Below are 227,823 nucleotides of genomic sequence, written 5' to 3' on the forward strand. Positions count from 1 at the left end.
CATCCGTTCCAAGGAAGACGTGAAGCAGACGCCTTACATCCAGAAGCTGGAAATGGCGCTCGACAGCATTGAGAAAGGCGGCTACGAGCACTTCATGATGAAGGAGATTTTCGAGCAGCCCCGCTCCATCCTCGATTCGATGCGCGGCCGTCTGGAGTTGGAAGCCGGCCACCTGAACATGGGCGGCATCCGGGCCTACGAGCGCAAGTTCATGAACGCCGACCGCATCATCATCGTGGCCTGTGGCACCTCGTGGCATGCTGGTCTGGTGGCTGAGTATCTGCTTGAAGACCTGGCCCGCATTCCGGTGGAAGTGGAGTACGCGTCGGAGTTCCGCTACCGCAACCCCATCATCACGGAGCGCGACATCGTTATTGCTATTTCGCAGAGCGGTGAAACGGCCGATACGCTGGCCGCCATTGAGCTGGCCAAGAGCAAAGGCGCTACCATCTTCGGTATCTGCAACGTGGTAGGCAGCAGCATTGCCCGCGCTACCGACGCCGGTGCCTACACGCACGCCGGCCCCGAAATCGGGGTGGCGTCGACCAAGGCCTTCACGGCGCAGGTGACGGTGCTCACGCTGCTGGCCATGATTGTGGGCCACAAGCGCGGTGCCCTGTCTGATACCCGTCTGCGCGAACTGATGGTGGAGCTGAACAACATCCCGGCGAAAGTCGAGAAGGCACTGTTGCTCAACGACGAAATCAAGGAAATTGCCGAGACGTTCAAGGACGTGCCGAACTTCCTGTACCTGGGCCGCGGCTATAACTTCCCGGTTGCCCTGGAAGGCGCGCTCAAGCTCAAGGAAATCAGCTACATCCATGCTGAAGGATATCCGGCTGCTGAAATGAAGCACGGCCCGATTGCCCTCATTGACGAGAACATGCCGGTGGTAGTAATTGCCACCAAGGATAGCTCGTACGAGAAAGTGGTGAGCAACATCCAGGAGGTGAAGGCCCGCAAAGGCCGTATCATTGCAGTGGTGACGGAAGGCGACACGGTTATTCCGGCCATGGCCGAGTTCGTGATTGAGGTGCCGCATACGTCGGAGGTGCTGGTGCCGCTGGTATCGGTAGTGCCGCTGCAGCTGCTGAGCTACCACATTGCCGTGCTGCGCGGCTGCAACGTGGATCAGCCCCGTAACCTGGCCAAATCGGTAACGGTGGAATAAGGCGCTTTTTCCGCCTGCTATTTTCAAAAGTCCATCGGCTCCGGCTGGTGGACTTTTTTGTTTTCTGGCCGGTTTTTCTGCCCTCTACGGCCTGTGGCGGCTCGGGCGGCCGATATTTTCCGCTTACTTTAGCGCTCCTCCAAACCCACCCTTTTCTTCTTCCGATATGCCCCATACCGTTGTGTATTCCGACCAGGCCCCCGCTCCCATCGGGCCCTACAGCCAGGCCATTCAGGCCGGTGCTACCGTGTACGTTTCCGGCCAGATTGCCCTCGACTCCGTGACCGGCCAGGTGGTAGGTGGCGGCGACGTAGCCCAGGAAACGCACCAGGTGATGCGCAACCTGCAGGCTGTGCTGCAGGCGGCCGGCCTCACGCTGCGCGACGTGGTGAAGTGCAGCATCTTCGTGAAAGACCTCGGCAACTTTGGCCTGATCAACGAAATCTACGGCAGCTACTTCACGCCCGACTACGCCCCGGCCCGCGAAACCGTGGAAGTGAGCCGCCTGCCTAAGGACGTGCAGGTGGAAATTTCGTGCGTGGCCGTGGCCGGCTAGTACGCTGAGTTTCGGTAGCTATTCTCTGTTTTCTGTCAACTGGTTATGAAAGAACTTGGACTCGGCCTGTTTCTGGTGGGCTTGGTGTCGTTGGTGCTGCCTTTTCTGGGCATGAAATTCATGTTTCTGACCTGGATTGAGCAATGGGGCGCCACCACCTCGCTGCTGATCCGGGGCGGCATCACGCTGGTGGGGCTGCTGCTGTGGCTGAGTTTCCGCAACCGCGACTGATGCGCCGCCCTGCTTCTGCCAAGCCCCCGAAGCCGCTGGCCCGGCCCGCCTACTTCCCGCCCGAAAACGTGCTGGAACGGGCGTTGCCGCCGGCCCTGGCCGGGCAGCGCGAGTTCGAGGAATACCGGTTCCGCAACATCGACTTCAACGAAGCCAACCTGGCCGGTTTCCGGTTCAGCGACTGTCTGTTTGAGAACTGCAACCTGGCCGGCGCCAATATTAGCCAGACGGCTTTGCAAAACGTGGCCTTTGAGGGCTGCAAGCTGCTGGGGCTGCCTTTCCACGCCTGCCGCGACATGCTGTTCGGGGTGCATTTTGATAGGTGCCAGCTGGATTACGCGTCGTTTCTGGGCCGAGCCCTGCCCGCTACCCGTTTTGTGGGCTGCTCCCTGCAGGAAGCGGATTTCTCGCAGGCTAACCTGACGGCGGCCGTCTTCGACGACTGCCAGCTCACCCGCGCCATCTTCCGCCAGAGCATTCTGGTGGGCACCGATTTTCGGACCGCGCACGAGGTGGAGCTGGACCCGGAGCAGAACGAAATGCGGCAGGCCCGCTTTTCGCGCCACAGCCTGCCGGGCCTGCTCACCAAGTATGCCTTGGTAATTGAATAGCCGTCGTCTGTCATCCTGAGCAGCGCGAAGGACCTCATCACGCCAGAACGACGCCACCCGTACTTAAACGGGACAAGGTCCTTCGCGCTGCTCAGCACGACAGACAATTCCACCTACTCGCCAACTGACCTTTCGTATCTTTGCGGCGCGTTTTTCTATCCCGAAGACGCCGCGAACTGACTGACTTATGGAAAGAGAAGTACGGGTGCGCTTTGCGCCCAGCCCCACGGGGCCGCTGCACATCGGCGGCGTGCGCACTGCGCTGTATAACTACCTGCTGGCCCGCAAGCTGGGCGGCAAGATGCTGCTCCGCATTGAGGATACCGACCAAAACCGCTTTGTGCCTGGCGCCGAGCAGTACATCATGGATTCGCTGCGCTGGTGCGGCATCGAAATCGACGAAGGAATTGAGCAGGGCGGCCCCCACGCCCCCTACCGCCAGAGCGAGCGGAAGCCCATGTACCGCCAGTACGCCCAGCAGCTCATCGACAGCGGCCACGCCTACTATGCGTTTGATACGGCCGAGGACCTGGATGCCATGCGCGCCCGCCTGACGGCCGCCAAGGTGCCCAACCCGCAGTACAACAGCATCACGCGCGCCCAGATGCGCAACTCCCTCACGCTGCCCGCCGAAGAGGTGAAGCAGCTGCTGGACAGCGGCGCGCCCTACGTGATTCGCCTGAAAGTGCCCCGCAAGGAGGAAATCCGCTTCAACGACCTCATCCGGGGTTGGGTGGTGGTACATTCCTCGGCTGTGGATGATAAGGTGCTGATGAAGTCGGACGGCATGCCGACCTATCACCTGGCCAACATCGTAGACGACCATCTGATGGAAATCACGCACGTTATCCGGGGCGAAGAGTGGCTGCCATCGGCGCCGCTGCACGTGCTGCTCTACCGCTACCTGGGCTGGGAAGCCACCATGCCCCAGTTTGCCCACCTGCCCCTGCTGCTGAAGCCCGATGGCACTGGCAAGCTCAGCAAGCGCGACGGCGACAAGCTTGGTTTCCCGGTGTTCCCGCTGGAATTCCACGGCACCGACGCCGACGGCCAGCCAACCGTAAGCAGCGGCTACCGTGAGTCGGGCTACCTGCCCGAGGCGTTCATCAACTTCCTGGCCTTCCTGGGCTGGAACCCCGGCACCACGCAGGAGCTTTTCACGATGGACGAGCTGATTGAGAACTTCTCGATTGAGCGGGTGAGCAAGTCGCCGGCCCGTTTCGACCAGAACAAAGTGCGCTGGTACAACGAGCAGTACCTGCGCGCCAAGCCCGACGCCGAGCTGGCCCAGTACCTCATCCACGACCTGCAGGCCCAGGGTCTGGAGGTTTCGGCCGATAAGGCCGAGCAGATTGCGGCCCTGGTGAAAGAGCGCGCCACCTTCCCCGCCGACCTGGCCAAGGAGGCCCAGCTGTTCTTCCAGCGCCCTTCCGCCTACGACGAGCAGGTGATCAGCAAGAAGTGGAACGCCCAGGTGGCCGGCGCCCTCGCCGAGTTTGCCCGCCAGCTGCCCACTGCCCCCGACACCACGCCCGACGGCGTCAAAGCCCTGCTCACGCAGGTAGTGGAAGGCCAGGGCCTGAAGCTGGGCCAGGTGCTGCAGGCGCTGCGGGTGGCCGTCACGGGTGCCGCCGCCGGCCCCGACCTGATGGCCATTATGAGCATTCTGGGCACGCAGGAAACGTCCGAGCGTATCGAGGCCGCCGTGGCGGCGCTGCCGGCCTAGTAAGGCCGGGCCATAAAGTTTAGGGCACGTTTGGTATCCGCCAGCGGGGCCGCTTCGTAGTGTGATGCTAGGAAGCGGCCCCGCTGTGTGTCAGGGGCGGCCGGCTTGCCGCTCTACGCCTTACGTCTGCTTATCATGGCCAAGAAACCTGTCAGCCCGAAAAAGAAAAAGAACGACCCCGAAAAGAAAGCCCGCGTGCACAAGGAGCTGGAAGGGTTTGAAATCAAGGTCAATCCGCTCGGCGAAATCACCTCCAACTATTCCATCGAAGACATCAACCAGTTCCTCAACCGCCACGTGCGCGACAAGAAGTTGGTGAACCGCGACGGCCAGTTTGGCGAAAAGCCCGAAGACGACGAAGAGTTTCCGTTAGAAGATGCCGCCGCCATCGAGCCGGAAGAGTCGGAAGAAGACTTCATGCGCCGCACCAGCCGCGAGAGCCGCAAAAAAGGCGCGAAAGCCGAGCCCGACGCCGCTGCCGAAGCCGCCGACACCCGCGCCGAACTGCCCGAGGAATGAAATGTAGCATAGGCTTTAGCCTGTGCCATCAGCTGCCTGCTACCACCTCAGGTAGCCCCCTACAAAAAGCCCTGTCATCAGGAGGTTCGTAGCCTACTGCCGACAGGGCTTTTTTTGTGAGAATGGCTATTCGCGCGCTACCACCTGGGCAACCGACGGCACCGGCTGAAGCCTATGCTACAAGCCCTGCGTTTTCGCTATACTTGAGGCACCTTTTCACCTCACTCATTCTCTCATGGCGATGAACTCGCACGACGTAGATTACCAGATTCTGGGCAACGACATTCAGGTGCTGGAAGTGGAGCTGGACCCCAACGAAACGGTCATTGCTGAGGCGGGCGCCATGGTGTACATGGAAGAAGCCATTGCCTTCGAAACCAAGATGGGCGACGGCTCGGAGCCCGACCAGGGCCTGATGGGCAAGCTGTTTTCGGCCGGCACGCGCCTGATTACGGGCGAGTCGCTGTTTATGACGCACTTCACGCACCGCGGCAGCCACGGCAAGAGCAAGGTGGCCTTCTCGGCCCCCTACCCCGGCACCATCATCCCGCTGGACCTAGGCACGCTCCCGCAGGGCCTGATTGTGCAGAAAGACGGGTTTCTGGCCGCCGCGCGCGGTACGCGCATCAGCATCCACTTCAACCAGAAGCTGGGCGCCGGCCTGTTTGGCGGCGAAGGGTTCATTCTGCAGAAGCTCACCGGCGACGGCAAAGCCTTCATCCATGCGGGCGGCACCGTCATCGAGAAGCGTCTCAACAACGAGCTGCTGCGGGTAGACACTGGCTGCGTGGTCGCTTTCGAACCTGGCATTGACTTCAGCATTGCCCGCGCCGGGGGCCTCAAGTCCATGATTTTTGGCGGGGAAGGCCTGATGCTGGCCACGCTGCGCGGCACCGGCCGCGTGTGGCTGCAGTCGATGCCTGTGAAGAAGCTGATTCAGGCGCTGGCCCCTACCGGCGGCAACGCCCAGAAGGAAAGCGGCGGTATCCTGGGTAACCTGATGGGCGCCTTCGACCAATAGGCAGGATTGAATAGTACGTTCAGCCGGCTACTGGCTCACCGCTTTGGTGGCCGGGGCCGCGCTGTACTGCTGGCCCGTCGTCTCGATTTCGGGGTCGGCCATCTGCACGGCGATGATACCCAGACTGACAATCAGGCCCAGCACCAGCAGGCCGAGCAGGCCCAGCATGGAGCGGTTGCTGAGCAGGGGAACGTCTTCGGAAAAACGGCGGCGTTTCCGGCGGGAAACGTAGGGGCGGTGGGAGGAATCGGAAGCGGGCACGGTGGGAGCAGTGAGCTATAACGAATCCCCTAATATATAGCTTTTTCTGAGTAGAGCGCCATGCTTTATGCTGTGGCGCGCAGTGGGGCCTATCATGCTGGCTTTGTTGGGAAAGCGGCCCCGGTCGGCGGTTTTTTTTTGCGGGGCTTTTCGGGGCCAGATGCTACTTCGGACGGAGCGTCGGCGGCGCGGCTGCGGGGCGCACGCTCACCAGCTTGCCGGCCTCGTAGTGCTCCAGCTTTTCGGCTTTGCCGGCAGCCGAGTACACCGGCCAGTCGCCGAACCAGTAGAAGTGGGAACCGTCGGGCTCGGCTACGATGCGGGCCTGCCCGGTGCGCCAGATGCGGCCGTTGGGGTGGTAGTACGTGATGCGCATCAGGCCAGCAGCAGCGCGAACGTACACTTCCTTGCGCTCCAGCACGCCATTGGCGCCGTAGAAGCGGGAGGTGCCCACGAGGCGCCCATGCCGGTACCGTTCCCGCCCAGCCACCTGCCGCACCGACGCAGGATAATACGTGCGCCAGGGGCCGTGGGGCCGCAGGTCACGGTCGTAGCGGTGGTCTGACCAGAAGCCGACGGGGCCTTTGGCCTTCAGCATTCGGCAACCGCTGATTGCTACCGTTATCGTGAGTATAGCTAGGACACAACGCATAGAGCAATACCATAAGCCTGACGTTGACAGCAACGTCACTTCGGCTAAGATATTGGCTATGAAGCTGGCACACCAGCACCGGGCGGCCTACTCGCTTTCCCGCAGAATCTCCTCCAGCAGGTCGCGGGAGTTGCTGAGACGGGGTATTTTGTGCTGGCCGCCCAGCTTGCCCCGGCGGGCCAGCCACCGCTCAAACTGCCCCGGCGAGGCTATCGTGAGCGTGGGGGCCACCAGCGCTAAGTCGCGGTGGCGCTTGGCGTCGTAGTCGGAGTTGAGCTGGCGCAGGGTCTGGTCGAGGACGGCGGCAAAGTGGGCAGCGTCCTGGGGCGGCTTCAGGAACTCTACCAGCCACTGGTGCCCCCCGCGGGAGCCATCGGCGGCACCGGCGAAGTAGATGGGGGCCGCGGTGAAGTCGCGCACGGTGGCGGCTGTGGCCTGACAAGCGGCGGCTATTGCGGCTTCGGCGTTTTCCACCACCACTTCTTCGCCGAAGGCATTCAGGAAGTGCTTGGTGCGGCCCGTGATGCGGATGCGGTAGGGCCGCAGGCTCGTGAAGCGCACCGTATCCCCGATTTTGTAGCGCCACAAACCCGCATTCGTGCTGATGATGAGGGCGTAGCTTTTGCCCAGCTCCACGGCCTCCAGCGGCACGGCCTGCGGCTCGGCGGCATCCCACTGGTCGGCGGACAGAAACTCGTAGTAGATGCCGTGGTTGAGCAGCAGCAGCAGGTCTTCCGAGTCGGGCTCGTCCTGCAGGGCCAAATAGCCTTCGGAAGCGTTGTAGACCTCCAGATACTGCATCTGCGGGCCCGGAATCAGCTGCCGGAACAACGCCCGGTACGGCCCGAACGCCACGGCGCCGTGCAGGAACAGGCGCAGGTTGGGCCACACTTCCGTGATATTGGCGGCGCCGGCTAGCTCGGTTACGCGGCGCAGTAGCACAATCATCCAGGTGGGCACGCCGGCCAGGGCACGCACGTCTTGGTGCTGCACGTGGCGCGCAATCCGCTCAATCTTCTCCTCCCATTCATCCAGCAGCGCCAGCTCCAGCGGGGGTGTGCGAATGTACTCGGCCCAGGCAGGCAGGTTCTGCATAATGACGGCCGACACGTCGCCGGCGCGGGACGCGGGGTCCTCGGGGCGTAGCGGGTTGGGCGTGTGCGTGCCGCCCAGCGAGAGGGTTTTGCCGCCCAGCAGCCGCGCCTCGGGGTAGTGCAGCGTGGAAAGCGCCACCATGTCGCGGCCGGCGCGGTAGTGGCACTGGTGCAGGGCTTCCCGCGTGACTGGAATGTACTTGCTGCGGGCGTTGGTGGTGCCGCTGCTCTTGGCAAACCACTGCACCTGGCCGGGCCACAGCACGTCGGCCTCGCCACGCATCACCCGCTCTAAGTCAGGCACCAGCTGCTCGTAGCTACTCACGGGCACCCGCTGGGCAAACTCGTGGCCGGTAAGACTATCGGCGAAACCGTAGCGGCGGCCCCAGTCCGTGGCCCGCGCTGTGTGCAGCAGCTCTTTCAGCACGGTGTACTGAACCTCCAGCGGGTTGTCGCGGAAGTGGTAGATGCTGGCTAAGCGGCGCTGAACGGCCCAGGAGAGTATGCCGTTAATCACAGGCAGGAGAACAGATAGAACAGGAAATCGAGCGGCTTTCCATACTTCACTACAGCTGGCAAGGTTGCCTTGGCGGGCCGGGCGCCGCGTGGGTTCGGGCTACTGCCAATCTGCTTCGCCTGAATTCTCCGGCGCAGATCAGCAGCCTCCATACGCTGGCAAGCTATGTAAGCTCCTTCTATGCGGCGCTTACAGCTTGCGCTTCAGCTCGAAATTCTTGCCCAGGTACACGCGGCGCACGGTTTCGTCGGCGGCCAGCTCTTCGGCGGTGCCGGCTTTCAGCAGCTTGCCCTCGAACAGCAGATACGCCCGGTCCACGATGCTGAGCGTGGAATTGACATCGTGGTCGGTGATGAGGATGCCGATGTTTTTGTGCTTGAGCTTGGCCACGATGCTTTGAATCTCCTCGGTGGCAATCGGGTCGACGCCGGCGAACGGCTCATCGAGCAGCACAAACTTGGGGTCGACGGCCAGGGCGCGGGCTATTTCGGTGCGCCGCCGCTCGCCACCGCTCAGCACCTTGCCCAGGTTTTTGCGCACGTGCGTCAAGCTGAACTCGTTGAGCAAGGATTCCACCTTGTCGAGCTGCTCCTGCTTGGGCATCTTGGTCATTTGCAGCACGGCCAGGATGTTTTCCTCTACGCTCAGGTCGCGGAATACGCTGGCCTCCTGGGCCAGGTAGCCGATGCCGAGGCGGGCGCGCTGGTAGATGGGCATCTTCGTGATTTCCTGATCGTCCAGAAACACGCGCCCGCCGTCGGGCTTCACCATGCCCACGGTCATGTAGAACGAGGTGGTTTTGCCGGCGCCGTTCGGGCCCAGCAGCCCCACAATTTCGCCCTGCTCCACGTGCAGCGACATGTCGTTTACGACCGTGCGGGCCTTGTACTTCTTAACCAGGTGTTCAGCTCTGAGAATCATCGTGCGGCAAAGGTAACGAAGCGGCGCGGCCTGACGCCGCCCGGCCCTACAACGCAAAACCGGCCCCGACGAATGCGTATTGCCGGGCCTTTCGGCCGCCACCTACTCCGGCGCGTATCTTGTGGGCAACTCTTTCACCTGCCATGCCTGGTTTTCGCCGCTTCAGCCGCTTTCTGCTGGCCTTTCTGTTCGTGGGGGCTGGCATTACTCACTTTGTGGCGTCTGGCCCGTTCGTACGCATCGTGCCGCCGTATTTGCCGGCGCCGCTGCTGCTGGTGTACCTGAGCGGCGTGGCCGAAATTGCCGGCGGCCTGGGGCTGCTGCTGCCTGCCACCCGCCGCTGGGCCGCCGGGGGTCTGGTTTTGCTGCTGATAGCCGTGTTTCCGGCCAACGTGTACATGCTGCAAAGCCACGGCGCGGGCCTGGCAGTGCCGCAGTGGGCGCTGTGGCTTCGCCTGCCCCTACAGACCGGGCTGATAGCCTGGGTGTGGTGGGTGCGGAAGTAACGAAGCTCCGCTTCGCGACGGGCGCAGCGAGTATACGGTACTGCGCTACCAGCTCCAATGTCGGATACTCGCTGCGCTCGTCGCGAAGCGGAGCTTCGCGTTACTCCCAGCGCATTTTCGCGTTACTCCCAGCGGATGTCCTTCACGCGGAGCTGCAGGGTTTTTACGCCGCGGTATTCGTTGATTTCCACCGTGTAGCACACGCTAAACGGCTGGCCCTGCTGAATCTGGGGCAGGTGCTCGGCCAGGCCAAACCCGATGGCGTCCACCACGTGGTGGCCGTCTTGGGTGAGGGCCAGCTTGAGGTGCGAGTTGCCCACCACCCGCGCCGAATCGGGGGCGGCGTACACGTTGCGGGCCATGAAGGTGGGGTTGCTGTTACCGGGCCCGAAAGGCTCCATCTGGCACAGCAGCTTGTGGAAATTGCGCGTCACCTCGTGCAGCGGCAGCTCGGCATCAATGTCCACGGGCGGAATCATCTGCTCCGGCCGGATGCGGCCCGCCACTATCCGCTCGAACTTCTCACGGAACGCGGGCACGTTTTCCACGGGCAGCGTGAGGCCGGCCGCGTACATATGGCCGCCGTATTGGTCGAGCAAATCGGCGCACTCCTCAATGGCCTGGTGCACGTCAAAGCCTGCCACCGAGCGCGCCGAGCCGGTGGCTTTGCCGTTGCTTTCGGTGAGGATGATGGTGGGCCGGTAGTACTTGTCGAGGCAGCGTGAGGCTACGATGCCCACCACGCCCTTGTGCCAGTCCTGCTTGAACAGCACCGTGGTGTGCGCGTCCTGAAACAGCGCGTCGGCCTCAATCATGTCCAGGGCCTCCTTGGTGATGCTGGTATCGAAGCCGCGGCGCTCCTGGTTGGTTTTGTCGACTACGGCGGCCTTGTCGAAGGCCTCCTGCTTGCTGCCGGCCAGCAGCATGGCCACCGAGCGTTTGGCGTCGCCCATGCGGCCGGCGGCGTTGATGCGGGGCGCGAAGCCAAACACCAGGCTGCTGATGTTCAGCTCCGCGGTTTGCAGGCCGGCCAGCTCGCGCAGCGCATCGAGGCCGGCGCGCTGGGGGCGCTGGGGGTCGTTGAGCAGGCGCAGGCCGTGGTAGGCCAGCGTGCGGTTTTCGCCCACAATCGGCACAATATCCGCCGCAATGCTCACGGCTACCAGGTCGAGCAGGTCGTAGAGCGGGGCTTCGTCGAGGCCCTGGTCTTCAGCGAAGGCCTGCATCAGCTTGAAGCCCACGCCGCAGCCGCTCAGCTCCTTGAACGGGTAAGGACAGTCGGCACGCTTAGGGTCGAGCACGGCTACGGCGGCCGGCAGCTCGGTGCCCGGCAAGTGGTGGTCGCAGATGATGAAGTCCACGCCCCGGTCGTTGGCGTAGGCCACCTTATCCACCGATTTCACGCCGCAGTCCAGCGCAATAATCAGCGCGTAGTCGTTGGCGGCCGCAAAGTCGATGCCGGCCTCCGACACGCCGTAGCCTTCCTTGTAGCGGTCCGGAATGTAGTAGTCGATGCGCTCCGGGCCGAAATACGGCAGCAGGAAGCTGTACACCAGCGCCACGGAAGTGGTGCCGTCCACGTCGTAGTCGCCGAACACGAGCACCTTCTGGCCGGCGTGCAGGGCTTCGCGCAGGCGAGCCACGGCGCGGTCCATGTCGCGCATCAGCAGCGGGTCGGGCAGGGTGCTCAGGTCGGGCCGGAAGTAGGCGCGGGCTTCTTCGAAAGAGCTGATTTCGCGCTGGCAGAGCAGCGCTACAATGGCTTCCTTGACGCGCAGGGCGTCGGCCAGGTGCCGGACTTTTTCAGCGTCGGGGGCTGGCTTGCGAATCCATCGTTTTTCCATAACAAATAGGGCGGCTCGGGTAGGCGTTATCTTCAAAAGTACAAAGAAAACCGCGCCCTGCCACCCCGTTGTCGTACCTTTAAGCCATGTCCAGCTTCCGCGAGTTCTTCCGAAAATACGGCCAGTACGTCCTCTCCGATGGGCTCATGTACTTGATTTTCATCGTGGCCCTGGGTCTGATGTTTTTGTTTTTCAGGTAGTCGCTGAACGTCATGCAGAGCGGAGCGAAGCATCTCGCGTGCTTACGTTAAATAGTGACTATCATGCTGAGCTTGCCGAAGCATCTCTACTGCTTCGTTGAATCTGTGCGAACGAAGCGGTAGAGATGCTTCGGCAAGCTCAGCATGACGTTCTGCAATTCCTGCACTACAAACTGTCGCCGCGGAGTTTGCGGAAGTGCTTGCGGGCCTCGGCCACGTAGATGCTGCCGGGGTATTTCACCAGCAGCTGGTTGTAGAGGGTTTTGGCGGCTTCCTTGTCCTGCAGATTGTCTTCCTGAATGGTGGCCAGCAGAAACAGCGCATCGTCGCTGAGCACGTCGTACTTGGGGTTGGCCGTGATTTTCTCCAACGTGCCCACGGCGCCTTTGTAGTCGCCGGTGCGGCGCTGCAACTGGGCTTTCAGCAGCCAGGCTTCGTCCTGCAGGGCGTGGCCGGGGTACTTCTGCAGCAGCGCATCGAGGCCGCGCAGGGCCTCGGGCAGCTTGTTCTGGAACACCAGCTGCTCTACGGCCGCGTAGTCGCGCAGGGCTACGCCGGCGGTGTCCTGGGCGGTGTTGTCGGTGATGAGCAGCGAGAGCTGCATGGCGTCGTTGGCAATTTCGCGGGTGGTGGCCTCCTTCAGGATATCCAGGTGGCTTTTGGCCAGCTTGAAGTCGCCGGCGAAATAGCTCAGGCGGGCATTGCGGAGCTTGGCCTCGTAGCCCAGCGGAGAATCTTTGTGCGACTTCTCCACCTGCGAATACAGCAGCGTGGCTTCCCAGGGCTCGGCCCGCAGCAGGTAGATATCGGCCAGGTCAATCTTGGCCTGGTCTACCACGTCGAGGCTGGCGCGGGGCATGTCAATCACCTCCTGCAGCAGCTTGATTCCTTCGGGCTTTTCGTCGAGCTGGAAGGCGTGCAGCACGGCCATGCTGCGCAGCACCGGGGCCGTCTGGGGTGTGCGGCCCAGCTCCGTGAGCACCTGCTGGTACTCCCCTATCAGGCTGCGGATTTTGGCGGTTTCAATCGGGTACGTGTCGCGCACCTGGGCTTCGCGGGTCTGCACCAGCCGCTGCCGGGCCATGGCGTAGAACGGGCCGCTGCGGTACTCGCGCAGCACGTACTCGTACCCGCCGATGGCGCTTTCGTAGTCTTTGTTCTGCTGGGCAATGGCGGCCAGCTCCATCACGCGGCTGCCCTCGGTGCGGCCCCGGCGGTCCAGGGCCTTGGCCTGCACCAGCGCGCCCGTGAAGTCGCGACGCTGCACCTGCAGCCACAGCAGCAGCTCGCTGTACACGGTGCGCTCGGGGTATTTCTGCACGCTGCTCAGCAGCTCCCGTTCCAGCGCCTCGAAGCCTTTATCATCCTGCAGCGAGTTCTGCAGCATGTTGCGCACGAACGGCAATTGGCGTTCGTCGTCCTGCACGAGGCGCAGGGTTTCGGCCATCAGGCGCTCGGAGTTGCCGCTTTGGGTGTAGAGCTGGATGAGCTGCGGGCCGTATTCGGTGTCGGTTTTGGCCAGCGCCCGGCCGCGCAAGTAGGTTTTCTCGGCCCACTCCGGCAGCTGGCGGCGCTGAAACTCGGCCGCCACGGGCAGCACCTGCTGAGCCGTGAGCTGGCTCAACACCCGCTCGTACTGCTTGATGGCGGCGGCCGGGTCGCCGGCGGCGGCGTACACGGCGCCCAGCGTCACGCCGTAGGGCTCCTCGGGGTGCGCCTTCTGGGCTCGTTTCACCAGCTTCTCGGCGTCTTTGTAGCGCTTGAGCTGCTGCAGGGTTTCCAGGTAGTCGGGCAGCACGTTGGAAGCCGTTTGGGCATCGGTGGGCAGCCTGGCGTACAGAAACGCCGCCTTTTCGTGCTCGCCCTTGCGGGTGTACTCTTTGGCCAGCGAGATATTGCCACTCTCCTGCTGGGCCACCGCCGGCGCCGAGAGCAGCATCAGAAACAAAGCAAAACGGAAACGACGCATACAAACAGGGCTATTCAGCAGCAACGGCTGCCGGGTCGGATTCATTTCAAGGTACGCAGGAAAATAGTGGATTAGCTGGGCAATGCGTCAAGCCGTTTGTCATGCTGAGCTTGTCGAAGCATCTCTACCTCTGGCTAAATCCCTGCACTGCAACGAAGCGGTAAAGATGCTTCGACAAGCTCAGCATGACGTTCTATGTTTACACGATTGCAGCCCGTAAATTCATAAAAAAAGCCGCTCCCGAAGAAGCGGCTTTCCTGTGGCGGAGCGGCAAGGCTTAGAAGAACTTGTTGCGCTCGTCTTTGATGTTGGCGTTGGCTTTCACGGCTTCGTAGATGAGGCCGTCGGCGCGGCCCTGGCGCTGGGCCTGCAGCTGCTTCTTGATGGCGGCCACATCGGCGGCGGCGGCGGCGGGCTTCTGCACGCTCACCGGCTCCACAATCAGCACGCCCTGCTCACCCTGGATGGGGGCCGACTTCTGCCCGGCTTTCAGGCCGAACACCTTGCCCACGGCCAGCGGCTCGGCGCCCAGCCCCGGTATGGTGCCGGTGCCCAGCACTACGTTGTCGGCCGTTTTCACCTGGGCCTGTGCGCCGTAGGTGGCAGCAATCTGCTCGAGCGTGCCGGTCTTGCCCTGCAGCTTGGCCATGATTTGCTTGGCTTTCTCCTCGTTGCGCACGGCGGCCTGCAGCTCGGGCTTCAGGCTGGCCACGTCGGCGGTGCCTTTGCTCCGCTCGCCGGTCAGGACGGCAATAACGTACTGGTCGCCCATGTCGAACACCTCCGATACGTCGCCGATGGCGGTTTCCTTACCGGCCGTGCCGTAGGCCCAGCGCACAATCTCGCGGGCGTTCTGCAGGTTGTTTACGGCCCGCTCGCCGCGGCCGAGGCCTTTGGCTTCCTGCTTCTGCAGGGTTTTGTCTTTGGCTACCGCCTTGCGGAACGACTCCAGGTCGGTCATCTCGCCTTTCAGGGCCTGGGCCTTGGCGTAGGCGGCTTCGTTGGTAGCTTCCGAAGGCGTGATGCGCTTCTGCACCGCGGCCACCTGGTAGGTCTGGCTGGTTTTGGGCGCCGTGATTTTTACGATGTGGTAGCCGAACGACGTTTTCACGAGGCTGGGCAGCAAGCCGGCCGAGGTAGCGCCGAACACGGCTTTCTCGAACTCCGGTACCATGCGGCCCTGCTGGAACCAGCCCAGGTCGCCGCCGGTGGCGGTGGTGCCGTCGGTGCCGAACTGGCGGGCCAGAGCCGCGAAGTCAGCGCCACCTTTGATTTTGTTGAGGATGTCGGTGGCTTTCACTTTGGCTGCCGCATCGGCCTCCGGCGTGGTGCCTTCGGGCTTGATGAGGATGTGGCTGGCGCGGGCGGCGGCCTGCGCGCCGGCTTTGGCTCCCGTCACTTTGAAAAGGCTGGTGGTGCCGTTCTCCGAGAACGGACCGTACACCTTGCCCACCGTGAGGGGCAGCTGCTGACGCAGCTTCTCGGGCATATCAGCCGGCGACACGTAGGCGGCGCTGTACGGCTGGTCGGAGTTGAGCTTCACGAACAGCGAGTCATTCGGAGCCGAGGCAAACTGCGTAGCCAGCTGATCAACGGCCTGGCGGGCGGCGGTGCTGTCTTCTACGGAAGCCGTCACCGGAACGCTCACGTACTCGATGGTGCGGCCGTCTTCCACTTTGTAGCGGCCCTTGTTCTTGTCGAGGTAGGCCTGCAGCTGGTCGTCGGTTACTTTCACCGCCGAATCGGAGATGGAGAAGTAAGGCACGAACAGGTAGCGCATGGAAGCGCGGGTGTTCTGGTCTTCGTCGAAGCGCTTAGCTTCGGCCGACGTAACGTAGGTGCTCAGCTTGAGCAGGTTGTTGTACTTCTGGCCTACGCGCTCCGGGCCGAGGTTGGCTTCGAAGTTGCGCCAGGCAGCCTGCGCGTCGGGCGGCAGCTTGTCGAGGCCCTGCAGGTACTGGATGATCTTGGCGCGGTCGAACTGGCCGGTCTGCTGGTCGGTGAAGGCCTGGCGGATGCTGGGGTGGATGTTCTTGCCCTGCACCATGTCGGTCAGCTCGTCGTCGGAAACGGACAGGCCGAGCTTGTCGAACTCCTTCTGGAAGGCAATGCGGTAGATGGTCTGGTTCCAGGCCTGGTCACGCAGGTAGCCCATCGTCTGCTCGTCGGGCTGGCGGCCCTGCTGCTGCACGAAGCTCTGCTTGGCCTGCTCCAGGGTGTTGTTGAAATCGGCCAGCTCCACTTTTTCGCCGGCTACTTCGCCCACCACGTTTTCGTTGCGGTTGAAAAGCCGGTTTTTACCCCCGACAAGGTCGCTGCCCACGATGAAGAAGAGCATGCCGATGGCGACAGTGCCCACGGCCCAGCCTGATTTTTCTCGAATCGTGTTAATTAATGCCATTTACTTGTGAAAAAGCGCAGGTTGAAAAAGCGGAAAGAGGTGCAAAATAACCAGAATCCGCGGGAGAATCAAAGGCAACGGGCCGATTGGGTAATCCGGTGAGTTAGTGAAGGCTAGGCTATCATGCCAAAACAGCCTGCCATCCGGCGCAAGGGCAGGACAACAGGCTGTTTCAGGCGGCGGCTATTTGGGGCTAGCCGCGCCGCTTGTTGCGGGGTATGGGCTTGGCGGGCGGCAACGACGCCGCCGGATTTTTGGGTGCCTCTTCGGGTTTGGGCCGCGTGAACCGGTGCAGCATCGTGCACACAAAGGAAATCATGAACAGCCAATAGTTGTCGGTTATGGCATTCTTATCGTTCTGCAACACGGTCTGGTACGCACCGATGACAAACGATACCACGGCCAGCGAAAACAGAATGGTGCGCCCGAGGCCGGGACTCCAAAAGCGTTTCATGCAAGAAAGTTAAGGGGCCGGCTGCGTGGCAGCCTGGTCGATGGTGAACACGCCCTCCGGCTTGAGAATGGTGTAGCGCGAGAAGTCCTGGTTGGCCGTGAGGCCGTAGCCGGTCAGCACCTCGGTGGGCGTCTGGATGCGCACGAGCTGGGTGGTGTCATTGTAGATCAGTTGCTTGTTCTGATCAAAGAACATCTCCTCCGTTTTCATCGACTGCTGCTTTTCCACGTTGCTTACGCGCACGTCGCCGCGAATGAAATACAGGTTTTTGGCCTTGTCGTAGCGGCCGTAGTTGCCGCGCAACGTGTTGAGCACCTTGGCGCCGCCCTCGGTGTAGAAGGTCACGTCGATACCCTTAGGGTAGAGCTTGTCGCCGCTTTCGAACTGCTGCTCCAGCGGGGCCGTGTACTTGATTTGCAGCTTGGCCGAGTCGCTATAGAGCGTCAGCACGTTGGTGGTCTCCAGCAGTGGGCCTTTGTATTCCACCTCCTTTTTGCTGGCCTCCGGGTCCTTTTTCTGGCAGCCAGCCACCAGCAGGCCGGCGGCCAGAAGCGCCACCAGCCCATACCGGCCGAAAGATCTGAACGAGTACGCAGCCATGAGCAGCTTATTCAATGCGACGCTTGATAAACCAGCGGTTGTTGAGCGAGATGCCCAGCTGGGCCCGGATGTAGGTTTCCTGAATGTTGCGCTCGGTGGCACCACTGCTTAGTTGTTGCACATCGGTGTTGCCGCGGCGGCCGTAAGTGAAGCCCATGTTGAGCGTGGTGGCATCAAGCGGCGAGGCCGACACCGGGAACGAGAAGCCCCAGCTCACGGCCCGGTCGTAGAGCACCTGCCCGCCGGGGCGGTAGGGCATTTCGGCCACCGATACGCCGGCCCGGTAGGTTACGCGCCGGAAGTATTTGTCGACGGAAGTTGGGTCGGGGGCAAACTCGCCGCCCAGGCCCGCGCGCCACGTGTTGTTCAGGGGCACGCCCACCGTGCCGCCGCGTTCATTGAACGCCCGAAACTTCGACCATTGCTGGTTGGCGGCATCCACACTCACCGACCAGTTTTTGTTGTTGTCGAGGCTAGCCCCGAACTGAGCCAGCGCCGGCAGGTTGGCCGAACCCTCGCCGCTTTCCAGCACGAGGCTCTCCACCTGGTTGCCGGCAAAGGCCTGGCGGTCCAGCGTGAGGCTCCGCTCGCCGTTCAGCTGTGTCTGAAAGCTGTATACCGCGCCCAGGTTGTAGTTGATGGTGCTGTTGAGCTTGCTGCGGTAGTGCGCCCCGCCCCGGAACTTGAAGTCGGAGTAGTGGATGTGGTCGAGCAGGATGGTTCGTTCCAGCGCGTCGTTGTCGGTCACCACATCGGGCACCACCTGCGTGCCGGTGCTCACATCAATGCTACCAAACACGTAGGAAGCCACCACGCCCACCGACAGGCCTTTGGCCACGCGCACGCCCTGGGCCAGGTAGGCTTCCGACAGCTCGCCTTCACCGCGGAACTGCCGCACTACCTGCGCCAGCGTCGGGTCGTTGTTGACCCGTTGGGCTTCCACCGATTCGAAATCGACGGAGCTGAAGGGCTTGAGGCCGATGGCTGCTCCCCAGCGGCTGGAAAGCGGAACGGCCAGCGCCAGATAATTCAGCTTGCCGGTGCCCGTCTTCTGCGACGTTTGGTTGTTCTCAATGGTTTTGTACTGCCCTACGGCCGTGAACTCCCACGTTGTGCGGTTCATGTAGTAGAGTAGCGCCGGGTTCAGCTCGTTTACCTGGGTGCCGTTGGGGGCCGAAATTCCGACACCGCCCATCCCCATCTGCCGGACACCACCCGAGTTGAAGTACGTGTCGCCCAGCCCGAGGCGGGAATAAGGAGAATTGCCCAGGCCCTGGCCCTGGCCGCGTGTGGCAGCCCCAAGGCTCAGCAGCGTTAGGCCCAGCAGCCCGGCGTATTTAGAGTTCAACATTGTATGCCAATATACGGTGGAGCCCAATCAGCACGAGCTCCGGAATGCCAAAGATAGGGCCTTTCAGCCGGGGTTGGAAAAAAGCCGCGTCGCCGCCGGCCAGCACCACGCTGAGCCCCGGATACTGCGCCTGGTAGCTGGCAATGAAGCCGTTCACTTCGGCCACAGCCCCATTGAGTACCCCACTTCGGATGGCCGAAGTGGTATCGTCGCCGGTGAGGGGCAGCGGGGCCGCGCCGTCAGGGGGAATTTCTACCAGCGGCAGGCGACCCGTAAACGTATGCAGCGCCCGAAAACGCATGTGCAGGCCCGGCGCAATACTGCCCCCCCGAAACGTGTGCCCGCCTTCCACCAAGTCGCACTTGATGGCCGTGCCGGCATCCACAATCAGCGTGTGCTGATTGGGTCGCAGCCAGGCCGCCCCTACCGCCGCCGCCAGCCGGTCGGCGCCCAGCGTGTGCGGGGTGGCGTAGGCGTTGCGCAGCGGCAGCGGCGTGGCAGCGGGGCTGAACTCCAGCACCGTGCCCGGCAACCGCCGGCGCAGTGTAGCCGCCCAGTCGGCGGTAGGCTCCGCCACTGAGGCTACGATGGCGTGCTGCGGCTGCAGTCGTTCCACAGCGGCCATCACCTGTGCCGCCGTCTGGCCGGTGGCCGTTTCCAGCAGCACGGGCCCGTCGAAGCAGCCGTATTTCACAGCCGTATTCCCAATATCAAGGGCAAACGTGCGCAAGTCAGGTAAGCGTGAAAGGTGAACAACAAAAAAGTGGCGGGATGATGCGCACCGCAGGAGCCAGGCAGGCCGTCGGGCCGGGCAGCTAACACCGGCAAAACAACCTCCTTCTCTCCTACCGTTCGCGCATCATTCCGCCACTAAGAGCCACACCGCCGGTCGGCGGTTGCGTATTACATGAAATACTTCAGGCGAATCACTTCCTTCTCATTGAGGAAGCGCCACTTGCCGCGCGGCAGGTCCTTTTTGGTGAGGCCCGCGTACTGCACCCGGTCCAGCGACACCACGTCGTAGCCAAGGTGCTCGAAGATGCGGCGTACAATCCGGTTCCGCCCGATGTGGATTTCGATGCCCACAAAGTGCGGGTTGCCGGCCACTACGGCCACATCGTCCACTTCGGCCTTGCCATCTTCCAGCTCGATGCCGGCCGCAATCATGCCCAGATGCTCCTCGGTGAGCGGCTTGTCGAGCTCGGCCTGGTAGATCTTCTTGTTGCGGTGCGAAGGGTGCGAGAGTTTCTGGGCCACTTCGCCGTCGTTGGTGAATAGCAGCAGACCCGTAGTGTTGCGGTCGAGGCGGCCCACCGGGAAGATGCGTTCCTTTGACGACTCCTTCACCAGATCCATCACCGTGCGGCGGCCTTCGGGGTCTTCGGTGGTCGTGATGGTGTCTTTGGGCTTGTTGAGCAGCACATACACCAGCTTCTCGCGGTTGAGGTTGGTTTTGCCGTACTGCACGGTGTCGGTCGGCTGCACTTTGTAGCCCATTTCCGTCACCACTTCGCCGTTCACCTTGATTTCGCCGGCCGCAATCAGCGAGTCGGCTTCACGGCGCGAGCACACGCCCGCGTTGGCGATGTAGCGGTTCAGGCGCAGCTCGTCGCCTTTCACGTCTTCCTCTTCGCGGCGGCGCTTGTTGCCGCGGCTTTTGTCGTCCTCGTAGTGCTTGAGGTTTTTGTAGTCGGGAGCCTGGCCGGCCACCTCGCCGCGCTTCAACTTGTCGGCGCGGTTGGGCGTGGAGGCGTCATGGCCGAAACGCTTGGGGGCCGGACGCTCCGGACGCGTGCCATACGGGCGGGCGTCGCGGTCAGCATCCGAGGCACCACGGCTTGGCTCGCGGCGGTCGGCGCTGTTGCGGTTACCGAAGCCACCTTCCGAACGGTCGTTGAAGCTGCGGTTGCCGAAGGCCGGACGCTCGCCGGTGCTGCGGGGCTTGAAGCCCGACTCGCGGCGGTCGTTGAACGCACCACGCGGCCGGTCGCCGAAATCGGCGCCACGCTCGGGGCGGGGGCTGGCGGGGCGCTCGGCGTCGAGGCCCTCGGGGCGGCTGCGGAAGTCAAACGGGCGGGCCGGCCGGATAGCGCGGTCCGGGCCCTGGTCGTTGGCATCCTCGGGGCGTGGGGTCTGCTCGAAGCTGGCCGGGCGCGGCGTGTAGCCCGTGGGGGCATCTGGCTGGTTGGGATCAGCTTTCACAAACTTGCGGTTCCGCTCACCAGCAGCACCGCGGGGTACCGCCGGGCGGCCTTCCTGGCGGTAGGGCTGGCCGTCCCAAGTTTTGCGCGGCTCAAACGGCCGCACCGGGCGGTCGTCGTTGTCGCGGCGCGGGGCCGAGTTGAAGCCACCACGGCGGTCGTCGTCGCGACGGCCACCACCTCCGAAACCACCGCTGCGGCGGTCGTCGTTGTCGCCGCGTGGGCCGCCGAAGCCGCCGCTGCGACGGTCATTGTTGTTGCCGCGGGCAGCCCCAAAGCCACCGCTCCGGCTGTCTTCCCGGCGCGAGCCGCCCCGGTCGAAGTCGCGGCCACCCGATGGGCGGCTGCCAAACGAACGGCTGTCGCCGCCGTTGGTGTCGCGGGGGCGGGAGTTGCCACCGAAGCCACCTTCGTTGCGGCCGCCGAAGCTGCCGCCGCCACTGCCAAACTTCTTGGGGCCGCCGAAGCCGCTGCCGCCCGTGCGGTCAGCGGGGCCACGCCCGAAGGAAGGACGCGACGAGAAGTCGCCGCGGGGTGCGTCGCCGGACCGGCCGGCGGGCCGGTCACGGTCGCCGCCAAAGCGGGGCGGGCGGCCTTCGCCGGCCGCGCCACTGCCCGCGCCACGCGGAGCGGAGAATTTCTGATAAAAGCCGGAGCCGCCAGCGCTGCTGGAAGGACGGTCGGAGCGGCCGCGGCCGCCGGCTGCATTGCCGGAATTGTGCTTCTTGCCCATGGTTGCAAGGATGAGTGCCGTATCGCTACGGTACAGGTGAAAACAGATGGTTCAGTAAGATAGCCGGTTGGGCCCCGATATCAACGAACCCAACCAGAAAACAGTGCCCGGGCTCACGGCCTGACTTCCACGCAATGGGAAGGCCGGCCGAAAACCCGGGCGCTGGTACTAAAGCCGTCGGAACTAGTCGCGACGAGCCATTTTGGCTTCAATGGAGTGTTGGGTGTGCGGTACGGCGCGCAGCCGCTCTTTCGGAATCAGCTTGCCGGTACCGATGCATACGCCGTAGGTGCCGTTCTTGATGCGCACCAGCGCATTCTCGAGCTGCTGGATGAACTTCATCTGGCGCGAAGCCAGCTGGTTGAGGCTCTCCTTCTCGGCCGTGTCGGCGCCATCTTCCAGCACCTTGCTCGATGAGGCGGTGTTGTCGGTACCCGAGTCGTTTTTGCGGCTCAGGGTCTCCTTGATGAAGGATACTTCTTTGCGGGCGGCAGTCAGCTTATCCTGAATGATTTGCTCAAACTCGGCCAAATCCTCTCTGGAATAGCGTATGGTTTCGTCACTCATGTCGGGGTCAGAAAAAGTAAACTAAGAATGGGAGAGAGAAAATGCTACGAATAAAAGTGGCGGGCCTCCGTCCGGATGTTTGCGCTAACAGCAGGCTGCAGAAATTAGTTTATCCCTGTGCCTGCACCGCAGGCGGTATCTGCCTGAACGCAACGGGCCCTACCCCCTTTTTCGGGCGCAAAGCTACGCTTTTGTCTGACAATCACTTGGTGTATGCCTGGTTTTTGGCGTTGCGCGGCCCCGGCCTCAGAAGCTTAGCATATGGATGGCCGCCACGGCCCCTTCCACGCCTTTGTTGCCGTGCTTGCCGCCGGCCCGGTCCCAGGCCTGCTCCAGGGTGTTGGTGGTCACCAGGCCGAAGATGACTGGCTTGTTGAACTTGAGGCCCACGTTGGTGATGCCGCTGGCCACGGCGTGGCAGATGTAGTCGTCGTGCTTGGTTTCGCCCTGGATGACCACGCCCAGGCAGATGACAGCGTCAATCTGCTCGTGCTGGGCCAGCAGCTGCGCGCCCAGCGTCAGCTCGAAGCTGCCGGGCACGGTGTTACGGAAGATGTTCTCTTCCTTGGCGCCGTGCTTGATAAGCGTATCGTAGGCGCCCTGCGCCAGCGTGTCGGTGATTTCGCGGTTCCACTCAGCCACCACCAGCCCGAACCGTTTGTCGGAAATGTCGATGAAATGGTCGGAGTTGTAGTCGCTCAGGTTTTTGAGGGCAGTCGCCATCGCAGATTTTGCAGATTAAGAGTGATTACTCGGATTCAGATAGGATACAACGGCGCGTATCCTTTGTTGGCAGCCCGCAGGCCGGAGTTGTGTGGCAGCTAACATGAAAAAGGAAAGGACGGTACCGGACCGTCCTTTCCTCTGTTATCTGTGCAATCCGGCAAACTGCAATATTACTTGCCGCTCAGGGCTTCTACGCGGGCCTTGTACTGGCGGGCCTCGTTCACCTCAAACGAGGCAGGGTACTCCGTGATGATACGGTCATATGCCTTGAGGGCACCTTCTGTGTCTTTGGCCAGCTCGCGGGCGGTGGCTTCCTTCAGCAGGTATACCGGCGTGAACTGCTCGTTGGCGTTGTGGTTGGCGGCCTTGCTGTAGAAGTCGGCGGCTTCCTGAGGTTTGTTCATCTCCAGGTTGGCGTCGCCGAGCAGCGAGTAGGCGCGGGCCTGCACCAGCAGATCGTCGGACGAGAAGTCTTCGAGGTAGTCGGCGGCGGCTTTGTACTGGCCTTGCTTGAGGGCAGCCACGCCGGCGTAGAAGTTGGCGAGGTTGCCGGCCTTAGTGCCGCCATACTCGTTGGCTACGGTTTCTAGGCCGGGGTTCTGGCCGTCACCTTTCATGGCCTTCTGCAGCGAGTCAGCCTCCCAATAGTTCACGGCCTGGAACATCACGGCCTGCGCCTTGGTGTCCTGCGACGAGCGCCAGGTGTAGAACGCAAACGCGCCTACGATGGCCAGCACCACGACCGTCAGCAAGCCCAGCAGCACGTTCTTGTTGCGGCGCAGGAAATCCTCGGAGTCGGCCAGGCGTACGGCCAGCGCATCCGGGTCTTCCAGCATCGGGTGTTCCGTGGCATAGGTTTCTTGCCCTAGCGGATCGGCCGATACGGGCTGCTGAGGCTGACGGGCGCCGGGTGTTTTACCCGTGTAAGGAATCTTCGACATGAGAAGTAACTGGAAAACAAGGGCCGGAACCTGGGGAGGCTCGCGGCAGAACTAGTCGCGAATGTAAGGATAGTCCTGCTGCACGTACACGTCTTTGTAGAGCTCGTCGGCAGTAGGATAAGGAGACGTCTCGGCAAATTCCACCGACTGCAGTACCTGCGCCTTGATCTTCTCATCAATGGCCGTGAGGTCGTCCTCGGTAGCCATGTTGTTGGTGAGAATGGTGTGGCGTACCGATTCGATGACGTCGCGCGAGCGATAGTCTTCCAGCTCGTCTTTGGTGCGGTACTTGGCCGGGTCACTCATGGAGTGGCCTTTATAGCGGTAGGTTTTGAACTCCAGGAACGTGGGGCCTTCGCCGGCGCGGGCGCGCTCAGCAGCGCGGGCCACGGCGTCGTGCACGTCTTCCACGCTCATGCCGTTCACCGGCTCCGACGGCATGTCGTAGCCGCGGCCGATGTGGTAGAGCTCCGTCACGTTGGAAGTCCGCTGCACCGAAGTACCCATGGCGTAGCCGTTGTTTTCCACTACGAAGATGACGGGCAGCTTCCAGAGCATGGCCATGTTGAAGGCTTCGTGCAGGGCGCCCTGGCGCACGGCGCCGTCGCCCATGTAGCAGATGCACACGTTGCCTGTCTTGTTGTATTTCTCGGCGAAGGCAATGCCGGCCCCCATGGGCACCTGCGCGCCCACGATGCCGTGGCCGCCGATGAAGTTCACCTCCTTATCGAAGATGTGCATCGAGCCGCCTTTGCCTTTGGAGCAGCCGGTGGCCTTGGCGTACAGCTCAGCCATGATGGCGTCGGGCGAGGTGCCCAGGGCCAGCGGGTGCGCATGGTCGCGGTAAGCGGTAATCCACTTGTCGGCTTTGGTCAGGGCTGAGGCCGCACCGGCGGCGCAGGCTTCCTGCCCGATATAGAGGTGGCAGAAGCCTTTGATCTTTTGCTGACCGTAGAGCTGGCCGGCCTTTTCTTCAAACTTGCGCATGAGCTGCATCTGCTCGTACCAGCGCAGGTAGGTTTCCTTGGAAAACTTTGGCTTGGCTGGCTCAGCCCCTTTCGCCGATTTGCTGCCTTTCTTCGTAACGGCAGGAGCCGCGCCGTTGGCGGGCGGCAACACCGGATCCGGCTGAGTTACCGTTTTGGTAACCGCGTCACTTTTGGCCACAGCCTTCTGGGTCGACGTTTTCTTCGCCGAGTTGGAAGCCTTGGGGGCAGCCTTTACTTTCGTCTCCGCCATCTTGCTTTCAGTTGTTCGCGTTTGGGATGCGAAAGTACGTAAAATGATTGCAATTCCGAACCCCTGAGCATGATACTGGAAAGCCTGCAGCTGCTGTTCTTCAAAAACTACGATGAAGCGAATTTGCGCCTCTCGCCGCGCATCAACTGCTTCATCGGCGACAACGGCAGCGGCAAGACCAACCTGCTCGACGCCATCCATTACCTCTCGCTTACCAAGAGCGCCTTCACCTCTGTCGATGCCCAGAGCATCAAACAGGGCGAGGAGTTCTTCGTGGTGAAGGGCCGGTTTCAGCCCGCCGACGAGGCGGCCGAGGCGGCCGGTCCGGAAGCTATTCAGGTGAGCTTGCGCGCCGGGCAGAAAAAGGTGGTGGCCCGCAACAAGCAGCCCTACGACCGGATAGCCGACCACATCGGCCGCTACCCCGCCGTGCTCATCTCGCCCTACGACACCGACCTGATCCGGCAGGGCAGCGAGGAGCGCCGCAAGTATTTCGACAGCCTCATCTCGCAGCTCGACCACGCCTATCTGGAGCTGCTCATCTCCTACAACCATGTGCTGCGGCAGCGCAACTCGCTGCTAAAGCTGGCCGCCGAACGCCAGGGCGGCTACGACCGGGACTACCTGCTGGTGCTCGACGAACAGCTGGTGCCGCTGGGTTTGCAGCTGGTGGCAGCCCGCCAGCAGTTTCTGCTGGACTTCGAGCCGCTCTTCCAGCGCCACTATCAGCTGCTGGCCGACAGCCGGGAAGAAGTGCTGCTTACTTATAAGAGTCAGCTGCCCGAAACCGACTTCGCCAAGCTGCTTCGGGTGCAGGAGCGCAAGGACCTGGCCTTGCAGCGCACCACAGCCGGCCCGCACAAAGACGACTTCGTGTTTCTGATGGATGGGCTGCCGGTGAAGAGCTACGGCTCGCAAGGCCAGCAGAAGTCCTACGTTATTGCGCTCAAGCTGGCGCAGTTTGAAATCTTGGCGGCGCGCAACCAACAGAAGCCCCTGCTCCTGCTCGACGACATTTTCGACCGGCTCGATGAGAAGCGCATTGTGCGGCTGCTGCAGCTCGTAGCCGACCACACCTTCGGGCAGATCTTTCTCACCGACACCCACCTCGACCGTACCGACCTGGCGCTGGCCAGCATCACCGAGCAGATCAACCGGTTTCGGGTGGAGGCCGGCACGGTGCGCGCCGTGTAAGCCGAGCGTGGGCGCCGTACCTTTGCGTAGCCGCCGCTCTAGGCGCAGCGGCATTCTCCGCGCATTAGTATACCGACCCGACGTGAAAAAACCAAGCAAATCCGAAAACTCGCGTCGTGCCGATATCGTGTCTCTGAAGGACAGTATTCAGTCGTTGCTGAAAGCCTACCGGCTGCAGGGCAAGCTCAACGAGGTGACAGTGGTAGGCAGTTGGGAGAAAGTGATGGGCAAGGCCGTGGCGCTGAAAACCCAGGAGGTGTACGTGAGCAACGGTAAGCTTTTCGTGCGGCTTTCCTCGGCCCCGCTCAAGCATGAGCTGGTGATGGCCAAGACCCGGGTGATGCAGCTCATCAACGACGAGGTAGGCGAGGCAGTCATCAAGGAAGTGGTGTTCCTATAGCGCTTCGCGTCCCGGCTGCGCAACTCCGCCATATCAGGCTTCTCTCCGAGCGCGCGGATTGAACCAACCTTTATTGGGCATAGCATCCGGCAGCGTTGTGCGCGGCTTGGCTCACCTCGCATGCCAGCTTAGCTGACCCAAGCTGCGAATGATGCGGCGGCCACTGGCAAGAGCTCCGGTCCGGCGGCTCTTTCAGCCGTCGTGCTGGTCTTCGCAGGAGTACACGGACCACCTTGCTAGCTGTAGCCACATCGTGCATCCCAAGACCGGCCCGACGGCTGAAAAAGCCGCCGGACCGGAGCTGCTCCGCAACTTGGTTTAGATAGAGCCGTGCCCCTTGCCACTGTGGCCCATCATGCCCGCCGCTACCTTAGGCCGGGCCAGTATAGCGGCAGGCATACCGCATGATGCCCCAACCTGGCAAGCCCCCTTATCTTGCACAGGTCCGGCAATGCTACTGCCGGAATGTTTCTCCCTCCACTTGCTGTGCCTATGCCTCCCTACCCTCTCCCCAACTTCCGGCCCGTGTCCTATTCCCGGGTAACGCTCACCGAGCTTATGATTCCTTCCTACGCCAACTTCGGCGGCAAGATCCACGGGGGCATCCTGCTTTCGCTCATGGACAAGGTGGCCTACGCGGCGGCCTCCAAGCACGCGGGCACCTACTGCGTCACGGTGAGCGTCGATGGGGTGAACTTCCTGCAGCCGGTGGCAGTGGGCGAACTAGTGTCGTTGCTGGCCTCGGTGAACTACGTGGGTCGCACCTCGCTGCTGGTCGGCATCAAGGTGATTGCCGAAGACGTGCGGACCGGAACCGTGAAGCATACCAATACCTCCTACTTCACGATGGTGGCCAAAGACGACGATGGCAACCCGACTCCGGTGCCAGGCCTGCTGCTAGAAACTCCCGACGATACCCGGCGTTTCGTGGAGGCCATCAAGCGGCGCGAATTCAACGCCGACTACCACCGCCAGTTCAACGATGCCCGAACTGGCATGCAGGCCGACAGCCTGCTGCACCTGCTCGAAACTGAGCGGTGCCAGCTGGGGTACTAGCCCCTTCCCTACCCCAGTATCTGACGCACACAAAAGCAGCGGGGCGCAGCAGATTCAATCTGCTGCGCCCCGCTGCTTTTACCTTCTTACAACCCTCCCGATTGGCCCTTGCGGCTGGCCGCCGTCGGCTGGTCTTGCTTATCATTTCAGGCAACAATTGCTACCGTTATACAGACAAAAATGTTTCACGTGGAACGTTTTTGTTACCTGGGGCCATACACTTTCAGCAGTAGTTCATTATAGGCCTCCAGCAGGGAAATGTACTTGGTTTGGAGAGCCAAAAGCTGTTTGGAGCACTCTGGCTCAGGTTGTGATACAGAGACAGGCTTGCTCGTTACAGATTGTAAAGGTGTAACATCAGCGCGTTGTGTTACAAAAGGCAATGTCACTTGCTGAACAACTGTAAAGTCGCTGGAAAAGTCGTGTCCGATAATATCACCCACTCGCTTTACGAATGCGTAATCCAGTGTCTCTTCTTTAAACTTGCGGTATATGGTAGGGCGTGTAATACCGAGTCCGTCCACGATACGCGTGATGGAAATTCCGCTGTTTTTGATGGCTTCCTGCAGTATTTCGCCTTGATGCGGCATAGTAAAGCGTCCTGAATTGTTGTGTCTGTAAATATGACAATTGTGTTTCACATAACAAAAACAGGAATACAAATAAACGTGTGTTACAGGACACACATTACACGTATACATGATACATATTTACACATCTTACATATTACAAACTTTGTTTATTGATACAGTCACAGTGTTACAATATGGTTCGTGTTACGTCCACAACCTCCCTTACACCCACCAGAGGGTCGTTCAGCAAAACACAAAGCACCTGTAACGATTCGCTACAGGTGCTTCAGATAATACGGTAGTAAATGCCCTGTCCGGAAAGGCGTGATGGGTCGCGGAAGTGGCCTACTCTGCGCGCTGTCCGGAGGGGTAAAGCGGCAACAGCCGGTCGGGATAATCGGTGGTAATTCCGGCTACGCCCAGCGCCATTAGGCGCAGCATATCGGCGGGGTTGTTGACCGTCCAGGGCACTACCAGCATGCCGGCCTGCCGGGCTTCAGCAAGCAGCTGCGGCGTCGCCAGCGCGTGGTGCGGGCCTACCACCTGGGGGGTGAAACCGAGCTGCTGCAGGTGGCTGGCCAGGGGTACGTCGTCTTCGATGAGCAGGCACAGCGGCAGCTCCGGCAGCTGGCGCCGCACCTGCTGCAGGATGCGTCGGTCGAAGCTCAGGAGTGTGGTGCGCGGCACCAGCCCGAGGCGCCGCAGCTCCTCTACCACCACTGCCACGTAGGCCGCCGGGGCCGGGTGAAACAGGTTGTCGCCGGCCGGCTCGCTCTTCACTTCGAGGCTGAAGCGGGGCGGAATCCGGCCCAGCTCCCGAGCCAGTTCATCCACGGCAAGCACGACTTCGCGGAGCAGCGGCTTGTGCGCCGGCAGGTTTTGCTGCGTCGGAAAAACGGGGTGCGGCAGCTGCCCACAGTCGTAGCGCCGGACCTGAGCGTAGGGCATCTGGTAGAGGTTGTGCTGCTGCTGGGTGGCGGCCGGAATAGGCTGGCCGGCGGGGTCGAGGCAGATGGTGGCGCTCATCCAGGGCTCGTGCGACACCACCACCTGCCCATCGGCCGACAGCACCACATCCAGCTCCAGCACGGCTACTCCGAGGCGGACGGCATGCAGGAAAGCGGGCAGCGTATTCTCCGGAAACAGGCCGCGGCAGCCACGGTGGCCATGCACTTCGGGAGGCGCAGAAAAAGGCGTGAGAGTAGACATAAGCAGCAGTACGCAGGCCCTGCCCAGATAGCTGACGGGCCGCTGAACCGGGGCCGACCCCGCCGCACAAAGACCAGCCGAATCCTGTATTTTCGCTGGCAACTTCTTTCCTCTCTCTAATGAAACGATTAATTATTCTGGCCGTGCTGGTGGCCCTGGCCGCCGGCGGCTACCTCTACTATCAGAGCCTGAAGGCAAGCCCCAAATACGCGCTGATGCAGGCCGCCAACGCCGTGCGCACCCACGACATGGCCGACTTCGAGCGCTACGTCGACGTGAGCAGTGTAACCGGCAGCCTCGTCGACCAGGTCACCAGCCAGGGCTCGGCGCTGGGGCTGCTGAACCCGGGCGGCATGATGTTTAAGGGGGCGCTGCGGCTGCTCAAGCCCCAGCTAGCGCAGTCGGCCCGCCAGGAGCTGCAGCGCTACATAGAAACCGGCTCGGTGGAAGCAGCGGCTGCTGCGGCTCCCGATAGACTGATAAACGTATCAATGCTGGGACTGGCCGGTAAGGTGGTGAACCCCGACAGCCAGTTCAAGGACATCAAGTACGTGACCGAGCAGGGTGAGCAGGCGCTGGTAGGCCTGGAGTTCACGCAGCCCAAATACGACACCACGCTGGTGGTGGAGCTGAAGATGCGCAACCAAGGCGACCATTGGCAGGTGAAGGAAATCACGAATACCGGCGAGCTGCTGAAGCACGTAGCGCGGCTGGAAAAGCAGCGCCTACTGAAAGGCATGTAGCACCTACCCCACCACCAACAGAAAGCCCCGACACGAAAACGTGCCGGGGCTTTTTACTTACAGAGGCTGTCTGAATCTAGCGGCGACCTGAGAACAGGAAGTAGATGATGGAACCACCGAAGGGGAAGAACCAGATGATCAGGCCCCAGATGATTTTCTTGCCCGTCGACCAGTCCTGCTTGATCAGGCTCAAGAAAGCGGCCACCGCCAGGATGATGTAGAACACCCCGAAGATGGTGAGGTTGCCGTTGCTGCTGCGGCCGGCGCAGCTGCTGAGCAGCAACGAGAAGGCCATGGCCAGGGAAAGCATACCAACCGGCAGGCGGTTGGCGAGGGTTTTGAGCTTATTCATGGGAGTAGAGAGTTGGTGTTTGAAGGCCGTTTACGGGCCGGTAGCCGGAATAGATATACATAGGATAATATTAATTTTTTAATCAATTGATTTACAATACATTACTTAAATAAGACTGCACTTGTTGCCAAAAATCCAGCGCCGATGAAGGCAGCAGGGCCAGCGTGAGCACCACGCCATACAAAGCGCCATAAAAGTGGGCGTCGTGGTTGATGTTGTCGGCGTTGCGGCGGCTCATGTAGTAGGAATAGGCCAGGTAGAGCAGCCCGAAAATGAACGGCTGAATGGGAATCGGGAGTGGGAAGATGTAGATGCCGCCGCCGCCGGGCGCCACCGGAAACAGCAGCACGCTGGCAAACACCACCGACGACACGCCACCCGAAGCGCCCAGGCTGTGGTAGCCGGGGTTGTGGCGGTGGCGGAAAAACGTGGGCACCGACGACAGGATAATCCCGCCCAGATACAGCAGCAGGAAGAACCCGATGCCCGCTCCCACCCCGTAGCCAGCCACGTACTCGCGCAGCACAATGGGGCTGAAGGAGTAGAAGGCAAACATGTTAAACAGCAGGTGGGTCAGGTCGGCGTGCAGGAAACCGGAGGTGAGGAACCGGTACCACTGCTGCCGCTGCTGCATCAGGTAGGGGCTCAGGATCCAGCCATCGAGCAGCGCACGGTTCGACCACGCGTACATCGAAATGCCGGCCGTGAGGGCTATCAGAATCAGAATAGGGTTGAGGAAGGACATGCGAGGGGAATAGAAGAAAAAATAAGCGCGTTTAAGGCGCGTCAGACGCACGGTGGACCTCAAGGAGGCACTCGTGGCCAGCCGATGCTCAGAAGCCCGCAAAACGCCCGAAATGGGTGGCTGTGGCGCGGACTTCAGTTCGCAGCCCCCACGCCTGCCCGGATGGTGCGGCGTGAGGGCTGCGGACTGAAGTCCGCGCCACGGTTGTGCGTTGCGGCTTTCGTCTATACGAATGACGCGGTGTGCCCAGCCGGAGGGGCTGCGGACTGAAGTCCGCGCCACAGCCCGATAGTTTAGCTTTCGCGCTCCAGCAGCTGCAGGGCCAGATGGCGCAGGGGCTCTTTGCGGGGCGCCGGCACGCTCACGCGGTCCAGGTGTTGCAGGGCATCCTCGAAGTAGTGGTTGATGCGGGCCTCGGTCTGGGGGCGGATATCGAGCTCATCGTAGAGGGCGCGCACGGCCTGCACTTTGGCGTCGGCATCCGGGATGGGCTGGCCGATGTGGCGGGCCAGCTGGGCACGCTGCGCGTCGTTGGCCTGGGTTTGGGCCGTGAGCAGCAGGAAGGTTTTCTTGTCGCTAAGGATGTCGCCGCCCACACGCTTACCAAAGGTGGCGGCGTCGCCGTACACATCGAGCAGGTCGTCGCGGAGCTGGAAGGCTATGCCGATGCCTTCGCCGAACAGGCGCAGGTGCTCGGCATCATCCTCGGAAGCGCCGCCGAGCCGGGCACCCAGCTCCAGCGCGAAGCCCAGCAGCACGGCCGTCTTCAGCCGGATCATGTCCACGTACTGGTCGATGCTGACCTCGGTTTCCGTTTCGAAGTTCATGTCCCACTGCTGGCCTTCGCACACCTCGGCAGCCGTCTGGGAGAAGCGGCGCAGCATGGGGGCCAGCAGGGCGGGCGGCATATCAAACAGCAGCTCGTAGGCCCGCACCAGCATCACGTCGCCGCTCAGGATGGCCACGTTGGGGTTCCACTTTTCGTGCACCGTAGGCTGGCCGCGGCGCAGCGGGGCCTGGTCCATGATGTCGTCGTGGAGCAGGGTGAAGTTGTGGAATACCTCCACGGCCAGAGCGGGCTTCAGGGCCACGTCCAGAGCATCGGTGTAGAGTTGGGCGCCCAGCAGCGTGAGCAGCGGCCGGATGCGCTTGCCGCCAAGGGCCATGATGTAGCGGATGGGCTCGTAGAGGGCCGTGGGCTGTTCGCCGTAGTGCAGCTCGGCCAGAGCCGCCGTGAGTTTGTTGGAGAGGGCAGTAAGGTCCACAGAAACGGGTAAAGGTTCGGAGAGGAAAGGTACGGCGCAACGGATTGTCATTGCGAGGAGGCACGACGAAGCAATCCTTCCTCTCTGTGAGTTGAGTCAGAATTAATCAGAAAGCCCTCCGGCACTAGGCTATAACCTGGAACCGGAGGGCTTGTCTATAAGGGTCGTTTGTCTCAGAGGGAGGAAAGATTGCTTCGCTCCGCTCGCAATGACAGCTACCGGCGGCGCTTGCCTTTGTCGCCGCCGGGCCGGCCGCCGCTGCTGCGCTCGGGGCGGTAGCCGCGGGGCTTGCTGTTCTCGCGACGCTCCTGCAGCTCGCGCTGCTTCACGGCGTCGGGGCGGTTGTCCACCAGCTCGAAGTCGATGGTGCGGTCGAGCAGGTTGGCCGATTTCACGATAACCTGCAGCTCGTCGCCGAACTGGATAATGCGCTTGGTGCGCTGGCCCACGATGCGGTAGTTGTCGCGGTCCAGCTCGAAATGGTCGCCGGGAATCTCGCTCAGGCGCACCATGCCTTCGCACTTGTTCTCCTCGATTTCCACGTACATGCCGCGCTCCGTGAGGCCCGACACCACGCCGGTGAACGTCTCGCCGATAACCTCGGACATGAACTCCACCTGCTTGTACTTGATGCTGGCGCGCTCGGCGGAGGCCGCCACTTTCTCGCGCTCTGAGGAGTGCTTGCACTCTTCTTCCACAGGCTCCACGTCCACGTTCTTGCCGCCCTCCAGGTAGTGCTCCAGCAGGCGGTGGGCCATCATGTCGGGGTAGCGACGGATGGGCGAGGTGAAGTGCGAGTAGTGCTCGAAGGCCAGGCCAAAGTGGCCCAGCGGCTCGGTGGTATAGATGGCCTTGCTCATGGTGCGCACAGCCAGGGTCTGCAGCACGTTCTGCTCGGGCCGGCCCATCACCTCCATCGAAAGGTCGTTAAGCTCGGTGCTGATCTTTTTGGGGTTGGCCAGGTCGAGGTGGTGGCCAAATTTCTTGGCGAACAGCGCGAAGGTCTGCAGGCGGTCCGGGTCGGGGGCTTCGTGCACGCGGTACACCATCGTGAAGCGCGGCTTGCGGGCCTTGAGCTTGAACACGAACTCGGCCACCTTGCGGTTGGCCAGCAGCATGAACTCCTCGATCATCTTGTGCGCGTCCTTGCGCTCCTTCACATACACGCCCAGCGGCTTGCCGTTCTCGTCGAGCTTGAACTTCACTTCCTGCGTCTCGAAGCTGATGGCGCCCTGCTTGAAGCGTTGCGCGCACAGCTTCTTGGCGATGCTGTTCATGAGCTGCACCTCGGCCGTGTAGTCCGACTCCAGTCCTTCGATGCGTTCCTGGGCATCTTCGTAAGCGAAGCGGCGGTCGGAGTGAATGATGGTTTTGCCGAACCACGACTCGTAGAGCTTGCCGTTTTCGTCGAGCTCAAACACGGCCGAGAAAGTCAGTTTGTCCTCGTTGGGGCGCAGCGAGCAGAGGCCGTTGGAGAGGCGCTCCGGCAGCATCGGAATCACGCGGTCGACGAGGTACACCGAGGTGGCGCGGTGCTTGGCTTCCTCTTCCAGCGCCGTGCCGGGGCGCACGTAGTGGGTCACGTCGGCGATGTGCACGCCGATTTCCCAGTGGCCGTTGTCGAGCTTCTGAATGCTCAGGGCATCGTCGAAGTCCTTGGCGTCGGCGGGGTCGATGGTGAAGGTGGTGATGTGGCGGAAGTCGCGGCGGCGCTCCACTTCCGAAGCCGGGATGATTTCGGAAATCGACTCCGACTCCTCCTCCACTTCGGCCGGGAATTCAAACGGCAAGCCGAACTCAGCCATGATGGCGTTTATCTCGGCCTCATTGGCGCCGGCCTGGCCGAAGCTGCGCACCACCTCGCCCAGCGGCGAGCGGCCAGCGTCATCCTCCGGAAACTCCGTGACGCGCACCAGCACCTTCTCGCCATCCACGGCGCCGTGCAGGTTCTCGAAGGGCACGAACACGTCGAAGTACATCTTGCGGTTGTCGGGCTTCACGAAGCCGATGCCGCCGCGCACCTGCAGGCGGCCCACCACCTCGGGGCGCACCCGCTTGAGCACTTCCACCACGTCGCCGACGGGGCGGCCGTCGCGGGAGCCGCGCAGGCGCAGGCGCACCGTGTCGCCCTGCATGGCAAAGCGCAGGCGGTCCGTGAACACGCGCACGTCGCTTTCACTTTCCTCGGAAATCACGAAGGCAAACTTGTCGGTGGCCAGCGCCACGGTGCCCACAATGGTGTCGGCGTGGGAGGCGTGGCGGCGGCGCGAATCGGTGGTGCTGGCTGCGTCAGGGAAGTCGAAGCCGGCCTCGCGGCGGCGGTGCACCACGGGGTCCTGGCCGAACTCGGCCTCGGGCGAGCGGGCACTGCGGCGGGCGGGGACCGCCTCGTTTTTGCGCGAGCTGCGGCCACTGCCCGCGTCCACAGCGGCGGGCGCGTTGGCTGGGTCGGTGAGGCGGTATTCGTCGTTCTGCACCAGCGTCAGCAGGCCGGCTTTCTTCAGCGCCTTGAGGTGGCTGAATACTTCGTCGCGCTGCTCGCGGGTGGTGACGCCCAGGCGGCGGGAAATCTGGCGGTAGGCCAGCACCTTCTCGGGGTTGTCGCGGAAGATGCGGAAGACCAGGTCCTGGGAAATGAGGGCAGCATCAGGGCTGCCGGGGGCTGCCTTCGCGCGGTTGGCGCGGGGGGCGGCGGAGTCGTCTTTTCTTTTCATTTAGAAAATGGGAGCCGCCAGAGGTTGTCGTTTTCGCAGGCGGCGGGGGTTGATGGGAAAGCAGCGGCCAGAACCGGCGCACCTTCCGTAATGAGGAATATCGGCCGTCTTACGGGCTTCGGAAAGATGATACGAAATATAGAGAGCAATAACTATTCCGGGCTGAAAATACCCGGTTATGGTTGGGTTACGCGGGGCCGGAAGGCGCTGCATAAGTTGGCTTGGCTATCTGAGACCAAGCAGCCGCTTGCCATCGTATCGGGTGGGCAAGCAGACGTATTGCTTAGTACGACTGCCAACGCGGCCCCAGCTGGAAAAGTGCCGGATTTTCCAGCCGGGGCCGCGTTGGCAGTCGATGATGCATCAGCCACTACAACTCCAGCACGCGCTAAGCTAGGCTCCGCCCTGCTGCTTCCCTCCTACGCCCGGCTGGCTACGGCGGCGCGGATGTCGGCGGGGGTGTCTTTGGGGATGGCGGCCAGCAACTGCTTGGTGTACTCGTGCTGGGGGTTGGCGTAGATGTCGGCGGCGGGGCCGCTTTCCACGATCTGGCCCTGGCGCATCACCAGCAGCCTATCGGACATGAAGCGGGCCACCGAGAGGTCGTGGGTGATGAACAGGTAGGTGATGCCGAATTCGCGCTTGAGGTCGTTGAGCAGGTTGAGCACCTGCGCCTGCACCGACACGTCGAGGGCCGACACGGACTCGTCGCAGATGATGCACTTGGGCTGCAGGGCCAGAGCGCGGGCAATGCAGATGCGCTGGCGCTGCCCGCCGCTGAACTCGTGCGGGTAGCGCTGGTACTGGGCTTCGGTGAGGCCGACGGTGCGCAGCAGCTCCAGCACGCGGGCCTTCTGCTCCTGGCGGGTGCCGCCCACGCCATGGACGCGCATGGGCTCCAGGATGGCCTCGCCCACGGTCATCATCGGGTTGAGGGCGGCGTAGGGGTCCTGGAAGACCATCTGAAACTCGCGGCGGCGGCGGCGCAGCTGCTCGGCCGGCAGGCGGGCCAGGTCTTCGCCCTCAAACAGGATGCTGCCCGAGGTTGGCTCCACCAGCCGCAGCAGCGCCCGGCCCAGCGTGGTCTTGCCGCAGCCCGACTCCCCCACCAGCCCGACAGTTTCGCCCGGATACACCTCGAAGCTCACGCCATCTACGGCCCGCACAAACTCGGGCTTGCGGTTGAAGAATCCCTTGCGAATCGGGAAGTGCACGTTCAGATTCTCGACCTGCAGCAAGGGGGCAGTGGTGCCATGAGTTGCCGAGGGCCTCGTGGTACCACTATCGTTGAACGAGGCGGCAGCGGGCGTGGCGGGCGTGGCGGCGTCGTTCAACGGTAGTGGTACTACGAACCCCTCCGGGGAATTCGCAGCACCACTGGTGGCGCCGTTGCTGGTCAGCAGGGGTTGGCCGGATTCCAGGCTTGGGGCCGTTTCCAAGCCAAATTCCGGGGTTTCAGGGCGTGAAACACGATGTTCCACGGGGAACGTTTTGGCGGTTTCACCGTCGTTGTGAGAGGTGGAAGCGGGGACTTCAGGGGCAAGACCGTCAACTACTTGCGTGAAGTCAGTTTCAGTGCTGATAAAGCCTCCTTCGGCCGTTTCACGCATGAAATCGGCCACTACAGGAAGTTTTTTGCGTCCGACGGAAAGTTTTGGGCGGCAGGCCAGCAGGCCTTTGGTGTAGGGGTGCTGCGGATTGGTGAATATGTCGAGCACGGGGCCCTGCTCTACCACGCGGCCGCGGTACATCACCAGAATCCGGTCGGCAATTTCGGCCACCACGCCCAAGTCGTGGGTGATGAAGATGACGGCAGTGTTGTGCTGGCGGCGCAGGTCATCGATGAGGCGGAGCATGCGGGCCTGCACCGTTACGTCGAGGGCGGTGGTGGGCTCGTCGGCAATGAGGATGGCGGGGTTGCAGGCCATGGCCATGGCAATCATCACGCGCTGCTTCTGGCCGCCGCTGATTTCGTGGGGGTAGCTGGTGAATATTTTCTCGGGTCGCGGCAGCTGGGCCATCGTGAACAGCTCCACGGTGCGGGCCTCGGCTTCCTTCTCGCTGAGCGGGGTGTGCAGGCGCAGGGCCTCCACCACTTGGCTGCCGCAGGTGTACACGGGGTTCAGCGAGGTCATCGGCTCCTGAAAAATCATTCCGATGTCGTTTCCGCGTACTTGCTGCAGCTGCTTATCCGTGAGCTGCAACAAGTCCACCTCCCCTAGCGCCTCGCTCTGAAACCGCGCTTCGCCGCTCACAATCCGGCCGGGCGGCAGCGGAATCAGCCCCATCAGCGCCAGCGACGTCACCGACTTGCCCGAGCCCGACTCGCCCACGATGGCAAGCGTCTCGCCCCGATGCAGGTCAAAGGAAATGTCCTGCACGGCCCGCGTGTTGCCACGGTGGCTGTTGAAGTCGATGGTGAGGTTGCGAACGGAAAGAATGGGCTGGGACATAGCAGGCAGGTAGATCAGTAAAGATAGGCGCTGCTGTAGAGACGCAACACTTCGCGTCTCGCTGTTGAACGGCCGAAACAGCTGTAGAGACGCAATATTTTGCGTCTCGCCGTTGAACGGCCGAAACCGCCCAGTTGCAACAACATCAGCAACGTAGAGACGCAAAATATTGCGTCTCTACAACGAAAACGGCCCGCCGGAACGATTCCGGCGGGCCGCTTTCAGGCAGAAAGACAGTCGTTACACCACTTCCGACGAGGCTTCGGCGTCGTGGCGGGCCTGGGCGGCGGCGGGGTCGTTGGCGGCCAGCGGGTGCGCTTTTTCGTCCTCGGTGCTGTAGAAACGGTTCTGGAACAGCAGAATCAGCACCACGCCCACGAAGATGCTGGAATCGGCGATGTTGAAGATGGGGAAGTCCGGAATCATCTGGCCGCCTACCAGCGGCCACGAGGCGGGAAAGAAGCCGTCAGGGAAATCCACGAAAATCATGTCAATCACCTGCCCGTGCAGCCAGGGCGTGGGGGCGCCGTACACCGTGAGGCCGGGGCCATACACGATGCCGTAGAAGATAGAATCCACGAGGTTGCCGATGGCGCCGCCCAGAATCAGGGCGATGCAGAACATGAGGCCCTGGGGCGCGCGCTGCTGCCACAGCCGCCGAATGTAGTAGGCAATGCCCGTCACGGCCACCAGCCGGAACAGCGTGAGCAGCACTTTGCCGTAGGGCGCGGGCAGCTCCACCCCGAAGGCCATGCCCGGATTGGTGGTGTAGTGCAGCTTCAGCCAGTCGCCGAGCAGCGGAATTTCGCCGGGCATGCCGAGCGGCATATAGCGGTGCACGGCCCACTTGGAGAGCTGGTCGATGACGATGACCAGCACGGCCACGAGGTAGTATTTCCAGTACTTCATTCTTCGGAAGTGAGAGGTTAGAAGGGAGAAGTGAGAAGTGAGACGCTGAGCTGACGTCTTGTCAGAGCTAGTCCCTCTCCCCTCTCGTGGCACAAAGTGACGCAGAATTTTAGACTTCGGCCGCAGAGCTGAGCGCCGGGCCGGTGCGCCGTTGGTATATGTTTCGGGTAGCGGTTTATGCCGTTTTGAGCCGGATTCGGTGGCCGGTTTTACGCTTTGTGCGCCGGTGTGCCAACCGCCGTTTCTGAGGCGGCGGTTGGCACCTGAGGCTTAAGCAGTTGCTACGTTCAGTAGCACCGGCACGGAAAACTCGTCGAATTCCAGCACCGCGCCGCCGCTGATTTCCGGGGCGAAATCCAGGCTCAGGGCCTGCACTTCCTCCCGGATGTAGCTGCCGAACGACTGCACGGCGGCTTCCAGCTCGGGCTGCTGCTGCAGCGTGACGCGGATTTTGTCCTGCACTTCCAGGCCACTGTCTTTGCGCAGGTTCTGGAGGCGGTTTACCAGCTCGCGGGCCACGCCTTCTTGGCGCAGCTCGTCGGTCAGGGTCACGTCGAGGGCCACGGTGAGGGGGCCGTCGGTGGCGACCAGCCAGCCGGGCAGGTCCTGGGTGCGGATTTCCACGTCGTCGGGGGCCAGGATGTAGGCTTCGCCATCGATTTTTACGGCCAGCTGACCGGTTTTTTCGAGGGTGCTGATTTCCTCGGCGCTCATCTGCTGGATGCGGGCACCCACGGCTTTCAGCTTGGCGCCGTACTGCTGGCCCAGGCGCTTGAAGTTGGGCTTCACCGACTTCACCAGCACGCCGCTGGCATCATCGAGGAACTCCACGTGCTTCACGTTCACCTCGGCGCAGATCAGGTCTTCCACCAATGCCACCTGGGCGCGGGTCGAGTCGTTGAATACCGGCACCAGGATGCGCTGCAGCGGCTGGCGCACCTTCAGCACCGATTTCTTGCGTAGCGAGTGCGTGAGCGAAGAAATGCGCTGGGCCAGCTCCATGCGCTCCTCCAATGCCTTGTCGATGCGGGCTTCGTCGGCTTCCACCAAGAGTGTCAAATGCACCGATTCGGCGGCCAGCGGAGTGCTGCGCTCGATGGCTTCGGCGCGCATGCCGTTGGTCATGTTCTGATACAACCACTCGGCGAAGAAGGGCGCAATCGGGGCCATGAGCTGCGATACTACCACCAGGCATTCCTGCAGGGTTTCGTAAGCGGCGCGCTTGTCGGCGGTCAGCTCGCCCTTCCAGAAGCGGCGGCGCGAGAGGCGCACGTGCCAGTTGGAGAGCTGGTCGGTCACGAAGTCCTGGATGGCGCGGGCGGCCTTGGTGGGGTCGTAGCTGTCGTAGTGGCCGCGCACTTCCAGAATCAGCGACTGGAGCTTGCTCAGAATCCAGCGGTCCAGCTCGCTCAGCTCGGCGTGCGGCGTGCGGTCGAACTCGCGGGCCTGGAAGCCGTCGAGGTTGGCGTAGAGGGCGTAGAACGAGTAGGTGTTGAACAGCGTGCCGAAGAAGCGGCGCTGCACCTCCGTGATGCCGGCCACGTCGAATTTGAGGTTGTCCCAGGGCTGGGCGTTGGCAATCATATACCAGCGCGTGGCATCGGGGCCGAACTGCTGGATGGTGGCAAACGGGTCCACGGCGTTGCCGAGGCGCTTGCTCATCTTGTTGCCGTTCTTGTCGAGCACCAAGCCGTTGGCCATCACGTTTTTGTAGGCCACCGAGTCTTCCAGCATCACCGCCAAAGCGTGCAGTGTGAAGAACCAGCCACGGGTCTGGTCCACGCCTTCGGCAATGAAATCAGCCGGGAAGTTCTTCTGGAACTGCTCTTCGTTTTCAATCGGATAGTGCCACTGAGCGTAGGGCATGGCGCCGCTGTCGAACCACACGTCGATGAGGTCGGTTTCGCGGTACATGGGCTGGCCCGAGGGCGACACCAGGAAGATGTCGTCTACGTAGGGCCGGTGCAGGTCGATTTTAGTGGTTTGGTCCGTCGAGCCGTTAGCCATTACCCAGTTGCCGTCCACCAGCTGGTAGGGGTTGTGGGTCATGACTTCGGCGGCGACGGCCTTGTCGATTTCGGCGTTCAGCTGCTCGATGCTGCCGATGCAGATTTCCTCGGTGCCATCCTGGGTGCGCCAGATGGGCAGGGGCGTGCCCCAGTAGCGCGAGCGGCTCAGGTTCCAGTCGACCAGGTTTTCCAGCCAGTTGCCGAAGCGGCCGGTGCCGGTGCTGGCGGGCTGCCAGTTGATGGTTTTGTTGAGCTCGATGAGCCGGTCTTTCACCGCCGTGGTTTTGATAAACCAGGAGTCGAGCGGGTAGTAGAGCACGGGCTTGTCGGTGCGCCAGCAGTGCGGGTAGGTATGCTCGTACTTCTCCACCTTGAAGGCCGTGCCGTCGCCTTTCATGCGGATGGCAATGCTCTCATCAAGGGTTTTGTAGTCGGCACCCGACTCGTCGTGGCCGTCGTAGTTTTTCACCCAGCGGCCGCCGAATTCGCCCATCTGGGCCACGTAGCGGCCCGTCCGGTCCACGATGGGGCCGAGCTTGCCTTCGTCGTCGGCTACCAGTAGGGCGGGCACGCCGGCCAGCTGGGCAGCCCGGAAGTCGTCGGCACCAAACGTGGGCGAGATGTGCACGATGCCGGTGCCGTCTTCGGTGGTCACGAAGTCGCCGTTGATGACGCGGAAGGCGTTTTCCTCGCCCTCAAACGCCGGATAGCCTTTGTTCTGGCCGAACAGCCGCTCGTAGCTGATGCCCACGAGGTCGGCACCTTTGAAGGTGTTTTCGATGCGCCAGGGCAGCACTTTGTCGCCGGGCTTGAAGTCCTCAAACGAAGCCTCTTTGCCTTTCTCCGAGAAGTATTTGCCCACCAACGCCTCCGCCAGCACCACCCGGATGGGCGCGTAGGTGTAGGGATTGAAGGTACTCACCAGCACGTACGGGATGTTCTTGCCCACAGCCAGACCCGTGTTGGCGGGCAGGGTCCAGGGCGTAGTCGTCCAGGCCAGGATGTATACGTCCGGCTCCGAGGCATTGTCGCCGTAGAGAGCGGCCAGGGGCACTTCGTCGAGCTGCACGTTGCCGAACAACGGCTCCGACTTCTCGTCGCGCTTCACCTTGAACTGGGCCACCACGGTGGTGTCCTTCACGTCGCGGTAGGTGCCGGGCTGGTTCAGTTCATGCGACGACAGGCCGGTTCCCGCCGCCGGCGAGTAGGGCTGGATGGTGTAGCCCTTGTAGAGCAGGCCCTTGTCGTAGAGCTTCTTGAGCAGCGCCCAGCAGCTCTCGATGTACTCGGGCTCGAAGGTGATATAGGGGTCGTCAAGGTCCACCCAGTAGCCCATTTTCTCGGTGAGGTCGTCCCACTGGGCTTTGAAGCGCATCACGGTTTCGCGGCAACGCTGGTTGTAGTCCTCGATGCTGATTTTCTTGCCGATATCCTCCTTCGTGATACCCAGCTCCTTCTCCACCTGCAGCTCGATGGGCAGGCCGTGGGTATCCCAGCCGCCTTTGCGGTGCACTTGCTTGCCCAGCAGCGTCTGGTAGCGGCAGAAGATGTCCTTCACCGTCCGGGCCATCACGTGATGGATGCCGGGGGCGCCGTTGGCCGAGGGCGGGCCCTCATAAAACACGAACGTGGGCTGCCCTTCGCGGGTGCTCACGCTTTTCTCAAAGATGCCGTTCTGCTTCCACCACGCCAGGATATCGGTGCCGACCTGGCCGTAGTTGAGCGGCTGCTTGAATTCGGGGTAGTTCATTTGTGGGGAGGGTCGTTGTATCAGAACGTCATGCTTGATCTGTCGTCCGCTTGCCGAAGCATCTCTACCTCAGACTAACTCAGTCGTGAGAACGAAATGGTAGAGATGCTTCGGCAAGCGGACGACAGATCAAGCATGACGGTGGAATTGAGTGGTAAAGGCTTATTAACCGTTCAGTTTCGGCTGCATCTGCATGCGACTTAGGTTCAGCTCCAGGTCGTCGTCTTCCTCGTGGTAGTTGTCGTCGTAGTGCTTGATGCCCGACTGGTCGATGACGTCCTCGTCCTTGCCGTGCTCGAAGGTAACTAGCAGGCAGGGCAGCAGAATCAGGTTGGAGAAGTTGGTAATCAGCAGGCTGGCCGACATCAGCAGGCCCAGGGCCTTCGTGCCGCCAAACTCCGAGAAGGCAAACACCGAGAAGCCCAGAAACAGCACAATGCTGGTGTAAATCATGCTGGTGCCGGCCTCACTCAGCGTGGTGCTGATGGCGGCCTTCACCCGGCGGCCGTTGGCGGCCATTTCCTGCCGGAACTTGGCCAGCAGATGGATGGAGTTGTCGCCATCGATGCCCAGCGCAATGCTGAAAATGAGGGCCGTGCTGGGCTTGAGCGGAATGCCGAAGTAGCCCATAATGCCGCCCGTAAGCAGCAGCGTGAAGAAGTTAGGCAGCAGCGTGAAGAACACCGCCCGGATGCTGCGGAACAGAATCAGCACCACCAGGCCCACCAGCGCAAAGGCAATCAGCAGGCTTTCCTTGAGCGTACCAATCAGGTATTCATTGCCCTTGGTGAAGATGATGGTGGTGCCCGTGAGCTTCACGTCCATGCCGGTGCCCTTAAAAATCCGGTTGATTTCGGGCCGGATGCCGTTGTTGAGCAGCGTATCGAGGTTGTGGGAGCCGATGTCGGCAATCTTCAGCGAGATGCGGGCCCGCTGCATGGTGCTGTCGGTGAAGGAGCGCAGCAGCTTGCTGGTGAGGGCGCCTTCGCTGCCTTTAGTGCTCTGGGAGCGGGCCAGGTAGCTGAATACGTAGTTCTTCTCGGAGTTGTCGGGCAGGCGGTAGTAGTCGGGGCTGCCGTTGTAGAAGGCCTGGGTGGAGGCTTTCAGGAAGGTCACCACGCTTACCGGCGTCGTCAGCACGGGCTGGGTGCGCAGGTAGTTCTCCAGCCGGTCAATCTTCTCCAGATTTTTCAGCTTGAGCAGGCCCTTGGGCTTGCCGGTGTCCACCACCAGCTCCAGCGGCATCACGCCGTTGAAGTGCTGCTCGAAGAACTTGAGGTCGGAGTTCACCGACGAATCCTTGGGCAGATCGTCCACCATGTAGCTCACTGAGCGCACCTTGCTCACGCCAAACCCGGCCAGCACCGCAAACACCAGCGCCGCTATGTACACCGTGCGGCGGCGCTCCAGCACCAGGTAGTCGAAGAACTCCAGCAGCTTCATCAGCGGCTTGGCCTCCAGGTGCTCCAGCTGCTTGGGCGTGGGCGGCGGCAGAATGGTGAACACAATCGGCATCAGAATGAACGACACCGCAAAGGCCACGAAGATGTTGATGGTGGCCACCGCCCCGAACTGGAACAGAATGGCAATGTTGGTGAAGCAGAACACCACGAAGCCAATAGCCGTGGTGGTATTGTTCATCAAGGTTACGAGCCCGATTTTGCGCACCACCCGCGCCATCGCCAGCACCTGGTTGCCCGATTTGCGGTAGTCGTAGTGGTAGCGGCTAAGCAGATAAGTACAGTTCGGAATGCCAATCACGATGATGATACTCGGAATCAGCCCCGTCAGCAGGTTGATTTTATAGCCCATCAGCACCATCGAGCCAATGCACCACACCACCACAATCAGCACAATCAGCAGCGGAAACACCACCGCCGACCACGTCCGGAAAAACATGAGCAGCGTGAGGGCCATCATCACGATGGTGAGGCCCACGAACAGCTTCATTTCCGAGGCTACCTTGGTGGTCATGGTGGCCCGCACGTAGGGCAGGCCGGCGTAGTGCATCTTGATGCCGGTTTTCTGCTGAAACCGCTCGGCATGGCCCAGAATCTCCTTCATCACGGCTTCCCGCCGGCTGGAATTCAGGTACTTGGGGTCCATGGTGAGGGCCAGCAGCGTGGCCCCGGTGGTAGGCGAAATCAGCTGGCCTTTGTAGAATTCCTGGGAGTTCACCACCCGCATCAGGGAGTCAAGCTCGGGCTGGGTCTGGGGGAAGTTGCGGAAGATAGGCTCGGCTCGGAACGTGCGCAGAGTGGTATCCTTCACCAGCCGCGGCAACCGCGTGACGCCCAGAATGCCGTTCACGCCCCGCACCTGGCTGAGCGTGTCCGTCAGCAGGCGCAGCTCATTGAAGTTGCCAAGCTGGTACACCGAGCTGTCCTGCATGCCCAGCACCAGCACGTTGCCATCCTCGCCAAACTGCCGCTTGAACTGCTGGAAATACACCATGTCCGGGTCGGTGGGGCTCACCACCTGAGCAAAATCGTAGGTCATTTCGATTTTGCGAGCCTGCCAGCCCATGAAGACCGTGATGAGTGCCAGCAGCCCTACCAGCAGGCGGCGGTTCTTGATGACGAACAGGGCGAGGTTTCTCCACATAGGCTGCTAAAATGCAGCAAAGGTACGCAACCCCAAGCAGCTATCCGGTGAGGCTCAGCCATTAAAGGAAGCCGTGGTGCAGGCGGCCAGCCAGGTGCTGAGGCCGGGTCGCTGATTTTTTACTTCGATACCGGGGAACATTTTATGGCACTTCTAGCGTAAGTAGGCCCACTACAGGACGTTGCAGCACTCAGCAATTGAATTATACCGCGCCGGGTGTAGTGTTTTTCTTTTGCCATGACCCTGTACAATTCCCCGGAAGCGCTGCTGACGTACCATCCGGCTTCCGAAACTCTGCTGCTGAGCTGCAGCACGCCGCATTTGTCGGCGGCATTCAACCAGGCCTATCAGCGGGCCCTGGAAGAAATGCGCGTCCAGAACGTCGACAAGCTGCTGCTGGACCTGAAGCGCAACGCCCCGCCTACCGACGAAGACGCGGAGCTGCTGCGCCCCCTCACCAAAGCCCTGGCCGACCACGCCACCCGCCCGCTCTTTATTGCGGCCGTGGTATCGGAGGGGCAGTACCATTACCAGATCGGCAGCTCGCTGGCCGCCGCGCCCCTGCCGCCCGCGCAGGTGCAGTTCAACTACTTCACCTCCCGCCGCGACGCCACCCAGTGGCTGAGCGAAAACTGATTCGCCTGCCTTCTGGAGCATAAAAAAAGCCGTCCCGGAAGTTGTCCGGAACGGCTTTTCTATGCCCGAAAAGTCAGGCGGCTAGTGCACTACTTCCACCCAGCCTTTCCAGCTTTCGCCGGTGTTGCTCTTGAGTTGGTAGAAATATACGCCGCCGGGCACGTTTTCCTGGCCCCAGCCTTGGGTGTAATTGCTCTGCTCGAACACCTTCTTGCCCCAGCGGTTGAAAATCTGGATATCAACCGGCTGCAGGGTCACCAGGGGCCGGAACGTGTCGTTGAGGCCGTCGCCGTTGGGCGTAATGACGTTGGGCTTTTCTTCCTGAAAGATGTTCACTGTCACGGTTCTGGCTTCCTCGCACTGGCCGTTGGAGCCGTACCGGGCCGTCAGGCGCACCACATAGGTGCCGGGGCGGGTGTAGGTGTGGCTGGGCGTAGCGCCCGTCCCGAAAGTGCCGTCGCCGAAGTCCCAGGCGTAGCTACCTACAGCGGCCGTAGCCGTGCTGCTGAACGCCACGGGTACGCCCGTAAACTCATTGACTACGCCGGCCGACGCCGTTACCTGCGGCCGCGGCGCCACCGATACCAGCACGGTGTCTTTGCCGGTGCAGTTGTTGGGCGTGGTGGTGGTGAGGATGTAGAACGTGTTGGCCGTGGGCGAGGCCACTACCGTGCGGCCCCGGGTGGTATTGAGGCCCGTAGGCGGGAACCAAGCATACGTCACGCCCGGGCCGGCATCCGGCACGCTCAGCGTCACGGAGCCGCCTTCGCAGATGGTGCGGTCGGGGCCGGCGGCAGCGGGCGGCAGGCCGTATACTACAATCGTGTCGGTGGCCGTGGCGCTCTGGATGCAGTTGGAAGGGTCCGTGACGGTTAGGCGGGCAATGTAGGTGCCCGGGGTGTTGTATACTGTGCTTACCGTGGTGGTGGCGTTGGTGGAGCTTAGGCCGTTACCGAACGTCCAGTTGGTGGAAGTACCGCTCACCGAAGGCCGGGTGAAATACACAGTCAGCGGCGCGCAGCCCGTCCGGATGCGTGAGCCGCCGGGCGTGGCCGAGGGCGTAAACGTAGCATCAAGCTGCAGCACGTCAATCTTGAAGGCGGCATTGTTCCAAGTGGAGTTGTTGGTGGCTGAGAAGCCGTTGGGCGTGATGGGTAGCGTAGCCGAGCCGCTGCCCACGCACATCGACTGGTAAATGATGCCTTTTTTGTCGAAGCGCGAGGTGCCGCCGTCTACGTGGCAGCTGCCGTTGCCGAAGTAGGTGCCATATACGAGGCCGCTGGCGTTGGCCGAGAGCTGCATGATGTAGAAGTAGCCGAAGCTGCCCGAAGAACCCGACGACGACGTCTGGATGGCGTTGGGCGTTACAGGCATGTTGGCAATGTTGCCTCCAAAGCCGGATAGCAGAATCTGTCCGCAGTTATCTACCAGGAAAGCAGTAGGCGAAATGTTGGTCCCGCCCGAGTTGCCGTTGCCTATCACCGTAGAGAAGCGCGTGGTCGTCAGCAGGCGGTTGATTTTGTGCAGAAATTGTAGGCTGTTGGGGTTGGAATAGACGCCCGCCGACACGGGGTACGCCCCGTCGGTCTGCCCGAACAGGTATACCTCTCCCTGGCGGTCAAGCTGCAGGAAGTAAGCCTGGTCGTAGCCGGGCGTACCGATGTAGGAAGCTTGGAACAGGTCGTTGCCGGCCGCCGCAATACGAGCTACGAAGCCGTCGGCGCTGCCGCCGCGGTATTGGGGGTTGAGGCCGCCCTGGGTGCCGGGGAAGTTGGTGCTGGTGGTGCCACCGCTCACGAACACCGTGCCGGTGCTGTCTACCTGTACCGAGTAGGCTGCGTCTTCGCCCGAACCACCCAGGAACGTACTCCACGTCAGGCTGTTGAGGCTAGAGCTGAACTTGGCCACTACTGCATCGGAGTTGGCGCCCTTGGTACCCTGAAAGCCGTTGACGATGGGCAGGTTCGCCGACGTGGTCATCGTAGCCAGGTAGATATTGCCCTGGGCATCGGTCGTGACGTCGCCGCGGTAGGTGTCGTTGTAGTTTTTGTCGAGCGTGCCAGTGATTTGGCCATCGGCGCCGTTGCCGCCAAAGAAGGTGGAGGCCAACAGCTGGGTACCGGTCGGGTTCAGCTTCGACACCACAATGTCGGCTCCGGTGTTGAAGCTCACATCATAGGCGCCGGTGGTAGTAGGAAAGTCGGAGGAACTGGTAGTACCCAGAATCACTAGGTTGCCGGCGGGGTCCACCACCATACTGTGCGGATGATCGTCGGAGCCGCCGCCAATGTAGGTGCCGTAGATACGCGAAGCCGCCCGCGTGGTAGCCGACGGGTTGAACTTCATAATGCCGTAGTCCTGGCTGCCGGCAAAGCTTACGTCGTAGGCCCCGGTAGTGGTGGGGTAGCCGGCGGCAAACACCACACCGCCGGCGTACAGGTTGCCCTGCGCGTCATAGGTGGCCGTGTAGCCGTAGTTGCTGCCCGTCGAGCCGGTGTACGACGAGTACACCAGCACGGGGTCAATCACCAGCGGCAGGGCGTGGTTGTAGTCCTGCGGGAAGGCAAACGAAAGGGTGTTGTCGGCGCTGAGCATGTAGCGGCATGCTACCGGTATTTTGCGGCCGTCCTGCAGTTGGTACGCCACCGGGCTTTGCTCCAGCACGGTACCCACCGAGGTGGTCACCTGCAAAGCACCTTTCACGATGGCGAGCTTCTGCTGGCCTTCGTAGCGGAGCTTGATGCGCTTGGCATCGGCTCCGGGGGCCAGCTCGAAGTCGTATTCCAGCTGCTCATCGTGGGTGTAGAAACGCAAGTTAGTGCCGGGGTACAGCTCCTGGTAGCGCACCTCGTTATAGGAAGGCACGTTGCTGGCCCACTTGCTGCGATCCTTACCCAGGAAGTAGTTGGTCACCTCGCCGGTTTCGTCGCCGCCCTTCACCAGCGCCTGCATGTTGGCGCCCACAAACGACACCGAATAGGCGTGCGCCTTGATGCGGTGGTCGCGCCCGTCGGGCTTGTGATGATGAAGTTCCTCTACCGCCTTGGTATCGTAAAGAGTCTGCAGCAGCCGTCCTCGCTCCAGATACAGCCGGCCGCCGGGCACATCGGTAGCAAACAAAACTGGCCGCGCCCACTGGTTGCGGTTCGCTATAAACTGCAGGTGGCGGGCTTCGGTAGGCGCTGCCACCTTGCCCGGACCATCGGCTGCTACGGCTGGTGCCGACGCAAGCAGCCCCAAGGCCGCAAGCAGCCCCTGAAATGCAGATGTACGGTACCCCGAAATAGTAGAAATTCCCATCTAAAAAATTTATGAGTTGGATGAAAGACAATGAAACCGACTGAAAACCAACTGCTAGCCGAAGGCGCACATCAGCGCCAAGCAAAGGACAGTCAGCAAAAAAACTTCCCCCAAGTAAGCAATATTCTTTTCGAATGCCGATAAAGCAGTAGCTATTTTACAGGAAAAATTTCAACTTATCCAACTGTGAATGAGAACCTAACTGCGGGCCGCGGCTGTTCCGGCCGCACCTTCCGGGCACAAAAAAGCCCCACCCCGCGCAAACAGGATGGGGCTCTTCTATGCCCGAATACTATTCAGCTATTCCTATAGCTGCTCGAAAATACGCGACAAGCTCACGGCCTCCCCAATGTAGCCGCGCAGCTCCGCAATCGGCATGCGGGTCTGCTCGCGGGAGTCGCGGTGGCGCACAGTCACGGTATTGTCTTCCAGCGTCTGGCCATCCACCACAATGCAGAACGGCGTGCCGATCAGGTCCTGGCGGGTGTAGCGCTTGCCGATGGCGTCGCGCTCCTCCATCACCACCCGGAAGTCGTAGCGCAGGCTGTTGAAGATTTCCTCGGCCTTCTCGGGCATGCCGTCCTTTTTCACGAGCGGGAAAATGGCGGCCTTGATGGGGGCCACGGCCGGGTGTAGCTTCAGGAAGGTACGCGTCTTGGTCTGCTCCTTCTCGCCTTCGCCTTCCGTAATGGTTTCCTCAGTGTAAGCCTGGCAGAGCGTGGCCAGGAACAGGCGGTCGGCGCCCACGCTGGTTTCCACCACGTAGGGCACGTAGTTGCCGTAGGGCTTGCCGGTTTCGGGGTTTACGTCGGCATCGAAGTACTGCTGCTTTTTGCGGCTGAGCTCCTGGTGCTGCATCAGGTCGAAGTCGGAGCGCGAGTGGATGCCCTCGATTTCCTTGAAGCCGAAGGGAAATTCGTACTCGATGTCCACGGCGGCCTTGGCGTAGTGGGCCAGCTTTTCGTGGTCGTGGAAGCGGAGTTTGGCGGCTGGTAGGCCCATCACCTCGTGCCAGCGGCGGCGGGTGGCCTTCCACTTGTCGTACCACTCACCCTCGGTGCCAGGCCGCACGAAGAATTGCATTTCCATCTGCTCGAACTCCCGCATGCGGAAGATGAACTGCCGGGCCACAATCTCGTTGCGGAAGGCCTTGCCGATCTGGGCAATGCCAAACGGCACCTTCTGCCGCGCCGACTTCTGCACGTTCAGGAAGTTGACGAAGATGCCCTGGGCCGTTTCGGGGCGCAGGTAGATCTTGCTGGAGTCTTCGGCCACGGCCCCGATCTGGGTCGAGAACATCAGGTTGAACTGGCGCACATCGGTCCAGTTGCTGGTTTTGCTGATGGGGCAGATGATTTTCTCATCCACAATGAGCTGCTTCACGCCGGCCAGGTCTTCCGAGGTCAGCAGGCGGCCCATTTCGGCCAGCAGGGTTTCGGCGCGGGCCAGCTCGCCGTTCTTCTCGTACTCGGCGGCTTTGTCTTCCAGCAGCACGTCGGCGCGGTAGCGCTTCTTGCTGTCGAGGTTGTCGATCATGGGGTCGGAGAAGCCATCGACGTGGCCGGAAGCCTTCCAGGTGAGCGGGTGCATGAAGATGGCCGCGTCGATGCCCACCACGTTCTGGTTGAGCTGGGTCATGGCCTTCCACCAGAGCTGCTTGAGGTTGTTTTTGAGCTCCACGCCGTTGGGGCCGTAGTCGTACACGGCGGCCAGGCCGTCGTAGATTTCCGAGGAAGGGAATACAAAGCCGTATTCCTTGGCGTGCGACACGATATCGGCCAAGGTGTTTTCGGCCGTGGCGGCGGGTTTCTGCTCGTTGCTCATGCTGTATAGAGAAGTAAGAGGCGTCGGCTGTCATTCCCACGAAGGAGGAATCTCGCTAGTACGGTAACTGATTATGCTACACTAGCGAGATTCCTCCTTCGTCGGAATGACAGTTGCTCCCGGCAAAAGTAGCTAAAGCCGGCGCTAGTAGCCTAGCCATGGTTGCAGAAGAGGCATTGCCGGCGTGCCAGTCAGTAATTTAGCGCTTCCTGAATATTGGGGGCTAACCCCGGATGGCTTCCTGCGTTTAGCGCCTCAAATGGAAGCCGGCCGGGTAGTGCCGTAACAATTTCATAATCTTGCCGCCCCTAAGGGTAAGTCTACCTTTGGATGATGAAAACCGTCTTTTCACCAATTCCCTTCTTATGTTTGGCTTAGAGCCTCACGTGCTGCTGTTGCTGGCTGCCTGCCTGGTAGCGGCCTGCGCGTTCGAATTTGTTAATGGCTTTCACGACACGGCCAACGCCGTGGCCACGGTCATCTATACCAACGCCCTGCGGCCCTGGGTGGCCGTAGTCTGGTCGGCGTTCTGGAACTTCATCGGGGTGTTTTCCGGCGGCATAGCCGTGGCCATGGGCATCGTGTACCTGCTGCCCGTCGAAAGCCTCGTCGACCAGAACGTGTACCACGGCATTGCCATGGTGGGGGCCCTGATTCTGGGGGCCATCATCTGGAACGTGGGCACCTGGTACTACGGCCTGCCCTCGTCGTCGTCGCACGCCCTGATTGGCTCCATTCTGGGGGTAGGCATTGCCTTCAGTTTGCTGCCCGGCTCGCAGAACGCGGCCGTCAACTGGAGCAAAGCCGGCGAAACGGGCATTGCCCTGCTTACGGGCCCGCTGTTCGGCTTCTCGCTCACCATCATCATGATGTTTCTGCTGAAGCGGTTTGTGCGCAACAAATCCATCTTCAAGGAGCCCAACAAGCACAAGCCACCACCCATCTGGATTCGCCTCATCCTGATTGCCACCTGCACGCTGGTGAGCTTCTTCCACGGCTCCAACGATGGCCAGAAGGGCGTGGGTTTGATTATGCTCATCCTCATTGGCATCGTGCCCACCTATTTCGCCCTCGACGGCGGCAAGAACCCGCTGGATATGCGCGACTCGCTGGTGAAGATTGAGCAGGTGATGGGCAAGGTGAACCCCACCGAGCTGAGCCCCGCCGACCAGAAGATGCTGGCCGAAATCAAAAGCCAGACCGATACGCTCGACGCCATCTTCGCCGGCAAAACCAGCGTGGCCCAGCTGCCGCAGGACGCACGCTTCCAGATTCGCAAAGGCATTCTGCTGACCGCCAACCGCGCCAAGAAGCTGCTCGGCAGCGAGCGGGTAAGCCTGAGCACCGCCGACCGCGCCACCTACGACACGGCCATTGCCGACATGAAGTCGTTCACGGACTACGCCCCGTTCTGGGTGCTGCTGGCGGTGTCGCTGTCGCTGGCCTGCGGCACCATGATTGGCTGGCAGCGCATCGTCAAAACCATCGGCGAGCGGATTGGCAAGGAGCACCTGACCTACGCCCAGGGCGCTTCGTCGGAGCTGGTGGCCGCCGCCATGATTGGGGTGAACACCGCCTACGGCCTGCCGGCTTCCACCACGCACGTGCTGTCGTCGGCCATTGCCGGCTCCATGGTGGCCAACCGCGGCATCAAGAACCTGAACCCGCAGATGGTGCGCAACATTGCCCTGGCCTGGGTGCTCACGCTGCCCGTAACGATGGCGCTGTCAGGTGGTTTGTTCCTACTGTTCCGCGCTATTCTGGGCTAGCAGCCACCGGCACCTTTCCTGCCTTAATACAAAAAAGCCGCTCTTTTGCAAGAGCGGCTTTTTTGTGTGCCTGCTTTTTGGGCAGTGGGCAAAATGAGGATAACTGCTGGCTGGCTGTAGTATAGTGCAGGCGAAATACTTACAAAATCAGCCACTTATCCACTTATCCACACAGTTTTTACCGTGTTTTGTGGATAACCGTGGTTTTAGGCAGGCCACTGTACGTCAAGGTCTTCGGATATAAACACCCCGAAGTTGACAAACTGCAGCTCGTTCTCATCAAAGTAAAGGTCAATCATTTCCTTCTCGTAGGAAATGCGCATTTCGCCGGTATCCATCTTCTCGGTCTCGCTGGCTTCGTGACCGTGGCGGCTCATGAGGGCCTGGATTTCGTCGGGCGTTTTGCCATGGATGTTCTCGCCGTAGAGGCGCATGCCGGGGTGGTCGGTTTCGATGCAGCTCAGGCGGAAGTCGTCTTCGCGGTCGAAGTACAGGGAGTAGCCTTCTTCGAGGTAGTTCCAGGCCTGGTGCTCAAACTCGTCGTCGTCTTCCGACTCTTCGATTTCTTCGGGCTCACCCATCAGGGCGCGCACCTCGTCCATGGTGGCCCCGAAGCGGAGCGGGCCCATGCCGGTGCCCAGGGTGATTTCGTTTTCGTCGAGGCTCTGAGGCGTTGCGTTTGTCGGGGTCATAGCGCTTGGGTTGGGGGTAGTTCTTGGAGAAAGTAAAGGTAGGAGGTTGAGGGTTGATAAGTGGCGGCGGCCTGGTAGGTGCGGGAGGAATGCCCGCTTACCGAGGCACCTCGCGGGCGCAATCGGGGCCGGCTCTATTTGCCAGCGGCAGCTACCGGCCACCTATCAACACTATGCACCGGCTTATCAACATTTCACGGCTCATTTCCCGTAGCGGGCTTCAAAGTCAGCGCGCTGTTGCACGTAGTCGGGGTGGGTTTTGGCCTGGTCCCATTTGCGCTTGAAGATGGCGGCGGCTTCAGCTTTTTCGGGGTCTTCGGGCGAGCGGGGCAGCTCCTCGCGGCCGTGGGCCCCGCTCTGGCCCTTCTTATCGGCCGGCACGGGCCCCGCGTACTTTTTGCCGCCCTGGTGGTTGGCGTAGCGCCGGGCGCGCGTGAAGCCCATCTGCAGGAACTTCCGGGCCATGTCGGCCCCCACAAAGTCGTGCGCCTTCAGATAGGCCTCAAACAGCCCGTAAATAGTTTCCGACGACTCCCGGGCCACTTCGGGCGTGCGGAAGCGCCAGTGGGGCAGAATTTCGCTTTTGTAGGGCTCCACCAGCAGCACGCCCTGCTCGCCTTTGCCCACGCGGTACAGCTCGGGCTGCTCGCGCAGGTTGAGGTGCCGGAAATCCTGGTCGTAGTTGAAGGGCATGGCGGGAGAGGTTGCCCGCTGTATACGGCGGCCGCGGCTCCCTGAGTTTCCGGCGCGCTGGATTTGATTTTCCTCCGGCCCATTTGAAACGCCGAATCGGTGGCCTCTTTTTTTTGAGGGCCGGCCGGGTTGTCCACAGGGTTAATAACTTTTTAAAAGAAGAAATTTTAAGAAATCTTTTTAATCTCCATCGTTAGGGCTGTGTATAAGTGGACAATCGGCGGGAGTAATCCACAGCGCGGATAACTTGTGTACAGCTTCGGGTTTATGCACCGTCTATCAACAGGGTGTGTGGATAGTAAATTGCTGACAATAAGACTTATAACCATCTTTTTCACAATCCACATAGCTTATCCACTAATCCACAATCCACAGCCAGCAGGGTGTGTGGATTGTGGTGAAAACCGGGGGAAGTTGTCCACCCTTATCCACGCGGTGTGGATACCAGAATGGGGGTGTAGGGGCGGCCAGAAATGCAAAAAAACTTATCCTGATTTTCTCCACGCGTTATCCCCAGGTTGTGGCAGTATTATCCACAGGTTAAGCCGTTTAGCCGAATGCCAGTGGAAAAGGCTGTGCAAAACCTGTGGAAAAGGAGGAGAAAACCCGCTCAGTGACTGGAATAAGCCGGTTTTGAATGTGGATAGCGCTCCGCGAAGGAGGTGAAAACCCACAAACCGGCCGCAATCTGCCCGAACACGGCCGGCCAGCCGTGGAACATAAATCATTAAAAAGCGGCCACACGCGCCAGAAACCCGCATTTTACCCCAGTAGAAGTAACTTTAAAAAGCGTTCCACGCATTTTTTAGGTCTGTAAAGAAGGATTCTGGCCTGCCAGAACCCAACCAGACAAAGCCGGACTCTTATCCGCTGCAACTGTCTTACGCGAGCTGCGGAACAGCTCCGGTCCGGCGGCTCTTTTCAGCCGTCGGGCCGGTCGTTATCAGAACTACCGGGCGGCTCCCGCCTGCCAACTCGCAGGCCTACCCTGGCCGACCTGACAGGTGAGCAAGCCGCCGGACTGGAACTGCTGGCTTTGAGCCCCCCCGTTTCCTCCCTCTGGGCTTATCATGGCTGCAGTATTATGGGCCACCCTAACAGCCACGAAAAAGTCCTCGGGTTAGCGTCTGGCCGTTGAAACGGAACAGGCGCTGACCCGAGGGCAGGGTTGCGGCGTGAATATCGGCTAGAACGCTAGGCGGATGTCTTCCACTTCCCAGTTGGCGCGAATCTGCACGGGCTGGGGCAGAAGGTACACCGGCTCGGCGGGCTGGAGTAGCAGCGGGTCGGCGTTGCGCCAGCGGCCGTCGGCGTCGGCGTCAATCAGCACCCGGATGGTGTAGGTGCCGGGAGCCAGACGGTCGAAGCGGAACGTGTTGCGCGGGCTCTCCAGGGTGGCGGCCACGGCGCCCTGGGCATCGAGCAGCTGCACCTCGTAGCGCGTGTACTTGGTCTGGATGGTGCCGGCCACGCTGCCCGTGCCCGACTGCTCCGTAACCCGCAGCCGCAACGGCCGCGCCCCCAGCCGCTGCCCCGAAATGGTCGTGACGTTCAGGGTATCGAGGCGGAGCGTGACGGTGGTTTTGGCTTTGGTATTGAGCAGCACCGTGAGGCGCGAGCGGTCCGGGCTGAGCTTCACCTCGGGGCCCAGCGGCAGCGCCCGGCGCGTGAGGGAGTCTTCCTGCAGCAGCACGGCGGGCTTGCCGGCCGCCACGCGTACAGGCTCCGTGAACACAAAGCGCACCTCGCCCTGCCGGTACACTTCGCGCGGACTGCCTTCCACCGAATATACCGGCGGGCGGCGGGTGGGCGCCGTGCCCTGAAACTTCACGTTGATGGTGTCGCGGCTGGAGTTGCCGGCGCTGTCGGTGGCGGCCAGCAGGTAGCGGCCTTCCTGCAGGGCGGCGGTGCGGTAGAGAGCCACGGCCCGGCCCTGCTCCTGCAGTTGCAGCGCTTCAGCCAAGGGCGCGGTGGCGGCCACCCCGAGCGGAGCCAGCACGGCCGTGCGCAGGCCCTCGTTGTAGCTCACCCGAAACTGCGTGGGGGCCGCTTGCTGGCCGCTCACCACGGGCCGGCGGGCATCGGGGCGCACCAGTTCCAGGCGCACGCTATCGGGCCGGGCGCCAACCGTGATGGGCTGGGGCAGGTAGGCAATCTTCTCGCCGTCGTCGTAGCGGGTGTTCTGGTTTTTGTCGAGCAGGGCGTAAAGGCGGTAGCGGCCGGCCTTCAGGTTGCGCAGGCTATACGCGCCGCTCTTGTCGGTGCGGGCCAGGTAGTAGGGCTTGCCGCGGCGCAGGCCGGCGGTGTCGGCTTCGGGGTAGAGCAGCACGGAGGCGGCATCGGCGGGCTGCTGCGTAAGCAGGGTGCGCACAGTGCCCACCACGGCCCCCGAGTCGAGCACGGCCCCGGTGCTGAAGCTCACGCGGGCATCGGTGGCGGGCAGGCTCTCGGTGATGTCGCTGATGGCGTTGCCGAAGTTGAACGAGTAGGTGGTGTTTTCGTCGAGGGGCTTGTCGAACACCAGCGAAATGGCGTTGCGCTCCTCGCGCACCTTGTACTTGTTGTCGTCGGGGATGGTGGGCGCGATGATGAGGTTCTTCTGCAGATCCTTGAGCTGCACGGCTTCCGAAAACTCCAGCCGCACCACCTGGGTGCGGGCGTTGCGGGCGCCATCAGCCGGCACCGAGCGCACCAGCTTGGGCGCCACCGTGTCGCGCGGGCCACCCTGCGGCGAGCTGATGGAAGCGCAACCGGCCAAGCCAGCCGCGGCCGAAAGCAGGAACAGGAAACTAGCGCGAGCGGACATTGTAGAGCAGAAGCGTGGAAATGGTAAGTACGGCCAAGGCAAGAGCGGCAAAAAGCGCCGTCTTACGCGTCGGCTTGTCGTCGTCCTCGGCCGCCGGCGTGGGCGGGTCGGGCACTAGGGCGGGGCGTTGTTGGAGCGTGTCGGCCAAAGGGCGGCGGGTGGTATCGGGCGTATACGAGGCTACCCTAACGCCGGACCGGGGCCGGGCCGTATGCGCCGGCAGCGGCTGAGGCGCACTGGCTGACTGCCAGCGCGGTAGCCCCTCCCCTACCCTACCGCTCCGGCCGGACAAGGGCCCGGCGGCCAGCAGGAGTCCGAGTACCAGAGCTGCCGGCGTACGCATCCCCTCAGCGTTTGGTGGCCACGTAAATCAGGCTCGAATACTGCCCTTCGTGCTGCTCGGCGTACTGGTTGGACTTGTAGCCGGCCTTCAGCACGGCCAGCATGCCGCCGTTGCGCTCGGCGCGGTGCTTTTCGCTGAGCATGCTCACGTAATAGGCATCCAGGGCCATCGGCAGCGTCTCCATCACCTGCATCTTGTGCTTTTTGAGCAGCTGGGTCATGGTTTTGGGGCTGAAATGGTAGAGGTGGCGCGGCACGTCGTAGGCGGCCCAGTCCTGGCGGTAGTGCTGGGCGTCGAGGCTATCCACGTTGGGCACTGCAATCAGCAGCACGCCATCAGGCTTCAACAAGCTGATGAGCTGCGTGAGGGTTTCGTTCAGGGTATGAACGTGTTCCAGTACGTGCCAGAGCGTAATGGCATCAAAGGAACCAGCCTGATAGGTTACCAGACTTTCGGTACCGACGGGCTGGCCCACGCGGTGGCTGGCTTCCTCGCGGGCGCGGGCGTTGGGCTCCCAGCCAGCCACCTGCCAGCCGTCGGCTTTGGCGGCCGCCAGGAAGTGGCCGGTGCCGCAGCCATAGTCGAAGAGGCGGCCTTTGCGGGGCGCCAGCTTGTTGAGCAGGCCCACCTTGCGGCGCATCGTGAAGAAGCGCGCCACTTTGTAAGCCTGGTTGATCATCCCTCCGGCCCCGCTGTTGTGCGACACGTACTCGTCGGACTCGTAGTAGCGGCCGATGTGGGCGGCGTCGGGCCGGGGGTTGGTGAACTGAAACGAGCACGCCTCGCACTGCTGAATGGCGAAACTCTCCTTGCTGACTGACTTATCCTCGACCACCAGCTTGTTGCGAAATTCCGTTTTGCCGCAAACCGGGCACTTCTCCAAACGCTCGTAAATCACAGATGCTCGCTGATTATGTTGATTTCGCTGATTGCGACGACCAGCCTGCGCAGAGAAGCCAGCCGCAAGGCGAAGGTACAAAACCAAACCGGCCGCCGTTTCGGAAAGAAACGGCGGCCGGTTTTGATAACAAGAACGTCATTAGCAAGAACGTCATTCCATCAGAACGTCATTCCAAGCGGAGCGAGGAATCTCGCGCGCTGACGTTGCAATAGTAATCCAACATCAGCACGCGAGATTCCTCGCTGCACTCGGAATGACAGTTAGCCTCGGGCGAGATTCCTCGCCCCGCTCGGAATGATGTGCTGGTTGCTCAGGATGACACGGTGCTACCGTCCCAAATACACCATCAGCACCGATACATCCGCAGGCGAAACGCCACTGATGCGCGAGGCCTGGCCCAGGGTTTCGGGCTGAATCTTGAGCAGCTTCTCGCGGGCTTCGTGCGAGAGGGCAGGCATGGCGGTGTAGTCGAGGCGGCCTTGGATGACGAAGTTTTCCAGCTCCTGCACGCGGGCGGCCTGCTGGTGTTCCTTCTCCAGGTAGGCCTCGTACTTCACCAGAATTTCGGCCTGCTCCAGCGCGTCGGGGCGGTACGGGGCCAGGGCCAGGGTCAGCTCGGGCAGCACGCGGGCCAGGGCCGGCAGGTCGATGCCGGGGCGGCGCAGCAGGTTCACGGCGCGGGTTTTCTCGCTGATAACGGCCGAGCCGATTTCCGTGAGCCAGGGGTTGATGTCCGCGGCCTCAATGCCGAAGTTCTTCAGCAGTTTGGCTACTTCCTTGGTCTGCTGCTCCTTTTCGCGTACCAGCTGCATGCGCTCCTCCGAGGCCAGACCCAGCTCGTAGCCCAGGGGCGTGAGGCGCAGGTCGGCGTTGTCCTGGCGCAGGAGCAGGCGGTGCTCGGCGCGGCTCGTGAACATGCGGTAGGGCTCGTCGGTACCCTTGTTCACCAAGTCGTCGATGAGCACGCCGATGTAGGCTTCGCTGCGCTTGAGCACGAAGGGCGCTTTGCCGTGCACCTTGTTGTGGGCGTTTATACCGGCCATCAAACCCTGACAGGCAGCCTCCTCGTAGCCGGTGGTGCCGTTGATCTGGCCCGCGAAGTACAGGTTCTGGATGAGCTTGGTTTCCAGCGTGAGCTGCAGCTGCGTCGGCGGGAAGAAGTCGTACTCGATGGCGTAGCCGGGGCGGAACATCTTGGCATTCTCGAAGCCGGCAATCTTGCGCAGGGCGCGATACTGCACGTCCTCGGGCAATGAAGAGCTAAAGCCGTTCACGTACACTTCCACCGTGCTCCAGCCCTCGGGCTCCACGAAAATCTGGTGGCGGTCCTTGTCGGCGAAGCGGTTGATTTTGTCCTCTACGCTCGGGCAGTAGCGCGGCCCCAGGCCCTTGATGCGGCCCTGGAACATCGGCGACTTCTCGAAACCTTCCTTCAGGATTTCGTGGACTTCGGAGTTGGTGTAGGTGATGTAGCACGGGCGCTGGTTGCGCAGTGCGGGCGTGTCGAGGTAGGAGAATTTGCTCGGCTCAGCGTCGCCGGCCTGCTCCTCCATTTTGCTGTAGTCGAGGCTGCGGCCGTCTACGCGGGGCGGGGTGCCGGTTTTCATGCGGCCGGCCTCAAAGCCCAGCTCAATCAGCTGCTCCGTGATGCCGGTGCTGCCCTTCTCGGCCGCCCGGCCGCCGCCAAACTGCTTCTCGCCGATGTGGATGAGGCCGTTCAGGAACGTGCCGTTGGTGAGCACCACCGACTTGCCCCGGAACTCGATGCCGAGCTGGGTTTTCACGCCCACGCACACGCCCTCTTCCACCACGAGGCCCGTGACGGCTTCCTGCCAGAAATCCACATTGGGCGTCTGCTCCAGCGTCATGCGCCACTCCTCAGCGAAGCGCATGCGGTCCGACTGTGCCCGGGGGCTCCACATGGCGGGGCCTTTGGAGCGGTTCAGCATCCGGAACTGAATCATGGTTTTGTCGGTGATGATGCCCGACTGGCCACCCAGCGCGTCCACCTCGCGCACAATCTGGCCCTTGGCCACCCCGCCCATGGCCGGGTTGCACGACATCTGCGCGATGGTGTTCATGTTCATCGTCACCAGCAGGACCTTGGAGCCCATGTTGGCGGCCGCGGCGGCGGCCTCGCAGCCGGCGTGCCCGGCTCCTACTACAATGACATCGTATTCTTCTTGCTGCATCACGGATTTAGACGAATTTCTCGGATTACACGGATTCTGGCGGGCCTGGCGCACCGTAGCGCGAAGCCTTTGCTTCGCGTCCGGCAGCACTGGGCTGTGTGGGGCGTTTGGAGTGAACAATATTCAGCCCGGTAGTCGTTCAACGCTGCGCGAAGCAAAGACCTGACTACGTCGACCTTCAGTTCACGCTACCTTGTTGTTCAACGACACGCGAAGCAAAGGCTTCGCGCTACGGTTAAACAGAAAACGCCCGCAGTTGGCAGGCGCTTTGTCAGTAAAACCGTGGCTGAACGCTCCACGCAACACGCTCAAAACGTGGGCAAAGATACGCAGAACGGCGCGTTTTTGCGCGGCCGGGGCTTACGCCTCGTCGGTTGGCGCGTAGTCGTCCTCGTTCCAGTCGGCCAGCAGCTCGGCGGCCTGCCGGTTTACTTCCGGCCACGAAAACGGCAGCCACTGCCCGGTCAGGCAGTCGAATACCTCCGTGGCGGCCGGGCACGGGAACAGCTTGTAGTCGAACTTGGGGTAGTTGTGGACCACGTAGCCGGGGTAGTAATAGGTGTGGCCCAGAGCACGAGCGTGCTCCAGCTTCAGCAGCATGAGCACCTTGCCGAGGCTGAATTTGCGATACTCGGGGTGGTAGAAGTTCATGATGCCGGCCAGCGTGCGGGCTCCGTTATCGAAGATGCCTGCTGCCACCAGCCGCGCCCCGTCCCGGATTTCCAGCACCTCCGTGCTGAACACGTTGTGGGTGGAGCCGGCCAGCAGAAACGCCTCCACGGTAGGCGGCGCATCGAAGGTGATGGACGCCCGGTAGGCCGCATACAGTTCCTCCAACTCGGCCGTCAGCCGGAACGGCCGCCGTTGGATGGTAAACCGCTCGGCTACCCGCAGCAGGCGGCGCTGCTCGGGGCCGTAGTGCACGCGGGCCAGCTCCAGCCGCAGCCAGTGCACCGTGTACAGCCCGCCGTCGATGGGCAGAAACCGGCAGGTGAACAGGTCCTGGTGCATGCGGTAGTAGCCCTGGGCCAGGTAGTAATCCAGCGCCGGGCCGGGAATAACGCGGATAGGTTGCGGAGTAGCGGACATAGCAGGCAGCCAGGATAGTCAGAATACAAAGAACGTCATGCTGAGCGAAGCCGAGTATGACGTTGCACGATGTAGAGACGCAATACTTTGCGTCTCGTCGTTGCTGACGCTGTTCAGGCAGCGTGGTTCCAGTCGTTCAACAGCGAGACGCAAAGTATTGCGTCTCTACACCGTGCAATCAACCAGTCAACAACAAAAAACGCCCACCGAATGGTGGGCGTTTCAATTTATGAGAGCTGCACAGGCTAAAATGTGCGGAGCAGCAGGCAGTCGTCTTCCTTTTTGCGCATGGCGGTCTGGCTGAGCAGGTCCTTATCGGCGTAGCCGAGCAGGTGGAGCACGCCGTGAATCATCACGCGGTGCAGCTCGTCGCGGAACGATACGCCGTGGGTGACGGCGTTTTCGCGCACCCGCTCCACCGAAATGAAGATGTCGCCCTCAATCATGTCGGCGTCGTCGGCGTTGTCGAAGGTGATGACGTCGGTGTAGGTGTCGTGGTCGAGGTACTCGACGTTGATCTTGTGCAGGTACTCGTCGGAGCAGAAAATGTAGGTGAGCTGCACGATTTCGTACTCGTGCACTTCGGCCACCCGCTCAATCCAGGAGGTCAGCTCCTCGGCCTCAGCAACTTTGAAGTCCACATCCTCCACCAAAAACTCAATCCCCGAGCCCTCGTTGGGCCCGAAGTCGTCGTCGTCCTGGTCGTCGTGCTGGGTTGGCAGGTCGCTCATGGCCGGGGCAGGCTGGTTAGTGGGAGTGTACTTCGGCGCCATTGACGGCCGAATCGGAATCGGAAGGCGCGGGCAGCAGGAACGTGAGCTGCACGTTGCGGCCGTCTTTGTGAAACTCCACCTCGTCGGCGAGGTGGCGGATCAGGAAGATGCCGCGGCCGCCGGGGTTTTCCAGATTTTCGGGCGCCGTGGGGTCAATCAGGTTGGTGTAGTCGAAGCCCTGGCCTTCGTCCTCTACCTCAAACCGCACCTTGGCCTGGTCGGCGTACAGCGACAGGTACACGTTCTTGTCCTTATCGAACTTGTTGCCGTGGCGAATAGCATTATTGACCGCCTCCGTGACAGCCACCATGATATTGCCGTAGATATCGTCTTCGATGTGGAAGGCGTCTTTCGAATTGTCGATAAAGCTTTCCACTACGCGAATGTTCTCGACGAGGGAAGGAATCTGGATTTTAACTTGCTTCATTAGGTAGTGGTGAGGAGGCGGCGGGGCGCAAACTTAGCGAGTCGCTATTTCATTTTCTGAAAATATTCACTTACCTCCCGCTGATAGTAGGGCGTGAGGGCCGGCGGCACGGTGCGGAGCAGCTCGGTCTGGCGGTCTTTCTGGCGCTTGTACTGGTTGAAGGCGGGCGGAAATACGGGCGGGCGGGTCTGGGCAGTCTGGGCTTCACGCTTCTCCTCCTGGTCCCGCTCCCGGGCCGATTTCTCGGCTTCCAGCAGACGGGTAAGGATTTGACGCTGACGCATAATAGTCTGCTCCGTCAGCCGCTTGTTTACGAGGTCGGTTTCGGTTTGTTCCATTAATTTTTTCGCCTCGCCGGTGCCGCCGCCGCCAGCGTCGCCCTTGCCTTCTTTCTGGCCGGGCTTACCGCCTTTCTGCTGCTTTTCCAGCTCCTGCAGGGCCTGGCGGAGCATCTGCTGCTGGGCCGCCAGCTTGGCCAGGTCCTCGGAGAGGGCGCGGCCGGTTTTGCCGCTCTGCTGCAGCTGCTGAATCTGCTGGTTGAGCTGCTGCTGCATTTTGCCGAGCTGGCCTTCGCCGGGGCTGCTGCCTTTTTTCTTCTTTTTGCCAGGCTTGCCCCCACCCTGCTGCTGCTGGCTTTGGCTGTCGCGCTGCTCCTGCTGCATCTGCTGCAGCGCCGAGTTCAGCATCAGGGCCAGGTTGTTCATGCTGGTCATGGCCTGCTGCTGGGTGGCGGTGGCACGGCCCACGTCGCGCTGCCGGATATGGTCGAGGCTTTCGTCCATGCGGCCGTTCATCTCGCCCACTTCCCGCGTGATAAAGCTCTGCAGCTGAAACACGCGCTTGGCCAGCGCATACAAGGAGTCCTGCACCACGCGGGCGTCGTCCTTGAGCTTGCGCTGGGTCTGGCCGAGCTGCACGAAGCGCGGGTCGGACTGATCCACGCGGCGGAAGTCCTTGGCCAGGGCTTCCTGGTCGAAGCTGAGCTTGAGCAGGTTTTCGAGGATGTCGCGCAGGTCGTCGATGTTTTCCTGCTGCTGGTCCTGCTCTTCCTCGCTCATCTGCTGCTTCATCTTCTGGGCCATCTGCTGCATCTTCTGGGCGGCCTGCTTTTGGCTCTGGCTGGCTTTCTGGTTTGGTTTTTGCCCAGCTGCTGCTCGCCTTCCTGCATTTGCTCATCCACCTGCTCCTGCTCGGGCTTCATTTCCTCGGCGCCATTTTCGTTGCCGAGCTGGTCGTCCATCTTCTTGAGGTCTTCGAGGTCTTTCTTGAGCTCGTTGAACTCCTGCTGCTTCTGTTGCTGCTCTTTCTGCAGCTGCTCGTTTTTGGCTTTCTGCTGCTCGTTGCTGAGCTTGTTGTCGGGGTTCTGCTTGTCGTTCTTCTGGGTGTCGTCGGCTAGCTTCTGCTCGTCTTTGGCCAGCTGCTCCAGCTTGTCGAGGGCGGCTTCCTGCTTCTGCTCAAACTGCAGCTGCTTGAACATTTCGAGGGCGCGCTCCAGCTCTTTCTGCAAGGTGTTTTCCTTGTTTTCGAGCTGCTGCAGCAGTTTCTGCATGTCGGGCTGGGTCATGTCCTGCTGCTTTTCCAGCAGCTTCTGCAGCTCGTCGTAGAGTTTCTTGGTTTCGGGGTCGAGCAGGCTTTCCATCAGCTTCTGCAACTCCTGAGCCTTCTCGGCCAGCTCCTGGCTTTTGGGGTCCAGTTCGTCCTGCTTCTGGGTCAGCTCGTCAAACAGCTTTTTCATGTCCTGCATCTGCTGGTCCATCTGCTGCTTTTGCTGCAGCATATCCTGCAGCTGCTTGCGGTCCTGGAAGTTCAGGTCGCGCTTGGTCTTGAGCTTGTCCTGGCTTTTGGCCAGCTCGCGCTCCAGCTTTTTGCTTTGCTCGCTGGCTTTGCTGAGCTGGCTCTGCACCGACTCGGCCTGCGAGTTCAGCTGCTCGCGCAGCTCGGTGCGGCTGGGCAGCCGGAACTCCGCGGCCCGCGTGCGCGCCGACTTGGGGCCGTGCACGCCGTCGTTGTCCCAGACCTGCACGAAGTACTCCAGCCGGTCGCCGGGCTGCATCTTCAGCGGGCGCAAATCCCACTGGTAGGCGTAGGCCTGCACCGGCCCGCGGGCCAGCGGCAGCGCCCGCGCCTGAAACGCCGCGTTGGGCCGCGCCTTGCTGGCAATGCGGTAGTGCAGCTGCAACCGCGAAAGGCCGTAGTCGTCGCGCAGGTTGCCGCCGAGGGCCAAGTAGCGCAGCGAGGTGGTGTCGGGGAAGGATTCCAGGCTGATTTCCGGGCCTTGGTCGGCAATGGCCGTGAGCTGGTACTCGATTGGGTCGCGGTTGAGGCTGGCCGGGTTGCGCAGGCGCACGGCGTAGTTCTGGGTGCGGTTAACCACGCGGGTGGCCGTGAAGGCGTCCTCGTCGCGGGCGGCGGTCAGCGTCACATCGGGGTTCCGGAACAGCAACTGGAGCTGCTCGGTGGCCTGGGTGGCGAAGCGCCAGCGCACGGTGCTGCCCTCAGGCACGGTGAGGTTGCCGGTGTTGCGGATGGTTTCGGCGGGCTTGCCCAGGTAGGCCGGGTAGGTCACGTCCACCTGAAAGTCGCGCAGGTTGGGGCGCTGGCGCAACCGCAGGTCGTAGTCGGCGGACGTAACGTCGGCGGCGGCCAGCTGAAACGCCACGTCCTGCTGCAGCTGCTGAAACTGGTAGCTGAAATGGCCGGGCCGGTCCTGCACGAGGTGCCGCTCGCGGCCGCCGTACTCAATCGTGACGTCGTTGGGCAGGGCCTCCCCTTTCACCGAAACCTGCAGCTTGAAGTCTTCGCCTTTGAAAGCGGTAAGGGCTTTGTTTTCGATGATGAACCGGAACGGCGCCGGCGGCGCGTACTTCTGGCGGTAGTTGAGGATGCGGGCCGTGCCCTGCACGAAAAACGCCGGATACACCAGCAGCACGGCCATAATCACGAGGGCCGGCACGGCCACAAACTTCCACAGCGGCCGGGTTTGCTGCCGGATGTTGATGCCGTTTTCGAACTGCACGCCCGCCAGCTGGCCGGCACGCTGCTCCAGACTGGCCGCAATCAGGGCGTTGCCCCGGGCCTGGTCCTGAAGCTGCAGCGCGTTCAGGAGCTTGTCCTGCACATCCGGAAACAGCTCCCCCACGCGCTGGGCGGCCTGCTCATCGGAGAGCAGACGGCGCAGGTTGGTGAGGGCCGCCAGCGGCTGCCAGATCCAGCGCATGAAGGTGTAGGCCACCAGCCCCAGAAACCCGAACAGCAACCCGCCGCGCACCCAGGTGGGCAGGTACAGGAAATATTCAAGCAGGTTGAGCACCAGAAACAAGCTCAGCAGCAGCGCGCCCGCCACCAGGGCCCCGCGTACCAGCAGACTCAGGTAGAACTTACGCTTGAAGGCCTCCAGCCGGGCCAGCACTTCACGCAACGCAGATGTAGTAGCAGACGATTCTTGCGACACAGGCATATCCAACGGCCTCTAATGGCCTCCGGGGAAAGATACGGATTAAGCGGCGTGGGCTGCACGCCCCGTGCCGATACAACCGGGTTTGGCGCGGGCCGGTTCCGAAAGCTGCGGCCTCCGCGCCCTGGCCCGATGGTGGCCATCGGCATGAAAAAAGCCCTGGCTGATGTACCAGGGCTTCTTGATGGATTTTCTTTTAGACACCGGCACCGGCATCTGGCTGGTATACAGCACGTAGAGCAGCAGCAGTAGTAGCACGATGTAGCCAACTATCGGGCTGATGCGGCGCAGGTACCGCTGGGGCACAGCATCCTGCTCGTTGAGTGTGTGCAGATGATTAGGCGGAGAAGTCAGGGTCATAGAAGTTGGCGAAGGTAGGGCCGGCAGGCACGCGTCAACCCGCTGCTGCTTCGGGAAGTTCCCGGCAACAGGGAATAATAAAAAAAGCCCGATTCCAGCTGGAATCGGGCTTTTTATTAACGAAGGAAAGGCTTATTCACCTTTGCCGGCGGTACCGTCGGCGCTGGTTTTCTGCTTGCGCTTCTGCTTGCCCTCTTTGTCTTTCTTCACCATTTTCACTTTCTCGCCAGCAGGCGCCGGTGCGCCGGCTGCGGGAGCGGCGGCAGCTGGAGCCGGGGCTGCCGCAGGGGCCGCCACGCGGGTGCCGTTCAGGTCCAGCTCCACCACTTCGTAGCCCAGCTCCGAGAGGCCCGGGAAGGCCTTGGCCCGGTCGCCGACTACCACGATGTACATCTGGTCGATGGGCAGGTACTTCTGGGCGCTGGCCTGCAGGTCTTCCTTCTTCAGGGCCTTCAGGATTTCGCTCTGCTTGCTCACGTAGTTGGTGGGCAGGTCGTACTCCAGCAAGCGGCCCAGGAAGGCGGCCTTTTGCTGGCCGGTTTCATACTTGAGGGCGTCGCTCTGGCCTACCGAGGCCTGCAGGAACTGCAGCTCCTCGTCGGTGGCGCCGTCGCGGTAGTTCTTGATTTCCTTCACGAACTCCTTCACCGAGGCTGCTGTGGCATCGGCGCGCACACCGGCCTGGGCCGTGTAGGGACCCACGAAACGGGTGCCCTGGAAGCCCGAGCGGGCGCCGTAGGTGTAGCCTTTGTCTTCGCGCAGGTTCAGGTTGATGCGCGAGTTGAAGGCGCCACCCAGGATGTAGTTGGCCAGGTAGGCGCGGTAATAGTCGCCGGTGGCGTCATACGTGAGCGGCGTGAGGTAGCCCACCCGGATTTCCGACTGCGCGGCGCCGTCCTTGTTCACGAAGTAGATGCGCGTCTTGTCGGGCTGCTCGGCGGTGGGGCTGGCCGGCGCAGTTACGGCCTTGCGGCCCCAGGTTTTCAGAAAGCCCAGCTGCGGCAGCACGTCTTTCTGGTCCACGTCGCCTACCACCGTCAGGTAGCTCACATTAGGCGCGTAGTTCTGCTGATAGAACTGCTTCACCTCGTCCAGCGTGATGCCCTGCACCGTCGTGGTCGAGCCCGAAGCCGGGATGCTCATGACGTTGCCGGGGCCGTAGAGCAGGCGGGCGTAGGTGTTGTTGGCAATGGCCACGGGCTGGGTGCTCTGGTTGGCAATGCCTTCCAAGGTCTGCTTCTTGAGGCGGTCGAAATCAGCCTGGTCGAAGCGCGGGCGTAGCAGCATTTCCTCCACCAGCGCCAGCGTAGCGGGCAGGTTTTTGGTGAGGCTGCGGATGACGACGGTCGTGTTTTCGTCGCCGGCGTACGTCTGCACGTCGCTGCCCAGCTTCTCCAGGGCGCCGGCAAACTGCTCGCCGGTGTACTTCTGGGTGCCTTCTTCCAGCATGGCCGCCGTGAGCGAGGCAATGCCGGCCTTGTTGGGGTTCTGCTGCTCCAGGCGGTGGCCGCCGCTGATGTTGAGCAGCATGGTCACGGTCGGAATCTCGGCGTTGCGGTTGCCGATGATGCGCAGGCCGTTGTCGAAATCGGTGCGCCATATGGCGGGCACCTGCACCACGGGGTTGGCGCCGCCCTTCGGCTGCGTGGCCCGGTCGAAGCTGTCGGTGGCCTTCACGTACTTCAGGTTGGCGTACTCATCGGTAGCAGGGGCCTTGTAGCCGTCCTTGCTCACGGTGTAGTTGTCGGCCTTGGCTACCAGGGCGTTGCTGCCCTTCGGCACCACGCTCAGCACCACGGCTTTCTTGCCCTTCAGGTACTGGTTGTACACGCGCTGCACGTCGGCTTTGGTGAGGCTGCGGATGCGCTGCAGCTCCTGGGGCAGGCGGTTGGGGTTGCCCACGTAAGTCTGGTAAGCGGCCAGCTGGCTCACCTTGCCGCTCACGCTGGCCAGGCCGTTCACCACGCTGGCCTCGCGCGTGGCCTTGAAGCGGGCCACGTCGTCGTCGGTCACGCCGCGCTTCTCAAACTCGGCCAGCGTTTTGCGCACCACGGCTTCGGTGCTATCGAGGCCTTTGCCGGGCAGGCCACGGGCCACGATGGTGAACTCGCCGGCCAGCTCGGAGCTGGGGTGGTAGGCCTGCGTCAGCACGGCCTTCTGGGTTTTGATCAGGTTTTTGTAGAGCAACGACGTTTTACCGCCGCCAATGATGTCGGCCAGCGCGTCCAGAGCCACCTCGTCGGGGTGGTACTGCGGCACGGTCGGGAACACCATCTGCAGCATCGGGAAGCGCACGTTGTCCTGGTAGCTCACGTAGCGGTCCTGCGTCAGCACGGGCGCGGGCAGCTTCATGTTCTGCACGGCCGGGCCGCGCTGGATGCTGCCGAAGTACTTCTCCACCATCTTCACCACCTCGGCCGGCTTCACGTCGCCGCCCACCGTTACGGTGGCGTTGTTGGGGCCGTACCAGCGCAGGAAGAAGTTCTTCAGGTCGTTGACGTCGGAGCGGTCCAGGTCTTCGAGGTAGCCGATGGTGAGCCAGCTGTAGGGGTGGCCGTACGGATACAGAGTCTTGGCGATATTCTCGCTGGCCAGGCCGTAGGGGCGGTTGTCGTAGTTCTGGCCCCGCTCGTTTTTCACGGTGGAGCGCTGCACCTCAAACTTCTGCTGCGTCACGGCATCCAGCAGGAACCCCATGCGGTCGGCTTCCAACCACAGTGCGGTTTCCAGCTGGTTGCTGGGCACAGTCTCGAAGTAGTTGGTCCGGTCGCGGTTGGTGGAGCCGTTCAGCGTCCCGCCCGACGACGTCACGAGCTTGAAGTGCTGCTCGTCGGCCACGTGGTCGGAGCCCTGGAACATCATGTGCTCGAAGAAGTGCGCAAAGCCCGACTTGCCGATGGTTTCGCGGGCCGAGCCTACGTGGTAGGTCACGTCGATGTGAGCCAGCGGGTCGGAATGGTCTTCGTGGATGAGCAGCGTGAGGCCATTGGGCAGCACGTATTTCTCGTACGGAATCACCAGCTCGGAGCCCTTGCGGGTCACTTTCTCCACGAGGCGGGTGCCGGTGGCCGAGGCCGCAGCAGGTTTGGCCGCAGCTTTCTGCTGGGCAGCCACTGGTTGTGCGGTCAGGGCCAAGCCCAGGCTCAGCAGCCAAAGCGGTTTAAAGGTCATGGGGGAGGGAATAGGTAAATGGATGCGTGAAAATACGCGCAATAGACTGCCGCGCAACGCCGGGGCTGCATAGTGCGCCAGCCAGCCAGCGGAAGTAAGCTGATGCTAAGGCACCAAGCTCCCTTTTCGACCGGCTGGCTGGCGAAAAAGCTGGCCGGCGCCGCTACCGTACCAGCAATACCTTTTGGCGCGCTATACCGCTAGCAGTGCGCAAAACCACCATGTAGAGCCCGGTGGGCAGGTCGGCGGCACGCAGCAGTACCTCGTGACGACCGGCGTCGCGGGTTTCCGCCAGCAGCACAGCTACTTCGCGGCCGGCCAGGTCCAGCAGGCGCAGGTCGGCGGGGCCAGGGGCCGGCAGCGTGAAGGCAAGGTGGGTTTCGGCTGTGAACGGGTTTGGGAAGGCAGGCTCCAGCAGCGCGGTCTGGCGGCTGCCCGCCGCAGTGGCCAGCACCTGGAAAGTGGTGGGCGCACTTTCATTGTAGAGCCGATCCAGGGCCGTGAGGGCGTAGCGCGCAGGAACTGTCGGCAGCGCCTCCTGGTAGGCCGTGGAATCGGTGATGGTGCGGATGGTGGCCGGGTCCGCCAGGTCGGCGGCCGTGACGGGGACTGTACCGGCGGGCAGGCGGTATACCACGTACTGGCGGGCCTGCTGGCCATCGGCAGCGGCGGGGCCAGGCTGCCAGCGCAACTCCACGATACCAGCACCGGGGTTGCTGCTGACGCTGGCCTGCACCGGGGCCGTCGGTGGCACGTTGTCTTTCCAGGGCATGGTGGGTACCAGGGCCGGGTGGCGGTAAAAGTTGGTGCGCAGGGAATCAGCGAAGCCCAGCGGGTTGGCGCGCAGCTCGGTGGTTTTGTAGAACATGCTGCCCTGCACGTTGGGCTGCTGCCGCAACAGCCGGATTTGGCTGGGCAGCTGGCTGGGCGAGCGGAAGCCCGGCTCCGTGGCCGTGGCGCTGATGCGGTACACGCCCTGACCGACGTACAGGTGGCGCACGGTGTCGGGATTCACCTGCTGGCTCCACCACGGCACAATCAGGCTATAGTTGGCCGCCGTCTGGCCGATGGCGAAGTACACCTGCGGGGCCAGGTAATCAACCCAGCCGCGGCGCAGCCACTTGCGCGAGTCGGCGAAGATGTCGGAGTAGCTCTGGAATGCCGTGGTGGCGGTGCCGCCCACGCTGGTGCCGTTGCGCCATACGCCGGGCGGCGAGATGCCAAATTTCACCCACGGCTTCACGCTCCGGATGCTGTCCGATACCATTTTCACGAAGATATCCACGTTGCTGCGGCGCCAGTCAGCCCGGCCCGCCGTGGTGGCGGCAAAGCCGCGCGGGTCGGCGGCAAAGGCGGCATCGTCGTTGAACACTATACCGGTTTGCGGGGCCGGGTAGAAATAGTCGTCGAAATGAATGGCATCCACATCATAGCGGCGCACCACGTCCATCACCACCCGAGTGAGGTACTGGCGCACGGCCGGCAAACCGGGGTTGAGCACCCGCAGCGTGCCGTAGGGCACCACCCACTCGGGGTGCTGCACCGTCACGTGGGTGGGCGCAATGCTGGCTGTGGTGCCGTTGGTGAGGGCACGGTAGGGATTCAGCCAGGCATGAAACTCCAGTTCGCGGCGGTGGGCTTCGCGCACCATAAACGCCAGCGGGTCATAGGGCGGGCTGGGAGCCTGGCCCTGGGTGCCGGTCAGCCACTCGCTCCAGGGCTCTAGGGTACTGGGGTAGAGGGCATCGGCCGCCGCCCTTATCTGCACCACCACGGCGTTCATGCCGTTTTGCCGGTGGCTGTCCAGAATGCTCACAAACTCCTGTCGTTGCTGGGCCGGCGTCAGGGTTTTGCGGCTGGGCCAGTCGAGGTTGAACACGTGGGCCACCCAGGCGGCGCGCAGCTCGCGCTTGGGGGCCGGCGCCTGGGCCCGGGCGCCACCTCCCAGCAGCAGCAGCGCCACCAGTACGAGGCCGGGTGCCCAGCGCGTGAAATAGTGCGATGCGTAATAGTTAAGCATAAGCAGAACGGTAAGATGGAACAGAATAGAAGGGATGCAACGCCCTGGCTGCAGGGAGTCTCCCAAGATAGTTGCCCCCGTCCTAAATTAGCCGCTACTTCACGTACTATTCATGGGCGCGCTATACGTTTGGCCCCGTGCGTTGCGTACCTTTGTGGCTCTACTCCCCCACCCTATGCTCGTTGCCAACCTCGATTATCTGCTGCTCACCCACCGCCCCGACCTGGGGCAGCTGGTGTTGCGCTGGACGCGGCCGGCTACCTCCGCCGAGCACCGGGCCGGCTACGCGCTGGCCCTGGAGCTGGCCGAGCGCGAGAAAGTGACCCGCTGGCTGATTGATTTGCGCAGCCGTGGCCTGGCCGAGCCCGCCGACTTCCGGTGGCTGATGCACAACTTCCGGGCCTCGCTGGCGGCCGCGCTGCCCGGCACCCGGCCCCGCCTGGCCTACCTCGTGGCCCCCTACCACGCCGAGCTGCTCAACGAGCGTCTGGCCGACGAAATGGCCACCGACGCGTTGGACACGGTAGCCGTGCGCGCCTTCACCGAAGAACAAGCCGCACAGGCGTGGCTGCAGGCCCGCTAATCCCAGCCTCTGCATGAGGCAGCTCTGTCTGTCATGATATCACCCTGAAGCACAACAAAACGCCCCGCCTGACTATCGAGGCGGGCTTTTTGTTATGGGCTGATGGCCTCACACGCGCGGGTCAGTCTGCACCGGTGCGTCGTAGCCGGCGCTGACAGGCGCGGCCGTAGGGTCAGCCGGCAGCCGGATGTCGTCGGCGTCCTGCACGCGTAGCGTGAGCAGGCCCGAGATTATCATGGAGCAGCCACCCAGTACCAGCGTGTACACCGACTCGCCACCGAACACTGACTTGGTGAAGAAGCCCAGAATCAGGCCCGCTACCACCTGCGGAATTACGATGAAGAAGTTGAACACGCCCATGTAGTAGCCCATTTTGTTGGCGGGCAGCGCGCCGGCCAGCATGGCGTAGGGCACGCTCAGGATGGATGCCCAGGCAATGCCCACGCCCACCATCGAGAGCAGCAGCATTTTGGGGTCTTGGATAAAGTAAATCGAAATCAGGCCCAGGCCGCCCGCTACCAGGCACAGCATGTGCGTGAAGCGGCGGCTGGTGGCGCGGGCAATAGCCGGCAGCAGCAGCGCCGCAATGGCTGAAATACCGTTGTACACGGCAAAGCAGATGCCCACCCAGTCGGCGCCCTCGTTGTAAATTTTGGAAGTAGCGTCAGTGGTGTGGTAGATGTGGCTCGTGACGGCCGGCGTGGTGTAAATCCACATCGAGAACAGCGCCAGCCAGGAAAAGAACTGCACGATGGCCAGCTGAGCCATTGTTTTGGGCATGTGGAAGATGCCGCTGAACGACTCGCGGATGCCGTTCCAGAAGCCGGCCGTGCGCCGTTTCTCTTCCTCAAACTCGGCCATGTTTTCGGGCGGATACTCTTTGGTGTTGAGCACCGTCCAGAGCACTGCTAGGAAGAAAATAACGCCGCCAAGGTAAAACGCATACTTCACCGAGGGCGGAATCTGACCGGCCGGGGCCGTATTGGCAATGCCGAACCAGTTCGTAAACATCCACGGCAGCGACGAGGCCACTACCGCGCCCACTCCAATGAAGAAGGTCTGGGCGGCAAAGCCCGTGGTGCGCTGCTCCGACGGTAGCAGGTCGCCGACCAGCGCCCGGAACGGCTCCATGCTGATGTTGATGCTGGAGTCCATGATCCAGAGCATGCCCACGGCCATCCACAGCGCCGACACGTTGGGCATCACCAGCAGCGCAAACGAGGCCAGAATAGCGCCAATCAGGAAAAATGGCCGGCGGCGCCCCCATTTCGGGCTCCACGTCCGGTCCGACATGTAGCCGATAATCGGCTGCACGAGCATGCCGGTGAGCGGCGCGGCCAGCCAGTACAGGGCTATTTCGGTGCCGCCCAGAGTTTCAAATATGCGGCTGACGTTGGCATTCTGCAGCGCAAAGCCGAACTGAATGCCCAAAAAGCCGAAGCTCATGTTCCAGATTTGCCAGAAGCTCAGGCGGGGTTTTTCGCGGGAGATGCTCGGCGCAGCCGCTACGTTGGTTGCCATCAGGGGAAAGAATTGGGGGAGTTTTTGGAGAGGATAGCGAGGAGGTGATGGAGTGATGGGGTGAATGATGATGAGGTGGGCCGTTACAGACTTGTTACCTCATCACCATTCACCTCATTACCTCATCACTTTTTAGGCTTGATTTCAAACACGTAGGCGCTCAGCGGGGGCATCGTCAGGTTGAGGAAGTCGGTGGGCGGCGTGTTGTTGAGCAGGTCGGTGTAGGTGCAGAAGATGTCGGGGTTGAGGCCCATGCGCTGGCGCACCTCGCGCGGAATCTCAATGGTGGGCGTCATCGTCTTGTCGCGGCTGAAGTTCACCACAATCAGCAGGCGCTGGGTGTCGGTGTAGCGCAGGTAGCTGTAGATGCGCTTCTGGTCGTAGTTTTTGCCCAGGTTGTTGGCGTCCTGCAGCTCGTAGAACTTGCCTTTGCGGATGGCCTCGCTGGAGCTGGCCAGGTTCAGCAGGCGGCTGTAGAAGTCGCGCAGCTGCTTCTGGCTGTCGTCGAGCTTGCCGCCGTCGAACTTGCCGCCGTTCATCCATTTCTGGTGCTCCGGCACGCCCCAGTAGTCGAAGATGGTGGTGCGGCCGTCCTCGCCCGAGAAGCCTTCCGACTTCAGGGCCGGCTCGCCCACCTCCTGCCCCGAATAGAGCATCACCGGGCCCGAGGCCAGCGTGGCCGACACGGTCATGGCCGGAATGGCGGTGCGCGGGTCGGTGGCGAAGTCCTTGGAGGCAATGCGCTGCTCGTCGTGGTTTTCCAGGAAGCGCAGCATCTTCGACGAGAAGCCGCGGCTTTCCTCGCTCCACACCTTCGTGATGTCGTCGGTGGTGCCGGTTCCGGTCATGAGGCGGCGTAGGCCGTCGTAGAGGCCTACTTTATCGTAGAGGAAGTCGAACTGGCCCTTTTCGAGGTAGGTTTTGTACTCCTTGGGCGTGTAGGCTTCGGCAATGAAGATGATGCCGGGCTTCACCTTTTTCACCTCCGGAATCACCCAGGTCCAGAACTCCACGGGCACCATTTCGGCCATGTCGCAGCGGAAGCCGTCCACGTCCTTCTGGGCCCAGAAGATCAGGATGTCGCGCATCTTCTTCCAGGTGTCGGGCACGGGCTGCAGGTACAGCTTGCGGCCGTTCTGGTAGTCCACGCCGTAGTTGAGCTTCACGGTTTCGTACCAGTCGTCCACCTTCGGTGTGGCCGAGAAGACGTCGTTGCCGGTAGCTTTGGCGGGGTTTTCCAGAAACTTGCCGTCTTCCTTCGGGCCCAGAGCGGCGCCCAGTGGGTTGCCGGCTTTGGGCACCACCAGCGGCTGGCCGGGCAGGTAGTAGAAGTTGTTGTTGGGCGCGAAGGCCTTGGTTTTGTCGTCCACGGCGCCCAGGTCCACCACGCCCACCGGCTTGCCGTCCGACTTGTAGCTGCGGGCCACGTGGTTCGGAATGAAGTCCATGAGCACCTTCAGGCCGTTGGCGTGGGTGCGCTTGATGAGGGCGTCGTACTCCAGCATGCGCGTTTTCACGTTCACGGCTAGGTCCGGGGCCACATCGTAGTAGTCCTTGATGGCGTAAGGCGAGCCGGCGCGGCCCTTCACCACGTCGGCATCGTCGGGGCCGGGGCCGCCGGCCTTGGTGAAGTCGGTCATGGTGGCGTGCTCAATCACGCCGGTGTACCAGACGTGGCTCACGCCCATCTTCTTGATTTCTTGGAGCGCCTTGTCGGTGATGTCGTTGAACTTGCCCACGCCATTCTCCTGGGCCGTGCCGTAGGGTTTGTTGAGGGCAGTCTTGTTGCCGAATAGGCGCGTCATCAGCTGATAGATGACGATTTTATTGTCCTGGGGTACCTCATCGGTAGTGTTGGGGTCCGCCAGGGAAACGGAGTCAGACACGGAAGTGGAATCAGGCGAGAAAGGAAGAGTGAAAGCAGCCAAAGCAAATGCAGCTGCCGCAGCCGGGAGAAGGATTTTCTTCATATACCGCGTAAGATAGGTGATTGGGTAATTAAGAACGTCATGCCGGGCGGCGCGAAGCATCTCGCTGGTACAGCCTGGATTACTACTCGGGCGAGACGCTTCGCTCAGTCCGGCCTGACGTTCTTAGAGCCCTTCCTACCATTCCTGCGTGAGCGGGTGAATCATCAGCTCGTCGATGACTACGTGGGCCGGGGCTTCGAGCACGTAGCGCACGGCCTGGGCCACGTCGGAGGGCTTGAGGTGGGTTTTCTCGGCGTCGGGGCCGCCCGGCACCGAGTCGTTGAAGTAGGTATCGACGAGGCCGGGAAAGATGGTGCTGACCTTGATGCCGTGCGAGCGGACCTCCTTGCGCAAACTGGCTAGCACGGCATCCTGCGCGAACTTGCTCGCCCCGTAGGCCGTGCCGTTCTCGAAGGTGCGCCGGGCTACGTCGGACGTAATGCCCACGATATGGCCCCGGTGGCGCGACTTGAAGTGCGGCACAGCGGCCTTACAGAGCAGGAAGGTGCCCTTCACGTTCACATCGAAAATCCGGTCCCACTCGGCGGCATCAAAATGCTCTAATAGCCCAAACGAGCCCACGCCGGCATTGCAGACCAGAATATCGAGGCGGCCGAAATGGCGCAGGGCCTGGTCTACCACGTGCTGGGCGTCGTCGGCGTCGGATACGTCGGCGGGTACAGCCAAGCCCTGGGTTTTGTGGGCCACTTCCTCCAGCTCCTCGGCAGAGCGGGCCACGCACACTACTTTGGCGCCCTGCATGGCCAGCAGCAGGGCTATGGCTCTGCCAATGCCGCGGCTGGCACCGGATACAATGGCTACTTGGTCGGTTAGGTCGGTCATGGCGTTTGGGAGTTTCGTTCGGATGTTTTTAGCCCGCAGAGGACGCAGTGTTTTGCGCAGAGGGCGCAGTGTTCTTACAACCCGTTAACTTTTCGAAAGATGCCGGCTTTGATCAGCGGGACGTTGAAATTGATGAGCAGGCCCAGTTTGTGGCCAGAGAGTTTCAGGTAAGTCAGCAGCTGCATGTGGTGTACTTCCAGCAGTACTTCTACTGATTTGATTTCCACCACCACCTTTCCTTCTACCAGCAGATCCATGCGGAAACCGTTTTCGAGCCGGAGTCCGTCGTAGAGCACCGGCAGTGCTACCTGCGTTTTCACGTCCAGGCCAACCTTGCGCAACTCGTGGCTCAGCAGCGTTTCGTACACCGACTCCAGCAGCCCCGGCCCCAGCGCCGTGTGAATGGCGAAAGCCGACTTGCGTATTTGAAAGGATACCTCGTTCTCGTGCATCTGCGTCCTCTGCGAAAAACACTGCGCCCTCTGCGGGCTAAAAACACCCGAACGAAATATACCTATTTCCGCAGCTCCACCACCCAGGCCGTACGCCCCGGCACCTTAAAGCTTTTCAGATCAGCCACCGCCGCGCCGGAGTTGATTTCCACCCCGGAACTGAACCCGTTAAACCGCTCCGCAAACCGGGCGCCGTCCACTACCCGCTCGTCCTTGTTGCCGTTGAGCAGGATCATGACGGCCTCGCCCTGGTCGTTGTAGCGGAAGTAGGTGTACACGCCGTCCTGCGGGATGAACTGCATGAGCTTGCCAGTAGCCAGCACCGGGTGGGCCTGGCGGTAGAGGCTGAGCTTGCTGAGGTAGTTGAACGCCTCGCCGGCCTGGCCCGTGCGGCCGGCGGCCGTGAAGTAGTTGGTTTTGTCGCCGCTGAAGCCGCCGGGAAAGTCCTCGCGCACCTTGCCGTCGGGGTTCGAGAAGTTCTTCATCAGTACCTCGGTGCCGTAGTAGAGCTGCGGAATGCCGCGGGTGGTGAGCAGCCAGGCCACGCCCAGCTTGAACTTGCCGAAGTCTTCCCCAATCACCGAGTAGAAGCGGCTCATGTCGTGGTTGTCGAGGAAGGTGACGTTGCGGGTGGCGTCCTCGTACATCCAGTCGCCCTGCAGGGCTTCGTACACCCGGTTCAGGTTGGGCTGGTCGCCCCGCAGCGCGTCGTGAATGGCGTTCTGCGACTGGAAATCGAACACTGATTCCAGGTTGGACTTGAAGCCATCGACCGGCTGAAACACGTTGCGGGCGAAGAACGCCTGCTGGGCCGTGCTGCCCACCCAGGCCTCGCCAAACTTGAACAGGTTCGGAAACTCGTCGTTCAGGGCTTGGCCCCACTGCATCAGGAACTTGGGGTCTGAATACGGGTAGGTATCGATGCGGTAGGCGTCGAGGCCGGTGTATTCCACCCACCACAAAAAGTTCTGAATCAGGTAGGTAGCCACCAGCGGGTTGGTCTGGTTCACGTCGGGCATGGTGGTGTCGAACCAGCCTTTGTTGTACAGCTTGCCATCCAGCTCCGAGCCGTAGGGGTCGTTGAGGGCCGAGGAGTTGTAGTTGCTGCGCGTGAAGTTGGGCCACTGGTTGAACCAGTCTTTGGCGGGCTGGTCCAGGAACAGGTAGTTCTTGGAGCCCATGTGGTTGAGCACCACGTCGTGCACCACTTTCAGGCCATTGGCGTGAGCCCGGTCCACAAACTGCTTGTACTCTTCCAGCGTGCCGAAGCGGCGGTCGGTGTTGTAGTAGTCGGTGAGGGCGTAGCCGTGGTAGCTGGCCTTAGGCATGTCGTTTTCCACCACCGGCGTCATCCACAGGGCCGTCACGCCTAGGCTCTTGAAGTAGTCGAAGTGGTTTTCGATGCCCTTCAGGTCGCCGCCGTGGCGGGCGTACATCGAGTCGCGGGCCACTTTGGGGGCGCGCATGTCCTTGATATAATCGTTTTTAGGGTCGCCGTTTGAGAACCGGTCGGGCATCAGGAAGTAGATGAAATCCTGCTGCGCGAGGCCCTGCACCTTCTGCTTGTCGCCGGGCGTGGTGCGCTGCTTTAGCTCGTAGGCGAAGGTGGTTTTCTTGGCGCCCTGAAACTCCAGCTGCAGCTTGCCGGGCTTGGCCGAGGGGCTGATGGTGAGGTTGATGAGCAGATAGTTGGGACTCTCCAGCTTCTGCACGCCGTCCAGGGTCACGCCCTCGTAAGCCTTGAGCGTGGCAGTGCTGGTGGCAATGCCGGGGCCGTGCACCAGCAGTTGCAGCTTGGGGTTTTTCATGCCCACCCACCAAAACGTGGGGTCGATGCGCTGGACAGCGGCAGTTTTGGCAGCCGGAGCAGCAGCTTCAGTAACGGTCAGGACCGGGGCCGCCAGGGCTACGGAAGTGGTGGCGGCGGCCAGCAGGACGCCCGTCAGGAGTGGCCGGAAACGAAAAGTAGTCATGGGCACAGGGGGAATTGTTCGGAAAGGCCGCCAAGTTACGGCCGGAACGTGCGGAGAAGATAATGCTGAACTGCGCGGAAATGGTGTCCTGTTGACTGATTTATACGGCCTATATAGCGCCAGACGGGTAATAAAACGTCTTACATAAGCCCGGCGGGCACCTGCTGAAGTCAGCCAGCAATGGCACCGACAGGTAACCGAGGCATTGCGCCAGCAATTGCGCCAGCGCCAACGCAGTACGCCGCCGTGGCTGCCGGAAAATGGCTGCTGCCGGCTTCTGTATGTGGTGCTCTGTTGACCACTTTGCCGCCGCTTTTGCCTTCCACAGCTGCATTGGTGGCGCAGCCCGCGGAAAATCCGATATTTGAATCCGCCGCGCCCCGCACATCGGCCGGCTTCTTCTGTTTTCTGACGTTCCCTTTATGGCTTTCGAATTCAACCCCTACACGCCTGCTCCCGAGTTCAGCACCCAGGCGGCGTACTTTTCCATGGAATTTGCCTTGGATCAGGCCCTCAAAACCTACTCCGGCGGCCTCGGCTTCCTGGCTGGCTCGCACATGCGCTCGGCCTACGAGCTCAAGCAGAACCTGATCGGCATCGGCATCCTCTGGAGCTTCGGCTACTACGACCAGGGCCGCAACGAAGACCAGACCATGCGCTGCGACTTCCGCCACAAAGACTACTCGTTTCTGCAGGATACTGGCCTGATTTTCCCCATCACCATCCACGGCGCGGCCGTGCAGGTGAAGGCCATGTACCTGGCCCCCGACACGTTCGGCACGGCCCCAATGTTCTTCCTGACCACCGACATTCCCGAAAACGACTACATCTCGCGCACCATCTCGCACCATTTGTATGACGCCGACACGGCGGCCCGCGTGGCGCAGAGCATCCTGTTGGGGGTGGGCGGCGGCAAGCTGCTCGATCTGCTGGGCGTGAAGATGGACGTGTACCACCTCAACGAAGGCCACGGCCTGCCGCTGGCGTTCTACCTCTACGAGAAGCACGGCCGCAAGCTGGAAGAGGTGCAGAAGCGCCTGGTGTTCACGACGCACACGCCCGAGCTGGCCGGCAACGAGGAGCACCCCATGAAGCTGCTCACCGACATGACCTTCTTCGGCTCGGTGCCCGCCGACGAAATCCGCCGCGTGGCGGGCGTGGAGCATGAGATGCTCAACTACACGCTCACGGCCCTGCGGTTCTCGCGTAAGGCCAACGCCGTAAGCAAGGTGCACGGCACCGTGGCCAACCAGATGTGGGGCGCCAACAAGGGCATCTGCCCCATCATCCCCATCACCAACTCGCAGAACGGCCGCTACTGGCGCGACCAGCAGCTGCACGAAGCCCTGGAAGCCAACGACGACCAGGCTCTGCTCGCGCGTAAGCGCAAGCTCAAGAAGCAACTCTTTGATATAGTGGCTGACCAGACCGGCACCCTCCTCGACCCTGAGGTGCTGACCGTGGTGTGGGCCCGCCGCTTCGCCGGCTACAAGCGCGCCGACCTGATTCTGCACGATTTCGAGCGGTTCCAAGCCCTGGTGAACAACACCGACCGGCCGGTACAGGTGCTGTGGGCCGGCAAGCCCTACCCCAAAGACTACGGCGCCATCGGCCTGTTCAACGACATCATCCAGAAAACCAAGCACCTGAAAACCTGCGCCGTGCTCACCGGCTACGAGCTGGCCCTGTCCGGCTACCTCAAGCGCGGCTCCGACGTGTGGCTGAACACCCCGCGCTTCCCGCGGGAGGCCAGCGGCACCAGTGGCATGACCGCCGCCATGAACGGCAGCCTCAGCCTGAGCATCGCCGACGGCTGGATTCCGGAGTTCGTGCGCCACGGCGAAAACGGCTTCATCATCCCGCATACCGACATCCACCAGCCCGACCACGTGAAGGACGCCACCGAAGCCAGCAGCCTGCTGGATGTGCTGGAAAACGAAATCGTGCCGCTCTACTACAACGAGCCCGCCAAGTACCTGGCCGTGGCCAAAGCCGCCATGCGCGAAGTAGAGCCCGAGTTCGAGTCGGGCCGCATGGCCACCGAGTACTACCAGCAGCTGTACAAAGCGTAGCGTTTAGGGCTTAGGTCCTGAAATAGAACGTCATGCAGAGGCGCAGCCGAAGCATCTCGCCAGTGTAGTAATCAACAAGGTTACCACACTGGCGAGATGCTTCGGCTGCGCCTCTGCATGACGTTCTGCTTTTCCGGGACTACTTCAGCACGCCACTCAGCACCGCCCACACGTTGTCGGCCAGGATCTTCTGGCCGGCGGCGTTGGGGTGCACGCCGTCGGGCAGGTTGAGGGCGCGCTGTCCGATGACGCCCTGCAGCAGGAACGGCACGAACGGCAAACTGTTCTTTTCGGCCAGCCCCCGGAATAGCGCCTTGAACTCCAGGGCGTAGCGGGCCATGCGGTGCCCGCCCAGCGGCCCCAGGTCGAACGGAAACTCCAGGCCCACCAGCACAATGCGCGCCTCCGGGTACCGGCGCCGCACCTGGTCGATGATGTCCTGCAGGTTCTGGGTGGTTTCGCGGACGGGAATGCCGCGCAGGCCGTCGTTGGCACCCAGCTCCAGCACGAATACATCCACGGGCTGGCGCTCCAGCACGCTGGCCACGCGCAGCCGGCCGCCGGCGGTGGTTTCGCCGCTCACGCCGTAATTGAAGGCTTTGTAAGGCAGGCTGAGCGAATCGATGCGCTGCTGGAGCAGGGTGGGAAAGGCGGCGCTGGCAGGCAGCTGGTAGCCGGCCGTGAGGCTGTTGCCGAAGAAAATGACGTTTTGCATACGGGGAGGGGGCGTGGGAGGCGCAACGGGGCGGCTGGCGGAGTCAGGAGTGCCGCAGGCGGCCAGCATCAGGCAAAAAACAAGCAGGAGGAGGCGCATACAAGCAAACTAAGTGGGCATCGTAGCCGATGCTCTGCCTGCTATACTGCTAGTAGGCCCACCAGAGTTGCCTGGCCGGTGCGTAGCTGGCCGGCACCCCAGAAAACCGGGCCCTGGCAAACCTTTTTCGGAAATTTGGGCTTTACCTTTGTCGGCAGATAAGAACTGTTCTTATCTGCCGACAATGTTTTGTCCATCAACCTCTTTGCAATGCCCGTTACGAAAGCAACCGACGCTGACTTCCAGAATCTCCTCGAAACGAACGATAAAGTAGTAGTGAAATACTACGCCGACTGGTGCGGCAACTGCCGCCTGTTTTCGCCCAAGTACAAGCGTATGGCCGAAGCCATGCAGGAGCAGGGCATCAAGTTCCTGGACGTGAATGCCGAAACCAGCCCCGAAGCCCGCAAGCTGGCCAGCGTCACGAACCTGCCGTTCTTCGCCGTATTCCGCAATGGCGAGCTGCTGGACACCGTGGCCGCCAGCAAGGAAGAAGCTGTAGCCGCTCTGATTTCGCGCCTCAACTAGCCGCTGTCACCATGAAAATGCCCGTCATCAAACGCCTCGTGGAAACGCAGACGTTGGAGGCTCTGGTAGCCGCCGAAGAGGCCCTGCTGGAAGAGCAGACACCTGCTTTCGAGGTAGAAGGCGAGGACGAAGGCGAGCAGCTGACCCACGTGTTTGCTGCCATCTTCATCCGCAACCACATGCAGGACCACGGCTCCGAGTTCAAGGACGCCCTGCGCGAGTACACCAAGAAAGTTCGGGTTTCCATTAGCTAAGCTGCCAGAAGCCTGCATCATAAAAAAGGAGAACTGGCTATGCCGGTTCTCCTTTTTTTACGACCGTAACCGGCGGGCTATTTCCACATGCGGGCGAAATGGGGGGCCGTCAGGCGCATACCTTCTTCGGTGCAGAGGCCGCGCACGTAGGGAAAAAAGATGTTGCGGTACACTTCGCCCAGGTTTATCTGGTCGGGCGGGAAAAACTGCTCATTCAGCACCAGACTGAACTGGGCCAGGATGATGCGCGCAATGAATGGCGCGTCGAGGGCGGCGCGGAATTGGCCCTCCTGCACACCCTCCTGCAACAGGCGCGTGAGCAGCGGAAAGGCGTATTCGCGAGTGTACTCCTGGATGGCATCCCAGACCAGCGGAAACTGCTCGCGCAACACGTGGTAGTCGTGGTGGGACTGGCGCAGCTCGTGCAGGCTGTGGTGCAGCATGGCCAGCAGGCACTCAACAGGGGTGGCCAGGTTGGCGAACAGCTCTTCGTGCTCACGACGCTGCCGAGCCAGGTTGTGGCGCGTTACCTGCAGCAGAAATTCGGCCTTGTTGCCGAAAATGGTGCGGAACATGTCGGGGGTGAGGTCCAGCGCTACGGCTAGTTGCTCTTCGTGTAGCAGCCGCACGCCCATGTCGCGCAGTAACAGGTTAGCCTTATCAAGTAATTGATGGAGTACAACTTGCTCCATAAGGGATGGGGAATAGAAGGCGGAAAACGGAATTTAAGCTAGAACGCTGAAGCGCCCAACAAAAAGTATTCCGAAGTGCCAATATTTTTAGTGCAATAGCCCCAATCCGAAAAAGAAAAGTAGTTGCAGCATGTACACAAAGGCCGCCAGCGGATTGCGCTTCTCAAACTGCGTGCGGTTGAAAAACACCTGCAGGATGAGCGACACGGCAAACCAGCCCTTGAAGTTCTGCAGCGGAATGACGTCGAAGCGCCACTGCCAGAAGTCGAACCGGACGGCCACGGGCTCCAGGCAGGCGTCGAGGCCCACCATCAGCAGTGTGGCTACCAGGGCCCGCAGAAAATCGGAAATGGGCAGGTAGCGCGCCAGAATACCGGCGGTATACGTGAGCATCAGCCAGTTGGCCCCGATGATGAGCGGCACGCCCAGCCACTTCAGACCCAGCGTACTGCCGTATTCATAGAACCCAAACAGCAGCCCGGTCCGGATGCCGACCACTTCTACGCTAAAGCCCACGGCCATGGCCACCAAGCAAAACCACCAGAACGTGGCACTGCGCTCCGGCTGAAATGCCAGCAGCAAGCCCAGCGTGAGCAGCAGATTGAGCGGCACGAACTGCAGGAAGAAAGCTGGGTCCTGCGAAAAGCCTAGCCCCAAAAAGCCCGTGACGTGAAACAGCAGCAGGATGCCTTGGGCCCAGCGCAGGCGGCGGCGCTGCGCCAGGGCACGTTGCGCAAGCGCCTCCGCCGGTAGTTGTTGAATGGATTCGGGCATTTATTAGTAATTAGTAATCAGTAATTTATAAGCAGGAATTGTCTTGTCAGGGGCATCAAGCGTTGACGCCGCCAACCAATTGTTAATTCCTAGTTATCAATTACTAATTAATCCAGACACGATGCGGGCCGAGAGCAGGCACAGCGGAATTCCGCCGCCCGGATGCACCGAGCCGCCACAAAAGTACAGTCCTTCCAGCTTCCGTGAGAAGTTGGGATGCCGCAGAAATGCCGCCAGCAGATTGTTGCTGGAACTGCCGTAGAGGGCCCCGCCAAACGATGACGTACGGGCGGCAATTCCGGGCGGGTCCCACACCTGCTCGGCCCGGATGAGGGCGCCCACATCGGTACCCAGGGCGGTGCTTACGCGGGCAAGCACGGCGGCGCGGGTGCGGGCTATCAGGGCTGGCCAGTCCTGGCCCTGGTCGTGGGGCACGTTCACCATCACAAACCAGTTTTCGTGGCCCGGGGGCGCGTCGGTGGGCGTGTACCCGCTCGTGATGTTGACGTACACCGTGGGGTCGTCGGCAATGGTCTGGTGCTGGAAGATGGCCTCAAACTCCGCCTTATAATCCTGCGAAAAGAAGATGTTGTGCACGCCCAGCTCCGGAAAGCGCCGCCCTATGCCCCAGTAGAAAATCAGGGCCGACGAAGAGCGGGGCTGGGCCAGGGTCCGCTCAGGAGCCGGCAGCGTGGGCAGTAGGCGCCGGTAGGTCGGAACTACATCCATGTTGCTGATTACCAATCCCGATGGGTATGTGCCGTGGGCGGTGCGCACGCCCGTTGCGCGGCCGGCTTCCGTCAGGATTTCCAGCACGGGCTCCTGGTAGCGAAACTCCACGCCCAGCTCCTCGGCCAGCCGCACTAGGCTCTGGGCAATGGCATAGATGCCGCCTTCGGGGTAAAACGCGCCCCGGCCGTGCTCCAGGTGCGGAATCAAACTGAGGGTGGCCGGAGCTTGGTATGGGTCGGAGCCATTGTAGGTGGCAAACCGGTCGAAGAGCTGCACCAAGCGCGGGTCGTCGGGGAAGGCGGCGGTGTGGCGCTGGTGCATGGTGCTGAGCAGCCCCAGCTGCGGCAGCACGCCCACGGCCTTCAGCGTTTCGGGGCTGAGGTAGGTGGCGGCTTTGTGCAGCGACTTCTGCAGAAACGTGCCCGCCGTGCCATCGTAGGCCTGGCCGCTGCGGCGCAGAAACGCCAGCACCTCAGCGGCCGGCACGCCCAGCTTGGCCTGCACTTCGTCGGCAAACTTCCTTTCGTCGGCCCAGGCCGTGAGGCGGGTGCCGTCGGCGAAGAAGTACTGTGTGATGGGGTCGAGGCGCTGGTAGCGGAAGTAGTCCTGGGGGTTGCGACCGGCCAGCGCAAACAGCTCGTCTACCAGCTCGGGCAGCGTAAACAGCGACGGGCCGCCGTCGAAGCGGTAGCCGCCGGGCAACTCCAGCTGGTGCATCTTGCCCCCGAAGCTTTCCTGCGCCTCAAATACCGTAACACGGTGCCCGGCCACGGCCAGCCGCACGGCCGTAGCAATGCCGCCAATGCCGGCCCCGATGATGGCGGCGGAAGGTTTAGGTACCAAAGATTCTTGTTGATTCACGGGCAATACAACAAAAAGGAGCCGCCTTTGTGCGGGCCGCCGTGAAAAACGGGTGGATTGAGCGTTTGGCTCCTGGCCGGGTTATTCCACGGCCAGCACCAAACCTTTCAGGTAAGCGCCTTCGGGATGAAACAGGCTTACGGGATGGTCGGCGGGCTGGGTGAGGCGGTGCAGGATGCGGGCCGGGCGGCCGGCCTCGATGGCGGCGGCCAGCACGGCGCCCTCAAACAGCTCGGGGCTCACCACCTGTGAGCAGCTGAACGTGAACAGCAGGCCCCCGGGCGCAATCTGCCGGATGCCGGCCGCGTTCAGGCGCTTGTAGCCCATCAGGGCGTTGTGGCGGGCTGAAAGGTGCTTGGCAAAGGCCGGCGGATCGAGTACGATGAGGTCGTATTCTTCCTGGCTGTTTTTCATGAAGCTGAACACGTCTTCGGCGTAGGCGGCGTGCTTGCTTTCGAGGCCGGTGAGGGCGGCGTTGCGCTCCGTCAGCTCGATGGCGCGCTTGGAGCTGTCCACGGAGTGCACCAGCTCGGCGCCGGCCTGCAGCGCGTAGGAGCTGAAGCCGCCGGTGTAGCAGAACGTATTGAGCACGCGGCGGCCGGGCGCGTAGCGGGCCAGCAGACTGCGGTTGTCGCGCTGGTCGATGAAGAAGCCGGTTTTCTGGCCGGTTTCCCAGTCCACGGCGAAAGGCTGGCCGTTTTCGTGCACCACGTGCTCCTGCCCGCTGCTGCTCCCAAACAGGTAGCCGTTCTGGGCGCCCGGTGCGGCTTTGGCCGGTACGGTTTCGGCGCTCTTGTCATAGATGGCGCGCAAACCCGGAATTACAGCCTGCAGAGCCTCGGCGATAAGCGGACGGGCCTTGTACATGCCCGCACTGTGCGCCTGCACCACGGCCGTGTCGCCGTACACATCAATGATGAGGCCGGGCAGGCCGTCGCCTTCGGCGTGGGTGAGGCGGTACACGTTGGTGTTGCCGGATCCGGTCAGGCCCAGGCCCTGGCGCAGCTGGTAGGCGTTGCGCAGGCGGGCTTCCCAGAAAGCAGCATCCGGCAGCTGGGCTTCGGTGCCGAAATCGAGCATGCGCACGGCAATGGAGCCGGGAGCGTAGTGGCCCACGCCCAGCACCTCACCGTTGGCGGCCTGCACCGTCACTACTTCGCCTTCGGTCACTTCGCCCTGCATGCGGCCAATAGCGCCCGAAAACACCCACGGGTGGCGGCGGCGCAGGGATTGGTCTTTTCCGGGTTTGAGGGTGACGATGGCAGCAGTCATAGGGCAATGAAGTGAATTGGACTGCAAAGGTAGACCGCGAATTTTTCGGATTGGCCGGACGCGTCGGATTTCGTCGGGGAAGCGTGCCGCCGGCCTGCGCCAGCCGGCCCACCGGACCCACCGCCAGCGGTTAGCCGAACGGGTCGATGTAGGCAATCAGCACGGCCAGGGCCGACAGCCCGGCCAGCACCAGCCACACCGGCCCGCCCCAGATCAGCAGGCCCAGCAGGGAAAGCGGCAACACAATCAGGCCCAGCACGCCCAGCACTGTCGTGCCCAGCCCTACCTCAGCGGGCCGTTGCGGCGCAAATGCTCGTCGGACCCTGGCCGTTGCCGCCGATGCGCGCGCCCTGGGTGCTGCCTGGGCCGCCGAAGCGGCCGGCACGTGCGCCCATGCCGCTACCGGCCGCGCCAAACGCCGCAGCCGGGCGGTAGCAGCCGCGCGCATTGGCGGCTTCGGGGCCTGCGCGGCAACGGGCGTTTCAGATGGCAGCACCGCCGCTTCCGGCTCTGCGGAAACAACCGCTACGGACGCGGGCACCCGTTCGGAAGACGCGGGCCGAAACCGGAAGGCCGACTGGCTGCTGCTGCAGCTGGCCGTGGCGCCCAGCACCAGCAGCGCGCTCAGCAAACGAAAAAACGGCCGCAAACAGCCCGGGGTGGCAGAAGTAGTGGTGCGCATAGGAGAGAGGAGAAAGCAGGCTCCAGCGCGAGGTGCGCCGGGAACCCGGGCCGTATACGGGAGCGGCGGCCTGCGCGCTGCCTCAACCCGCTGGCAGTGCAGCAGCTACCTTGGCGGGCTTGCCAAACCAGCGCCGATAGATGGGCTGCCGCCACGCAAACTGCGCCCACATGGCCGGCCACAGCAGCCGGTCCAGCAGACCATTTCCACTGGTGTATTCCAGGTCTTCCACAATGTAAGTGCCGCCCCCCGGCGCGGGCTGCATCAGGTGGCGGTGCTGCCAGTAGCGCAACGGTGGTGGCAGCTTGCGGCCTTCATCCACAAAATAGTAAGTGCCGTCGGGCGTGGTACCGTGGTCGGTGATAAAAGAGGTCCAGAGGAAGCGTGCGGGCCCGGCTCCCAACTCAATGTGCACCTCGTCGCCGCGGTGGCAGCCATCGAAGCGTAGCAGCCGGAACGGCGGAAACGGCGGCGCCAGGGCCAGAAACAGGTCGCGGGTGAAGCCCTGCCACACCTGGGCGGGCGCGGCAGCTACGTGGGTGCGGAGGTAGAGGTGCATGGGGATAGAACCGACGCAAGGGACACAGGGTTTGTCAATCTTGTCATACGAGTTTCATAAGCTGGTTGCAACCAACCTGTATTAATGACTACCGATGTTGGTTGAAATTTGATTTTTCAAATATTTTTTTGTAGTATGAACCTATGAAGTCCACGATTTGCTGCCACCTTAGTTCTCACTACTTAAGCCCTATTTCATGAAAAACCTATCCCATATTCTCGGCTTAAGCCTGTTTACGGCAAGCTTCTCTATCGTGCTTTGTAGCTGCAGAATAGGCGAAAAATCCCCTGCATTTTATGACAGGAAGCCGGATCCAGGCGGGCTTACAATTGACGCAGATAAACACGCGGGTGACGCAGCTAAAAATTATCAGTATGAATACGCTGGCGATAATACGGTTAATTATATTGATAAATCAGAGATAATACAGCTATTTGATTTTTACGAAAATGCTGGAGTAAAATGTAAAGGAATCAGAGTCTATAGAACATTTAATAATGTCGAAGCCGCAGGTACGATTAATTCTATAGGAATAGTTATCGTAGGAGTTGATGATAATAACAAAGACTTGATTAACAGAAATGGGCAAATAGGACGGGTGATAGTTAGTTATGATAAGTGCCCCGATAATTGTGATTTCACTAGCCCTTTCCAGCGGAGTAAATAAACAATGCTGATCATTTGTAGATGAATGTAGATGTTCAATTGCTCCACCTAACAAATAGAGTGCTGGAGGCTTCCCCATTGCTGCCATTTATAGTGGGTTATATGCGCCGCAGGCACTTGCCACGTCCGTGCTGCTTAGTGTATTATTATGTGTGTGTAAAAACAATATTTTATATTATGGATGTAATAAGTAGAAGCGTGTTTAGAAATAATGTCTATATTTTTCATATTTCAACGGTGGTTACTGTAATGATTTTTGCTAAGGCGTATTATGTTTTGATAGATTCAAAAGAAGTGAGGAATAAAATTTCACTTGTGCTTGTATTATTTATAGTAGTGGTAGTAGCCGATGCATTTTTTCTCAATAAGTTATTTGTAAGCGTAAATAGCTATTCGCAGGCTTGCGGTAGTGTTATTCTTGTCGCGCTGTCACTCTTACACATTCTGCAACTCAGCCGAAATGAACTGCTGCTCGATGAACAGCCAGGGTTCTTCTTCAGCATTGCCGTGCTGGTGTATTCCTCCTACTCAGTGGTAACCTACGTAGCCTCCAATATCATCTACAATGCAGGTTACGACAAGGCCACTAACATTCGTCTTGACACGCTGATCAGCGCCCCCGATGCCCTGCTGTACGCCGTGCACATGGGGCTGCTGGCTTGGATGTTCAGCTTCTTTCCGCTGAGCATCAACCCCAGGCAGGCCCTCCCCTACTGGCTGCACTATAGCCGCTGGCGGCGACGGTCGTATAAATTGCTGAGAAACAATATATTGCCGGGAGTTTATTCCTGATTCTCGCTATGCCCGATGCGTTGCTGCCCTTCCTACTGATTGGTCCGGTGCTGCTGCTGCTGGTAGGCGGCATTATCGGTATTCTGGTGCGGGAGCAGCGCCGCCGGCTGCAGCAGGAACGTGAGAAACATCTGCTGCTGGAGCAGCAGAACGAGCGGCTGGAGCAGCAGGTGCAGCAGCGCACCGCCGACTTGCAACAGTCGCTGGACCATCTGCAGGCCACGCAGCGCCAGCTGATTCAGAGCGAGAAGCTGGCTTCGCTGGGCGAGCTGACGGCGGGCGTGGCGCACGAGATTCAGAACCCCCTCAACTTCGTGCTCAATTTCTCAGAGGTAAGCGTAGAGTTGGTGCAGGAACTGAAGGAAGAAGTGCTGCACCAGCTGCCAGCCACCACTATGGCGCCGGCCGCCGAGCTGCTGCAGAATCTGGAAGACAACCTGCAGCGCATCACGCAGCATGGGCAGCGGGCCGGCGGCATTGTGCAGGGTATGCTGTTGCATGCGCGCACCTCGGCCAGCGAGCGGCAGCCCACCAACCTCAATGCCCTCACCGACCAGTTTCTGCGGCTGGCTTACCAGGGCATGCGCGCCAAAGACAGAACGTTCAACATCACTATCGAAACTCACTTTGCGCCCGATATGGAACTGGTCAGAGTGGCGCCGCAGGATATTGGCCGGGTGCTGCTGAATCTGTTCAACAATGCGCTGTATGCCCTGCGCAAGCGCCAGCAAGCCCAGGAGCCTGGCTACAAACCGCTGCTACAGGTCACGACGCAGTGCCGCTCCGGGCAGGTGGAGCTACGCGTGTGCGACAACGGACCGGGCATTGCGGCAGACGTGCTGGACAAAATCTTTCAGCCGTTCTTCACCACCAAACCCACCGGCGAAGGGTCGGGCCTTGGGTTGTCCATCAGCTACGATATCGTGACGCAGGGGCACGGCGGGCAGCTACTTTGCCAGACACAGGAGGGTGCCTACACCGAGTTTATCATGCGGCTGCCGGCATAGCGGCTTGCTTACAGCCGAAGCCATAATAGGCACGAGTAGGAAAGGCCTATTTTACGGAAAATAATACCCTGGCCGCTTAGTAGGTCCCTACCCTAGCAACTCCTCAATGTCCTCTTTGGTGAGGCTCTTGATAATGGCTTCGTCGGTGGTAATCAGGTCCGTGACCAGCTGGATTTTCTTGTGCTGCAGCGCCAGGATCTTCTCTTCCACCGTGTTCTGGGTGATGAACTTGTAGGTGAACACCGTGCGCTGCTGCCCGATGCGGTGGGCCCGGTCTACGGCCTGGGCCTCCACGGCCGGGTTCCACCACGGGTCGAGGATGAACACGTAGTCGGCAGCCGTCAGGTTGAGGCCCACGCCGCCGGCTTTCAGGCTGATGAGGAACACTCGCAGCTCTTCAGTTTCCTGGAAGCGAGTCACCACTTTGTGCCGGTCGCGGGTGTTGCCGTCGAGGTAAGCATACTCGATGTCGCGCTCATCGAGCGAGGCCCGCACGATATCCAGGTGCTTGACAAACTGGCTGAACACCAGAACCTTGTGGCCTTCCGAAACCACGCTCTTGATCATGCGCACAATCTCGCGCAGCTTGCCCGACTCGTGCACGTACTCCTCGTCGGCCATGCGGGGGTGGTTGGCAATCTGGCGCAGCTTGGTGAGGCCCTGCAGCAGCATAAACTGGGTGCTGGCCGTGCCGTGCTCCTCAATGTTCTGCAGAATCTTGTTGCGGTAGTAGCTCTTGGTTTCCTCGTAACAGTGCTGCTGCTCCTCGGTCATGGGGCAGTAGCTCAGGTTCTCGATTTTCTCGGGCAGCTCCTTGGCTACTTGCGCCTTGTGGCGGCGCAGAATGAATGGCTTGATCAGGGCGTGGAGCTTGCGCGTGCGGCCCTCGTCCTTGCCTTTCTCGATGGGCTTGAGGAATTCCTTGCGGAAAAACGTCTGGGTGCCCAGCAGGCCCGGGTTGATGAACGACATCTGCGACCACAAATCCATGGTGCTGTTTTCCACCGGCGTGCCGGTCAGAATCAGGCGGTGGCGCGAGTGCAGCCCGCGCACGGCGTGCGAGGTGGTGGAGCCGGGGTTTTTGATGGCCTGCGACTCATCCAGAATCACGTAGTCGAACTTGTAGGTCTTGAGCAATTCGGCATCGAGGCGCACGATGCCATAGCTGGTGAGCACCACGTCGTAGTCGGCAAACTGGTCTACGTTTTTGTCGCGGTAGGTGCCCGTGTACACCAGCAGACGCAGCGCCGGCGTAAACTTCTGGGCCTCACTCAACCAGTTGTATACCAGTGAAGTAGGCATGGCCAGCAGCGACGCCGCCCCGCCCGCTTCGCCGCTTTCCTTGCGGTGCAGCAGCAGCGCCAGCGTCTGAATGGTGTTGTGAGTCAGGATGAAATTATCCGTCACGTACAGCCGGTCGGGGGCGTCAACGGAGATGCACTGCGCGGGCATCATACCTACAAGTTCCACGGCCCGAATGCCGCGGTAGGGCTGGTACTTGGTTTTGGGCCGGTACAGCGCCGCCTTGCGGCCCAGCCGGAACGGCACGATGTGCGGCAGCAGGCTGAGCGTGAGCGTGTAGGCCCGCTGGCCCGTGCGCTGCTCGCCGTTGTGCGAATACGTAGGCACTTTGCTGGACTGCCGCACCGTGCCGCCCAACGACTGCACCAGAAACGTCACGCCTGCCGTCAGCTGCTCTGAAACCGAAGTGAACTGGCACACGTCGCCGCTGGCCGACACGTAGCCGTCGGAATCCATGAGCCCCTGGAGCACCGCCAGGCGGGTGGCTACGTCGTTGAACAGGTACGCTTCGGGAATGAATTTATCGGCTGATTTCCTGTCTTTCAGCCCCAGGGCTTTTACCTCCTGCATCAGGGCATTGGTCCAGCCGGAGGCTTTCACTAGGTTGTAATCGTAGCCGCCGGGCGTTACGGGCTGCATGCGCAGGCCAGGAGGCAGTGCCTCAGCAGCATAGTTCACAATTTCGGCGTCGGCAGTGGTCAGCCCCACGCTGTTGCGGCGAAAACAGCCGTCGCCCAGCAGCAGCCCGAGCAGGTACGGGTCGAGGACTATGGGCCGGGGCGCCAGCTCTACGGGCTTCACCATGGGCACAAACCACTTGGTGTTGCCGTGCCGGTCGTGCAGGTCGTGGCGCAGGTCGGCCAACTCCCGCACCTGGTAGCCCTGGCCGCGGTGCTTCTGCACCGGGCTTTGCACGGCCCACAGGTGTTCGGCGCAGCATTCTGCCGTGGAGCCGTCGGTAAACGTCACCCGGAAAATCTCCTTTTCGCCCTGCGGAAACACGCCCGTCACGCGCGAGGTGCCACCTTGGGAGTTGATGAGGGTGTCGCCGGGCTGCATGTCGCCCATCTGCTTCCAGCCCGTGGGCGTCAGAATACGGGCGTGCAGCGGCTGGGCTTTGCCCAGCCCCATATCGTCGGCGAGGCAGCCGCCGAAATGGTAGTCCTTCACGAAGTGCAGCCAGTTGTAGCCGGCCTTCTGGTAGGGGCGCAGCTCGCCTTGGAAGCCCACGGGCATGGGCTGGTCTTCCACGGCCTCAAAGCCGCGCAGCTTCTCCAGCTTGCGGCTGATGACCACGGTGGCCAGGTTGCCGTTCTGCAGGTCCGATACCAGCGCCAGGTGGTGCTTGCGCAGCGTCAGGTTCTGGGCGTGTTCCTCGGCGAAGGCAAACAGCTCAAGGTACTGCGTAAACCACTCCTCCGGGATGATGGCAATCTGGCCGTTGGGCAGCCGGAACTCGTGGCGGCGCTGTAGAATGTAGGTGCGCAGCTTGATGAACGGAATTTCAAACTCGCCGAAGCGCACGGTGCCGCGCACATCAAACCAGTCGTTGGCTTCCGTGATGCCCACTTCCACGCTCACGGCCCCGATGAAGTAGTCTTTGCCGGAGGTGCTGCCCTGCTGCACCGTGAAGCCCAGGCGGGCCAGCTCGTCGGCGTGGTGGTGCAGCCAGCGGAAGGCGGTGGCCTTTTCCAGCACGGCGCGGCCGTTGCGCACTTCCAGGGCGCGGTCGGCCAGCTCCCGGATGATTTCCTGCTCCCGGTCGAGGTTGCGGACGAGGCGGTGGAAGATGTAGTTGTCCTGCTGCTTTTCCAGCTTCACGCACACCCGCTTGTCGTAGCTGTTGTGCACGGTATGGTCGCCGTAGCGAAACGACAGATCGAAGTGGATATGGTCGGAAAGGGCGGTGGCCACGCTGGTGCCGCCGGTTTCGGTGGCGGCGCGGCGGGCCGTGGGGCGCACCTCCTCTACCACTTTAGCCGTGGGAGCATCCGAAAACGTGAGCTGCGGCCGCGCCACGTAGCGCTCCGACCGGATATCGAAGCCGCGGGCGTGCACATCGAACGACTCGACGAGTGGCGCCACGAAGCGCAGGAAGTAGCTTTCCTCCACCTGCCGCGGAATCACAATGAACTTCTTGTTGAGGAAGGGCTTGATTTTCTTGCCGTCCACCTCGTTGCGGAAGTGGTAGAGCACATCGTCTACCAGCAGCCAGGCCGGCTGCTCCGACACGATAACGGCGTTTTTGTACTGAAAATCGAGCCGCTGATTCTGGTACTGGATGGTGGGGAAGTAGTGCGTGTTGTCTTCGTTGCGCCGGAAGTGAAACAGCACCGACGCCGCTTCCGGGGCCAGGCCGATTTCGCGCCACGTCGGCTCGCCGTCCTTGCCCATGATGAACACGCACTTGCCGGGCAGGCGCTCCAGAATCTGGCCCATGCGCGCCTGCACGTGCTGGCAAATCACGTCCTGCAGGGCTTTGTCGCCTTTCTCCGGGTCGTACACCTTCAGGAAAAAGTCGGCGGGCGTGGTTTTCTTGGGCCAGAACTCCTTGATGACGGCGTCCTGCTGGATCTGGTCGGTGAGGGCCACCAGTTCGAAGTCGGTTGCGTCCAGGCCATCGGCAAACTCGGGCGCATTCTTGGCCGAAACCGTCTGGTGCTGCAGAGTCAGCTGCCCTTTGGCGTTGCGCTGAACAACGTAGCTTTCAAATAAATAGCCTAAATATTCGTGCTCAAGCAGCGAGTAAACAATTTGAAAAGGTAGAGCAGTAGAAACCTTCATGAGGATAAACGGCAGCCAAAATGCAGCGTTGAATGTAAGGACAAATGCTAAATACTATATTATTTGCCAAAAAGTAAAATAAATCTACAAATAATTATATCATCAAGACGAACGGGTTAGTTTCATATCCCCGAACATCCTTCCGGGTAGATGAATTACCTGCGCGGCTGGCAGAAGGTTACAGGTTTTCGCGCACGTCGAGGCGCGCGGCATTCAGCGCCGGCCGGATGGAAACGGCTATTGTGATAATCACAATGGCCAGACCGGTGAGCACAATGTCTGAAAACTGCATTTTAACCGGGTACGAGTCGACCACGCTGGTGGCCATGCCCATGCTCACGACGTGGAACGTCTGCTGAATCCAGCAGATAGTGACGCCCAGGAACAGGCCCGTCACGGCGCCCACCAGGGCCACGATGGCGCCCTCAAGCAGGAAAATGCGCCGAATATGGCGCGGCGTGGCGCCCATGGCCAGCAGAATCGCCACGTCCTTGCGCTTGTCGATGACGAGCATCGACAGGGAGAAGAAGATGTTGAGCGAGGCAATCAACAGAATGAAGGCGAAGGTGATAAACACGAACATCTTCTCCACCTTGATGGCCTTGAGCAGGCTCACGTGCTGCTCGTCGGAGTCGAGGACTTTGAACTTGGGGCCGAGGTTTTTCTTGATAAGCTCCTTGACCTTCTGAATGTCGTGCTCGTCGCCCACGTTGACCTCCAGGGCGGTGCGGCGCGGGCCGTAATGCAGCAGCTCCTCGGCAAATTCCAGCGGCACGAACACGTAGCTGTCGTCGATGTGCTGCTCAATCAGGAACACGCCGCCCGCCGTGATGCTCTTTTCGGTGAAGGCGCTTTCGGGGTTCATGGAAAGCGTTTTCTTGCCCGTGTTGCGCGGGTAGAGCAGGTGCAGCGGGGCAAAGCGGTTGTTGAGGGCAATGCTGAGCTCGTGCTGCACGCCGGCGCCCAGCAGGGCGTAGGGCTCGCCGTTGCGGCGCAGGCGGTGGTCGCCTTCCACAATCGAGGAGTCGATGCGGCTTTGGGTGTAGTAGTTTTCCGACACACCCTTCATCTTCACCACCATCTGGCGGTCGTGGTACTGCAGCAGGGCGTTGTCCTCAATCACCTCCGTAAGCAGCCCCACGCCCCGGATGCGGCGCATGCCTTCCAGCATGGGCTCCGACACGGTAAACGACTTGCCCTGCACGGCCGTCACCAGCAGGTCGGGGTCCGACTTGCCGTAGAGCGTGCGCACCAGGTCTTCGAGGCCGTTGAACACTGACAGCACGATAATCAGCGCCATTGTACCCACCGCCACGCCAATCATGGAGATGTTGGAAATGATGCTGATGATGTTGCGCTTCTTCTTCGAGAAAAAGTAACGCCGGGCAATGAGCAACGGAACGTCCATGCGGGGCGTGGGAGGTGAAACGGCAGCGCGGGCCCGGAGGGCGGTCGGATAATTTTCCCGGCCCGCTGCTGTTTGTTGGGGTTACTGGGTAAGCAATGGGGCAAGATACGCCGCCGGGGCTAAAAAGGTGGCAGCGAAAATAGCCCTACTTCCAGGCTTTCACAATCAGGCCGGTGCCGGAGTCGTGCAGGGTGCGGGCGTCCAGCCAGTTCAGCAGCAGGCAGAACGGGAACGTGACGATGTAATAGAACGGCAGCAGCAGGAAAAACAGCTTGGACTGGCCCAGCATCAGAATGGGGTATTTCATGCTCAGGCGCCACGAAATCTGGCCCGGCTCGCCGTAGCTGTAGCGGGCCTCAATCCGCTCGAAGCCGGCGGTGCGCAGCTTCTGCTGAATCTCGTGGATGTTGTAGCCGTCGCGCACGTGCTCCTCAATGAAGCTGGTTTCGCCGTCGGAGTGCACGTCGGAGCCGCCCTGGTCGGAGGGGGTGGAAATGAGCAGCATGCCGCCGTCTTTGAGGGAGGCGTGGATGTTGCGGAACACTTCCACGTCTTCCAGAATGTGCTCCATCACGTCCACCGACAAGGCCAGATCGAAGGTGTTGGGCTCCTGGTATAGCACGAGGTCCTGCACGGCAAACTGGGCGTTGGGGCGGCCGATTTCGCGGAAGAAACGGTTGGAGTCGGCCACCTGCTCGTCTTTCACGTCCACGGCCAGCACCTGCCACTTCTTGCTTTGGCCGGTCAGCCAGTAGGTATACTGGCCGTAGCCAGAGCCGGCGTCGAGGATGTTCAGGGCCTCGCCGGTGCGGCCTCGGGCCCACTCCCGCAGCTCGCGGTGCACGTGCCAAGTACGCAGCAGCAACAGATCCAGCAGATGATAGAACAGGCGGCGCAGCAGCGGGGTGCGGTTGAATACCTCGCCCAGGGAGCGTTTAATCGGGTCGTAATGCAAGAGAGAGTAACTGAGTAGCGGAGTAACTGAGTAAGACGAGTAACTGAGTAATGGAGTAGCTGAGTAAGACGTTCATTATCAGAACATCCTGCTCAGCTACTCCATTGCTCAGTTACTCGTCATCGTCGTCGGCGAACAGCTTGGGGCGCTTGGGGGCGGCGGTATCGGGCTGGTCGTCGGTTTCGGGCTCGGGGGCCGGGATGTTGAGCGTCCCCAGCACCTGGTCCATTTTGGCGGCGTAGGCAGCCGAGTCGTCGAGGAAGAACACCAGGTCGGGCACGATGCGTAGCTGCTGGCGGATGCGCTTGGCCAGGGCCTGGCGCACGATTTTCTGGTTTTCGCGCACCAGCTCCAGGGTGGCTTCGCCGCTGCCCTCGCGGGCCAGCAGCTGGCTCAGGTACACGCGGGCCACGCCCAGGTCGGGCGAAACGCGCACGGTGCTGATGCCCGGCGCCAGGCCCGGAAACAGGTGCGGCAGGTCGCGCTGAAATACGGCGGCCAATTCCTGCTGGAGCAGGCTGGATACTTTCTGTTGTCGTTTGCTTTCCATATGAATAAGCAAAGATAGCGAGTTAGGGGCAGGGAACAGGTGATGAAGTGATGAGGTGAATGGTGATTGGGTGAATGGGGATGAGGTGAGTGATGGTGTAGGTGAGGATGACAGTACATTTGAATCCTGTACTCCCTTCTGTCTCCCGCCTCCCGTCACCTGTCCCCTCATTACTTCATCACCATTCACTTCATCACCTGTAACCTTTCACCCCCTTGCTTCACTTCTTTAAAAGCCCGTTGCCTTCCCGTTTGCTGGCGCTGCTGCTGCTGGTGCTGGCCGTGCGGCTGCCGCTGCTCTGGTGGGGCATTCCGCTCTCGGCCGTAGAGCTGCGGGCCCTGCTGGTGGGCGAGCGGCTGCACGACGGCGCCCTGCCCTACCGCGACCTGTACGATGCCACGGCCCCGCTGGCGGCGGCTCTGTTCGGCCTCCTCGACGTGGTGGCCTCGCGCCCGCTCTGGCTGTACCGGATTCTGGCCCTGGCCCTGCTCCTGACCCAGGCGTTGCGCCTGAGCTTCGTGCTCAACCGGGCCGATGTGCACCCGGAGCGCGGCTACGTGGCGGCGCTGGTGTACATGGTGCTGGCCAGCGTCACGACCGACCTCGACGTGCTGTCGCCGCTGCTGCTGGGCCAGACGTTTGTTGTGCTGGCCCTGAGTGCGTTGCTACCTACTTCGCGGGAGGGCTACGACAACCGCCGCCTGTTTCGGGCGGGTTTTCTGATTGGGGTGGCGGCGCTGTGCTACCTGCCGCTGGCGCTGTTTCTGCTGGTGGGGCTGTTTGCCGTTATCATCTTCGCGGCCAACTCGTTCCGAAGCTTTCTGCTGCTGCTCTGCGGCTTTGGGTTTCCGTACGCGGTGGTGGCCACCTTTCTGCTCTACAACGATGCCCTGCCCGAGTTTCGGCAGTACCACCTGACGCCCACGCTGAGCGGCCTGGTGCTGGGCGCCGACGGCCTGCCGCTGGCGCTGCAGTGGAAGCTGCTGGTGCTGCCGGGCGCGGTGCTGCTGCTGGCGCTGGCGCGCTCGTTCACCACGTCGCTGGGGCTGGTGTTTCAGATAAAGTTTCAGCAGCTGATGCTGGTGTGGCTGCTGGTGGCCGTGCTGATGGTGGCGGCCGGGCGCGGCACCGCGCCGGGCACGCTGGTGCTGGTGCTGCCGCCTGTCACGTATTTCAGCCTGTTTCTGTGGCAGAAGGCGCCCCGCGCCTGGGTCGTGGACGTGCTGTTTCTGGCGGTGCTGGGTGGCGTGGTGGCCGTGCGCTACCGCACGCTGGCCGGCCTCGATGTGGCGTTGCGCTTCCCGTCGGAAAGCACGTACGCCATGCAGCTGCACCCGGCCTACGCGCAGCTGAGCGGGCAGCGCCTGCTGGTGCTGGGGCCCGACCTGCGCCCTTACATCAACAACCAGCCCGCCTCGCCCTACCTCGACTGGCGCCTCGCCCAGGTCGATTTCGGCCACCTCAGCCAGTACGCGGCCGTCTACCGGCTCGCGCGCAACCTGGCGCCCGCCCCACCCACCGTCCTCATCGACCAAACCAACCGCCTGGCGGAGCTGCAATACAAGATACCCGCCGTGTTCGGCCGCTACCAGCCCACCGCCACCCAGCGCGTGTATAGGTTGAAATAAATGGTTGAATGGCTTGATTGTTAAATGGTTGGTCGTTCGGCTAGCCCCAGCGGGGCGGCATATCGGTAGCAAAACGTTAGATAAGAAAACAACAAAGCCCCAGCGGGCGACACCTAACCGCTTGGTTAAGGTGTCGCCCCGCTGGGGCTTTCAGGTTCCAATTCTATTTGAATCGACTACCAATATGCCGCCCCGCTGGGGCTAGTCGAACGGCCAACCATTTAACAATCAAGCCATTCAACCATGCAATCAGCAATCAATCTTATTCACCCGGTTCTGGTGGCGGCCGCCTTCGAAGGCGGTGTTGAGGAACTGGCTGACGATGGCGCGGGCCTGCTCCTCGCTCACGAAGCGGGCCGGCACGCAGATGATGTTGGCGTCGTTGTGCTGGCGGGCCAGCTCGGCCAGCTCCGGCTCCCAGGCAATGGCCGCCCGGATGCCGCGGTGCTTGTTGGCCGTGATGCACACGCCGTTGGCCGAGCCGCACACCAGAATACCGCGCTCCAGCTCGCCGCCCGTAATGGCCGTAGCCAGTGGGTGCACAAAGTCGGGGTAGTCGACGGAGTCGGCGGAGTGGGTGCCGAAGTCGCGCACCGCGTAGCCGTTGTCGCGCAGCCAGTCGGCCAGCATCTGTTTGTAGGCGAAGCCGGCGTGGTCGGAGCCGAGGGCAATGGGAGTCTGGTCGGACATGGAAAGAAAGGGAAGAGGGTGAAGACGGAAAATGGCCGGCAAAAAATGGGTCTGGAGGTTCAGAACATCATTTTTTGCCGGCCATTGTGCAGTGCTGGATTTCGGAGTTACGCTATGCCGTTGTTCTCCGCGAGCCGCTCGTTCAGCATCTTGGTGCGGTTGCGGCTCACGATGTGGGCAATGTGAATGCTCAGCTCGTAGAGCAGCACGATGGGAATCGTGACGATGATCTGGGCCGAAATATCGGGCGGCGTGATGATGGCCGCCACAATGAGGATGACCACAATGGCGTGCTTGCGGTAGAGGCGCATGATTTCGGGCGTCACGATGCCGGCTTTGGCCAGGAAGAACACAATCATCGGCAGCTCAAACACCCCGGCGCACGACACCGACATAGTGGTGAGCGTACTGATGTAGCTCTGCATGTCGATCTGGTTTTCGATGGTTGAGTCGATCTGGTAGGAAGCCAGAAACTGGATGCTCAGGGGCGCGGCAATGTAGTAGCCGAACAGCAAGCCCACGATAAACAGCAGCGACACGAAGAACACCGCCCCGCGCGAATTAGCCCGCTCGTGCGGGTACAGGCCGGGCTTGATGAAGCGCCAGATTTCCCAGAACGTGTACGGAAACGCCAGCACCAGCCCCACCACCAACGAGGTGCTGATGTGCATGGTCAGCTGCCCGCTCATCTCGCGGTTCTGAATCACAAACCCGATCTGGTCGATGCACAGGTCCGGGGCGCCCACCCACGCGCCGAAGCGGCAGAAGGCCTTGTAGGTCCAGAAATCGGCCCGCGACGGGCCCAGAATCAAATCGTGAAACAGGAATTCCTTGGAGAAGAAGGCAATGCTGGCAAACACGACAATCGAAATGGCCGCGCGGATGATGTGCCACCGCAAGGCCTCCAGATGGTCGATGAAAGACATTTCCTGGGGCTGGCCCAGGACGGGTTGTTCTGTATTCAAAGCAGACAGCGAAATAGTGAGGTGGTGAACGGGTGAGGGCGGCGACGGCAGACGAAACGGCAAGACACAAACGAGAAACCCGGCCGACAGGATGTACGGGCCCGGCTTCGGTAGTGATGCTTAGCGGTTCACCACCTCACTACGGCACCGCTAGGCAAACAGCGGAAACTGCTGCATCCACTCGTTTACCTGGCTACGCACACGCAGCAGATATGCGTCGTCGTCGTGGTTGAGCAGGGCCTGGTCGATGAGGTCTACGATGCGGGCCATATCGGGTTCCTTGAGGCCGCGGGTGGTGACGGCGGCCGAGCCAATGCGCATGCCGCTGGTCACGAAGGGCGACTTATCGTCGAAGGGCACCATGTTTTTGTTGATGGTGATGTCGGCCTTCACGAGGGTGTTTTCGGCCAGCTTGCCCGTCAGGCCTTTGCTGCGCAGGTCGATGAGCATCAGGTGGTTGTCTGTGCCGCCCGAGATGATCTGGTAGCCGCGCTCCACGAAGCCGCTTGCCAACGCCTGGGCGTTGCGGATTACCTGGTGGGTGTAGTCGGTGTAAGCGTCGGAGAGGCATTCGCCGAAGGCCACGGCCTTCGCCCCAATAACGTGCTCCAGCGGCCCGCCCTGCGTACCGGGGAACACGCCCGAGTCCAGCAGGCTGCTCATCATGCGCAGCTCGCCTTTCGGTGTTTTCAGGCCGAAGGGGTTCTCAAAGTCCTTGCCCAGCATGATGAGGCCACCGCGCGGGCCGCGCAGGGTCTTGTGCGTGGTCGTCGTGACGATGTGGCAATAATCAAACGGGTTGTTCAGCAAGCCTTTGGCAATCAGGCCCGAAGGGTGCGAAATATCGGCCAGCAGCAGTGCGCCTACTTCGTCGGCGGCTTCGCGCAGGGCCTGGTAGTTCCAGTCGCGGGAGTAGGCCGAGGCGCCGCAGATGATGAGCTTGGGCTGCTCGCGGCGGGCGGTTTCCTTTACTTTCTCCCAGTCGATGAGGCCGGTTTCTTTCTCCACGCCATAAAACGACGGCTGGTAGAGCTTGCCCGAGAAGTTGACGGGCGAGCCGTGGGTGAGGTGGCCGCCGTGGCTGAGGTCGAAGCCCAGAATTTTGTCGCCGGGGTTGAGGATGGCCAGCATCACGGCGGCGTTGGCCTGGGCGCCGGAGTGCGGCTGCACGTTCACCCACTCCACGCCAAACAGCTGCTTGGCGCGGTCGATGGCCAGCTGCTCGATCTGGTCCACGATTTCGCAGCCACCATAGTAGCGCTTGCCGGGCAGGCCCTCGGCGTATTTGTTGGTCAGAATAGAGCCCTGGGCCCGCATCACCTGCTCCGAAACGTAGTTTTCGGAGGCAATGAGCTCAATGCCGTGGGTCTGGCGCTCTTTCTCGCGCTCAATCAGGTCGAAAATGGCGGTGTCTTGCACGAGGGCGGGGGCTTGCGTTTCCATACTTCCAAAGGTACGCCACCGGCCCGAACTGCCAAGAACATACGGCGGGCGGCACAGCGGACTGCGCCGCGCGTCGCAAATTTTTTCGGGGGCCACGTGTGAAATCCGGCCCACTGGCGCATCAGAAGAACAGATTTGGGCGTTTGGCGGATGCGCCGGCGCTGCAGTTCGCGCCACGTATGCAACGCGGCAGGCCTCTTTAGGTATCCTGCAGATAGGCAAGTGACTGGTTAACAAAGAAATTGGGTCAGGTCGGGCGCTTCACTCACCCTTCCGGTAAGGGGCTCCGGCTGGTTGCAGCCGGCCGGCGCTACGCTACTTGCCAGAACCCGGCCTGACCTCTGGCCTGGCAGCGGCTTCGGCCGGTGCCGTTTAATGCCAAAAGACCCTGCCGGCTAACCGGCAGGGTCTTTTTGTTGGTCGACTGTGGCGCAGACTTCAGTCCGCAGCCCGCCGGTACCGGGCCAGCTGGTTGGGCTACAGACTGAAGTCCGTGCCGCAGCCGGCTGGTACTAGACCAGATGTTGGGGCTACGGACTGCAGTCCGTGCCACAGCCGGCTTAGAACGAGTAGTTCACCGAGGCTTTGATGACGCGGTTCTGAGCGTCGAAGCGGTTGTTTTTGTCGAGCGACGACAGGCCGTAGTCGTAGCCGGCGCTTACGCCGATGCCGCTGCTGTGCTGGTAGCCCAAGCCGCCGGTCACGCTGAAATCAACTGGGCGGAACTGGTCTTTGATGTCGAAGTCCTGCTGGAAGGCATCGAAGCCCAGCGCGCCGGCTTCCACGCGCACCTTGTTGCTGAGCAGGAACGAAGCCTGCGGGCCGGCGAAGATGTAGAAGCCGGGCGTCACGTTGATTTTGGCCAGCACCGGCACATCGAGGTAGGCCATGCGCGAGGTGGCCGTCACGCGGGCATTCAGGAAGTCCAGCTGCTCGAAGGGAAGCGTGCCCACCAGGCGGGCGCCCTTCTCGGAGTACAGCACGCCGGGCTCGATGGAGAAGCCGGGCGCAACGGGCAGCGTGGCGTAGAGGCCGGCGTGGAAGCCGGTTTTCATTTCCTTGGTCACGCCGCCGTTGGTGTAGCCGGCCAGGTCCATCACGCTCTGCACGGCATCGCCCGACCAGTCCGACACGTTCACGCCGGCCCGAATGCCGATCTGGGCGCCGCCCGTGCTGGCCGTCGGCCGGCGCACCGCCGATACCGAACGGGCCTGGGCCTTACCGGTATAGGCCGGCACGCGGTGGGTTTGCACCTGAGCCTGGGCGGCGGTGCCCACGGCGGAGAAGAGAAGCGTAGCGGCGGCCAGGCGGCCAAAGAAAGAAGAAGCTTTCATAACGAAGAGGACGGTTGAAGTGAGGTGCCGGCCGCCGCACTGCGCGGGCTAAAAGGCGGGCTGTTGATGGGGGCTTTTACAAAACCGTGCCAGTTTTTGAAAATTCGCCTGACCCGTCTTTGGCTTCTTGCGGCGGGCAGGGCCAGGGCGTGAGGGCGCTACGCCACAATTATGTTGGCCCTTGGCGGGTTACATTGGCCCGCCCAATTGCATAAACCACCACAGGCGGCGCCGCTTGTATACTTCCTCACCCGAGGCCCGACTGCAAGCAGTGGGCCCCGCTGGTTCTGCAGCCGCTGGTTTCCGTCGCGAAGGGAAACGGGCCGCAGAGCCGCCCCACGCAAGGTCGCGAGTTGCGGCGGGGCGGATAGCCGGCAATTGTTGCCGGGTGAGGCTTTTTCATCCTCCAAGCCTTCCTTCTGATGAAACTGAACCGCCTCTGGCCCCTTTGCGGGCTGCTGGCTGGCGCCTGGCTATTGCCCGCCTGCCACCAATATTCCACCGAGCAACTGGTGACCACCGACGCCGTGGAAGCTGCCGCCGAACCCGCTTCAACAGCTACTCCCGACGTCGCAACCAACGCCGCTGATACGGCCCCGCAGAGCCGCGAAAACTACGCCGTCGTCCACGAAAACCCGTTTCTGGAGGCGCGCCGGAACCCGCTCAGCACCTTCGCCATAGACGTAGACCGCGCCTCCTACAGCAACGTGCGCCGCTTCCTGACCCAGGACCGGCAGCTGCCCCCGCCCGATGCCGTGCGGCTGGAGGAGCTCATCAACTACTTCCCCTACTCCTACCCACAGCCTACCACGGGCCCGGCCTCGCTGAATGCCGAGGTGGCCACCTGCCCCTGGAACCCCGCGCACCAACTGGTGCTGGTGGGCGTGCAGGGCCGACAGGTGGCTACTGAAAATCTGCCGCCCGCCAACTTGGTGTTTCTGCTGGATGTATCGGGCTCCATGGCCGACCCCGATAAGCTGCCGCTGCTCAAAGAAAGCCTGCGGGAGCTGGTGCAGAAGGCCCTGCGGCCCCAGGACTATGTGTCGATTGTGGTGTATGCCGGGGCCGCGGGCCTCGTGCTGCCCCCCACGCCCGGCACCGAAGCCGACACCATTCTGGAGGCGCTGGACGAGCTGGAAGCGGGCGGCTCCACGGCCGGCGGCGAGGGCCTGCGCCTGGCCTACCAGGTAGCGCGCCAGCACTTCCGCGTTGGCGGCAACAACCGCATCATTCTGGCTACCGACGGCGACTTCAACGTGGGTGAGCAGAGCGACGCCGATATGGAGCGACTGGTGACGCAAGAGCGCGAATCGGGCGTGTTTTTGTCGGTGCTGGGCTTCGGGAGCGGCAACCTGCAGGACAGCCGCATGGAGCTGCTGGCCGACAAAGGCAACGGCAACTACGCCTACCTCGACAACCTTGGCGAGGCCCGGCGGGTGCTGGTGGCGCAGTTTGGCGGCACGCTGTTTACGCTGGCCAAGGACGTGAAAGTGCAGGTGGAATTCAACCCGGCCCGGGTGCAACAATACCGCCTGCTGGGCTACGAAAACCGCCTGCTGGCCACCCAGGACTTCAACGACGACCGCAAAGACGCCGGCGAGCTGGGCGCCGGCCAGCAGGTGACGGCCCTCTACGAAATAGTGCCCACCGGCGCCCCGGCCGCCGCCACCTCCTCCACCGACCCCCTGAAATACCAGACCATGGCCCCCGCCCGCTTCGCCGAAAGCACCGAGCTGCTGACCGTGAAGTTGCGCTACCAGGAGCCGCAGGGCAGCGCCAGCCGCCTGCTCACGTTGCCCGTGCGTGGCTCACGCTTCGACGAGCCGATAGCCCAGGCTTCCGAGAATCTGCGGTTTGCGGCGGCGGTAGCACAGTTTGGGCTGCTGCTGCGCCAGTCGCAGCACCGCGGCACGGCCAGCTGGGAAAGCACCGCCGCCCTGGCCCGCTCCGCCCCCGACCCCGACGGCACCCGGGCCGAGTTCCGGGAGCTGGTACAGCAGGCCGCCGCCCTGAGCAGCGAAGTGGCGGTGGAAAGATAAGTAGCTGATTTGTAACGCGAAGTTTTACTTCGCGAGACGTTGCAATTTTGCGGCTAGCTTGTCCTACTAGGCCTAGCGTTCCGCGAAGTGGAACTTCGCGTTACAGGTGCTGGCTCGCCTTAGTGGCTGTGGCAGGGGCGCACTTTTCCGGCCGAAAAATTTGGAAGTCCGGGCTATGGGTGCCACCTTGCCGCCGTCAAGCACCTCATTCTCATGCTGCAGCCCACGGCCCGCTTCTATTTTAGCTACTGCTTCTACTACGCCACCGCGTAGTCGGGTAGCCGCCGTGTAGCTTTTCCACTTGAAAATCTTCAGCGCCTCCCGACCCCGGGAGGCGCTTTTTTTACGCCTGCATCTGCCCATGAACACCCTGCGCTACTTTTTTACCTACGCCTATTTCTTCTACTGGAAGAAACCGGCCCCGTGTTGCCTGAGCTGAAAACCAGCTTACTACCAACCGCAGGGCCCCGTACACGGAGGCCCTTTTTTATTGCCCTTACTCAGTTGCTCAGTTACTCCGCTACTCTCTCATGCACGTTTCCATTCAGGGTTTTCAGGGAAGTTTCCACGAAGTAGCCGCCCGCCGGTATTTCGGGCCGGAGCCGGCGCTGCGGGCCTGCGCTACGTTTGCCGAAGTGGTGGCGCACGTGGTGCAGGGCACCGCCGAAGCCGGGCTCATGGCCATGGAAAACTCGCTGGCCGGCAGCATCCTGCCTAACTACCTGCTGCTCGAGCGCCACGCCGTGCAGGTCACCGGCGAAGTGTACCTGCCCATCCATCAGCACCTGCTGGCGCGGCCCGGCACCACGCTGGCCGACGTGCGCACCGTGCACTCGCACCCCATGGCCCTGCGCCAGTGCGGCACCTTCCTCGACAGCCACCCCGACTGGAAGCTGGTGGAAACCGACGACACCGGCCGCAGCGCCCAGTGGCTGGCCGAAACCGGCACGCCGGGCGCGGCCGTGGTGGCCGGCACCCAGGCCGCCGAGCTGTTCGGGCTGCACATCCTGGCCCCCGCCATCCACGACGACCCGCACAACTACACCCGGTTTCTGGTGCTGGAACGCGCCGATACTGCCCTCACCGACCCCCACGCCGATAAGGCTTCGCTGTACTTCTGCGTCGCGCATGAGCCTGGTAGCCTGGCCAACGTGCTAGTGCGGGTGGCGGCGCACGGCCTCAACCTGAGTAAGCTGCAGTCGTGCCCCCGGCCCGGCCAGCCCTGGCACTATGGTTTTCACGCCGATATCGAGTTCGGGGAAATGGCCCAGCTGGTGGCCCTGCTCGCCGACCTGGCGTTGGTGACCGAGGAGCTGCGGGTGCTGGGTGCCTACCGCCGCGGCAGCTGGGAAGAGGAGGATGCCGTTCCCCTCCTTTCCAAGGAGGGGATGTTTCAGCCAAAGGCTGAAACGGAGGTGGTTGACTCGTTGCACGACACCCGCACGAGCTTGACTGCCTGATGTAACCAGCGGCCCGGCCGCGAGTCGTTCAACAAATAAACCAGCCCAGTTGTGCTAACGCGCAACGTCCCCTCCTTTCCAAGGAGGGGAATTGACCGCCAACCCTCGCAATGACAGAAAACACCCTGCAAATCCCCGTAGCCAGCCGCCTGGCGCACACCGGCGAATACTACTTCTCCCGCAAGCTGCGCGAGCTGGCGGCCCTCAACGCGGCCGGCGCCAACATCATCAACCTCGGCATCGGCAGCCCCGATTTGCCGCCGCACCCCAGCGTGCTGGCGGCGCTGGCCACCACGGCCGCCCAGCCCACGGCCCACGGCTACCAGGGCTACCAGGGTACGCCCGCGTTGCGCCAGGCCATGGCCGATTTCTACCAGCGCCACTACGGCGTGGCGCTGGAGGCCGCCACGCAAGTGCTGCCGCTGCTGGGCTCGAAGGAAGGGCTGATGCACCTGGCCATGACGTTTCTGGAAGTCGGCGACGCGGTGCTCATCCCCAATCCCGGCTACCCTACCTACCGCGCCGTGGCCGAAATCTGCGGGGCCGAAATCCGGGAGTACAACCTCACCGAAGCCGCCGGCTGGCTGCCCGACCTCGATGCGCTGGCCGCCACCGACCTCTCCCGGGTGAAGCTGATGCTGGTCAACTACCCGCACATGCCCACCGGCACCGCCGCCGACCTGCCCTTTCTGACGCGCCTCGTGGCGTTTGCGCGCCACCACCGCATCCTGCTGGTGCACGACAATCCGTACGGCTTCATTCTCAACGAAACGCCGCCCCTGAGTTTGCTGGCGGTGCCGGGCGCTCTGGAGGTGGCTGTGGAGCTGAACTCGCTCAGCAAGAGCCACAACATGGCCGGCTGGCGCGTGGGCCTGCTTGCCGGCCGCGCCGACGTGCTGACTGACGTGCTCCGCTTCAAAAGCAACATGGACTCGGGCATGTTTCTGCCGGTGCAGCAGGCGGCCGTAGCGGCGCTGGCGCTGGGGGCGGAATGGTTTGAAGAACTCAATGCCACTTACCGGGCCCGCCGGGAGCTGGTAGTGGAGCTGCTGCAGGCCGTGGGCTGCGCGCCCGCGCCCGGGCAGGTGGGGCTGTTCATCTGGGCAGCCGTGCCCGCCGGCTTTGCCGATGGCTACGCCCTCAGCGACGCCGTGCTGGCCGGCGCCCGCGTGTTCCTGACGCCGGGCGGCATCTTCGGCAGCAACGGCGGCGGCTACATCCGGGCCAGCCTCTGCCAGCCGGAAAGCGTGCTGCGCGAGGCGCTGGCGCGGGTGCGGGAGTGGAAAAACGCATCACCAAAACGTCATGCAGAGGCGTAGCCGAAGCATCTCGGTAGAGGCTAACTGTCATACTGAGCCTTTCGAAGCATCTCTCCCGCTTCGTTGGGTTAGCCTTGTAACGAAGCGGGAGAGATGCTTCGGCAAGCTCAGCATGACGTTCTCACATCAACCAACCAGCCAATCAACACCATGACTATCACCATCATCGGCCTGGGGCTTATCGGCGGCTCGCTGGCGCTCAGCCTGCGCCAGCATGGGCTGGCCCGGCACCTTATTGGGGTGGAAAACAGCCCTGCCCACGCCCGCCGGGCCCTGGAGCTGGGGCTGGTAGCCGAAATCGAAACCGACCTGGCCGCTGCCGTGCGCCGCGCCGACCTGATAGTGGTGGCCGTGCCCATGGATGCGCTGGTGACGGTGCTGCCGCTGGTGCTCGATGTAACGGAGCCGCACCAAGTGGTCATCGACGTGGGCTCGACCAAGCAGGCGCTGCTGGCGGCTGTGGCCAGGCACCCGCGTCGGGGCCGCTTCGTGGCGGCGCACCCCATGGCGGGCACCGAGCACTCGGGGCCGGAAGCAGCTGTTTCGGGGCTGTTTGAGGGCAAGACGGTGGTGCTCTGCGACACAGCCCACAGCGACCCGGACGCCGTGCGGGTGGTGGAGCAGCTGTTTCAGGCGCTGCTCATGCGGCTGCTCTACCTGGGCGGCGCCGAGCACGACCTGCACACGGCCTACGTATCGCACATTTCGCACATCACGTCGTTTGCGCTGGCCCTCACGGTGTTGGAAAAGGAGAAGGAAGAGCAGCGCATCTTCGACCTGGCCAGCGGCGGCTTCGAGTCGACGGTGCGGCTGGCCAAGAGCGCGCCGGCCACCTGGGTGCCCATCTTCCGCCAAAACCGCCTCAACGTGCTCGATGTGCTCGACGAGCACCTGCACCAGCTGCAGCACCTACGCGAGTTGCTGGCCAACGAAGACTACAACGGCCTGACCGACAGTATCCGGCAAGCCAACCACATCCGCAAGATTCTGCCGTGAGCTGGGGTAGCAGGGGTGAAAAGAACGTCATGCTGAGCGAAGTGCAACGGAGCCGAAGCATCTCTACCGCTTCGTCTGGGTAGCATTGCAACGGAGCGGTAGAGATGCTTCGACTACGCCTCCGGCTTCGCTCAGCATGACGTTCTATTCAACCCCACCACTCCAAACCACTACTCCATCATTCCACCAAAACCCCATGAAATCAACCCTGTTCAACCGCCAGCCTGACGATAAGCCGTACCTCATTTCCGGGCCGTGTTCGGCCGAAACTGAGGAACAAGTGCTCGAAACCTGCCAGCGCCTGGCTGCTACCGGCAAGGTGCAGGCCTTGCGCGCCGGCATCTGGAAGCCTCGCACCAAGCCTGGCGGCTTCGAGGGCGTGGGCACCAAGGGTTTGCCCTGGCTGAAGAAAGCCAGTGAGCTGACCGGCCTGCCAGTGGCCGTGGAAGTGGCCACCGCCAAGCACGTGGAGGACTGCCTGACCTTCGGGGTGGACATTCTGTGGGTGGGCGCGCGCACCACCGGCAACCCGTTTTCGGTGCAGGAAATTGCCAACGTGCTGCGCGGCGTGCAGGTGCCGGTGCTGGTCAAGAACCCCATTCACCCGGAGCTGGAGCTGTGGGTGGGCGCGGTGGAGCGCCTGCAGAAGGCGGGCCTGGAGCAGGTGGGGCTGATTCACCGGGGCTTCAGCAGCTACGGCAACACCGACTTCCGCAACGCGCCCATGTGGCACCTGCCCATCGAGATGAAGCGCCGCCACCCCGAAATGCCGCTGCTCTGCGACCCCAGCCACATCTGCGGCCGCCGCGACACGCTGTTCAACGTGGCCCAGCAGGCCCTCAACCTGGGCTTCGAGGGCAACATGATTGAAAGCCACATCGACCCCGACAACGCCTGGAGCGACGCCAAGCAGCAAATCACGCCCGAGGTGCTGCGCGACCTGATTGAGGCGCTGGTGTGGCGCCACGAAACCACCGACCAGCGCGAGTTCCTGACGGCCCTGGCCAGCCTGCGCGAGCAAATCAACCAGCTCGACGCCGAAATCATGCAGCTGCTGGGCCGCCGTATGGCCGTGGCCGAGAAAATCGGCCTCTACAAAAAGGAAAACGACATCACCATTCTGCAGACCAGCCGCTGGAACGAGGTGCTGGAGCGAGCCCAGCGCCAGGGCGCCACGCTGGGCCTCACCCACGAGTTTGTGGAGCAGTACCTGGCCGCCGTGCACCTGGAGTCCATTGCGCGCCAGAACCGCGTGATGGAAGGCTGATAACTAATGCGTTATTTCTTCTTGTTCACCTGCTTCTTCTTCGCTTTGGCAGCCTGCGCAATCTTCTTTTCCAGGTTTTCGGCCAGATACGTCGCGTCGCTCTTGGCGGTGGGGTCGTCGAAGTAGCGGGCGGCGGCGCGGGCTTCCTGCAGGGCCAGCGGCAGCTTTTGCAGCACAGTGTAGCTGTAGGCCAGCTGGAAGTGCGCCGGCGCATAGCTGGGCCGTAGCGCAATGGCGCGGGTGTAGGCGGGTACGCTTTCGGCAAACTGGCGCAAGCTCTGGCGGGCATAGCCCAGTGCGAAGTAGGAGCTGAAGTCGCCGAGGCCGTGCTGGTGGGCGGTGGCGTAGTAGCGCACCATCAGGGCGTAGAGCTGGGCCGGCGACTTGTCGGCCTCGGCGCAGTTGCACTGCTCGGTCTGGTAGTAGTAGTCGGCGAGGGCGCGGTGGAGGCGGTAGGTGGTGGGGTGCTGCCGGATGAGGTTTTTCAGCACCGTTTCCACCACAAACGGGTACGGGACGGCCGCGCGCGTGAAATGCTCGCGCAGCGAATCCAGGCGCTCCAGCGGCTTTACATCCACGAAGCCAAAGCCTTCCAGCTCGCGGCTGCGCAGGTGGTAGTTGAGGGCCAAATCGGTTTGCTTGAGGGCCACGGCCGGGCGGCGGTGCTTGGGGTCGAAGCCGTTGAGCAGCTTCCAGGCCGACTCGTACTGGCGGTTCTGTATCAACTGCGTAGCCCGCCGCAGCACTTCCGCCTCGGTAGGCGCGGCCGCAGCCTTGGAAGCGGCGGCAGAGGGCGCGGGTTGTTGGGCCACAACGGAGCCAGCCGGCAGCAGCGCCCACAGCAAAAGCAAACGAGAGAAGTGCAGCATAGACACTCGACTATACGGGAAATGAGGCCGCGTGGGGCTGATAACACGGCCACGGAGGCTGGCCGCTGGCCGAAGATACGGCGCCAGCCCCCGAATGAGTGCCCGGAAGCCTCAATCGGAAGTCTGGGCTGAACCGGGTAGAAACGCTTAAAAGACGCCAGTATCGCCGAAAAGGACTTGGCTGGTGCGGGTAGTAAAAGTCAGATTTGGCGGCCGATTGTAGCGCGGAACTGGCTGGCTGGGTTGGCTATTTATCGGGTTCCGCCGTACTTGCCTTCTATGCTCTTCTACACCGTCATGAAGCCCCTCGTGCAGGTGGCCCTGCGCGTATTCTTTCGCCGCCTCGAAATCCGCCACCGCGACCGGCTCCAGACCCCGGGGCCGCTGCTGATGGTGAGCAACCACCCCAACACGCTCATGGACCCGCTGGTAGTGGCCGCCAACCGCCGCCAGTCCATTGCGTTTCTGGCTAAGAGCACCTTTTTCAAGAACCCGGTGTCGCGGGCGCTGCTGACCTCCGGCAACTCCATCCCGATTTACCGCCGCCAGGACCTGGAAAGCGGCGCCGAAGCCACTACGCCCGAGCAGCTGGAGGCCCAGAACGAGGCCACTTTCGGCAAGTGCTACGACTACCTGGGGCGCGGCGGCACGGTCATGATTTTTCCGGAAGGCACCAGCGTGAGCGAGCGGCGCCTGCGGCCCCTCAAAACCGGCGCGGCCCGCATTGCACTGGGCGCCGAGGCGCGGCACAACTTCACGCTGGGGCTACAGGTGCTGCCGGTGGGCATCAACTACTTCGACCCCCAGCGTTTCCGATCCGACGTGCTGGTGAACGTGGCCCCGCCCATCCGGGTGGCCGACTACGCCGACGCCTACCGCCAGGACCCCACCGCTGCCGCCGACCAGCTCACCGAAGACATCCGGCGGCAGCTGGAGCAGCACCTCGTCATCACCCGCGACGCGGCCGAGGACGAGCTGGTGCAGCAGCTGGAGCGCACCTTCACCGGCCACCTTATCAACGACGACCCTCGCACGCTCTACGACAACTTCCAGCTCAGCCGCACGCTGCTGCAGGCCGTGGCCTACTTCGAGAAGCACGACCCCGACCACCTGGGCGAGGTGCGGGAGAAACTGGCCGCCTACCTTTCGGACCTCAAACGCCTCGGCCTCACCGATGAAGCTCTGGAGCGCACCGGCCGCCCCGACACCCGCGCCTCCCGGGCCGTGGTGGCGGGCCTGAAGCTGGTGCTGGGGCTGCCCGTGTATCTGTATGGGGTTGTCAACAACTACCTGCCCTACAAGCTGCCCTCGATGGTGGCCAAACGCGCCACCAAGGAAGTGGAGTTCGTGGCGCCCATCATGCTGGTGGTGGGCATGATTACGTTCAGTGTCGGCTATGCCGCCCAGATTGCGCTGGTGCACCACTTCACCCAAGACTGGCGCTGGACGCTGCTTTACGGCCTGAGTCTGGCACCCACCGGCTTCTACGCTCTGTCCTACGCCAACAAGCTGGCCGGCCGGCTGCGGCGCGTGCGTGCCCTGCGGCTGTTCCGGCAGCAACGCCCCCAGATGGAAAGTTTGCTACGCCAACGGGCTACTATCTTGCGCCTGCTCAGTGAAGCCCGCGAAGCGTATCTGGCCGGGGGGCAGTAAGACCGGACGCCTTGCTCCGCCGACTTCGTGCCGCCTAAAACTCGGCCTTCACCCCCAGCCCCAGCGTGAGGATATCAATGGGGCTGAGGGAGCGGAAGTTACCGTTGGCAACGTAGCTGACTAAATACAGGTCGTTGGTGCCCAACTCATAGTACGCTGACACGCGGCGCGAGCGGCCGGCCGCCGATGTGGGCCGGTTGTAGGTCAGCCGCCCGCCTAGCAGCACACCCACGCGGGTGTTTCGGGAAAACCAATAGTAGCCTTTAGTGTACTGGTCTTCTTCACCATCATTGATGACGCCGTGCGTGTAGCCTACGTAGGGCCCGAAGGTGAGAGGCCGCAGCGTCAGTTTTTCGCTTAGCGGGACGGTGTAGGGAGTATATAGCAGCTTGAGTGTGGCAATAGACAGGGCCGAACCAGCGTACTTTTTGGGCACGTAGCCCACCAGTACATCGGCCTCCATCCGGTCGCGCCAGAAGCTGTATCCCACCCCGCCGGCCACCATGCCCATACCCCCGGCCGTCTGCAGAATGAGGTGGCGAGGCCGAAACCAGGGACGCGGCGCCACAGCATCGGGGTTGGACGTGTCAGGTGAGGTCTGGGCCAGAGCAGGGCCCGCCAGCAGCACAGCACTCAGCAGCGGAAATAGCAGGTGGCGCATCAGAAACTTACTTTTTTCAGCCGGAACTGCGGCTCGTCATTGTCGTCGTTCCAAAGCGTAACGATCAGGTACTCATTACGCTCAAACGACGCCGAATTGATATAAGTCACGCCGTCCTCGAAGGGCTGACCAATGCTGTAGCTGTGGCGGTGGCCATTCAGCTCGAAAGCCAGCTTAGGTGCCTCGGCCAGGGTGCGGGTGTAAGCAGGCGTCAGGTTTTGGTCGAAGTCGAAATCCTGCGGCGGCACGTGCGACATCACCACTTGGCGCCGGGCACCCTGCAGGTCCTGCACCTGGGCCTGCAGCCACGGCACATCCGGAATGCGGCCATTGAAGTTGTATTCGCGGCTGTTGGTATCCACGAAGGTGAACTTGGTGTCGCCGTACACAAACGAGTAGTTCAAAGCCCCGAACGTCTGCTGGTAAGCGGCGCGGCCGTTGCCCACGTGGTCGTGGTTGCCGATAACGGTGAGGTAGGGGATGGTGAGGCGGTTTAAGCGCTCGGCCACCCAGCGCATCTCGCGGTTCAGCCCGAAGTCGGAAATGTCGCCAGCCACCACCATCAATGACACGCCCGGCTGCTGGTTCACACTGGTCACCAGCGCCTCTACCTCGTTGTAGAAGCGCTGCGAGTCGCCGGTGAACACAAAGCGTAGGGTATCGCCGGGCGGCAACGGCTTTGCGGCCAGCTTGTCGAGGTTTTTCTGGGTGAGGCTGGTCAGGTCTTCCGGCCCCCGGAAGTCGTTGGGGCTGAATTCCAGCAGCTCACAGCCGCTGAACAGCACAGTAGCGGCGGCCGCCAGACTCAGGCGGCGCCAGGAAGAGAAAGTAGAGAAAGAAGCCATACAAAGCGCCCACACAGGCAAAACAGCACAATGGCGCGCCAATGGCGCCGAAGTGCATATACTGTGTGGGCGCCCCGGTGGTTTTCGATATTCCCGCCTGAAACCCTGCGAAGGGCTTATGGCGGCCACTGCGTTTCCGGCGGGTCACGTTTGGCGGCCCCGTGGCGGGCCAAAACGAGGCCGGCGGCCTCCCCGAAGAAATTTCGCGTTTCCGGCGGCCGGGGTCCGGTTCGGGCCGCTATTCGTCGAGGTACTGGTGCACAAACTTGATGGCCATGCTGCCTTCGCCCACCGCCGAGGCCACGCGGGCCATGGCCCCGGCCCGGCTGTCGCCGGCCGCGAATACGCCGGGCACGCAGGTTTCCAGCAGGTAGGGCTCGCGCGAATGTTTCCAGGCGGTGGCGTAGCGCGGGTCCGTCACCAGGTCGCGGCCGGTCAGCAGGAAGCCTTTGCCGTCGCAGAGCACCGTCTGGCACACCCACTCGGTGCTGGGCTTGGCCCCGATGAACACGAACAGCGCCCGGGCCGGCACCTGCCGCAGCTCGCCGCGGCTTTTCAGCACCACGGCCTCCAGGTGGTCCTGCCCGCATACTTCGGCCACCTCCGTGAAGGGCAGAATCTCGATGTTGGGCGTGTGGGCAATCTGCTCAATCAGGTAGGCCGACATCGATGCCGCTAGGCTTTCGCCCCGGATGACGATGCCCACCCGCCGGGCATAGGTGGCCAAGTACATGGCCGCCTGCCCCGCCGAGTTGCCGCCGCCCACGATGTACACGTCCTGCTCGTCGCAGGAGCGGGCCTCGGTGCGGGCGGCGCCGTAGTACACGCCGGCCCCGCTCAGGCGGTGCATACCGGGCACCTCCAGGGTGCGGTAGCTGACGCCGGTGGTGAGCACCACGGCGCGGGTGCGCACGGTGCTGCCGTCGCTGAGGGTGAGGACTTTGTAGCCGTCCTGCACGCACAGCTCGGTCACCTCACGCGGGGCCAGAAACTCGGCCCCGAGGCGCACGGCCTGGGCCCAGGCCCGGTGCGCCAGCTCGGCCCCGCTCAGCCCCGTCGGGAAGCCCAGGTAGTTTTCGATGCGAGATGAGGTTCCGGCTTGTCCGCCAGGAGTTTGTCGCTCGATGATGAGCGTTTTCAGGCCCTCGGAAGCGCCATACACCGCCGCCGCCAGCCCCGAGGGCCCCGCCCCGATTACCACCACATCGTACAGTTCTTGGGTGGCCTGGGTGGTGAGGCCGATGCGGGTGGCTACCTCGGTGGCGGTGGGTCGGGCCAGCGCGGTGCCATCTTCCAGCACCACCACGGGCAGGTCGGCGGCGGCCAGGTTTTTGGCTGAAAGCAGGGCCTGGGCGTCGGGGTTGGTTTCGAAGTCCAGCCACTGATACGCCACCATGTAGCCGGCCAGAAAGTCCTTGAGGTCGTGCGAGAGCGGCGACCATTGGAACCCCACCAGCCGCACGCCCTTGAAGCGCGGCCGGTGCGTGGCCCGCCAAGCCCCCAGTAAATCGTGCAGGGTGGGGTAGAGCAGCTGCTGGGGCGGGTCCCAGGGCTTCATCAGGTAGTGGTCGAGGCGGGCGTTGTTGATGGCCCGGATGGCAGCTTCGGTGTCGGCGTAGGCCGTGAGCAGCACTCGCTTGGCGTCCGGAAACAGGGTGCGGGCCTCGGCCAGCAGCTCCACGCCTTCCAGGCCGGGCATGCGCTGGTCGGCCAGAATCAGGGCCACTTCCTCTTCGCGGGCCAGCAGCTCGCGTAGGGTTTCCAGGGCCTCCTCACCCGAAGCTGCCCGCAGAATCCGGTAGTCCTGCCGGAACTCGGCCCGCAAATCCCGGTCGATGGCATTGAGCACCTGCGCATCATCGTCCACGGTCAGAATAATCGGTTTCTTGTCCATGTGGGGGAGAGTATCTGAGTAGTAGTCAGTAGCGCGAACTTTGTAGTTCGCGGCCCCGCGCCGGCAGAATGGTCGGGGCGGGGTCAGCAAAGTTCGCGCTACCGGCCTGCTGCACAACAATGAAAAAAACGAGTAGCGGTGCCTGAATAACTTACTCAGTTACTCCCCTACTCAGCTACTCTACGCCGGCAGCCAGACGCAGAACTCGGTGTGGCCGGGCGCGGAGCTTACTTCCAGCTTGCCGCCGTGGGTTTCTACGGTGCGCAGCGCAATATCGAGGCCCAGGCCGGAGCCTTCGCCGGCCGGCTTGGTGGTGAAGAACGGCTCCAGCACCCGCGGCAGAATCTCGGGCGGAATGCCGGGCCCGTTGTCGATGACGAACACCCGCACGAAGTCGCCTTCCAGCAGCGTGCGGAGCGTGATTTCGCCACCCGGCGGCAAAGCGGAAATGGCGTTGTCGAGCAGGTTGGTCCAGACCTGGTTGAGGCTGCTGACCTGCCCGCGCACCGGCGGCAGGCCGGGGGCATAGTCGCGCCGGAGCTGGATGTTTTTTTCGCGCAACGCGAAGCCCAGCATATTCACGGTGCTGTCGAGGCCGGCGTGCACGTCCAGGGGCGCGAAGTCGGCGGCGCGGTCCATGTGGGAGTAGGTTTTCACGTTGTGCACCAGCGTGCTGATGCGGCCGCCGGCTTCCTGCACGTCGTGCACGAGGCGCAGCGAGGCCAGCTTGGCTTCCAGCCAGGCCAGCGCGGCCGGGCGGGCGGCTGTCGGCAGATCAGCTACCGCTGCGGTCAGCTGCGTTGCGGTGAGGCCCGCGTTCAGTAAGCCCTCCACCAACGCATATGGGTCGGGCACCTGCTGCTCGTCCAGCCAGCTCAGCAGCTCGTCTTCGCGGTCGGCGCGGGCCAGGCCGGAGAGGGGTGGGCCGTCGGCCGCCGGGGCCAGGGCGAGGGTGGTGAGGCGGTCGAGGGCGGCAGGGTCGGGGCAGTGCTGCAGCAGGTCGCGCATCAGCGTGGGCGAGGCGCGCAGGTGCTGGTTGAGGGCCTCAGCGGCCCGCACGATGGCGGCGGCGGGGTTGTTGAGCTCGTGCGCCAAACCCGCCGAGAGCTTGCCCAGGGCCCGCAGCTTGTCGTCGCGCTCCTGGCCGCGGGCTTCCAGGCGGGCCCGGTCGCTCATCAAGGCCACCAGCCGCTGCACCAGCTCGGGGCTTACCTGCTCCAGCTCCGGAAACAGGTCGCGGTGCAGGGTGTAAACCACCACCTGCCCCACGGCCACGCCCCGGGCCTTGATGGTCTGCATGCGCGAGTAGGGCAGCACCCCGCTGATCTGGCCGGTATCGAGGCGGAAGGCGGGCTCGGGCTGGCCGTTGCGGGCCACATAGAACTGCAGGCTGCCCTGCAGCAGCACCAGCATCAGCTCGGCGGGCATGCCGGGCTCCACCACAGTTTCGTTGGGGGCAAACTCGCGCCGCTCGCCGTGGGCGAGTAGCCAGTCCAGCACAGCAGCGGGTAGGCCCTCCAGCGTCGGCACCACGGAGAAATCGGCAGGGGTCAGGTCGGCAGCCATGGCAGAAAGGGGGAAAAGCGAAGCAGGCAGGCAAGTTTCCGACTATTCTTCAACAAAGAAAGCGCCCCCCAGACGGGAGGCGCTTTCCGGCAGACGCGCCAACGCGCGGATTACTTTAAGGGAAGCCGAACGTCGCTTACTTCACCACTTTTAGCTGCTGGGTGCCGGCGCTGGTGCGCAGGCGCAGCGTGTACACGCCGGCCGGCAGGCTGCCGGTGGCCAGCGTGTGCTGCTGGGCGCCAGCGCGCAGCAGCACGGCTTCTTCGCGCACGGTGCGGCCCAGGGCGTCGAGCAGCTGCAGCGTGGCGGCACCGGCTTTGGTGGGGGCCAGCTGCACGGTCAGCTCCTGCGAGAAAGGCACCGGATAGGCGCTCAGCAAGCCCAGGTTAGTCTGGCGGCTGGCATTGCCCAGCACCTGCAGGGCGCGCAGGCGCACATTGGTCAGGTAGAGGTTGTTGCCGTAGTCGTTGAGGTTGGCGAAGCGCACCAGCACGTTGGCCGGGCGCGTGCCGCCGGCCGTCAGCAGGCCGGGCAGGTCCACGGTTTCCTGGCGCCAGTCGGCAGGCCGGGAAGGCTCCCACTCATTGGTGTCGAAGCCGGGCACCGTGGCCAGGGCCGTGCCGCGCTTCAGGTAGCCCGTGGGCTGGAATGTGGCGCCGCAGTCGGTGCTCATATCCACCCGGATACCGTCAAAGTACGCCGCGCTGTAGGCCGCATACGCCACCCAGAACGTCAGGCGGACGGTGTTGGCGGTGACGGGCACCGTGCTCAGGTTCAGCGGGGGCGTAATCAGGTAGTCTTCGGCGCCGCGGGCCGAGTTGGCGTAGTCGTTGGCCATGGGCACCGGCCGCGCCACCGAGTCGGGGCCCGGGAGGATGGAGCCGCTCAGCTGCCAGCGGAAGTTGGACGTGGCGCTGGGGTTGACCACCTGCCAGCCGGCGGGCGGGAAAGTGCTGGTGCGGAAATTCTGCACCACCGGCAGCGGGTCGCCGGTAGTCACGTTGATGAGGGCCGGCCGGGTGGCCGTGGTGGGGCCGTAGCTGTTGCTGGCCAGCAGCGTGACGCTGTAGGTGCCGGGCGTAGCAAACTGCAGCTGCGGATTCTGCGAACTGGCGCTGGTGCCGCCTACAAACGTGACGCCCGCGCTGGGCGAAACCGACCACGTCCAGCTGGTTGGGAACGACTGGCTCTGGTCGGTGAGCGTGACGGGCACGCCGGGGCAGACCAGCGTACGGCTGGCTTCAAACGCAATGAGGGGCGGGCCGGGACAGTTGAAGATGCGCGCCGGCTGGTTGAGGGCGCGGGTGCGGCGGCTGCGCAGCCCGTCGGAGGCCCGGATGGCGCGCACCGCGTACCACTGCTCGGCGCCGTAGCCCAGGCCCGGCAGAATCACGGAAGTGCGCGTCACGGTTGTCACGGAGTCCATGTACTCAGCACCCAGCTTATATACAATGTAGGCCGAGGCCGTAGCCAGCGTGTCCCACTGCAGCTTCACCTCGTTCTGGCACACGTAGCCCAGGCGCAGGTTGCCGGGCAAGGCCGATACAGTAAGCGGCACCACCGACTGGCTGCTGGTCGTGCCGCGCGTTACGCGCACTTTCACGCGGCCCGAGGCCACGCCGGCCGGTACCGTCCAGTCGAAGTGGCGGGTGGTGGCGGCGACGGTGCTGGAAATCGGGAGCCAGGTGGTGCCGTTGTCGGTGCTGTAGTCCAGCGCAAACGTGCCGGAGCCGGCCGGGGCATCCCAGCGGATTACTTCGTTTTCGCCGGGCACGAAGCCTTCCCCGCCCAGCGGGTAGGTCAGCTCCACGCCGTCTTCGAGGTAGCTATACACCAGGTAGTAGGTCTGGGGGCCCTGGGGCACCGCCGCGCCGCGTACGGTCACGGTGTAGGTGCCGGCGGCGGGGTCGGCCACGGTCACCTGCTCCACGTTGTTGAGCGAGTCGAGGCCGCGCACGGCGTTGGCGTTGAGCTGGGCCACGGTGGGCCGGTGGTCGAGCACCCAGGGCTGGTAGGTGGTGCCGCCGGGCAGCGCCACCTGCATGTTCAGGTCGTTGATGAGGTTTTCGGTGGAGTTGATGGCGCCCTCATAGTCGTGCCAGTACACCATCACGCGCAGCTCCTTCTTGCCGGCCGGCACCGCAATGGTGTGGGTGCGGGCCTGGCCCGTCGTCAGGGAGTCCTTCAGATACGTGCGCTGCTCCAGCACGCGCACGGCCCGCAGCGCATTCACGCGGCCGTAGCCGAAGCGGAAGTCGGGGCCGGGGTTGCCGAGGTCTTCGGCGGTGTTCATCAGGGCCGCTTTCAGCAGGGCGCCGGGCGCTTCCTGCTGGTTGTTGAGGCTGCGGTAGGCCTGCACCAGCTGGGCCGTGACGCCGGCCACGCCGGGCGCCGCCATGCTGGTACCCGTAAATACGGCGTAGGTGTTGGGGTCGACGGTGGACGTAACGCTGGTGCCCACGGCGCACACGTCGGGCTTGATGCGGCCGTCCTTGGCCGGGCCGCGGCTGCTGGAGCCAGCCAGCGCGTCGGTGTACGTCACGTTGCCCACGGTAATCACGTTCTTGCCCATCTTGTGGCCGCCCGTGATGTTGCCCCAGCCCGCCCCGGCCCCATAGCCAAAGTCAGAAGTGCCGGAGTTGCCCGACGAAAACACGTGCAGCAGGTAGGGCCGCTGGCGCGTCTGCTGGTCCACGGTGCGCGTGAAGCTGGTGTAGCCGGTGTTGTTGCCGTCGCCGTAGCTGGAGTTGGTCACGCGCATCTTGCGGGCGCCAGCGTAGGCGGCGGGGGTGTTGGTGAGGTTGCCGGGGTAGGAGAAGTATTGGTTGAAAGCGCCCGTGGCGTTGCCGCGTACCCGCGGGTCGGCGTTGCCGGCGCCCATGATGATGCCGGCCACATGGTCGCCGTGGTTGCCGCCGCTGGCCCCGGCCGCGCTCTGGTCGAAGCGGCCCTGGTAGTCGATGTGCGGCCCGATGCGGCCGTCGTCGCCGTGGCCCACGGTCACGCCGCGCCCGTCGTAGTGGCGGCCGGCGCCGTAGTCGGTGCTGATGGCGTTAGCGCGGTGGTCGGTGCGGCCCCGGAAGTTTTCGGGCTCAGCGGGCGGCGTGGCGGGCTCCACGGCACTCACCCAGGGCAGCGCCGCCACCCGGGCAATGTCGGCCTCGCGGCACAGCACCCGCAGCTGCTGCCCGAACATCGGCTTGCCAGCCTCCTGAAATCCACTCTGGCGCAACGCCTGGGCGGCCTGGTTGGGCGTGAGCGTGGCGTAGTACTGCACGTTCACCTCTACCAGCCCGCCGGGCCGCCGCATGTGGGCCGGAATGGTGTTGCGGGCCAGGTCGCCGGCCAGTTTCCAGGTGGGCGCCACGGGCTGCACGCTGCGCAAACCCACGCCGCTCAGGCGCTGGTGCGGCAGGCTGGCGGGCAGGGCGGCGGTCCAGGCGTTGCGGGGCAGGTAGTCGAGCAGGCGCACGCCAGCCGCGGCTAATCTGGCCTTCTGGGCCTCGGTGGGCAGCTGCTCAAACTGCAGCACCCGGAACACCTGGCCCTGCCAGGCATCGGTGGGAGCAGTGGTAGCGGGCTGCCGCAGCCAGTCGGCGAAGTTGGCGGCGGGCGTTACGGGGCCGCTGGCCAAACGCAGCGTGTAGCGGCCGGCCGGTTGCGGCGTGGTCTGGGCCTGCGCCAGCAGCGGCGCTAGGCTCAGGGCCGCGGCCAGCCCCAGGGAGGAGAGGTGTTTCATGCAGGAAACGGGAGTAGTGGTGGAAGCAAATAAATATGGGAAAGGAAGTTGCCGGGAAGATACACAGCTGATAGTATGTTCAATACAGAATATGGCTTGCGCCGCCGACAAAATTATGGCCGGGCTCAAGGCCGGCCGGCGGCCCCGGTGGGCGGCGGCCGCGCGGGCGGCGGTGGTGGCCTCCGTAGCAACCAACCCAACTTTCTGCGTTATCTTGTTCCGCCCGGGCAGGCTGCTGCCGGCCGGGGCCGTATTTCGTCTTTGTTGCTCTGGCCCCGTGAATCAGCCTTTAGCCGAAACCCTGACCCATCTGCGCGTTGGCAACCAGTCGTTTCTGATAACTTTCTACCAGGAAAACCGCGACCTGTTCGCGCGCTGGGCCCGGCGGCAGCACCAACTGGAGCCGCCCGCGGCCCACGAGCTGCTGCGCACCGTGCTGGTAGAGTTCTACGACCAGGTAGCCGACGGCCGCCTCACCAAGCTCCCGCCCGATTTGCGGGCCCACGTCTACGGCATGGCCGTGCAGGAGCTGCAAACCGCCCGCCCCGCCACCGAAGTGCTGCCCGCCGCTGAAGCCGGCCGGCGCCGCCGGCTGCTGGGGTTGTTCGGGCAGCTCAGCACCGACTGCCAGCAGGTGCTCATGTTCTTCTACTTTCGGGGCTACAATTTTGAGAAGGTCGCCGGCAAGATGGGCTTCGCCAACGCCACCGTGGCCCGCCTGCAGAAAGCCAACTGCCTGCGCCGCCTCTACGAACTCAGCCTTAAGGATAGTGCTTAGGGAATGGTGCTTAGGGCTTAGGACGTTCAAGACACCTAAGTACTCCGTTCCTAAGCACCAATCGAGCTCCTAAATGCCAAGCACCACGCACTAAGCACCAAGCAAGACCTATTCCCCAAGCCCTACTCCCTAAGCCCTAAAAAATATATGCCTGATCTGCGCCCCTACCTCGATGAGCTGGAACGCTTTGCCGATGGGCAGATGTCGGAGAGCGAGCAGGAAGCCTTTGAGCTGCGCCTGGAGCAGGACGAGCAGCTCAGCACGGCCTACGAGCGCTACGAGCGGTTTACGGCCGACCTGCGCTGGGTGGCCGGCCACGAAACCCTGCGTCACCGCCTCGCCGGCCTCGACAAACGCCTCGACCAGCGCCAGCACGCGCTGCAGCGTGTGCAGCGCCGCCGCCGGCGCCAGCAGGTGCGCTGGGGCGTGGCCGGCGGCGTGCTGCTGCTACTGCTGGGCGTAGGGCTGTGGCTGCTGCTGCGCCCGCACGCCATCAGCGCCGAGGAGGCGTGGACCCGCTACTACACGCCCGACCCGGGCCTGACGGAAGCCGCCGCCCAGCGCGTCGGCAACCCGTTTCTGCGCGAAGCCATGCAGCAGTACCGCGACGGCCACTATCCCGCCGCGCTGCACTCGCTGCGCCGCATCTCCCAAAACAGCCTCGGCCCCGACACCCTGCTCTACTACACCGGCGTGACGCTGCTGCGCCAGGATGAGGCCACCGCTGCCCGCCCCTACCTGCTGCGGGCCAGCCGGCAGCCGGGCTCGGCGCTGGCCGGCAAGGCGCAGTATCAGCTGGGTATGGCGCAGTGGCGCACCGGCCAGCTGCCGCAGGCCCGCACTACGCTGCAGGCCGTAGCCCAGGACCCCCGCAACCCCCACCGACTCGATGCCAAAGCCGTGCTGCAGGCCAACGTGCTGAACGACAAGTAAGTATCTGGTATGGAGTAGATAGTATTGAGCGTTGAGTAGACAATACAGAGTAGTAAGTGTCTGGTAAGGAGCGGTATGACGGTGTTCTAGTGTTTTCAACTGCTCACTATCCCATTCTTAGTACTCATTGCTCGCTACTAAATACTTCCTGACGTGCGTATGACTCCTGCTCCTGTTGCGGCAACCGGGCCGGCGCTTATCAGTATCATCATTCCTACCTACAAGGAAGCCGGCCACATCGGGCCGCTACTGCGCCACCTGCACGAAGCCGCCGGACCCGATACAGCGCTGGAGCTGCTGGTAGTAGACGGCCACAGCCCCGATGCCACGGCTGCCGAAGCCGCCGCCGCCGGGGCCCAGGTGCTGCTGTGCCCGCGCAAGGGCCGGGCCGCCCAGCTGAACTTCGGGGCCGCGGCTGCCACCGGCAGCATCCTGTACTTTCTGCACGCTGACACCTACCCGCCGGCCGGCTTCACCGCACACATCCGGGCGGCGGTGGCGGGGGGCGCGGGCTGCGGCGGCTACCGCCTGCGCTTCGATCATCCCAGCCGCTTTCTGGCCCTGAACGCCTGGTTCACCCGTTTCCCGCAGGAGGTCTTCCGCTTCGGCGACCAAAGCCTGTTCGTGCGGCGCGACGTATTCGAGAAGGCCGGTGGCTACCGCGAGGATATGGTGGTGTTTGAGGATCAGGAAATTACGCGCCGCCTGCGCCGGGTGGCGCCGCTGCGGGTGCTGCCGCACTACATCGTCACGTCGGCCCGCAAGTACCGCGAAAACGGCGTGTGGCGGCTGCAGGGCATCTACTACCTCATCACGGCCATGTACCGCCTCGGCATGTCGCAGCAGCGCATGGTGCAGGTATACCGGAAGTTGATCCGGCAGGATAAGGTGTGAGATGGGGTGATGAAGGGATGAAGGGATGAGGTGAAAAGTCGCACGTCATGCAGAGCGGAGCGAAGCATCTCGCGTGCTGACGTTGCAATAGTAATCCTGCATCAGCACGCGAGATGCTTCGGCTGCGCCTCTGCATGACGTACCATTCACCTCATCCCTTCATCACCCCATTACTTGCTACGCCGCCGCAGCGGATTTTTAATCAGCTCATTACCAGCGAAGTTCTGGCCGCCGGTGGCTTGGTACTGTTGGTAGCGCTCGGCCTCAATCTTGCGCCGGTCTACGAAGTAGAGGCCGCCGCGGAAGCCGCGCCGCCGCACCCAGTTGTTGATGAGGAAGGCGTGTGTTTTTTCGAGGCGGTTGGCGCCGCGAGTGGGCACGCCGTAGTCGCCCTGGAAGTAGAGGCCCGGCGCTACCGGCTCCCGCACGATGCCGCGGGTGTCGCCGTGGCGCAGGCGCTCGGTGTCGGCCACCCAGTTGCCGTTGATGATGTTCACGGCCGGGTAGGGCGAGGGGTTGCCCCACATCACGCGGCGCTGGGCCCCGTTCACGTTGGCAAACCACGGCAGGTGCGACATCACGAAGGCCGAAAAATAGGCGTACTCCACGGGGTTGTAGTTCCGCTCCCGGAACACCAGCGTCACTTCGCGGTGCTCCGTGCGGATCAGGCGGCGCAGCTCCCGGCGGAAGCGCGGGTCGGCGAGGTACTGCAGGGCTTCGGCGAAGTGGTTGAACAGCAGCGTGAGGCCGTTGTAGTGCACGGCGCCGTGCAAGTAGTTGATGGCGTGGGGCATACGGCGGCGCGTGCCGTGCGGAATCTCCGGCGTCGGCACCGATTTGCTGACCATCGTGGCCAGAAACTTGCCCACCTTACCGGCGATGATATCGTCGGGCTCCGGGGTATAGTCGGGCTGGGCCCATTGGGTGGCGGGCTCCGTCCGGAACACCACGTTGCGGGGCCACACGGCGCCCTGGCCAGCGGGCATCTGGCCCGTTACCCAGGGGTGCTCGGGGCCGAGCAGGCCGGCGGGCATCTTGTGCAGCGTGAGCAGGCGCATCACGTGCAGCGCGCCGCCGGTGTTGTGCAGCACGTTGCCGCGCACGATGTTCTGCACCAGAAACGCCCGCTCCTTCACCCAGGCCCGCTTGCGGCGCGGGACCGGCAGGGCCGCAGGGTGGGGTAAATGGGGCCGCGGCAACACGTCGGCAGAAGCGTAGGAAGCAGGCATAACCAGGAAGCAAGGAGTAGAAAGTATAACCGCGGCCCTTGCTACACGAATCATGCCTGCGTTACCGGCTCAGCCGCCACCCTGAAAATAAGTTGCTGTAAGCAAGGCTCTTTCAGGTCTTCAGCCCGATGTAGAGACGCAATACCTTGCGTCTCGTCGTTGCTGATGTTGTTTAGAGTGGGGCGCTTCCAGTCGTTCAACGACGAGACGCAAAGTATTGCGTCTCTACATCGGGCCGGCAGCTTGTAGCGCAGATTTCAGGTTACTGTATAACCTCGTTCTCGCGTCACTCCTCACCCCCCGGCCCCCTCTCCTCAACGAAGAGGGGGAGCCAGCCGACTACTACCGGCACACCAACCTGAAAGGCGACCTAACACCCAAAAAAAACAGCGCCGCCCTTGCAGGGGCGGCGCTGTGAGCAGCCTGAAGGCCAGGCTGCTACTGGCGTACTACACGCTGGCGTAGCACGGTACCGTTGAGGCGGGCCGTCAGGATGTAGGTTCCGGCGGGGCACTGCGGGGCCAGGTCCAGGGTGCTGAGGCCAGCGGCCATCGGCTGGGTTTGCTGCCAGACCACCCGGCCCAAGGCGTCGGTGAGCGAGAAGGCTACCGGCGTGGCGGTGGGCGTAGTCAGCTCCACGGTGAGGCGGCCGCTGAAGGCCGTAGGGTAGGCGGACAGCTGCATGGCTTGCGCTTCCTGGAACGACACCGTAACGGGGCCGAAGTAGCTGGTTTTGCCGTCCTGGTCTTCCTGGCGCAGGCGGTAGTAGCGCAGGCCCTGCTTGTTGGCCTCGCGGTCCAGGAACTGGTAGGCGCGGGGCTGGGTGGCCGGGCCCTCCTGGCCGGGCACGAAGCCCAGGTCCCGGAACTGCCGGCCATCGGTGCTCACTTCCACCTCGAAGCCACGGTTGTTGATTTCGGAGGCCGTCGTCCAGGAAATCAGCGCCTGCGGGCCCTGGCGCACGGCCCGCAGCGAGGTAAGGCCCACCGGCAGCGGCCGCTGCGCGTCGCCGAGGGTCCAGCGCGAGAAGCCCTCCACGCCGTTGAGCTGGGCGTAGCCGGGGCCGCTGCTGCTCACGCCGCGCGGCTGCCAGTTCGCGCCCGCATCCGTGGACTTGAAAAAGCGCAGGTTGGCGGGCACAATGCCGTTGAGCTCGTGCGTGAAATAACGCATCACGAGGCTCAGGTTCAAACCGTTGGCGGTGGTGGCCGTCACGTCGTAGTAGCGCTTGATGCCCTGGCTGCCGTTGGAGCCGGTGGCGGCCGTGCCCGTCACGCGCAGCACGTCGGTGGCGCCGGGCAGCACGGAGCTGGCGGCGGGCGTCATTTCCAGGCCCAGGCCCCCAAACAGCTCGGTGTTGCTGGCCCGCACGGTGCGGCTGGCCAGCACCCGGCCCAGCACGTAGCTCGCGTCCGACTCCGTGATGTTGGCCTGTTCCAGCAGCTCCAGCGTGTGCGGGCCGGTGGCCAGAATGCCGCTCGTGAGCGTGAGCTGGCTGATGATGTCGGCGTCGTCGGTGATGGTTTTGGTGCCGGCCCCGTTGATTTCCAGGTTGAAATACACGCCGCCGCTCACCAGCTGCGGGCCGCTGCCGGTCAGCTTTACCAGGCCGCCTACGCTCGTAAACGTGCCGCCCTGGTTGTTCATGTCGCCTTTGATTTCCAGCGTGCCCGAGGTCTGGTTGTAGGTGCCCGAGGCGCTGTTCAGGAAGCTACCGGTCACCAGCACGTCGCCGGCGTTTTTCAGCACGCCGTCGTTGCGCAGGTTGCCGGTCAGGGTCAGGATGCCGCCCGGCTCCACGTTCACAATCTGGCCGCTGGCCACCGTAAAGTTCACCAGGTCGGTGTCGGTGCGGGAGTTGAGGCTGATGACGCCGCCCTGGCCGCTGTTGGTCACGTTCGTGACGTTGTTGCCGGCCACGGCGGTCAGGCCGTCTTCCAGGCGCAGCGCCGTCAGGGGCTGGGTGGTGCTGGTGAGGCTCACGTTGCTTACCAGGTTGTTGCTGATGGTGGTGCTGATGCCGCTGCCGCAGCCCACCACAATGCCCCGGAACTCGGCGCTGGTGTTCACCCAGGTACCGCCGCTGGCCGCCGCGGCCCGCCCCCCGATGCTGTTGCCGCTGATGACGTTGTTGTCGGACAGCGTGCCGGGCTCGAAGTCGATGGCCGTCTGCATCGACGTAGGCGTGGTGGCCTGGTCGTAGAAGAAGTCGTTGTTGGAGATGTTCCAGTTCGAGCCGTTGCCACTTTGCACCTGCAGGCCAAAAGCCGTGAAGTTGGCCAGGTCGTTGTCGGTGATGGTGATGCTCTCGTTGAGCGCCTCCGGCACGATGTTGAAGGCGTAGATCAGCGTTTTGGGCAGCGTGGCCGAGGCGTTGGCAATCAGGTTGTCGATGAGCGTGTTACGGTCGTTGCCGGCCGTGGCCGCATTGCCGATGGTGACCACGCCCAGGCCGGGCTGCTGGCAGCTGCCCAGCACGCGGGCCTGGCTGAGGCGGTTGTCGGCGGCATCGTCCTCAAACACCACCGTGGCCCGGCTGATGGCCGGCTGGCGCAGCGTGAGCGTGCGGGCGTTGGTGCCGTTGTGGCCGCTCACTACCACGTAGCGGCTGCCGGCCCCAAACGTGAGCGTGCCGGTAATTTCAGCTGCCACGCCGGCCGCCGGCCGGATGGTAATGGTATTGGTGGCGGTGCCGGCCTTGTTGATCAGCACGTTTTCGGTGTAGCTGGCGTCAAGCAGCTGAATTTCAATGGGCTGTGCAACGGTGGCCGGTATGGAGGCCAGGGCCTGCGCAATGGTGGCGTAGGAGCCGGCGGCTCCCACCGTCTTCACCACCGGAGCCGCGGCCCAGGCCGGCGCCGCCAGCAGCAACGAGCCGGCCACCATGCCCCACAGGCACTTCAGCGACGGGCCCGACATAGAAAGTAGTGTTCTTTTCATCCCTCTGATTGGTAAGCGAACATGACAGAAAACGTGTACCCCTCTTCGGCGCCCTGCTCCGGTCTGTTGCCGGGCTGCAGTCGGGCAGCCTACCCCGCCAGCCTATGGCCGGCGTGCCGCACAGCCCACACCCAACCCGGCAAGAGATGCGCTCAGCTACTGGCGCGTCTTTGCAAAGTTTAATTGGAGTGGTTCTGTTGGAATTACTTTTTATATAATTCGTCAAATATAGAGGGGAAATTTATGTGTGCAAATTCGCTACAAATGAAATTTGTATTATCATTTCCAGTATTGTAGCTGGATTGGGCTTTTTCAGCCTGTAAAGCGCTAAAAAAGACGTTTTTCAATCGTTGTGATACTTTGTTAGTTTTTGTTTAATAGATTTTTTTAGGAAATAGGTATCAGTGAATATTTTTATACGAATGGATATGAAATGGTATTATGGATTGTTTTGATTTGAAAAAGTTGTAACGATGGATGGAAATGGTGCAAAAATTATTCGCCCTGATAACCGATAAGTGCTATTGAGAAAATGACACGCGCCCCCGTCTGCCACGTACCAACGGGTGGGGCAGACGGAGGCGCGCTGCTGATTTCGCCGCCGCTAGGCGCGGCGGGCTATGGCATACGGAGCTTCGCGGTTGGGCACCAGCGTCAGCTCAAACGTGTCGAGGTTGAGGGCCGCCAGGTGGGCCAACTCCGGGTTGTGGCGGTACACGCAGCCCGTATCCAGCCCGATAGCGCCGGCCCGGGCCTGCACGCGGCGCTGCACCTCGGCGGTGGGGGTAGGCACGTGGCCGTGCAGCAGGCGCCGGCCCTGCAGGCGCGAGGCATCCAGGGTAAACTGCTTGACGTTGAGCATGGTGTGCCAGTCGTGGCGCATCTGAGCGGGCGGCAGCCGGAAGTCATAGCCGGCGTGTACCAGCGTGAAGCCCGGAATATCGAGCTGGTGCGGCAGGTCGCTCAGCCAGCGCAGGTAGCGCGGCGCCAGGTCCTCGGGCCGCGCTATGCCGAAGCTGGCCAGCGTTTGCTGGCGGTCGGCGGCAGAGGCCCAAGTGAGCTGGTGGCGCCCCTGCGCCGCGTCGAGCAGCTCCTGGTCGTGGTTGCCGCGCAGGCAGTGCACCTGGTAGCCGCGGGCGGTCAGCTGCATCAGGTAGTCGAGCACGCCGCAGCTGTCGGGGCCTTTGTTGACGTAGTCGCCCAGTAGGTAGAGCTCGTCGGTGGGCTGCAGGTGCAGCGTGTGCTCCAGCAGGTGCCGGAAGGTGGCCAGGCAGCCATGCAGGTCGGTGGAAGCGTAGCGGGCCATAGAAGTATCGGAAAGGCAGGAAGACGCGAAAAAGCACCTTTTCTGAAGGAAAAGGTGCTTTTCAGTGCTATCAGTAAATGCCGCGACTATTGCACGATGGCCGTGTCGGTGGCGTCGGGGTCGGTGAGGTCGGCGTTGGTGCCCTGGCGGGCGAGGTCGGCGTTGTTGGGAGCAGGGCGCTCCATCTGGCCCATGCCCACCCGGGAGTCGGGGTCCGACATTTCATCGGGGCCGCTGCGGGCGTCGTCGCGGTCCAGCTCATCGGCGGGGCGGCGGGCTTCCAGGTCTTCGTCGGCGGGCAGGTCCTGGTTGGGGCGGTCGGGGCGGCCTTCGTCGGTGCTGCGCATGTTATCGGGTGGCGAGCTGGTGCGGTCGGCGTTTTCGTTGACCGATACGGCCGAAATGCCCGCGCCGCTGTCGGTGCCGTAGCCTTCCTTGCCCTCCCGGTTGCCGAAGCCGCCGCGGGCATCCTCGTTCTTGGGTGGGTCGCCGCCGGGCGTGCGGTGGCCGGCCTTCATTTCCTGTTCGGTGGTATCGTCGTTGATGACGCGCACGGGGCGGTTGTTCGGGTCAGTAGCCATGGGAGGTCGAGGTGTTGAGGTGGGAGTCAGGTATAGCTAGGTGTACTGCGGTTCGCCGATATGGGTTTAGCTTTGGCGGCTTTCTGCTTCCCAAAAGATTCCCGCATTTGCCATGTCCGCCGCCGACTCACCCGCTATTCGTTCTGTCGAGAGCCTGCTGCACCATCTGGAGGCTGGCGCGGCTGTGAAGTATCTGTATTTCTGGGGCCATACCGGGGCCGGCCGCGTCGGCAAGGAGGTGTTCAGCCAATGGTATCCGGCGCCTTTCGCGCTGGAAGGCGACACTTACGCCACCGCCGAGCACTACATGATGGCCGAAAAAGCCCGCCTGTTTCAGGACGAAGCCACCCGGCAGGCCATCCTGGCTTCCTCCCATCCCGACCAGGCTAAGAAGCTGGGCCGCACCGTCCGGAACTTCGACGAAGCCCGCTGGAATGACGCCCGCTTCGCGGTAGTGGTGCGCGGTAATGCTGCCAAGTTCAGCCAGCATCCGGCGCTGCGGGAGTTTCTGCTGGGCACGGGCGCCCGCGTGCTGGTAGAGGCCAGCCCCGTGGACCCGGTATGGGGCATCGGGATGGCGCAGAGCCACCCGCAGGCCGCCAATCCGACCAACTGGCGCGGCCTCAACCTGCTGGGCTTTGCGTTGATGGAAGTGCGGGCGCAGCTTGGATAGTGCCGGTTAGTTATAGTATTTAGGTCCCTGAATAATTCCTGCAATCATTTTATATAAAGCCTTGCGTACCATGAAATTATCACCAGTTGCTGTTCTCTCTTTTCTCGTGCTGGGCTGTTCACATTCAGCTTCCTTCGATCAGGAAGTGTGGCTGCAAAATTCCGGTGTGGAAGACACGCGCAACCCCCGCGCCTACATGGTGCAGGATGTAATCAAAAACCATCTTCGGGCCGGCATGACACGGCAGCAGGTTGTCCAGAAGCTTGGGGCACCGTACAAGGAAGCAGCAACCTATTTGCTGCCCCCCACCATGGCCCTGCCTGATTCGCTGCGTGGGCCCGACTCGGTGAGCCTGAGCGAAGAGCAACGGAAGCAGCTCGCTGCCCGCAGTACGCAGTTTTTTCGGACGTATGGTCAGCGGGTAAAGCTGCTGGAATATCCCGTTGGATGGTCTATTATTGATCCTCGTTTCCTGACGGTTGCTCTCACACCGGACGGTCGTGTGCTACGCAGCTGGGTAGAAGAGCATTAGGCTGAGTTACTCAGCCTGCCCTTCACTTTGTACTGCAACCCTCAACCCCCATGTGGACTGAATCCGATAGTCCCATCTCCCACCCGGCTGGACCTTCACGTACAAAGAAGTTTCCAACAGTGTGTATGTAGTTCGTTTGGAGTCCCGACACGGCCCGGCAATCGAAATGACGGGCACGGATGTCGATGCAATACTGCGGCAAGCCATTGAAGCCACCACCGATATAGACCGGCAACTGACAGAGCTCAGAGCGAAGCGCCCCAAGAAGTACTCTTCTGCCGTCAGGCCGGGCAAACCACCGAACCCCAATCCCCCAACCCCCATGTGGACCGAAACCGATAACACCCTGACCCGCACCTTCCGCTTCCCCGACTTCAAAGTGGCCTTCAGCTTCATGACCGACGTGGCCGAGGAAGCCGAGCACCAGCAGCACCACCCCTGGTGGAGCAACGAGTACAACGTAGTCAGCTTCCGCCTGCACACCCACGACGCCGGCAACACCGTCACCGACAAAGACCACGCTCTGGCCGCCGCCATCGACCAACTGGCAGCCGAGTACGGCGGGCAGTAGCGCGAACTTTGTAGTTCGCGTCCCCACGCCATACCAACTGCCTGAACGGTTTGAGTGCGCGAACTGCAAAGTTCGCGCTACTCGCAGCCCGCAACTCCGCTACCTTTGCGGCTATGGCTGACGCTCCCAAAACCCTGCTTTACCTCGTGCCCACGCCCATCGGCAACCTGGAGGATATCACCCTGCGGGCCATCCGGATTCTGGGCGAAGTGGACACGGTGCTGGCCGAAGACACCCGCACCAGCGGCCGCCTGCTGCAGCACCTGGGCCTGAAAAAGCCCATGCTCAGCTACCACCTCCACAACGAGCACCAGCAGGTGCAGCGGCTGCTGGAGCGCCTGGAGCGCGGCGAAACCATGGCCCTGGTATCCGACGCCGGCACGCCCGGCATCTCCGACCCCGGCTTTCTGTTGGTGCGCGAATGTCTGGCCCGGGGCCTGCGGGTGGAGTGCCTGCCGGGCGCCACGGCCTTCGTGCCGGCGCTGCTCAAGTCGGGTTTTGGAGCCGAGCGGTTCACGTTCGAGGGCTTTCTGCCCGTGAAGAAGGGCCGCCAGACCCGCCTGCAGGAGCTGGTGCACGAGCACCGCACCATGATTTTCTACGAGTCGCCGCACCGGATTGTGAAGACGCTGGAGCAGCTGGCCGCCGTGCTGGGCCCCGAGCGCCCCGCCTCCGTGAGCCGCGAGCTGACCAAGCTGTTCGAGGAAACAGTGACGGCCCCGCTGGCCGAGCTGGCTGCCAACTTCGCCGCCCGCGCCGCCATCAAAGGCGAGATTGTGCTGGTAGTGCAGGGCCGCGAAAAGGAAGAACGCATCAAGCAAGACCGCTACGCAACCGATGACCGTGACGAATAACCCCACCCTGACTTCCGCCGAATCGGCCGCGCCCACCGTCGGCCGCCTGGCCTACTGGCTGCCCAGTTTGCTGGCGCTGCTGAGCGCGGCGCTGCTGTGGCTGGGCTGGCCGGTGCACCCCGGCCCGCTGGCGCTGGTGTTGCTGGTGGCCTGGGTGCCGTTTCTGCGCCTAGAGCAGCTGCTGGTGCAGCGCGGGGCCAGCGGCTGGAAGGTGTTTCGCTACGCCTACCTCAGTTTGCTGCTCTGGAACGCCTTCACCACCTACTGGGTGAGCTACAGCACGCTGGGCGGCGGCATCACGGCCGTGGTGCTCAACGCCTTGATGATGAGCGCGCCCGTTATGGCGTTCTACCACACCAAGCGGCTGGCCGGTTCGGTGCTGGGCTATCTGTCGTTGCCCATCTACTGGATTGCCTTCGAACAGCTGCACCTGCACTGGGACCTCACCTGGCCCTGGCTCACGCTTGGCAACGGCTTCGCGCAGGCCAACTACCTGGTGCAGTGGTACGAGTACACCGGCTTCCTGGGCGGCTCCGTCTGGATGTGGGCCGTGAACATCCTGGCGTTTGGGGCGCTGTATCGGCGCCCGGCCACGGATGGCCCGGCCCGGCGCTGGCTGGCTCCGCTGGTAGCGGCGCTGCTGCCCATCGGCCTGTCGTATTTCATCGGCAGCAACTACCAGGAAAAGGGCGCGGCCGCCGAGGTGGTGGTGATTCAGCCCAATGTCGACCCGTTCCTGGAGAAGTTCAGCAGCACGCCCAACTTCATTCCCTACGACGAGCAGCTCAGCCGCCTGATCCGCCTCACCGAGCAGCAGCTTACGCCCCAGACGCGGCTGGTGCTCTGGCCCGAAACGGCGCTGGAAGAACCGTATTTCGAGCAGTCGTTTGATGCCAACCCCAAGATTCAGCGGGTGCGCAATTTCCTGGGCCAGCACCCCGGCCTGGAGCTGATTACGGGCATCACCAGCATCACGCAGTACCCTTCCAAGGAAACCGCCACGTCCACCGCCCGCTTCCGCGACGACCTCGGCTACTACGACGTGTCGAACACGGCCGTGCACTTCCCGGGCGTCACGGGGCCCGTGACGTTCTACCACAAGTCTAGGCTGGTGCCGGGCGTGGAAAAGGTGCCGGTGGCGCTGGCCTCGCTCATCAACAACATCGACTTGGGCGGCTTCGTGGGCTCCTACGGCAGCCAGGACGAGCGCACCGTGTTCCAGACCGCCACGCCCGGCCTGCGCCTAGCCCCCAGCATCTGCTACGAGTCGGTGTACGGCGACTTCATGGCTGAATACGTGAAGCGCGGCGCCACCCTCATCGGCATCATCACCAACGACGGCTGGTGGTCCGATTCGCCCGGCCACCAGCAGCACGTGCAGTACGCCACCTTGCGCGCCATCGAAACCCGCCGCGACGTAGCCCGTTCAGCTAACACGGGCATTTCGGCCTTCATCAACCAGAAAGGCGAGTTCCTGGTGCGCACCGCCTGGTGGACGCAGGACGCCCGACGCTACACCGTGCACCTCAACACCGAGCAGACATTCTACGTCCGCCACGGCGAGCTGATCGGGCCCGCCTGCCAGGCGCTGGCGGCGCTGCTGCTGGGCTTTACGGTGGTGCAAGGTGTGCGGCGCCGGCAGCCCGTAGTATCGTAGCTCGTCATGCAGAGCGGAGCGAAGCATCTCGCTAGTGTGGTGAATAATTCTACTACACTGGCGAGATGCTTCGCTCCGCTCTGCATGACGGACTATGGAAATCAAAGCTTAACTCAATACCCATGGATTACAACGAAATCAGCTTTCAGCTGGCGGCCGTAACGCGGCACGCCGGGCAGTTCATCCGCCAAGAGGCGGCTACTTTTCACCGCGGCCAGATTGAGAGCAAAGGCGTCCACGACCTGGTGTCGTACGTGGACAAGGAAACCGAGAAGCTGCTGGTAGCGGGCCTGCGCGAGGTGCTGCCCGAGGCCGGCTTCATCACCGAGGAAGGCACCGAGGGCGCCGACCGCGCCGAGGAGTTCAACTGGATTATCGACCCGCTCGACGGCACCACCAACTTCGTGCACGGCCTGCCCGTGTACTCCGTGAGCGTAGGTTTGATCCGGGGGCAGGAGCTGGTAGCGGGCGTGGTGTACGAGGTGGTGCGCGACGAATGCTTCCGGGCCGCCAAAGGCGCCGGGGCCTTCTGCAACGAGCTGCCCATCCACGTCAGCGACGTGCCCGACCTCAACAGCTCGCTCATTGCCACCGGCTTCCCTTACCACGATTTTGGGCTGATGGACGACTACCTGCAGGTGCTGGCCTCGTTCATGCGCAAGTCGCACGGCGTGCGGCGGCTGGGCTCGGCGGCCGTAGACCTGGCCTACGTGGCGGCCGGCCGCTTCGAGGGCTTCTTCGAGTTTAACCTCAACTCCTACGACGTGTCGGCCGGCTTGCTGCTCGTGACCGAGGCCGGCGGCCGCACCACCGAGTTTCTGCAGGACGGCGACCCGCTGTTTGGGCGGCAGGTGCTGGCCTCCAACGGCCACGTGCACCAGGAAATGCAGGATACCATCCGGGAGTTCTGGAAGTAGCCTGACAGCTTGCACACACAAAGGGGCCGACTCCACGTGGAGTCGGCCCCTTTGTGTTTACCCGGATTCCGGCTCACTTCAGGCTGTACTTGCTCTTGAACTTGCGGTTCAGATAGAGCTGCTTGTTCTCGGAGCTGAACGCGCGGCCGTCGATGTAGGCGTGAGTGACGTTGTTGGTGCGCATGTCCAGCAGGTCGCCGCTGCTGACCACCAGGGTGGCACTTTTGCCGGTTTCCAGGCTGCCGTAGTCCTTATCGATACCCAGGATGCGGGCGGGGCTGAGCGTGACGGCCGTCAGGGCCTGCTCCGGGGTGAGGCCGAAGCCGGCCGAGGTGCCCGCAATGAAGGCCAGGTTGCGCGAGCCGGCCGTTTCCATGCTGCCTTCATAATCAAGGCAGTAGCGGATGCCGGCCTGCTGCAGAATGCCGGGCAGCCGGTAGGGCAGGTCGTAGTCGTCGCCGGGGCGGCGGGGCAGGGCGTGGGTGCGCGAGAGCACCACGGCAATGTCGTGCTGCTTCAGGAAATCCAGCATCATCCAGGCGTCGCGGGCGCCCACCACGGCCACTTTCTGCGCACCCAGCCGCTTGGCGAAGCTCACGGCTTCCACTATTTCCTTGCCGTAGTCGGCGTGGATAAACAGGGTTTTGGAGCCGTCAAAAATGCCGCTCAGCGCCGACAGCCGTAGGTTTTCGCGGTGGCCGGCCGGCAGGCTCTTGTAGGCGGCGGCTTCGGTGAGCATGGCTTCCAGGTCGCGCAGCTGGGTCTGGCGCTCTTTGGTGCGGCGCTCCACCGCTTTTTCATCTTCGGCGGGGTTGAGCTTGAGCACCATGGCCGGCCAGTTCAGGTGCAGGCCGTCGTCGGGGCGCACGGCGGCGTCCTGCCAGTTCCAAGCATCGAGCTGCACAATGCTGCTCTGGCCCGACAGCATCCCGCCGCGGGGCGTAATCTGGGCCAGCAGCACGCCGTTGGTGCGCACCGTCGGGATGATGTCGGAGTCGGTGTTGTAGGCAATCAGGGAGCGGACGTTGGGGTTCATCAGGCCCACTTCCTGCTCGTCCACCGTCGCCCGGATGGATTCCACTTCGGTGAGGCCCAGCGTGGTGTTGGGCAGAATCAGCCCGGGGTACACTTCCTGGCCTTTCACGTCAATCACCTCGTAGCCGGCGCGTTGCGCGAAGCCGCTTTGGGCGCCCGCGTAGGTGATGCGGCCTTTGTCGAAGGCCACGGCGGCGTCGGACACCACCGTGCCGTTGCCCACGTGCAGGTTGCCCCCCACCAGCAGAATCGGCTTGCTTTGGGCCGGGGCCGGCATAGGTACCTGTGCCGCCGCCGTCAGGGCCGTCAGCAGGGGTAAGCAGAACAGTAGGTGTTTCATGGTTGAGTTCATTAAGGGGATAGTTCCCCTGCTTTTTCAAATTCCGCGCATCAAGCGGCGTGGGTGCCCGGAGGGCGGGGTGGTTCAAGCGTTGGGTAAGTCTGCTGGGTTTCCGTGCTGAGTCCGGCAATTACCGGAGCAACGTCAGCAACGAGGTCAACCACCCCAGCGTCGCCTTTGGCGCCGCGTCCCCTCCTCATCTGAGGAGGGGAGTTAGTCGTTCTGTTCTACTGGTCCAGCTCTTTTTCTTCGCCGTCGGTGTCGCAGTGGAAGTGGCCGGTGGGCTTGGCGGTGGCCGTTTGGGTGGGCGCGCCGCCCTTCTTGGCCGCCAGCATTTTCTGCACGATGCGCAGCCGCTCACGCTCCATGTCCTGGCGCAGCACCTTGTCCGACTCCAGGTCGAAAAACTGGCGGCCATCCACGAAGGTGCGCTCGGCGTGGGAGTACACGCTCAGCGGGTGGCCACTCCACAGCACCACATCGGCGTCTTTGCCTTCCTTGATGCTGCCCATCTGCTGGTCGAGGTGCAGCATGCGGGCCGGGTTGATGGTCACCAGCTTCAGCGCTTCCTCTTCCGACAACCCGCCGTACTTCACCGTTTTGGCGGCTTCCTGGTTGAGGCGGCGGCTCATTTCGGCGTCGTCGGAGTTGATGGCCACGTTCAGGCCGGCGTCGTGCATGATGGCAGCGTTGTAGGGAATGGCGTCGCGCACCTCGTTTTTGTAGCCCCACCAGTCGGCAAAGGTGCTGGCATTGGCGCCGTGGGCCTTCATTTTGTCGGCCACCTTGTAGCCTTCCAGAATGTGGGTGAACGTATTCACCTTGAAGCCCATCCGGTCGGCCACGCTCAGCAGCATGTTGATTTCGCTCTGCACGTAGCTGTGGCAGGTGATGAAGCGCTTGTTGTTGAGGATTTCCACCAGCGCGTCCAGCTCCAGGTCGCGCCGCGGGGCTTCCGCTTTCTTCTGCTTGCCTTTGCCGAGCTTGTTGTAGGCCGCCCACTCCTTCTCGTACTCGCGGGCCCGCGTAAAGGCATCCACAAACACCTGCTCCACGCCCATGCGCGACTGCGGGAAGCGCAGCACGTTGGCCTCGCCGGCATTCGACTGCTTCACGTTTTCGCCGAGCGCGAACTTGATGAACCCATCGGCGCCGGCCACTTTCAGGTCTTCTGGCGCCGCGCCCCAGCGCATCTTAATCAGCTGCGACTGACCCCCGATGGGGTTGGCCGAGCCGTGCAGCAGCTGCGCCGCCGTCACGCCGCCGGCCAGGTCGCGGTACAGGTCCACGTCCTCGGGGTCGAGCACGTCGCCGATGCGCACCTCCGCCGTCACGGCCTGGGTGCCTTCGTTCACGCCCCCGATAATGCCGATGTGGGAGTGCTCATCGATGATACCCGGCGTGAGGTGCTTGCCGGTGCCGTCCACCACGCGGGCGGCTTTGGCGGTCAGGCTCTTACCGATTTTCGAGATTTTGCCGCCCACCAGCAGCACGTCGGTGTTTTCCAGCCTGCCCGCGGCGTCACTGGTCCAGACGGTGGCGTTTTTGATTAGCACCGTTTCCTGCGGCGGAATGGCCGGGCGGCCGTACGCCGCAAACGGGTACAGAATGGCCCCGAGCTGCACCGGCTCGGGCGCCTTCACCGAGTCGCGCCGGGCGGCGCGGCTGGCGGCTTCCTGGCGGCGGGCGGTCCACTTCACCAGGGCCGCGTCGGGCAGCTGGCCGTCGCCCTGAAACACGCGGGTTTCGGGGGTGTAGTAGCCGGTCAGGCGGACGGCGGTGGCTTTGTTTTTAGGCGTGGGGTTGTACACGATGGTGGCCAGCTCGCCCTGCACCGAAATAGCGCCGCGCACCGTGTCGTTGGGCGCTACGGCCACTTTCAGCTCGGGGGCTTCGGGCTTGCCGGCTACCAGCATCTGCACGGCCGGCTGGCTGCCCACCTGCAGCGTGTACACGCCGCGGTAGTCGGCGGGCAGGGTGCTGAGCTGGTACCGCTCGCCCTGAATCCAGTTGTCGAGCAGCACGTTATCCTCGGCAAACAGCCGGGTGGAGCACACCAGGAAGTTGGCGGTCAGGCCGGGCTTCAGGCTGCCTACTTTGTCCTGGGCCTTGATCAGCTCGGCGGGCGTGGCCGTGAGGGCGCGCAACGCCTGCTCCTCGGTGAGGCCGTACTGAATGGCCTTGCGCAGGTTGGGCAGAAACTTCTTTTTGTCCTTGAGGTCGGCGGCCGACAGCGCGAAGGGCACGCCGGCTTTGGCCAGCAGCGCGGCGTTGGCGGGCGCCATTTCCCAGTGCTTCAGCTCTTCCAGCGAAATGCGGGAGGCGTCGTACACGTCGTCCACGTTGTAGGCGTCGGGGAAGTTGAGGCTCACCACGAACGAGGCGCCGGTGGCCTTGATGTCGGTCAGACGCTGGTATTCGTCGCCGCGGCTCTTGATGATGTACTGGGTCCTGAACTCGTCGCCGAGCTTGTCGGCTCGTAGCGCGTTCAGCTTGTCGCTCACCTCGAAAATTTGCGGCAGACTGCGCTGCTCCTGCCACGCCCTGAGCGACAGGTTCTGCTCCTTGCCGGGGTTGCGCTGGTTCCAGTCGGCGTCCAGAAACGTCTGGCGCAGCAGCGCAATGCTGCCCATCAGCGAGCCGGGGTAATTCTGGGTGCTACTGCCTTTGTCGAAGGAGTAGCCGGCGGCGGCGCGTTCCAGCAGCAGCACCTCGTTTTCGCGGTGGCCGGCGGTGGCCAGCGAAACCAGCGCCGCCGTGCCGCGCGCAATGCCGTCGGGCTGCTGCGTCAGCACCGCCCCGAAGCCCAGGCGGCGGTACACATCGGCCTGCTCGTCGTTCACCTTGAAGTCCTGCGCCGCCTGGGTTTCCGGATGAATGGCTTGGTTCCAGTCGTAGGCGCCGGTTTTTTTGGTTTCGAACTGCGGCGGCGGGCGGCGGCCGGTGCGCTCGGGCGGCTTCACTTCGGGCAGGCCGTAGCTGGCGGCCAAGTCCACGAAGCCGGGGTAGATGTACTTGCCCTTCAGGTCCTGCACCACCGCGCCGGCCGGAATCTTCAGGTTTGGCCCCACGGCTTCCACCTTGCCGTCGCGCACGATGAGCGTGGCGTCGATGAGCCGGGTCTTGTAGTCGGTGAAGATGGTGGCGTGGGTGAAGGCGTAGAGGCCCGGCCGCTGGTCGTAGACGCCGTTGCGCGGGTAGGTGGTGGGCTGGGCGTAGGCCCCCAGGCCGCCCAGCAGCAGTAAGCCCGCCAGCGTAAATCGAAGAGTAGAAGTTTGCATGCAGATGATAGGGTAAAAGGCCGCCCAAACAGTGCCAAATGGCCGGCTGGCGTTCAGCTGGAGAAGACCAACTCTTGGCTAAAGTACAGCCAGATGCCAGATCATCAAGTAAAAGCGGAAATCTTACAAGACCCCGGCAAAACAGGCCCCGAGACTGCGCCAGACGCGGCCGCCCGCAGGCAGGCGGCGTCTACGCCCGCCTCCCTTCCGCCCACACCAAACTTTTACTGCGGCATCGTAGTTTTGCGGGTACTATGTGGATGCAAACTCTCATAATCGGGCTGCTCTTTGCGGCGGCGGCGTTCTACGTGGGCCGGCTGTTCTGGCGGGCCTTCTTCGACAAAACCCAGGCCGGCTGCGCTAAAGGCTGCGGCGGGGCCTGCTCCACCCTCGACGTCGACCGGCTGCAGCGCACCATCGAGCTGGCGGCCGCCCGCCCCGACGCCGAGAAGTAGACCGGATTTCCTTCCCGAAAATAAAGCAACCCGCCCCCGTACCGGCCTCGTATAGCCGGGGCGGGGGCGTTACAGTTGCCCCTGTTTCTACGGCCTGTTTCCATCCTCGCATACCACACAACCATGCAAGACAAAGAAGAAGAACGCTCCCTCGTGAAGGTAGAGCAGCAGCTTAACAAGGACGGTTTCACGGAAGACTTCCGCGTGCAGGATGGCCGGTTGCACACCATCGGCAACGACCGCAGCAAAGGCTACGCGCCCAGCGAGGTAACCATCGTGGATTTCTACCGCTTCGAGGGCGAAAGCAACCCCGACGATATGTCCATTCTCTACGCCATCCAAACCGCTGATGGTGTGAAAGGTACCATCTCCACCGCCTTCGGCACCTACGCCGATGGCGACGTCGACGAGTTCCTGCGCACCGTGGAAGACCTGGGCAAAGACCTCGACAAGAACCACAAGTAAGCGGCCGGCTTCGGCCCTGCCCGCTGAGAAAAAGGCGCCCGGAATCTGTTCCGGGCGCCTTTTTGCGTGTCTGGCGGATGGCTAGGCTTTCGGCGTTTCCGGCGGATCAGCTGGCGGCGGGGCCAGCCGGCGCAGCACCGTTTCCGGTACGTCCAACGTCCGGATCGGGAACGGGATGACGATGCCGGCCGCGTCGAAGGCGCGCTTGATGCGCACGATGGCCTCGCTCTTGGCCGACACGTAATCAAGCTGCCGCTCAAACGGCACCCAGAACCGCACCTGAAACGCAATGGCACTCTCGCCGAATTCGGTGAACATCACGTCGGGCTGGCGCTCGGGGGCCAGGTTGGGTACCTCCCGGATGGCGGCCAGCGCCACGCTGCGTACCTGGTCCAGGTCGGCGTCGTAGGTTACGCCGCATTCCACGTCTACGCGCCGGAAGCTGTTGATGGTGAAGTTGATGAGGGCGTTTTCGAACACCTTGCGGTTGGGTACCCGCACCAGCTCGCCGGTAGCCTGGCGCAGGTCGGTGGTGCGCAAACTCACGCGCTCTACTAGGCCGGTGTAGTCGTTGGTCTTGATAACGTCGCCGACCGTGAAGGGCCGCTGCAGCACCAGAATGATGCCGCTGATGAAGTTGGCCGCAATGTCCTGAAACGCAAAGCCCAGCGCTAGCCCGATGATGCCCACGCCCGCCAGCAGCGACGTCACGGTTTTCTGCAGATTGAGCACCTCCAGCACAAAAAACAGCCCGATCAGCAGCACTACCACGTAGCTGAGCGTGGCCACCAAATCGCGCAGGGCCGCGCTGTGCGAGATGCGCGGAAAAACGGTCGTGACGCCGCGCTTCACCAGCCGGGCCGCGTAGAGCGTGGCCACCAGCACCAGCGCCGCAATCAGCAGGTTGGGCAGCATCACAATGAACTCCTGCCCCCAGCCAATCAGCTTGCGGGACAGCATCGTAAAGGCTTTGTCGATCTGGGTCAGGCCGAACATGGGCGCGGGTAATGAGGTGAGCAATGCGGCAAGATAGAAACCAGGCTACTCAATCAGGGCCGGTACGCAGGGGGCGGAGGCGCAAACTACCAGGTTCGCACTACGGGCGCGGCCGACAGGGCCTTAGCCCCAGACCTTGGTGCCTTCGGTGCAGTTGCGGCACATATCGATCTGGTCGCGGCCCTTGAGCAGGGAGGCCCGGAACTGGCGATATTTGGGGCCGTGCCAGAGTTGGCGGAAAGTCTGGGTCTGTAGGTCGCCGAGGCGGTACTCGGCGTCTTTATCGAAGCAGCAGGGCACCACCAGGCCGTCCCAGGTTATCACGCAGCTGTGCCACATCTTCCAGCAGTGGTTGAGCAGGCGGTTTTTGATGCTCCAGGTGCCGTCCTGGTTGTTTTCGTAGCGCGAGTAGTAGTCGATGGTCGGAATCAGCGGCGAGCCGTGCTGGTAGTCGTAGATCTGCGCCGTCTTGAACCACACGTCGTCCACGCCCAGCTCCTGGGCCAGCTGCCGGGCTTCGTCCATCTGGTGCTCGTTGGGGCGTACCACCAGAAACTGAAACACCACCCGCGGCGTCTGGCTTTTCAGCTCGCGCCGCCACTTAATCAGGTTGCGGGTGCCTTCCAGCACCTTGTCCAGCTTGCCACCCACGCGGTACTGCTGGTACACCTCCTGGGTGGTGCCGTCGAGGGAGATGATGAGCCGGTCGAGGCCCGACTCCACGGTGCGGCGGGCGTTGTGGTCGTTGAGGTAGTGGGCGTTGGTGCTGGTGGCCGTGTAGATGCCTTTGTCGGCGGCGTACTTCACCAGATCCAGGAAGTTTGGGTGCAGATACGGCTCGCCCTGGAAGTAGAAAATCAAATACCACAGCCGCGAGGCCACCTCATCGATGGTCTTGCGAAACAGCTCGTCGGGCAGCATGCCGGTGGGGCGGGTGAAGCTGCGCAGGCCGCTGGGACACTCCGGGCAGCGCAGGTTGCAGCTGGTCGTGGGCTCGAAGCTGAGGGCCACCGGCAGGCCCCAGTGGCGCGCCTTGCCCGTGAGCTTGCTCAGGGCGTAGCCGCCCACCACCTGCGCCGCATTCCAGACGCGGCGCGGCGTAGCTTTCGAAAGAAAAATAACGGAGTCGGTGAGCAGAGAAGCCATGCGGAAGCAAAGGTAGGGGCTGGCACGCTGCCACCTCCGATACCAACAAAAACGCCTTCTGCCAGGGCAGAAGGCGTTTTTCAAGTATAGAAAAGCGGTAGTGCTTACTTGGCCGTTTCGTTGGAGAGCAGGCTGGTGTAGGTGCTGGCCTTGCCAAACGACTCCTTGATTTCGTCGACGGCGGCGCGGCTGCTCAGGCGCTTGGGCTTGGTGTTGAGGAAGGTGCCGTCTTCGGCCAGCAGGAAGTAGGCCGGCACATCATCAAGGGCGTAGGCGCGCAGAATGGGGCTGCGCATGCCGCCGGTGGCGCGCACCTGCACGCCCGGCAGGCGCTTGCTGGTGACGAGCTGCTTCCAGGCGCCTTCGTTTTCGTCGAGGGCAATGTTGATGAACACGATGTTCTTGCCTTCAAACTTCTTGGCCAGATCAGCAGCGTACGGCAGGTCGCGGAGGCTCAGGCCGCTGGTGGTGCGCCAGAAGTTGAGGTACACCAGCTTGCCCCGGAAGTCGCGCAAGCTCACCGAGTCGCCGTTGACGGTCTGCAGCCGGAACTCCGGGGCCGGAGCGCCAATGGCAAAGGCCTTATGGGTGTCGAAGTCCTGCTGCAGCACCGGCGCGTAGCGGTTCTTGGTGTCCACGGTGCGGAAATCGGCCAGCATAGCCGCCGACTGCTTCACGTGCCCGAACCGGAACGACTCCTGCAGCACCCGGCCCATGATGATGGGCCGCACGGGGCCGCTGAGCTGGGTTTTGGCGATGTCGTAGCAGGCCTGGTAGAAGTCGGGGTGGGTGCGGAGCTTGCCGTTGCTGTTGGCCAGGTAGTGGACGTAGTTGAGCAGAAACTCCTGGTACATCTCACTCTGCATGGCCTGCGCGTTGTTGGTCAGGCTCTTGTCGTTGAGAAACTCGTAGAACGCCGGCGACATTTTCAGGCGGCCCTCGGTGGCCACCACCTGCTCGCGCAGATCCGGGAACGTGAGCCGGTCGTTGGCGTAGCTGTAGTCGATTTCAGCCTGGGCGTAGTGGCGGAAGGCTTCCGAGAACTTGTTGTCTTCCAGCGCGTTCTTCAGAAACTTGTTTTCCTCCTTGCGGCGGTAGTCCAGAAACGACAGAAAGCCAGGCTCGTAGAGCATGATGTTATCAGGAAGCACCTGAAAACCATCGTTTTCAATGAACTGCTCCGCCACGTCGGTCAGGTAGGTGTTGGCGTCGGCGCCTTTGCCTTTGTAGCGCACCGAGCCGGCCATGTTGCTGCCCCGGAAGCGGATATCCAGCGCGTCGCCGGGCTCCAGAAACAGGTCGGTTACGTCGTCGCCGTAGACGAGGTCGGCGCGGGCCGGGCCGTCGAGCTTGAGGGCCATTCGGAACTCGCCTTTCTCATCGAGGCGAGCGTAGGTGATCTGCTCTTTCGGGTCGAGGGGGTTTTCGCGGACCGATACGGCAATGGTATCGTTGGTGCGGCCGCTTACTTTACCGGTGAGCGTAACCGTACCCTGGGCCTGCGCCCCAACAGAAAGGGTCGTGAGGCCTGCAGCCAGCAGCCACCCGGCGAGAAAGCGAATAGAGTATGACATCAGAACGGGTATTGCAGGAGGTAGCGTCGGAACCGGGCCGCTGGCAGGTGTTGCGGCTGCTAGCTGAGTCACAACACTATTCGCGGTAAAAGTCAATTCCTGTACCGAAGATACAGGTTTTGGGTTGTGATAGTCCAATCCGAATTATGTCTTTTTTTCGTACCGCACTACCACCCCGGTTTTTTGGCGGATTTATCCAAACAAACCCTGCAATACTTCATCCAGGCGGCCCGCCGGCTGCACCCGAATCCCATATCGGGCCAGATCGAGGCCGCGGGCGTTGTACTGCGAGATGTACATTTCGGCGAAGCCCAGCTTCTCGGCCTCGCTCAGGCGCTGGTCCAGCCGGCTCACGGCCCGGATTTCGCCGCTCAGCCCCACCTCGGCCGCCAGGCACACCTCGCCCCGGATGGGCAAATCGTTGAGCGACGACACCACGGCGGCGCACACGGCCAAGTCCAGGGCGGGGTCGTCGAGGCGCAGGCCGCCGGCAATGTTCAGGAACACGTCGTGCTGACCGAGGCGCAGGCCGCTACGCTTCTCCAGTACCGCCAGTAGCATCTGTAAGCGCTTGGCATCGAAGCCCGTAGCCGACCGCTGGGGCGTGCCGTAGGTGGCCGGCGTCACGAGGGCCTGCACTTCCACCAGCAGCGGACGGTTGCCTTCCAGCGTAGCCCCGATGGCCATGCCGCTCAAACTCTCGGCGCGTTGCGAGAGCAGGATTTCCGAGGGGTTGCTCACCTGCCGCAGCCCCGAGCCCTGCATCTCGTAGATGCCCAGCTCGGAGGTGCTGCCGAAGCGGTTTTTGGTGGTGCGCAGGATGCGGTAGCTCAGGTGCCGGTCGCCCTCAAACTGCAGCACAGTGTCCACCATGTGCTCCAGAATTTTGGGGCCCGCAATGGAGCCATCTTTGGTGATGTGGCCGATAAGCAGCACCGGCACGCCGGTTTCCTTGGCGTACTTGAGCAGCTCCTGGGTGCACTCGCGCACCTGGCTCACCGAGCCCGCCCCCGACTCCACCAGCTGCGAGTGCAGTGTCTGGATGGAATCGACGATGACTACGTTGGGCTGCAGCGCGTCGATCTGCTTGAAGATGTTCTGGGTGTTGGTTTCGGTGAGGATGTAGCAGTTGGGGTGCTGCTCGCCGAGGCGCTCGGCGCGCATCTTGATCTGCTGCTCGCTTTCCTCGCCCGAGATGTAGAGCACTTTCATGTGGCGCAAACTCATGGCAATCTGGAGCATGAGCGTGCTTTTGCCGATGCCGGGCTCGCCGCCGATGAGCACCAGAGAGCCCGGCACGAGGCCGCCACCCAGCACCCGGTTCAGTTCGCCGTCGTTGGTATCAAAGCGCGACTCTTCCTCGAAGTGAATCTCGGAGATGACGCGGGGCTTGGCGGCCTTGGTGGTGCCCACCGTGGTGGAGGCTTTCCAGGAGCCGGCCGCCGAGTTGTCTTCCTTCTGGATGACTTCCTCGACGTAGGTGTTCCACTCGCCGCAGCTGGCGCAGCGGCCGAGCCACTTGGCGCTTTGAGCGCCGCAGTTCTGGCAGAAAAATAAGGTCTTGAGCTTGGCCATTCCTAAACAGGTTGGGGAGAATGGGTGTAAGGCAAATTTGCGCCAAAAAGTTTAGCAAGAACGGCATTTGGCGGCAGGTTTCCCGGGCCCTGTTTACGGATAGTATCATGTAGGCCATTACAGCCAGAGTAACCCCAAAACTACCCCAAGGCGGGCATGATAGTGTTGAGGTGGATGACTATAGAATAACTCAAATAAAAAAATGAATAATACTTATTGTATAGTATTTTCGCGCTATTGCATGGGCTGGTCCCAAGCATCAAGTATCTGATTGGTTTTCTCTTCTTTTTACTCGTTCAAGCATGAAACACTACTACCGTCTGCTACTTGGCGTCGGCCTCAGCGGATTGTCTTACTCAGCGCTGGCTCAGACTGGCGCAGTTGGCGTGGGCACTACCACCCCCGATGCCAACGCCGCCCTGGATATTTCGGCGGGCACAGGTGCCAATAAGGGCCTGCTGGTTCCGCGCATGACGGAAGCCCAGCGCACGGCCCTCGCCACCACCAGCCAGGGGATGCTCGTGTACCAGACCAATGGCACTCAGCCGGGCTTCTGGTACTTTCAGGCCGGGCAGTGGCTGCCATTGGGCATTGGCTCAGGCACCAGCGCCCAAGGCTGGCTGCGTACCGGCAATGCTGGCACCACCCCGGCGTCAAACTTTGTAGGAACTACTGATGCGCAGGACCTGGTGCTGCGCACCAACAACACCGAGAAGCTCCGTCTCGACATCGACGGCACGCAGTTCGCCACCTCGGCCAAAGGTATCGTGCTGAACCAGGCGGATGCGCCGCTCATTACGCGCGGCTGGGACAAGTTTACTTCGGGCGCCTACAACGGCCTGGGCCGCTGGGGCCTGTTTATGGAAGCCAACACCCTCACGTTTGGGGTGCCGGCCCTGGGTGGCAAGCAGTTTCAATGGGTGAGCTACGACGCCACTTCTGCCCGCAACACCACCTTCATGACCTTGAGCCAAGAAGGCCGCCTGGGCATCGGCACCACGCCAGCCCTCACGCTGGATGCTCTCAGCTCCATTGGTCTGCGCAACAACGCTGCCTGGGACCACCTCTACTTCACCCACGATGGCGCCACGGCCTTTGTGAATGCTGGTGGGGCCGAAGGCGGCCTGTCGCTGCGTGTAGGCAGTAGCGCCCAGGGCAGCTACGGTGACGCCACCCAGAACTACCGCGACGTGATGCGCCTGCTACCCGGCGGCAACGTCGGCATCGGAGTTACGAACCCGGCGCAGGCGCTGGAGGTGGCCGGGGGCATTTCGGCTGCCTCGGCCACTGCCATCAGCAAGCAGGGCGCATTTCTGGAGTGGAACCGTTCCGGCGGTGATGGCGAAACCTGGCTGCTCAACCAGCAGGGCCAGGGCGGGGGCAACGCGGGCATCCGGTTTGGTGGCGTAACGCAGGCCAATGTGGCGACCGAGTGGGCCCGTTTCCTGAACAACGGCAACTTCGGTATTGGCGTGACAAACCCTGGCGCGAAGCTGGAAGTGGCAGGGCAAGTGAAGATTACGGGCGGCGCGCCTGGCGCCGGTAAAGTTCTGACCTCCGATGCCAGCGGCCTGGCTACGTGGCAGACCCCGGCCACTGGTTCTGCTGCTACCAACATCCAGACGACCAACACTTTTGCCGTGCCCGGCACCGGCAACTCTTCGCTGGCGCCCACCACCGGCGTAGTGGTACTGACGGACAATGCCAGCACCGGCAACGGCACCATCACGCTGGGTGCCGGCACCAACGGCCAGACGCTGCTGATTACCAACCTGGATGCGCAGGCCGTGAGCCTGATTAGCACCAGCGGCACGGGTAACCTGCTGCCCAATTTCGCGGCGCAGTTCGTGTACATCGTGAATGGCACCACCAGTGGCTGGTTCCGTGTCAACTAATCCTTTTCTTCCGACCTTCTCTTTCTCTGATATGCGAATTCTCGCTACTCCTGCCGGCATTGTACCGGCCTCTTCTCTTCCTGCTGCTGAGCCCGAGCGCCGTGGCTGGCTCAAGCGCCTGGGGGCCCTGCTGGGAGGCGGCCTGCTGGCGGGCACTGCTGCCGCCGGCACCCGTGGTACGGCCTCTGTGCAAGGCCTTGAGCCCTTTATTGGTGAAATCATGCTGTTTGCCGGTGCCTTTCCACCCAGAGGATACGCGTTTTGCGAAGGTCAGCTCTTGTCTATTTCGCAGTATACCGCCCTGTTCTCTATCCTCGGAACGACATACGGCGGAAATGGTATTCAGAATTTTGGCCTACCAGACCTGCGCGGCCGTTTTCCTATGCACGCCGGCGCGTCAACAGGGCCAGGACTCAGCCCGCACGCGCTGGGTGAGAAAGCTGGCGCCGAAAGCGTAACGCTGCTTTCCAGCCAGATGCCGGCCCACACCCATCAGATGGTAGCTACCACCGCCTCTGGCACCTCGGCCTCTCCCGATGGGGCTTTTCTGGCTAATGATGGGCGCGGCGGCACGCAATACGCAACCGGCACTACCAACGTCGCGCTGGCTCCGCAGAGCATTGGGGTAGCCGGGGCGAGCCAGCCCCACTCTATCATGCCGCCGTATTTGGGCATCAACTTCTGCATTGCGCTGGAAGGGGTTTTTCCGACCCGGGACTAAGGCGTTGTCTGGTATGAAGCCTTTCTACTCTCTTCTGGCCTTGAGTTTGGCGGCCGGCCCGCTGGCGGCCCAGGGCCTGACCAACAACGGCGCTGTCCTGACGGTGCCGGCCGGCGCGACGCTCTACGTGCCGGGCGCTCTGAACAACCAGGCGGGCAGCACGCTCAGCAATGCCGGTACCGTGCTGGTCGGCGGCAATCTGACCAACGCTGGCACGCTCACGTCGGCAGGGTTGGTGCGGGCGGTGGGCACCGCCAACCAGACCCTGACCTCCGGCGGCGCCAGCCTCGCGCAGCTGGAAATAGCCAACACCGGCCCGGCGGGCCAGAACGTGGTGAGCGTTCCGGCCGACCTGACCATCACGCAGCAGCTCACGCTCACGAGCGGTATGGTGCAGACGGCCACCACCGCTACGGTGCTGCTGCCCAACACGGCCTCGGTGAGCGGGGAAGCGCCGGGCCGCTACGTGCAGGGCAACCTGCAGGTGACACGCACCGGCGTAAACAGCACCACCAACTTCGGCAACGGCGCCACGCTCAACCCCGGCAACAACCTGGGTACCGTAACGGTGAAGCGCACCGCGGGCCTGCTGCTGCCCAACGTGAGCTACGGCCAGAATACAGCGGCACCCGCCTTTCAGGGCATCGACCGGATCTGGACCATCACCAGTGGCAACAACCCCAACTCGGCCGTGGCCGTGACCCTGGACTGGCTGCCCGAGAACGACAACAGCCTGAGCAGCTTCGCGGCGATGCAGGCGTGGCAGGCTGCTACGCCTTCGTCCTGGCAGAAAGCCGGGGCGCAGGCGGCCGCCACCACTACGCCCAGCAGCCGCAGCTTCTCGTTCAGCACCACCGTGCTGGGCCTGCTCACGGTCAGCAACTCGGCCAATCCGCTGCCGGTAGAGCTGGTAGAGTTCACGGCTGAGCGCCAGGGCGAGGACGGCCTGCTGCGCTGGACTACGGCCTCGGAAACAAACAACGCCCGCTTTGAGGTGGAAGCCAGCGCCGACGGGCGCACGTTCAGCCGTATCGGGCAGGTGAATGGCCGCGGCACCACCAGCCAGCGCTCCGACTACCGTTTCCTCGACCGGAATCTGACCCGCTATCAGGCCAGCCCCGTGTATTATCGTCTGCGCCAGGTAGACCAGGATGGCACCGCCACCACTTCGCCCGTCCGGACGGTGCAGGTGCCCGGTGCCACGCCTAAGCTGCTGGCCGAGGCTTTCCCCAACCCGCATCACAGCGGCAAGCTCACGCTGCGCGTGCAGGCCCCGGAGGCCGGTACCATCACGGTGCGTGTGCACGAGGCTACCGGCCGTCTGCTGTGGCAGGAAACCCAGCCAGTGCAAGCCGGCTGGAACGAGCAGGCGCTGCCCCGCGCTGCCGAGCTGCCCCAGGGCCTGTACCTGCTATCGGTGGGCCAGGCCCGGCAGCAGCAGATTGTAAAGCTGGTGCGCGAGTAAGTGTTGCGCTGGCAAGCTGTTGAAAAGCGCCCCCAACTGGGGGCGCTTTTTTGTTGGCTAGCCGCTGACCCAAGTGGGCTACGTGTGCGCAAAATCAATAGCTTACGGATATTTTGTATCTGCGGCCTGCTCGCCTAGCCTGGTGGCCTCGCTGCATTGCCTCCGGCTGGTAGGCCGGGCTACAGTATGGGTAGTTAAGTATCCTGGATTTCGCCTGAATTTCTATGCGCAAACTATTCCTCTATGCGGCCCTGCTGCTGCTCTCGCAATGCTCGAAGTGCAAGGACAACGACCCCTCGCCCGAAGCCCAGCTGCCACCCGCCACCCAAACCGGCGCCAACACCTTTGGCTGCCTCGTGAATGGGGAGGCTTGGACGCCACGCGGCAACAATAGCAACTCCAACTACAGTGTGTCATATGATCCTGGACTAAATGGAGGTCTTTTTTCCTTGCAGACCTACCGGTATCCCGATAAAAGTGAATTCTTCCAATCGATTTCCCTGGAGGTTATCTCGAATGCCCGAGTCGGCAGCTATTCCTTACCAAGTCCCCGACGCACCCGCGTCGTGTTTCAAGACACTAGGCCCAATTGCTATTGGAGCAGTGCAGATAGCGCGACAACGTACCGACGCGGCACTTTGACCATCACGCACCTTGACCTGCAGGCCGGTATCGTTTCGGGCACGTTCGCCTTCACGCTCTACAAACCCGGCTGCGACTCTATCCGTGTCACGCAAGGGCGCTTCGATAAGAAGCTGTAATCATCCTTGTCGCTTTCCGGCCACCTGCGCCGCTAAACGCCGCGCTGCCCGTATCTTGGCGGAACCTGTGGGCCGCTGGCTGGCCCTGCTGTTGCGCTATGCTGTTTCGTCGTCGTCCTGTTGCTGCTGCCGAGCTGTCCGATGCGGACTTGCTGCGGCGCTACCACGCCCAGGGCGAGGTGGCCGACCTGGGCGTGCTCTACGAGCGGCACATGAGCGGCGTGCTGGCTATTGCCCGCCGCTACCTCCGCGACGAAGCCGACGCCCAGGATGCCGTGATGCAGCTCTTCGAGCAGCTGGTGCCCAAGCTGCGCCAGCACACCGTGGAGAACTTCCCGCCCTGGCTGCACGCCACCGCCCGCAACCACTGCCTGATGGTGTTGCGGGCCCGGCAACGAGCCGGCCCCGCGCTGGTGCACTTTTCTGACGAAGCCGGTATGGAATCGGTAGCGGCCCGGCATCTGACCGCCGACGACCCCGCCGACGCCGAGCTGCACGAGCAGCACCTGCAGCAGCTGGAACACACCCTCGCCGAACTGCCCCCCGGTCAGCGCCAGTGCCTGGAGCTGTTTTACCTTGAAAAGAAAAGCTACCGCGAAGTGGCGGCCCTCACCGGCTTCGACCTCAACGCCGTAAAAAGCCACCTCCAAAACGGCAAGCGCAACCTGCGCCGCCTCCTGCAAGCCTCCGCCTCCGATGCCTCGCCCTAACCCAACCTCCGCACCCTCTGCCCCGGCCGGCGCCCACTTGCCGGTGGAGCAGCTGCGCCGGTACGTGGCCGGGCAGCTGCCGCCCGCCGAGGAGCACGCCGTGGAAGCCCACACGCTGGATTGTGCCGTGTGCGCCGACATGCTGGAAGGCCTGGAGCTGCAGCCCGCCGCCACCCACGAGGCCAGCCTGGCCACGTTGCGCCAGCGCCTGCACACCCGCGTAGCCGAGCTGACCCCTGAAGCTGCCCCCGAACCCGCCGTAGTTCCGCTGTGGGCGTGGCGGCCGCTGGCAGCAGCGGCCGTGCTGCTAATTTCGTTGAGCGTGATGGGCTGGCTGGCAGTCAGCCGGTTCAGCAGCGCCCCCAACCTGGCGGCCCGCACAGCCCCGAAAGCCGCCGCCCGCCAACCCACTGGCGAGCCTGCCACCGTGCAGCCCGCCGAACCGGCGGCCGCCGCTTCTGATGTGGCGGTTGTAATCCCGCCCGCTGCGCCGGCCTCGCCGCTGCGGCGGCCACCGGCAGCGCCAATACGGCAGCGGGCAATAGTCGTGGCTGATGCCGACGTGCCTGCTCCGGCGGCTGACCTCGCGTCTGGCAGTCAGGTTTCCGGCCTGGGTAGCACGATGGACGTGGCTGCCGTAGCCGCGCCGGATACTGTGGAAAGTAAGTCGGTGGCGGTAGCGGCGGCCGCGGCTCCGGCAGCGGCCAAAGCTAAAATGGCCCGCGTAGCCGGCGTTTCGGTAACGGCCGCGCCGGCGGCTACACGCACGATTCAGGGCCGTATTACCGATACGGCTGGCGTGCCGCTGCCGGGTGTTCTGATAACTGAAAAAGGCGTGCCGCAAGGCGTTTCAACAGACCAGAATGGGGTCTTTACGCTAAAAACAACCGCTGATATCGGCCAGCTCTATATCAGCTCCGTCGGCTATGTCGCCCAGACCCGCACCCTGCGTCCTACTGATTCCACGCTGGCCCTGGCGCTGGCGCCGGATAGTCGGCAGCTGAGCGAGGTGGTGGTGGTGCGCCGCGAGGCACCGCCGATGCTGCCCAGCATCGGCGCCACGCCGGCTGGCGGCCACCCCGCCCTGCGCAAGTACCTGCGCGACAGCCTCGACTATCCGCAGAAAGCCCTGGACGAACGGCTGGAAGGCACCGTGCGCCTGCAGTTTGTGGTAGGCACCGATGGCAAGCTGAGCGACTTCAAGGTGCTGCGCAAAGTGTCGCCGGAGTGCGACGAAGAGGCCATCCGGCTGCTGCAGGCGGGCCCTGCCTGGTTTCCCGCCGTACAGAGCAACCGCCGCGTAGCCCGCAAGGTCGTGGTTGACGTGCCGTTCAAGATTGTGCAGCGGTAGCGGGATAGTTGAATAATAGCACGTCATTCCGAGCGAAGGCGCAGCCGCAGCCGAGGAATCTCGCTAGTGTGGTAGAATCATTTTACTACACTAGCGAGATTCCTCGGCTCCGGCTGCGCCTTCGCTCGGAATGACGTGCTGTTTCTATACCTAGCCGCTGTAGCCGCCGCCGCTTTCGGGCTCGGTGGCGCTGCCGCCGGCTTTGTCGGGGGTAGGCAGTTCGGGCTCGGTTTTCATTTCCACCTGGCTGTAGTCAGGGGCGCCATTGCCGGCTACGGCTACGGGCGTTTCATTGGCGGACGAGGTGCCGGCTACGCGGGTGCTAGTGGACTCCTGGTTTTCGTGGTTAGGCGGCGTGACGGCGGCGCTTTGGTGAGCGGTCGGCGTGGCGGGCGAGGTGGACAGGGCGTCGGATTCGTCTTCGAAGGTCTTTTTCATGATGAGAGTAGCTAGGAGGTGACACCAGCAGGGCCGGCTGCCAGAGTGTACGCAGGGCACGGGCCAGTGGCCGCGCCAGATACCCGCAGAATTTGGGGATTTTGGGTCGGGTACGGAGCCGGGTTGCGTACTTTTGCCCGGCGGCCCCGGCCGCAACCTGTTTCCCTGTCACCTCATCCTCTTCTTTCCCCACAGAAGCATGACGCAGTTCCGCACCGAGAAAGACACCATGGGCACCGTGCAGGTGCCGGCCGACGCCTACTACGGCGCCCAGACCCAGCGCAGCATCGACAACTTCCAGATTGCCCAGGACATCAACCGGATGCCCAAGGAAATCATCCGCGCCTTCGCCTACCTCAAGAAAGCCGCCGCCCTCACCAACCGCGACGCCGGCGTCCTCGACGCCGACAAAGCCGAGCTGATTGGCCGCGTGTGCGACGAAATTCTGGACGGCAAGCTCGACAAGGAGTTTCCGCTGGTGGTGTGGCAGACCGGCTCGGGCACCCAGAGCAACATGAACGTGAACGAGGTGGTGGCCTACCGCGGCCACGTGCTGCAGGGCGGCAGCCTCTCCGACGAGAAAAAGGTGCTGGCCCCCAACGACGACGTGAACAAGTCGCAGTCGAGCAACGACACGTTCCCGACGGCCATGCACATTGCCGCCTACAAAATCCTGGTGGAAACCACCATTCCCGGCATCGAGAAGCTGCGCGACACGCTGAAAGCCAAGTCCGAGCAGTTCATGCACATCGTCAAAATCGGCCGTACCCACCTGATGGATGCTACGCCGCTGACGGTGGGCCAGGAGTTCAGCGGCTACGTGTCGCAGCTCGACCACGGCCTGCGCGCCATCAAGAACACGCTGGCGCACCTCTCGGAGCTGGCGCTGGGCGGCACCGCCGTGGGCACCGGCATCAATACGCCCGCCGGCTACTCGGAGAACGTGGCCAAGCACATTGCCGACCTCACCGGCCTGCCCTTCATCACCGCCGAAAACAAGTTTGAGGCCCTGGCCGCCCACGACGCCATTGTGGAAGCCCACGGCGCTTTGAAGACGGTAGCCGCTTCGCTGATGAAAATCGGCAACGATATCCGTTTGCTGGCTTCGGGCCCGCGCGCCGGCATCGGCGAGCTGCACATCCCCGACAACGAGCCCGGCTCCAGCATCATGCCCGGCAAGGTGAACCCCACCCAGTGCGAGGCCATGACGATGGTGGCGGCCCAGGTAATGGGCAACGACGTGGCCATCAACATCGGCGGCATGAACGGCCACTTCGAGCTGAACGTGTTCAAGCCCGTGATGATCTACAACTTCCTGCACTCGGCCCGCCTCATCGGCGACGTGTGCGTGTCGTTCAACGACAAGTGCGCCGTGGGCATCGAGCCCCTGGAAGCCAACATCAATAAGCACGTGGACAGCAGCCTGATGCTGGTCACGGCCCTCAACCCCCATATCGGCTACTACAAAGCCGCCGAAATTGCCCAGACGGCCCACAAGAACGGCTCGACGCTGAAGGAAACCGCCCTGCAACTCGGCTACCTCACCGAGGAGCAGTTCAACGAGTGGCTCAAGCCCGAGGACATGGTAGGCGAGATTAAGAAGTAGAAGCTACGGCTGGTTCACACCAATCCGAAACGCCGTTGCCCCATGCAGGGCAGCGGCGTTTTGTTTTTTCGGCATCTTTACGGCGTACTCCCCCAACTCCCTTGCCCGCATGGATTTCGCCGAGGATATCGTTCTGGAAAACCACCGCGCCCTGCTGCGCCCGCTGCAAACGGCCGACTTCGAGGCACTGCGCCCTGTGGCAGCTACGCCGGAGTTGTGGGCCTACACCCTCACTCGCGCCGACGACCCCATCAGCCTGGCCGCGTACCTGACCGAGGCCGTGCGGGGCCGGGAGCAGCAGCGCCGCTACCCGTTTCTTATCGTGGATAAGCAAACCGGGCGAGCGGCTGGCAGCACTAGCTACTATAATTTGGATGAGGCTGATGCCCGGCTGAGCATTGGCTACACCTGGGTGGGGCAGGAGTTTCAACGCACCGGCCTTAACCGCGCTGCTAAACACCTACTGCTACATTATGCCTTCGAGGTGCTGGGCTGCGAGCGAGTAGAGCTGGAGACCGACTCGCGCAACCACAAGTCGCAGAACGCCATGCGCCGCATGGGGGCCACCGAGGAGGGCACCCTGCGCAGTCACCGCCCCACGCAAGGCGGCATCCGGCGCGACACGGTCATTTTCAGCATCATCCGGCCAGAGTGGGAGCAGCTGCGCCGGTCGGTATTCGGCGCCTTCGACGCGGTGGCCCGTGGCTAGCCCGGAGCGGCCGCCGCGGCGGTTTCCGGCGGTGCTGCGGCGCCGGGCCGCCAGCTTCGGCTATGCGTTGCGGGGCGTGGCGGCGGCGCTGCGCACGGAGGTGCATCTGCAGTTTCATGCGGCTGCCACGGTGGCGGTGCTGGGGCTGGGCTGGTATCTGCAGCTGGCGCGCTGGGAGTGGGCACTGGTGGCGCTGGCCGTCGGACTGGTTTGGAGTCTGGAACTGGTAAATACGGCCGTAGAGGCCGTCGTGAACCTGGTGTCGCCGGAGTACCACCCGCTGGCCGGCCGCGCCAAGGACGTGGCCGCCGGCGCCGTGCTGGCCGGGGCAGTGGCTGCCGCCGCTGTAGGCGCGCTGGTGTTCGGCCCACGCTTGTGGGCTTTATTGTAACGAGGTCATGGAAGAATGAGGTGATGAAGGGATAATGGGTGACAAAGCATGAATGCCATGCAGAGGCGCAGCCGAAGAATTTCGCTCGCTGGCGCTGGATCGACCCGAGTTGCCATATTGGCGAGATTCCTCGCTCCGCTCGGAATGACGTTCTTCCTTTGTCACCTGTCACCCGTCACCTCATCCCTACCAACCCCAGCGCCGGATAGGGCGTACGTACAGACCAGCGGTTGGCTTATCGGCTGCCGTCTGTACTTTTGCGCCCTCTTTTCACGCTGCCATGCGCTCCTTTCTACTATTGCCGGCCACTGCGCTGGGTGTACTGCTCTGCAGCTTCGGCTGCCAGAAAAACGTGAGTGTCACGACGCCAACCGACACGCCGGCCAGCGGCACTACGGGCATTACCTCCGCCCCCGCTCCGGCCGCCAAAAACACCACCACGCCCGTGCCGGACACCCCTGTAGCGCAGTTCGACACCACCGCCCGCCCAAGCTGGCTGAAGGCCCGCATTGAGGCGCATCTGGCCGAAAATAAGCAGAACCCGCCCATTCAGGTGTTTCGGTACCGCTACAATGGCGCCGTGGTGTACTACGAAACCAGCCCGTGCTGCGACCAATACACCAACCTCTACGACCAGAAAGGCAAGCTCCTGTGCCACCCCGACGGTGGCTTCACAGGCCGTGGTGACGGCAAATGCTCTGATTTCAACAAAAATAAAACCGAAGAAAAGCTGGTTTGGCAGGACCCCAGATAGGGGCCAGGGGCCTGCGGACGGTAAGGCTATCGGGCGTGGTATAACGCCTGAGCTTGCCGGCGGCAGCCTTGGCGCTTCTTCCACCAGCACAGCACCCGTATGATTAATACCATTGACAAACTGGGGGCCTACAACGTGTGGGCCAACGAAACCCTGCTCCGCCACCTCGACGGCCTCGTGGCCAACGGCGCCACCATTCCGGCCAATGTGCTGCGGCTGTTCAGCCACGTGCTCAATGCCCAGTCCATCTGGATTGGCCGCCTCACGGGCACGCCCAGCCCCGTGAAAGTGTGGCAGGAGCACGACCTGGCCGGCCTGAACTATTGGCACGAGCAGTCGACGGCCCGTTTCTACGGCCTGGCCGCCGCTGCCGACGAAACCGAGTTGCACCGCCTCATCAGCTACACCAACTCGGTGGGGGAGAGCTTCACCAGCCAGGTTTCCGACATCTTCACGCACCTGCCCATCCACGGCAACTACCACCGCGGCCAGGTGGCCATCAAGCTGCGCGAGCAAGGCCTGGAGCCCATCAACACCGACTACATCACCTACTGCCGCGAGCTGTCGGCGAAGGCGCAGGCCGCCGACGTGCCCAGCCTGTAAGCAAAATCCCGGTTTGCGGGTTATACCGAAGCCTTTTCAGGATTTCCTGGAAAGGCTTCGGCTTTTTTTGGCCACAACCAGGCACCGCCGCCGCCGCCGCGCCGCCTGCGTATGTAGTGCTGCTAACTCTGTTTTCTGCATGACCACCGAACCCACCACCCAGCCCGTTCTCACGCCCGAGCGCCTCGCCTCGGCCTACACCTACGCCCGCTACCGCCAGCTCATCGACGAGCTGCAGGCCGACGGCAAAACCACCGGCCCCCAGCAAAGCGCGGAGCTGACCGAGTACACCCACCTCAACGTGCAGCGCATGCAGCGCCTCGACAAAACCACCCGCGTGCTGCCCGAGCTGGCGGCCGCCGTGCAGGCCCTGCCGCAACGCTACGAGTGGCTGATTATCACGGAAGGCTGGTGCGGCGACGCGGCCCAGATTGTGCCCGTGCTGGAAGCCGTGGCCCAGGCCTCGGGCGGCAACATCCGCACCCATTACCTGCTGCGCGACGAAAACCCCGACCTCATGGACCGCTACCTCACCAACGGCGCCCGCTCCATCCCGCAGCTGGTGGTGGTGCACGCCGATACGCTCACCGAGGCCGCCCACTGGGGCCCGCGCCCCGTGCCCGCCCAAACGCTGCTGCTTGACCTGAAAGCCCAGGGCGCCACCCACGAGGAGTACGCCGAGAAAATCCACGGCTGGTACGCCAAAGACAAAACCCAGACCACCCAGCACGAGCTGTTGGCCCTGGTGAAAGGTCTGTAGGTCAGCTCGGTAATGTATTGAAATGTCAGCGCTAGGAGCTTACTCTGCGCTCATAGCAGCATCGAGAAAACGAAAAGCCCCGCGCGCCACAATTGGCACGCAGGGCTTTTTCACGGAAAGAAGCCAGCTGCTTACTGCAGCGAAATCGAGCCCAACTCCTTTACCTGGTCGTTCACGACGGTGACGCCGGGCACGGTGACGGTGCGGTAAGCGGCCTGGCCGGTAGGCGCAGTGGTGGTCGGGAACAGCTCGACGCGGTAGGTGCCGGCAGGCAGGCCGCTGAACTGGAACGCGCCCGACGTAGCGTCGGCGGCGGTGCTGAACGTGTCGGCGGGCGTGAGGCTCTGGCGGATGGCCAGCACCTGCGGCCGGGCGGCGGCCGGCGCGGCCGTACCGCGCAGGCTGGCCCGCAGCTCCTGGGCCAGCACCCGGATAACCGGCTTGAGCAGGTAACGCTCCTTTTTATCGTTGCCGGGGCGCCAGTTGCCGCGCTCCACGATGGAGCGGGCCACATCGAAGTCGAGCAGCAACTGGAAGGTTTCCCGCTCGCGTAGCGTGGCCCGGTCCAGCTTAAGCTTCACGCCCGAGGTCTGGCCGCTGGGCGTCTTGAGGTCGTAGCGCTGGCCGTCGCGGCCCACCACGTAGGAATTGGGCCCCAGCAGCAGCCGGATTTCCTTCAGGTCGCCGGGGGCGAAGTCGGTGCTGACCAGCAGGGCCGAGCGGCCGTTCACGTAGTCGAGCACGTTGATGGCCTGCGCCTGAAAGGGCAGCAGCTGCCAGCCGTCCGGGTCGTTTTCTTCCTTCAGATGAACTTCTATCTTGATTACATCCAAAACAACCTGCTGGAAGTCGCCGGGCGCATCCATCAGGCGCACTTCCAGTTTCGTGCTGTCCGACGAGGAATCATCAGTGCTGCACGCACCCAAGGACAATGCACCTAAAAAGGCTGCTGGCAGGAATCGATTGATTTTCATGGAAATGAGTACGGGGTTGGAAAAGAAGTGAAGCGGGAATGCGGCGCTATACGGTAGCCGGTTGGTTGTGTTGCCTGGCAACAAGCAGGCCATGGTGCATCTCAACGCTGCTAAGTAAAATCATATTGCCCACTTTTTGGGCTGTCCGCAGCGAAAATTGCCGCCTATCCTTCTCTGACGCATGCCCCGGCAGCAGCTACCGGCCCAACTATCTGTGCGCGCGGCCAGGGCTATAAACGCAGCCGGCCACTTCTCCCAGGAGAAGTGGCCGGCTGGAATGTCGGAGCGGAAGCAGCAGTTAGCCGCCGGTTTTGGCCGTGTCGGGCTTGGTGGTGGGTTCCGGGTCGGCAGGCTTGGGGTCGGCGGGCTTAGGGTCGGCCGGCGTGGGGGCAGGAGACGGCGCGGCCGGGGCCGCTGGTTTGGCTTTGGGCTTGCCAAACAGCGAGTTGAGGCCTTTGGTGGCCTGCTCTTTCAGCTTGGTCTGGGCTTCGAGGCGCCGCTTTTCGATTTCCAGCTGGGCCTTGTTCTGCAGCTCCAGCTGCTTGCGCTGCAATTCGCGCTGCAGGCTGTCCTGCGCCACTTTGGCTTTGGCCTGCAGCTTCAGCTTGGCGTCGTCGACCTTGGCCTGCACGATGTTGCTGACGATGTCCTTGGCCTGGGCCTTCACGCTGCCGGTAGTCAGTTTCACCTGCGGGTTGCTCACGGTGCCCCCGATGCTGAGGCCCAGCGTCACGCGCTCCGTGCCCTTAATGTCGGAAACGCCGGTGAGGCGCGTGAGCTGGCCGCTGAGCTGGCTGCCGAGCTTGCCGGTGGGCACGTTCAGGGCCGTCACGTACTCCAGCCCGCCGCTGCTGATGTTGTTGGAGCCGCCCACCGTCATCTTCACCTGGCCCACGGTCAGGTCAAACGGCTTCACGATGAAGTTGCCGTTGAGGATTTCGGCGGCCACGTCCTTGTTGTTCACCGCGAAGCTTTTCAGCTCCTGAAACTGCGTGAGGCTGCTGATTTTATTGAGTACCGGCGAGCCGCTCACGGCCGCCCGCACCACCTCAAACAGGCCCTTGCCGGTGAGCGTGCTGTAGTTGGGCATCATGTCGGGGCCCATTTCACCGCTCACGCTGAAGTTGGTGGAGAAGATGCCTTCCAGGTTGTCGGCCAGCGGCACCAGCGTCTTGATGGAGTTGAAGGCCGCAAAAGCGTTCTGGAAGTTCAGGTTCTTGATGTTCAGCCCGAAGTTGAACTTGGGGTGCGCCAGGTTCTTGCTGCTGTACGAGCCGGTGGTGGCAAACGCGCCGCCCAGCGTGTTAAACGTCAGGCCGTTGAGCGTGGCCGTCTGGTCGCGCACGCCCACCGTGCCCTTCACGTTGTCGAGCTTAAGGTTGTCGTAAATTACCTGGCCCACGGTGGTGTTCAGGGTCAGGTCGAACTCCTTCGGAATCTGCAGTACGCCGTCGGCCTTGGTAGCGGCGGCGGGGGCTTTGGTGGCGGCCGTGGCGCCCTTGCTCGGCGCCGCCGTCACCTCGTCCACCATCCACTCGTTCACGTTGAAGCGGCTGGAGTTCACCGTCAGGTTGCCGCGCAGCGGCTGGCCGGGCACAAACAGGTAGCCCATGTAGTTGCTGATGGTGCCCGAGGCCGCCACGTCCGACGAGCCCACAAAGCCGGCCATGTTCTGCAGCACAATCTTGTCGTTGTTGAAGGTGGCCGTGGCGCGGGTTACGCGCATGCCCTGCGGCAGGTCGGCGCTTTTGTAAGTGATGTTCTGGGCCTGCACTGTGCCCGAGGCCACCACCGTCTGGTAGCGCCCGGCCTCGATGTCGGCCATGTTGCCTTTGGCGGCCACGTTGCCGTTGAGGCGGCCCGTTACGGTCATGCCGTCCAGCGGGAAGATTTTCGTGATTTTGGTGAGGTCTACGGTGCCCTTCACGTCGGCGTCGAAGCGCAGCTTGTCCACGCCCTGGGTGCTCACGCGGCCGGCCAGCGGCTCGCCGTCCAGCAGCATCCGGAAGTTGCTGATGTCCACGCGCGTGTCGTTGAGCTGGCCCGTGGGGTTGGTCACCACGCCCGTAACCGTCAGATTCTCAATCGGGGCCGGAAACTGCTTGCTCTTCACGTAGCCGTTGGTCAGGTTCATTTTGGCCTGCACCACCGGCATCTGGGTGCTGGAGTAGGTGCCCTTGGCGGTGCCATCCACGAACAGCTTGCCGCGCAGCAGCAAGTCCTGCACCGGGTACACCTTCATCATTTCGGCCAGGTCCACGTTGGCTTTCACGCGGCCGTCTACCTTCATCGGCTCCAGCCCGTCGATGGCCACGTTGCCGTCAATCGGGTTCTGGCCCAGGTCGAGGTGGAACTGCTTCACGTTGACTTTCATGTTGTTGGTGAAGCCCGACGGGTTATCCACCACCATGTCCACGTTGATGTTCTTGGCCGCCTGCGGCAGCTGCGGATAGTGGAACATACCGTTTTTCACCTGCAGGTTCACGCCGTAGCCGGGCATCCGTACGTCGTTCTGCACGCCCTTGAAGTAGCCATCAAACGCCACCTGCCCGCTGGCTTCCACGTCCTTGAACTGCGCCGTGTACACGCCTGGCACCAGACTCAGGATGTTCTTGAAGTCGGTTTCCAGCGCCTTGAAGGTCAGGTCGTAGGTGATGTCCGTGTCATTCGGCAGCCCGATGGTGCCGGCAAACTGCGCCGGGAAATCGTTGAGCTGCACCTTGTTGTCTTTGAAGGTGAACAGCATCTTCTCCAGGTCCATGGCCAGGGTCACGTCGCCGGTCAGCTTCTTGCGCGTCACGTACTCGGTGCCGTCGTAGGTCATCGAAAACTCCCGCGCCTCGGTCTGGCTGACCAGGTCGAAGATGTTCTGCTCGAAGTCGCCGGAGCCGGTGTGGTTGAGGCCGCGCAGCTCCATAGTAAAGGGCAGCGTGCGGTCCTCGTAGCGCAAATGCCCGTCGGTCACTTCCCACTTGCTGATGGCCAGATTGAGCGAAGTCGTGTCCTGGCCCTTGGCTGCGGCGGCCGAGTCGGACAGCAGCACGTCCCAGTTGGCGCGGCCGCTTTTCAGCACCTTCGCGCTGATGTCGGGCCGGTCGAGCACGATGCTTTTGATTTTGATTTGCTCGCCCCGGATGACGCTCATCAGATCCAGCCCCACCCGCAACGAGGGCAGGTAAGCCAGCGTGTCGCGCGCAAACGAGTCCTGCCCAATCACGCGCAGCTCATCAATGCCCAGCGCCAGGTCCGGGAAGCTGCTGAACAAAGTCAGGCTCACGTTTTCGGGCTGGTACTGCACCTCGGCATCCACCCGCTGGGCCAGCTGCTTGTCGAGCGCCTGCTTGATTTTGTCTTTGAACAGCAGCGGCGTCAGGGCCACACCGGCCACCAGCACCACCACGAAAATCAGTAAGCCAATCCAGAATTTACGCATAGGAGAGAGGAGTTAGGTAGAGCCTAGTGCTTGGTGCCTAGTGCCTAGTTCATTCTTGCATAGGTGCTTCATCTGACTGAAGACAGAAAGAACAACCTAGGCACTAAGCACTAGGCACCAAGCACTAAACTGCCGCTGCAAAAGTAGCAGCCTTGGCCCGGCAACGGCCGCGGGCTGGTCGCCAAAATGCCCGCGTTGGTCGATTAATGCCCGCCGGATACTGCTAATGAGGCCGGAAAGTGGCAATTTAGTTTCCGCAAAGCCACATTGTTGTGTACGATACCCAGCCAGGCCGGCGTTTAACCTCTTGATGACAGGGCTATTCCGATGCAAAATCAGGGGCCGTTCCGGCCGCTTCCGCCGGCCGCTGCTGGCGGCGGCGGCTGCCGTAGTGGCGCTGCCCGCCGCCGCGCAGGACCTGTACTTTGCCCAGCCCTACGCCAACCGCCTGCACCAGAATCCCGCTTTCGCCGGCCTTCTCGACGATGCCAGCATCACGCTCAGCTACCGCAACCAGTTCCCCACGCTGGCCGGCACCTTCACCACCAGCCAGCTCGCCGCCGACTACCGCCTCAAGGACCAGCATAATTCCATCGGCCTGCTGCTCAACCACGACCGGACCGGCGGCCTGGGCTACACCCGCTTCGAGGTGGGCGGCCTCTATGCTTACCAGACCCGCCTCACCAAAGCGCTGTCCTTTAGCGGCGGCCTGCGCGCCAGCTACGGCAACCAGCGCATCAGCTACGGCAACCTCGTCTTCGGCGACCAGCTTTCCGAAGACGGCACCACGGCCCCTGTCACCGCCGAGCCGCTCGATTTCAACCCCGTCAGCTACCTGAGCGTGGGTACGGGCGTGCTGCTCTACTCCGAGAACTTCTGGGTATCGGTGGCCGGCCACCACCTCAACCAGCCCGACCTCGGGTTCCGCACCCAGGGCACGCTGCCCATCCGCTACGAGCTCAGCACCGGCTACAAGCACTACTTCCTGCAACGCACCACGCGCCAGCAAACCCGCGAAATAAGTGTCACGCCCACCGCGCATTACGTGCGGCAGGGCGGCTCCGAGCGGGCCGAAGCCGGATTGTACGCAACCGTGACGCCGCTCACGCTGGGCGCCGTCTACCGCGGCATTCCGCTGCCCGGCGCCCCACGCCCGCAGCAGATTCTGACGGCCCTGGCGGGCGTCAGCGTGGGCAGCTTCCGGGTTGGATATGCTTACGACGTGGCGCTGAGCAGCTTGAGTGCCGATTTGGGCGGCGCGCATGAAATAACCCTGACCCTGCGGGCGTTTGATTCGCTGGATGCTGCTTGGCGTCGCCTCAAACGTCGAAATTCCCCGGCGCCTCCTTGGCCATCGTTCTGAATTGTTGTATTATTGCAGCAACTTGCCTTGCCTAAAACGTTTTCTAACAGGTAGTTTCAACTCAATCATGAATTTTTCCAAGTACCTGCGTTTTGCGGTCGTAGGAGCCTGCGCTTTGGCTTCCTGCAAAAGCGGTCCGCCGACTGCTACTAAACCCGGTAAGTATAGCTCCACTACGGGCATCGATTATAACACCGAGGAAGGGATGAAAGTGGCGGATTACGCCGGCATTCCCGAAGGCCCGGGCCTTATCTTTATTGAAGGTGGCCGTACCGTACTCGGCTCGCAGGAAGAGGACGTGACGATGACCCACGACAACGTGGAGCGCACCGTAACCATCGCCTCGTTCTACATGGACGAAGCCGAAGTAGCCAACATCCACTGGCTGGAGTATCTGCACTTTATCCGCAAGGACTCGTCGGAGGAATTCTACCAGTCGGCCCTGCCCGACACCACCGTGTGGGCCCGTGAGCTGTCGTTCAACGACCCATATGTAGACTACTACCTGCGCTACCCCGGCTTCCGCTTCTTCCCCGTGGTGGGCGTGAGCTGGCTGCAGGCCAACGACTACTGCACGTGGCGGACGTCGAAGGTGAATGAAACGCTGGCCGGCAACTCGGAAGAGAGCAGCGGCGGCGGTGGCCTGTTCAAGCGTAAGAAGAAAGGTGACGCCGCTGAAGGCACCGATGCGGAAGGCAAGCCCCGTATTTCCATCGAAAACGGCAACACGCTGCCCAACTACCGCCTGCCTACTGAGGCAGAGTGGGAGTACGCCGCGCAGGCCCTCATCGGCACGCAGGAAACCGGCAACGAAAACCAGGAAAACAAGCGCATCTACCCATGGGATGGCCGCCAGGTGCGGAACCCGTATGGTGGCAAGATGGGCCAGTTCCTCGCTAACTTCAAGCGTGGCCGTGGTGACTATGCCGGTATTGCCGGTTCGCTCAACGATGGCGCCATGATTACGGAGTACATCTACGCCTATCCACCGAACGACTACGGCCTGTACAACATGTCGGGCAACGTGAACGAGTGGGTGCAGGACATCTACCGCCCGCTCTCGTTTGAGGACGTGGAAGATCTGAACCCCTTCCGCCGCAACGGCTTCCTCGATCCATCGGAGAAGTACGACAAGAAAGGCTACCAGTCGCTGATCGACGACCACGTACGCGTGTACAAAGGCGGCTCGTGGCGCGATGTAGCCTACTGGCTGTCGCCCGGCACGCGCCGCTTCATGGCTGAGGACTCGGCTACGGCCACCATCGGCTTCCGCTGCGCCATGATCAACGCCGGCTCGAACAAGTAAGAATCGCTGATTTGCGCTGATTGATTTGATAGCGCTGATTTTTATTCAGCTACAAAAGAAGAGAGCCGCTTCAAATGAAGCGGCTCTCTTCTTTTGTGGGGTCTTACGGCAAGTCGTCTGTCTTGTAGAAATCAGCGCAATCAAATCAATCAGCGCAAATCAGCGATCCGCACAGGCGATGGTGGCGATGCTGACCTCGGTGGCGCCGGCGGCCAGCAGCGCCGCGGCGCAGGCTTCGAGGGTGGCGCCGGTGGTCAGCACGTCGTCTACTACCAGCACGTGCTTGCCCTGAATGGCCATTGCGTCGGCTACTTCGAATACCTCGGCGACGTTCTGCCAGCGCTGCACGCGGTTTTTGCGGGTCTGGGAATCGGTGTGGGCGGTGCGGCGCAGGGCAGCGGCGTGCCAAGGCGTGTGCAGGGCTTCGGCTAGGCCTTCGGCAAACGGGTCGGACTGGTTGAAGCCGCGCTTGGCCAGCTTGCGCGGGTGCAGCGGCACGGGCACAATCAGGTCGAAGGTGAAGCCGGCGGCGGCCAGGTCATGGCCGTACCAGCGGCCCAGGGCCAGGCCCACGTCGCGCTGGCCCTGGTACTTGAGCTGGTGGAGCAGGTGCTGCACCCGGCCGCGCCGCAGAAACCGCAGGTAGCTCAAGGCGTGGCGCACGGGCAGCTTGCCCCAGAAGCGGCGGGCCAGCGGGTTGTCGGCCGGGGGCAGCAGGTGGTAGTCGGTGTAGGGAAGCTGGGCGCGGCAACTGGTGCAGAGGTGGTCTTCGCCGCGGGCCAGCGGCTCTTGGCAGCCCAGGCACACGCGCGGAAAAATCAGGCCCCAGAAATCGGCGAGGATGGTAGCGGTGGTGGCACGCATCGTAGATAGCTCTAACAGGTAGCAAATAAACCCGGCGGCACCCGCTGGCGAACTTCTGCCTAATTTCGCGGTTAGAACGGGCCGGATTGAAAGTAGCAATTCGCGGCCATAGTTGCCGTAGTATTGTGAAGCGCTTGCTGCGTGTAACGTTGCGCTGGCACGAATACTTTTTGGCTAGCTCGTTCGGCCACACGCAAAGCAAAAGCTTCGCGCTACACCTCACTCATTACCTCATCACCCATATGTCGCAAGTCACCGAATTCAACGAGTACCGCCAGCGCATGAACGAGAAGATTATGGCGGCCGACAACAAGGTCATCAAGCGCTTCTTCAATCTCGACACCAACACCTACCAGGCCGGCGCCGTGGACGTGAAAACCAAGGAAATGCTGGGTTTGGCCTGCTCCATGGTGCTGCGCTGCGACGACTGCATCAAGTACCACCTCGGCAAGTGCTTCGAGGAAAAGCTCACCGACGAGGAAATCTATGAGGTGTTTGCCATTGCCAACCTCATCGGTGGCAGCATCGTGATTCCGCACTTCCGCCGGGCCGTGGAGTACTGGGAGATCCTGAAAACGGAGGCCGTGGAAGCTGCGCCCGAACACCACCACGAGGCATGAGCCTCATGCACCCCGACGAAACCGAAACCCAGTTTGAAGAACGCTGGTACGGTTTCATGAACGAGATGCGTGAGCGGTTTGGCAAAAAACCCGACCTGAACGCGCTGCTCCTATTAATAGGTGTGCAGGAGCTGGGCCAGGGCGCCGGCCCCTTCACCAAAGAGCAGAAGCAGGACCTGATGCACATTGCCACCTGCCGCCTGTTCAGCCTCTCCGGCTACTACGAGCTGGAAAACGTGGACGAGGAAGGCTGGCCGCACTTCCGGCTGGTGAAGCCCGTGCCGTTTGCCAGCCTCAAGGAGCAGGAGCGGATGCTGAAGTGGCACATTCTGGAGTATTTCGCCGAAATGAGCGGCGAGTAAATGGCTGAATGGCTGGATTGCTGAATGGTTGTACAGCCAGCCGCTCAGCAATCCAGCCATTTAACCATTCAGCCATTCAACAATTCAAACTATGCAAATCATCAGCTACAACGTCAATGGCCTGCGCTCTGCTCTGAGCAAAGGGCTACTGGACTGGGTGCGGGAAACGCAGCCCGACGTGCTGTGCGTGCAGGAAATCAAGGCGGGGCGCGAGCCGCTGGACGTGTCGGGGTTTGCGACGCTGGGCTATGAGGCCTACCTGCATCCGGCCCAGAAGCCCGGCTACAGCGGCGTGGCCACGTTCACGAGGCAAACGCCCACCGCCGTGGTGGTGGGCTGCGGAACCGACCTATATGATGCCGAAGGCCGTGTACTGCGCCTGGATTTCGATGAGGTATCGGTGCTGAACGTGTACATGCCGTCGGGCACGAGCGGGCCGGAGCGGCAGGCGTTTAAGGTGGAGTGGCTGCACTTCTTCCGCGCGTATGTGCGGCAGTTGCGTGCCGAAGGCCGCCAGCTCGTCATCGGTGGCGACTTCAACTGCTGCCAGACCGCCATCGACCTGCACAACCCCAAGGCCAACCAGAACAGCCCCGGCTACACACCCGAGGAACGGCAGTGGTTCAAGGATTTTCTGGCCGATGGCTACACCGATTCGTTCCGGCACCAGCACGGCGACACGCCGGGCCACTACTCCTGGTGGAGCTACCGCGCCGGCTCCCGCGCCCGCAACGTCGGCTGGCGCCTCGACCATCTGCTGGTTGATACGGAACTGCTGCCGCGCCTCACGGGCGCCGGCCTGCTCCCTGATGCTATCCACTCCGACCACTGCCCGGTGTGGGTGGAGGTGAGTGGGTGAATCAGTAGATTAATCTTGAATTCGAATACTTTTAGAAATTTGTGGTATTTAATCTGTGTCATAAATCTAAAGCAATGTTATTTATAGTATTTTTTGGAATTTGTTCAATTCCAGTTTTGATATCCATTTACAGATTGCTATTGCTAAAATCTATTTTCTTGATGAAGATAATTTCAATTAATGAAAGGTTGTCAAACGGTCTTTCATTTCATGACTATGAGATAAGTAGCGTGAGTATATATGCTGTTTTTGAAGGGGCAACGGTAAATGAGAAAGAGTATATAGTTGAAGAATTTAGAAAAAATATGCAGTATGATTTGTTTATCGATTCATATCACATTATGCTCAATAAATGCCTTCTCTATCTTGTCCTAAGTTTTGGGTTTCTGGCTGTTTCAGTAGCTGCGTTTATCTTAATTGCAAATTTTTTCTAACAGAATACATGATAACCCACTGATATCATGCTTATTTCTTCATTCAATTAAAATCAGATATCTGATCGAATAATTAATTCATCATTTCAGCAGCATTTCCGCTACTTCACGGCCGGAGGCCATGGCGGCGTTCAGCGAGGGGTACGACGTGACGTCGCCGCAGCGGTAGAGGGTGGGGCTGATGCGCTGGGGCTGCTGCACGGGCTGGCCGGCCGGGTACACGGGTAGGGCGTACGGCAGGTTGTAGGTGCGCAGGTGCTCCCACTGGCTTACTTCCTCGCCAAACCAGAGCATCAGCTCGGCGCGCAGCGTGGTGGTGAGGGTGGTTTCGGGCAGGCCATGCTCGCCGTGGGTGCTCACCGACACCAGCGTGCGGCCCGCCGGCGCATAAGCCGGGGCCACATCCGAGGGAAAGCAGACGTTGTGCGCCAGCTGGCCGGGCACGGCGTTGAGGCGCAGCAGCTTGTCGTGGCGGCCCGGCGAGATAGGCGCCGAGAAGTAGGTACAGGTGGTGCGGCGCCAGGCGGTGGCCGGGGCCTGGGGCAGCGCCGGCAGCAACTCCGACGCCGTGTTGCCTTCGGTGGCTACCACCACAGCGGCGGCTTGCAGCGTTTGGCCGCCGCGCAGGTGCACGGTGGTACCCTCCAGGGCGATGGCCGGCGAGTGGAGGCGCACGGTGCCGGCGGGCAGGCGGGCAGCCAGCTGCTCCGGAATCTGCTGCATGCCCAGCGCCGGCACCACGGCGTCGCCTTCCACAAACTGCTTGAACACAAACTCAAAGAAGTTGCTGGCCGTGGTCAGGCCCCGGTCCAGGAACACGCCCCCGAAAAACGGCCGGAAGAAGTTGTCGATGATTTGCTCGCTCCAGCCGTAGCGGCGCAGAAACGTCAGGGTGTCGGTGGAGGGGCGGTTCAGCAGGTCTTCGTTGCTGTGGCTGGTCACGTGGCGGGCCAGGCTGGCAATGCGCAGCTTGTCGAAGAGCGTACCGATGGGTGATACCACGGCCGGCAGGGCCGCCACCGGCTGCCGCAGCGGGTTGCGCAGGGTGGTTTCCTGGCCCGAGGCCAGCCGGATGACCGCGCCCGAGCGAAACGCTTTCAAATCGAGCGCCCCGTAGTCGAGCAGGCGCTGCACCTCGGGGTACTTGGTCAGCAGCACCTGGAAGCCGCGGTCGAGGCGAAAGCCTTCGGGTGTAACATCAGTGCGGACGCGGCCGCCCACAGCCTCGGCGGCTTCCAGCACCACCACGGCGCGGCCGGCACGGTGCAGGTAGTTGGCACAGGTCAGGCCGGCCATGCCAGCCCCGATGATAACGATGGGCGCGGAGTCAGGAAGAGAAGCAGTCATATCAGCCCCAAACTACAAAACCGCCCCGAAGGTTGGGGCCGCTACTGGCACACCTTGTTCAGGGTGTACACCTCGCCCTGGCTGTAGGCGTCCCAGTCGGCAATTTCCAGCCTTGACTCGTCCTGGTAGGTTTCCACCGCATCCACCACGATGCCGCTGCTGAAGTAGCCTTTCCGGAAAATCTCCCGCACCACCACGGCGTCGTTGGCGAGGCGGCGCAGCACCCAGCGGCCATCCGGGGCGCCCTGCAGCACCGCGCCCGACAGGTTCAGGCCCAACTCGTTGCGGTACCAGGTGCCGTTGCCGTCCTTGACGAGCTGGGTGCCGGTTTCGTCCCAGAACTGCTGGATGAGGGGCGCGCGGCCGTCGCGGAAGCTCAGGATTTGGCGCGGCCGACCCGTGGGGTACCAGTAGGCCCAGTCGCCGACTTCCCGGCCCTGCAGGTAGCGACCCCGCGCCGCCAGCTCGCCATTGGGATGATAAATCTCGAACACGCCCTCTTTGCGCCCGGCCTGGTAGGCGCCTTGTACCAGCAGCACGTTGTTGGTGAGGCGGTAGTCGCGCACGAAGCCCTGGAAGCGGCCGGCGCTGTCGAGGCGCACGTGGCGGCGGATGGTGGCGCAGCCGGGCGGCGTCAGCACGTACTCGTCGGAGTAGTAGAACACCACGCTGTCTTTGCCTACCACCCGGTAGCAGTCGTTGAGCCTGGCTTTGGGCAGGGCGGCCGTCTGGGCCCGGGCCGGCCCGAGGCTGAAACAAAGCAGTAGCAGCAGGGAGTAACAGTAGCGGTTCAAGAGCAGTCGGGGTAAGAATAAGCCGGAACGATAAGGCTGGTACGCGGCCGGCAAAGTGCTGGTTGGAGCCGCCGCCTGCGTGGAGCAGCTGCCCGCAATTTTTATGCTGCTTTATCAACTCACGCCCACCTTTTCCCGCAACGTGCCCGGGCCCAGCCTAAAACAGCTTGCGGCGCTTGGGAATCTTGCGGGTTTTCATGGTCCAGAACTCGGCTACGCCGGGGCGCTGGAGCGTGAGGCGCCACACGCCCATGGGCTCGCCCAGCGCGTAGCCAGTGGCCTGGTCCTGCGGAAACTGCTTGCGGATGAGGGCGTAGTCGGCGGCGCTGAGGTCCTGGCCTACTGTGCCGTGGCAGCGCAGACACAGGGCATCGTTGGCGATGATGGGGCGCTGGTAGAAGAAAGTCTCGGCGTTGGAGCGGGCCACCTGGCGGGCGGTATCGGGCTGCAGGTCGGAGGTGGTGAGGGCCGTGAGGGCGGCGGGGTTGCGGGGCTTGCTGCTCAGGCGCCGGGCGCTGGCCTGCAGGGTTTTGGTCACCGAGTCGACGCCGGGAAAGGATTCGGGGCGGCAGTAGGGCAGGGCGGCAGCCACGCCGCCCTCGGCGAGCTTTTCGCGCAGCACGCGCAGCAGCTCCCGGTCGGCGTGGCGGGTGAGCGAGTCGCCGGCCCAGCGGGTGGCGCGGAGCAGGTCTTCGGGCATGATGCGCTTCACCACCCAGTTTTCGGCCTCGGCCCCGATGCGCTTGCTTTCACGCAGGTGCTCAATCTGGTCGGGACGGCAGGCGGCGGCCAGCAGCAGCAAAGCAGCCCCGGCGGCACGAAGGAAATGGCACATCATGAAAATGAGAAGGTGGAGTCGGCAAGATAAACAGGCCACGGCGCTGTTCGTTTCCAGGATAAGCGGTGCGCAGCATTCCCGGGGGCTTCAGCGCAGCAAAAACTCCTGCAGCGCCTCATAGCGCGGCTCCAGCAGAATGCTTTGCTTGGGCTTCGACAGCAGCCCAGCCACGGAATCCGGCACCGGCACGGCCGCGCCAATCACCGGCTCCACCACTTCCGGGAACTTGATGGGGTGGGCCGTTTCCAGGAAGAAGCCGCGGGCGTCGGGGTGTTCGGCCAGGTGGTTTTCCAGCGCCAGCAGCGCCACGGCGCCGTGTGGGTCGGGCAGGTAGCCGGTGTGCTGGTAGGTGCGCCGGATGGTCGCCTGGGTGTCGGCGTCGGTGATGGTGGCGCCGCTGACCAGCTTGCTCAGAGCGGCGTGCTGCTGCCCGAACAGCTCCAGAATGCGCCCGAAGTTGCTGGGGTTGCCCACGTCCATGGCGTTGGAAAGCGTGGCCACGGCCGGCCGGGCCGCAAAGCTGCCGGTGCGCAGGTAGTCGGCCACGGCGTCGTTGGCGTTGCAGGCGGCTATGAAGTGGCCGATGGGCAGCCCCGAGGCGTGCGCCAGCAGCCCGGCGCACAGGTTGCCGAAGTTGCCGCTGGGCACGGCCACCACCGGCGGCGCGGCATGGCGCCACTGCTGCAGCGCAAACAGGTAGTAAAACTGCTGCGGCAGCCAGCGCGCCACGTTGATGGAGTTGGCCGAAGTCAGCTGCCGATGCTGCGTCACGGTGGCATCCAGAAACGCCTGCTTCACCAGCTGCTGGCAGTCGTCGAAGTTGCCGTGCACCTCCAGGGCCGTGATGTTCTGGCCGAGCGCGGTGAGCTGCTTTTCCTGCAGCGGGCTCACCTTGCTCGACGGATACAGAATCACCACTTCCACGCCCGGCACGCCCAGAAACCCGTCGGCCACGGCCCCGCCGGTGTCGCCGGAGGTGGCCACCAGCACCGTGATGGGCGCCGCCTGCCGCCGCGAGAAGTAGCCCAGGCAGCGGCTCATAAACCGCGCACCCACGTCCTTGAACGCCAGCGTGGGCCCGTGAAACAGCTCCAGCGCCGAAATCCGGTCCGTCAGCGGCACCAGCGGAAACTCGAAGTCCACGGTTTCGGCGCAGATGCGGCGCAGCTCGTCTTCCTGAATACAGGTGCCCACGTAGGGCCGGATTACCTCGTAAGCGACTTCGGCGCGGGCCAGGTCGGGCAGCCGGGCCAGGAACTCGGGGGTGAAACGCGGAATCTGCTCCGGGAAGTACAGGCCGCCGTCGGGGGCTTGGCCGGCAATGGTGGCCTCCCGGAAATCAACGGTGGGTGACTGGTGCTTGAGGCTGTAGTAGCGCATGGTGAACAACGGATATCAAACGGCAAACCGCACGCCCACCGGGCTGAGGGTGGTAACGTGAATGTGAAAATCGACCCCCAGCGGCTCATATACGCCGCGCATGGCTTGGGCTACGGCCCGGGCGGTGGCTTCGTCGCGGCTGAGCATGAACACCGAGGGGCCGGAGCCGGAAATGCCGCCGCCCAGCGCCTCGGCCGCCAGGCTGGCTGCCTTCACGGCCGCAAAGCCCGGAATCAGAATGCTGCGCACGGGCTCCACGATGACGTCTTCCAGCGAGCGGCCAATCAGGGCGTAGTCGGATTGCAGCAGGCCCGCCACCAGCCCGGCCACGTTGCCCCACTGCCGGATGGCGTCTTTCAGCGGCACCTGCTGGCGCAGAATCCGGCGGGCGTCGGCGGTGCGCACTTCTATCTGCGGGTGCACTACCGACACGTGCAGGGGCGGCGCCTGCAGTTGCACGATGTCGAGCGGGTTGGCGGAGCGGATGAGGGTGAAGCCGCCGTAGATGGCCGGCGCGATGTTGTCGGCGTGGCGGGCGCCGCTGGCCACTTCCTCCCCGAACATGGCAAACTGCACCAGCTCTGCCGGGCTGAACCGGTCGTTGAGCAGGCGGTTGGCGGCCACCACCGCCCCCGCCGCGCTGGCCGCGCTGCTTCCGATGCCGCTGCCCGGCTTGATGCCTTTCTTGATGCGCATCTCGAAGCCCAGCGGCTCGTTGGTGGCCCGGAGCAGCGCCAGCAGTGCCGCCCCGGCCACGTTGCGGGCGGGTTCGGTGGGCAGATCGTAGTCGTCTTCGTTGATAATGACCACGCCCGGCTCCGGCGTGCGGCGCAGGTGCATGGTGTCGAAGGGGGCGGCCAGCGCAAAGCCCAGCACATCAAACCCGCACACCACATTGGCCACGGTAGCCGGCGAGTAAACGGTAACGGAATCAGTCATGAGTAAGAGAGCTATAAGCTGCAAGCTACAAGCGGCAAGTCAGGAGCTACGCTGCCCCCAGGAAGAAGGCTTGTAGCTTGTGGCTTACGGCTTGCAGCTAAGTTTCTACACCCGAGCGGCGCGCACGATGTCGGCAAACACGCCGGAGGCCGTCACGTCGGCGCCGGCGCCAGCGCCTTTCACTACCAGCGGCTGGCGGGGGTAGCGGTTGGTGAAGAACAGCACGGCGTTGTCTTTGCCCTGCAGGTCGTAGAAGTCGTGGCCGGGCGCCACGGCCTGCAGGCCCACGCCAGCCTGCCCGTCGGCGTAGCGGGCCACAAACTTGAGGCGCTTGCCCTCGGCCGCCGCGGCGTCATACAGCGCCCGGAAGTGCGGCTCGTGCACGGCCAGCTGCTCGTAGAATGCCTCTACGTCGCCGGCCAGGCAGGATTCGGGCAGAAACGACTCGTTGCGGATGTCGGCCATTTCCATTTCCTGGCCGGCTTCGCGGGCCAGAATCAGGATCTTGCGGGCCACGTCGGAGCCGTTGAGGTCGAGGCGCGGGTCGGGCTCGGTGTAGCCTTCGGTTTGGGCCTGGCGCACCACCTCGGCAAAGGGCCGGCTGCCGTCATAGTGGTTGAACACGAAGTTGAGCGTGCCCGACAGCACGGCTTCCATTCGCCGCACCTCGTCGCCGCTGCGCAGCAAATCATTGAGCGTCCCGATGACGGGCAGGCCCGCGCCCACGTTGGTTTCAAACAGAAAGCCCGCGCTGAACTCCCGGGCCAGCGCCTTCAGCCGGGCGTAGCTGGCGTACTCCGCCGATGCAGCTACCTTGTTGCAGGCCACCACGGCAATGCTCTTTTCCAGCAGCTGCCCGTAGATGTTGGCCACGTCGGCGTTGGCCGTCACGTCCACGAACACGGTGTTGCGCAGGTTGCGGGCCTGCAGCTCGCGCACCAGCTCGGGCAAACGCAGCGGCTGGCCCTGCTCCAGGGCTTCGGGCCAGTGCGCCAGGTCGAGGCCATTGTCGTCGAGCACGAAGCGGCGGCTGTTGGCCAGCCCCACCACGCGCAGGTTCAGGCGCAGCTTCTCGCGCAGCCAGGGCTGCTGCCGGGCCAGCTGCTCCAGCAGCTTGCCGCCCACGTTGCCCACGCCCGCCACAAACACGTTCACCTGCTTCACCGACTCCTCGAAGAAGTCCTCGTGCAGCACGTTGATGGCCTTGCGCACGTCGTGGGCCCTAATCACGACGGAGATGTTGCGCTCCGACGAGCCCTGCGCAATGGCCCGGATATTCACGCCGTTGTTGCCGAGCGCCCCAAACATGCGCCCGCTGATGCCCGAGTGGTTGCGCATCTGCTCGCCCACCAGCGCCACAATGGCCAGGTCGGTTTCCAGGCGTAGCGGGTCCACGCGGCCGGCCGCTATTTCGGGCCCGAACTCCTCGTCCACGGCTACCTGGGCGTGGGGTGCGTCGGCGGCGCGCACGGCCACGCAGATGGAGTGCTCCGAAGAGCTTTGGGTGATGAGAATCACGTTGATCCGCTCCTGGGCCAGCACCCCGAACAGCCGCCGCGAAAAGCCGGGAATGCCTACCATGCCGCTGCCCTCCAGGCTCAGCAAAGCCAGCCCGCTGATGCTGCTCAGGCCCCGCACCACCTCGTGGTTGGCGGGTGGGCGCACTTCCACCAGCGTGCCGGCATCGTCGGGGGCGAAGGTGTTTTTGATCCAGAGCGGGATGCCCTGGCTCATGACCGGCTGAATAGTAGGCGGATACAGCACCTTGGCCCCAAAGTGCGACAGTTCCATGGCTTCCTGGTAGGAGATGCGCGGAATGGGCCGCGCCGCCGACACCAGCCGCGGGTCGGCCGTCATCATGCCGCTCACATCGGTCCAGATTTCCAGGCGCTCGGCGGCCAGCGCACCCGCAAACAGGGCCGCCGTGTAGTCGGAGCCGCCGCGGCCCAGGGTGGTGGTGGCCCCGTGCGCGTCGCTGCCAATGAAGCCGGGCACCACGTAGAGCGCCGCCGGCTGCGCCACCACAAACTCCCGGATCTGCAGGTTGGTGAAGGCCACGTCCACGGCCGCAAAGCCGTGCTGCGAGTTGGTGCGGATCAGCTGGCGGCTGTCGTGCCAGAGGTGCGGCGTGCCGTGGCTGCGCAGCGCCGCCGCCAGCAGCCCCGAGGCCAGCAGCTCGCCGTAGCTCATCAGCCGGTCGAGGGTGCGGTCGGATAGCTCGCCCAGCGCGAAGATGCCGTCGCAGAGGTTTTCCAGCTCGTTGCAGGAGCTTTTCACAAAGCTCAGCACTTCGCTTTGCTCGGGCACCGGCAGCAGGCCGCGCACCGCTTCCAGGTGGCGCAGCTCCAGCTGGCGTAGGTGGGCGCGGTAGTCTTGGTGGCCGGCGGCGGCGGCGCGGCCGGCCTCAATCAGCAGATCCGTAGTGCCACCCAGCGCCGACACCACGACGATAGTGGGCTGCTGCCGGGCGGCGGCCTCGGCCAGCCGCGCCACGCGCTGAAGATTGGCGGCCGTAGCCACCGACGTACCACCGAATTTGAGGACCTGCATGAGCGTAGAGATTAGACTAGGAAGAGAAGACGGGAAACGCAGGGTGGGCAGGAAGGAATCAGGAGCGAAAAGGCACTACATGAAGAAGCCCGTCGGGCCGGAGCTTCCGGGGTGGGAAGCGGCCGGCGACGGGCTGCGAAAACTCTGGGGAAAGGGAAAAGGAGGTTCGGCAGCCCGCGTCAGCGGGTTGTGGTAGCCGTACCGGTGGTTGTCAGCGGAGCGCCGGCAGCCGGGGTATGCAGAAGTAAGCTTAGCGCAACGAGTGGAAGCATAGCAAGCAGGAGAACGGGCTCAAAGTAGAAAAACTTTTCAGGATGCACGCAGGGGCTCTGGCTTTTTTTTGCGCCGCTGCCAGGCACTGCCGCCGGCAGCCGGCCCCGGCCCGGCCAATCCGGAACCGGGCGCCAACCTACACGTGTTTGTTTTCAGTACCTTTGCAGCTGCAAATACAATTCCCCGAAGGCAAGATGCTAGATAAACTGGAGGCCATCCAACAGCGCTTCAACGACGTGAGCGAGCTGCTAACCCAGCCCGACGCCATGAGCGACATGAAACGCTTTAAGTCCTTGAACAAAGAATACAAGGACCTGGGCAAGATCGTGACCGAATACAAGGCCTACCAGAACGTGCTGGCCAACATCGACGGCGCCAAGGAGGTCATCTCGACTGAAAAGGACGAGGACTTCCGCCAGATGGCGAAGGACGAGCTGGAAACGCTCTACCCCGAGCAGGAGCGCCTCGAAGGCGTCATCAAGGACCTGCTGCTCCCGCGCGACCCCAACGACAGCAAGGACGTCATCATGGAAATCCGGGCCGGGGCCGGCGGCGACGAAGCGGCCATCTTTGCCGGCGACCTGCAGCGTATGTACATGCGCTACGCCGAAAAGAACGGCCTCAAGATGGACCTCATCGACGCCACCGAAGGTACTTCGGGCGGCTATAAGGAAATTATCCTGGCCGTGAAGGGCGAGGACGTGTACGGCAAGCTCAAGTTTGAAAGCGGCGTGCACCGCGTGCAGCGCGTGCCGGCCACCGAAACCCAGGGCCGCATCCACACCTCGGTGGCCTCCATCGTGGTGATGCCGGAAGCCGAGGAACTGGATGTGCAGATTGACATGAACGACGTGCGCAAAGACCTGTTCATGTCCAGCGGGCCCGGCGGGCAGTCGGTAAACACCACCTACTCGGCCGTGCGCCTCACCCACTTGCCCACCGGCCTGGTGGCCCAGTGCCAGGACCAGAAGTCGCAGCTTAAGAACTTCGATAAGGCCCTGCAGGTACTTCGCTCGCGCCTCTACGAAATCGAGCTGGCCAAGAAAAACGAAGCCGAAGGCGCTGCCCGCAAAAACATGATTGGCGGCGGCGACCGGTCCGACAAAATCCGCACCTACAACTATCCCCAGGGCCGCGTAACCGACCACCGCATCGGGTTCACGGTGTACAACCTGGCCAGCGTGATGGACGGCAACATCGACGACTTCGTAGAGCAGCTGCGCCTGGCCGAAAGCGCCGAGCGCCTGAAGGAAGGCGTGTCGTAATAAGAGCGAAATCCGCTCGTTAGCCCTATTGGCGAGTGAGAACGTCATGCAGAGGCGGAGCCGAAGCATCTCGCTAGTGTGGTACTTGCTATAGCAACATCAGCACGCGAGATGCCTCGGCTCCGCCTCTGCATGACGTTCTGTTTTATTTTCTTTCTATGCGCTTTCTCCTGCCCCTGCTTCTGATCTGCTGTGCGCTGCTGGCCTTGCTGCCGGGCTGCGAGCCGAAGGAAGACCTGCTCACGACTGATAACAGCGCCAAGCTGGAGTTTTCGGCCGATACCGTGCTCTTTGACACGGTATTCACGCAGGTGGGCACCGTGAGCAAGCGGCTGTGGGTGTACAACCGCAACAGCCGGGCCGTGAAAATCGACCAGATCCGGTTGGCCGACAGCAACCCCGGTACCTACTCGCTCATCATCAACGGCGACGAGCGCCAAGCCGCCGCCGGCCTCGAAATCCGGGGCAAAGACAGTTTGCTGGTGCTGGTGAAGGCCCGCCTCGGCGCCACCTCGTCCCTGAAGCCGTTTTTGCTTACTGAACAATTGCTGTTCACGACCAACGGCAATGAGCAGGACGTGAAGCTGGTGGCCTACGGGCAGAACGCCTACTTCCACGTGCTGGAGCGCCTGCCCTGCGACGCCGTGTGGCGCAACGACAAGCCCCACGTCATCTACGGCGCGGCCCTCGTCGATTCGCTTTGCACGCTGCGCATTCAGCCCGGCACCCGCATCTACTCACACGGCGGCGCGGCCCTGGTGGTGCGCGGCACGCTGCTCATCAACGAAAACGCCAACCCTACTGCTGAGCTCAAAGACGACGACCGCAACACCATCGTGCGCTTCCAGGGCGACCGGCTGGAGGCGGCCTACAACGACGTGCCGGGCCAGTGGGCTGGCATCCAGTTTGATGCCAGCAGCAGCCGCAACAACGTGGTGAACTTCGTGGACATCAAGAACGCCTCGTTTGGCTTGCTGGTGTTCAACCCCCGCAACCGGCCCCACCCCAAAGTGACGGTGCGCAACACCAGCATCCGCAATATCTCCGGCGCGGGCCTCACGTTTGCCAGCGGCGGCCAAAGCTTTGATGGGGGCGGGGTGCTAAGCTTCTCCGGCGACTTCGACCTGACCAACTGCCTGTTTACCAACTGCGGCGAGTACGCTGTTGCGGGCGTGGGCGGCGGCATCTACAACCTCAACTACTGCACCGTCGCCAACTATACGCCGCTGTTCAGCCGGCGCGAAACGGCCTCCCTGTCGTTCACCAACACCCCGCCCGACGACAAGCGGCCGCTGGTGAGCCCCATCACCATTGGGGTCAGCATCAACAACTCCATCGTCTGGGGCTCGATTGCGGAAGAGCTGTTTTTTGAAAACAGCGACCGGTACCGCAGCAGCCTCAGCATCCGCAACAGCCTGCTGCGCACCCGCGCGTATGCCGCCGCCGCCGATGCGGCCGACAAGCCGGGCCTAGGCAACCCCGCCCTCAACAACCTGCTCAACGTCAACCCGAAGTTCAAACGCTCGCCCGAAAACGCCGCCGATAAGTATGACTACCGCCTCGATACCCTGTCGCCGGCCAGCAACAGGGCCCGCTTCGATGCGCTGGTGCCGCGCGACCTGGTAAACAAGGCCCGCAACACTTCCGCGCCCGACCTGGGTGCCTACGAGCGGGTGAATCCGTAGCGCTATGATTTACTTCCAGAAGCGGCTGCGGCTGCCGGCCGTGCGCCGGGGCTTTCATCTGATTACCGATCTGCTGGTGGCGGAGCTGCCCGAGCTGGAGCAGCTGCGGGTGGGCACGGCGCACTTCTTCATTCAGCACACCTCGGCCAGCCTGAGCATCAACGAAAACGCCGACCCTACCGTGCGGGCTGATTTCGAAGCCTACTTCAACCACGCCGTACCCGAAAATGCGCCCTACTTCCGCCACACCCTGGAAGGCCCCGACGACATGCCGGCGCACCTGAAAGCGGCTATGCTGGGCCACGCCGTGAGTGTGCCCATCAGCAACGGCGAGCTGGCGCTGGGCACCTGGCAGGGCATCTATCTGGGCGAGCACCGCAACCAGGGCGGCCGGCGCTGGGTGGTGGCTACCCTGATGGGAAGTGAGTAGGATATTAGGCCGGATTGCGGAGAATTATCGGGCGTAAGCAAGCCGCCGGCAGCGCTTTTGCGTATGACAGTCAAATCGTTCCTCTGTCTGCGCCATGTTGTCCGCTATGTTGCTGTCCACTTCCAAAGGCTTTTCTGCCGCGCTGCTATACGCTGCGCTGGGCCTGTTTGGCTGTGGTTCCGATGACAACGGCCAAGCTGCTGCTCGCCCGGAGCCGAAGCCTGTGCGGCGCCAGACGCCGCGCACCCGTACGCAACCCGCCGTGGCCCCCAAAGCCGTGTGCACCCTCACCAACGACAGTTTGGCCGGACAGCCTTTCGGGCCCGAGCCTACCGTGCAGGAGCTGCTGAGTGCAGGCGCTACTATGAAGTCACGGAAGCCCTTCGCCAACCTGCACGAAGCCGGCCAGATGGATACTATCCTGACGCTGCAGCACCAGGGCAACGAGTTTGAGTTCTACCGGACTCCGGACAAGGATCTGCTCCGGCAGGCAGTCATCACCAACTTCCGGCCCGACTACGGCCGCCGCCTGCGGGCCACGCTCAACGAATCGGCGCGACAAAACGGCGGGCCCTGCCTGCAGTTGCGCCTCCGCGACACCGAGCGGGCTAATAATGTGTCGGCTACCTTTTCGGCTGGCCAGCTCAGCATAGCCCGCGTGCAGCCCTACTTCGACTGAAACCAATTAGCCTAATACAGCAAGGAGCCTGAGCGAAACCGTTGGTTGGCTTCGCTCAGGCTCCTTGCTTTGTTGGGGTGGCACGTCTACTGCACCACCCGCGTCCGGACGGAGTAGCGCACGGTGTCGAAGAAGACCAGCTTCTGCACGCCGCGCACTTCGTACTCCGTCAGCTGGCCGTTGCGTACGGCTAAGAGTAGTTTCTTTTCGCTGTAAAACAGTGGGTTGTCCTGCTGGACGGTAGCCGTGAGTTGCTGGGTGGCGCCGCTTTCCTGCGCTGCTTCCACGGTCAGGCGCTTTACCGGGGCGTCGTTGCCGGGCTGCAGGGCATACGTTTCGCGCACGACACCGTTCTGCAGCTTGGGCGCTACGTCGGCCGCATACAGCCCCCGCAAAGCCGGCTTGTTGATGTCGGCCTGGTAGAAGATCTGCAGCTCCTTGGCCCAGTCGGTTTTCGTGACGCGGGTAGTTTCCTGGCGGCCGTTGCGCAGCTGCACCTGCTTCTCCACGGCGGGCTGCAGTTGGTTGAGGCGGGCTACCTGCGTATCCAGATACCCTTTCACGTCGAAGTAGCCGGGCTTGCGGTTGGCCGGGTTGGTGCGCATGGTCACCTCGTCGTCGGTTGTGCCGCAGGCCGCCAGCAGGCTCAGCAGCGCCAGTGCCCCCAGCCGCTTAGGCACGGGCCGGAGCGTTGGGCGTGAGCAGGCTCTGGCCGGTCATGGCGGCGGGCTGTGGCACGCCCATAAGGGCCAGCACCGTGGGCGCAATGTCGCCGAGCTTGCCATCGGCGAGGGCACCGTGGTAGTCGGTATCGGCCAGGATGCAGGGCACCAGGTTGGTGGTGTGGGCCGTGTTGGGCGAGCCGTCGGGGTTCATCATGAACTCGGCGTTGCCGTGGTCGGCAATGACGATGCAGGCGTAGCCGGCGGCCAGGGCCGCTTCCACCACGTCGCGGGTGCAGGCGTCCACGGCTTCGGCGGCTTTCACAGCGGCCTCAAACACGCCGGTGTGGCCTACCATGTCGGTGTTGGCGAAGTTGAGCACGATGAAGTCGGCCGATTTGGCCTGCAGCTCGGGCACCAGCGCGTCGCGCAGCTCGTAGGCGCTCATCTCGGGCTGCAGGTCGTAGGTGGCTACCTTGGGCGAGTTGCGCATGATGCGGTTTTCGCCGGCAAACTCCACCTCGCGCCCCCCGGAGAAGAAGAACGTCACGTGCGGATACTTCTCGGTTTCGGCAATCCGGATCTGCGTTTTGTGGTTTGCGGCCAGCACCTCACCCAACGTGTTTTCAAGGTTGTCCTTCTCGAAAATCGGCGTGACGCCCACAAACGTGGCGTCGTAGTTGGTCATGGTGAGGTAGTGCAGGTTCAGCCGGTGCATCTCAAAGGCGTGGAAGTCCTGCTGCGTCAGGGCCTGCGTTATTTCGCGGCCCCGGTCGGTGCGGAAGTTGAAGCAGATCACCACGTCGCCTTCCTGAATGGTGGCCAGCGGCAGGCCGTCGGCGCCGGTTTTCACAATCGGCTTCAGGAACTCGTCGGTCACGCCCTCCTTATAGGAGTCGAGCATGCTCTGGATCAGGTTCTGTGAGGCCGTGCCCTTGCCGTTCACCAGCAGGTCGTAGGCCACGCGCACCCGTTCCCAGCGGTTGTCGCGGTCCATGGCGTAGTAGCGGCCCACGATGGAGGCAATCTTGCCGCTGGCGCCGCGCTGCAGGTGCTGCTCCAGGTCATTGACGTAGCTCACGCCACCCTTGGGGTCGGTGTCGCGGCCGTCGGTGAAGGCGTGGATGAACACGTTGTGCACGTCGGCATCGTGGGCCAGGGTGCACAGGGCTTTGAGGTGGTCGAGGTGCGAATGCACGCCGCCATCGGAGAGCAGCCCCATCAGGTGCACAGGCTTGCTGTTGAGGCGGGCATACTCGAAGGCCTTGGCCAAAGCTGGCACGAGGCCCAGCTTCCGCTCCCGGATGGCTTTGTTGATGCGCACCAGATCCTGGTACACCACGCGGCCGGCCCCGATGTTCATGTGACCTACTTCGGAGTTGCCCATCTGGCCGTCCGGCAAACCCACGGCCTCGCCCGAAGCCTGCAGCTTGCTGTGCGGAAACCGCTCGAACAACGAATCCACAAAGGGCGTCTGGGCCTTGTCGATGGCCGAAACCTCCTTATTCTGCGCCAGACCCCAGCCGTCCAGAATTACCAACAATACCTGTTTGTTCATGCCTGCAAAGATACGCGCCGCGCGCCGTACCGGCCGCATTTTCTTATCTTGCTCAGCAGGTGCAGCTACAACCCGTCAGGAGGTTGGCGCGTAGCGGAGGCTTGGCATCATTTTAGCGTATTGCATGACGAATTCTCTACAAACCCCATGAAACGCACCTTCTTCCACGCCTTCCTGTTCGTATGGCTGCTCCTGAGCTCGGGAGCGGTGCTGGCGCAGGCCGAAACCTTCGGGGCCGTGCGCAATGCGTTGCGCAGTGCTTCCTCGCGCGAGTTGTCGCAGTATTTCGGCGCCACGGTCAACATCAGCTTCGATGGCGACCGGCAGAGCTACAGCGCCACCCAGGCCGAGTTCGTCCTGAAAGACTTCTTCGCCAAAACCGCCCCCGCCACCTTCGATATCGTGCACCAGGGCGCCAGCCAGGGTGGCATTCCCTACGCCATTGGCAAGTACAACGGCAAATCGGGCCCTTATCGGGTGTTCATCAAGATGAAAAACGTGAACGGTGCCCTGCGCATCGACAACATGGATTTCACGAAAGAGTAGTGGAGCAATGGAGTAGCTGAGTAAGCTGTTCCTGCTCGCCGCCGCTGTTTTTCTTTCAGGCCCCCAGTGCATCCGTGCGCTGGGGGCCTGTTGCGTAATAGGCGCTGGCGGCCTGCAATGGAAGCTTCCACCAAAGTTGCGGGCGCGCCGCGCCGCGCCTCCACGTGCCCAGCCCTCATCTACTCAGCTACTCCCGTACTCAGTTACTCATAGGTGCGCCGTTTTCACTATTTTTGCCCCGTGCAAAACACCCCCTACCTCACCCCGGAAGCAATTTCAGAGTTCATTCGTACGGCGCTCCGCGAAGACGTCGGCGACGGTGACCATTCTTCGCTGGCGGCCATTCCGGCCGACGCCCGCAACCGGGCGCGGCTGCTGGTGAAAGATGAGGGCATACTGGCCGGCGTAGAGCTGGCCCGCCACATATTCCGGGCCGTGGACGCCGACCTGCAGGTGGAAACCCTGCTCGCCGACGGCGACTCCATCAAGCACGGCGACGTGGTACTGACGGTAGAGGGCCGCGCCCAGAGCATCCTGACGGCGGAGCGGCTGGTGCTCAACTGCATGCAGCGCATGAGCGGCATTGCCACCCACACCACCCACCTGCGCCACCTGCTGGCCGGCACCAAGGCCCGCCTGCTCGATACGCGCAAAACCACGCCCAACTTCCGCCTCTGCGAGAAGTGGGCGGTGCTCATCGGGGGCGGCGTCAACCACCGCTACGGCCTGTTCGACATGATTATTCTCAAGGACAACCACGTGGACTACGCCGGCGGTATTACGGAAGCCATTGCGGCCACCAAGGCCTACCTGGCCCGCACCGGCCGCCAGCTGCCCATTGAGGTGGAAACCCGCAACCTGACCGAAGTGCAGCAGGCCCTCGACGCCGGCGGCATCGACCGGATCATGCTCGACAATATGCCGCCGGCCCAGCTGCGCGAAGCCGTGGAGCTGATTGCCGGCCGCGTAGAAACCGAAGCCAGCGGCGGCATCACCGAGCACACCATTGCCGCCGTCGGGGCCACCGGCGTCGACTACATTTCCGTGGGTGCCCTCACGCACTCCACCAAAAGCCTCGACCTCAGCCTGAAAGCGTTTTAAATGGTTGGATGGCTGAATGGTTACATGGTTAACCGTTTCAGCAGTTGATTGAACAGCCAGCCATTTAACCATTCAGCCATTTAGCAATTTACCCTCCATGCAACTCCCCAACCAACGCGGCGCCAGCTACCGCCAGCAGCAGCCGGCTGGCTCGCCCCTGGCTATCCGTACGAAAAAGCACCAGCTCGACTCCAACCTCTACACCCGCGTGGCCATGGGCTACGTGTGGCGCAAGGAATGGTGGTTTGTCCTGATTCCGTTTGTGGTGGGCGTACTGCCCGCCGCCATCTGGCCGTCGTGGTGGTGGCTGGCCAGCGGCTTGGTGCTGGCCCTGCTCTATGTGCTGCTGCGCTCCTCGCAGATTACGGCCGTGACGCAGGTAGAGCAGACCAAGCCCCTTTTCGAGCGCATGAGCTACGTGATAGACCAGCGCCAGATCGGGCTGATGCAGAACGAGAAAGAAGGCAAAGGCATGGGCGTCAACTGGGACATGATCGGGCGCGTAGAGCGGGAAGGCGAAGGCTACCTGCTCTGGTTCCGCAACCAGGATGTGCCGGCCGAGATTACCGGCTGGCGCGCCTGGGTGGCCCGCACCTTCGAAACGCCCATGTTCCTGCACGTTCCGTTTAAAATCTTCAACACGGCCACCGACCAGAAACTGTTCGAGTCGATGCTGCGCCGCAAGAACCTGCTGCCGGCTGCCGCGCCCGAGGCCAAGTAGCCTGCCGCGCTTTTTACCTGTTATTTCAACTCTCTTTTTCTTCTCATGACCAAGCAACTTCTGCTTTCCGCGCTGGCTGTAGCCGCTCTGTCCCTGTCTGCGTGCAGCAGCGAGCCTTCCGACTGGCGCCCCGACAAGAAAGTATCGGTGGATATGGTGGAGCCCGGTACCCGCTCTTCCGACAACTTTGACCAGGCCACGGCGGGCGGTGCCCACCACGAGGGTGCTGCCGCGCACCACGAAGGCGCCGGTGCCATGCACGGTGCCAAAGGCGTAGAGCACGGTGCAGAAGGCACGCAGCACGAAGCTGGTGTAGCCACGCCGCCCAGCTCCAACGTGAACCTGGACCGCCGCGCCAAGCCGACGGCTGATGGTGCCACCTCGGCCAACGCCAAGGAAACGCTGCTCAACAAGAGCGACGAAACCGCGGCCGAAAAAGCAACCACAGCCGACCCCGCTGCCAAAGCCGAAAAGCCCGAATAGCCCGTGCGTATCGTGTCTCTGAAAGTAGTGGCGGCTGCCGCCCTGCTGCTGGGTAGCCTAACCGGCTGCGACAGCAAGCCTGCCACGGAAGCCGGCGCTGCCACTCCGGCAGCCAGCGTTGCCGCCCCGGCCGACAGCCTGGTTGCCCCAGCGGCGGCCGCGGCCTACATCTGCCCCATGAAGTGCGAAGGCAGCGCCAGCGACAAGCCCGGCAAGTGCCCGGTGTGCGAAATGGCGCTGGAGCCCGCCGAAGCCAGCAAGCCTGCCGGCTAGAAGCTACCGCGAAGTGCAGTTCCACGTTCGGTGAAACCAGCCTATGGGCCGGTCCGCCGGACGTGGAACTGCTGTTGTTGCGGATATTTTGTAACATTGTTGCATGATAGCCGCCGCGGCTGCTCCGGGCCCCGAACATTGCGCCTTGCCTCCCGCAAGCAACCTGTGGTTTTCTGATATGACGCCTTTACCCGCCCCGGCGGAGCCGGAATGGTTTAGTACCTGGTTCGACTCGCCTTACTACCACCTGCTCTACCACGACCGGAACCAGGCCGAAGCTCAGGCCTTCCTGGATACGCTGCTGACGCGCCTGCACCCCAAGCCGCAGGCGCGCCTGCTGGACTTTGCCTGCGGCAAGGGCCGGCATTCCATCTACCTGAGCGAGCGGGGATACGACGTAACCGGCATCGACCTGTCGGCGGAGAGCATTGCGGCGGCGCAGCGCCACGCCCACCAGCACCTGCACTTTGCGGTGCACGACATGCGGGAGCCGCTGCCGTTTGGGCCCTTTGATTTCATTTTCAACCTGTTCACCAGCTTCGGCTACTTTCAGCACGAGAGCGAAAACGTGCTGGCGCTGCGCAACGCCACGGCGGCCCTGCGGCCGGGCGGCAAGCTGGTCATCGACTTCCTGAACACCGAGCGCACGGTGCGCGAGCTGGTAGCGCACGAACAAAAGACGGTGAACGGCATTACGTTCCAGCTGCGCCGTCACCTCGACCGGGACTTCATCGTGAAGGAAATCGACTTCCGGACCGCCGACAGCCAGGAACTGCATTTCGAGGAGCGGGTGCGGGCTCTGAGCCGGGAACGGTTTGAGGAGTATTTCCTGCTGGCCGGGCTGCGGCTGGTAGACGTGCTCGGCGACTACCAGCTGCGCCCCTACGACGAGGCCAGCAGCCCGCGCATGATTTTCATTCTTAAAAAGTGACGAGGGGATGAGGTAAGATGTGATGAGGGGAAAGGGAACAGGTACCATGCGGAAGCTACGCAGCCTGTCACCAGTTACCTCATCACCACTTACCTCATCACCGTTCACTTCATCACTTCATCACCGGTTTATGTGGTTTGCTGTTTTGCTGTTGTTTCTTACCGTGCTGGGGGCCGGCTGGTCTACCCGGCTGGTGCCAACCGCCAGCACCGTCTGGATGAAGCCGCTGCTGGCCTTTAGCGGCGCGTATCTGTTTACGCTCACCATCACGCACCTGCTGCCCGAAGCGCTGCTGCTGGTGCCCGGCAACATGCACCGCATCGGCTACTTCGTGCTGGCGGGCTTTTTCGGGCAGCTGATTCTGGAGGTCTTCTCGCAGGGCGTGGAGCACGGGCACGTGCATCACCATTCCGAGCACGTGGGGCACGTGCCGTTCCTGCTGCTGTTTTCGCTGGTGATTCACTCGTTTCTGGAGGGCAGCATCCTGGTGAAAGCCCCCGCCGCCGGCGCCGTCAGCGACAATTTCTACGCCATCCTAACGGGCGTGGCGCTCCACCACATTCCGGCCGCCTTCGCTCTGATGGCGGCGTTGCGGCTGCGGCTGGGCAGCTTCCGGAAGGCGCTGCCGCTGCTGGTGTTGTTTGCACTGGCGGCCCCAATCGGTATCATCGTCAGCAACTACGTGGTGCTCGATCAGCTCCTGACCGGTGGCCTTTACGCGGCGCTGCTGGGCTTCGTGGCCGGCAACTTCCTGCACGTTTCCACCACTATCCTCTTCGAAACCAGCCCCGAGCACAAACTCAACATGCCCAAGCTGGCCGCCACCCTGGCCGGCACCATGCTGGCGCTGGGCGTAGAAGCGCTTTAGGGATTAAGGATTAGGGATTAAGGCTTGGTGATTAGGCGCAAATAAACAGAAAGAAAAGAGGCCCCGCCGTAACCCGGCGGGGCCTTTTTCATATATCCTAATCCCTAATCCCTAATCCCTAATCCCTAATCCCTAATCCCTAATCCCTAATCCCTAATCCCTAATCCCTAATCCCTAATCCCTACTCCCTACTCCCTAAAAAGACCCCAGCCGTCGTCGTAGTGGTCGGTGGGGTCGAAGGTGGCGACCCAGTCGCGGAATAGGAGGCGAAACTCGTCTAGCTCGCGGCGTAGCGTCTGGATATAGTCGGGGTGGGTGAGGCGCAGTTCCCGGCACAGCGAAGTCTGGGTGAGCAGGCTTTCGGCCGCCACTTTTATCAGCACGGCCAGTTCCATGCTCCGGCCGTAGTCGGTGGTGGCGCGGGCGGCAGCCAGCTTGGCGGCCAGCTGAAAGCCGTTGCTGAGCATCAGCTCCCCAATGCCGCGCACGTCTTCGGGGCGCAGCTCGGGTTCTTCGGACTGGTCTTCGGGCGGCAGCAGGGCCGCATCATCGGGGTGCGGAGTGGTGGCGGGAGCTAGGCTCTGCACCAGCGCCTGCGTTAGCAGGCCTATTTCGCGGGCTTTCTGGCGCAGCGGGGCCGCGTGCAGCTCCCGCAAGCCCTGGTCGAGACCCTCGTCGTCGTGGTCGTCGTCGTCGTCGTTCCACATACCCTAGAGCCAGTCGTCGGCTTCGAGTTGGGGGCCGGAGCTGCGCAGCAGAAATTCCAGCTGCCGGGCGCGAGCCTGCTGCCGCACCAGCTCGGCCTGCAAGCTCAGGAGCCGCTGGCGCATGGCCAGCACCACCTCAATGCCCGCGTGGCTCAGCTCCAGCTCGTGCTGCAGGCGCGAGAGGCGCGCTACATGCTCGGGCTCGTCGTGGATGGTGCCGGGCCGGGGGCCGGCCGCCAGCAGACCCAGCTCCACAAAGTCGCGCAGATCCGTTTCGGTCAGCGCGTACTGGCTGGCGCAGTCGTGGTACGTGATGGTGATGCGGTGCGTTTCCATGTGTGAGGAAGGCTATGTGGTTGGCTGGTAAAACGATAACGTGAGCGAAGCCGCTACGGGCGCAGTGCGGCCAGCTGCTGCAGCAAGTCTTTTTCCTGCTCAGAAAGCTGCTGGGGCAGCTGCACCGTGAGGCGCAGGTACAGGTCGCCGTGCTGGCCGGCCTGCTTGTGCACCGGGAAGCCCTTGCCGCGCAGGCGCAGGCGGGTGCCGTTCTGGGTTTCGGGTTTGATGTTGATTTTGAGCGGGCCCGAGAGGGTGTCCACTATCTGCTCACCGCCCAGCAGAGCGCGATATAGCGGCACCTGCACTTCCTGGGTGAGGTCGTTGCCGGTGCGGGCGAAGCGGGTATCGGGCTGCACGCGCAGCGTGATGTAGAGCGAGCCGGCCGGCCCACCGTTGCGGCCGGGGCCGCCCTGGTCGCGCAGCCGGATCACCTGCCCATCCTCAACGCCGGGCTGAATGGTGAGGCGCAGGCTTTTGCCGTTGACAGTGAGCGTGCGCGGCCCGCCTTCGTAGGCGTCCTGCAGGCTCAGCTCCAGCTCGGCCTGGTAGTCCTGGCCGGCCGCGGCGCGTGTGCTGCGCCCGCCGCCGCCACCCATATTGCCGAAGATGGAGCCGAAGAAGTCCGAGAAGTCGGCGCCGTCGCCGAAGTCGTTGCCGCCGAAGCCGCCCTGCTGCTGGTACTGGCTCCAGTCGAAGCTGCCGCCCCGGGCACTGCCGCCGCCGGCGCCGGCCTGCTGGTAGCGCTGCCAGTCGCTGCCGAGCTGGTCGTATTTCTGCCGCTTTTCCGGATCGGAGAGAACCTCGTTGGCTTCGTTCACCTCCTTGAATTTCTGCTCCGCGTCCGCGTTGTTGGGGTTCACATCGGGGTGATGCTGGCGGGCCAGCTTGCGGTAGGCTTTCTTGATCTGGTCGGTGGTAGCGGTTTTCTCTACGCCCAGAATCTTATAGTAGTCTTTGTAGTCCACAGGACAGAATGACGGAAAAGCGTGGCAGGTGAGAACGACGGAGTTGGAGCGGTGCGACCCGGAAATTCAGGCGTTCAGGCCTGTCCGGCGCGGCTGCCGCTCCGGTTTTACAAACGTCAGGAAGCAGACGGGGGTTGCTGAAACGGAAATGGCCCTTCTTTTGTAGATTACCAAACTGTTACATTCCCACCCCCTTTTTCTCTTCATGTTCTCCGCTATGAAACGGATTCTTTCTCTCGCCCTGCTGCTGGCTACGGGCAGCTTCGTGGCCCAGGCACAAACCAAACTCCCGCCCCGCAAACCAGTGCAGCCGCGTGGCCGCATGGTGATGAAAGACGGCGCCACCCGCGACGGAGCGGTAATGAAGGACGGCAAAGTGATTCTCACCCAGCAGGGCCTCACCAACCCGGTTCTGCAGGAAACCGCCCTCATCAACGGCACCAAAATCAAGCCCGACGGCACCCTGACGATGCCTGATGGCACCACCACCCAAATGAAGGAAGGCGACTACATGTCGCTGACCGGCCGCCTCACCACCATGGCCATGAAAGCCGAGCAGGACAGCCTGATGAAAGCTGCCATGGCCGACCCGAAAGCTAAGGGCAAAACCAAAATGAAGAAGAAAGGCAAATAGCCGGCCCCTGTCGGGCAGACGCCGCTCACGAGCGGGGCCTGCCCGGCAGCGCAAAAACCTGCCGCGGCGCCCCTGCCGTTGCCGAATCTCCCGCATTGGGTGGGGTTCGGCAACGGCGGGGGCGCCGCGGCGGCGTTTGGGGCGGCTAGCGCTGGGTGTAGTCCTGGAGAATTTCGCGCACCTCGGCTTCGTTGGTGGCTTCCACTACTTCGTTGATGACAAACTGCACCTCGGCCTCCGACCAATGCTGGGCCTCGGCGGCTTTGATGAAGGCCGCCAACGCCTCGAAACGGGAGGTGGTGGCAGGCGGCAGAGTCCAGGTTACTTTCTTCTTGATGCGCATGGAAGAGAGGAAATAGTGGAATGATGCCCCCGGTCGGACGCCTGCGGCGTCGGACTAGGAGAAGCCGTTTTAACGCTTCCGGACCACTTTGAGCTTTACGGGGGCCACGCCGGCGTCGATGATGTCGATTTTACGGGCGGCCTTCTTGGACAGATCGATGATGCGGCCTTTGGCGTGCGGGCCCCGGTCGGTGACGGTGACCTTGACGGACTTTTTGCTGCGCGGGTTCGTGACCTTCACCACCGTGCCAAAGGGCAGCGTGTTGTGGGCCGCCGTGAGCCGGCCGCCGCGGTACACCGTGCCGCTGGCCGTTTTGCGGCCCTCAAACTTATCGGCGTAGTAAGATGCCTGGCCGGTTTGGGTGAAGGTGGAGCCGCCACCGGCGCAGCCGCCTAGGGCAGCCAGCAGGAACAGCAGCAACCCGGTAGCCAGCCGCGGCCCGGGGCCGGGCCGCAGTCCGAAAGGAAAAAAAGCAGGTCGGGTCATACGCACAAAGGTAGGGCGGGCCCGGGCGTAGGGCGTCTAGCGCGGCGCCGGCCCGGTCTTGGGAGGAATACGCAGGGCCAGCAGCGTCTGGAAGCTGCCCTGAAACACGTTGAAATCGACGGTGCCGCGGATGCCGGGAATGTAGGCTTCGTCGGAATGCTGCCAGATAATCCACTTCTCACGCGGCAGCCGCGGCTCCGGCACCTCGTAGTGGGCCAGCCAGAGCGGGTATTTATCGAAGTGGCCCGCCAAGTGGCGCTTGTAGAAGCTGTAGTTGGAGTACAGGATGGGCCGCACGCCGTAGTGGCGCTCCACCAGCCGCAGCCACACGCCCACGTTGCGGCGCATGGCGGCCACATCGTGAAACTCGGCGTGCTCCACGTCCAGCACCGGCGGCAGGTCGCCGGGGGCCAGGGGCACGGTGCGGGTAAACAGGTTGGCCTGCCGGGCGCCGTCGTAGTTGGGCTGGAAGTAGTGGTAGGCGCCGCGGTACACGCCGGCCTTGCGGGCGGCCTCCCAGTTGCGCCGGAAGCGCTGGTCGCGCAAGGTCACGCCCTCGGTGGCCTTGATGAAGGCAAACTGCACGTCGTGGCTGGCCACCTCGGCCCAGTTGATGCGCCCCTGGTAGGCCGATACGTCGATGCCGTGCACGGAGTAGCCGTCGAGCAGGGGCGTTTTTTCGTGGCCCGTGAGGTGGCGGCTGATGAGCGAGGCCCAGGCCAGGCGCGCATGGCGGTTGATCTGGCGGCGGTGGGTGAGGTAGAACCCCAGCGTGCCCAGCAGCACCAGCCCCACAACCCAGCGCAGCCAGGGCGGCAGGCTCGGGCGGCGGCGCGGCGGAGTGGAGGCAGGGCGTTTCATCAGCAGGGTCATGGCAAAAGTAACGCCGTAAGCTAAGCAACTAGTGCCCATGCGGGCAAAAGCCGGCGTGCCGGTTTTTTGCGAACTTGCCGTCCCGCACCTTACCTGCCCCTATCCTTATGCCCTCTGCCCCCCAAGATGCCCGCGACGAAAACGGCCACCTCATCCGTGAGCTGCACGGCGTCACGCTGGCTTCCATCATCGACTACCTACAGGCCCGCTACGGCTGGCCCGGCCTCGATGAGCGGCTGCGCATGAACTGCTTTGCCGTGAACCCCAGTGCCAAGTCGGCGCTGGCGTTTCTGCGCCGCATGCCCTGGGCCCGCGCCAAAGTGGAAGAGCTCTACATCCGCACCCGCAGCGCCGAAGTGCTTGGGAAATAGTGATGAGGGGATGAGGTGAATGGTGATGAGGTGATAAAGAACGTCATGCAGAGCGGAGCGAAGCATCTCGCTTGCTGACGTTGTGGCGTTGCTGATTGCCACACTGGCGAGATGCTTCGGCTGCGCCTCTGCATGACGTTCTTTATCACCCAAGCACCCAATCACTTCATCACAGTTCACCTCATCACTCCATCACCTCACCACCAAAATTCACCCAAAAAGAAAATGGCTGACGTAACGCAGAAAACGAGTGGGTGGGCGCAGGTGGCGGGGGCGGCGGGCTTTGCGGTGTTTGAGGTGGTGGCCTACTACCTGCTGCGCTGGGTGACGTCGCCGCTGGGCCGGCCCGACCAGTTCCAGCCCGAAAATACCATCGTGCCCAACTGGGTGAAGGCCGTGCTGTTTCTGCTGCTGCATTTGGTGCTGGTGGTGGTGGCCGTGCTGGTGCTCAGCAACCAGCTGCCGCGCCGCTACCGCGGGCTGGTGATGGGCTGGTTCTACCTGTCGTTGCTGATGGGCTTCGTGCTGGTGTTTGTGCTGATGAGCTAAGGCCGCCAGCCGGGCCGCCCGGCCCCGGAGGGAAATAAAAAAGCCACTGCGGGCGCAGTGGCTGGTGAAACATGGCGCCGGTCGGTCCCGGCGATATAAGAAGGCAGGCGCGGCTTAGCGCTGCCTGATGGTGATTTCGCGGGGGCGGTCGGCCGGGTTCTGGTACGGAATCCGGATGCGCAGTTCCCCTTCTTCATGCACGGCATCAATCCGGGTCAGGTCAAGGTTGGCAGGCAGGTCGAGCACGCGCGTGAAGAGCGGCGCGGCCAGCTGGTCCTCGGGCTGGTGGCGGTATTCGCCCAGCACCGTCAGGCGGTTGTTGTTGAGCAGCACATGAATGTTTTCGGGGCTCACCGACGGGGCCGCTACGCGTACCAGTACGCCTTGCTCCCGCTTGTCCACGCGCAGCTGAACCTGCGCCATGCCCCCACCCAGCGTGTTGAGCAGATCAAGTTGCGGGGCCAGGTTACGAATGAATTCTCGGCTAATCAGATTCATGGTTGGGTTCCTATTGGTAGGTTCGACAAGACTATTGCAAACCGTGTACCAACAGTGAACTACCCGCCCGTAGGGCTATGTTCGGCCACAATGGCCGATTTTTGCGGGTTTGAGAGGTGATTTCGGTCGATTTGTCGCGTCTTGCGACTGGCTGTAAGCCGCGCAATGCCATTTCACCGCCTGTTTCGTGTGGTGCTCATCAGGCAGAGCAGGAAGTGCCCGGATAAGCTGTAGCAAGCCGCAACTCCTGCGTATACCAAGCTACCATGAGCAAACACGCCACCCCCGACCTTACCAAGCTGCCCAGCCGGGCGCCTGCCGAGTTCCACAAAGAGCACACGCTGCGGGAGCTGAAGCGCATCCGGCAGGAGCTGATTGAGCTGCAGTACCGGCTCTACGCCGAAAACCGCCACAGCGTGCTCGTGATTTTGCAGGGCATGGATGCCAGCGGCAAAGACGGCCTGATCCGGCGGGTGTTCAGCGGCCTCAATCCGCAGGGCGTGCAGGTGCATTCCTTCAAGGAGCCGACTGCCGAAGAGCTGGCGCACGACTTCCTGTGGCGAGTGCACCAGCAGGCGCCGGCCCGTGGCATGCTGCAGGTGTTCAACCGCTCCCACTATGAGGACGTGCTCATCACGCGGGTGCAGGGCCTGATACCGGCCGAGGAAGCCAAACGCCGGTTTGTGGCCATCAACAACTTCGAGAAGCTGCTGCAGCAGGCCGGTACCACGGTGCTCAAGTTTTACCTCCACGTCTCGGAAGCCGAGCAGCGGGAGCGGCTGCTGGAGCGCACCCTCGACCCCGATAAACAGTGGAAATACGAGGCCGGCGACGAGGAAAAGGCGCGCCAGTGGCCCCAGTACCGCGCCGTGTACGAAGACGTGTTCCGCCACTGCAGCCCAGCCAGCTGCCCCTGGCACCTCGTGCCCGCCGACCAGAACTGGTACAAGGCATACGTAGTGGCCCGCACCCTGCGCGACGCCCTGCTCCGCCTCGACCCGCAGCTGCCCGCGCCCAAGGCTACCCGCAAGCCGGTTAGCTGATAGGCATAATCTGGCCCGGCGCCTGCGGCGCCTCCGAGGGCTCCACGGCCCGCTCGAACCGCATGCGTCCTTCCGTGTCGGGGTCGGTCAGCGTAAAGCCGTTGCGGAGCAGCACGCGCTGCGACACCTCGTTGCCGGGCAGCGTGTGCGCTATCAGGCGGCGCACAATGCCCGTGTGCGAGGCCTGCTGCACCAGCCCGCCCACCAGCTCGGTGGCCAGACCCTGCCCGCGCCAGTCCGCCGCAATGGAGTAGCCGATTTCGGCCGTGCCGTTGGCATCGGGCGGCCCCCAGAAGCCGCCGGCGCCTACCAGCGTGGCCGGCTGCTGCTCGGTGGCCCGCAGAATGGCGTACCAGCCATACCAGCCGGCCGCCGCCCGGCCGCCCGCTGTCAGCTGCGCCAGAAAATAGCGGCTGGCTTCGGCATCGTACTCTCCGGGAGGCCAGTCGGCGGGCAGGGCCGCGCCCAGCAGCACCGGGAAGTATTGGGGCTTGTGGAGCTCAGCCGTAAGCAGGGCACGGCTGGCAGCCAGAATGGTAAGGCGGGAAGTGCGGGTGATGAGGGGAATCATGGCGAAATATACGGGGCCGCCGTGCGGCAGCCAAAGCCGGCCAGAAGCTGGCCAGGAAAGAAGGCTATATGTAAAACGCTCTATCTACCTTTGCAGCTCGTTGTTTTCACTCTGCTTATGCTCCCTGACTCCCCCGATTTTCTGGCCCTCTCGCACCGTCCCGATCTGGAGGTGCTGGTGGCGCGCTGGATGCGGGTGATTACGCTGGCCGAAATGCAGCAGGGCTACGAGCTGCTGCTGCAGGCCGCGGCCCAGCACGGCTGCCGCCAGTGGCTGATAGATGCCCGCCGCCGCAACAACACCGACCGGGAAGGAGCCGTCTGGATGGTGCAGGATTTTCTGCCGCGCCTGCAGGGACAGCTGGGCGGGCGTACGGCGCTGGCGTATCTGCTGCCCCCGGTGCACCTGCGCGACCCCCAGGCCGATGCCGCTTTCCCGCCCGCCAGCTTCTTCGACGGCAAGCCCTTTGTGGCCGACCGTTTTACCGATGAGCGCACGGCCCTGGACTGGCTGCAGCAGATGCAGCTGACTTCCGTGGTATAGGCAGGCGGTTATAGCTCCCGGAAAGGCAGGTCCATCACAATGGCTTCCAGGGCCAGCGGCACGGTATCCGCAATGTGGTAGATGCCTTCCTCGCAGGCGCCATAAAAGGTGCCCTTGGTATCTACCAGTAAGCATAGCGGATCGGTGTAGGCCTGGCCTACCAAGCTCAGCTTTCGGCCCGGTACGCGCGGCTCATATTCCGTGCGCAGGCGGTGTAAGTCCAGCAAAGCCGCTGCCTGCTGGATTTCGAACTGCATGCGGGTCGTGCTTTGATCCTGGCGGGTGAAGTAGCAGTGCAGGCCGCCAAACTCGCGCAGAAATGCGGCGGCGGTGGGGAGCCAGGTGAGTTGCCGACGCAACGTGTCCTGCTGGTAGCCGGCCGTAGATACGGTTCGGCCTTCAAACCAGCCTGCCTCCGCCAGGGAGTGATGCACATCGTCGGGGAAAGCAGGCATAAGGGTAGAGCAGGCGTAGGGCATGCAAGATACGCACGGCGCCGGGCCTGCAAAAGAGCCGCCGGATTAGGCCACCGGCGGCGAAAAGTGCAGGTCCACGCAGTTGAGCACGTCCTGTACCGTGTGCAGCTCTTCCAGCTCCGCATCTGCAATTTCGATGTGAAAGCGGCTTTCCAGATTCAGGGTAAGCTCCACCACGTCAACCGAGTCGAAGCCCAAGTCGTGGACCAGGCGGGTGGTGGGAGTGAGGGGCCGGGCCGGGTTGCGGCGCTGGCGGTGGAGCATGCGTTCCACCTGATATTGCGTGAGCTGTTGCATAAAGGAGTAGAAAGTTGTGGTGCGAAAGAGCGGGTTAGTTGGCGCTGGAAAGCAGTAGGGTAGTGTCGTCGGCGGGTGGGGCGGGCAGCGGCGCCAGCTGCCCGATGGCCGCGCCGACGCTCAGGTAGTCGCCGGCGGCCACGCTGCGGCGCACCATCACGCCGTCGTGCGGGGCCGTCACGAACTGGAAGCTGAGCTGCGCGGGCAGGGCTGCCAGCTGCCGTTCGGTGGCGGCCACGCGGGCGGTGGTGGCCGTCAGTTCGGTGGCCGGCGCGGCGGGCTGGGCAGCCAGAGAAGCCAGTTGCTGCTGCTGCTGGGTGAGCTGCTGCTGCAGGCGGTGGTGCTCCGCCGAAACGAGCTTCTGCGCTACTTTCAGCAGCAGCTGGCCTTTGCGCACGTGCTGGCCTTCGGTGAAATACACTTCCCAGACCCGCCCGGCCACGGTAGCGGGCACGGTCGTGCCTGCCGCTAGGGGCGGAGTGGCCGGCTGCGGCTCGCGCAGGTAAGCCGTAAGGGTCGACGAATCGGGGGTGGGGGCCTCGGGCAGGTGGCTGGGCCAAAGGGCCAGCCCACCTAGTGCGCCGAGCAGAATGACGGGCGTCATTCTAACAAACTTGTTCATATTAGGTGTGGAGTCGGCAAGCCAAACAAATGGTTGGTTGCGCAACCTGGAAAAGCGTGGGGCAAAAAAGTTGGTAACTGATCCGGTTACAGATCAAGACCTGAAAAAAAGGAGGCTAGGCCGAGTCCGGGCAGCCGCAGTCGGCGGGGATGCGGGTGGCCAGCTCCCGCATCAGCTGCGCCACCGATACGGCCGCCAACGCCTGGCGCATGGCCTGCTCGGCGCTGCCTAGCAGGTCTTCGAGCGTGTGCTGCATCACCCGGCCCAGGTTGCAGTGGGCGTTGGGCTTGGTGCTGCTCACGGCAAACAGGTCGGGCTCCGGCTCCTGCATGGCTTCGTACACGTCCAGCAGCGAAATGCTTTCGGGCGAACGGGCCAGCAGAGCACCGCCGCCGGCCCCCAGTTGGGTGCGTACCAGGCCGGCGTTGCGGAGCGTGCTCATCAGGCGGCGCACCACCACCGGGTGAGTGCCCGCGCTACCCGCCAGCACCTCCGACGATACCGGCTGCCCGGAGCTTTGCGCCAGGAAAGCCAGAATGTGCGTTGCGACAGCGAAGCGGGTGTTCATGAAAATAAGTGTAACTGATTCGGTTGCAAATGTACGAAGAAAAATGATTGTGGACAATCGTTCTGGCAAAACCCGGCAGTGGGGCGGGGCCGCCCGGTTGGTGGTGGCCCCGCCCCGCTGCTGTCTGGCAGACGAATGAAAGCCGGATTTACCTTATCAATGGTCGAAGAAAATTTCAGGCTGAAACCTGATAGGCAGTGTATTTCGCAGGACTTAGGCCAGCCCGGCCGGGGTTAGCCCTTCCAGACGCCGAACTTGCCGGCCTGATAATCTTGGTAGGCCTGGCGGATTTCGGCTTCGGTGTTCATCACGAAGGGCCCGTAGGCTACGATGGGCTCTGCAAATGGCTTGGCGTGGCCCAGCAGCAGCACGCAGTCGTCGGTAAGGGCCTCGGCCTGGAACTCGTCGCCATCGTAGCTGAACTCCACCAGCTGGCGCGCCGCGGCTTCCTGCCCGTTGATGCGCAGGCGGCCCCGGATAACGTAGCAGAAAATGGTGCGCTCGGCCGGAATGGTGAGGGCCAGCTGCCCGCCCTGTTGGAAGTTGATGGTGGCCAGCTGCATGTCTGTGAGAGGCTGCAGGGCGCCCTCGGTGCCGGCCCAGTTGCCCGAAACGGCGTGCACCTGCACGCGGCCTTCGTCCAGCGCCACCGTCGGGATTTGCGGTTCCTGCAAACCCACGTAGTGCGGCGCGGTCATTTTATGCTGCGCCGGCAGGTTCACCCACAGCTGCAAAATCTCCAGCGGGCCGCCGGTCTGCTTGAACTCGTCGGACGATATTTCCGAGTGAATCAGGCCGCTGCCGGCCCGCATCCACTGAATGCCGCCCGGCCCGATAATGCTCTGGTGCCCGCCGCTGTCCTGGTGCATGATGTCGCCGTCCAGAATGAAGGTCACCGTTTCGAAGCCGCGGTGGGGGTGGGGGCCAAAGGGCAGGCCGCGGTTGCGGGCCGGGTAGGTCTGGGGGCCGTGGTGGTTGAGGAACAGAAACGGGTCGAGGTGCTCGACGGCCTCCGTGGGCAGGGCCCGGTAGGTAACCAGGTCGGCAATGGGGGCGCTGACGGCGCGGTGCTGCTGCTTGATGGTGCGCATCATAGGGGAAGGGGACAGGTGGCGGAAGCCAGGTGCCTAGCACTACCCGAAAACGGGCGCACTTGTTTCCGGCGGCCCGGCCGCGGCGCAACCTATCGGCCCCGGAAAGGGTTTATTCGCTTCGTATCGACCAAACCCCTCATCATGTCTGATCTGTTTTCGCCGGTTGCGCTGCGTGGTATCACGCTCCGCAACCGGATAGTTATTTCGCCCATGTGCATGTACAGCGCCCAGGATGGCTTCGCCAACGACTGGCACCTGGTGCACCTGGGCAGCCGGGCCGTGGGTGGGGCCAGCCTCATCATTCAGGAAGCCACGGCTGTGTCGCCGGAAGGCCGCATCACGCCCGGCGACCTGGGCATCTGGAAAGACGAGCACGTGCCGTTTCTGCGCCGCATCACCGACTTTATCAAGGCCCAGGGAAGCGTGGCCGGCATTCAGCTGGCCCACGCCGGCCGCAAGGCCAGCCACCGCAACCCCTGGGAAGGCGCCGACGCCATCCTGCCCACCGAGCCCCACGGCTGGCAGACGGTAGCGCCCAGCGCCGAGCCCTTCATCCCCGACGAGCCCACGCCCCACGCCCTGAGTGTGGCCGAAATCGGGCAGGTGGTCGCCGACTTCCGCGCGGCCACGCTGCGCTCTTTGGAAGCCGGCTACGAGGTGATTGAGCTGCACGCCGCCCACGGCTACCTGCTGCACGAGTTCTTCTCGCCTTTGAGCAACCACCGCCAGGACGAATACGGCGGCTCCTTCGAAAACCGCATCCGGCTGCTGCTGGAAGTGGTGGAAGCCACCCGGGCCGTACTGCCTGATCACCTGCCGCTGCTGGTGCGCGTGTCGGCCACCGACTGGACCGAGGGCGGCTGGACGGCCGCCGATACCGTGCGGCTGGCCGGCATCCTGAAAGACAAGGGCGTGGATCTGCTGGACTGCTCCACCGGCGGCAACGTACCTCAGGCGGATATTCCCGTGGGTCCCGGCTACCAGGTGGAATTTGCCGAGCAGGTGCGCCGCGAAACCGGCCTGCCCACCGGCGCCGTCGGCCTCATCACGGACGCGCAGCAGGCCGAGGCCATCATTGCCAGCGGCCAAGCCGACCTGGTGCTGCTGGCCCGAGAATCGTTGCGCGACGCCTACTTCCCGCTGCACGCGGCGCACGAACTGGGCACTGATATTGCTTGGCCCAACCAGTACGTGCGGGCTAAGCCGCGGCTGTAGGCAGGAGCTGCAGCGGGCCTTCCCGTACATACTTTCTGTGCTGTACCTTTGCCTGATGCAAGACTTCTCGACGCCGGCTTTTCCCATTCTCTACCGCCCCGACCTGGATATTCTGGTGGGCCGGTGGCTGGTGGAAATCAGTCTGGCCGAGGAGGTGAAGCAGAACTACGTGCAGCTGTTTCAGGCCGCCGCCGCCGCCAACTGCCGGTTCTGGCTGCTCGATGCCCGGCGGCGGTTCCGCACCACCCACGAAATCACCAACTGGGTGAACCAGAACGCGCCCCGGCAGGCGCTGGAGAAGTTGGGCCGCGAAATCCGGGTGGCTTTCCTGCTGGCGCCACACCAGCTGCTGGCTTCCACCGATTCGCCCCCGTTCCCGACGCTGTTCCACCCGGTTACGGGCCATCCTATGTCGGCCCAATTCACCGACGAGGGCCAAGCCATCAGCTGGCTGCAGGAAGAGCAGCACCGTATTTGACCCGCACCCGACCTGCGACCCATACTACCAACGCGGCTGCTGCCCCTCCCGGGCGGTGGCCGCGCTGGTGCTTTTCAGACGTAATCGGCTGGCGGCCCGCAACCTTTCCCGGCGCGCCGCGACCTTAGGCGAAGCCTACGCTGATTTTGCTGCATGCAACACCTTTTTGTTCCTACCCGGGCCGGCGCGGCGGCCCTGCTGCTGGCTCTGGCCGGCTGCGCCACCACCCAGCCCGCCTCCACCAGCACTACGCCCGCGCCTCCGGCCACGGCGGTTGCCTCCACCACCGGCGGCCGCAGCATCAACCCCCAGGATGTGGACCGCTCGGTGTCGCCGTGCGAGGACTTCTTCCGGTTTTCGGGCGGCAACTGGCTGAAAAACAACCCCATTCCGGCCTACGCCAGCAGCTGGGCCCCGCGCAACGAGCTCAACGACCGGACCCAGGCCACCCTGCGCCGCATCCTGGATGATGCCGCCGCCGACCGCGCCGCCACCCCCGGCTCGAACCGCCAGAAAGTGGGCGATTACTACGCCGTCGGCATGGACTCGGTGGGCCTGGAAAAAGCCGGCCTGACCTACCTCAAGCCCGAGCTGGCCCGCATTGCCGCCGTGAAAGACCGGCCCGGCCTGCTCTCGGAAATTGCCCGCCAGCAGACGCTGGGCACCGGCGCGTTCTTCCGGGCCGGCGTGAGTCCGGACCGCAAAAACAGCTCGGTGTACGCCGTAAACATGAGCCAGGGCGGCCTGGGTATGCCCGATCGGGACCACTACCTCAAGGACGACGCCCGCTCCAAAACCGTGCGCACGGCCTACATCACCTACCTCACCAACACCTTCAAGCTGCTCGGCGACCCGGAGGCTACGGCCGCGGCCAAAGCCGCCACAGTGGTGCGCGTGGAAACCCGCCTGGCCCGTGCCAGCAAAGACCGGGTGTCGCTGCGCGACCCGTACGCCAGCTACAACAAGATGACGGTGGCCGAGGCCGACAAGCAGTTCCCGAACCTGCAGCCCTCGGCTTTGCTGAAGCGCAACGGCCTGGGCGCGGCCCAGGAGGTGATTGTAGGCCAGCCCGAGTTTTTCCGGGAAGTCAGCGCGGTGCTGAAAGAGGAGCCGCTGCAGGACCTCAAAACCTACCTGAGCTGGCAGCTGGTATCGTCGGTGCCGGCGGCCCTGCCCCAGGCGTTTAGCGACGAGGCCTTCCGGTTTGCGCAGGTGCAGAGCGGGGCCAAGCAGCAGCCCACCCGCTGGAAACGCATGCTGGCCGCCACCGACGGCACCCTGGGCGAGGCCTTCGGGCAGCTGTACGTGGATCAGGCGTTTTCGCCCGCTGCCAAGCAGAAGGCCCTCGATATGCTGGCCAACATCCGCGAGTCGATGGCTGAGCACATCCAGACCAACACCTGGATGAGCGCCGCCACCAAGCAGGAAGCCCTCAAGAAGCTCAGCGCCCTGCGCGTGAAAATCGGCTACCCCGATAAGTGGAAGGACTATTCGGCGCTGAACATTTCGCGCGAGTCGTACCTGAAAAACGTGCTGGCAGCGCGCCAGTGGGGCTATCAGCAGAACGTGAAGAAGTTCGGCGGACCCATTGACCGCACTGAGTGGAGCATGACGCCGCCCACCATCAATGCGTACTACAGCCCGCCGATGAACGAAATCGTGTTCCCGGCCGGCTACCTGCAGCCGCCGTTCTTCGACCCCGAAGCCGACGATGCGGTAAACTACGGCGCCATTGGCGGGGTGATGGGCCACGAAATGACCCACGGTTTCGACGACTCGGGCCGGCAGTACGACTCGGAAGGCAACCTGCGCGACTGGTGGACGCCGGCCGACGCGGCCGAATTCACGAAGCGCGCCGCCGTGGTGGGCACCCAGTACTCGGCCTTCTCGCCCCTCGACTCGGTGTACGTGAATGGCAAGCTGACCATGGGCGAAAACCTGGCCGACTTTGCCGGCCTCACCATTGTATATGCCGCCCTCCAAAAGCAGCTCGACAAGCAGTACGGCAAAGGCAACCGCCCGCTCATCGACGGCTTCACGCCCGAGCAGCGCTTTTTCCTGAGCTGGGCCCAGCTGCGCCGCCAGAACATCCGCCCCGAAGCCCTGCGCCAGCAAATCCTCACCGACCCCCACTCGCCCGGCCAGTACCGCACCATCGGCCCCCTCATGAACATGCCCGAGTTCTACCAGGCCTTCGGCTGCACGCCCGGCCAGAAAATGGTTCGCCCGGATGCCGAGCGGGCTGTGATTTGGTAGCCGGAAGCCCAGCCAAAAAGAACGTCATGCTGAGCGGAGCGAAGCATCTCGCGTGCTGACGTTGTTGAATCGTCGAACGACAACCGCTCCGTAGCTCAGGGTTTAAACCCTGGGCTAGCAAGGCAACGTCAGCACGCGAGATGCTTCGGCTACGCCTCAGCATGACGTTCTCTTCTTCTCCCAACTTCAACTTCTTCCACAACCTCCAATCTTCCACTAATGACCCCACAACGCACCTTCCTGCTCTCCCTGGGCACGGCAGCCGGCCTAGCCCTGGCCGGCTGCGCCGCCAGCACGCCCGCTACCACCGCCACCACGCCACCTGCTGCTACGCCTGCCACGGCTGATGCTACGGCTACGGCCCAGCTCGGCCCCGTGCTGCCCGGCGTTGGCCTTGATCCGGCGAACATCGACAAGTCGGTTTCGCCCTGCGACGACTTCTTTCAGTACGCTTCGGGCACCTGGCTGAAGAACAACCCGATTCCGGCCGCCGAGTCGCGCTGGAGCTCCTGGAACGGGCTCATCAACCAGAACGAGGCCGTGATGCGCCAGATTCTGGAAACCTCGGCCGCCAACAAAACCGCCGCCAAGGGTACCAACCTCCAGAAAGTGGGCGACTACTACGCCACGGCCATGGACTCGGTGGCAATCGACAAAGCCGGCCTGAAGTACCTGCAGCCGGAGCTGAACCGCATCAACGCGGTGAAGGACCTGCGCGGGCTGCAAACCGAGCTGGTGCGCGCCCAGCGCCTGCAAACCCGCTCGGTGTTCGGGCTGGGCGTGAACCAGGACCGCAAAAAGAGCGACGAGTACGCCCTCTACCTCAGCCAGGGCGGTCTGAGCCTGCCCGACCGGGACTATTACCTCAAGGACGACGCCCGCTCGAAAGCCATCCGCACGGCCTACACCACCTACCTCACCAACACCTTTAAGATGCTGGGCGAGAGCCCGGCCGTGGCCGCCAAAAGCGCCGCCACGGTGCTGCGTCTCGAAACCCGGCTCGCCAAAGCCAGCAAGGACCGCGTAGCCCTGCGCGACCCCTACGCCAACTACAACAAGATGACGGTGGCCGAGGCTGCCCAGAAATACCCCAACCTGGGTCTGCCCGTGATGCTGCCCGCATTGGGTCTCAGCTCGGCTAAAGAGGTGATTGTGGGCCAGCCCGAGTTTCTGCAGGAAGCCAGCACCGCCCTCAAGCAGGAGCCCCTCGGCGACTGGAAAACCTATCTGCGCTGGCACCTCGCCTCGTCGCTGATGTCGGCTTTGCCACAGTCGTTTGGCGATGAGTCGTTCCGGTTCCAGCAAGTGCTGAGCGGCGCCAAGCAGCAGCAGCCCCGCTGGAAGCGCATGCTCCGCGCTACGGACGGCGCGCTGGGCGAGGCGTTCGGTCAGCTGTACGTAGACAAGGCCTTCGCGCCCGAAACCAAGGTGAAGGCCCAGCAGATGGTGGCTAACATCAAGGAAGCCATGGGTGAGCATATCCGCGGGCTGGAGTGGATGAGCGCTGCCACCAAGGAGGAAGCCCTCAAGAAGCTCAACGCCTTCACCGTCAAAATCGGCTACCCCGACAAGTGGAAGGACTATTCGGCCCTCTCGATGAGCCGCGAATCGTACCTGAAAAACGTGCTGGCCGCCCGCGAGTGGGAGTCGAAGGACAACCTGAGCCGCTACGGCAAGCCGATTGACCGCGAAGTGTGGGGCATGACGCCGCCCACGGTGAATGCCTACTACAACTCCTCGCTCAACGAAATCGTGTTTCCGGCCGGCATCATGCAGCCCCCGTTCTTCGACCCCAAGGCCGACGACGCGGTGAACTACGGCGGCATGGGCGCGGTTATCGGCCACGAAATCACCCACGGCTTCGACGACCGGGGCCGGCAATCGGATGCCCAGGGCAACCTGCGCGACTGGTGGACCAAGGAAGACGCGGCCGAATTCACGAAACGCGCCGACATGGTGGGCGCCCAGTACTCGGCCTTCCAGCCCCTGGATTCGGTGTTCGTGAACGGCAAGCTCACCATGGGCGAAAACCTGGCCGACTTCGGTGGCCTGGCCCTGGCCTACTCAGCCCTCGAAAAAGAGCTGCAGAAGAAGTACGGCAGCAACCCGCGCCCCCGCTACGACGGCTTCACGCCCGAGCAGCGCTTCTTCCTCGGCTGGGCCCAGGTGTGGCGCACCAACGCCCGCCCCGAATACATCCGCCAGCAGGTCCTCACCGACCCGCACTCCCCGGCCCAGTACCGCACCAACGGCCCGCTCATGAACATGCCCCAGTTCTACGAGGCCTTCGGCTGCAAGGAAGACGCCAAGATGGTCCGCGCCCAGAACGTCCGCGCCAACATCTGGTAGCCCAGAACGTCCCGGTCCGGCGGCTTTTTCAGCCGTCGGGCCGGTTGTCGCGTGCTGATGTTGTTTGGTGATGATTCCAGGAACGGTGTAGAGACGCAATATTTTGCCTCTCATCGTTGCTGGGGTTGAACCGGCTTCTGTACCAAGCCCCAATCAGCAGTATAACTGGTGCTCGTGCCATCAGACCGTTCAACGACGAGACTCAAAATATTGCGTCTCTACACCGTATGATTATGAAGAAAGAGGCCGCCTGCATCATGCAGGCGGCCTCTTTCTTTTTCCATTGAAAAAATATTTTCCGTTGATAACCAATAAGTATGATTTATTCGTAGAATTACGAAAAGTTCGTAATAAAAAAATGGAACGATTAACTCAACCTGAGGAAGAGGCCATGCGGGGCTTCTGGCAGCTTGGCGGCGGCTTCATTAAGGAAGTGCTGGAGTTGCTGCCCGAGCCGCGCCCGCCCTACACCACCCTGGCCTCCACGGTGCGCAACCTGGAGCGTAAAGGCTACCTGACCAGCCGCAAGCTGGGCAACACCTTCCGGTTCGTGCCCAGCGTCACGGCCGAGGATTACCGCCGCCGCTTCCTGGGCACCTTCGTCGGCGACTACTTCCGCAATTCCTATAAGGAGCTGGTGTCGTTCTTCGCCCAGGAGCAGAAAATCAGCCCCGAGGAGCTGCAGGACATCATCGACATGATCGAAAACCGTAAAACCCGGCCCTGATGCCCGCGCTGCTTCTGTATCTGCTGAAAATGCAGGGGGCGCTGCTGTTGCTGCTGGCCGTCTACTACGGGCTGCTGCGCCGGCTCACGTTTCACGAGCTCAACCGCGCGTATCTGCTGGCGGCGCTGGGGCTGGCGGCCGTCTACCCGGTGCTGGATCTGGGCTGGCTGCGGCCCGCGGTAGCCCCGGCCGCGCCGCTGGCGGCGGTGCTGCCCGCCTGGGCTGGTGCTGCCGGCCCTGCCGCTCCGGCCGCCCCCGGCCCCAACTATGGCGCGTGGCTGCTGGCCGCCTACAGTTTGGGGGCGGCGGTGCTGCTGCTGCAACTGTTGGTGCAGGTTGCCTCACTGTGGCGGCTGCACCGGGCTTCCCGGCCGGCGGAGGCAGCAGGCGTGCAGTTTCGGGCGGTGATGGGGGAGGTGAGTCCGTTTTCGTTTGGGCGGACTATTTACCTCAACCCTGCCCACCACGCGCCAGCCGAGCTGCCAGTGGTCTTGCTCCACGAGCAGGTGCACGTGCGCCAGGCCCACACGCTGGATGTGCTGCTGGGCCACCTGCACCGGGTGCTGGCCTGGGCCAGCCCGGCGGCCTGGCTGTGGCTGCGCGCCACCCAGGAAAACCTGGAGTTCATTGCCGATGCCGCCGTGCTGCGCGAAAACCAGCTGGCCCCGCAACAGTATCAATACAGCCTGGTCCGGCTGAGTACGCTGGCGGCCGGCTCCCCTTTAGCAACCCATTTCTCTTTTATCACCCTTAAAAACCGTATCCGTATGATGAATTCCCTTCCTTTCGCCCCGCGGCAACTGCTACGCTACGCCGCTGTGCTGCCTATAGCGCTGGGCTTGCTCCTGACCGCCGCCGCCACCCAGGCTACTCCTGCTGTGGTAGCAACCAGCACCCTGGCCGATACAGAGAAGCCTGCTCCTATCAGCGCCCTGCCGCCGGCCGCGTTGCGGCACATCGTGCAGCAGTATCCTGGTTACCGGCTGATCGGCGTGTCGGAAGTACGGGCGGCGGATGGCACCAACCTACGCTACAAAGCCGAAATAGCCATTGGCCGCCGGCCGGAAAATGTATTGTTCGATGCTCAGGGCCAGCCGGTGGCGGTGGTTGAGCCGATTTACTTTCTGGATGGCAAGCGCATCGAGAAAAAAGCACTGGATAACCTGAATCCGGCCACTATTGAAAGCATGAACGTGGTGAAAGGCGCCGCTACGGCCACCTTCGGCCCCGAAGCCAGCAATGGCGTAATCCTGGTTTTTACCAAGCAGAACCGGAATTCGGCCGAGGTGCTGGCATTCATGAAAACGCACAGCATCGTGCTGCAGCCCGCTTCCGGCGCCGATGCGCGTCTTATGGAAAACGCCAAGCAAGGCAAGCCATTGACGGCCGCCGACCTGAACGGCCGGCTGCTGATGGTGGATGGCCGCGAAGTGAGTCCGGCCGACGTGCAGCTGACGCCCGACAAGCTGGAGTCAGTGTTTGTGCTGGATGCTGAGCACGCCGTAAAAAAATACGGTGAAAAAGGTCGGCAAGGGGCTATTGTCATCATCACCAAATAACAGATAGCATCCGCCCGATACTCCGCTCCCGCAACCTGCCAGGCTGCGGGAGCGTCTTTTTTCAGTCAAACGAGCCCCCGGGGCGTATATCCTAACTATGAAGCTTCTAACTGTTTCCCTGCGGCTGGCGCTGCGCACGGCCCTGCTGGTGCTGCCGGCCGGCGTATTTGCCCAGGCTGCGCCGGCCCCCGCCCCGGTGCAGGCCAGCGCGCCCAGCCTGTATTTCCTCGACGGTCAGCCTTCCACCCAGCAGGCCATCAACGAGCTCAACCGCCGCACCATTGCCAGCGTGAACGTGGTGAAAGGCTCCGAGGCCACCCGTATTTTTGGCGAAGGCGCTACCGGCGGCGTGATGGTGGTAGTAACCAAGCGCAACGTGAGTTCCGAGGCCGTGGCCGAGTTCAACCGTCGCTACAACATCCAGCCGCCGTTGGTGCCTGCGCCCCCGGCGCGGCCTTAGTTTGAGGCGCCGCCCGGCACCACTCGGTTGACGGGCGTAGGGCCGGCCGAGCGGCATGCGCCGCTAGCGGCGGACCGGCACAGCCAACGCGAAGCACCGTTGGTGCGTATCGGTACCACTGCACTCTTTCCTGGTCTGTCACCTACACCTGTTTGCATGACGTCAACCACGCTAGCCGATTTCCTCCACCTCAGCCACCGTCCCGACCTGGGCATTGTGGCCGCCCGCTGGACCCGGCCGGCGGAATCGGGCGAGCTGCGCGCCGGCTACCAGGCCATGCTCCACTACGCCGCCTCCTGTGGCAGCTGCACCCGTTGGCTGATTGACTCGCGCCGCCGCCTGCAGGTAGATGCCCAGGACGTGCACTGGCTGACCACCGAGTTCTACCCCACGCTGCGCCGCCACCTCAACGAGCACGTGTACCTGGCGTTTCTGATTGCACCCTACCAGGCCGACGACGTGCAGGACGACACGCTGCCGCCGCTGCCTTACACCCACGGCGACTACTGTTCCCTCAACCAATTCGTCGACGAAGGAGAGGCAGTGCGCTGGCTTACATCGCGCAGCTAAGTCGTGTCGAAAAAGAGGCTTCCGTTGAAAAAGGCAATTTTCAGATAAGCTATTGGATATTGAGGGTAAATGTAATATTGGCCCGATTATAGCCGTTATCTTTGATATAGAGGTGGTATAGGCATTGTTTGCAAGTGCTTAAACGACCTGCTTACAGCTTGTTTCACCCTTTTTTCTTCGGTTCATGTCTAGAATAATACTATTGCTTCTATGTGCCTTTATGGTGCTGCTGGAGCCCGAAACCCTGTTGGCGGCCTCCGGTCCGGAAGCGCCTCTCACGGAAACCGCCGTGTCCGAGACGGATGCCGTAACGGTGATTCCGCGCCCCAACTACAAGCGCTACCGCGGCAACAGCCGCACCAAAAAGCGCCGTTTAGGCTTCTTCCGCCGCCGGGCTGCCCGCCGCAAAGCCATGCGCAAAGGCAAACAGAGAGCCACCGCGCCCAAAGGCCGGATTCAGGTAGACGCGCCGGTGGGCACCATGCCGCCGCGCAAGTAGGCTGCTTCAATAGTACAGTAAGTGTCCAAACGGCCGCTTTTCCTACCCGGGAAAGCGGCCGTTTGCGTGGTAGCCAGCCAGCAAAGGCAAAAGACGGGAACGTACGCCGCCTTTCGGCTGGTGGCGCCGTATACAGAGCCGTACCGTTTTCTATAGCCGTTATGCTTCGTTCGCTTTCTACCGCTCTGTTGCTGGCTTTGCTGGCGGGTACCACCGCCGTTGCTCAAAACCGCGCCCCTTCCACCCCCACCCAACGCAAGCTGGGCGCCGTGAAAGTGCCGCCCCCCAATACGCCTATGCCGGCTCCCTCTACAGCCTCCGGTACTACCGCCGGGCAGGGCCAGAATGCCACTACCGCACCCGGCCTGACCGGCCAGCCGGCGCGCCAGGCCACCGCTTCTCCTGAACGCCTGCTGCGCCAGCCGGTGCCAGCTCCGCCGCTGGCCACTCCGCCCCGCGCCACAACCAGCCCGGCACCCAAGAAAACGCCTCAGTAGCCCTCAATAGCTGCTTTTGAGAGCACGGCTACCGAGTTGGGGCTGCCAATGCATGTACCTACAGCAAAGGGAACTATCTTTGTCTGATGACAAGCCGGCGACAATTTCTGGTGTATTTCGAAAACCCTGCCGGACAAGTACTTGAGGACCCGGCTAAGCTGCTCCGGATTGTGTGGCGGCCAGGACTGCGGCAGCTCTCCGAAACGCAGGCCCTGCTTACCCAGGCGCGTCTGGCACTGCAACGCTACGGCTGGCACCGGATTCTGATCAACCAGACCCAGATGGTGCCTTTCACACCGGAGGAGCAGCAGTGGGTAGGGGCAGAGTGGCTGCCTTTGGCCACTGCTGCGGGCTACCGGCACGGGGCCATTGTGGTGTCGCCCGACGTGATGGTGCGCCTGGCTACGGCTTTCATCACCACCCAGGTTCAGAGCCGCCCGCTGGTCTACCGCTCGTTTGAAGACGAATCCGAGGCGCTGGCCTGGCTGCAGAAACAGTAAGGCGCCGGCCTCTTCGCGCCAAGCAGCGGCCCGCCCGTACCACCGGCCGCTGGCCTCGCTCTGCCGGATGATAGTGCCGGCCACCCCCGGAGTACCCCGAACAGATGGCGCCGGTGGCTGGCCCCGGATACGGCAATTGAGTGGGGGCTAAGCAGTAGCTTTGCTTGGCTGCGGCTATGTGCCGCCCGTATTTTGCGCTGTTTTCCTCTTCTTCGCCATGTCCAACCCGCTTGCTGTTGTCAATGAGTATTTCGCGCTGGTTGATGCGTTTGAAACCGATGCTGCTGCCTACGCCGCCGTGCTGCACCCCGAGGTAGTGCAGACGGAGTACCCCAACGGCCTCTACAAAACCCTGCAGACCCGCTCGCTCACCGATATTCTCCACAACCTGCGCCTGGGCCGCGAGCTGCTGCAGGAGCCCCACTTCGAAGTAAGCCATACCCGCCTCTGCGACGATGGCAGCGTGCAGGTGGAAGGTCAGTGGCAGGCCACCGCCACCAGCGACCTGGGCCCGCTGCTACGCGGCCAGCGCATCATTGCCCACCTCTGCCTGATTTTTGAATTCAAGGATGGCCTGATTTTCCGGCAGCGCCGCTACCCCTGCTACGAAATCCTGTAGCCCTGCCGCCCGCAGTGGGCAGTAGCGCGAACTTTGTAGTTCGCGCCCCCGCGCCGTTCGGATAATTTCGTTCTGGGGCGCGAACTACAAAGTTCGCGCTACTGTGCCGTGCTGCTACTGGTGCACGCTTGGCTCATCCACAACGCAAGCCGTAGTTGGTCCGTATCGGAAAACAGCCTCTGGAGCAAACCCGGGGCGTTTTCCAACTGGCCTATGCCCGCAACCATTCCAACCCAGTACGTCCGCTTCGACTCCGGCGTCGAGGAAATCCAGCCCAACGAAGAGCAGCTCACCACCGAAACCGTGGAGTCGATGGCGCGGGTGAACCGCTTCATGTTTGAGAAGCACCGCCACGCCATCCGCGACGCCCACGCCAAAAGCCACGGCGTGCTGCGCGGCGAGTTGCACATCTATCCCAACCTGCCCGCGCACCTCACCCAGGGCATGTTCCGGGAGCCCCGGGTGTACCCCGTGATTCTGCGCCTGTCGTCGGCGCCCGGCGCCATCGACCCCGACACGCAGTCGGCGGTGAAGGGACTGGCCCTGAAGATTATTGGGGTGGAGGGCCGGAAGTTTCTGGCTGACCAGGCCGACGAAATCACCCAGGACTTCCTGATGGTGAACGATACCATCATCCCGACCGGCGACATCAAAAGCTACCACGACATGCAGCTGCGCCAGGAAAAGGTGTTTCTGCACGCGCCGGAGGTCGTCACCAAGATTATGACTGAGGCCGGCACGCTGGTGAATCAGGCGCTGGATGCCGTGGGCCTCAAAAAGGAAATTCCGCTGGTGGTGCCGCCGCACCCCAACAACCACCTGCTGGGCGAAACCTACACCACGCTCGGCTCCATCCGCTTCGGCGACTACGTGTCGAAAATCAGCGTGGCCCCGCTCTCGGCCAACGTGCAGGCGCTGACCGGCGAGCAGGTGAAAATCACGGAGCCCGCCGGCTGGCGCGACCTAGTGGTGGACTTCTTCCGCACCCAGGGCGCCGAGTACGAGCTGCGCGCCCAGCTCTGCACCGACCTGAAAACCATGCCCGTGGAGGACAGCTCCGTGGACTGGCCCCAGGACCAGAGCCCCTACCAGCCCCTCGGCAAAATCGTCATTCCGTCCCAGGACGCCTACAGCCCCGCCCGCCGCGTGTTTGCCGACGACGTGCTGTCGTTCAACCCGTTCCACTGCCTGCCCGAGCACCTGCCACTGGGCTCCATCAACCGGGCGCGCATCAAGGCCTACGAAACGTCCTCGGCCTACCGCCACCGCATGAACGCCCAGCCCCGCCGCGAGCCGCGCGACATCAACGAGCTGCCCGACTAGCGCGCCGGGCGAACAAGCTGAAAGGGAGGGAAGGACAGTAAGTTAAAAGAACGTCCTTCCAATAGCACGTCATGCTGAGCTTGCCGAAGCATCTCGCGTGCTGACGTTGGGGTAGTACTCCGGTGTCAGCACGCGAGATGCTTCGGCAAGCTCAGCATGACGTTCTTTCTTTTGAGGCAATTACTGTTCCACCGACCCTAATAGCTTTCCTTCTGGAAGCCGAAGGCGCGGAGCTGGGCCTCGAACGTGTCGGGGTAGTTGGCTTTGAGGTGGTGGATGAGGGCGCGCAGGGCCTTGCGGACCTGGGCTTCGTGCTGGTCTTTGCCGCTCACTTTCGCGCTGCGCTGCCCGGCCGTGTCGGTGCTGGCCTGCACCAGCTGGGTGTACTCCTGCACTAGCGGCTGCCAGAGGGCGGTGCCGTACTTCTTTTTGTCCAGGTCGTGGGCCTTGAGGGCCAGGAGCAGCTTGTTCAGGGCCTTCACCCGCTCGGCGCGGGCTCTGGGCAGGACGTACGTCTTGTTTTCACGCGTAATTCCGAACTCCGGGTAGTAGCTGCGGCCTTCGTCTTCGTCGTGGGCTTCGGCGAGGTAGCCTTTCACGTAGCGGAGGTTTTTGTCGAACAGCTTATCCAGCTGCTGGAGGCGCTGGCTTTGCGGGCTGCGCTGGTCGCCGGCGGCATCGGCGGCGTCGCGGCCCTGGGCGTAGGCGGCGGCCAGGGTTGTGAAGTCGGCTTTGGAGAGCCACAGCAGCGGCGGCAGCGCCGAGGTAGTCCAGGCGTCGGCCGCTGTGGTGGCCAGCGCCGACAGCGCCACATCGGAGGCCGGCAGCTGGCTGGTGCGCTGGATGGTGGGGGGTTGGGGAGCCGCGTTCGGGCCTTCGGTAGTGGGGGTAAGCATAGAGAATGGGGGTTAAGGAATACTGGCCATAAGGTATTGATTCCGCGCAAGCTGAACCATACCTGCCCGCGCAAAATCAGGTGTTTTCAACCCGGTAGGTCGCCTCACTCCGCAAATCCAATGGTTTCGGAGCCGCGAGGCCGCCTCACTGCCTGAAACCATTCGGTTCGAAGCCCTGAGGCGACCTCACGGCCCAAAACCAATCGGTTGGAAGCCCTGAGGCTGCCTCACTCGCCCAAAACATTCGGTTTCGGGCAATGAGGCGGCCTCAGGGGATGGAAACATTCGTTTCGGTGATCCGAAAGGTTCCATAGGATGCATAATGGCGCGCGGATAGCGGATCGTACCTCGTGCCAAACCTATAGGGGAGACTGAGCCTCCTCCGCCTGAACGAAAAGCGCCGCCCGGATTCCTCCAGGCGGCGCAGTGTCGGTTTGCCGCGTTGAGGCAGTGGAGGTATAATCTTCACTCCAGTGCTGGTCACGAATTACGCGACATGAAACTCGCGCTAGTCAGTGACTCACTTAATGCCATTCTGCTAATGTGTAAATTCAGTTAACTAAATAAGTTAACTGAATGAGGAACACTGATGCATTTGGTTACATCATATTCCTCTTTTTTTAAACTTTTTAAAATAGATCTTTGGTAAGAAAAAAAGTCTTCAAATCCTATCTTGTCTTGTATGACTGGTTTATGATGACAGTCTGAAAAGAATTCAACACATTTGCTTAATATAAAAGTGAGATAGTACCTCAGATTTGTGTAAATACCCTCCAATTGATACGAAGATTTTGCATCATGAACTATTTCGTTTCTAATACGATACATACGAACAAGATGCCTTTCCAAATTTTTCTCATGTTTTCCTACATATTCTATGCGCTTTTTGCCATTAAAAAGGATACTTTTCAAATACTGAGCGCGGAATACGATTAATGGGTATTCGCTCCCCGAAGATATAATTTCATTATAAGTTTGTATCTGTGTAAGGTATTGTATATCATCTTTATTAAATAATGATAACGTTTTATTGATCTTACTTTTGCTAATAGTCTTATGTAAATTATAAATATTTCTTTTGACATAACTTACTACATGGGCATTTACCAAATTTTCTTTAATTCTCCTAAATGTGCTGGAATCTAAACTGTAATTTGCAAATATATTCTCAAGGCCAATCCAGCAATTGAGAAACTTTTGTTCCATTTCATCTGCTTCGTTTGCTAATCGAAGATGCTTGACACACGAGTATAGCTTGTCCGTCACTTCATCTGATATATGTGTATTTTGTTTGATTTTAACTAACTTGCTAATCAGTTCGATGTAGTTTTCAGGATTTACGCTTATCCCATCTATTTGGGTGCTGGGTACTATTATCTGCGATTCATCTGGGAGTTCTGTATTGACGACTAATACATGTGCGTTTAATGTTTGTATACTGTGTGGATATATCAAATGAATTATATCCAGTATAATTGTTAATTCATTTCTTGCATTAGTAACTGCCTGAAAATGGTCTAAAGCTTTTATTTCTATTGGAAGAAAACTTTCAAGAGGATTTTTATTTAAAAATTGTTTAATTCTTTTATTTTTATCGAGGTTATATTTCTCAGAGACATTTACAATATCTTCTTTAAGTTGCCCAAAATCTGTTTTAAGTACTGCGTCAATATTTATATAAAGTCTAAATACTACTATGTATTCAGTATCTCTTTCAAACGAGAATATATATTTAAAATTATTCCAGCGGGTTCGAAAGTTATTTTTATTTGTCATATTAAACTGAGATTTTATATACTTAATAATAAATTTTCGAGAATATCCACTATTTAATAGTTCTGATACAAGCATATTGCAAGTTTTATTTAATCTTCTTTGTGCTTCAATGAATATATGCTCATCTGAATATGTGTCAAGCAATATAGATTCTATATCATTTATTAATGTGACATGAAAGTCTTTATTTAAAGTGATAAGATAGTAGATGTTATATTCAATATCTTGAATTACATCTAATTTCATATTTGCTGGATTATCACACCTAAGGCTAGTTAGTAACTCTTGAAACATTTGTTTATGTACTTTCCCATATTTGAGATGGCTGTCTCCTGTAATTAAATCATACAATTCATCTCTTATGATTGCAACTGTGTCGGGAGATTTTATTTTTTTTGCACGCCAATCTGATAATATCTGATATAGCTCCTTCAAAGATGATCTAATACTTGATGATTTCGCCCTATAGCTATCAATCGTAGAATTGTTAGTTAGTTCTTCGAAAAATCCTATAAATAATGACTCTAGGGTAAAATTCTTATTAAAATCTGCTTGCTCCATGAATCCTTTGTGTTAGCTTTGCGTTCCTATTACAAAAAGCACTAGGTGCTTAAATTTAGTGAATGGCTCGGGGACGGGCTTAGCTATTGATAACATAGTTACAAGGCACTAGTTACCGTTCCCCCATCATATAAAGGAGTGCAGAGTATATACTTTGCACTCCTTTTCTTTTTATAGAAAAGGAGCCACCCATTGATTTGAGTGGCTCCTTTTCTATAATCTCAAACACCTTACGAACCACAGGCTTCGCAGGCGTCGGGGTTATCCAGAGAGCAGGCCATATCGGAGGCGTTTTGGGCCGATACGTTCAGCGGCTCCAGGGTCTCGGCGGCTTGCTTCTGCACCGTGAACTTGATGGCGTCGGCGGCGGCTTTGGTGCGCAGGTAGTACATGCCGGTTTTCAGGCCCTTCTTCCACGAGTGGAAGTGCATGCTGGTGAGCTTGCCGAAGTTCACGTTCAGCACGTGCAGGTTCAGGCTCTGGCTCTGGCAGATGTACGCGCCCCGGTCGGCCGACATATCAATGATGCGGCGCTGCGAAATCTCCCACACCGTTTTGTACAGGTCCTTGATGTTCTGCGGGATGGTGGGGATGTCCTGCACCGAGCCGTTGGCGGCAATGATGGCGTTCTTCATCTGCTCGTTCCACAGGCCCAGCTTCACCAGGTCTTTCAACAGGTGCTTGTTCACCACCATGAACTCGCCGCTCAGCACGCGGCGCACATAAATGTTGGAGGTGTAAGGCTCAAACGACTCGTTATTGCCCAGAATCTGCGCGGTAGAAGCGGTAGGCATAGGCGCTACCAGCAGCGAGTTGCGCACGCCGTGCTCCATCACCTGGGCGCGCAGCGTGTCCCAATCCCAGCGGCCGGAGTCGGGCTGCACGTTCCAGAGGTCGAACTGGAATTTGCCCTCGCTCAGCGGCGAGCCGGGGAAGGTTTCGTAGTGACCGTCGCGGATGGCCAAATCCTTGGAGGCCGTCATGGCCGCGAAGTAGATGGTCTCGAAGATGTCCTTGTTCAGGCCGCTGGCTTCGTCGCTTTCAAACGGCATGCGCAGGGCAATGAACGTATCGGCCAGCCCTTGCACGCCCAGCCCGATGGGGCGGTGGCGGCGGTTGCTGCGCTCGGCCTCAATCACGGGGTAGTAATTGATGTCGATAACCTTGTTGAGGTTCAGCGTGGCGTGGTAGGTAACCTCGTACAGCTTCTGGTGGTCGAAGATGAGGTTGCCGGCTTCGTCGGGGCGCACGTAGCGGGGCAGGGCCAGCGAGGCGAGGTTGCACACGGCAATTTCGTTCTCGTCGGTGTACTCCATAATCTCGGTGCAGAGGTTGGAGCTCTTGATGGTCCCGAGGTTTTTCTGGTTGCTCTTGCTGTTGGCGGCGTCCTTGAACAGCATGTAGGGCGTGCCGGTCTCGGTCTGGCTTTCCAGAATGGCAAACCACAGCTCCTGGGCCTTGATGGTTTTGCGGCCGCGGCCTTCGCGCTCGTACTTCTGGTAGAGCTTCTCGAACTCCTCGCCGTAGGTGGTATCCAGGCCGGGGCACTCGTGGGGGCACATCAGCGTCCAGTCGCCGTTGGCTTCCACGCGCTTCATGAACAGGTCGGGCGTCCAGAGGGCGTAGAACAGGTCGCGGGCGCGCATTTCCTCCTTGCCGTGGTTCTTTTTCAGGTCCAGGAAGTCGATGATGTCGGCGTGCCAGGGCTCCAGGTAAATAGCGAAAGCGCCCTTGCGCTTGCCGCCACCCTGGTCCACGTAGCGGGCCGTGTCGTTGAACACCTTCAGCATGGGCGTGAGGCCGTTGCTGGTGCCGTTGGTGCCTTTGATGTAGGAGCCGGTGGCGCGCACGTTGTGCACGGCCAGGCCAATGCCGCCGGCGCTCTGCGAAATCAGGGCGCAGTTCTTCAGCGTGTCGTAAATGCCCTCGATGGAGTCGTCCTTCATCGTGAGCAGGAAGCAGGAGCTGAGCTGGGGCTTGGGCGTGCCGGCGTTGAACAGCGTGGGCGTAGCGTGCGTGAACCACCGCTCGCTCATCAGATTGTACGTCTCGATGGCGGCGGCAATGTCCTCCTTATGAATGCCCACGGCCACGCGCATTAGCATGTGCTGGGGGCGCTCCACCACCTTGCCGTCGAGGCGGAGCAGGTAGCTGCGCTCCAGCGTCTTGAAGCCGAAGTAGTCGTAGTTGTAGTCCCGGTCGTAGATGATGGCCGAGTCCAGCGTAGCGGCGTGGGCGTGCACGATTTCCCACACGTCCTGGGCAATGAGGGAGGCGTTTTCGCCGGTTTTGGGGTCCTCGTAGGTGTGCAGCCGCTTCATGGTGCTGCTGAACGACTTGCTGGTGACCTTGTGCAGGTTGCTCACCGCAATGCGGGCGGCCAGGATGGCGTAGTCGGGGTGCTTGGTGGTGAGCGAGGCGGCGGTTTCGGCGGCCAGGTTGTCCAGCTCCACGGTGGTCACACCGTCGTAAATCCCGTCGATAACCTTTTTGGCTACCTCAATCGGGGAAATGAAATTCTGGTTGAGACCGTAGCAAAGCTTCTCGATGCGGGCCGTAACCTTATCGAATTTCACGGATTCGCGGCGGCCGTCGCGTTTGAGTACCAACATAAGCGTAGCAGTTGATGTGGGGAGTGTTGGGGGTATGAGCAGCGCCGCTCGGTCAGGAGGCGGCAGGTCGGAATCAGCTCGAAGGAGGCCCGCTCGTAACGGCGCGGTATCCATTGATAGCGGAAGTTATTTCTATCTGGGCTGTAGGACAAACGTTCTTTTCAGAAGTTTTCCACATAAGCCTAACGCAATGCAGTTCAGGGGCTTTTTCGGAATCCGACGGCCGCTATATAGCCTCAGGCGCCGCCCGAAATTGGGGTTGGCAGATTGGCGGCGAAATGCTATCTGGCAGCAACCGGCCCGGCCGGCCGGCCCCAAAATACCAACGGTCTGCCGAAGACCGGCAGACCGTTGGAGAGGGAAAATACGTGGCGCGGCACCAGCCGCCGGAGGCTAGTTGAGCAGCACTTTTTCGGTTTTCAGCAGCGTGCCGCCCTGGATGGTGGCCACGTACATGCCCCTGGGCAGGTGGGCTGTGCTGACCTGGTTCAGGCGGCCGCGCAGCGCGGTTTGCAGCATCACCCGGCCCTGCAGGTCGCGCAGGGTGAGCTGGCAGGCTGTGGCCTCGCACTCCACGGTCAGGTGGTCGGTGGCCGGGTTGGGGTAGAGCTTAACCAAGGCAGGCTGCTTGGCCGAGGAGGCAGACAGCGGCGCACACGCCGCCCCAAACCGGCCGTCGAGGTAGCGCAGGCGGGCGCTCAGCCAGGTGGCCGTGTAGTCAAGCTGGGTGCTGCTGGCCTCGTAGCCGGCCCAGGTGCGCTGCTCCCGCTCGTACACGTTGTTGCGGAGCAGGAACTGGTTGTTGGCCGCAAAGCGGGCCATGATGCTTTCCTGCGTAATCACGCTTTGGCGCAGCGCGGCCCAGCGGGTGCGCAGCTGGTCGCGGAAGCCGTTGGGGGAGCAGTCCAGCTGCAGCCGGTCATAGAAACCATTCGACAGCAGATCCTCCACCGAGCCGGTGTTGGCGCCCGTCCAGTCGGTGCCGAACACGCCGTCCAGGTCCCACGGCACGTAGTAGTAGGGCTCGCCTTTCTTGTACTTGGCGATGTAGAGATTCTTGCCGGTGTTGTCGGAGGCGCGCAGCAGGTTCAGCAAAATGAAGTAGTCGACGGCGTTGCGCAGCTCGAACTTCTGCTTGTAGGTGCTGAAGAACTCCTGGTCGGAGCTGTTCTTCACGAAATCAACGAACTTATAGAGGTTGCTCCAGTCGATTTCCTCTTCTGGGTGCTTGTACTCGAAGCCGCCCCAGGTTTCGCTGGCGTTGTCGAAGGGCGGCAGGGCCGTGAAGGTCACGGCGCCGCCCCAGTCGCTGCCCTTGTACAGCTCGCCCACAATGCCGTTGTTGTGCTTCTTCAGCTTGAGCTGCTTGCGGTCGACCCGCTCACTCAGGGCATACACGCCCCGGTACTCGCCGTTGAGGAATACCTCTACGTACTGCATGTTGATGCCGTTCTTGGCGTCGGGCTCCAGGCTTTTGTAGTAGATCTGGTGGATATCCTGCCACAGCTCGTTGGACACCTTGCTGCTCAGCCGCAGCGGCTCGTTGTAGAGGGCCTGCAGGTTGTACTTGTTGTCGGTGCGCATGCCCAACAGGGTCACGTCGCGGCTGTTGGCGCCAGTCGTGTCGTTCCAGAAGCTCAGCTCAAACGACTTCTTGGGGTTGGCCTGCGACGAGCCGCCCCGAAACTCAATTCCCATAGCCGACGTCACCATTGCCCCGTTAGGCTGAGCAAGCTGGAACTCGGCATAAATGCTGGGGCTATCTACAATGTCCTGGCGGGCCGTGATGCGCACGATGGGCAGCTGCGTGAAGTAGAGCGTGTAGCTTTTGCCGTCCAGTTTCACCTGATACGACGAGTTGGTGGCTACACCCGTAACGTTCTGGTCGAAGCTATACAGGCTATCCAGTAATATATGGCTTTTGGTATTTTCGCCGCTGCTATTTAATTCGGCCAGGCCGCTGTTAATTACAATGATATTTTGCTGGCGGTCGATGTGGTAGAAATTCGATGCCACCACCAGCGTATCAGTGCCGGAAGCAACGACGCTAAACGTAGTCGTTAGCAATAGAACAGCCGTGAGTAATACATTTTTTAGGGTAGTTTTTTTACACATGGAGTATGTAGTAAGTGAAAAAAGCAGAAGAAATAATCTTGGCTAAATGGAATGATCTGCCGGCGGCTGATGTGGTTGCGTGCTCCCGCCCAAGCGGCCGCTGGCGAGCGGGAGAGTTGACGGGCGGCCGTGCCCACTTGGCGCATGGCAGCGGCAAAACAGCCTACCTAGGGCTTCAGCAGCCGGTTGGCAGAAATACAGGGACGCGTGGAGGCAGCGCTACGGGGCGTAGCAGGGAGCGTGCGGTGGCGTGCAGGACAGGAAGCAACACACCGAAAAGTATCCGGGCTGAACTGCCCGGATACCGGCGCAGCAGCAGAATAAATAAGTGACACGGGATAGATTGAAAAATAAAAGAAGACAGGGAAATAGAAGGAAAACCGGGGTAGATTGAAGCTGCGTAAATCACGCAACTGCTACTGCTGTACCAGCAGAATAGAAGCAGGGAAGTAGAATAAAAAAGCTCCGCTGAAGTGCGTAGTATTTTATAAATCAGGCTGCGAAATAAGAACAAAAACGCCACTCTAGAGTAAGATGGAATAATGTTCTTTGTCCAATGCTATTTGTTGTAAGGCCAGTCCTAATGAAGTCTTTTTATTGCCGCACGTTATGTTGTGCCGCCTGGCTTTATGGCCTGTTTGCATTTTCCACGGAGGCCTCGGCCCAGCGCTTTGCCGCCATCGGCGACTACGGCTTTGCCGGCACGCCCGAGCGCGACGTGTCGCAGCTGGTGAAAAGCTGGAACCCGGAGTTCATCATCACCCTCGGCGACAACAACTACGACCTGGGCGACTCCACCACCATCGACCAGAACATCGGCCAGTACTACCACACCTACATCGGCAACTACAAGGGCCGCTACGGGCCGCGGGCGTCCACCAACCGGTTCTTCCCCTCGCTCGGCAACCACGACTACTACACCCGCAACGGCGAGGCCTACCGCGAATATTTCACGCTGCCCGGCAACGGCCGCTACTACGACTTCGTGCGCGGCGACGTGCACCTATTTGCCCTCAACAGCGACCCGGCCGAGCCCGACGGCATCGGGGCCACTTCGGTGCAGGCGCAGTGGCTGAAGGCCCGGCTGGCCGCTTCCCGGTCACGCTGGAAGGTGGTGTATCTGCACCACGCGCCCTACTCGTCGGGGCCGCACGGCAACACGCCCGCGCTGCAGTGGCCGTTTCGAGAGTGGGGCGCCTCGGCAGTGCTGGCTGGCCACGACCACCACTACGAGCGGCTGGATGTGGACGGGCTGGCCTATTTCGTGAATGGGCTGGGAGGGCGCAGTCTCTACCCCATCCGTCCGCAACGGGTGCCCCAAAGCCAGTTCGCATACACCGGCAACTACGGCGCCATGCTGCTCAGCGCCACCCCCGACAGCCTGACGCTGCAGTTCTACACCCGCAACCGCGCTCTGGTCGACACGCACGTGCTGCGCTACACGCCCGGCACGGAGCCCGTGCTCTATCCCGTTGCACCGAATCCGCTGCAGCAGTCCGCCACCATCGAGTACTTTCTGCCAGTGGCCGGCACCGTAGAACTGCGCCTGCTCAATGCTCTGGGGCAGCAGGTGCGCGTGCTGCAGCAGGGCCCGGTGCGCGCCGGCACCCACCGCCTCACGTGGGGGCGCGAGGCCCTGCCGGCCGGCCTCTACTACCTGCAGTTGCTCGGCAGCAACTTCTCGCAGACCACCCGCGTGGTGGCGTTGTAGTGCTGGCCATCAGGCCCTAACAGAACAGCGCCCCTCCCAACGGCTTTGCAGCAAATAGCTGCAGGCCGGTTGGGAGGGGCGCTGTTTGTATGGTTGCCTTCCTGAGAAGGAAGTAAGCTTAAAAGTCCTCGTCCAGCGAGAAGGCGTTTTCGGTCCGCTCGCTCATCACGCCGGCCTTCTGGTACTCGGCCACGCGCTTCTCGAAGAAGTTGGTTTTGCCCTGCAGCGAAATCATCTCCATGAAGTCGAAGGGGTTGGAGGCACCATACACCTTGCTGTAGCCCAAAGACTCCAACAGGCGGTCGGCCACGAACTCGATGTACTGGCTCATGCTCTTGGCATTCATGCCAATCAGGTTCACGGGCAGTGCGTCGGTCACAAATTCCTGTTCAATCTGCACGGCGTCCTTGATGATTTCGTGCACGCGGGCTTCGGGCAGCTTGTTCTGCAGGTGGTCTTTGTAGAGCAGGCAGGCGAAGTCGCAGTGCAGGCCCTCGTCGCGCGAAATCAGCTCGTTGGAGAACGTGAGGCCGGGCATCAGGCCGCGCTTCTTCAGCCAGAAAATGCTGCAGAACGAACCCGAGAAGAAGATGCCTTCCACGGCGGCAAACGCAATGAGGCGCTCGGTGAAGTTCTCGGAGTTGATCCACTTGATGGCCCAGTCGCCCTTTTTCTTCACGCACGGCACCGTTTCCAGGGCGTTGAAGAGGTAGTCTTTCTGCTTGGGGTCCTTGATGTAAGTGTCGATCAGCAGCGAGTAGGTTTCCGAGTGGATGTTTTCCATCATCACCTGAAAGCCGTAGAAGCAGCGGGCCTCGGCCATCTGCACCTCCTGCATGAAGTTCACGGCCAGGTTTTCGTTCACGATGCCGTCGGAGGCCGCAAAGAAGGCCAGCACGTGGCTGATGAAGTGGCGCTCGTTGTCGCTGAGGGCTTCCCAGTCTTTCTGGTCCTGCGAGAGGTCAATTTCCTCGGCCGTCCAGAACGAGGCTTCGGCCTTCTTATACATCTGCCACACGTCGTTGTGCTGGATGGGGAAGAGGACGAATCGGTTGGGATTCTCAGTGAGCAACGGTTCCATAACTGAAAGCAATACGGGTGAAAGAATCGGGGCGCTCCCGGTGACGGGAGCAAGCCTGCGAGGGCACCAACCGGCTAACCGGCCGGAATGTTGCAGCCAGACGATGGCGGGCAAAGGCAGGTTGGAACACCAAATATACCCTCCCCGGCCGGGTTGCCCGGCACGGCTCCGGCATTTTTTGTGTGTTATGTTTTTGTGGCCCGGCAAACAGGTTATGGGCGCTATACTCCCGAAAAGAGGCGGAAATAGTCAAAAAATCCCGAAATGCAGAAAAGTTTTCCACATTTCGCCTGTGGACAATCGCGGTTTTCCACAAAAAAGCTATTCGCGTACCCGCTGGCGCGTTCCTTGACACCTGGCTGCAGGCCGCCTGCGCGGTGGAGTAATGATGTTTAATGAGTTAGGGTTTGGATTTGTAAAATGATACTTCTACTTTTGCCTTCCATTTTTCAGAAACCGCGAAGACGCCGATGTACGCAATTGTCAACATAGCCGGGAAGCAGACTAAGGTCGAAGCCAATAAATTTGTATACGCCCACCGTTTGGCTGGCAACGTCGGCGACAGTGTGGAGCTGGGCAAAGCCATGCTCACCGATAACGACGGAACCATCACCATCGGCTCGCCGCTGCTGGACGTGGCCGTAACTGGTACCATTCTGGCGCACGTAAAGGGCGACAAGGTGCTGGTGTTCAAGAAGAAGCGCCGCAAGGGCTACAAGAAGCTGAACGGTCACCGTCAGCAGTTCACCAAAGTAATGATCAACAGCATCGGTTAATTTAGTGCCTCGTTGTTGGTGCCTGAGGCTTGGTTGGTTCAACTGAGCGGTTTCGGCCCAACAATTCCCAAGCACTAACAACCAAGCACTAAGCACTAAATACCATGGCACACAAGAAAGGCGTAGGTAGCTCCAACAACGGCCGCGAATCAGAATCCAAGCGCCTGGGCGTGAAGATCTTCGGTGGTCAGTCTATCATTTCCGGCAACATCATCGTGCGTCAGCGCGGCACCAAGCACCACCCCGGCCAGAACGTGGGTATCGGCAAGGACCACACGCTGTTCGCTATGATCGACGGCACGGTGCAGTTCCGCAAGGGCCGCAAAGATCGTTCGTTCGTATCGGTAGTTCCGGTTGCTGAAGCAACTGAAGTAGCTACCGCCGAGTAGTAACTACAAGTATAGCGCAAGCAAAAGGGACGGCTCTCACGGGCCGTCCCTTTGTGCGTTGGCTAGGTGGCAAGTACGCCGCACTAGCTGCCCAGCGCGTATAGCACCGGCTTGCTGGGGCTGGCGTCAAGCTCCAGGCTGGTGGGCTGCAGGCTGAGCAGAAACAGCCCGTCTTCCACCTCGTCGGGCACGAATATCAGCTCGGTGATGGTGGCGTGGGTGCGGGTGGCGTGCGGATATTGCCAGAAGGCGTGGTGCGCCAGTAGCTGCCCGCCGTCTTCCTCCCGGTCGACGCTGGGCAAATCCAGTAGCAGGTGCTCGATGTGGCGCTCGGCCAGGTAGTGGGCCAGCGCGGGCTCGAGGTAGGTGGGGTTGGTGCCGGAGTAGTGGCGGGTGCGCTTGGCGCGGTGGTTGGGCAGGGTGCGCAGCACCAGCGCCTCCAGCGGAACGGCAGCATCCGGGCCGCCTTCCAGTTCGCGGCGCACATCTTCCAGCAGTACCACCTCGTCGCCGTTGGCTTGCGGGCGGGGCTGCACCGATACCAGCCGGGCCACGAACAGGAAGCGGCGCAGGCAGCGGTTGAGCGTGACTTGCGGGTCGGGCGAAATGTGGCCGTAGCATTCGGTGTGGGTGCCGTTGCCGTGGGGCGTGAGGTGTACGCGCAGATAGTTAGTACTGCCGCCCAGCGCCACGCTGCCCACAAAGTCGCCCACCCGAATCACGTCAACCTGCACCGGTTCCGCCCAGAAGCAGTTTACCTGGTTTTCGCCGGGCGCCAGCGGCAGGGAGATATCCAACGGCGCGGCTGGGTTGAAGGAGTAGGCGCGGCCGTGGTGCGGGTAAGTGGCGAGCATGCAGCGGTGGATTTGTGGAGTGGTGGATGGGTGGAGTGGCAGAACGTCATGCAGAGGCGCCGCCGAAGCATCTCGCGTGCTGACGATGCAATACTAGCCCAACAAAGCGGTAGAGGTGCTTCGACAAGCTCAGTATGACCAGATGGGGCAAGGCGTTCGGTGGAGGGAGTACTACGCTAGCGAGATTCCTCGTGCTGCTCGGAATGACGTGCTAGGGGCAGCTCAGCTGCCAGTTGGTTCAGGATTTCGGCAATCTGGGGGGCGTGGCTGACGACCATGAAGTGGCCGCCGCCGGGAATGAGGTAGTCGACGGGGGTGGGGCCGGGCGGGAATACCCGGTCGTGGGTGCCCAGGATCTGGATGCTGCGGCCGGCGCTGGTGCTGTCCCAGTGCAGCAGCCGGTGGATGGCCCAGCGCGTGTAGCGCGGCTCCATGTCCTGCAGAATCTGGTGAAACAGCTGGTACTCCTCGCCGCTCCGGACGCCAAAATACCACTGGCCGGCCCGCGGAAACAGCTTCAGCCACTGCGGCGGAAACAGCCGGTAGGCGCCACTGCCCCGGATCAGGCGCAGCAGCGGCGGCAGGCAGCTGGCATCGGGCACGCTGCTGATGAGGATGGCCCGCGCCAGCGGCCGGATCCGGCAGATTTCCAGCGCCACCACCCCGCCAAACGATACGCCCACCAGCAGACACGACTGCCCGGCCGGTATGGCCTCGGCCATGCGCGCCGCGTAGTGCGGCAGCGGCTCCTCGGGCTCCGGCAGCAGCCATTGCAGCACCTGCGTAGGGCCGTGCAGCAAGGGCTGCAGGTTCCGAAAAACCCGCTCATCTGCCCCCAAACCCGGTATCAGGTAGAACATTGGTTGAATGGCTTAATGGCTGAATTGTTAGATGGTTGGATGGTCAACTGGCTAGCTGTACAACTGCTTAACAAGAACAACGATTTAGTAATTAAGCCATCCAGCAATTCAACTACTCACGGCTCTACCCGCAGGAACACGTCTTCGAGGTAGAAGATGTTGTGGGGCATGCCGGCCTCGTATTCGGAGGTGTCGGCTTCGTCGGCGTCGGGGTCGATGCTGATGTTGAACGTGTCGTCGTCGGCGCCTTCATCCTCGTCGGTTTCGTCGTCGTCGCCGAAGGGGCCGTCAGCAGGGTAGGTGCAGGAGAGCTTGAGGGCGACGCTGGGCAGCGGCACCGGCGGCTCGGCCTCAGAGGTGTACTCGAGCAGGCAGGGCCATTCCGTGACGGTGGCCAAGGCGTCGGCCACGTCTTCCTGCAGCTTGCCGGCCCGCTCGCCGGCCAGACGCAGCAGCAGGTCGAGCTGCTGGAACTGCAGACCCAGGTGAAAAAAGTGCGGTTCCTGGTCGAAAAAGGTAGTCGCCCAGATGGTTACGTCATCGGAGTTGTCGAACACAATGGCCGTAATCTGCACCTGTTCGATGAAAAAGTCCGTGTCGTCGGCCAAAGCATCAATCAGTCTTCTCATACTTGAAGATTACGCGGATTTTTTAATTCCTCCGAAGCAAAGCCGCGCGGGTACAGCCAGCATAATCCGGCTGGTGGCGAAGTCGCAGAGCGTTAGGGTACTAGGAATGTAAGAATTTTGCAGCGGCTATGCGTGTAGCGCTAAGCTCCGGCTTAGCGCTACACGCAACGCGAGTATCTACGCGTTGGCACAAGTGGCACGGTTTCGGGTTACTCGCTGCGCTCGTCGCTAAGCTGGAGCTTAGCGTTACTCCGTCGGGCTTTGGAATAGGGTGAGGGTGATGTGGTCGGCGAGGAGCTTGCCCTGGTCGGTGAGGCGCAGGGTGCCGGCGGCGTCGAGGGTGGCCAGGTTGGTGGCCTGCAGCTCGTGCAGGTAGGCGGCCTGCTGCGTGAGCAAATCCACGCCGAGCGTGTCGCGCAGGTGGTGCAGGTCGGTGCCATAGGCGGTGCGCAGGCTGGTCATCAGGTACTCGTTGGCGCGGTCCAGCGGCGAGAGAACTTCGATGGTGGCGGGCACCTCCTGCCGCTCCAGCACGGCGGCCACGTACTGCGGGTTGTTGGCAAGGGTGTACTGGCGGCTGTGGCCGTTGAAGGAGTGGGCGCTCGGGCCCAGGCCCAGGTAGGGCACGCCGCGCCAGTACGCCGAGTTGTGCCGGGACTCGCGGCCGGGCTGGCAGAAGTTGCTGATTTCGTACTGCTGGTAGCCGTGGCGGGCCATTTCCGCGAGCAGCAGCTCAAATTGCCGGGCCACAAAATCGTCGGGCGGCGGGCGGAACGTGCCTTTCTGCTGGCGCCGGCCAAATACGGTGTCGGGCTCCACGGTGAGGGCGTAGCAGGAGAGGTGCGGCACGCCCAGCGCGAAGGCCGCCGCCATGTCCTGCTCCCAGATGGCGTGGCTGTCGGCGGGCACGCCGTAAATCAAATCCACCGAAATATTCTCGAAGCCTGCATCCTGCGCCAGCCGCACCGCCGCACCCGATTCCGTGGCCGAATGCGCCCGGTTCATCAGGCGCAAATGCGGCTCGTGGAAGCTCTGCAGCCCGATGCTGAGCCGGTTGATGGGCGAGGCCGCCAGCTCCCGCACCTTCTGCGGCGTCAGGTCGTCGGGGTTGGCTTCCAGCGTAACTTCCACATCCGCGGCCACCCGAAAATGCCGGTGGATGGCGTCGAACAGCTGCTCCAGCTCGGCCTGGGTGAGCAACGAAGGCGTGCCACCACCGAAGTAGATGGTGTCTAGCGTTGCCTGCG

202 protein-coding genes (2 of these 202 cut by a window edge) are annotated in these 227,823 nt (G+C 62.3%); 90 read left to right on the forward strand and 112 right to left on the reverse strand.

The genetic code is table 11. The annotated features are described in order from the left end of the window. The 7 genes from glmS to N008_RS07900 form a co-directional block, all read left to right on the forward strand. Positions 1-1,171, forward strand: partial view of a glutamine--fructose-6-phosphate transaminase (isomerizing) gene (gene glmS, locus N008_RS07870; RefSeq protein ID WP_044015084.1) — the 3' portion only. 665 nt of this gene lie to the left of the window's left edge; only the last 1,171 of its 1,836 coding nucleotides appear in the window; the start codon falls outside the window, past its left edge; the stop codon is at positions 1,169-1,171. A 166-nt stretch (positions 1,172-1,337) separates the two neighbouring features. Next, a complete protein-coding gene (locus N008_RS07875) occupies positions 1,338-1,727 on the forward strand; it encodes a RidA family protein (RefSeq protein WP_044015086.1) in 390 nt (129 codons plus the stop codon). A gap of 45 nt (positions 1,728-1,772) precedes the next feature. After that, positions 1,773-1,958, forward strand: a complete 186-nt coding sequence (locus N008_RS07880; protein ID WP_044015088.1) for a hypothetical protein — start codon at positions 1,773-1,775, stop codon at positions 1,956-1,958. Next, on the forward strand, positions 1,958-2,569 hold the full coding sequence (locus N008_RS07885) for a pentapeptide repeat-containing protein (protein WP_052381315.1): 612 nt from the start codon (positions 1,958-1,960) through the stop codon (positions 2,567-2,569). Before N008_RS07880 ends, N008_RS07885 begins: the two co-directional genes overlap by 1 nt. A 187-nt stretch (positions 2,570-2,756) precedes the next feature. Further along, positions 2,757-4,295, forward strand: coding sequence for a glutamate--tRNA ligase (gene gltX, locus N008_RS07890; RefSeq protein ID WP_044015089.1), 1,539 nt, complete (start codon positions 2,757-2,759; stop codon positions 4,293-4,295). A 135-nt stretch (positions 4,296-4,430) separates the two neighbouring features. Continuing rightward, positions 4,431-4,814 (forward strand): hypothetical protein, encoded by a 384-nt coding sequence (locus N008_RS23520; RefSeq protein WP_071884502.1) that lies wholly within the window; start codon positions 4,431-4,433, stop codon positions 4,812-4,814. 241 nt (positions 4,815-5,055) lie between these two features. Continuing rightward, positions 5,056-5,835 carry a TIGR00266 family protein gene (locus N008_RS07900; protein ID WP_044015091.1) on the forward strand — a complete coding sequence of 260 codons (780 nt, stop codon included), beginning with the start codon at positions 5,056-5,058 and terminating at the stop codon, positions 5,833-5,835. Between the two features lie 27 nt (positions 5,836-5,862). On the opposite strand, the gene N008_RS07905 is transcribed toward N008_RS07900, so the two are convergent. From N008_RS07905 to lptB, 4 genes are all read right to left on the reverse strand, one after another. Continuing rightward, positions 5,863-6,096, reverse strand: coding sequence for a hypothetical protein (locus N008_RS07905; protein WP_044015093.1), 234 nt, complete (start codon positions 6,094-6,096; stop codon positions 5,863-5,865). A 163-nt stretch (positions 6,097-6,259) separates the two neighbouring features. After that, the gene (locus N008_RS07910) at positions 6,260-6,694 is read right to left on the reverse strand and encodes a toxin-antitoxin system YwqK family antitoxin (RefSeq protein ID WP_044015095.1); all 435 of its coding nucleotides are present in this window, start codon (positions 6,692-6,694) and stop codon (positions 6,260-6,262) included. Positions 6,695-6,835: 141 nt separating this feature from the next. Further along, positions 6,836-8,359, reverse strand: a complete 1,524-nt coding sequence (locus N008_RS07915) for a GH3 auxin-responsive promoter family protein (protein ID WP_316963308.1) — start codon at positions 8,357-8,359, stop codon at positions 6,836-6,838. 189 nt (positions 8,360-8,548) lie between these two features. Next, a complete protein-coding gene (lptB, locus tag N008_RS07920; protein ID WP_044015109.1) occupies positions 8,549-9,280 on the reverse strand; it encodes an LPS export ABC transporter ATP-binding protein in 732 nt (243 codons plus the stop codon). A 143-nt stretch (positions 9,281-9,423) separates the two neighbouring features. On the opposite strand from lptB, the gene N008_RS07925 reads away from it, so the two are divergent. Beyond that, positions 9,424-9,786, forward strand: a complete 363-nt coding sequence (locus N008_RS07925; RefSeq protein ID WP_044015111.1) for a DoxX family protein — start codon at positions 9,424-9,426, stop codon at positions 9,784-9,786. 122 nt (positions 9,787-9,908) lie between these two features. On the opposite strand, the gene recJ is transcribed toward N008_RS07925, so the two are convergent. The 12 genes from recJ to pdhA all read right to left on the reverse strand — a co-directional run bounded on the left by recJ (position 9,909) and on the right by pdhA (position 25,012). Continuing rightward, positions 9,909-11,630, reverse strand: coding sequence for a single-stranded-DNA-specific exonuclease RecJ (gene recJ, locus N008_RS07930; protein ID WP_044015113.1), 1,722 nt, complete (start codon positions 11,628-11,630; stop codon positions 9,909-9,911). A gap of 366 nt (positions 11,631-11,996) precedes the next feature. Then, positions 11,997-13,799 carry a tetratricopeptide repeat protein gene (locus tag N008_RS07935; protein ID WP_044015115.1) on the reverse strand — a complete coding sequence of 601 codons (1,803 nt, stop codon included), beginning with the start codon at positions 13,797-13,799 and terminating at the stop codon, positions 11,997-11,999. Positions 13,800-14,076: 277 nt separating this feature from the next. Further along, positions 14,077-16,200 (reverse strand): peptidylprolyl isomerase, encoded by a 2,124-nt coding sequence (locus tag N008_RS07940; protein WP_044015118.1) that lies wholly within the window; start codon positions 16,198-16,200, stop codon positions 14,077-14,079. A 193-nt stretch (positions 16,201-16,393) separates the two neighbouring features. Beyond that, complete coding sequence (locus N008_RS07945) at positions 16,394-16,654, reverse strand: hypothetical protein (protein ID WP_044015120.1); 261 nt, start codon at positions 16,652-16,654, stop codon at positions 16,394-16,396. 9 nt (positions 16,655-16,663) lie between these two features. Next, positions 16,664-17,254, reverse strand: a complete 591-nt coding sequence (lptC, locus tag N008_RS07950; RefSeq protein ID WP_052381849.1) for an LPS export ABC transporter periplasmic protein LptC — start codon at positions 17,252-17,254, stop codon at positions 16,664-16,666. Between the two features lie 7 nt (positions 17,255-17,261). Then, on the reverse strand, positions 17,262-18,605 hold the full coding sequence (locus N008_RS07955) for an OmpP1/FadL family transporter (RefSeq protein ID WP_044015122.1): 1,344 nt from the start codon (positions 18,603-18,605) through the stop codon (positions 17,262-17,264). Further along, positions 18,592-19,335: a type III pantothenate kinase gene (locus N008_RS07960; RefSeq protein ID WP_044015124.1), complete on the reverse strand. Its 744-nt coding sequence runs from the start codon at positions 19,333-19,335 to the stop codon at positions 18,592-18,594. Before N008_RS07960 ends, N008_RS07955 begins: the two co-directional genes overlap by 14 nt. Before the next feature lie 173 nt (positions 19,336-19,508). Next, on the reverse strand, positions 19,509-21,539 hold the full coding sequence (locus N008_RS23525) for a pseudouridine synthase (RefSeq protein WP_052381316.1): 2,031 nt from the start codon (positions 21,537-21,539) through the stop codon (positions 19,509-19,511). A 183-nt stretch (positions 21,540-21,722) separates the two neighbouring features. Then, the gene (locus tag N008_RS07970) at positions 21,723-22,106 is read right to left on the reverse strand and encodes a TraR/DksA family transcriptional regulator (protein ID WP_044015125.1); all 384 of its coding nucleotides are present in this window, start codon (positions 22,104-22,106) and stop codon (positions 21,723-21,725) included. 246 nt (positions 22,107-22,352) lie between these two features. After that, positions 22,353-22,829 carry a 6,7-dimethyl-8-ribityllumazine synthase gene (gene ribH, locus N008_RS07975; RefSeq protein ID WP_044015128.1) on the reverse strand — a complete coding sequence of 159 codons (477 nt, stop codon included), beginning with the start codon at positions 22,827-22,829 and terminating at the stop codon, positions 22,353-22,355. Positions 22,830-23,002: 173 nt separating this feature from the next. Continuing rightward, complete coding sequence (locus N008_RS07980) at positions 23,003-23,773, reverse strand: tetratricopeptide repeat protein (protein WP_081910671.1); 771 nt, start codon at positions 23,771-23,773, stop codon at positions 23,003-23,005. Positions 23,774-23,824: 51 nt separating this feature from the next. Next, positions 23,825-25,012: a pyruvate dehydrogenase (acetyl-transferring) E1 component subunit alpha gene (gene pdhA / locus N008_RS07985; RefSeq protein ID WP_081910672.1), complete on the reverse strand. Its 1,188-nt coding sequence runs from the start codon at positions 25,010-25,012 to the stop codon at positions 23,825-23,827. Positions 25,013-25,081: 69 nt separating this feature from the next. Between pdhA and recF the strand changes: the two genes are divergently transcribed. The 3 genes from recF (at position 25,082) to N008_RS08000 (ending at position 27,662) form a co-directional block, all read left to right on the forward strand. Continuing rightward, positions 25,082-26,206 (forward strand): DNA replication/repair protein RecF, encoded by a 1,125-nt coding sequence (gene recF / locus N008_RS07990; protein ID WP_044015130.1) that lies wholly within the window; start codon positions 25,082-25,084, stop codon positions 26,204-26,206. 82 nt (positions 26,207-26,288) lie between these two features. Next, positions 26,289-26,606: a DUF721 domain-containing protein gene (locus N008_RS07995; RefSeq protein WP_044015131.1), complete on the forward strand. Its 318-nt coding sequence runs from the start codon at positions 26,289-26,291 to the stop codon at positions 26,604-26,606. Positions 26,607-27,098: 492 nt separating this feature from the next. After that, positions 27,099-27,662, forward strand: a complete 564-nt coding sequence (locus tag N008_RS08000; RefSeq protein ID WP_044015133.1) for an acyl-CoA thioesterase — start codon at positions 27,099-27,101, stop codon at positions 27,660-27,662. Between the two features lie 203 nt (positions 27,663-27,865). On the opposite strand, the gene N008_RS08005 is transcribed toward N008_RS08000, so the two are convergent. Further along, positions 27,866-28,252, reverse strand: a complete 387-nt coding sequence (locus tag N008_RS08005; protein WP_044015135.1) for a hypothetical protein — start codon at positions 28,250-28,252, stop codon at positions 27,866-27,868. Between the two features lie 327 nt (positions 28,253-28,579). After that, positions 28,580-29,443, reverse strand: coding sequence for a glycerophosphodiester phosphodiesterase family protein (locus N008_RS08010; protein ID WP_044015137.1), 864 nt, complete (start codon positions 29,441-29,443; stop codon positions 28,580-28,582). A 119-nt stretch (positions 29,444-29,562) separates the two neighbouring features. Here N008_RS08010 and N008_RS21475 point away from each other — a divergent pair, with 119 nt between their 5' ends. Continuing rightward, positions 29,563-30,186, forward strand: a complete 624-nt coding sequence (locus N008_RS21475; RefSeq protein WP_052381318.1) for a DUF2939 domain-containing protein — start codon at positions 29,563-29,565, stop codon at positions 30,184-30,186. A gap of 76 nt (positions 30,187-30,262) precedes the next feature. Here the strand turns inward: N008_RS21475 and N008_RS08020 are convergent, their stop codons facing one another. The 8 genes from N008_RS08020 to N008_RS08055 all read right to left on the reverse strand — a co-directional run bounded on the left by N008_RS08020 (position 30,263) and on the right by N008_RS08055 (position 44,987). Continuing rightward, complete coding sequence (locus N008_RS08020) at positions 30,263-30,538, reverse strand: PLD nuclease N-terminal domain-containing protein (RefSeq protein WP_044015139.1); 276 nt, start codon at positions 30,536-30,538, stop codon at positions 30,263-30,265. 91 nt (positions 30,539-30,629) lie between these two features. Beyond that, positions 30,630-31,283 (reverse strand): rhomboid family intramembrane serine protease, encoded by a 654-nt coding sequence (locus tag N008_RS08025; RefSeq protein ID WP_044015141.1) that lies wholly within the window; start codon positions 31,281-31,283, stop codon positions 30,630-30,632. A gap of 293 nt (positions 31,284-31,576) precedes the next feature. Beyond that, positions 31,577-32,548, reverse strand: a complete 972-nt coding sequence (locus N008_RS08030) for a polyprenyl synthetase family protein (RefSeq protein WP_044015143.1) — start codon at positions 32,546-32,548, stop codon at positions 31,577-31,579. 215 nt (positions 32,549-32,763) lie between these two features. After that, a complete protein-coding gene (rnr, locus tag N008_RS08035; RefSeq protein WP_052381319.1) occupies positions 32,764-35,262 on the reverse strand; it encodes a ribonuclease R in 2,499 nt (832 codons plus the stop codon). Between the two features lie 419 nt (positions 35,263-35,681). Further along, on the reverse strand, positions 35,682-37,715 hold the full coding sequence (locus tag N008_RS08040) for an ABC transporter ATP-binding protein (RefSeq protein ID WP_044015145.1): 2,034 nt from the start codon (positions 37,713-37,715) through the stop codon (positions 35,682-35,684). A 240-nt stretch (positions 37,716-37,955) separates the two neighbouring features. Then, entirely contained in the window at positions 37,956-38,624 is a 669-nt protein-coding gene (locus tag N008_RS08045) for a lipoprotein signal peptidase (RefSeq protein WP_044015147.1), read from the reverse strand. Positions 38,625-38,894: 270 nt separating this feature from the next. Continuing rightward, positions 38,895-42,383, reverse strand: a complete 3,489-nt coding sequence (gene ileS / locus N008_RS08050) for an isoleucine--tRNA ligase (protein ID WP_044015149.1) — start codon at positions 42,381-42,383, stop codon at positions 38,895-38,897. A 165-nt stretch (positions 42,384-42,548) separates the two neighbouring features. Continuing rightward, positions 42,549-44,987 (reverse strand): efflux RND transporter permease subunit, encoded by a 2,439-nt coding sequence (locus N008_RS08055; RefSeq protein ID WP_044015151.1) that lies wholly within the window; start codon positions 44,985-44,987, stop codon positions 42,549-42,551. Between the two features lie 237 nt (positions 44,988-45,224). Between N008_RS08055 and N008_RS08060 the strand changes: the two genes are divergently transcribed. Next, positions 45,225-45,623: a hypothetical protein gene (locus tag N008_RS08060; RefSeq protein ID WP_044015153.1), complete on the forward strand. Its 399-nt coding sequence runs from the start codon at positions 45,225-45,227 to the stop codon at positions 45,621-45,623. A gap of 81 nt (positions 45,624-45,704) precedes the next feature. On the opposite strand, the gene N008_RS08065 is transcribed toward N008_RS08060, so the two are convergent. Together N008_RS08065 and N008_RS08070 are read right to left on the reverse strand one after the other, a co-directional pair. Then, positions 45,705-48,863, reverse strand: coding sequence for a T9SS C-terminal target domain-containing protein (locus N008_RS08065; RefSeq protein WP_044015154.1), 3,159 nt, complete (start codon positions 48,861-48,863; stop codon positions 45,705-45,707). 366 nt (positions 48,864-49,229) lie between these two features. Further along, entirely contained in the window at positions 49,230-50,747 is a 1,518-nt protein-coding gene (locus N008_RS08070) for a glycine--tRNA ligase (protein ID WP_052381320.1), read from the reverse strand. 365 nt (positions 50,748-51,112) lie between these two features. Here N008_RS08070 and N008_RS08075 point away from each other — a divergent pair, with 365 nt between their 5' ends. Beyond that, positions 51,113-52,516 (forward strand): inorganic phosphate transporter, encoded by a 1,404-nt coding sequence (locus tag N008_RS08075; RefSeq protein WP_044015155.1) that lies wholly within the window; start codon positions 51,113-51,115, stop codon positions 52,514-52,516. 206 nt (positions 52,517-52,722) lie between these two features. Here the strand turns inward: N008_RS08075 and N008_RS08080 are convergent, their stop codons facing one another. The 5 genes from N008_RS08080 to N008_RS08100 form a co-directional block, all read right to left on the reverse strand. After that, entirely contained in the window at positions 52,723-53,208 is a 486-nt protein-coding gene (locus N008_RS08080; protein WP_052381321.1) for a hypothetical protein, read from the reverse strand. Between the two features lie 201 nt (positions 53,209-53,409). Beyond that, positions 53,410-53,901, reverse strand: coding sequence for a DUF4385 domain-containing protein (locus N008_RS08085; protein WP_044015158.1), 492 nt, complete (start codon positions 53,899-53,901; stop codon positions 53,410-53,412). A gap of 1,186 nt (positions 53,902-55,087) precedes the next feature. Continuing rightward, positions 55,088-56,707, reverse strand: coding sequence for an Ig-like domain-containing domain (locus N008_RS08090; protein WP_044015159.1), 1,620 nt, complete (start codon positions 56,705-56,707; stop codon positions 55,088-55,090). Continuing rightward, positions 56,691-56,855: a hypothetical protein gene (locus N008_RS23060; protein ID WP_156109100.1), complete on the reverse strand. Its 165-nt coding sequence runs from the start codon at positions 56,853-56,855 to the stop codon at positions 56,691-56,693. Before N008_RS23060 ends, N008_RS08090 begins: the two co-directional genes overlap by 17 nt. A 199-nt stretch (positions 56,856-57,054) precedes the next feature. Further along, the gene (locus tag N008_RS08100; protein ID WP_044015164.1) at positions 57,055-57,948 is read right to left on the reverse strand and encodes a class I SAM-dependent methyltransferase; all 894 of its coding nucleotides are present in this window, start codon (positions 57,946-57,948) and stop codon (positions 57,055-57,057) included. Between the two features lie 2 nt (positions 57,949-57,950). Here N008_RS08100 and N008_RS08105 point away from each other — a divergent pair, with 2 nt between their 5' ends. Further along, positions 57,951-58,163, forward strand: a complete 213-nt coding sequence (locus N008_RS08105; protein WP_044015166.1) for a hypothetical protein — start codon at positions 57,951-57,953, stop codon at positions 58,161-58,163. Positions 58,164-58,277: 114 nt separating this feature from the next. Here the strand turns inward: N008_RS08105 and mnmG are convergent, their stop codons facing one another. From mnmG to N008_RS08145, 9 genes are all read right to left on the reverse strand, one after another. Continuing rightward, positions 58,278-60,143 (reverse strand): tRNA uridine-5-carboxymethylaminomethyl(34) synthesis enzyme MnmG, encoded by a 1,866-nt coding sequence (gene mnmG, locus N008_RS08110; protein WP_044015168.1) that lies wholly within the window; start codon positions 60,141-60,143, stop codon positions 58,278-58,280. A 360-nt stretch (positions 60,144-60,503) separates the two neighbouring features. Then, positions 60,504-61,232 carry a GNAT family N-acetyltransferase gene (locus N008_RS08115; RefSeq protein WP_081910674.1) on the reverse strand — a complete coding sequence of 243 codons (729 nt, stop codon included), beginning with the start codon at positions 61,230-61,232 and terminating at the stop codon, positions 60,504-60,506. A 245-nt stretch (positions 61,233-61,477) separates the two neighbouring features. Next, on the reverse strand, positions 61,478-61,963 hold the full coding sequence (gene ybeY / locus N008_RS08120; protein WP_081910675.1) for an rRNA maturation RNase YbeY: 486 nt from the start codon (positions 61,961-61,963) through the stop codon (positions 61,478-61,480). A gap of 16 nt (positions 61,964-61,979) precedes the next feature. After that, positions 61,980-62,432 carry an ATP-binding protein gene (locus tag N008_RS08125; protein ID WP_044015170.1) on the reverse strand — a complete coding sequence of 151 codons (453 nt, stop codon included), beginning with the start codon at positions 62,430-62,432 and terminating at the stop codon, positions 61,980-61,982. A 44-nt stretch (positions 62,433-62,476) separates the two neighbouring features. Next, positions 62,477-63,523, reverse strand: coding sequence for a hypothetical protein (locus N008_RS23765; protein ID WP_231569799.1), 1,047 nt, complete (start codon positions 63,521-63,523; stop codon positions 62,477-62,479). After that, positions 63,499-65,883 (reverse strand): DUF4175 family protein, encoded by a 2,385-nt coding sequence (locus N008_RS08130; RefSeq protein ID WP_231569800.1) that lies wholly within the window; start codon positions 65,881-65,883, stop codon positions 63,499-63,501. Before N008_RS08130 ends, N008_RS23765 begins: the two co-directional genes overlap by 25 nt. Positions 65,884-65,928: 45 nt before the next feature. Then, complete coding sequence (locus N008_RS08135; RefSeq protein ID WP_044015171.1) at positions 65,929-66,246, reverse strand: hypothetical protein; 318 nt, start codon at positions 66,244-66,246, stop codon at positions 65,929-65,931. 132 nt (positions 66,247-66,378) lie between these two features. Next, positions 66,379-69,417, reverse strand: coding sequence for a M16 family metallopeptidase (locus N008_RS08140; RefSeq protein ID WP_052381322.1), 3,039 nt, complete (start codon positions 69,415-69,417; stop codon positions 66,379-66,381). 163 nt (positions 69,418-69,580) lie between these two features. Then, positions 69,581-71,437, reverse strand: a complete 1,857-nt coding sequence (locus tag N008_RS08145) for a family 10 glycosylhydrolase (protein WP_052381323.1) — start codon at positions 71,435-71,437, stop codon at positions 69,581-69,583. 175 nt (positions 71,438-71,612) lie between these two features. On the opposite strand from N008_RS08145, the gene N008_RS08150 reads away from it, so the two are divergent. Beyond that, a complete protein-coding gene (locus N008_RS08150) occupies positions 71,613-72,020 on the forward strand; it encodes a hypothetical protein (RefSeq protein WP_044015173.1) in 408 nt (135 codons plus the stop codon). A gap of 108 nt (positions 72,021-72,128) precedes the next feature. Here N008_RS08150 and N008_RS08155 read toward each other — a convergent pair whose 3' ends face one another. The 5 genes from N008_RS08155 to N008_RS08175 all read right to left on the reverse strand — a co-directional run bounded on the left by N008_RS08155 (position 72,129) and on the right by N008_RS08175 (position 78,779). Further along, positions 72,129-73,541, reverse strand: a complete 1,413-nt coding sequence (locus tag N008_RS08155) for an MFS transporter (RefSeq protein WP_044015175.1) — start codon at positions 73,539-73,541, stop codon at positions 72,129-72,131. A 125-nt stretch (positions 73,542-73,666) separates the two neighbouring features. Further along, positions 73,667-75,346, reverse strand: coding sequence for an alpha-amylase family glycosyl hydrolase (locus N008_RS08160; protein ID WP_231569816.1), 1,680 nt, complete (start codon positions 75,344-75,346; stop codon positions 73,667-73,669). A 300-nt stretch (positions 75,347-75,646) separates the two neighbouring features. After that, on the reverse strand, positions 75,647-76,354 hold the full coding sequence (locus N008_RS08165; protein ID WP_044015178.1) for an SDR family oxidoreductase: 708 nt from the start codon (positions 76,352-76,354) through the stop codon (positions 75,647-75,649). Positions 76,355-76,428: 74 nt separating this feature from the next. Next, on the reverse strand, positions 76,429-76,806 hold the full coding sequence (locus tag N008_RS08170; protein WP_044015181.1) for a GxxExxY protein: 378 nt from the start codon (positions 76,804-76,806) through the stop codon (positions 76,429-76,431). 62 nt (positions 76,807-76,868) lie between these two features. Then, positions 76,869-78,779, reverse strand: a complete 1,911-nt coding sequence (locus N008_RS08175; RefSeq protein WP_052381324.1) for a glycoside hydrolase family 13 protein — start codon at positions 78,777-78,779, stop codon at positions 76,869-76,871. Positions 78,780-79,201: 422 nt separating this feature from the next. Here N008_RS08175 and glgP point away from each other — a divergent pair, with 422 nt between their 5' ends. Then, positions 79,202-80,851 (forward strand): alpha-glucan family phosphorylase, encoded by a 1,650-nt coding sequence (glgP, locus tag N008_RS08185; protein ID WP_044015185.1) that lies wholly within the window; start codon positions 79,202-79,204, stop codon positions 80,849-80,851. 139 nt (positions 80,852-80,990) lie between these two features. Here the strand turns inward: glgP and N008_RS08190 are convergent, their stop codons facing one another. Further along, positions 80,991-81,566: an arylesterase gene (locus tag N008_RS08190; RefSeq protein WP_044018465.1), complete on the reverse strand. Its 576-nt coding sequence runs from the start codon at positions 81,564-81,566 to the stop codon at positions 80,991-80,993. A gap of 309 nt (positions 81,567-81,875) precedes the next feature. On the opposite strand from N008_RS08190, the gene N008_RS08195 reads away from it, so the two are divergent. Continuing rightward, on the forward strand, positions 81,876-82,193 hold the full coding sequence (locus N008_RS08195; protein ID WP_044018466.1) for a thioredoxin family protein: 318 nt from the start codon (positions 81,876-81,878) through the stop codon (positions 82,191-82,193). A gap of 11 nt (positions 82,194-82,204) precedes the next feature. Beyond that, complete coding sequence (locus N008_RS08200) at positions 82,205-82,447, forward strand: DUF6952 family protein (RefSeq protein WP_044015186.1); 243 nt, start codon at positions 82,205-82,207, stop codon at positions 82,445-82,447. A 77-nt stretch (positions 82,448-82,524) separates the two neighbouring features. Here N008_RS08200 and N008_RS08205 read toward each other — a convergent pair whose 3' ends face one another. The 6 genes from N008_RS08205 to N008_RS08225 all read right to left on the reverse strand — a co-directional run bounded on the left by N008_RS08205 (position 82,525) and on the right by N008_RS08225 (position 88,019). Next, complete coding sequence (locus N008_RS08205) at positions 82,525-83,139, reverse strand: TetR/AcrR family transcriptional regulator (protein WP_156109104.1); 615 nt, start codon at positions 83,137-83,139, stop codon at positions 82,525-82,527. Between the two features lie 87 nt (positions 83,140-83,226). Further along, positions 83,227-83,913 (reverse strand): carotenoid biosynthesis protein, encoded by a 687-nt coding sequence (locus N008_RS08210; RefSeq protein WP_044015190.1) that lies wholly within the window; start codon positions 83,911-83,913, stop codon positions 83,227-83,229. Positions 83,914-84,009: 96 nt separating this feature from the next. Further along, on the reverse strand, positions 84,010-85,488 hold the full coding sequence (gene crtD, locus N008_RS08215; RefSeq protein ID WP_044015192.1) for a 1-hydroxycarotenoid 3,4-desaturase CrtD: 1,479 nt from the start codon (positions 85,486-85,488) through the stop codon (positions 84,010-84,012). A 99-nt stretch (positions 85,489-85,587) separates the two neighbouring features. Further along, positions 85,588-86,778 carry a class I SAM-dependent rRNA methyltransferase gene (locus N008_RS08220; RefSeq protein WP_044015194.1) on the reverse strand — a complete coding sequence of 397 codons (1,191 nt, stop codon included), beginning with the start codon at positions 86,776-86,778 and terminating at the stop codon, positions 85,588-85,590. A 130-nt stretch (positions 86,779-86,908) separates the two neighbouring features. Then, positions 86,909-87,460: a hypothetical protein gene (locus N008_RS23065; protein ID WP_156109106.1), complete on the reverse strand. Its 552-nt coding sequence runs from the start codon at positions 87,458-87,460 to the stop codon at positions 86,909-86,911. Between the two features lie 82 nt (positions 87,461-87,542). Then, the gene (locus N008_RS08225) at positions 87,543-88,019 is read right to left on the reverse strand and encodes an SRPBCC family protein (RefSeq protein WP_044015196.1); all 477 of its coding nucleotides are present in this window, start codon (positions 88,017-88,019) and stop codon (positions 87,543-87,545) included. 196 nt (positions 88,020-88,215) lie between these two features. On the opposite strand from N008_RS08225, the gene N008_RS23070 reads away from it, so the two are divergent. The 3 genes from N008_RS23070 to N008_RS08235 all read left to right on the forward strand — a co-directional run bounded on the left by N008_RS23070 (position 88,216) and on the right by N008_RS08235 (position 90,484). Further along, positions 88,216-88,686 carry a hypothetical protein gene (locus N008_RS23070; protein WP_156109108.1) on the forward strand — a complete coding sequence of 157 codons (471 nt, stop codon included), beginning with the start codon at positions 88,216-88,218 and terminating at the stop codon, positions 88,684-88,686. A 248-nt stretch (positions 88,687-88,934) separates the two neighbouring features. Next, positions 88,935-89,477 (forward strand): hypothetical protein, encoded by a 543-nt coding sequence (locus tag N008_RS08230; RefSeq protein ID WP_044015198.1) that lies wholly within the window; start codon positions 88,935-88,937, stop codon positions 89,475-89,477. 8 nt (positions 89,478-89,485) lie between these two features. Next, entirely contained in the window at positions 89,486-90,484 is a 999-nt protein-coding gene (locus tag N008_RS08235; RefSeq protein WP_052381325.1) for a sensor histidine kinase, read from the forward strand. An 87-nt stretch (positions 90,485-90,571) separates the two neighbouring features. On the opposite strand, the gene N008_RS24135 is transcribed toward N008_RS08235, so the two are convergent. From N008_RS24135 to rbfA, 4 genes are all read right to left on the reverse strand, one after another. Further along, a complete protein-coding gene (locus N008_RS24135; RefSeq protein ID WP_044015200.1) occupies positions 90,572-94,570 on the reverse strand; it encodes an SNF2-related protein in 3,999 nt (1,332 codons plus the stop codon). 178 nt (positions 94,571-94,748) lie between these two features. After that, positions 94,749-95,978, reverse strand: a complete 1,230-nt coding sequence (locus N008_RS08245) for an ABC transporter permease (RefSeq protein WP_044015203.1) — start codon at positions 95,976-95,978, stop codon at positions 94,749-94,751. Positions 95,979-96,123: 145 nt separating this feature from the next. Next, positions 96,124-96,933, reverse strand: coding sequence for a class I SAM-dependent methyltransferase (locus N008_RS08250; RefSeq protein ID WP_044015205.1), 810 nt, complete (start codon positions 96,931-96,933; stop codon positions 96,124-96,126). A 112-nt stretch (positions 96,934-97,045) separates the two neighbouring features. Further along, on the reverse strand, positions 97,046-97,483 hold the full coding sequence (rbfA, locus tag N008_RS08255) for a 30S ribosome-binding factor RbfA (protein ID WP_044015206.1): 438 nt from the start codon (positions 97,481-97,483) through the stop codon (positions 97,046-97,048). A 215-nt stretch (positions 97,484-97,698) separates the two neighbouring features. Here rbfA and N008_RS08260 point away from each other — a divergent pair, with 215 nt between their 5' ends. After that, positions 97,699-99,111 (forward strand): hypothetical protein, encoded by a 1,413-nt coding sequence (locus N008_RS08260; RefSeq protein WP_156109112.1) that lies wholly within the window; start codon positions 97,699-97,701, stop codon positions 99,109-99,111. 249 nt (positions 99,112-99,360) lie between these two features. Here the strand turns inward: N008_RS08260 and rpiB are convergent, their stop codons facing one another. The 4 genes from rpiB to N008_RS08280 all read right to left on the reverse strand — a co-directional run bounded on the left by rpiB (position 99,361) and on the right by N008_RS08280 (position 103,543). Next, on the reverse strand, positions 99,361-99,801 hold the full coding sequence (gene rpiB / locus N008_RS08265; protein WP_044015210.1) for a ribose 5-phosphate isomerase B: 441 nt from the start codon (positions 99,799-99,801) through the stop codon (positions 99,361-99,363). Positions 99,802-99,908: 107 nt separating this feature from the next. Then, positions 99,909-100,766 carry a twin-arginine translocase subunit TatC gene (gene tatC, locus N008_RS08270; protein ID WP_316963310.1) on the reverse strand — a complete coding sequence of 286 codons (858 nt, stop codon included), beginning with the start codon at positions 100,764-100,766 and terminating at the stop codon, positions 99,909-99,911. A gap of 150 nt (positions 100,767-100,916) precedes the next feature. After that, on the reverse strand, positions 100,917-102,209 hold the full coding sequence (glyA, locus tag N008_RS08275; protein ID WP_044015212.1) for a serine hydroxymethyltransferase: 1,293 nt from the start codon (positions 102,207-102,209) through the stop codon (positions 100,917-100,919). 560 nt (positions 102,210-102,769) lie between these two features. After that, positions 102,770-103,543, reverse strand: coding sequence for a porin family protein (locus N008_RS08280; protein WP_052381326.1), 774 nt, complete (start codon positions 103,541-103,543; stop codon positions 102,770-102,772). A 422-nt stretch (positions 103,544-103,965) separates the two neighbouring features. Between N008_RS08280 and N008_RS08285 the strand changes: the two genes are divergently transcribed. The 5 genes from N008_RS08285 to N008_RS08305 all read left to right on the forward strand — a co-directional run bounded on the left by N008_RS08285 (position 103,966) and on the right by N008_RS08305 (position 110,624). Further along, positions 103,966-105,582 (forward strand): vWA domain-containing protein, encoded by a 1,617-nt coding sequence (locus N008_RS08285; RefSeq protein WP_044015214.1) that lies wholly within the window; start codon positions 103,966-103,968, stop codon positions 105,580-105,582. A 530-nt stretch (positions 105,583-106,112) separates the two neighbouring features. Continuing rightward, positions 106,113-107,042 carry a prephenate dehydratase gene (locus N008_RS08290; protein WP_071884503.1) on the forward strand — a complete coding sequence of 310 codons (930 nt, stop codon included), beginning with the start codon at positions 106,113-106,115 and terminating at the stop codon, positions 107,040-107,042. A gap of 110 nt (positions 107,043-107,152) precedes the next feature. Then, on the forward strand, positions 107,153-108,361 hold the full coding sequence (locus N008_RS08295) for a pyridoxal phosphate-dependent aminotransferase (protein WP_044015216.1): 1,209 nt from the start codon (positions 107,153-107,155) through the stop codon (positions 108,359-108,361). Positions 108,362-108,511: 150 nt separating this feature from the next. Then, positions 108,512-109,357: a prephenate dehydrogenase gene (locus N008_RS08300; protein WP_044015218.1), complete on the forward strand. Its 846-nt coding sequence runs from the start codon at positions 108,512-108,514 to the stop codon at positions 109,355-109,357. Between the two features lie 196 nt (positions 109,358-109,553). Further along, on the forward strand, positions 109,554-110,624 hold the full coding sequence (locus N008_RS08305; RefSeq protein WP_044015220.1) for a chorismate mutase: 1,071 nt from the start codon (positions 109,554-109,556) through the stop codon (positions 110,622-110,624). A gap of 11 nt (positions 110,625-110,635) precedes the next feature. Here N008_RS08305 and N008_RS08310 read toward each other — a convergent pair whose 3' ends face one another. Beyond that, positions 110,636-111,493 (reverse strand): hypothetical protein, encoded by an 858-nt coding sequence (locus N008_RS08310; RefSeq protein ID WP_156109115.1) that lies wholly within the window; start codon positions 111,491-111,493, stop codon positions 110,636-110,638. Positions 111,494-111,772: 279 nt separating this feature from the next. On the opposite strand from N008_RS08310, the gene N008_RS08315 reads away from it, so the two are divergent. Continuing rightward, on the forward strand, positions 111,773-113,146 hold the full coding sequence (locus tag N008_RS08315; RefSeq protein WP_044015224.1) for a lysophospholipid acyltransferase family protein: 1,374 nt from the start codon (positions 111,773-111,775) through the stop codon (positions 113,144-113,146). Positions 113,147-113,180: 34 nt separating this feature from the next. On the opposite strand, the gene N008_RS08320 is transcribed toward N008_RS08315, so the two are convergent. The 5 genes from N008_RS08320 to N008_RS08340 all read right to left on the reverse strand — a co-directional run bounded on the left by N008_RS08320 (position 113,181) and on the right by N008_RS08340 (position 121,851). Continuing rightward, positions 113,181-113,807: a hypothetical protein gene (locus N008_RS08320; protein WP_052381327.1), complete on the reverse strand. Its 627-nt coding sequence runs from the start codon at positions 113,805-113,807 to the stop codon at positions 113,181-113,183. Further along, the gene (locus N008_RS08325) at positions 113,807-114,652 is read right to left on the reverse strand and encodes a metallophosphoesterase family protein (RefSeq protein WP_052381328.1); all 846 of its coding nucleotides are present in this window, start codon (positions 114,650-114,652) and stop codon (positions 113,807-113,809) included. Before N008_RS08325 ends, N008_RS08320 begins: the two co-directional genes overlap by 1 nt. A 238-nt stretch (positions 114,653-114,890) precedes the next feature. Further along, positions 114,891-116,546 (reverse strand): FAD-dependent oxidoreductase, encoded by a 1,656-nt coding sequence (locus N008_RS08330; RefSeq protein WP_044015226.1) that lies wholly within the window; start codon positions 116,544-116,546, stop codon positions 114,891-114,893. Between the two features lie 180 nt (positions 116,547-116,726). After that, on the reverse strand, positions 116,727-118,112 hold the full coding sequence (locus tag N008_RS08335) for a sensor histidine kinase (protein WP_052381329.1): 1,386 nt from the start codon (positions 118,110-118,112) through the stop codon (positions 116,727-116,729). Between the two features lie 136 nt (positions 118,113-118,248). Continuing rightward, a complete protein-coding gene (locus tag N008_RS08340) occupies positions 118,249-121,851 on the reverse strand; it encodes a S8 family serine peptidase (RefSeq protein WP_044015228.1) in 3,603 nt (1,200 codons plus the stop codon). Between the two features lie 277 nt (positions 121,852-122,128). On the opposite strand from N008_RS08340, the gene N008_RS08345 reads away from it, so the two are divergent. The 3 genes from N008_RS08345 to N008_RS08355 all read left to right on the forward strand — a co-directional run bounded on the left by N008_RS08345 (position 122,129) and on the right by N008_RS08355 (position 124,456). Continuing rightward, entirely contained in the window at positions 122,129-122,629 is a 501-nt protein-coding gene (locus N008_RS08345; RefSeq protein ID WP_044015230.1) for a hypothetical protein, read from the forward strand. A gap of 147 nt (positions 122,630-122,776) precedes the next feature. Next, positions 122,777-123,562: a tetratricopeptide repeat protein gene (locus N008_RS08350; protein ID WP_044015232.1), complete on the forward strand. Its 786-nt coding sequence runs from the start codon at positions 122,777-122,779 to the stop codon at positions 123,560-123,562. 159 nt (positions 123,563-123,721) lie between these two features. Next, positions 123,722-124,456, forward strand: coding sequence for a TIGR04283 family arsenosugar biosynthesis glycosyltransferase (locus N008_RS08355; RefSeq protein ID WP_052381330.1), 735 nt, complete (start codon positions 123,722-123,724; stop codon positions 124,454-124,456). Between the two features lie 170 nt (positions 124,457-124,626). Here N008_RS08355 and N008_RS08360 read toward each other — a convergent pair whose 3' ends face one another. From N008_RS08360 to N008_RS08380, 4 genes are all read right to left on the reverse strand, one after another. Further along, on the reverse strand, positions 124,627-125,685 hold the full coding sequence (locus tag N008_RS08360; protein WP_044015234.1) for a hypothetical protein: 1,059 nt from the start codon (positions 125,683-125,685) through the stop codon (positions 124,627-124,629). Between the two features lie 438 nt (positions 125,686-126,123). After that, entirely contained in the window at positions 126,124-128,625 is a 2,502-nt protein-coding gene (locus tag N008_RS21480; RefSeq protein WP_081910678.1) for a T9SS type A sorting domain-containing protein, read from the reverse strand. A 604-nt stretch (positions 128,626-129,229) separates the two neighbouring features. Then, positions 129,230-129,931 carry a metallophosphoesterase family protein gene (locus N008_RS08375; protein WP_044015238.1) on the reverse strand — a complete coding sequence of 234 codons (702 nt, stop codon included), beginning with the start codon at positions 129,929-129,931 and terminating at the stop codon, positions 129,230-129,232. A gap of 86 nt (positions 129,932-130,017) precedes the next feature. Next, positions 130,018-130,512 carry a hypothetical protein gene (locus tag N008_RS08380; protein WP_044015240.1) on the reverse strand — a complete coding sequence of 165 codons (495 nt, stop codon included), beginning with the start codon at positions 130,510-130,512 and terminating at the stop codon, positions 130,018-130,020. A 112-nt stretch (positions 130,513-130,624) separates the two neighbouring features. Between N008_RS08380 and N008_RS08385 the strand changes: the two genes are divergently transcribed. The 6 genes from N008_RS08385 (at position 130,625) to N008_RS08410 (ending at position 135,716) form a co-directional block, all read left to right on the forward strand. Next, complete coding sequence (locus N008_RS08385; RefSeq protein ID WP_044015242.1) at positions 130,625-131,185, forward strand: NADAR family protein; 561 nt, start codon at positions 130,625-130,627, stop codon at positions 131,183-131,185. A gap of 61 nt (positions 131,186-131,246) precedes the next feature. Next, entirely contained in the window at positions 131,247-131,717 is a 471-nt protein-coding gene (locus tag N008_RS08390) for a hypothetical protein (RefSeq protein WP_156109117.1), read from the forward strand. 322 nt (positions 131,718-132,039) lie between these two features. Then, on the forward strand, positions 132,040-132,288 hold the full coding sequence (locus N008_RS08395; protein WP_044015246.1) for a 4a-hydroxytetrahydrobiopterin dehydratase: 249 nt from the start codon (positions 132,040-132,042) through the stop codon (positions 132,286-132,288). A gap of 113 nt (positions 132,289-132,401) precedes the next feature. Then, positions 132,402-133,142, forward strand: coding sequence for a 16S rRNA (cytidine(1402)-2'-O)-methyltransferase (gene rsmI, locus N008_RS08400; RefSeq protein WP_044015248.1), 741 nt, complete (start codon positions 132,402-132,404; stop codon positions 133,140-133,142). After that, positions 133,126-134,799, forward strand: a complete 1,674-nt coding sequence (gene lnt, locus N008_RS08405) for an apolipoprotein N-acyltransferase (RefSeq protein ID WP_052381332.1) — start codon at positions 133,126-133,128, stop codon at positions 134,797-134,799. Before rsmI ends, lnt begins: the two co-directional genes overlap by 17 nt. A 122-nt stretch (positions 134,800-134,921) precedes the next feature. After that, a complete protein-coding gene (locus N008_RS08410; RefSeq protein ID WP_044015250.1) occupies positions 134,922-135,716 on the forward strand; it encodes an inositol monophosphatase family protein in 795 nt (264 codons plus the stop codon). A 73-nt stretch (positions 135,717-135,789) separates the two neighbouring features. Here N008_RS08410 and N008_RS08415 read toward each other — a convergent pair whose 3' ends face one another. Continuing rightward, on the reverse strand, positions 135,790-137,091 hold the full coding sequence (locus N008_RS08415; protein WP_044015252.1) for an amidohydrolase family protein: 1,302 nt from the start codon (positions 137,089-137,091) through the stop codon (positions 135,790-135,792). 227 nt (positions 137,092-137,318) lie between these two features. Beyond that, complete coding sequence (locus N008_RS08420) at positions 137,319-140,372, reverse strand: amidohydrolase family protein (protein WP_052381334.1); 3,054 nt, start codon at positions 140,370-140,372, stop codon at positions 137,319-137,321. A 260-nt stretch (positions 140,373-140,632) separates the two neighbouring features. On the opposite strand from N008_RS08420, the gene N008_RS08425 reads away from it, so the two are divergent. Together N008_RS08425 and N008_RS08430 are read left to right on the forward strand one after the other, a co-directional pair. Further along, the gene (locus tag N008_RS08425; RefSeq protein WP_044015254.1) at positions 140,633-140,827 is read left to right on the forward strand and encodes a FeoB-associated Cys-rich membrane protein; all 195 of its coding nucleotides are present in this window, start codon (positions 140,633-140,635) and stop codon (positions 140,825-140,827) included. Between the two features lie 123 nt (positions 140,828-140,950). Further along, positions 140,951-141,292, forward strand: coding sequence for a hypothetical protein (locus tag N008_RS08430; RefSeq protein ID WP_044015256.1), 342 nt, complete (start codon positions 140,951-140,953; stop codon positions 141,290-141,292). Positions 141,293-141,373: 81 nt separating this feature from the next. Here N008_RS08430 and N008_RS08435 read toward each other — a convergent pair whose 3' ends face one another. The 4 genes from N008_RS08435 to radA form a co-directional block, all read right to left on the reverse strand. Further along, positions 141,374-142,312, reverse strand: coding sequence for a mechanosensitive ion channel family protein (locus N008_RS08435; protein ID WP_231569801.1), 939 nt, complete (start codon positions 142,310-142,312; stop codon positions 141,374-141,376). A 99-nt stretch (positions 142,313-142,411) separates the two neighbouring features. After that, complete coding sequence (locus N008_RS08440; protein WP_044015259.1) at positions 142,412-143,434, reverse strand: SPASM domain-containing protein; 1,023 nt, start codon at positions 143,432-143,434, stop codon at positions 142,412-142,414. A 104-nt stretch (positions 143,435-143,538) separates the two neighbouring features. Further along, positions 143,539-145,008, reverse strand: coding sequence for a TlpA family protein disulfide reductase (locus N008_RS08445; protein WP_044015261.1), 1,470 nt, complete (start codon positions 145,006-145,008; stop codon positions 143,539-143,541). Between the two features lie 192 nt (positions 145,009-145,200). Then, the gene (radA, locus tag N008_RS08450; protein ID WP_044015262.1) at positions 145,201-146,583 is read right to left on the reverse strand and encodes a DNA repair protein RadA; all 1,383 of its coding nucleotides are present in this window, start codon (positions 146,581-146,583) and stop codon (positions 145,201-145,203) included. Between the two features lie 302 nt (positions 146,584-146,885). Between radA and N008_RS08455 the strand changes: the two genes are divergently transcribed. The 6 genes from N008_RS08455 (at position 146,886) to N008_RS08480 (ending at position 153,486) form a co-directional block, all read left to right on the forward strand. After that, positions 146,886-148,478, forward strand: a complete 1,593-nt coding sequence (locus tag N008_RS08455; RefSeq protein ID WP_156109119.1) for a hypothetical protein — start codon at positions 146,886-146,888, stop codon at positions 148,476-148,478. Positions 148,479-148,509: 31 nt separating this feature from the next. Further along, a complete protein-coding gene (locus tag N008_RS08460) occupies positions 148,510-149,199 on the forward strand; it encodes a phage tail protein (protein WP_231569802.1) in 690 nt (229 codons plus the stop codon). A 13-nt stretch (positions 149,200-149,212) separates the two neighbouring features. Beyond that, on the forward strand, positions 149,213-150,664 hold the full coding sequence (locus tag N008_RS08465; RefSeq protein WP_044015266.1) for a T9SS type A sorting domain-containing protein: 1,452 nt from the start codon (positions 149,213-149,215) through the stop codon (positions 150,662-150,664). 224 nt (positions 150,665-150,888) lie between these two features. Next, positions 150,889-151,425: a DUF6252 family protein gene (locus N008_RS08470; protein ID WP_044015268.1), complete on the forward strand. Its 537-nt coding sequence runs from the start codon at positions 150,889-150,891 to the stop codon at positions 151,423-151,425. A 98-nt stretch (positions 151,426-151,523) separates the two neighbouring features. Continuing rightward, a complete protein-coding gene (locus N008_RS08475; RefSeq protein ID WP_044015269.1) occupies positions 151,524-152,135 on the forward strand; it encodes an RNA polymerase sigma factor in 612 nt (203 codons plus the stop codon). Then, entirely contained in the window at positions 152,122-153,486 is a 1,365-nt protein-coding gene (locus tag N008_RS08480) for a TonB family protein (RefSeq protein ID WP_081910679.1), read from the forward strand. The genes N008_RS08475 and N008_RS08480 overlap by 14 nt, the downstream gene beginning before the upstream one ends. A 150-nt stretch (positions 153,487-153,636) precedes the next feature. Here N008_RS08480 and N008_RS08485 read toward each other — a convergent pair whose 3' ends face one another. Continuing rightward, on the reverse strand, positions 153,637-153,924 hold the full coding sequence (locus tag N008_RS08485) for a hypothetical protein (RefSeq protein ID WP_044015273.1): 288 nt from the start codon (positions 153,922-153,924) through the stop codon (positions 153,637-153,639). 199 nt (positions 153,925-154,123) lie between these two features. On the opposite strand from N008_RS08485, the gene fumC reads away from it, so the two are divergent. The 6 genes from fumC to N008_RS08515 all read left to right on the forward strand — a co-directional run bounded on the left by fumC (position 154,124) and on the right by N008_RS08515 (position 158,747). Next, positions 154,124-155,530, forward strand: a complete 1,407-nt coding sequence (gene fumC, locus N008_RS08490) for a class II fumarate hydratase (protein WP_044015275.1) — start codon at positions 154,124-154,126, stop codon at positions 155,528-155,530. 109 nt (positions 155,531-155,639) lie between these two features. Then, the gene (locus N008_RS08495) at positions 155,640-156,239 is read left to right on the forward strand and encodes a GNAT family N-acetyltransferase (protein ID WP_044015277.1); all 600 of its coding nucleotides are present in this window, start codon (positions 155,640-155,642) and stop codon (positions 156,237-156,239) included. Further along, positions 156,232-156,630 (forward strand): diacylglycerol kinase family protein, encoded by a 399-nt coding sequence (locus N008_RS08500; RefSeq protein ID WP_197062969.1) that lies wholly within the window; start codon positions 156,232-156,234, stop codon positions 156,628-156,630. The genes N008_RS08495 and N008_RS08500 overlap by 8 nt, the downstream gene beginning before the upstream one ends. Positions 156,631-156,910: 280 nt before the next feature. Further along, positions 156,911-157,384, forward strand: coding sequence for a DUF6970 domain-containing protein (locus tag N008_RS23775; RefSeq protein ID WP_231569803.1), 474 nt, complete (start codon positions 156,911-156,913; stop codon positions 157,382-157,384). Positions 157,385-157,483: 99 nt separating this feature from the next. Next, positions 157,484-157,987, forward strand: a complete 504-nt coding sequence (locus N008_RS08510; protein WP_044015281.1) for a DinB family protein — start codon at positions 157,484-157,486, stop codon at positions 157,985-157,987. A gap of 139 nt (positions 157,988-158,126) precedes the next feature. Then, a complete protein-coding gene (locus tag N008_RS08515) occupies positions 158,127-158,747 on the forward strand; it encodes a thioredoxin family protein (RefSeq protein WP_044015282.1) in 621 nt (206 codons plus the stop codon). 131 nt (positions 158,748-158,878) lie between these two features. Here the strand turns inward: N008_RS08515 and N008_RS08520 are convergent, their stop codons facing one another. Then, positions 158,879-159,721, reverse strand: coding sequence for a DUF4382 domain-containing protein (locus N008_RS08520; RefSeq protein ID WP_197062970.1), 843 nt, complete (start codon positions 159,719-159,721; stop codon positions 158,879-158,881). 298 nt (positions 159,722-160,019) lie between these two features. Next, positions 160,020-163,154 carry an AsmA-like C-terminal region-containing protein gene (locus N008_RS08525; protein WP_071884504.1) on the reverse strand — a complete coding sequence of 1,045 codons (3,135 nt, stop codon included), beginning with the start codon at positions 163,152-163,154 and terminating at the stop codon, positions 160,020-160,022. A 310-nt stretch (positions 163,155-163,464) separates the two neighbouring features. Here N008_RS08525 and N008_RS08530 point away from each other — a divergent pair, with 310 nt between their 5' ends. Beyond that, the gene (locus N008_RS08530) at positions 163,465-164,517 is read left to right on the forward strand and encodes a PorP/SprF family type IX secretion system membrane protein (protein WP_052381338.1); all 1,053 of its coding nucleotides are present in this window, start codon (positions 163,465-163,467) and stop codon (positions 164,515-164,517) included. A 67-nt stretch (positions 164,518-164,584) separates the two neighbouring features. Beyond that, positions 164,585-165,823 (forward strand): gliding motility lipoprotein GldJ, encoded by a 1,239-nt coding sequence (gene gldJ / locus N008_RS08535; protein WP_044015285.1) that lies wholly within the window; start codon positions 164,585-164,587, stop codon positions 165,821-165,823. A 159-nt stretch (positions 165,824-165,982) separates the two neighbouring features. On the opposite strand, the gene N008_RS08540 is transcribed toward gldJ, so the two are convergent. After that, on the reverse strand, positions 165,983-166,687 hold the full coding sequence (locus N008_RS08540) for a ComF family protein (RefSeq protein ID WP_044015286.1): 705 nt from the start codon (positions 166,685-166,687) through the stop codon (positions 165,983-165,985). Between the two features lie 242 nt (positions 166,688-166,929). Here N008_RS08540 and N008_RS08545 point away from each other — a divergent pair, with 242 nt between their 5' ends. The 4 genes from N008_RS08545 to N008_RS23530 all read left to right on the forward strand — a co-directional run bounded on the left by N008_RS08545 (position 166,930) and on the right by N008_RS23530 (position 168,962). Continuing rightward, positions 166,930-167,307, forward strand: a complete 378-nt coding sequence (locus N008_RS08545; RefSeq protein WP_044018485.1) for a carboxymuconolactone decarboxylase family protein — start codon at positions 166,930-166,932, stop codon at positions 167,305-167,307. After that, positions 167,304-167,669 (forward strand): hypothetical protein, encoded by a 366-nt coding sequence (locus N008_RS08550; protein ID WP_410471201.1) that lies wholly within the window; start codon positions 167,304-167,306, stop codon positions 167,667-167,669. Before N008_RS08545 ends, N008_RS08550 begins: the two co-directional genes overlap by 4 nt. 91 nt (positions 167,670-167,760) lie before the next feature. Beyond that, entirely contained in the window at positions 167,761-168,528 is a 768-nt protein-coding gene (locus N008_RS08555; RefSeq protein ID WP_044015287.1) for an exodeoxyribonuclease III, read from the forward strand. Between the two features lie 161 nt (positions 168,529-168,689). Beyond that, the gene (locus tag N008_RS23530) at positions 168,690-168,962 is read left to right on the forward strand and encodes a hypothetical protein (RefSeq protein WP_044015289.1); all 273 of its coding nucleotides are present in this window, start codon (positions 168,690-168,692) and stop codon (positions 168,960-168,962) included. 81 nt (positions 168,963-169,043) lie between these two features. On the opposite strand, the gene N008_RS08565 is transcribed toward N008_RS23530, so the two are convergent. From N008_RS08565 to thrA, 6 genes are all read right to left on the reverse strand, one after another. Then, a complete protein-coding gene (locus N008_RS08565; protein WP_044015291.1) occupies positions 169,044-170,309 on the reverse strand; it encodes a protoporphyrinogen/coproporphyrinogen oxidase in 1,266 nt (421 codons plus the stop codon). Positions 170,310-170,350: 41 nt separating this feature from the next. Further along, on the reverse strand, positions 170,351-171,103 hold the full coding sequence (locus N008_RS21490) for a toxin-antitoxin system YwqK family antitoxin (RefSeq protein ID WP_052381340.1): 753 nt from the start codon (positions 171,101-171,103) through the stop codon (positions 170,351-170,353). Positions 171,104-171,260: 157 nt separating this feature from the next. Continuing rightward, a complete protein-coding gene (locus N008_RS08575) occupies positions 171,261-171,941 on the reverse strand; it encodes a DUF3365 domain-containing protein (RefSeq protein ID WP_081910682.1) in 681 nt (226 codons plus the stop codon). 87 nt (positions 171,942-172,028) lie between these two features. Next, positions 172,029-173,321 (reverse strand): threonine synthase, encoded by a 1,293-nt coding sequence (thrC, locus tag N008_RS08580; protein ID WP_044018489.1) that lies wholly within the window; start codon positions 173,319-173,321, stop codon positions 172,029-172,031. Between the two features lie 15 nt (positions 173,322-173,336). Continuing rightward, positions 173,337-174,260, reverse strand: coding sequence for a homoserine kinase (locus tag N008_RS08585; protein WP_044015293.1), 924 nt, complete (start codon positions 174,258-174,260; stop codon positions 173,337-173,339). A gap of 105 nt (positions 174,261-174,365) precedes the next feature. Beyond that, entirely contained in the window at positions 174,366-176,810 is a 2,445-nt protein-coding gene (gene thrA, locus N008_RS08590) for a bifunctional aspartate kinase/homoserine dehydrogenase I (protein ID WP_044015297.1), read from the reverse strand. A 467-nt stretch (positions 176,811-177,277) separates the two neighbouring features. On the opposite strand from thrA, the gene prfA reads away from it, so the two are divergent. The 4 genes from prfA (at position 177,278) to N008_RS08610 (ending at position 181,142) form a co-directional block, all read left to right on the forward strand. Beyond that, positions 177,278-178,348, forward strand: a complete 1,071-nt coding sequence (gene prfA / locus N008_RS08595) for a peptide chain release factor 1 (protein WP_044018490.1) — start codon at positions 177,278-177,280, stop codon at positions 178,346-178,348. Between the two features lie 158 nt (positions 178,349-178,506). Then, on the forward strand, positions 178,507-180,033 hold the full coding sequence (locus N008_RS08600) for a hypothetical protein (RefSeq protein WP_044015299.1): 1,527 nt from the start codon (positions 178,507-178,509) through the stop codon (positions 180,031-180,033). A gap of 4 nt (positions 180,034-180,037) precedes the next feature. Further along, positions 180,038-180,463: a secondary thiamine-phosphate synthase enzyme YjbQ gene (locus N008_RS08605; protein WP_197062971.1), complete on the forward strand. Its 426-nt coding sequence runs from the start codon at positions 180,038-180,040 to the stop codon at positions 180,461-180,463. Between the two features lie 106 nt (positions 180,464-180,569). Next, positions 180,570-181,142, forward strand: coding sequence for a hypothetical protein (locus N008_RS08610; RefSeq protein ID WP_044015301.1), 573 nt, complete (start codon positions 180,570-180,572; stop codon positions 181,140-181,142). Between the two features lie 86 nt (positions 181,143-181,228). On the opposite strand, the gene N008_RS21495 is transcribed toward N008_RS08610, so the two are convergent. Both N008_RS21495 and gpmI read right to left on the reverse strand, forming a co-directional pair. After that, a complete protein-coding gene (locus N008_RS21495; RefSeq protein ID WP_052381342.1) occupies positions 181,229-181,822 on the reverse strand; it encodes a hypothetical protein in 594 nt (197 codons plus the stop codon). Continuing rightward, on the reverse strand, positions 181,815-183,362 hold the full coding sequence (gene gpmI / locus N008_RS08620) for a 2,3-bisphosphoglycerate-independent phosphoglycerate mutase (protein ID WP_044015303.1): 1,548 nt from the start codon (positions 183,360-183,362) through the stop codon (positions 181,815-181,817). The genes N008_RS21495 and gpmI overlap by 8 nt, the downstream gene beginning before the upstream one ends. Positions 183,363-183,509: 147 nt before the next feature. Between gpmI and N008_RS08625 the strand changes: the two genes are divergently transcribed. The 7 genes from N008_RS08625 to N008_RS08655 all read left to right on the forward strand — a co-directional run bounded on the left by N008_RS08625 (position 183,510) and on the right by N008_RS08655 (position 188,285). Then, on the forward strand, positions 183,510-183,908 hold the full coding sequence (locus tag N008_RS08625; protein WP_044015306.1) for a DUF4783 domain-containing protein: 399 nt from the start codon (positions 183,510-183,512) through the stop codon (positions 183,906-183,908). A gap of 240 nt (positions 183,909-184,148) precedes the next feature. Next, complete coding sequence (gene nadC / locus N008_RS08630) at positions 184,149-185,009, forward strand: carboxylating nicotinate-nucleotide diphosphorylase (protein ID WP_044015308.1); 861 nt, start codon at positions 184,149-184,151, stop codon at positions 185,007-185,009. Between the two features lie 97 nt (positions 185,010-185,106). Further along, positions 185,107-185,730 (forward strand): hypothetical protein, encoded by a 624-nt coding sequence (locus N008_RS08635; RefSeq protein ID WP_044015311.1) that lies wholly within the window; start codon positions 185,107-185,109, stop codon positions 185,728-185,730. Between the two features lie 45 nt (positions 185,731-185,775). Next, a complete protein-coding gene (locus tag N008_RS08640; protein ID WP_044015313.1) occupies positions 185,776-186,213 on the forward strand; it encodes a hypothetical protein in 438 nt (145 codons plus the stop codon). Positions 186,214-186,225: 12 nt separating this feature from the next. Next, complete coding sequence (locus N008_RS08645; protein ID WP_156109121.1) at positions 186,226-186,486, forward strand: heavy metal-binding domain-containing protein; 261 nt, start codon at positions 186,226-186,228, stop codon at positions 186,484-186,486. Positions 186,487-186,664: 178 nt separating this feature from the next. Further along, positions 186,665-187,417 carry a class I SAM-dependent methyltransferase gene (locus tag N008_RS08650; RefSeq protein ID WP_044015317.1) on the forward strand — a complete coding sequence of 251 codons (753 nt, stop codon included), beginning with the start codon at positions 186,665-186,667 and terminating at the stop codon, positions 187,415-187,417. Positions 187,418-187,547: 130 nt separating this feature from the next. Next, the gene (locus N008_RS08655) at positions 187,548-188,285 is read left to right on the forward strand and encodes a ZIP family metal transporter (RefSeq protein WP_044015319.1); all 738 of its coding nucleotides are present in this window, start codon (positions 187,548-187,550) and stop codon (positions 188,283-188,285) included. A 188-nt stretch (positions 188,286-188,473) separates the two neighbouring features. Here the strand turns inward: N008_RS08655 and N008_RS21500 are convergent, their stop codons facing one another. The 3 genes from N008_RS21500 to N008_RS08670 are packed head-to-tail and all read right to left on the reverse strand — an operon-like array spanning position 188,474 to position 190,296. After that, entirely contained in the window at positions 188,474-188,992 is a 519-nt protein-coding gene (locus N008_RS21500; protein ID WP_052381343.1) for a hypothetical protein, read from the reverse strand. A gap of 3 nt (positions 188,993-188,995) precedes the next feature. Beyond that, a complete protein-coding gene (locus tag N008_RS08665) occupies positions 188,996-189,328 on the reverse strand; it encodes a hypothetical protein (RefSeq protein WP_044015322.1) in 333 nt (110 codons plus the stop codon). A gap of 53 nt (positions 189,329-189,381) precedes the next feature. Next, entirely contained in the window at positions 189,382-190,296 is a 915-nt protein-coding gene (locus N008_RS08670) for a DnaJ C-terminal domain-containing protein (protein ID WP_044015324.1), read from the reverse strand. Positions 190,297-190,513: 217 nt separating this feature from the next. On the opposite strand from N008_RS08670, the gene N008_RS08675 reads away from it, so the two are divergent. Further along, complete coding sequence (locus tag N008_RS08675) at positions 190,514-190,930, forward strand: DUF6799 domain-containing protein (RefSeq protein WP_052381344.1); 417 nt, start codon at positions 190,514-190,516, stop codon at positions 190,928-190,930. A 145-nt stretch (positions 190,931-191,075) separates the two neighbouring features. On the opposite strand, the gene N008_RS08680 is transcribed toward N008_RS08675, so the two are convergent. From N008_RS08680 to N008_RS08690, 3 genes are all read right to left on the reverse strand, one after another. Continuing rightward, a complete protein-coding gene (locus N008_RS08680) occupies positions 191,076-191,273 on the reverse strand; it encodes a hypothetical protein (protein ID WP_044015326.1) in 198 nt (65 codons plus the stop codon). 69 nt (positions 191,274-191,342) lie between these two features. Then, positions 191,343-191,759, reverse strand: a complete 417-nt coding sequence (locus N008_RS08685; protein WP_044015328.1) for a septal ring lytic transglycosylase RlpA family protein — start codon at positions 191,757-191,759, stop codon at positions 191,343-191,345. Positions 191,760-191,795: 36 nt separating this feature from the next. Next, positions 191,796-192,620 carry a glycoside hydrolase family 25 protein gene (locus tag N008_RS08690; protein WP_197062972.1) on the reverse strand — a complete coding sequence of 275 codons (825 nt, stop codon included), beginning with the start codon at positions 192,618-192,620 and terminating at the stop codon, positions 191,796-191,798. 119 nt (positions 192,621-192,739) lie between these two features. On the opposite strand from N008_RS08690, the gene N008_RS08695 reads away from it, so the two are divergent. After that, positions 192,740-193,003: a VF530 family protein gene (locus N008_RS08695; RefSeq protein ID WP_044015330.1), complete on the forward strand. Its 264-nt coding sequence runs from the start codon at positions 192,740-192,742 to the stop codon at positions 193,001-193,003. A gap of 225 nt (positions 193,004-193,228) precedes the next feature. After that, positions 193,229-193,552, forward strand: a complete 324-nt coding sequence (locus tag N008_RS08700) for a hypothetical protein (RefSeq protein WP_044015331.1) — start codon at positions 193,229-193,231, stop codon at positions 193,550-193,552. A 114-nt stretch (positions 193,553-193,666) separates the two neighbouring features. On the opposite strand, the gene N008_RS08705 is transcribed toward N008_RS08700, so the two are convergent. Beyond that, positions 193,667-194,050 (reverse strand): Hsp20/alpha crystallin family protein, encoded by a 384-nt coding sequence (locus N008_RS08705; RefSeq protein ID WP_044015333.1) that lies wholly within the window; start codon positions 194,048-194,050, stop codon positions 193,667-193,669. A gap of 266 nt (positions 194,051-194,316) precedes the next feature. Here N008_RS08705 and N008_RS08710 point away from each other — a divergent pair, with 266 nt between their 5' ends. Continuing rightward, a complete protein-coding gene (locus tag N008_RS08710) occupies positions 194,317-195,093 on the forward strand; it encodes a PPK2 family polyphosphate kinase (protein WP_044015335.1) in 777 nt (258 codons plus the stop codon). Here N008_RS08710 and N008_RS08715 read toward each other — a convergent pair. Next, positions 195,086-195,664, reverse strand: coding sequence for a GNAT family N-acetyltransferase (locus tag N008_RS08715; protein WP_052381347.1), 579 nt, complete (start codon positions 195,662-195,664; stop codon positions 195,086-195,088). The genes N008_RS08710 and N008_RS08715 overlap by 8 nt on opposite strands. A 117-nt stretch (positions 195,665-195,781) precedes the next feature. Here N008_RS08715 and N008_RS08720 point away from each other — a divergent pair, with 117 nt between their 5' ends. Then, complete coding sequence (locus N008_RS08720; protein ID WP_044015337.1) at positions 195,782-196,207, forward strand: hypothetical protein; 426 nt, start codon at positions 195,782-195,784, stop codon at positions 196,205-196,207. An 8-nt stretch (positions 196,208-196,215) separates the two neighbouring features. Here N008_RS08720 and N008_RS08725 read toward each other — a convergent pair whose 3' ends face one another. The 5 genes from N008_RS08725 to N008_RS08745 all read right to left on the reverse strand — a co-directional run bounded on the left by N008_RS08725 (position 196,216) and on the right by N008_RS08745 (position 199,261). Continuing rightward, entirely contained in the window at positions 196,216-196,662 is a 447-nt protein-coding gene (locus N008_RS08725; RefSeq protein ID WP_044015339.1) for an SUKH-3 domain-containing protein, read from the reverse strand. 66 nt (positions 196,663-196,728) lie between these two features. Next, positions 196,729-196,980, reverse strand: coding sequence for an acyl carrier protein (locus N008_RS08730; protein ID WP_044015341.1), 252 nt, complete (start codon positions 196,978-196,980; stop codon positions 196,729-196,731). A gap of 34 nt (positions 196,981-197,014) precedes the next feature. After that, positions 197,015-197,584, reverse strand: a complete 570-nt coding sequence (locus N008_RS08735; protein WP_044015343.1) for an efflux RND transporter periplasmic adaptor subunit — start codon at positions 197,582-197,584, stop codon at positions 197,015-197,017. 133 nt (positions 197,585-197,717) lie between these two features. Further along, positions 197,718-198,170, reverse strand: coding sequence for an Rrf2 family transcriptional regulator (locus N008_RS08740; RefSeq protein WP_052381348.1), 453 nt, complete (start codon positions 198,168-198,170; stop codon positions 197,718-197,720). 233 nt (positions 198,171-198,403) lie between these two features. After that, positions 198,404-199,261, reverse strand: coding sequence for a pirin family protein (locus tag N008_RS08745; RefSeq protein WP_044018498.1), 858 nt, complete (start codon positions 199,259-199,261; stop codon positions 198,404-198,406). A gap of 144 nt (positions 199,262-199,405) precedes the next feature. On the opposite strand from N008_RS08745, the gene N008_RS08750 reads away from it, so the two are divergent. The 13 genes from N008_RS08750 (at position 199,406) to N008_RS08810 (ending at position 212,316) form a co-directional block, all read left to right on the forward strand. Beyond that, a complete protein-coding gene (locus N008_RS08750) occupies positions 199,406-200,479 on the forward strand; it encodes an NADH:flavin oxidoreductase/NADH oxidase (RefSeq protein ID WP_044015345.1) in 1,074 nt (357 codons plus the stop codon). Between the two features lie 55 nt (positions 200,480-200,534). Then, entirely contained in the window at positions 200,535-200,957 is a 423-nt protein-coding gene (locus tag N008_RS08755) for a hypothetical protein (protein ID WP_044015347.1), read from the forward strand. 153 nt (positions 200,958-201,110) lie between these two features. Further along, positions 201,111-203,213 carry a M13 family metallopeptidase gene (locus tag N008_RS08760; RefSeq protein ID WP_044015349.1) on the forward strand — a complete coding sequence of 701 codons (2,103 nt, stop codon included), beginning with the start codon at positions 201,111-201,113 and terminating at the stop codon, positions 203,211-203,213. Between the two features lie 219 nt (positions 203,214-203,432). After that, entirely contained in the window at positions 203,433-205,562 is a 2,130-nt protein-coding gene (locus N008_RS08765) for a M13 family metallopeptidase (protein WP_044015351.1), read from the forward strand. A 358-nt stretch (positions 205,563-205,920) separates the two neighbouring features. Next, a complete protein-coding gene (locus N008_RS08770; protein ID WP_044015353.1) occupies positions 205,921-206,289 on the forward strand; it encodes a BlaI/MecI/CopY family transcriptional regulator in 369 nt (122 codons plus the stop codon). Continuing rightward, on the forward strand, positions 206,289-207,848 hold the full coding sequence (locus N008_RS08775; protein ID WP_044015355.1) for a M56 family metallopeptidase: 1,560 nt from the start codon (positions 206,289-206,291) through the stop codon (positions 207,846-207,848). The genes N008_RS08770 and N008_RS08775 overlap by 1 nt, the downstream gene beginning before the upstream one ends. A 97-nt stretch (positions 207,849-207,945) precedes the next feature. Then, complete coding sequence (locus N008_RS08780; protein WP_044015356.1) at positions 207,946-208,308, forward strand: TonB-dependent receptor plug domain-containing protein; 363 nt, start codon at positions 207,946-207,948, stop codon at positions 208,306-208,308. 156 nt (positions 208,309-208,464) lie between these two features. After that, a complete protein-coding gene (locus tag N008_RS08785; RefSeq protein ID WP_044015359.1) occupies positions 208,465-208,878 on the forward strand; it encodes a hypothetical protein in 414 nt (137 codons plus the stop codon). Between the two features lie 184 nt (positions 208,879-209,062). Continuing rightward, entirely contained in the window at positions 209,063-209,377 is a 315-nt protein-coding gene (locus N008_RS08790; RefSeq protein ID WP_156109123.1) for a hypothetical protein, read from the forward strand. Positions 209,378-209,538: 161 nt separating this feature from the next. Then, a complete protein-coding gene (locus N008_RS08795) occupies positions 209,539-209,874 on the forward strand; it encodes a hypothetical protein (protein WP_156109125.1) in 336 nt (111 codons plus the stop codon). Positions 209,875-209,960: 86 nt separating this feature from the next. Then, positions 209,961-210,374 carry an STAS/SEC14 domain-containing protein gene (locus N008_RS08800; protein WP_156109127.1) on the forward strand — a complete coding sequence of 138 codons (414 nt, stop codon included), beginning with the start codon at positions 209,961-209,963 and terminating at the stop codon, positions 210,372-210,374. A gap of 217 nt (positions 210,375-210,591) precedes the next feature. Next, complete coding sequence (locus N008_RS08805; RefSeq protein ID WP_044015369.1) at positions 210,592-210,993, forward strand: nuclear transport factor 2 family protein; 402 nt, start codon at positions 210,592-210,594, stop codon at positions 210,991-210,993. Positions 210,994-211,206: 213 nt separating this feature from the next. Continuing rightward, positions 211,207-212,316, forward strand: coding sequence for a catalase family protein (locus N008_RS08810; protein WP_052381349.1), 1,110 nt, complete (start codon positions 211,207-211,209; stop codon positions 212,314-212,316). A gap of 197 nt (positions 212,317-212,513) precedes the next feature. On the opposite strand, the gene N008_RS08815 is transcribed toward N008_RS08810, so the two are convergent. The 4 genes from N008_RS08815 to N008_RS08825 form a co-directional block, all read right to left on the reverse strand. After that, complete coding sequence (locus tag N008_RS08815; protein WP_044015371.1) at positions 212,514-213,212, reverse strand: hypothetical protein; 699 nt, start codon at positions 213,210-213,212, stop codon at positions 212,514-212,516. Between the two features lie 555 nt (positions 213,213-213,767). Next, positions 213,768-215,549: a hypothetical protein gene (locus N008_RS23075; protein WP_156109130.1), complete on the reverse strand. Its 1,782-nt coding sequence runs from the start codon at positions 215,547-215,549 to the stop codon at positions 213,768-213,770. Positions 215,550-215,779: 230 nt separating this feature from the next. Continuing rightward, positions 215,780-218,161, reverse strand: coding sequence for a ribonucleoside-diphosphate reductase subunit alpha (locus N008_RS08820; RefSeq protein WP_044015373.1), 2,382 nt, complete (start codon positions 218,159-218,161; stop codon positions 215,780-215,782). A gap of 393 nt (positions 218,162-218,554) precedes the next feature. After that, positions 218,555-220,228, reverse strand: a complete 1,674-nt coding sequence (locus N008_RS08825) for a CotH kinase family protein (protein WP_197062973.1) — start codon at positions 220,226-220,228, stop codon at positions 218,555-218,557. 631 nt (positions 220,229-220,859) lie between these two features. On the opposite strand from N008_RS08825, the gene N008_RS21505 reads away from it, so the two are divergent. Beyond that, positions 220,860-221,987 carry a metallophosphoesterase gene (locus N008_RS21505; protein WP_052381351.1) on the forward strand — a complete coding sequence of 376 codons (1,128 nt, stop codon included), beginning with the start codon at positions 220,860-220,862 and terminating at the stop codon, positions 221,985-221,987. Between the two features lie 118 nt (positions 221,988-222,105). Here the strand turns inward: N008_RS21505 and N008_RS08835 are convergent, their stop codons facing one another. Beyond that, positions 222,106-223,068: a ribonucleoside-diphosphate reductase small subunit gene (locus N008_RS08835; protein ID WP_071884505.1), complete on the reverse strand. Its 963-nt coding sequence runs from the start codon at positions 223,066-223,068 to the stop codon at positions 222,106-222,108. A gap of 470 nt (positions 223,069-223,538) precedes the next feature. On the opposite strand from N008_RS08835, the gene rplU reads away from it, so the two are divergent. Beyond that, complete coding sequence (gene rplU, locus N008_RS08840) at positions 223,539-223,844, forward strand: 50S ribosomal protein L21 (protein ID WP_044015375.1); 306 nt, start codon at positions 223,539-223,541, stop codon at positions 223,842-223,844. 104 nt (positions 223,845-223,948) lie between these two features. Continuing rightward, complete coding sequence (rpmA, locus tag N008_RS08845; protein ID WP_044015378.1) at positions 223,949-224,233, forward strand: 50S ribosomal protein L27; 285 nt, start codon at positions 223,949-223,951, stop codon at positions 224,231-224,233. Positions 224,234-224,316: 83 nt separating this feature from the next. Here rpmA and N008_RS08850 read toward each other — a convergent pair whose 3' ends face one another. From N008_RS08850 to hemW, 4 genes are all read right to left on the reverse strand, one after another. After that, positions 224,317-225,087 (reverse strand): cyclase family protein, encoded by a 771-nt coding sequence (locus N008_RS08850; RefSeq protein WP_044015380.1) that lies wholly within the window; start codon positions 225,085-225,087, stop codon positions 224,317-224,319. Between the two features lie 176 nt (positions 225,088-225,263). Then, positions 225,264-225,947, reverse strand: a complete 684-nt coding sequence (locus N008_RS08855) for an alpha/beta fold hydrolase (protein WP_081910688.1) — start codon at positions 225,945-225,947, stop codon at positions 225,264-225,266. A gap of 116 nt (positions 225,948-226,063) precedes the next feature. Further along, a complete protein-coding gene (locus N008_RS08860; protein WP_156109132.1) occupies positions 226,064-226,576 on the reverse strand; it encodes a hypothetical protein in 513 nt (170 codons plus the stop codon). Between the two features lie 246 nt (positions 226,577-226,822). Continuing rightward, positions 226,823-227,823: the 3' portion of a radical SAM family heme chaperone HemW gene (hemW, locus tag N008_RS08865; RefSeq protein ID WP_044015385.1), read on the reverse strand. Its footprint extends 145 nt past the window's final position; the window shows 1,001 of its 1,146 coding nt (coding positions 146-1,146); its start codon lies off the right edge, out of view; its stop codon occupies positions 226,823-226,825.

It is taken from the genome of Hymenobacter sp. APR13 (assembly GCF_000737515.1).
GTDB lineage: Bacteria > Bacteroidota > Bacteroidia > Cytophagales > Hymenobacteraceae > Hymenobacter.

Excerpts from the sequence above, each read along its gene's own strand:
- N008_RS07875 (WP_044015086.1), top strand. The coding sequence starts at position 1,338 with ATGCCCCATACCGTTGTGTATTCCGACCAGGCCCCCGCTCCCATCGGG.
- N008_RS07880 (WP_044015088.1), top strand. The coding sequence starts at position 1,773 with ATGAAAGAACTTGGACTCGGCCTGTTTCTGGTGGGCTTGGTGTCGTTG.
- N008_RS07885 (WP_052381315.1), top strand. The coding sequence starts at position 1,958 with ATGCGCCGCCCTGCTTCTGCCAAGCCCCCGAAGCCGCTGGCCCGGCCC.
- gltX (WP_044015089.1), top strand. The coding sequence starts at position 2,757 with ATGGAAAGAGAAGTACGGGTGCGCTTTGCGCCCAGCCCCACGGGGCCG.
- N008_RS23520 (WP_071884502.1), top strand. The coding sequence starts at position 4,431 with ATGGCCAAGAAACCTGTCAGCCCGAAAAAGAAAAAGAACGACCCCGAA.
- N008_RS07900 (WP_044015091.1), top strand. The coding sequence starts at position 5,056 with ATGAACTCGCACGACGTAGATTACCAGATTCTGGGCAACGACATTCAG.
- N008_RS07910 (WP_044015095.1), bottom strand. The coding sequence starts at position 6,694 with ATGCTGAAGGCCAAAGGCCCCGTCGGCTTCTGGTCAGACCACCGCTAC.
- lptB (WP_044015109.1), bottom strand. The coding sequence starts at position 9,280 with ATGATTCTCAGAGCTGAACACCTGGTTAAGAAGTACAAGGCCCGCACG.
- N008_RS07925 (WP_044015111.1), top strand. The coding sequence starts at position 9,424 with ATGCCTGGTTTTCGCCGCTTCAGCCGCTTTCTGCTGGCCTTTCTGTTC.
- recJ (WP_044015113.1), bottom strand. The coding sequence starts at position 11,630 with ATGGAAAAACGATGGATTCGCAAGCCAGCCCCCGACGCTGAAAAAGTC.
- N008_RS07935 (WP_044015115.1), bottom strand. The coding sequence starts at position 13,799 with ATGCGTCGTTTCCGTTTTGCTTTGTTTCTGATGCTGCTCTCGGCGCCG.
- N008_RS07940 (WP_044015118.1), bottom strand. The coding sequence starts at position 16,200 with ATGGCATTAATTAACACGATTCGAGAAAAATCAGGCTGGGCCGTGGGC.
- N008_RS07945 (WP_044015120.1), bottom strand. The coding sequence starts at position 16,654 with ATGAAACGCTTTTGGAGTCCCGGCCTCGGGCGCACCATTCTGTTTTCG.
- lptC (WP_052381849.1), bottom strand. The coding sequence starts at position 17,254 with ATGGCTGCGTACTCGTTCAGATCTTTCGGCCGGTATGGGCTGGTGGCG.
- N008_RS07955 (WP_044015122.1), bottom strand. The coding sequence starts at position 18,605 with ATGTTGAACTCTAAATACGCCGGGCTGCTGGGCCTAACGCTGCTGAGC.
- N008_RS23525 (WP_052381316.1), bottom strand. The coding sequence starts at position 21,539 with ATGGGCAAGAAGCACAATTCCGGCAATGCAGCCGGCGGCCGCGGCCGC.
- N008_RS07970 (WP_044015125.1), bottom strand. The coding sequence starts at position 22,106 with ATGAGTGACGAAACCATACGCTATTCCAGAGAGGATTTGGCCGAGTTT.
- ribH (WP_044015128.1), bottom strand. The coding sequence starts at position 22,829 with ATGGCGACTGCCCTCAAAAACCTGAGCGACTACAACTCCGACCATTTC.
- N008_RS07980 (WP_081910671.1), bottom strand. The coding sequence starts at position 23,773 with ATGTCGAAGATTCCTTACACGGGTAAAACACCCGGCGCCCGTCAGCCT.
- pdhA (WP_081910672.1), bottom strand. The coding sequence starts at position 25,012 with ATGGCGGAGACGAAAGTAAAGGCTGCCCCCAAGGCTTCCAACTCGGCG.
- recF (WP_044015130.1), top strand. The coding sequence starts at position 25,082 with ATGATACTGGAAAGCCTGCAGCTGCTGTTCTTCAAAAACTACGATGAA.
- N008_RS08000 (WP_044015133.1), top strand. The coding sequence starts at position 27,099 with ATGCCTCCCTACCCTCTCCCCAACTTCCGGCCCGTGTCCTATTCCCGG.
- N008_RS08005 (WP_044015135.1), bottom strand. The coding sequence starts at position 28,252 with ATGCCGCATCAAGGCGAAATACTGCAGGAAGCCATCAAAAACAGCGGA.
- N008_RS08010 (WP_044015137.1), bottom strand. The coding sequence starts at position 29,443 with ATGTCTACTCTCACGCCTTTTTCTGCGCCTCCCGAAGTGCATGGCCAC.
- N008_RS21475 (WP_052381318.1), top strand. The coding sequence starts at position 29,563 with ATGAAACGATTAATTATTCTGGCCGTGCTGGTGGCCCTGGCCGCCGGC.
- N008_RS08020 (WP_044015139.1), bottom strand. The coding sequence starts at position 30,538 with ATGAATAAGCTCAAAACCCTCGCCAACCGCCTGCCGGTTGGTATGCTT.
- N008_RS08025 (WP_044015141.1), bottom strand. The coding sequence starts at position 31,283 with ATGTCCTTCCTCAACCCTATTCTGATTCTGATAGCCCTCACGGCCGGC.
- rnr (WP_052381319.1), bottom strand. The coding sequence starts at position 35,262 with ATGAAAAGAAAAGACGACTCCGCCGCCCCCCGCGCCAACCGCGCGAAG.
- N008_RS08040 (WP_044015145.1), bottom strand. The coding sequence starts at position 37,715 with ATGTCCCAGCCCATTCTTTCCGTTCGCAACCTCACCATCGACTTCAAC.
- N008_RS08045 (WP_044015147.1), bottom strand. The coding sequence starts at position 38,624 with ATGAAGTACTGGAAATACTACCTCGTGGCCGTGCTGGTCATCGTCATC.
- ileS (WP_044015149.1), bottom strand. The coding sequence starts at position 42,383 with ATGAACTACCCCGAATTCAAGCAGCCGCTCAACTACGGCCAGGTCGGC.
- N008_RS08055 (WP_044015151.1), bottom strand. The coding sequence starts at position 44,987 with ATGTGGAGAAACCTCGCCCTGTTCGTCATCAAGAACCGCCGCCTGCTG.
- N008_RS08060 (WP_044015153.1), top strand. The coding sequence starts at position 45,225 with ATGACCCTGTACAATTCCCCGGAAGCGCTGCTGACGTACCATCCGGCT.
- N008_RS08070 (WP_052381320.1), bottom strand. The coding sequence starts at position 50,747 with ATGAGCAACGAGCAGAAACCCGCCGCCACGGCCGAAAACACCTTGGCC.
- N008_RS08075 (WP_044015155.1), top strand. The coding sequence starts at position 51,113 with ATGTTTGGCTTAGAGCCTCACGTGCTGCTGTTGCTGGCTGCCTGCCTG.
- N008_RS08080 (WP_052381321.1), bottom strand. The coding sequence starts at position 53,208 with ATGACCCCGACAAACGCAACGCCTCAGAGCCTCGACGAAAACGAAATC.
- N008_RS08085 (WP_044015158.1), bottom strand. The coding sequence starts at position 53,901 with ATGCCCTTCAACTACGACCAGGATTTCCGGCACCTCAACCTGCGCGAG.
- N008_RS08090 (WP_044015159.1), bottom strand. The coding sequence starts at position 56,707 with ATGTCCGCTCGCGCTAGTTTCCTGTTCCTGCTTTCGGCCGCGGCTGGC.
- N008_RS08105 (WP_044015166.1), top strand. The coding sequence starts at position 57,951 with ATGCTCGCTGATTATGTTGATTTCGCTGATTGCGACGACCAGCCTGCG.
- mnmG (WP_044015168.1), bottom strand. The coding sequence starts at position 60,143 with ATGCAGCAAGAAGAATACGATGTCATTGTAGTAGGAGCCGGGCACGCC.
- N008_RS08115 (WP_081910674.1), bottom strand. The coding sequence starts at position 61,232 with ATGTCCGCTACTCCGCAACCTATCCGCGTTATTCCCGGCCCGGCGCTG.
- ybeY (WP_081910675.1), bottom strand. The coding sequence starts at position 61,963 with ATGAGCGACCTGCCAACCCAGCACGACGACCAGGACGACGACGACTTC.
- N008_RS08125 (WP_044015170.1), bottom strand. The coding sequence starts at position 62,432 with ATGAAGCAAGTTAAAATCCAGATTCCTTCCCTCGTCGAGAACATTCGC.
- N008_RS23765 (WP_231569799.1), bottom strand. The coding sequence starts at position 63,523 with ATGCAGCAGATGGCCCAGAAGATGAAGCAGCAGATGAGCGAGGAAGAG.
- N008_RS08135 (WP_044015171.1), bottom strand. The coding sequence starts at position 66,246 with ATGACCCTGACTTCTCCGCCTAATCATCTGCACACACTCAACGAGCAG.
- N008_RS08140 (WP_052381322.1), bottom strand. The coding sequence starts at position 69,417 with ATGACCTTTAAACCGCTTTGGCTGCTGAGCCTGGGCTTGGCCCTGACC.
- N008_RS08145 (WP_052381323.1), bottom strand. The coding sequence starts at position 71,437 with ATGCTTAACTATTACGCATCGCACTATTTCACGCGCTGGGCACCCGGC.
- N008_RS08150 (WP_044015173.1), top strand. The coding sequence starts at position 71,613 with ATGCTCGTTGCCAACCTCGATTATCTGCTGCTCACCCACCGCCCCGAC.
- N008_RS08155 (WP_044015175.1), bottom strand. The coding sequence starts at position 73,541 with ATGGCAACCAACGTAGCGGCTGCGCCGAGCATCTCCCGCGAAAAACCC.
- N008_RS08160 (WP_231569816.1), bottom strand. The coding sequence starts at position 75,346 with ATGACGCGCCTATTCGGCAACAAGACTGCCCTCAACAAACCCTACGGC.
- N008_RS08165 (WP_044015178.1), bottom strand. The coding sequence starts at position 76,354 with ATGACCGACCTAACCGACCAAGTAGCCATTGTATCCGGTGCCAGCCGC.
- N008_RS08170 (WP_044015181.1), bottom strand. The coding sequence starts at position 76,806 with ATGCACGAGAACGAGGTATCCTTTCAAATACGCAAGTCGGCTTTCGCC.
- N008_RS08175 (WP_052381324.1), bottom strand. The coding sequence starts at position 78,779 with ATGACTACTTTTCGTTTCCGGCCACTCCTGACGGGCGTCCTGCTGGCC.
- glgP (WP_044015185.1), top strand. The coding sequence starts at position 79,202 with ATGGCTTTCGAATTCAACCCCTACACGCCTGCTCCCGAGTTCAGCACC.
- N008_RS08190 (WP_044018465.1), bottom strand. The coding sequence starts at position 81,566 with ATGCAAAACGTCATTTTCTTCGGCAACAGCCTCACGGCCGGCTACCAG.
- N008_RS08195 (WP_044018466.1), top strand. The coding sequence starts at position 81,876 with ATGCCCGTTACGAAAGCAACCGACGCTGACTTCCAGAATCTCCTCGAA.
- N008_RS08200 (WP_044015186.1), top strand. The coding sequence starts at position 82,205 with ATGAAAATGCCCGTCATCAAACGCCTCGTGGAAACGCAGACGTTGGAG.
- N008_RS08205 (WP_156109104.1), bottom strand. The coding sequence starts at position 83,139 with ATGGAGCAAGTTGTACTCCATCAATTACTTGATAAGGCTAACCTGTTA.
- N008_RS08210 (WP_044015190.1), bottom strand. The coding sequence starts at position 83,913 with ATGCCCGAATCCATTCAACAACTACCGGCGGAGGCGCTTGCGCAACGT.
- N008_RS08220 (WP_044015194.1), bottom strand. The coding sequence starts at position 86,778 with ATGACTGCTGCCATCGTCACCCTCAAACCCGGAAAAGACCAATCCCTG.
- N008_RS23065 (WP_156109106.1), bottom strand. The coding sequence starts at position 87,460 with ATGCGCACCACTACTTCTGCCACCCCGGGCTGTTTGCGGCCGTTTTTT.
- N008_RS08225 (WP_044015196.1), bottom strand. The coding sequence starts at position 88,019 with ATGCACCTCTACCTCCGCACCCACGTAGCTGCCGCGCCCGCCCAGGTG.
- N008_RS23070 (WP_156109108.1), top strand. The coding sequence starts at position 88,216 with ATGAAAAACCTATCCCATATTCTCGGCTTAAGCCTGTTTACGGCAAGC.
- N008_RS08230 (WP_044015198.1), top strand. The coding sequence starts at position 88,935 with ATGATTTTTGCTAAGGCGTATTATGTTTTGATAGATTCAAAAGAAGTG.
- N008_RS08235 (WP_052381325.1), top strand. The coding sequence starts at position 89,486 with ATGCCCGATGCGTTGCTGCCCTTCCTACTGATTGGTCCGGTGCTGCTG.
- N008_RS24135 (WP_044015200.1), bottom strand. The coding sequence starts at position 94,570 with ATGAAGGTTTCTACTGCTCTACCTTTTCAAATTGTTTACTCGCTGCTT.
- N008_RS08245 (WP_044015203.1), bottom strand. The coding sequence starts at position 95,978 with ATGGACGTTCCGTTGCTCATTGCCCGGCGTTACTTTTTCTCGAAGAAG.
- rbfA (WP_044015206.1), bottom strand. The coding sequence starts at position 97,483 with ATGGAAAGCAAACGACAACAGAAAGTATCCAGCCTGCTCCAGCAGGAA.
- rpiB (WP_044015210.1), bottom strand. The coding sequence starts at position 99,801 with ATGTCCGACCAGACTCCCATTGCCCTCGGCTCCGACCACGCCGGCTTC.
- glyA (WP_044015212.1), bottom strand. The coding sequence starts at position 102,209 with ATGGAAACGCAAGCCCCCGCCCTCGTGCAAGACACCGCCATTTTCGAC.
- N008_RS08280 (WP_052381326.1), bottom strand. The coding sequence starts at position 103,543 with ATGAAAGCTTCTTCTTTCTTTGGCCGCCTGGCCGCCGCTACGCTTCTC.
- N008_RS08285 (WP_044015214.1), top strand. The coding sequence starts at position 103,966 with ATGAAACTGAACCGCCTCTGGCCCCTTTGCGGGCTGCTGGCTGGCGCC.
- N008_RS08290 (WP_071884503.1), top strand. The coding sequence starts at position 106,113 with ATGCACGTTTCCATTCAGGGTTTTCAGGGAAGTTTCCACGAAGTAGCC.
- N008_RS08295 (WP_044015216.1), top strand. The coding sequence starts at position 107,153 with ATGACAGAAAACACCCTGCAAATCCCCGTAGCCAGCCGCCTGGCGCAC.
- N008_RS08300 (WP_044015218.1), top strand. The coding sequence starts at position 108,512 with ATGACTATCACCATCATCGGCCTGGGGCTTATCGGCGGCTCGCTGGCG.
- N008_RS08305 (WP_044015220.1), top strand. The coding sequence starts at position 109,554 with ATGAAATCAACCCTGTTCAACCGCCAGCCTGACGATAAGCCGTACCTC.
- N008_RS08310 (WP_156109115.1), bottom strand. The coding sequence starts at position 111,493 with ATGCTGCACTTCTCTCGTTTGCTTTTGCTGTGGGCGCTGCTGCCGGCT.
- N008_RS08315 (WP_044015224.1), top strand. The coding sequence starts at position 111,773 with ATGCTCTTCTACACCGTCATGAAGCCCCTCGTGCAGGTGGCCCTGCGC.
- N008_RS08320 (WP_052381327.1), bottom strand. The coding sequence starts at position 113,807 with ATGCGCCACCTGCTATTTCCGCTGCTGAGTGCTGTGCTGCTGGCGGGC.
- N008_RS08325 (WP_052381328.1), bottom strand. The coding sequence starts at position 114,652 with ATGGCTTCTTTCTCTACTTTCTCTTCCTGGCGCCGCCTGAGTCTGGCG.
- N008_RS08330 (WP_044015226.1), bottom strand. The coding sequence starts at position 116,546 with ATGGACAAGAAACCGATTATTCTGACCGTGGACGATGATGCGCAGGTG.
- N008_RS08335 (WP_052381329.1), bottom strand. The coding sequence starts at position 118,112 with ATGGCTGCCGACCTGACCCCTGCCGATTTCTCCGTGGTGCCGACGCTG.
- N008_RS08340 (WP_044015228.1), bottom strand. The coding sequence starts at position 121,851 with ATGAAACACCTCTCCTCCCTGGGGCTGGCCGCGGCCCTGAGCCTAGCG.
- N008_RS08350 (WP_044015232.1), top strand. The coding sequence starts at position 122,777 with ATGCCTGATCTGCGCCCCTACCTCGATGAGCTGGAACGCTTTGCCGAT.
- N008_RS08355 (WP_052381330.1), top strand. The coding sequence starts at position 123,722 with ATGACTCCTGCTCCTGTTGCGGCAACCGGGCCGGCGCTTATCAGTATC.
- N008_RS08360 (WP_044015234.1), bottom strand. The coding sequence starts at position 125,685 with ATGCCTGCTTCCTACGCTTCTGCCGACGTGTTGCCGCGGCCCCATTTA.
- N008_RS21480 (WP_081910678.1), bottom strand. The coding sequence starts at position 128,625 with ATGAAAAGAACACTACTTTCTATGTCGGGCCCGTCGCTGAAGTGCCTG.
- N008_RS08375 (WP_044015238.1), bottom strand. The coding sequence starts at position 129,931 with ATGGCCCGCTACGCTTCCACCGACCTGCATGGCTGCCTGGCCACCTTC.
- N008_RS08380 (WP_044015240.1), bottom strand. The coding sequence starts at position 130,512 with ATGGCTACTGACCCGAACAACCGCCCCGTGCGCGTCATCAACGACGAT.
- N008_RS08385 (WP_044015242.1), top strand. The coding sequence starts at position 130,625 with ATGTCCGCCGCCGACTCACCCGCTATTCGTTCTGTCGAGAGCCTGCTG.
- N008_RS08395 (WP_044015246.1), top strand. The coding sequence starts at position 132,040 with ATGTGGACCGAAACCGATAACACCCTGACCCGCACCTTCCGCTTCCCC.
- rsmI (WP_044015248.1), top strand. The coding sequence starts at position 132,402 with ATGGCTGACGCTCCCAAAACCCTGCTTTACCTCGTGCCCACGCCCATC.
- lnt (WP_052381332.1), top strand. The coding sequence starts at position 133,126 with ATGACCGTGACGAATAACCCCACCCTGACTTCCGCCGAATCGGCCGCG.
- N008_RS08410 (WP_044015250.1), top strand. The coding sequence starts at position 134,922 with ATGGATTACAACGAAATCAGCTTTCAGCTGGCGGCCGTAACGCGGCAC.
- N008_RS08415 (WP_044015252.1), bottom strand. The coding sequence starts at position 137,091 with ATGAAACACCTACTGTTCTGCTTACCCCTGCTGACGGCCCTGACGGCG.
- N008_RS08420 (WP_052381334.1), bottom strand. The coding sequence starts at position 140,372 with ATGCAAACTTCTACTCTTCGATTTACGCTGGCGGGCTTACTGCTGCTG.
- N008_RS08425 (WP_044015254.1), top strand. The coding sequence starts at position 140,633 with ATGCAAACTCTCATAATCGGGCTGCTCTTTGCGGCGGCGGCGTTCTAC.
- N008_RS08430 (WP_044015256.1), top strand. The coding sequence starts at position 140,951 with ATGCAAGACAAAGAAGAAGAACGCTCCCTCGTGAAGGTAGAGCAGCAG.
- N008_RS08440 (WP_044015259.1), bottom strand. The coding sequence starts at position 143,434 with ATGGCTTCTCTGCTCACCGACTCCGTTATTTTTCTTTCGAAAGCTACG.
- N008_RS08445 (WP_044015261.1), bottom strand. The coding sequence starts at position 145,008 with ATGTCATACTCTATTCGCTTTCTCGCCGGGTGGCTGCTGGCTGCAGGC.
- radA (WP_044015262.1), bottom strand. The coding sequence starts at position 146,583 with ATGGCCAAGCTCAAGACCTTATTTTTCTGCCAGAACTGCGGCGCTCAA.
- N008_RS08455 (WP_156109119.1), top strand. The coding sequence starts at position 146,886 with ATGAAACACTACTACCGTCTGCTACTTGGCGTCGGCCTCAGCGGATTG.
- N008_RS08460 (WP_231569802.1), top strand. The coding sequence starts at position 148,510 with ATGCGAATTCTCGCTACTCCTGCCGGCATTGTACCGGCCTCTTCTCTT.
- N008_RS08465 (WP_044015266.1), top strand. The coding sequence starts at position 149,213 with ATGAAGCCTTTCTACTCTCTTCTGGCCTTGAGTTTGGCGGCCGGCCCG.
- N008_RS08470 (WP_044015268.1), top strand. The coding sequence starts at position 150,889 with ATGCGCAAACTATTCCTCTATGCGGCCCTGCTGCTGCTCTCGCAATGC.
- N008_RS08475 (WP_044015269.1), top strand. The coding sequence starts at position 151,524 with ATGCTGTTTCGTCGTCGTCCTGTTGCTGCTGCCGAGCTGTCCGATGCG.
- N008_RS08480 (WP_081910679.1), top strand. The coding sequence starts at position 152,122 with ATGCCTCGCCCTAACCCAACCTCCGCACCCTCTGCCCCGGCCGGCGCC.
- N008_RS08485 (WP_044015273.1), bottom strand. The coding sequence starts at position 153,924 with ATGAAAAAGACCTTCGAAGACGAATCCGACGCCCTGTCCACCTCGCCC.
- fumC (WP_044015275.1), top strand. The coding sequence starts at position 154,124 with ATGACGCAGTTCCGCACCGAGAAAGACACCATGGGCACCGTGCAGGTG.
- N008_RS08495 (WP_044015277.1), top strand. The coding sequence starts at position 155,640 with ATGGATTTCGCCGAGGATATCGTTCTGGAAAACCACCGCGCCCTGCTG.
- N008_RS23775 (WP_231569803.1), top strand. The coding sequence starts at position 156,911 with ATGCGCTCCTTTCTACTATTGCCGGCCACTGCGCTGGGTGTACTGCTC.
- N008_RS08510 (WP_044015281.1), top strand. The coding sequence starts at position 157,484 with ATGATTAATACCATTGACAAACTGGGGGCCTACAACGTGTGGGCCAAC.
- N008_RS08515 (WP_044015282.1), top strand. The coding sequence starts at position 158,127 with ATGACCACCGAACCCACCACCCAGCCCGTTCTCACGCCCGAGCGCCTC.
- N008_RS08520 (WP_197062970.1), bottom strand. The coding sequence starts at position 159,721 with ATGAAAATCAATCGATTCCTGCCAGCAGCCTTTTTAGGTGCATTGTCC.
- N008_RS08525 (WP_071884504.1), bottom strand. The coding sequence starts at position 163,154 with ATGCGTAAATTCTGGATTGGCTTACTGATTTTCGTGGTGGTGCTGGTG.
- N008_RS08530 (WP_052381338.1), top strand. The coding sequence starts at position 163,465 with ATGACAGGGCTATTCCGATGCAAAATCAGGGGCCGTTCCGGCCGCTTC.
- gldJ (WP_044015285.1), top strand. The coding sequence starts at position 164,585 with ATGAATTTTTCCAAGTACCTGCGTTTTGCGGTCGTAGGAGCCTGCGCT.
- N008_RS08540 (WP_044015286.1), bottom strand. The coding sequence starts at position 166,687 with ATGCGTGCCACCACCGCTACCATCCTCGCCGATTTCTGGGGCCTGATT.
- N008_RS08545 (WP_044018485.1), top strand. The coding sequence starts at position 166,930 with ATGTCGCAAGTCACCGAATTCAACGAGTACCGCCAGCGCATGAACGAG.
- N008_RS08550 (WP_410471201.1), top strand. The coding sequence starts at position 167,304 with ATGAGCCTCATGCACCCCGACGAAACCGAAACCCAGTTTGAAGAACGC.
- N008_RS08555 (WP_044015287.1), top strand. The coding sequence starts at position 167,761 with ATGCAAATCATCAGCTACAACGTCAATGGCCTGCGCTCTGCTCTGAGC.
- N008_RS23530 (WP_044015289.1), top strand. The coding sequence starts at position 168,690 with ATGAAGATAATTTCAATTAATGAAAGGTTGTCAAACGGTCTTTCATTT.
- N008_RS08565 (WP_044015291.1), bottom strand. The coding sequence starts at position 170,309 with ATGACTGCTTCTCTTCCTGACTCCGCGCCCATCGTTATCATCGGGGCT.
- N008_RS08575 (WP_081910682.1), bottom strand. The coding sequence starts at position 171,941 with ATGATGTGCCATTTCCTTCGTGCCGCCGGGGCTGCTTTGCTGCTGCTG.
- thrC (WP_044018489.1), bottom strand. The coding sequence starts at position 173,321 with ATGCGCTACTACAGCCTCAAGCACCAGTCACCCACCGTTGATTTCCGG.
- N008_RS08585 (WP_044015293.1), bottom strand. The coding sequence starts at position 174,260 with ATGACTGATTCCGTTACCGTTTACTCGCCGGCTACCGTGGCCAATGTG.
- thrA (WP_044015297.1), bottom strand. The coding sequence starts at position 176,810 with ATGCAGGTCCTCAAATTCGGTGGTACGTCGGTGGCTACGGCCGCCAAT.
- prfA (WP_044018490.1), top strand. The coding sequence starts at position 177,278 with ATGCTAGATAAACTGGAGGCCATCCAACAGCGCTTCAACGACGTGAGC.
- N008_RS08600 (WP_044015299.1), top strand. The coding sequence starts at position 178,507 with ATGCGCTTTCTCCTGCCCCTGCTTCTGATCTGCTGTGCGCTGCTGGCC.
- N008_RS08605 (WP_197062971.1), top strand. The coding sequence starts at position 180,038 with ATGATTTACTTCCAGAAGCGGCTGCGGCTGCCGGCCGTGCGCCGGGGC.
- N008_RS08610 (WP_044015301.1), top strand. The coding sequence starts at position 180,570 with ATGTTGCTGTCCACTTCCAAAGGCTTTTCTGCCGCGCTGCTATACGCT.
- gpmI (WP_044015303.1), bottom strand. The coding sequence starts at position 183,362 with ATGAACAAACAGGTATTGTTGGTAATTCTGGACGGCTGGGGTCTGGCG.
- N008_RS08625 (WP_044015306.1), top strand. The coding sequence starts at position 183,510 with ATGAAACGCACCTTCTTCCACGCCTTCCTGTTCGTATGGCTGCTCCTG.
- N008_RS08635 (WP_044015311.1), top strand. The coding sequence starts at position 185,107 with ATGCAACTCCCCAACCAACGCGGCGCCAGCTACCGCCAGCAGCAGCCG.
- N008_RS08640 (WP_044015313.1), top strand. The coding sequence starts at position 185,776 with ATGACCAAGCAACTTCTGCTTTCCGCGCTGGCTGTAGCCGCTCTGTCC.
- N008_RS08650 (WP_044015317.1), top strand. The coding sequence starts at position 186,665 with ATGACGCCTTTACCCGCCCCGGCGGAGCCGGAATGGTTTAGTACCTGG.
- N008_RS08655 (WP_044015319.1), top strand. The coding sequence starts at position 187,548 with ATGTGGTTTGCTGTTTTGCTGTTGTTTCTTACCGTGCTGGGGGCCGGC.
- N008_RS21500 (WP_052381343.1), bottom strand. The coding sequence starts at position 188,992 with ATGTGGAACGACGACGACGACGACCACGACGACGAGGGTCTCGACCAG.
- N008_RS08665 (WP_044015322.1), bottom strand. The coding sequence starts at position 189,328 with ATGGAAACGCACCGCATCACCATCACGTACCACGACTGCGCCAGCCAG.
- N008_RS08675 (WP_052381344.1), top strand. The coding sequence starts at position 190,514 with ATGAAACGGATTCTTTCTCTCGCCCTGCTGCTGGCTACGGGCAGCTTC.
- N008_RS08680 (WP_044015326.1), bottom strand. The coding sequence starts at position 191,273 with ATGCGCATCAAGAAGAAAGTAACCTGGACTCTGCCGCCTGCCACCACC.
- N008_RS08685 (WP_044015328.1), bottom strand. The coding sequence starts at position 191,759 with ATGACCCGACCTGCTTTTTTTCCTTTCGGACTGCGGCCCGGCCCCGGG.
- N008_RS08690 (WP_197062972.1), bottom strand. The coding sequence starts at position 192,620 with ATGAAACGCCCTGCCTCCACTCCGCCGCGCCGCCGCCCGAGCCTGCCG.
- N008_RS08695 (WP_044015330.1), top strand. The coding sequence starts at position 192,740 with ATGCCCTCTGCCCCCCAAGATGCCCGCGACGAAAACGGCCACCTCATC.
- N008_RS08700 (WP_044015331.1), top strand. The coding sequence starts at position 193,229 with ATGGCTGACGTAACGCAGAAAACGAGTGGGTGGGCGCAGGTGGCGGGG.
- N008_RS08705 (WP_044015333.1), bottom strand. The coding sequence starts at position 194,050 with ATGAATCTGATTAGCCGAGAATTCATTCGTAACCTGGCCCCGCAACTT.
- N008_RS08710 (WP_044015335.1), top strand. The coding sequence starts at position 194,317 with ATGAGCAAACACGCCACCCCCGACCTTACCAAGCTGCCCAGCCGGGCG.
- N008_RS08715 (WP_052381347.1), bottom strand. The coding sequence starts at position 195,664 with ATGATTCCCCTCATCACCCGCACTTCCCGCCTTACCATTCTGGCTGCC.
- N008_RS08720 (WP_044015337.1), top strand. The coding sequence starts at position 195,782 with ATGCTCCCTGACTCCCCCGATTTTCTGGCCCTCTCGCACCGTCCCGAT.
- N008_RS08725 (WP_044015339.1), bottom strand. The coding sequence starts at position 196,662 with ATGCCTGCTTTCCCCGACGATGTGCATCACTCCCTGGCGGAGGCAGGC.
- N008_RS08730 (WP_044015341.1), bottom strand. The coding sequence starts at position 196,980 with ATGCAACAGCTCACGCAATATCAGGTGGAACGCATGCTCCACCGCCAG.
- N008_RS08735 (WP_044015343.1), bottom strand. The coding sequence starts at position 197,584 with ATGACGCCCGTCATTCTGCTCGGCGCACTAGGTGGGCTGGCCCTTTGG.
- N008_RS08740 (WP_052381348.1), bottom strand. The coding sequence starts at position 198,170 with ATGAACACCCGCTTCGCTGTCGCAACGCACATTCTGGCTTTCCTGGCG.
- N008_RS08745 (WP_044018498.1), bottom strand. The coding sequence starts at position 199,261 with ATGCGCACCATCAAGCAGCAGCACCGCGCCGTCAGCGCCCCCATTGCC.
- N008_RS08750 (WP_044015345.1), top strand. The coding sequence starts at position 199,406 with ATGTCTGATCTGTTTTCGCCGGTTGCGCTGCGTGGTATCACGCTCCGC.
- N008_RS08755 (WP_044015347.1), top strand. The coding sequence starts at position 200,535 with ATGCAAGACTTCTCGACGCCGGCTTTTCCCATTCTCTACCGCCCCGAC.
- N008_RS08760 (WP_044015349.1), top strand. The coding sequence starts at position 201,111 with ATGCAACACCTTTTTGTTCCTACCCGGGCCGGCGCGGCGGCCCTGCTG.
- N008_RS08765 (WP_044015351.1), top strand. The coding sequence starts at position 203,433 with ATGACCCCACAACGCACCTTCCTGCTCTCCCTGGGCACGGCAGCCGGC.
- N008_RS08770 (WP_044015353.1), top strand. The coding sequence starts at position 205,921 with ATGGAACGATTAACTCAACCTGAGGAAGAGGCCATGCGGGGCTTCTGG.
- N008_RS08775 (WP_044015355.1), top strand. The coding sequence starts at position 206,289 with ATGCCCGCGCTGCTTCTGTATCTGCTGAAAATGCAGGGGGCGCTGCTG.
- N008_RS08780 (WP_044015356.1), top strand. The coding sequence starts at position 207,946 with ATGAAGCTTCTAACTGTTTCCCTGCGGCTGGCGCTGCGCACGGCCCTG.
- N008_RS08785 (WP_044015359.1), top strand. The coding sequence starts at position 208,465 with ATGACGTCAACCACGCTAGCCGATTTCCTCCACCTCAGCCACCGTCCC.
- N008_RS08790 (WP_156109123.1), top strand. The coding sequence starts at position 209,063 with ATGTCTAGAATAATACTATTGCTTCTATGTGCCTTTATGGTGCTGCTG.
- N008_RS08795 (WP_156109125.1), top strand. The coding sequence starts at position 209,539 with ATGCTTCGTTCGCTTTCTACCGCTCTGTTGCTGGCTTTGCTGGCGGGT.
- N008_RS08800 (WP_156109127.1), top strand. The coding sequence starts at position 209,961 with ATGACAAGCCGGCGACAATTTCTGGTGTATTTCGAAAACCCTGCCGGA.
- N008_RS08805 (WP_044015369.1), top strand. The coding sequence starts at position 210,592 with ATGTCCAACCCGCTTGCTGTTGTCAATGAGTATTTCGCGCTGGTTGAT.
- N008_RS08810 (WP_052381349.1), top strand. The coding sequence starts at position 211,207 with ATGCCCGCAACCATTCCAACCCAGTACGTCCGCTTCGACTCCGGCGTC.
- N008_RS08815 (WP_044015371.1), bottom strand. The coding sequence starts at position 213,212 with ATGCTTACCCCCACTACCGAAGGCCCGAACGCGGCTCCCCAACCCCCC.
- N008_RS23075 (WP_156109130.1), bottom strand. The coding sequence starts at position 215,549 with ATGGAGCAAGCAGATTTTAATAAGAATTTTACCCTAGAGTCATTATTT.
- N008_RS08820 (WP_044015373.1), bottom strand. The coding sequence starts at position 218,161 with ATGTTGGTACTCAAACGCGACGGCCGCCGCGAATCCGTGAAATTCGAT.
- N008_RS21505 (WP_052381351.1), top strand. The coding sequence starts at position 220,860 with ATGAAGTCTTTTTATTGCCGCACGTTATGTTGTGCCGCCTGGCTTTAT.
- N008_RS08835 (WP_071884505.1), bottom strand. The coding sequence starts at position 223,068 with ATGGAACCGTTGCTCACTGAGAATCCCAACCGATTCGTCCTCTTCCCC.
- rplU (WP_044015375.1), top strand. The coding sequence starts at position 223,539 with ATGTACGCAATTGTCAACATAGCCGGGAAGCAGACTAAGGTCGAAGCC.
- rpmA (WP_044015378.1), top strand. The coding sequence starts at position 223,949 with ATGGCACACAAGAAAGGCGTAGGTAGCTCCAACAACGGCCGCGAATCA.
- N008_RS08850 (WP_044015380.1), bottom strand. The coding sequence starts at position 225,087 with ATGCTCGCCACTTACCCGCACCACGGCCGCGCCTACTCCTTCAACCCA.
- N008_RS08855 (WP_081910688.1), bottom strand. The coding sequence starts at position 225,947 with ATGTTCTACCTGATACCGGGTTTGGGGGCAGATGAGCGGGTTTTTCGG.
- N008_RS08860 (WP_156109132.1), bottom strand. The coding sequence starts at position 226,576 with ATGAGAAGACTGATTGATGCTTTGGCCGACGACACGGACTTTTTCATC.